Genomic DNA, 230686 nt, shown 5'->3' with positions numbered 1-230686 from the left:
TGACAGAGTGACCTAAATAATCACAAATTTTACTTACAATATAAAGGCCCATACCAGTAGATTCTCCGAATGCGCGACCGTTTTTCCCAGTGTAAAACGGTTCAAATACTCTTCGAATATCTTCTTGTGGAATACCGACACCTTCATCACGAACTTCTAAAATAATATCTTTTCCGTTTCGGTAAGCAGATAAGAAAACTTTCTTTCCGCGTTCCCCAGAGTAACGAACAGCGTTTGTCATTAACTGATAGATGATAAATTTTAGCCATTTCGCATCAGAAGCAACTTTTAAATCCGAATGGACTTCTAAAACAGGGAAGACACCATTACGAATGAATAGTTCTTTTAATCCGTTAATATTTTTTGTTACTGTATCTTTTAATGAAATTGTCTCAACATGGAAATCTTCATGGAAGTTATTTAGCCTTGCCATATATAAAGCCATATCGAGTCCTTGATTTAATCGTTCTAATTCTTTTTTGAATTTCGGAATCAAATGCTCATCTTCCATTTCGAGCACCATAAGCTGCATAACGGATACAGGTGTCTTCATTTGATGTACCCAATGGTTAATAAATAATTGATGTTCTTGTTGTTTTACTTCATACGATTGTAGTTCTTTTTGGAAGAGGCGGTACTGCGTACGCACGAGTTCATTGACACCGTGAGGCATCGGAGCAGTCGCTCTTTCAATAAACGCATCTTCCATTTTTTCTGGTTGCTCACTTAATCTATGGTACATTCTACGATTGCGAACGTAACGATAAGCGAGGAAACAAATAAATAAGTATAAACTTAAAACGACGAAGTAAAATTTATTGTTTTGAAATCCATCTACTGCATCATAAAGAACGAAAATGATACCGAAGTTTAATACGTACAGTAGGAAAAATGCAAAATGATCACGTAAAAATAGCTTCATGCTTATTCACTCCAAGTTGCGTTAAAACGATACCCAAGTCCACGTACTGTTTCAATAGAGTTCTCAATGCCAAGCTCATTAAACTTTTTACGAAGACGCGTAATGTTTACGTTTAATGTATTTTCCTCAACGAAACTTTCGTCATCCCAAAGCGCAGCTAATAAATCTTCACGGCTCGCTGTACGAGGGAATTTAGATAATAACATTTCTGCTAAAATTGCCTCTTTCTTCGTTAAAAGAACTTGTTCAGATCCAAAATGAATTTCTGGACGTTCAGGGAATAGTTTTAAACCTTCTACTTCAACGATACGTTCAGAAATATTTGGTGCATAATCACCGTAAATACGGCGTAATTGTCCTTTAATTTTTGCCATTACAACGTCGTAGTGGAATGGTTTTGTAATGTAATCATCCGCACCGCTTTCAATTGCCATAATTTGTTCCATCTCACCAGCACGCGCTGAAATGAAAATAATTGGACAAGTAGATTCATGACGAATTTGACGGCACCAGTAGAAACCATCGAATTTCGGTAAGTTTACATCAAGTAAAACAAGATGTGGTTTCACAGCGTTAAACGATTCCATAATATCATCGAAATTCTCCGCTACCACAGCCTCATAACCGTACTTCTGAATGTGAGATTGTAGTAATGATGAAATATTTGGATCGTCTTCAACGATTAAAATTTTATACATATGTATATTCCTCCTCAAAAAAACAATTGTAGCTATAGTGTATCATGTGTTTCAAGTCTTTTCATTATGTTGAAAGATAAGCTAGTAAACAGTATAGGTCAAAAGCATAAAAAGTAAAAAGGGCGCTGGATACAATTGACAAATAGCGGTAATCGGTTTAATATTTAGATAAATATCTAAATGTCTAATTATTGAAAGGGAGAAAGACATTGAATCAAGCATTCAAAGCATTAGCAGATCCAACAAGGCGAAAAATTTTAGACTTATTAAAAGAAGGTGATCTAACCGCTGGTGAGATTGCTGAACATTTCAATATGACAAAACCAAGTATTTCACACCACTTAAGCGCACTTAAAAATGCTGAACTTATTCAAGATGAAAAGAAAGGGCAATTCGTTGTGTACTCTTTAAACACAACGGTCTTTCAAGATTTGTTGACTTGGGTGTTTACATTTACGAATAAGGGGGAAGAGGGGAAATGAAAAAACATCTTTTTGCAATCTTATTAATTGTTACAACTTGTTTAGCTTGGGCGTTTGCTTGGCCGCATTTACCGGATACAATTGCAACGCATTGGAGCGGCGGTAAGGTAGATGGCTATTCGTCTAAATTTTACGGAATGATTTCTATGGTCGGAATTATGATTGCATTATATATATTTCTAAATGTGATACCAAAGATTGATCCAAGGAAAGCAAATTACGAGAAATTTTCTAAAGCCTTTATGATGATGAATAATGGGGTACTATTGCTACTATTTGTAGGAAATATAGATATTATTACAAGTGGATTAGGATATAACTTATTCATTAATCGGGTGCCGGAATTATTAGTTGGTGTTTTATTTTTAGTAATGGGTAATTATTTACCACAGTGTAAGCCAAACTTTTTTGTCGGGATGCGTAATCCATGGACGTTAAGTAATGAAGAAGTATGGCGGAAAACACATCGGTTTAGCGGAAAAGTATTTGTGGCGTTAGGAATTATTATGATTATAAGTGTTTTCGCTCCGGCTGATTGGAGAACTTATATGATGCTAGGGATTATAGTAGTTGCTGTCATTATAACGAATTTATATTCTTACGTTTTGTATAAAAAAGAAATACAAATGTGAGCTATATTAGCAAATTTTATATTTATAGTTTCTATGTGTTAAGAGATTTTAATACTCAGTGGGAATAATGAAAAGCTCACTGAGTAAATTTTTCGTTTTAAGGTCTGAAAATTCAATCGAAAAGGTGATTTGGGGGGATTTACATGTTAGAAATTATAAATTTTAGCAAGACATATAAAGACGGTAAGAAAGCAGTTGATCATTTGAATATTACTGTTAAAGCAGGGGATATCTTTGGATTTATTGGACATAACGGTGCGGGGAAAAGTACAACAATTAAGTCGTTAGTAGGAGTTATAGATTTTGAAGAGGGTGAAATTTTTGTTGATGGACATTCAGTAAAAAAGGATCCGATTGCATGTAAGAGAGTAATGGCGTATATTCCTGATAATCCAGATTTATATGAGCAATTAACAGGAATTCAATATTTGAACTTTGTTGCAGATGTGTTTAAAGTGCCGGCGAAGGATCGGGAAGAACAGATACAGAAGTATGGGGATGCTTTTGAGATTACAACGTACTTAGGGGACTTAATATCTTCTTATTCACACGGTATGAAACAAAAAGTAGCGATTATATCGGCGGTTTTACATAAACCGAAATTATTAGTTTTAGATGAACCTTTCGTTGGTCTTGATCCAAAGGCAGCCGTAGTATTGAAAGGTATTATGAAAGAGCTTTGTGAAAAAGGAAGTGCGATTTTCTTTTCTACGCACGTTTTAGATGTAGCTGAGAAGTTATGTAATAAAGTAGCGATGATTAATAGAGGGAAATTAGCAATTTCAGGAGAAGTAAATTCTTTAATAAAGGAAGGCTCATTGGAAGAGCTCTTTATGAAGGAGCTTGCTAATGAATACTAATAGTTTAGGTCTTTTGAAAATTCGGTTGATAACGCAGCTCGGTTTAAACACCTTTAAATACGAAAAAGATAAAAAAAAGAAGCAGAATAAGATTTTGCTGACAGCATCTATTGCTCTAGTTGGTGTCATGTTAATGTTATATTGCGGAGCTTCGGCATATGGATTGGTAAAACTAGGAATGAGTGAAATTATTCCCGTCTATGCACTAGTTATTAGCAGTGTATTAACGTTGTTTTTCACTATATTTAAGGCAAATGGAGAAATTTTTGCTTTTAAGGATTACGACTTTTTAATGTCATTGCCGATTCGCGTAAGTACTGTTATTGCAAGTAGATTTTTGTATTTATACTTGCTGAATACAATCTTTTCAATCATAATCATGCTACCAATGGGAGTTGTGTATTGCATACATGAAAATCCATCAGTTTCTTTTTACTTTATGTGGTTCATCAGTATGTTTATCGCATCTTTAATCCCAACAACAATCGCAGCAATCTTTGGAGCTTCGATTACGGCAATCGCTTCTAAATTTAAAAATACGAATAAAATAACTACGATTTTAAGTTTTATAGTAATTATTATATTCGGTTCCTTTATGCTAAAAAACGGAAATGCTCAATATATCCTTAATGATATGAACGGAATTGGTGCAATTGTTTCGGAGCAATTAACTAAAGTATATCCATTAGCTAACATGTTTCAAAAAGCAATTGTTAATGCTGATATGGTAGCTTTCATCTTATTCGTGGGGATATCAGTGATTTGGTATTATCTTTTTGTAAAAATACTTTCGTTAAAATATAAGCAAATAAACACAGGGATCACCACCTATCATATGCTTTCAAATTATGAGATTAATAGCATGAAAAAAGAGAGTGTATTGGTCGCATTGTATAAAAAAGAGCTGAAACGTTTCTTCTCTTCTACAGTGTATGTCATAAATAGTGGAATGGGAATCGTGATGGCGCTAGCTTTCTCGCTAGCTATAGTTGTAGTAGGACCAAGTCAATTAATAGCGTATCCTGGAATTGAGCCCCTGTTGCAAAAGATTGCTCCATTTGCTATTGCAGCAGCGATTTCGATGACATGTACAACATGTGTGTCATTGTCTTTAGAAGGAAAAAATGTATGGATTATTAAATCATTGCCTATAGCGCCAAAGATGATTTATGATAGTAAAATTCTTATGAATCTTTCATTAAGTATACCTGCATCACTTATTAGTGCTGTATTACTGATAATCGGGTTAAAGCTAGATGTTTGGAGTTCTTTTTTCATCGTAATAACACCGATAACATATGCATTATTTTCAGCAGTATGGGGGATTTTCATTAATAATCGATTTGGTTATTATGATTGGGTATCAGAAACTCAAGTAGTAAAACAAAGTATAGGATCGTTTGTTGGTATGTTTGGTGGCTTAATTGTGGCGGTTATACCTGCCTTATTAATTGGTACTGCTACTATCTCGAACTACAGAGTATTTACTTTTGTAGTTATTATAGTGCTTACGATTATTACTATTTTCTTGTATAAGAACGAGTCGAGAAGAAGTATAAAATAAAGAAGCTACTTTTCCTTTAAAAGGGAAAAGTAGCTTCTTTATTTTTGAAAAGGTTAGACTCTTATATTACTTTTTTAAAACAGGTACCCATATTTCGCTTCTGAAATTCGGAGAGGATACGTCTTTCTGTTCATTCCACAATATTTCCGGCCCTTCCGCTAGTTCATAGTTCGAAGAAGGGAACCATTCAGAATAAATACGCCCCCATACATTTTGTAGTGCATCAGGAAATGGACCGACAGCTTCGAATATAGCCCATGTTGAAGCAGCAACTTCGAGCTGTTTAAACTGCTCTGGACAATCCTTTGTTGTGGCTACGCCAATATAGTGATCGAGTTCGCCTTTTTCCTCCATTCTTCCTTCAGAAAAGTTAGTAGAAGCACTAATGATTCCAGTAGGTTCAATGTTTGAAAGGGTCTTTAATGTTTGAATAGACTCTGGGTTTAAACTTTTCCACATAGAAGCAATTTCTTCATTTACACCATTAAAAACGATTGGTACTCGTTTTGTAATACCTATAATTCGAAATGGCTCTTTTTCTTCAATTCGATAATTCATTTCATTTCCTCCTTGAATGGATAATTGGAAGGTCATTGGTGAATAAGCCTTCAAAGAATGGCTACTATTTCGGGCTTCTGAAGGTGTTATACCGTGCAAGTTTTGAAATGCACGAGCGAATGAATCTGGTGAGTTGTATCCATATTTTATAGCGATATCAATGACTTTTACATTGCTGTTTTTTAGTTCAAAGGCAGCGAGAGTAAGACGTCTACAGCGAATATATTCTGATAGTGACATGCCAGCTAAAAAAGAAAACATTCTCTTGAAATGATATTCGGAGCAGTAAGCTATTTTTGCGACTTCTTTAAAATCAATTTCATGTGTAAGGTTGTTTTCGATATACTGCATTGCAGCATTCATATTTTTAAGTGAATCCATATTATGACCTCCTCTGTACATAGAATAGCAGGAACGAAATAGCTCCATCCGACATTTCGTGCACAACTTTGTAGGTGCATTTTTTACCTTACAAAATTGTAATGTTCCTGTAAGGAGAATGAATGGATGGTATGATATCCCAATGTTATAGTAACAAAGTACTTTAATTCATTACGTTAACTTTTTGATGTCTTTACTTATATGCCTTACATAACTGTCATGTTTGTGTAAGAAACATCGATAGTGGCAAGAGTAGAGAGTGTATATAGTTGAAAATAGAGAATAGATGAAATGAGGGATGTCGAGATGAAAACAGTATTAGAAGCAAAAAATATTGAAAAAGTATATGACACGGGTGGTAATAAATTTGCAGCGTTAAAAGGTATTAACTTACAAGTAAAAGAAGGTGAGTTCGTTGGAATTATGGGACCTTCTGGTTCTGGTAAGACGACTTTACTAAATGTTCTTTCTACAATTGATAATGCGACGAACGGTGAAATTTTAATTGATGGAAAAGATATTGTGAAAATGAATGATGATAAGTTAGCATTATTCCGCCGCGATCATTTAGGCTTCATTTTCCAAGACTATAACTTATTAGATACGTTAACAGTGAAAGAGAATATCGCTTTACCACTTGCGTTATCAAAGGTGAAAGCGAGTGAGATTGATCGCCGCGTTCTTGAAATCTCAAAGAAATTTGGCATTGATCATATTTTAAGTCAGTTCCCATATCAAGTATCTGGTGGACAGAAGCAGCGCTGCGCAGCATCACGTGCAATCGTTACGAATCCAAGTATGATTTTTGGAGACGAGCCAACTGGAGCACTTGATTCTAAATCTGCAACAGATTTACTTGAAAGTATGAAATCATTAAATGAATATGATAACTCAACAATTTTAATGGTAACGCATGATGCATTTGCAGCAAGTTATTGTAAACGAGTTATTTTCATTAAAGATGGTGAACTATATAAAGAATTGCACCGTGGTGAATCGACGCGTAAACAGTTCTTCCAAAAAATTGTTGATGTAATGTCTTCTATTTCTGGAGGTATGGCTGATGACCTTATCTAGCATTGCCCTCCGCAACATACAGCGGAACTTTAAAGACTACTTTGTATATTTTGCATCTATGATTTTTAGTATCGTTATTTATTTTACATTTAAAGCACTGCAATATAATTCACAAATGGAAAAAGCAGCAGAAGCTTCTAAAAAGATTAGCGGAGCGTTCCAAGTTTCCAGTGTGATGCTTATCATTTTCGTAGCAGTGTTTATTATATATTCGAACGGATTCTTTACACGTAAACGTAAAAAAGAAGTTGGACTCTATTCCTTATTAGGTATTCGTAAAAGACAAATTGGTAAAATGCTCTTTTATGAAAATATGTTAATGGGATTAATGTCTTTAATTATCGGTATTGCGATCGGTAGCGTCCTTTCGAAATTATTCCTTGAACTATTAGTAAGCATGATGGGATTAAACTTAAATGTTCATTTTGAAGTACCGATGGCTGCCATTATTGATACAGCAATTATTTTCTTTGTGATTATTTTATATACATCACTCCAAGGATATCGTTTAATTTATCGCTTTAAGTTAATTGAACTTTTCCGCGCAGAACGTGAAGGAGAAGCAATGCCAAAAGGATCTGTCATTATGGCATTAATTTCAGTTGTCTTAATCGGTTCAGGTTATTTCTTAGCATTAATGTTCATGAAGGCAGTTAAATATGCAGACTTTATGGCAGTTGCACTTTATATTTTACTGGCGACAGTATTAGGTACGTACTTACTATTTATGTTCTTTACAGTATTCGTATTGAAACGTGCAAGAAATAATAAATCATCGTTTTATAACGGTATGAATATGGTAACGACGTCACAGCTACTATATCGTATTAAAGGAAATGCAAAGTCACTTGCGACAATTTCTATTTTAAGTGCGGTAACATTAACAGCGGTTGGTACGTCAGTTACGATGTATTACAACACATTTACACAATCAAAAGCAGTTGCACCATACAGCTACTCTTATGAGAAGAAAGATGCAGAACTAGATAAGAAAGTAAATGCGATTTTTACAGAAGAGAAGAAAGATCACCCGATCAAAGATCAATTTGAGATTGAGACAGTTCCTGTAAAAGGGAAGTTTGAAGGAGATAAAGTTGATTTCATTTTTAATATGAACTACACGATTTCAGAAAAATATCAGTTTATGTCTCAGTCAGAATTTAATAAACTTGCTAAAAAAATTGAGGCAGAAACAGTGAATGTAACTGCTGGTGAAGCAATTATATATGATAGTTCGTATATTGAAGGGCATGAGTTTAGCCCTCAATATAAAGGGAATAAAGTAGTATTCCAAATTGGAAATGAAATGAAGAAATTAGCGATTCAAGCCGCAAATGATAATGCAATTACAAACTTAGGTGAACTAGTTGTTGTCGTTTCTGATGAAATGTATGAACAAGCGAAACAAGCATTTGGAACACGTATTGTAAAAAATATTGATGTAAAAGATGAAAGAAACAGTAAAGTATTAACAGAAAAATTAACAAAAGTGATGCCAGCTGGTGAAACAGACATGGCGTTATCATTTAGAGATTTCTACACTGGTTTCCATATGGGGCTTGAAGGAACTGGGCTAATGATGTTTATCGGAATGTTCTTAGGACTTGTATTCTTACTAGCAACAGGTTCTATCATTTACTTTAAACAATTAACAGAAGCAAGTGCTGATCGTGAGCGTTATGTTGTACTTCACAAAATAGGGGTTACAAAACAAGAAATGAAAAAAGCTATTGCAAAACAAGTAAGCTTTATCTTTGCGATTCCGTTAGTAATTGGAATCCTGCACAGCTTGTTTGCATTAAAAGGTTTAGGGAACATACTACCATTTGAAATTATGATTCCGCTTCTAATTAGTATCGGAGTATACGGCGCTATTTATATTGGATATTACTTCTTAACAGTTCGTTCTTATTATAAGATCGTGAGTGCGAAGTAATAAGGAGCAGCTATCGCTAAAGGCGATAGCTGTTTTTTATTCTTCATAAAATCTTAAGAAATCTCCTCAATTTTTATTAAGAAACGATAGTTATACTTAGACACAAGTTAAAAACTATCGAACGAATGAGGAGAGGTTTATATGCAACTCATAACATTCTTACATGAATTTATTAAACATCCGAAACATACTGGTGCAATTGCGCCAAGTTCAAAAATATTAGCAAAGAAAATGGTAGATGTAATTGATTTTAATAAAGCAAAATGCATTGTAGAGTTAGGGCCTGGTACAGGGGTTTTTACGAAGGAGATTATGAAGAGAAAAAAGAAGGACACAATATTTCTTCTTATTGAAATTAATGAAGTGTTTTGCAAAGAGTTAAAGAGCAAGTTTAAAAATGAGCAGAACGTCATTGTTGTACACGGTTCAGCTGAAAATATAAAGAAGTACATGGAAGAGTTCAATATAAAATGCATTGATTACATTTTATCAGGATTACCTTTCACTTCTTTACCAGAAGAAGTTTCAAAGCGCATTTTAAACAATGCGATGGAAGTGATACATGAGAATGGTGAATTCATTACATTTCAATATTCACTTGTGAAAAAAGGCTTTATACAGCATTTCTTTCCTGAAATTACACTAGAAAAAGTGTGGCTCAATTTCCCGCCAGCGTACGTCTTTAGCTGTAAAAAAGAGTTAAGGAGAGTATATGCATAATGGAATTGCATGAATTATTATCTTATATTGAACAATACGGTTATTGGGCATTATTTTTCTGTTTATGGTTAGGTATTATCGGTATGCCAATTCCAGACGAAATGATTGTAATGAGCGGTGGTTTTGTCTCTTCACTAGGGATATTAAGTATCATTCCTGCATTTTTATTAACGTATTTAGGCGTTGTATCAGGGCTATCTTTAGGTTATATATTAGGAAAAATATTTGGTACAAAAGTACTTGATAAGTTAATGAAAAAGAAAAAGGCAAAATACCTTTTGAAATCTCAACAAATGGTAGAGAAGTATGGTCATTACGCGTTAGTCACAAGTTACTTCATACCAGTTGTAAGACATATCGTACCGTATTTAGTTGGAATGAATAACATGTCATTTCGGATATATGCTTTGTATTCCTATACGACAGGATTTGTTTGGACACTCGTTTATTTCGTGCTCGGTTCTTTATTTGGACAACATATTGAAAGAATTGTAGCAGTTGCGATAGAGTATGGTGTGTATTTTGGCGGGAGCATTGCATTGATTGTGAGTGTTTTTTATTTTTACAGACAAAAAAGAAATACAGTGATGAGTAAATAAAGGAGGCGGCAGCCTCCTTTTATTATTAATATGGCTTTATTTATCGAAGTGCTGATGCAAAGCCCTGTTACATTAAGAAACCGCACGAGTTTTTATTAAGAAATGCTCTCTATACTTAGAAAGGTCTTATAGAAAAACATAATGAAAGGCGGAATATAGATGAAAAGATTTATTTTAGGATCATTACTTGTCATCATAGCAGGAGCAGCATATTTGTTAAATGGGAGTGCTACAGTAGATTCCATGAATCCGTTTCTTAAATTAGAATATCGTTATGCGGTAATTGATAACGCTGGAAAAGATTTAGGTGGAAATAAAGGCCGTGCATACACAGTGAACACATATGATAAGGATGGAAACAAAAAAGAGATAACAATTGATGGAGTGGATACATTGTAAAAAGGTTCCTACTGGCATGTAATTACGAGAGGAAATAAGGTACAAATAGAAGAAGAAATAATTCCTGATGGCGCGAAGGTGAAGTTAGGATTGTAAGTATAAACCCGGTTCTAGATGAGAGAATCGGGTTTGTTATTTTATGGTAAAATGATAAAGGGGGAGGGCGAGAGGTATGCTACTCATTGTTAGCCTTATATTAATTGGGATTATGTGCAGTATGAGAATAGTATCCTTACATATGATAGAGCGACAAATGATAGAAGAGCGATATGTATATTGTCCAAAATGTGATGCGAAAATTAGAAAAGGGAATTCGGCTCCTTTTTGTTCGAAATGTAATTTAATATTTTAGAGAAGGTAAAAAGGCAAAAACGAACATATTTCGGTTCGTTTTTGCCTTTTTTAATGAAGAATAAGAACAATTTTTCATTTCTCACTAATAACTTTTACAGTTAACTCCGCAGGAATAGCTTATTTTTTTTAATAAAATCATTTTAAATGAAATTATTTTGGAGCTACATACGTTGAAACGTAAAATTGTTACTTATTTGTATCTATAACACTTTAAAGTGCGTACTTTTTATTGTGTTGTAGATAAGACATAATTACATACGTGAGAGGGAAATGAGTAGTGTAGAACTAAAAAGTATATACGTTATTTTTCATAACTATCGTGCTTTAATCGGTCAGCCCTTGTCACATTAATTGATATTCATTAAACATTTTTAAATAGATTTTAGGAGGAGATTTTAAATGAAAGATTTATTAAAAGGTACACTTGGTTTTGGTACGGCACCACTAGGTAATATGTACCGTAATATTCCAGAGGAAGAAGCAATCGCAACAGTGGATGCTGCTTGGGATAATGGTGTTCGTTACTTTGATACAGCTCCACTGTATGGATCTGGTTTAGCAGAGATTCGTCTTGGTGAAGCACTATCGAAAAGAAATCGTGATGAGTACTTCTTAAGTACAAAAGTAGGTCGAATTATTTCAGATGAATTGGAAGATCCATCTACACGTGATTTAGGTGAAAAAGGTGGACTTTTCGAATTTGGTCGTAAAAATAAAATCATCAATGACTACAGTGCGGATGCAACTCTTCGTTCTATTGAGGATAGCTTAAAACGTTTAAAAACAGACCGTCTAGATTTTGTTTATATTCATGATGTAGCACAAGATTTTTATGGAGATGAGTGGATTTCACAATTTGAAATTGCTCGAACAGGAGCATTCCGTGCACTTACTCAATTACGTGATGAAGGGGTAATTAAAGGTTGGGGCCTTGGAGTAAACAAAGTAGAATCAATTGAACTTATGCTGGACTTAGAAGAAGCAAAACCAAATGTTTCTTTACTAGCTGGTCGCTATTCATTATTAGACCACGAGCGTGCGTTAGAACGCGTAATGCCTGCGGCTGTAAACAACAATATGGACATTGTTGTTGGTGGACCATATAGCTCAGGTGTTCTTGCTGGAGGTGCTCACTTCGAATACCAAAAAGCGTCACCAGAAATCATTGAAAAAGTTAATAAAATGAAAAACCTTGCAGATCGTCATGGAATCAGTATTAAAGCTGCTGCTTTACAGTTTTCACTGGCTAACCCAGCGGTTGCTGCTGTTATTCCAGGTGCAAGTAAACCGGAACGAATTGCAGAAGACCAAGCTGCATTGAAAACAGTGATTCCAGCAGCGTTCTGGGAAGAAATGCGTGAACAAAAATTAGTTGCAGTTAATGCACCACTACCAATTAACGTTAAATAAAAAGGAGAGTAATGAAAATGGCAAATACTATTACATCTATTGAAATTCCAGCTTCACCTGCCCAAGTATGGCAATTAATTGGAGGTTTTGATGCACTTCCAGATTGGTTACCATATATCCCTAGCAGTAAAGTAACGGAAGGTGGGCGCGTACGTCATTTAGCTAATCCTGATGGCGATGCAATCGTAGAGCGTTTAGAAGCATTTAATGAGAAAGAACGTTACTACACATATTCAATTATGCAAGCACCATTCCCTGTGACGAATTATTTATCTACAATCCATGTTAAAGAAGGTAAAGATGCTAACACATCATTAGTTGAATGGTCTGGTAGCTTCACTCCTGTAGAGGTTACTGATGAAGAGGCAATTAATCTATTCCATGGCATTTATAAAGATGGTTTAGAGGCGTTACAACAAGCATATTTAGCTTAATCAATTTATTAAACAAAAAAATAGAGTGAGTATTTGAAAGCCTGCATTGTAACAACTGCAGGCTTTTTTATGAGTATACAATTTCTTTTTAAGAAAATATATCTATACTCAATACTGTTACTGAAAGAGGACAGAAGCACATGCAGATCGTGAGCGTTACATCGTTCTTCGAAAACTAGGTGTCACGAAAAAAGCAATCGCAAAACAAATGAGATTTATCTTCTTCATTCCTTTAGTAGTTGGTATATTACACACTTTATTTGCGTTAACAGGATTAGCGACAGTACTTCCGTATGAAATTGCAGTTCCGCTGTTAATTAGCATCGGCGTGTATAGCGTTATTTATATTGGTTATTATTTGTTGACGGTTCGTGCTTATTTTGGGATTGTTAGTAAATAGAAAAGAGAGAAAGAGAGCATAGTGAAAATTATGTTCTCTTTTGCTTTTTTTAGTTAAAATGAGGTGTGCATGAAAATGGTATTTAAATGGAGTGTTACATTTGGGAATCCTTATCATATCAGGATGTTTATTAATTGGTATCACTTTGATCAGTCTCAGTATTTATCGATTTGTAAAAGAAATAAAAGAAAAAAATTCAAAGAAAGAGAAATGGAAAGTAGTAGCTGGAAATTTGATAGAGTTATTTAATGATCCATTGCACGGAGCGCCGTTCTATTTTTTAACTGGGGGTCTCTTTTTTATAATTGGACTGTTATTTCTTTCTATGGGAATGGGATGGCTTGAAATTGATTAAGGTGTATTAACAAAGATGTTTGATCATGTTAGTGAAGTGGCTTGGGAGTTAAACCATAAAGTGCTGCTGATGAACGATAAAGGAAAAACTGTATGGATGTTAACCTTTTTAGAGAAAGATAGCCCAGCTAATTTAGTTTGGAAGATAGAAAGAATAGATTGAAAATAGATGAGAAGTGGAGTGCATATGATGGAGACACAAATCGTTATTGGAGTACCTGGTTTATGGAAATCTAGAACAGAATTAATACAAGAAGTTGTGAGTAAAAGTAACTATATATTAGCGGGAAATGTGATGCACCATAAGGAGAAAGAGATTGGCTTTGAAATTGATATATATGAACAAGACCCTTCTTTGAGAGAGGCTTTCTTCTATGCAGGTGGGGAGCGTTTTGATGAAGAATTGCTTCAGGAGTTGGAGAAGCATACTTATACAGTGTATGTTATTGCAAAAGTTGACGATACAGAGAGATTACAAGAAGTAATTGATGTAGGAATGGAACTTTTAAATGCAGGTGGACTTGCTTTAAAAGTTGAAACAGCAGGTGTAGCTTATTCGAAAGAAGAATGGCAAGAGCTTGCAGAGGATAAGGAAATCTTTCCGATGTATTCGCACCTTGTAACTTTAGTTGGAGATGAAGAAGACGGTTATTATTCATGTGGAATGCAAGCATTTAATCTACCAGACGTTGTTTTAGACGGAGGGATAGATCCGGAAGTAGCTGTAGATTTATTGAATGATTTTAACCTACATAATATATTGGAAAAACCTAATTTGAAAGATGGAGATACAATTAGTTTCACAGAAGATGCTCCAGTGTATCGTTTATCTCATTATATAGATAAACGTTATGAACAAGAGGATCCATTTTATAATCCGTGTGGGGTATGGAAGTTAGAGAGTGCTTCGGCAAAGAAATCTATCTTTCAAAAATTGGGGAGTGTGCTAAAAGGATGGAAAAATACATAAAAGAACAGAGAAGTATATGTGATAAATATAAAGCGGAGTATGTAGAATCTCCGAATGACTTGAAATTAGGAATAGCGCAAAATGTGAAAGATGGTATCGCTCCGATTAATGGGTTACGAATGCCTATAGAAAATGGAACGACAGGTTGGTACATTTGGGCTGGTGAAGAAATGGGGACAGAAGAAGATTTCTTTCTTCCTTTACACGTTCAACATATTGATGAATGGGCACCTGAAATAAAGAAGTATTTAGGGTTACCACCTGGTTGGAGATTTTTAATTGCTGGAGATTACGAGGACGTGTGGTATGATCCGAATTTGTTTGATGAAGATTTAGAAGAGGATGCAGATGAATGGGAAGAAAATATGCTACAAGAGTATGGATGGTACATGCATAGCATATTAGCAGAAGATATTGATGGCATCCATGCTAATTATCATACGCATGGTCTAAGAGATAACTTTAATCATCAAGATTTACAAATAGCATTAAATATGGATCCTGAAGTCGCGCATAGTGTTTTTTGTACCATAATAGAAGAAATAAAGAGCGGAAAAAAGTTTGAACAAGGGATTGAGTATACGAATATTATTGAAGGATATCCCATTATTATGAAGTCTTTCGTAGAGATGGATCGAGAAGTTTTGAGGGTTTTATTACCTGATGAAAGAGGGATTCTTCCTACGAGGCCAGAGTGTGATGAATGTTATAAGACTCAATTGGATGATATTGAGGAGAGTTGATAAAAAAGAGCTTGAAACTATTCAAGCTCTTTTTTTATCACTATTTATGTCCTAAAATATGCTCAATCTCATGCAAACTTAATTTACTTGCCTTAGCAATCGTTTCAAGTGGTATACCAAGATCATACATATTTTTAATCATTTGAATTTTTCCCTGCTGAACTCCTTCTTTTCGACCTTTTTCAATGCCTTTTTCAATGCCTTTTTCAATGCCTTTTTCAATGCCTTTTTTAATTCCTTGTTTCATCCCTTGTTCCATTCCTCTTTTTATTCCTTCTGTCTCTGCATGGGCGAATTTTGCTGCTTCATCCATTAAAACTTTCTCCCTTGCGTCATAGGCTTGCCGGAAAGAAGAATCTTGACTCATACGTTCCCATTTATTTATCGCTTTTTGTAAAATAGGATCTTCGTTCATAGCAATATCCTCCAATAGTTTAGTTAAGTGCTCATCCTCATTTGCTGAAAGCAATAAAAGCCAACGAACAAATGGATCTTTCCACGGATTTACTTTTTCTTCATGCCATTGTTCAGTTAACTTTGGAATTTCTATAATGTGGATTTCAATGTCGTCACTCAGGAGTTTTTGTTGTTGTGTATTCCATAATATGCTCGTTGTATGGAAGGCTGGGTGTTCCGAAAACATTACGAAGTTTAGTAAGTTTATGGTGATGGTTTTGTGAAGTGCACTGTAGGGCATCCCTTTTTGTAGTTGAGATGTGTATAGTCTTCCCCAATAATATAAACTGCGTTTAACCATATCGTGATTATTATTGAGTTGTATTTCTACATTAACTTTTGTTCCTGTGTCTAATGTCGCTGAAATGTCTAAAATAGATAACTTATCCTCTTCATATTCCCTGTGTAAATGTGGATCTTCTAGTTGTAGAGAAGCAATGGGCGACTCTAAAGACTCTTGTAACATAGCATTTAAAAATGCAATTAGAATATCTTCGCTACCATTCGTACCAAACAATTGTTTAAATGCAAAATCAATGCGTAAATTAACTAACTGTTGGTTGAACAAAGTTTGTCCTCTCCCTTATATGAAGGTACTTCTTTCCTTCATTGTACATAAAAAGAACTAGAGTATGCAAACAAGTCATTCTTCTATTTTATTAGAGGATGTTTAGAGTTTCCTATCATTGATTACCACGAAAATTTCATATGGACTGTTTGGGTATCACTTAGTAAAGAAAGTTATGATGAAGTATTAGAAAAGTGGGATGAGAGAGGCCGAGAAAATAGTGATCCTTATTTTGGTTGGTTATCTGTAGAAATACCATTTTATCCAGAAACATTAAATTTAAAAACAAATGTACATATAAGAGAAGTTGGAACGGCACCGTATGTTGAATTAGAGCCAACCGAGCATCCTTTAGCAATCGAACAAAGAAATGGAATTACTTTAGAGAGAGTTAAAGAAATAGAAGAAATGATTCAACGACATAACTAGATTAGAAGAGAAAAAAACGAGTGCTAGCACTCGTTTTTTTCTTTACACAACCGCAGGATTATAAATCATCGTAAAGTGTCCTGGTAATAATTCAATGTGACAAGGTGTGTGAAGCGAACTTTCTCCATCTGTATCTACTTCTTTTTCTTCTTTCGTTTCAATATGAATGGATTTCGCTTTTACGTGGAAGATGTCATTTTCATTTGAATCCTCGAATAGTTTCTTTCCGATGTAATCTTTAAATGCTTGAATACCTGTTGATTTGACTACGAAAATATCAAGTGTTCCGTCATCACATTTTACGTTTGGAATAAAGGATGGAATACCACCAAGATATTCACCATTTCCAACCATGACAAGGACAGCTTCGTCTTCATATACTTGTCCGTCATAAGTAATTTTTACTGGGAATGTTTCAGCATTTTTTACAGTTCGAATTGTACTTAAATAGTAACCGATTTTACCAAGCTTTGCTTTTTCATCTGCATCGATATTGTTTGATACTTCAGATACGAGACCAATCCCCCAGAAGTTTAAGAAATGTTGTCCATTTGCTTTTGCAACGTCAACTGGTTTTATATGTTCTTTTGTAATAAGTTTTGCCGCTTCTGCAATGTTTTGCGGAACACCAAGTGTGCGAGAGAAGTCGTTGCAAGTTCCGCCTGGAATGATTGCAAGTGTAGGTCTAGTTTCGAGAGGTGCTAAGCCATTTGTGCATTCAAATACTGTTCCATCACCACCAAAGACGATAATTAAATCTACTTTACTAGCAAACTCTTGGCAATATTTTGTTGCATCACCTTGTTTTTTCGTATGAAGGATATGTAGATCAGGAAAAGCTGCGGCAAGAGGTGGTACGATTTTCGTTAAATTTGTATGTAAGTCACCTTGACCAGCTTTCGGATTTACGATGAGGAGTACTTTTTCAAATTTTGTCTTTGTCATTTTTATTCTCTCCCTTTGTCTTTTACGAATCGTGATAGAAAATAAACTTCCATCAGTAATTGATGGAAGCTTATTTTATTATATTACTCCGTTACAACTGAAGCGATAAATGGTAAGTTACGATATTTCTCAGCACAGTCGATACCGTAGCCAACGATAAATTCGTCTGGAATTTGGAAGCCAACATATTCAGCTTTTAAGTCCACTTTACGGCGTTCTGGTTTATCAAGTAATGTACAGAACTTGAGTGCCTTTGGTTTATGCATAAAGAAGTGGTCTTTTAAGAAATGAAGTGTTAAACCAGAATCGATAATATCTTCTACAACAATTACGTTTTTTCCAGTAATGTTTACGTCGATATCTTTTAGTAGTTTCACTTTTCCTGTCGTTTCTGTTTGATTTCCGTAACTAGATGCAGAAATGAAGTCAATTGTTACATCGTTTTTAATGTGACGAATTAAATCAGCAGCAAATACGAATGAACCTTTTAATACGGCGATAACTACGATTTCTTCTCCTTCAAAGTCACGTTCGATTTGAAGTGCTAATTCTTTCACTTTTGCTTGTAATTGTTCTTCAGAAATTAAAGTGTCTTTTATTTCAATATTCATTGTAATCCTCCTACAGTGTAAAACTTGCGAACATTTCGACTGTAAAGGATAGAATAGAAAAAGTCAAAGGAGATAGTAATTTTTTACAAAGATAACGACAAAATCATCTGATGATATGATATACTAAGTATATTAAGAAAACGCTTCCACAAAGGGTGAATATGATGAAGAAGAAACAGTACACAAGTGTAACATTTATAAAAGCATTACTTTTAACAATTGTTCTTGGCCTGTTGGCTTACGTAATTGATGTACCTGCGATTCGTATTTCATTAATTGGAATGACTTTAGTGTTAGGAGCAATTTCGCACGGTATGATGTCGCAGCTAAAAGAAGCTGGACTTGATGATATGAGAGATCATATAGATAAAAAGTAAGAAACCTTCATTATATAGAGTGAAGGTTTTTTTGTTTCTTACAAAAATGTAAGGTAGTTGTAAGGCAAATCGATAGTTGCATAATAGCATTTTGGATAAACTATGGGTGTAAGGTAAAAGGCAAGCATATTTTAGGTAAATTAAGTTTTAGGCACTCTATATGTGAAAAAGGAGTAGGAGGGCATGGAGAAACGTTGGACGACCTTTTCTTTTTTAGCGACTAGTAACACCGTAATGCTAGATGGAAAAATGGATTTTTTGCACTTGTTTGATCGTGAAGATGATCATTCTTCTTCTAAATTTACAATGAAATGGAATAAATGGAGCGAAAGTTGTAGGTTTGAAGAAGAGGCCCCTAACGAAGAGCAAAAGATTATTTTAACAAACCCTATTAAAGCGTGGGTTGTTCAACGTCGTAAGTGTAACGTCAAAAATCACTTCAAGAAAACTGAGCCGAGACAATTAGTTATCGCTCCGGCCCGTTCTACTTCCAAATCACGCGAAAGTAACATGTAAATATTGAGACACACACCCGAAAAAACATCGTACATATTGCGATGTTTTTTTCTTTTTCTACAATGAAATCTTTAAATGAAATATATTTCATCTGCATCTTATATTTATATCTCTTGCTTATTCTAGTAATACATCCGGTGCGAGTTGATGTGAATAAAATATAAGGAGAGAATGAAGATGAAAAAGAGACTATTACCAATTTGTGCAATGGCATTTTTAACAGTAGGATATTCTTCAGTAGCGAGTGCGGATACTGGAACAGTAACAAAGGAAGAAGAAGCGCAAGTGCAACAAGATAAAGCTAAAAAAGAAGAAGCAATTAAGGAACAGCAAAAAAGTGAAGTAGAGAAAAAACAAGCGGCCCAAGTACAAGAAAAAAATGATATGGCTAAAAAAGAGGAAGCAATAAAAGCTGAGAAAAAGAGAATAGCGCAAGAACAGTTAAAAAATGATATGGCAAAAAAAGAAGCAGCGATAAAAGCCGAGCAAAAGAATGAAGTAGCTAAAAAAGAAGTAGTAAAGCCAGTTGTACAAGGTGAAAAATTACCAAATACAGCATCAAATAATGTAGCAATGATGGGATTAAGTGCATGTCTTGTAGCGATAGGTACATTATTTGGTTTGAATCGTCGCAATAAGATTAAAGTGTAAATAAAATATTTTCCTATAAAGAATGGAATAATTTCATATATTAAAAATGGTAGGTTACTCCTACCATTTTTTGCATGGAGGGATGAAGAATGAAGTTACTCAATTATATCGGTATCATATTGATGGCTATTGGGCTATTCATGGGATCCTATTACGCTGTGGAATGGTATAAAGGAAAAAGCTCTGCTCAAGAATTAACGAAAGAAGAAATAAAGAGCCTTAAAAATATACAAGATACTCAACTTTCTCATGAAACACCTGTAACTTCTCAAGTGCCTTCTTCTCAAACAGAACATAAAGAAGGTGAAAAGGTAGCGATGTTAAACATACCGAAAATAAAGAAGAAGTTTTCTATATATTGGGGAGCGGATGATACGACTTTGAAAAAAGGAGTTGGTATGTTTGTTAGTGATTTAACGACAACCCCATCTGGAGGAGGACATACTGTACTGAGTGGACACCGAGATACTGTATTTACAGATTTAGGAGAGTTGAAAGAAAAGGATACTCTTGTTTTAGAGTATGATAATAAAACGTACACATATGAAATTCAAAAGACATGGATTACTCATGCGGATGATCGTACTGTTATTATAAAAAAAGAAGAACCGATATTAACACTGACAACTTGTTACCCATTTAATTATATAGGGGATGCACCAGATAGATATATTATCGAGGCGAAGTTAACTGGAAGTTATTCGAAGTGAAATTATAGTTTCTGAAAGCGGGAGGGGGATATAAGTTATGTCAAAAAACATTTTAATTGTTGAAGATGAAGACATATTACGTGAAATATTAAAAGATTATTTTTTAAGTGAGCAATATGTAGTGTTTGAAGCGAGGGACGGGAAAGAGGCTTTAGTTGTATTTGAAGAAGAAGAGGTTGATTTAGTTATTTTAGATATTATGTTGCCAGAACTCGATGGATGGTCTGTTTGCCGAAGAATTCGAAAGACGTCCGAGGTGCCTATTATTATGCTGACGGCGCGCGTAGATGAAGACGATACGTTACTTGGTTTTGAACTTGGGGCAAATGATTATGTGACGAAGCCGTATAGTCCGCCAATTTTATTAGCAAGAGCGAAAAGGTTGTTAGAAAGCAGAAAAGTGACAAAGCAACTTTTAGAGAATGAAGATGATACATTATCAATCCATGATATTCACGTTCATTTTCCGTCACGCACTGTTACGGTAAATCGAACTGATATTAATTTAACGCATACAGAATTTGAAATATTAGCGTATTTCATGAAAAATCAAGGAATCGTTTTAACGCGAGAGCAACTCATTTCAAGAATTTGGGGATATGAATTTGCTGGCGATGATCGAACGGTGAATAGCCATATTCGTAATTTAAGAAATAAATTAGGAGAGAAAGCAAAGTATATTACAACTGTAGTACGAACTGGTTATAAATTTGAGGGGAATATATGAGAAAAGGGATTGTTCTAAAATTATTTACTCTTACAACAGCATTATGCATGTTAATTTTAGCGACGATATTTATTGGACAAACGATATTTTTCAAACAATATTATGCGAATCGAAAAGTGGAAGATATTAAAGTGAATTTAAATTCCTTTGAGAAGAACTATTTAAATCATGCAGGAAATGCAGAAGAAATTCAGAAACTAGAGCAAGACTTTTTAAGAGAAAATAATACGTGGATTACGACATTAGATAAGAACGGGAATTTAAAACATGCAGATGATTTTTATTTTGAAGTAACGATAGATCGTAGGCAACAAAAGAGCTTTGGACAACAAATATTCAAAATTCCCTTAGGTAATCTCGTCAATATAGAGGAGATTGATAATAAATTATCAGAGCATTTTTTAGGGCAAGAAATTTATTTTTCTGGAGTGAGAAAAGAAGATAGTTTTATTCCATTCTCTTTTTCTTTATCTAAGCAGAATTTAAGCGGATCTAATAAACCGCTAGAAAAAGCATTTAATGAGAAAATGAGAAAATTATATGAGGAGAAAAAGAAAGCAACCGGGGAACAAGTTGTTAAGGAGAAGAGGCCAGCCGTTCAGGAGCAAGTTGCCCAAGAACCAGATGTTTACATAGGAGGGCGTGTTACGAAAGTACAGTTTCCAGATGTAAAAGGCCCCGTAAATCCAATTTATAAAAATACTTTATTTTTGGATAGTATAAAAGAATTTCAAACGGATGTATTACTAAAAGAGAGTAATCAAATAGAGTATTCAACAAAGACAATGGACCATGAAAAGAATGATATAAAATATAAATTATTAATGAAACCAATAAAAGAAAAAGATGGATCAGTAACATATATTTATGCGATGGCTTCTTTACAGCCTGTAGATGAAGCTGTACAAATGGTGCAAGATTATTACATCTATATCATTGCATTTGTAGTCGTTCTTATTTTTTTAGCTTCGTTTTATTATTCAAAACAAATTGCAAAACCATTATTAAAAATAAATGATACGACGAAGAAAATAGCACAATTAGATTTTACAGAAAAAATACCAATTACTTCAAAAGATGAAATTGGAGATTTATCGAAAAATATTAATGTGCTATCAAATAAACTCCATTCGCATATTGGGCAGTTAGAAGAAGATATTGAAAAGGAAAGAAAGTTAGAAAAGACGCGAAAAGAATTCATTTCTGGTGTTTCACATGAATTAAAAACACCGCTAAGTATTATGAAAAGCTGTATTTCTATTTTAAAAGACGGGGTAGCTGAACATAAAAAAGAGTATTATTTTCAGGCGATGGAGAGAGAAGTAGACAAAATGGATACGTTAATTTTGGATATGCTTGAATTAGCTAAATTTGAATCTGGTACATATAAAATGAAAAAGGATTCGTTTTATATTGATACAGTAATTGAAGATATATGTGAACATCTATCTGTGGAAATAGAGAAAAAAGAGCTTCGTGTTCATAAAAATATATGTTCATTTGAAGTGATTGCAAATCAAGGCCGGATTGAACAAGTCATCGTGAATTTCATTACGAATGCCATACGTTATACACCAAATAAAGAAGATATTATTATTTCTACAATAGATGAGAAGGATCGTATAAAAGTGTGCATTGAAAATAAAGGTACTCATATTGAAGAAGAACAATTAGATAAAATTTGGGATCGTTTTTATCGCGTGGATACAGCTCGTCAGCGTTCACAAGGTGGGACGGGGCTTGGACTTGCTATTTCAAAGAATATTTTAGAACTACATGATGCTGAATATGGGGCAGAAAATACAGAAGATGGTGTATTATTTTATTTCTATTTACCGAAAAAAGCGTAGACAATATGATCTATGCTTTTTTAATTTATTTTCATATTATCTTTACCTAATCTTTATTTTTAATTAGTATAATTTATTTAGAATATGAGGTTATGTAAGGAGTCGATGAACCGTGCATAGCAATTGGCTAAGTATAATGGTATTTATTTTCTTTTGCGCATTTATTGTATTTTTAATTGATATTACGATATGAAAAAAGAGCGCTCATTAAGCGCCCTTTTTTTGTGTATTCATTTGATAAGCACTGATGCTCTTGAATAAGCGTGGTGAAGTGATAAATAAAAATATAAGTAAAACGGTACATAAAATAAAAGAACCAAGCATTGTACTTCCATTTACGATTAATGAATATAACACAGCTGATTGACCTTTCGGCGCATATTGTCCCCAGAAAATAATGCCGGCAATAAAGTGGCAGAAATAGCGAGCAAAGCTACCGATAAATGTAGCAAGGATAATATAAGCAAGGACTTTCTTACCCTGATTTTGTTTTGATGAAGGTTTGTCTTTACGGTTACCTAAATTTGATTGTTCTAAGCTATTTTCATTGGATGTTAAAAGTGCTTTTTGAATTGGACGATAGAATAAGCCAGCAAATCCGATAAAAGCAAAGGCAATGAAGTACTCAATGAATGCTTGAACAGGTGTTAAAATATAAGCATCTCCCACGACAATTTGTAATAGTCCCCAAACTAAACCGCCTAAGGAAGCTGATTTAAAGCCCCAGCGGTAAGCAATAATAAAAATAGGAATCATAGCGAATGAGATAGAACCGCCTGTTGGAAGTTTAAGTGATAATGGTAAAATATCGATGATCATGGCGAAGGCTGCAAGAATAGCAGATTCGATCATCGCTTGTAAATTGGTGTTACGCATGTTGTCTCCCCCTAAATCCAAGTTGTACAAAAAAGAATAGATATCATAGGAGGATACGAAATACGTAAATAAAAAAGAGGTATGTATTTCGGACGTTTGCACAATCCCTGCGTTAGCATTAACTAACAGGTTCGAAGGGTCGGAACGAAGTGTTCCCTCTCAGCGGCATAGCTCCCCCTGTGATAACGAAATTCTTTATTTGCTATTGTTTATTGTAAGCGAAATGGATGAGAATGGCAAACGAATCCATTATGACAATAATTGAAATAGAATTGTAGAGAAATGTTAATAAATATGAAGTCAAAGGGTATAGTACTCAAGAAATAGAGTGTGCTATAATTCTTTTGAAAATAATTATCATTCTCTTCTGAGGGGGAAGGTTATGAGCTTAGTAGATATTAAAATCGGTGAGAAAGTGTTAGTAAAAAGCGTTCAGTCGTTAGATCAATTATTAAAGAGAAGACTGGCTGCTTTTGGTCTTTCTGAAGGAAGCGAACTTCGTATGAAGCAGAAAGCGATGTTCAAAGGTCCTTGTACATTGGAGTGTCGTGGACAGTTAATTAGTATTCGTCATTGTGACGCGAAAATGATAAAGGTGGAATTAGCGTGAATAAGGTAGCTTTGCTAGGGAATCCGAATACAGGGAAGACATCATTATTTAATGCACTTACTGGTTCTTATGAATACGTAGGAAACTGGAGCGGTGTAACAGTAGAAAAGAAGGTTGGTAAATTAAAAGATAGACAAGGAACATTAATTGATTTGCCAGGTGTGTATGATTTAAATCCAGTTTCACGTGATGAAGGTGTTGTAACAAACTTTCTATTAACAGAAGAATTTAATCATATGTTAAATATCGTAGATTCCTCGCAGTTTGAAAGAAATATGCATTTAACGTTGCAGTTACTTGAATTTGGTAAGCCAGTCTCAATTGGTTTAAACATGGTTGATGTGGCGAAGCAAAGAGGAATTGTCATTGATGTAAAACGATTATCAGAGCTATTAGGTGTAACAGTCGTTCCTGTTGTTGCAAGAAGTGGAAAAGGCTGTGAAGAACTGCTTACGACTCTTAAAGAAAATGACAAAAAAGAGAAAAAGCCATTCCTTATTTCATATGGTGTACAAATGGATGAAGGAATTGGAGAAGTAATTGCTCTTTTAGAGACAGCGAATTACGAGCATCCGAGATGGTTAGCACTTCAATTTTTAAGCAATAACGAAGTAGTAGAAAAAGAAATGAAAGCATTACCAATTTATAAGGAACTCATAGCCATTCGATCTCGCTTAGAAGGAAGACTTGATTGTACGTTAGAAGAGCACATTTACAAAACTCGTGAAGCGTATATTGAAAAGTTAAAAACAAATGTTATGAAGCATGAGAAAGAAGGGGAAATTCCTTTTTCAGAAAAAATTGATAGATTAATTACACATAAAATTTTAGGACTTCCAATCTTTTTAGCAGTTATGTTTTTTATTTTTCAGGTTACGTTTACGTGGATTGGTACACCTTTATCGGATATGTTAGATGAGTTTTTTGGTGGGCAGCTTACGGATTGGGTGACGGCTGGACTTACAAGTATTGGAGCTTCTGATTTTATTCAAGCACTCGTTACAGAAGGTATTATTGCCGGTGTTGGTGCTGTATTAGTATTCGTACCACAAATCTTTGCACTATTCTTTTTTATTTCATTATTAGAAGACTCAGGGTATATGGCGCGAATTGCAGTTGTTATGGATAGAATTATGGAGTTTTTCGGCTTAAACGGAAAAGCTTTTATTCCGATGATTATCGGTTTTGGATGTAACGTTCCAGGTATCATGGCTGCGAGAACGATTGAACAGGAAAAAGAACGTTTACTTACCATTTTAGTAACACCATTTATGTCTTGTTCAGCACGATTACCTGTATATGCATTATTTGCGGGCGTATTTTTCCCGCATAGTCAGGCGACTGTTGTATTTTCTTTATATGTTGCAGGGATTGTTCTTGCGTTATTAGTTACAAAAATTATGTCTCTTACAATTTTGAAAGCGGAAAAGTCTATTTTCGTAATTGAATTACCGCCTTACCGTGTGCCACAAGCAAAAACATTATGGCTAAGCACGTGGGAGAAAGGAAAGGGATTTGTTCGTAAAGCTGGTACATTCATCTTTGGTGGTTCGGTTGTTATTTGGTTATTAAACTATGCAGGTCCATCAGGATTCGGCGTTGATATGGGAGATAGCTACTTAGCGATGATTGGTGGATTTATCGCACCATTATTTGCACCGCTCGGCTTCGGAACGTGGCAAGCTGCAGCATCCCTTTTAACAGGATTTTTAGCAAAAGAAGTTGTCGTTTCTACAATGGCAATTATTTATGCAGTTAAAGAAGATGTGCTTGGAAATGTAATGGGAGCACATTATACAGCATTATCAGCTTATGCATTTATGTTCTTTATTTTATTATATGTTCCGTGTTTAGCGACGGTAGCTGTTATTAAACGTGAAACAGGATCAGCGAAGTGGACGATTTTCTCAGTCGTTTATCCACTCGTAGTTGCTTATGTATTAACGCTCATTATATACCAAGTTGGATCCTTACTCGGATTCTAGAAGGAGATGTATTGTGATGATGGTCAATATTATAATTGGAGCTATCATTTTTGGTTATGCAGCATATACGTTAGTTAATTTTGTAAAGAGAAGTAAAAAAGGAAAATGCGCGGCATGTTCTTTAAATAAGTCATGTCAGTCGCAAACTTGTAGCCCGGATATGGAGCAAATTGCTCATAATAAATAGAAAAAAGCTTTGCGAAATTTCGCAAAGCTTTTTTGTTTTACTTTTTAATTTTTACAAGTTGAGAAGCTTCTACGCCTTTGTAACCAGGGAATTCTTTACTTGGGTCTTTATCAAATTTTAATACACCTACAGATTTTTCATCACCTTTTACATTTCTGTAAGTTGCGTCATCGACAATCGCATACATATCTGTATATGCACGGCCACTTCCGATAATTGTGTTGCCTTCATATTTTAATTTTGCCCCATCAAGTGCAGCATTTTCTACTTTTTCTTTTGCAAATAATACACCTTGTTCTGTTGTTACAGCTGGTAATTTATCAAGTGGTTTCGTGTTGTCTTTTTCATCAACTTTGCTAAGTAACTCTTTTTTCACTAGTTCTTCACCAGTTTTCTTATCCATTACAAGAACTTTTTTACCATCTAATGTTGTCATTTTCATTTTATAGAAGTCTTTTTCTTTCACTTCTTTTTTGTTTTTATCTGTAATTTGCTGAACTTGTTCTTCTGATCCGTACAGTACAAAGCCGTTCGCTTTTTCTCCTAATAAAGAACAACCTGATAATGCTCCAAGTGAAATTGCTGCTGCTAATCCGATTCCTACTAATTTTTTCATGATGATTTCTCCTTTTATATGTTTTATAGTAAATACAATTTTTGTATCGTTGCTTACATGCGAAGAAGCTTGTTTGTTGCTTCTGATATTAGTGTATGAGAAATATTGGAATGCAACTATCGAGTTAGCTTACAGTAACATTACACTTATGTAATTTAGTGAAATTGCACAAAAGTAAGTTAATTTCAAAGAGGGATAATGAGAATATATTAGAAATACAATATTGTATATAGAATGTCATATTATAATGGATGTATTTTGGAAATAACATGTAAGGACATATTAGTTTTGTTATAATAAACACATAGGCTGTAAAATGAATATTCTTTACTGTAAAGGGAGATTTTTCAGTTTTCCAAGTAGTGAATTTGAAATATGAGGTATATCATAGGAGGAATTTAGATGTCTGTATTTAAACGATTAAGAGATTTAACAATGTCGAATGTGTATTCGTTAATTGAAAAAGCGGAAGATCCAGTTAAGATGACTGATCAATATTTACGCGATATGCAAGCCGATGTACAAGAGGCTGAGAAAAGTGTAGCAGCTCAAATCGCACTTGAGAAGAAATTCAAAATATTATTTGAAGAGCAAGAAGCACTTGTGAAAAAACGTGAAGAGCAGGCTCATATGGCTGTTCAAGCTAATAACTTAGATCTTGCGCGTCGTGCATTAGAAGAAAAACAAAATGCAGAGCAAAAAATGAATGAGTATAAAGCAAGCTACGAGCAAAATAAAACTGCTGCTGATAACCTGCGCCTAAAGCTAGAAGAAATGCGTAAGCAATTAACAGAGCTGAAAAATAAACGTGAAACACTTGTAGCACGTGTAAATGCTGCGAAAGCACAGAAAAATATTAATCAGGCGATGTCTGGATTTGATTCAAATTCAGCAAAAGCTGGTTTAAGCCGTATGGAAGAGAAAGCCCTTCAATTAGAGGCTGAAGCGGAAGCAAGCGGTGAAGTTTATAAGAAAGAAAAATCATTAGATGATGAATTCGCAAGCTTAAACAAAAATTCTGCTGTTGACGATGAATTAGCTCGTATTATGAAGCAGTATGAGAAATAATATAGAATAAAGACAAATGAACCGACATGTCTAAATATATTCATGTCGGTTTTCTATTATATTTTAGAGGAGGTTTTGCAATGACATGGATGAATGTAGTTGCCATGCTTGTATGGACTGGAGCGAGTGCAGTACTTTTATTTGCAATTATGTGGGTTGATTCAATTTTTACAAAATACAATGATTTAAAAGAAATCAAAAATGGAAATACAGCTGTAACAACTCGTTTTATTATGAAATTATTTGCACAAGGGTACATTTTATCTCAATCGATAACGAAAGCAAATGATTTATGGCAAGCACTTCTTGCATCAGCAGTTTCTTTCGTTATTTTATTAGTGGTAGAAATGTTTATCGAATTCGTATTAAAGAAAATGTCTGGTCTTGATTTAGAAGAAGGTACGAAAGAAGGTAGCGTTGCACATGCGATGTTAGCCGGATCATTACATATTGTTGGTGCACTAATTTTAGGTGCTTGTTTATAAAGAGAAAAGGAGGGGTAGATCATGAGTTTATTTAAACGAATTAAAAATATAATGAAAAGCCCAGAGCCACCGAAGCCGGAAAAGAGTCTTTTAACGTTAGCTCCTGGCGATATGATTGAAGTTTCATTAGTTATGTATGAATTAATTGGGAAAACGAGTATGCATTCGCGTAAGGAAATTGTTTTGACATTGCAAGATGGAAAAGATATTCGTTATTTAAAAATTGAAGACCGAGAAAATACGTATTACAAATTATATACTCCAATTGATGGTCGCTTAGATTCAATTGATGAAATTCCGACGACAATTGAAATGGATGATACTGAGTATCATATGGAAGAACAATATAACGGACGTGTTGTTGTGATGGGAAAAACTCCATTCTCAGCTTCAGAAGAACAGTATATATGGGAATTCCAATCAGATAATCGGAAATTATTGCGTATTGAATGGCAAAATGGTCGCACAATGATGTATGAGGGAGAAGCAATCATTCCTGCTGATGTACAAATTATAAGAGCAACGTAAGGGGGCGTAATCATGTCAAGCCGATTGTTTACCATGATTAAATCGTTTGTGATCCCTATACTTGCTATCGTTATATTACTTGTTGTTGCTGGTTATGCCTTATCAGGTTGTCAAGGCGGGCAGACAAAGTCGATTCAAGACCGTTATCCACTTGAATCTGTTGCCAAGGAAGGTAAACAAGAATCTTACGTGTATAGGGCCGCCAATCGGTCAGTTCCTGAAGTCGCAAAGGAACTCATTAATGAAAGAGAACCGCAGCAAGCATCTAAAGAAGACGAAAATCAAATGTTCCTCGTTTATTCTGATAAGATTTATAACCTGCAAAAGGATAAAGAGAAACCATCTGATACGTTAATTGAAATAAGTAATAAAGAATTTGTCCGTCAAAATTACCAACCGTCCTTCTTGCAAGGATATATTATGGGTAGCATATTAAACGATATATTCGGTTCACGAAAATCATCATACGGTGATTATCGAGGATATAACGATAGACAAAATCATAAACCAGTTATTCCAGAGAGACCACCTACAAAAGAAGAAAAGAAAACCCCACCTCCAATTACGAAGGAAGGGAAAGGGTCTATCATTAAGCGAGGCGATAATGTAGATTCGAAACCATCAGTAGGTGATAAGGGAAGTATTACTGAAAAAGGAAGTAATACGACGCCCCCACCTTCTACTGGAAGCAAGGGTAAAATTACAAAAACACCAGGCGGTTCAAGCGGATCAGATGTGAAGCCAAAATCATCTATTAAAACGCCGCCAAGGAATACATCTCCTCCGAAAACGAGGGTCGGTGGTTCAGGAAAAATTACGAAGAGAAGATAGTGTAGAGACCGAAAAGTGGAATTTGCTTTTTGGTCTTTTTTTGTTATGGGAATTAATTCCTCTCATGTGGTACGATTTAGGTATAAGGGAGGAAGTAAAAATATATCAGCGATTATTGAAATATATCGACTTACCGACAAAAACTGACAACGATAGCAACTTAATAATAAAAAGAGGGTGTGCCAAAATTTTGGCACACCCTCTTTTTCATAACGATTAATGAATATCACGTTTCTTAAAGTTACCGCCTTTTACTTCTGCTACGTCATAAACTGTAATAAAGGCGTGTGGATCGATTTCATTAATAAGTTCTTTCATTTTACTTTCTTCTAAACGGTTAATTACACATGAAATTTCTTTAAACTTCTCTCTTGAATAACCACCGTATACTTCGTTATATGTTGCACTTCGGCCTAAACGATCGCGAATTGTTTCTACCATTAATTCAGGCTCTTTTGTAATAATTTTAAATGCTTTTGAACCACTTAAACCAACTTCAACGATATGAATCACTTTCGAAGCGATAAAGTAAGCAATTGCCGAAAGGATAGCTCCTTGCAGGCCGAATACCGTTGATACGAAAATAAATACGAACATGTTTAAGAATAAAATAAGGTCACTCGTTCCAAATGGTAACTTACGAGAAAGCAATACAGCAAGCATATCGATTCCATCTAATGCCCCACCGTTACGTAATGCTAGTCCCATACCAAAACCGATGATAATACCACCAACAACTGTAACTAATAATGTATCGCCTTCAATAATAGCTGGTATTCCGTGCATGACAACGGTACCTACTGCTAATGAAGCAATTCCGATAATAGAATAAATCGCAAAGCTTTTACCGATTTGCTTATACCCTAACCAAACGAAAGGAATGTTAATAACTGCGATTAGAGCTCCTAATGGCAATCCAAATAATCTTGAACTAACGATACTTAAACCAGTTACACCACCGTCTGATACGTTATTTGGAATTAATACTGCTTCTAATCCGTACGCTGTGATAAATGCCCCAATAATAATCATCAAAGCTTTTGAAGCAATTCTTAGCTTATTGGGCTTGTTTTTGATAATTTTCTCCATGTAATTTCCTCGTTTCAAACTAGTTTCTTATTTGTTACGTAATTCACACCTAAATTTTATTTTAACATTTAATTTGAAAAAATTCTCCTTTAATGGATGTATGCAGGGAATATTATCACCATATTATCTTTAAAATATTTTTGAAATCAGTATAAGAAATCCCATCCTTTCAAAGGATGGGATGCTATTAAGAAAATATAAAACTAAGTACTGATACGAATAAAGCGAAACCTAAAATAGTTCCACATATTTTCATATGGCGCTTGCGTCCCATTACGACAATCGCAACATATTCACGGATCATTGCGTTAGGCCAGTAATAAAATGCAGTTTTTGATCCGATTCCTTGGCTATTAAGACCGGCTTGTCTTGCATATATACCAGCACGGAAAAGGTGGAAATTATTCGTTGTAAAAATACTTTTATATTTACCTTCTGGTTTTAAAGAATCCATAATTTCTTTAGAGAACAGCATATTTTGATATGTGTTTACAGAGCGATTTTCCTGGACTGTATGTTCAAGAGGAATTCCTTTTTCAACAGCGTAACTTTGCATCGCTTCCGCTTCTGGAAGACCTTCATCTGGACCTTGTCCACCAGAAAAAATAATTGTTGGTGGTGTATTAACAGCGGCTTGTTTCCAATAGAAGTCAATCGCTTTATTAATGCGGCTTGCAAGTAAAGGTGGTACTTTATCATTAATTAAGCCGCTACCAAGAACGATGATGAAATCTTGATTACGTCTTGGTCTGTTGAATTGGTATAAAAAATATGCACTTAAGAAGTTAGATAAGTGTATAAAGAAATATATGCTTATAAGAGAAATAGCTGCAAAAATAGGCTCTAAATGCGATGAAACCAAACTTGCTGGATTTATAATAGGGAGTAACATAAAGAATAACATCCCTAAAGCAGCAAGGAGTGTTAAACAGTTAGTGAACCGTCGTCCTTCTCGCTTCATTAAAATTCTAGCATTAAGAAATAGTCCAAACATTAAAGCAACAATACCGAAAGGAAGCATAATGAGAAGTGCTAAAAAAGGTAAAAATATAATGTAGCGTAGGACATCACTATCTGAGTTCAATGATACAATCACACAAAAAAGAAGGAAAAAACAGATAAAGGCATTAAATAAAAAGCCGTTTATTATTTTTCGCGGATCTTTTAAATACGAGATAAGAAAAATAATAAACAATATAAGAGGAATAATTCCGAAATACATCATAAATATAGTACACCTCAACTTGTATAAGAATTTGACATACCTTTTATATTACATGATTTTATAAGTGAAAATGAAAGAAAAAGGATTTTGAATTTTCTCAATAAAATATATAGATACGTATGTTACAATATATTCAAAGCGATATATTAAAAGTAAAATGGTTGAAAAGGCACTTAGTAGAGTGCTTTTTCTTTTTGTATGCAATTGTGCATATTATATTTTTTTTCAAATGAAGAGGATTACAATATAAGTTGTAGACAGACTTTATAAAGCAGAATTTCATACAAACATTTCCCTCTACTTTTTGTATCTAACAATCGTATAACAATAAATAATTCTGTTTTATAGTGTCTGTTTTTGAAAGGTGTCTTTTTTGAAGGCACCTTTTTTTATTAGTATAGATAGTTTACACTGTTAGCATAGTGTAAACTATCTATACTAAACATTTGCAATCTTCCGTATAAATATTATCAATTTACTATATATTCCAGTGGTGTTAACCTACATATGAAAGGCTTTCTTTTTCAAAATATTACCCCTAATAAAATTTTGAAGAAGTCAACTGTCTCCAAACTTGTCTTTATGCTTAAAGAAAAAGCACTCAATTTGAGTGCTTTTTCTTATTGAAACATGCTATTTTTCTAGGCGATTTTCATAAAATAAAAGTAAAGAAATGAAAGTGGGTGACAAAATGCCGGCAGTTGTGGAAGGTGTTATTATTGAAAACTGCAATGGAACAATTAATGTAGGTGACAAATATAACGTACAGCCGATTGAAAAGACGAAGGCTTATAATGGATCGGGATCATCAAATACAGGAATGAAAGTACAAACGTTTAGCGGGATTAGTACAGCTGATGTATGGGATAATGATGCGAATGATCAGGGGATACAGTTTACTTTATAGTACAGTATGTAAAATTGCATAAAATGATGAAGTTGCCCTATGATACAATCTAGCTGTGAGCTGTTAATGATTCTTCTGTAGTATAGTTGTTAGATTAGAAATATAACATCTTATCGAAAATCATACGTATAAAAAAAGACGCTTCAAATGAAGTGTCTTTTTTTACCTTAGTGATACCCTTTAGCAGAGTCTTTATGAATTTTATTTTTAAATATACTGTAGCTCCAAAGCTGATATCCAATAACGATTGGTACCATGACCATTGCAACGAAGAACATAATTTTTAAGTTTAGTTGACTACCGGCTGCGTTGTATAACGTTGTACTGTATGCATCGTTAATACGAGATGGTAACATTCTTGGGAACATACCTGCAAAGCCAGTTGTCATAAACATTGCGATTGTTAGGCAAACGAATGTGAAGGCAAGGCCAATTTTATGTTTGTACACCATAATTAGTGCGAGTACACTCATTAGCATTGCAAGTACTGGAAGAATGAATAGTACCGGATATTCCGTAAAGTTTTGGAATAAGTTTGTTCGATTAGCAGTCGCTACATAGAAAATAGCTAAAATGATAGCAGCTGCCATTGAAAACGGTCTTGCGATTTTATAAGCACGATCAGATACTTCACCAGTCGTTTTAATCATGACCCAAAGGGCACCGGATACGACAAATATAGCAGTGAAGAACAACCCTCCTAAAATACCGTAATGGTTTAGTAAGCTAAGTAAATTTCCTTCATAGCCATTTTTTCCGATTTGTAGTCCGTAATACAAGTTAGCAAATGTAACACCGAATAAAAAGGCGATTAAGAAACTGCCAATTGCAAATGCCCATTTACAAGTTTTTTGCCAAATTGGTGAATCATCTTTATGCATGAATTCCAGTCCAGCGGCACGAGCAAATAGTGCAAGTAATACTAAGAATAACGGTGTATATAAATAACTAAACATATTAGCATATGTGACTGGGAAGGCAGCAAATGTTGCGCCACCAGCTGTAATTAACCATACTTCATTACCGCCCCAGAACGGGCCAATTGCTTCTTGTAATTGATTTCGTTCTTGTCGGTCTTTCGTAACGAAGGGAAAAATCATTCCGTTACCAAGTGCATACCCGTCAAGAATGAAGTAAACTGTCCAAATCACGCCCCATAAACCGAACCAGATGATTGCAAGCATATCATGAGACATGAGCCACACCTCCCTCAGTAGCAGGTTCTTCTAATGCGGCAGGTCCTTTTTTCGCGAACTTCAGCATTAAGTATACGTCTGCGATTAAAAGTAAAGTGTAGAATAAAATTAAACTAATTAATGAGAACCAAATTTGCGGGACAGATATAGGCGATACAGATTCTGCTGTACGCATTAGTTTATATACTGTCCATGGTTGGCGACCTACTTCAGCGATAATCCATCCTGCGTTAATCGCAATATAAGGAAGTAAGACAGACCATATTGTAATTTTTAAATAACGTTTTGAGTTTTCTAGTTTTCCTTTTCGGTTTAAATAGAAGCCATACCAAGTTAATGCCATAAAGAACATACCGAGTGCAACCATTAAGCGGAAGCTATAATACACGAGGTTAACATTTGGACGTTCATCTTTCGGAATATCTTTTAAACCAACAATTTCGCCATCAAATGAATTTGTGTAGAAGAAGCTTCCGAGTTTTGGAATCGTAAGGAATTCAAAGTTCTTCTCATTTTTTACATCAGGAATTTGAACAATTGAGAAGCCTTGTCCTTTTCCAGTTTCCCAAACTGCTTCCATCGCAGCTCCTTTTGCGGGTTGATATTTAGCTGCTGATACACCAGATTGATGTCCCATAAACGGTGTAATTGTTGCGGCGAATAAGCCTAACATTAAGCCGAACTTAAATGATTTTTTGAAGAATTCAACTTCATTTTTACGTAATAAGTGATAGGCACTAATTGCCATAACGAAGAAAGCACCAACAATATAACAACCAACTACAGTATGGAAGAACATATTCCAAGCGTATGGATTCGTAACGAGTGCCCAGAAATCATTTAATTCAGCGCGGCCGTTACGTACTACGTAGCCAACAGGGTTTTGCATAAAGCCGTTTGCTGTAATAATCCAAAGGGCGGAAATATTTGTTCCAAGTGCAACCATCCACATACAGAAGGCACGAAACTTTGGTGAAATTTTGTCTTTACCGAATAACCATATTCCCATGAAAGTAGATTCTAAGAAGAAGGCAACAAGTGCTTCGATTGCGAGAGGTGATCCGAAAATATCTCCCATATATTTGGAGTACTCAGACCAGTTTGTTCCAAATTGGAATTCCATCGTAATCCCGGTTATAATCCCCATTACGAAATTAATTGTAAATAATTTACCCCAGAAATTTGCCATTTTGCGATATGTTGGATTCAATGTGCGGGCGTATTGAGTTTCCATACATGCTACTAAAATGACAAGTCCGATTGTCAAAGGTACAAATAAAAAGTGATAAAAAATAGTAATTGCAAATTGAAAACGACTCAGTAACAGAACGTCGGACATAATAAATATTCACTCCTTTTTTACATTATCTACAATCAGTTTATAGTGAAAATACGTTTAAAGTATGTGAAACTTGTTACAAAGGTGTGTGTATATTTTGAAAGAATTATGTCGATTATCTGAAAATATCTTATTTTTACTATAAAGCGATATCCTTTTTGAGTTTTTCATATTTTGGTACACTATATAAGTAATGTAAATGAGAGAAAAGAGGGTAACTAACTGTTACGATTTATTTAACCAATTATAACGAAAGTTAATTAAATATATCAGTAAGCCCTGCTAGTCAAGTAATTGGCTAGTAGTGAGGGTTAACTGCGGGCAATCCCTAAAGCTGATTGAACTACAACGTGGCTAGAAATAGCGAGCGTGAATGTTGCGAAAGCAGAAAAAATCAATCAGATCGTGCAAGGTTAAATCCTAAACACTAGAACAATGGGTCTTCCGCCTCGAATCATCTAAGTCAAAATTGATAGGATGAACGTTCAACGACTATCTCGTATAACTGACGAGAGTACATCACAAGCCTATGGTGATGGAAAAATCCTCTATCTCTAAAGAGATAAACATATAGTCTGCGCTCATGTGAAAACATGAGAAGTTCATAAGAGAACTGGCTAAGGAATTGCGCCCTTAGTTGAACGAGATAAATTTAATTAAATCTATCAAACCTCATTGAATGTACCAAACATATGTGCTATGTTAGGTTCAATGAGGTAAGAATAATAATGAAATTTTTACGAGTTAGTCAAGTATCAGAATTAACAGGTTTGCATCCGAGTAGTCTTACGAGAATGCTGGTGGAACACGCTACTATTCAGAGGAATCCATCTTTCATTATCTAAAAGGTGAGTGTCTGAATAATCGCACAGTAAAGGAGTAGGCTTCTGATGATATTGGCGAAGAAAGTTAGACTAATTCCAACGCCTGAACAAGAACAAGTGCTTAGAAATCATGCTGGTGCTGCAAGATTTGCTTATAACTATTGTAAAAGAATGAGTGATAGATACTATAAGCTATTTGGAAAATCTGTTTCACAGTTAGCTTTACAGAAACGATTTACAAAGATCAAGAAGCGAAAGAGATATGAGTGGTTAAAAGACATCAATGCACAAGTTCCTAAACAGGCTTCAAAAGATTTTGATACGGCGAGAAAAAATTCGTTCAAAAAGTACAAAAATGGTTCTCACACTTCTTATAAATCCAAAAAAGATTTAATCCAAGGATTTTATGCCAATTATGAAAGACTGGTTATAGGAAAGAAATTGGTTCATATTCAGTCCATTGGAGAAGTGAAAACAAGCCAACAACTACCAAGAAACAAAAAGCCATCCAATCCAAGAGTTACCTTTGATGGTCGTCACTGGTGGATGAGTGTAGGATTCCAAGAAGACTTTGAATTACAAGAACTAACGAACGAGTCGATTGGTGTGGATGTTGGATTAAAAGAGCTTTTTGTAGCTTCTAATGGTATGAAAGAACGAAATATAAACAAAGATGCTAAGGTTAAAAAACTTTTGAAAAGGAAAAAGTCAGCGCAAAGAGATATGTCTAGGAGATTTAAAAAAGGTGTGAAAATTCAATCCGCCGGATATGAAAAAGCGAAAGCTGAGCACCTGCGGTTATCTAGGAAAATTATGAATATCCGAAATAACCATATCCATCAAGCAACAGCTAGATTGGTGAAAACCAAACCAATGAGGATTGTTGTGGAAGACTTATCTATCTCAAACCTGTTAAAAAATAAAAAACTATCGAAAGCATTTTCCTTTCAAAAATTAAACTTCTTCTTTCAATGTTTATTATACAAGTGTGAGAAGTACGGCATTGCGTATGTAAAAGCTGATAAATGGTTCGCTTCAAGCAAGATTTGCTCATGTTGCGGCGTTAAATACGACCATTCAGTTCAACCAGAAGGACAGTGGAGTTTAAAGATTCGTGAATGGCGTTGTGCTTCATGCAATAGCTATCACGATAGGGATGTAAATGCTGCGATAAATTTATCAAGATGGGTAAAATAAATGCTTGATAATAGGAGGTAACGATACTGCCTCGTGTGGAGTGTTATACCCCTCGTCCCTTTGGGGCTGCGAGAACACGATGAAGCACTAACTTGTATAAATTTGATTGAATTGTATAGATTTAGTTAAGTTTATCGTATCGGTCCTTTACTATGAAGTCATTAGAAGAGATTTTGCAGTACAATGAGAAATTTGTTGAAGAGAAAAAATACGAAGAGTATGAAACAGGAAAATTCCCGAATAAAAAAATGGTAATTATCTCTTGTATGGATACTCGTCTTGTTGAATTATTACCAAAAGCAATGAATATGCGTAACGGTGATGTGAAAATTATTAAGGTAGCAGGAGCTGTTATCTCACATCCATTCGGAAGTATTATGCGTAGTATTTTAGTTGCTGTATATGAACTTGGTGCTGATGAAGTTTGTGTAGTTGGTCACCACGATTGCGGTATGGCAAAAATTCAGGCAAGCAGTACAATTGAGAAGATGAAAGAGCGCGGTATAACAAATGAGAAATTAGATACACTCCGTTATTCTGGAATCGATTTAGAAAGATTCCTACAAGGGTTCTCTAGTGTAGAAGAAAGTGTAGAACATAGCGTATCGATACTTCGCAACCATCCGTTACTTCCAGAAGAAGTACCTGTTCACGGTCTTGTTATCGATCCTGAAACAGGAAAATTAGATTTAGTTGTGAATGGTTACGACAATTAAGAATTTACTTTGTCATCCTTTTTATCTGGGACAGGATCAAATCCTCCCGGGTGGAAAGGGTGACATTTTAATATACGCTTACAAGTAAGCCAAAAACCTTTGAGTGCACCATGTTTTTGAAACGCCTCTAATCCGTAATGAGAACAAGTCGGATAAAAACGGCATGTTGGTGGTGTCATCGGAGAAATGAATTTTTGATAAAAGCGTATAATCCCAATAAAAATCTGTTTCATAACGGTCTCCTTTTCAGCATATTCTTAAAGTATTATAGCACGACTGTACATAATACTTTACTAATGTGCATTTCCGTTATATCATATTGGATATAACGGAATTAAATTAAAAGCGGGAGAGATGTTGTATGCCATCAGTAGAAAGCTTTGAATTAGATCATACGATTGTAAAGGCACCTTATGTAAGACATTGCGGAGTTCACAATGTAGGTAGTGACGGTATTGTAAATAAATTTGATATTCGTTTCTGCCAACCGAATAAACAAGCAATGAAACCAGATGTTATTCATACGTTAGAGCATTTATTAGCATTTAATTTACGTAAATATATTGATCGTTATCCGCATTTTGATATTATCGATATTTCACCGATGGGCTGCCAAACAGGATATTATCTTGTAGTAAGCGGAACACCGACAGTACGAGAAATCATTGATTTATTAGAACTAACATTAAAAGATGCGGTTCAAATTACAGAAATTCCAGCTGCAAATGAAACACAATGTGGTCAAGCGAAGCTTCACGACTTAGAAGGAGCACAACGCTTAATGAACTTCTGGTTAAGCCAAGATAAAGATGAACTTGAGAAAGTGTTTGGATAAAAAGGAAAACTGCCTGTGAAAGGGCAGTTTTTTTATTGTACTAAGAGCGAACATACTCTTCTTTTTTATGAAAATATATTAGATACTCCAACATATAAAACAAAGGCAGAACCGAGAAAATAAACAAATGCTTTTGCTTTTTCCCGTTTCTTCATTTCATCAATTCCAAAAAGGATAAACATAATACTTAAAAGGATAAACACGTAAGGTAAAAGAATAGTGAAGTTTGCAAAGAAGCTAAATAGGGCGAGAGAAAGAGCGATAGTGGCGATTATAATTTGAATGTTTTTTAACATGGAATCCCCCTTAAGTAGAAAGAAATAGTTACTGAGAGAAAATAATTATAAATGCTAAATTGATCGAAATTTTATTCTACATGTAGCGAAAGAGTTTGATATTAAAAAGAAGAATATGAGACTAGAAACGAAAAAATACGGGATACTCATTAATTCCTAGAAGAATAAAGGAACAACTGAGAATAAATTGTACGTATGGGAGAAGTGAAAAATTATCGGTAAAATGGACATAAGTGCTTAGAGTGAGTAAGAGAAGCATGAGAAATGCTAAAAAAATCCGTAATATAGTTAGAGTTAGCATTGTATAGCCCCCTTTAGACCATTTACTAGAATATTTCTGTGAAACCAATAAATAAAGCAGCGGCTCCTGCTAGTAGAGCGAGCACACTACCTCCTGTTTGCTGTTTTAATATTTCCTCTAAACTTATGGTGAGGGCCATACCTCCTAAAAAGATGAACATATAAGGGATTATTTCTCTATTACCAGTAAAAAATCCATAGATTGCTATAGACAAGGCAATAAGTGATAAAGTAATCCGTCCCCATTTTAGCATAAAAGACCTCCTCTATTTTATGTAGGTAATAATGAGAACAATCCAAATGAAAGCACCGGCAATAATACAAATAAGTCCAGTTGCTGATTCCCTTTTCTTTATTTGTTCAAATGCGATGAGAAACATTAAAGCCCCTAATAGAAATTGTGAAAGAGGTAAAGAATTATTTTGACCTGTATATAATCCAATTGCCGACATAACGATCACAGTGAGTGCTACTATGATGCGAAGTATACGAAGCATATTAGGAATTCTCCTTATTCTTTTTTGTATAAGGATTGTCTTCTAGTTTATCGACGGAATGTTTATAAGCATAGCCTTTATTAATTGTCATGACGGAGAGTACGAGGATGATTAGGACGATGATAATACCGATAATTAATATTTTGAACATAAAATCCCTCCTTTTCTTTATTTTACATAATTTTGTAATTGATGAAAACAATAGAAAATAAAAGGATGAAAGAAGGGTGTTACATGGAGACGAAAAAAACATATTATATATCAATAGGAAACGGTCAAATTTCACAAGTGAAGACGGCGGATACGTATAATTTTGAGATTTCCGCAAATGATGAGGAAATTACAGAATTAAGAGAGCACTTTGATCAAGCATATGTAGAAGATTTAGGGTCATTTGTACGCTCCCACGTTCCATTTGTTGAGTATCATCACGATTCAAATAATGACCGATATGATGAACAACTACAAAAAGCATATAAAATGATTTACGATTTAGGAAATCATGAGACGAAAGAATTAGTCGCACAAATGGGAATAATCAATGGATTGTAATTGGATAATATTATGCAGAAAAGCGAGAATATGCTACAATTTGTGGTAGGAAAAACTTGTAACCATCAATAGGGGAGTAATGGCATGTACAAATTTAAAGATTATTACCACAACACTGTACAATTATCGTTTGAACGTTATCCATTTTCTCCTGAGCCAAAGCATGTTTGGGTTGTATGCCGGTACGGGGATCAATGGTTATTAACGCATCATTTACGTCGCGGTCTTGAATTTCCAGGTGGTAAAGTAGAACTAGGAGAAACACCGGAAGAAGCGGCAGTTCGAGAGGTTCATGAAGAAACCGGCGGCATAGTTTCTGATTTAACTTACTTAGGACAATACAAAGTATCTGGAAAAGACAAAATAATCATTAAAAACATTTATTTTGCAACAATTAGTGCGGTAGAAGAACATACGCATTACGAAGAAACGAAAGGGTCTGTTTTATTAAAAGACATTCCTGACAACATTAAAACGAATAGAAAATTTAGCTTTATAATGCGCGATGACGTATTAGCGCGTACGATGAAACATATAGAAGAAATCGGCTGTTTTACGAAGTAAAGTAGCCGGTTTCTTTTTTTGTATGTAAGAATAAATGTAAATATATCTTTATATTATTTTGGGTATATTATACAATTTTGTAAAGATATATTTACATTTTAGGAGGGGGAAGATGGATAAAAGAAAAGAAACGACTGTTACTGTTTCGATGGTTAAATTAAACTTTTCTTTATTTTTTATAATAATTGCTTTGTCGTTTGGAATTGGTTATTTGCATATATTTCTTTCAGGTGGGGTTCAAGTTGAAGTTACATTATTAACGATGTTTCTTTTTATTATCGCAATGATTGTTCTCGTTTGTATTCATGAAGCGATACATTTAATTGGCTTTCGCTATATCGGAGGTGTTCCGTGGAGTGAACTAAAATGGGGCGTTAATTGGAAATTAGGTGTTGCATATGCTCATTCTAAACAGGCGGTTACAGTAAAGCAAATGAAGAAAGTGTTAATGCTTCCGTTTTTACCAACTGGAATTTTGCCAATTGTATTGGGATTAGCTATGAATCTGGAGCCACTCTCATTTTTAGGAATTCTACTAACAGCAGGGTGTATCGGCGACATTGCCTTATATCAAAAAGTTTCAAAGTTTCCAGATGATGCGCTAGTAAAAGATCATCCGAGTAAACCACAGTTTACAGTATATGAATAATAAAGAAAGAGGAGGCGTTTTTGAATAACTGCTCCCTCTTCCTTTATTATCACTTTTTGTCGGTAAATCGATATATTGTGAAAATCATTGATATAATTTAATTACTGTTATTGTGTTTTTATCTCCATCTCTAAAAACGAAAGCACCTCCAACAAATCATCTACGATACGTGAATGCTTAAAATTCCCCCAAAACGAATCTTTTTTCCAAACACCAAGAATCCCTACTTGTTCAGAACCAAGCACATCGTTTTCTGGATGATCTCCAACATAAAGACATTCTTCTGCCTTCACATCTAGTCTTTGCAAAGCACGTTCGAAAATTTCAGGGTGAGGTTTTTTAATTCCTTCAGCTTCTGAAACGAGAATGGTGTTTGTATACGTATGTATATGTAGTGCTCGAAGGTTGCTCATCTGAAATTCAGTAAAACCGTTTGTGATAATACCAATTTTAATGTTTCGCTGTTTTAACTGTTGAAGTAGTTCATGCGTGTTTTTGAAAGGAATACAATGATGTTGGAAGTTTGTAATATAGTCGTGTAGTAGTTGTTCTTGCGTTAAAGTAGTAATGTTGTATTCGGAAAGGAGAGTAGCATATACTTTATCCTTCCACGTATAGCCATTATTATCGAGTTCAAGAAATCGAGAACAATACTTTGATTTCTCTATGCTCTTCAAATGTGAGGAGAAGCGATTATATTGCTCACAAATAAATTGTTCTAAAGATTGGCGCCGATCTAATAGTGTTCCATCTAAGTCGAATAAGATTGCACGAATCATGGGAAGCCTCCTTGCAGTTTTTATAATTAATTATCGCATATTCGCAAAAAAATGATTATGATATTTTGTAGAATGGAATAATGGGGGATTGTATGAAGAAACTGTATGGCAAGTTAGTGTGTTGTATTATAGCAAGCAGTTTAGTTGCAGGATGCGAGAGTGCTATCGAGGTTACGAATGAAAAAGAAATTTGTAAAACAGAAGAAGAGTGCACGCAAATAGGAGATAAAACATTACAAAAAGTATATAAAAAGATAGAGGGACTTTCAGAACTTGAAAAAGTAGAGGATTATGACATAGAAGAGTATGAAAGTATGAATATGAAAGAGGCGGAACAGAAAAAAGAAGAGGATGACAATTACTTCTTTTTAGCTTCTTATTATATCGATGATGATGAAATTGTAGATCCTTATTTTGAGAAATTGGATCGTAAGAGATTGAATAAAGTTTTTGCAGATGACAAAGTAGCAAAAGATGATTTGTTAAGTCAGCGACAAGATAGAGAGTATCATGAAACCTTATGGGACATGTATCGCACTCTCGTCCCAGTGAAATATCGTGAGAATATAACAGGATTTGGTCTAATAACGGATGGTTATGATGGCGTTGTTGCCCATGTCATGCCAAGTATAGATGACCCGAGAGATTGGTTGCTTAGTTTAGACGTGCTTGATTCTGGGGTGAATATAGATGAAGTGATGAAAACATTAATTCATGAAACGGCTCACGTATTAACGATTGGACATAAACAAGTACCAGTGGATAGAAAGTATTTAGAGGCGTTTGATGAAGAGAAAGACATTTCATCATATCGAAATAAATGTAAAACGGTGTTCGTGAAAAATGGATGTGTGAGAAAAAGTTCGTATATTAACCAATTTTATAATGAATTTTGGAAACCAATTGAGCAAGAGTGGACAGAAAAGAAAGTAGAAGAAAGTGAAGAGGCACAAATTGAATTTTATAAAGAAAAGCATGATGATTTTGTATCGCTATATGGAACAACAAATGTAACGGAAGATATCGCAGATACATTTACAGCGTTCATTTTACAAGATTCAAAAAAGGTGAAAGAAGGTACAGAGTTAAAATATAAGAAAATTGCTTTCTTCTATCAGTTTCCTGAGCTTGTAAAAATGAGAGCGGAAGTGCTGTCGGGATTATATGATGTTTCAAAAACGATAGAACAACAAAGTGGAGACTAATGTGAGTTATGCTTTCGATATAGTTTCGTTAAAGAAAAGCGTGAAGAATTTTTAATTTTTTGCGTTTTTTCTTATGTTGATAAAATTGAAAATTCTGTATTTTTCTTAAAAAGAAGAAGGAACTGGAGGCACAAAAGAGAATTAGTATAAAAATGTCACAATTTAGACACAATTATAATGCGCGTGTTGTAGGGACTATAAGTTTACTCTCGAGGAGGTAATGAAACGTATGAAAACGATTCTTGCTGTTGCTGGTCTCATTTGGGTAATGTCTCACGGTTTTCCGATTTTTGAAGGGGAGCAAATTCGTAGTGCTTTGAATGAAAAGTTTAATGATTATCATGTGATAGATCGAAAAGATAATGTCGTTACAGTACGTGTGAAAGACTGTTTCCATACAGTTACGGTTGCGGATGGAAACATTACAAATGAAACGAAAATGTGTGATAAAAGGTAAAAGAAAGAAGCTGACTATAGCGCACTGTTTTGAGTCAGCTTCTTTTTCTTTTTCCAATTAGAATTTTTTCAAATGCTTCAACAAACACATACATAAGAGTTGCAAGAACACATGTGAGTAGTACGCTAAGTAAGACGAGTGTGAAGTTAAAGACTTGGAATCCGTAGCTAATTAAGTAGCCAAGTCCTTGTTTGGAAACGAGAAGTTCTCCGAAAATAACACCAACCCAGGATAAACCAACATTTACTTTTAACGTTGAGATAATTGCTGGAAAGGATGCAGGGAGAACGACTTGCTTATAACATTGCCATTTATTTGCACCAAATGTGTCCATCACTTTTATATAGTTAGAATCGACTTCTTGAAATGCACTGTAAATAACGAGAATGGTAATGATGATGGAAATGATTACTCCCATTGCGATAGAAGATGAAATGTTTGGACCGAAAATAACGATGATGATTGGACCGAGTGCAACTTTTGGCATTGCATTTAGGACGACGAGGTAAGGATCAAGTACGCGGGCTAGAAGTGGCATCCACCAAAGAAACGTGGCAATAATAGCACCGAGTACCGTTCCGAGAATGAAGCCTACTCCTGTTTCCAGCAATGTCGTCCATATGTGGACCCAAAGTGAACCGTCGATCCATTTCGTTAAGAAGAGATCCCAAATACTCGAAGGAGAACTAAAGAGTAAAGGATCGATCCATTCTTTTTTGCTAGCTATTTCCCATAGTGCAAAGAAAAGAATAAGTAGTAAAAGCTGTAGTGAGCGAGCAATCCAAGCACGCCTGCGTTCTTTCTTTCGAAATTGTTCATGTAGTTGTTTTATATTATCCAAGTCGTTCCAGCTCCTTCCATATATCTTGAAAGAGGGCTGGGAAATCGTAGTGATGGCGTGCTTCTAACGGTGATAAAGAACGTATACTTTCCGGGACGATAAAGGTTTTCGCGATTTTTCCAGGATTTGCTTGCAGTAAATAAATACGATCACTCATCGCAATCGCCTCTTCAATATCGTGAGTAACAAGTAGTGATGTTTTCTTATATTTATTTAGTAAGTTGAAAACGAGTTCTTCTAGTTTTAATTTCGTTTGATAATCGAGTGCGGAGAATGGTTCATCTAGTAATAAAATTTTCGGATCAGTTGCTAACGTTCGAACGAGAGCAGCACGTTGACGCATACCGCCGGATAGTTCACGAGGATATTGTCCTTCTACCCCATGTAGACCGACTTGCTTTAAAAGGTTTAAAGTATGTTCTTTCATTTGTTCATCATAAATCCTTCGAATATGAAGTCCAAGCATAATATTTTCTTCAATCGTTTTCCACGGGAATAAGTAATCTTGCTGCAACATATATCCCATAGATGATGTTTTCGTTGTAATTGGTTCACCATCTAAAAAGACAATACCATCAATTGGATCAAGTAATCCAGCAATGATTGAGAGGAGCGTTGTTTTACCGCAACCACTTGGGCCGAGTATAGAAATAAATTCGCCTTCTTCCACTTGTAAGCTCATATCTTCAAGAATAAGTTTGGCATTCTCTTTTGCAAAAAAGCAGTGAGAAACGTTACGTATTTGTAAAAAACTCATACACTTCGCCTCTATTTCTTAATAACGCTTTCGGCAATTTTTGTATTGACGAGCGCTTCATGTGGGACTTCTTTTTGTAATTCACCAGCGTCTTTCATAATCGTTTGGAGCTGTTTCCATTCTTCCGCATCTAGTAGTGGGTTTGTCGCATAAGAATGTTGCTTTTTATACCGTTCAATTACTTTTACTGTAATGTCTTTTGAAGTGTCTTTAAATAGCGGGGAAACAGCATCAGCAATCTCTTCTGGACTATGTGTATCAACCCATTGCTGTGCTTTATAGAGCGCACGTGTGAACTTTTCAGCAGCAGCTTTATCTTTCTTTAAGAAACTTTCTTTTGCCATGAATGTTGTATAAGGAACAGTACCAGATTCATTTCCGAATGAAGCGACGATATAACCTTTACCTTCTTTTTCGAATATGCTTGCAGTCGGTTCAAAGAGCTGGACAAACTCTCCAGTACCAGATGCGAAGGCATTTGCAATATTAGCAAATTCGATATTTTGAATTAAGTTCGTATCTTTACGAGGATCAATGCCATTTTTCTTTAAAACGTATTCCCCAACCATTTGCGGCATGCCGCCTTTACGCTGTCCTAAAAATGTAACACCTTTTACGTCATTCCAATTAAAAGAGTCTAGTTTTTTACGTGAAACTAAAAATGTCCCATCTGTTTGTGTAAGCTGTGCAAAGTTAATGACAGGGTCTTTCGCTCCTTGTTGATGAACGTAAATAGACGTTTCAGAACCGACGAGAGCAATATCAATTCCGCCAGATAATAGGGCGGTCATCGTTTTATCGCCACCAGCTGTTGTTTGTAGGTCAATATTTAGTCCTTCATCTTTAAAAAATCCTTTTTTAATCCCAACATATAATGGGGCATAGAAGAGAGAATGGGTAACTTCGCCGACGCGAATGTTTTGAGTTTGTTCTTTCGTACCTTCTTTTTTACTACTACAAGCAGCAAAAGTAAAAACAGCTAGTAACATGATGCAAAAAATCGCGATTAATTTTTTCACTATATAACACCTCCTAGAAGTCACTCTACAAGCATGATATGTAGGTAAGTGCCCATATGTGAGTGTAGATAGCAGGAATTTTTTTGGTGGTAAAGAAGTACAAATATAAGGGGTGATAAAATGGAGTACGAATACGATGATAGCGTACATTTACATCTTGATTATTTCGGGACAGAATGTGATATGGAATCGATTGCTTATAAGAGAAAGAATGAAGACGTATGGGATGTGTATTTTAATTTTGGAGTATACGGTATTCAGAAAGACGATGTAGAGTTAGGTAGGTTTATGGATGAATATGCCGGTTATTACGTTTTTTCTGTACATGCTCGCGATCTTAGTTGGGAATTTGGAAGTGCCCAGTTTGAAGAGTGGGTTTTGAAAAATCGGATAGTAGAAAAAACGCTACAAAAATAGGAGGAATTTTGTGATTGGATTTCTCATCTTATTATTTATTTTGTGGCCGGATTTTTTATTATGCAAATGCTTATTTACCGATTTGCAAAGAAAAACATCCATAAATATACAAAAATAAAATGGTTTCATATGTGGCTACATATGAATATGAAAAAATGCCCGAGATTAGATTTTTTTGATTTTGTAGTTACAGTACTCGTATGTATCGTATGGAAAATATGGCTGCTTCCTTTTATATAATACACATGCTAATCATCTTCTCTTTTATCATAAAATAACGAAAAGAACCTGTCTTGTGGCGGGTTCTTTTCGTTATAGTAATAGTTGTAAAAAACTTGCATTTATACATAAAACAGTGAGTAGTGTTGTGAAAGATATTTTGACAAATACAGAAACACATACATACGGAATTAAAGTGTAATTACAGAATGGACAAATTGGCCGTGTGTAAAGTGTGGGGAATAAGAAAGAGGTCGTCCAACGGTGGACGACCTCTTTCTTATTATGCTTGGTTAGTGCGGAAGAATGGAAGTTTCTGCACAATGTGAATTAATCCGTATGCAAGAATTAAGCACATAAGAGGATTAATGAAAAATCCATAGCGATTAATTGCTAAGAATAAGTTTGAGAAGATAATGTAAATAATAGAACTTGCTACTAGCATCATAACGCGTTTATGTTTAAATGAATTTAGCATGAAGCAGAAGCTGCTCAAGAATGTACCGATGATAAACACTCTATGACATAGTTGCATAAAGTTGTGAATACGGTATTGGTCTACAGCAGGAGCTGTTTTGAATAATTCAATTGTTTTACCGACAGTGAACCAAGAGAACCAATAAGTGAAGTCCGTCTTAAATCCGTTCTTGATTAATTCTTTTGCGTATGCACCTTTGTCATCTAAGCCTTTAGCTCTCATTTCATTTACTATATTTTCATATCCAATTTTATTAAATGGATCTGCACCGGCAATTAGTGGATCTGCACCTTGGGTTGAGAATAAAATAAATTGGTTGAGTGCTAAGTAGTTACGAACAACCCATGCGCCAATAATAAAGAAAGGTCCGATAAACCATAACAATCCGATTCGAATGGAGTCTTTAAATCCATATGTAAATAACACAACAAGAACAGGAATGAGCATCATTGGAGCTGGATTTGGACGGAACATAAGTAAAAGTGAAACGACAATTCCAAACCATATATGGAATTTCACTTTATTGTATTTCCATGCGAGAACAAATACATATACACATAACGCCAATAAGAATATGGATGGAACTTCTGTTAGCAATGTACGGAAGTATGTATAGTTACTTGGATAAATAGCATATAAAATACTTGCAACAATTCCATAAATGTTTTTTTCGAACAATTCTTTTCCTATTAAGAATACTAATAGCACTGTGCAAAGGTTCATGATCATGTTAATAACAGTTGCTACGTAATAGTAAGGAATTGATGTAATATCAGAAATAATCATAGCTCCAGCTAATAGTAATGGCTGACCTGGTGTAATATATGCATTTTTTCCTGGAACTTCACTAGGTTCTAAATACACATAACCAAATACACCATGTTTTAATAGTTGTTCAGCTGTTAACGAATAGTTAAAGGCATCATTTGCACCATATGTTACTTTGACTAACTCTCCATCTAATCCTGGCTGTTTTACTAAACAAAAAACGTGCAACAGGAAAGAAAGCGCCAAAATTACATATACCGCTTTAGGCAAACTCTTAAACTTAGTAAGCAAAAATGAGCAACTCCTTTTTTATTAATTCTTTCGTATTTTTATGTGAAATCTTTAATAGTATTAAGGATTTCCAAAACATAGTTATTATATCATAAAGTGGAATGCTGAAATTAAGTTTTTCAAGAATGAGTAATTTGTATGCCACAATTTAACTGTTGATTAAGGGAATATTAAGACAATACATTTATGATAGAAACAAGTATGCAGACGAAATATGTAATATATGTTATTTTAATAGAAATAGTTCTTTCGATGCGGGGGAAATTAAGACATAGAAACGAGGGAATGAATTGAAGTATGGTTCTACACTTTTTCATCTTCCAAAAAGAAATATATTAATTTCTAGCATTATAAGTAGTATGGTGACTTTATTAGTAATAACTATGCTGTTTATGATTTTAAAGGTTTTCAATTTAGACATGATGAAAGATCATTTAAATCAAAAGCTTGTTTTAAGTGTTATGATGATTTTCGTATGGGGCATAACGTTTTATATTACGCATTTCAATAAAAAAGAGATGTCTATACTTAGAGCATCCCTACGAGTGCATTTTATATTATTTTTGCTAGCTCATACAGTAGCGTTATTTTATATTGTCATGCAAGTTAATATGAGTTTCATAGAGGCAATGAATTGGATTTACTTTTATAATATGCAGTTTATATTAAGTTTTGTAGTAATTTATGCAATATATATTCTTGTATATAATTTAATAGGTAAGGTTTTTCTAAGTATGGTTTTAACGAGCTGTACGTTAGTCATTTTATGTATTGTGAATTATTTGAAGCTTATTTTCAGAGGTGATCCGTTATATCCTTCTGATTTTACACAAATTACGCATATGCAATCTGTTATACCGATGGTGATGGACTATTTTAGTTGGAGTTATATTTTTGTCATTATCTTAAGTATCGTAGCTTGTATTGTAGCAGGGATATATATGAGAAGGTATATTCAAAATGTAAAGATTCATCTAGGAATAAGAGCCTTATTAGTAGTAGGGTCTATTTTTGTTCTATATGCGTATGGTAATTTTGCGAATACATTTATGAATAAAGTATTTCAAAAATCAGGTGTAGATTTTGTTTTGTGGAATCAAAATGAGAACTATGCTTCAAATGGTTTTGTACTTGGGTTTATTAGCAATTTAGATACAACAGTTATGGAAAAACCAAAAAATTATTCTAAAGAAAATATGCTTCAAATAGCAAACGATATAAACAAACAATATAGTGGAAATATAGGGAGCCAAAAGAAAAAAGAGAAACCGAATATTATTTTTGTAATGAGTGAATCGTTTTGGGATCCGACGAAAGTAACTAACCTTTCTTTTAGTGAAGATCCTGTACCAAATTTACATCATTATATAGAAAACTTTCCTGGTGGACAAACTATTTCTCCTACATTTGGGGGAAATACGGCGAACGTTGAATTTGAGGCATTAACAAGTTATTCAATGAGTTTGTTAAAGCCAGGTTCTATACCATATCAGCAGGTTATTACAAATAAGAAAGAAATTCCATCAATCCCTACAGCGTTGAAAAAAGAAGGTTATTATACAAGTGCAATTCATTCATTTGGTCGCACATTCTTTAAACGTGACGATGTATATAAGGTGTTAGGATTTGATAAGTTTAATGCAGAGGACACGATGGAAAATGTGGATATTGATGGAGATTATATTAGTGATTTAGCGATGAGTAAAGAGATAATTGCTGAGTTAGAGAAGCAAAAACAACCTACATTTATTCATGCAGTTACGATGCAAAATCATTTTCCATTTACAGAGGGCCGATTTGGTGAAAACCTAATCGAAATTAGCGGTCTAGAAAATGAAGAATCAAAGGGAGAATTAGAGACGTATACAGAAGGATTAAGACGTTCAGATGAGGCTCTTCAATATTTAATAGAGCAACTAGATAATTTTGATAGACCTACATTATTAGTATTCTTTGGAGATCATCTTCCATCATTAGGAACAAATAAATCTTTTTATAAAGAAAATGGGTATATAACGAATGAAAAAACACCGAGCGAACGTTTAGCCATGGCGCAAACACCGCTATTAATGTATGCAAACTTTGATATGCCAAATGATAATTTAGGTTTAGTAAGCCCAATTCATTTTTCTAATCTTATTTTTGATTATGCAGGATTAAATAAATCCTTATTTTATCAATTTTTATCGGAATTTTACAAGGAAATACCAGTGCTTAGAGATGAATTAAAAGTTGATAAAAATGGAGAAGTAATCAATGATTTAACAAAGAAACAAAAAGAAATGTTAGAGCAATATAAAATGCTCCAATATGATTTACTCGTCGGAAATCAATATAGTAAAGATATCCTCTTTAAATAAAAGAAACAAAAAGAACTTGTATAACGATACAAGTTCTTTTTTCATAGTATTTAACGGGGTAACCAGACAAGCTGGGTTTAGGGAGTATTACCTGTACATTTAGTATATATGAAAATGTAATCGTTTTATTTGTGTATTTGTGAGAAATATGTGAATTTTATGTTTTGTGAAAAATCGATTATATTAACTTTCGTTCTTGTATTGCAGTTGTTATGCATGTAAAAATTTTATCAGTTCTTTATTTAATTCATCCGCTTGATCGATTGGTGAACCATGACCACTATTTGTAAGAGCATGTAACTGAGAATTTTTAATTCGTTGTTGCGTAAGCTCAGCACTTTTGTAAGGAATTAGTTGGTCGTGAACGCCGTGGAAGATTTTTGTTGGGACGTTAATTTTATTTAAATCTTTCGTTACATCTTCATTTGCAGCTGCTTGTAAAATTTTTATAAGGGCATAAGAAGCGGACTGCATACCGAGATAAGAAAACCATTCAAGGGTTGCAGCCCCTAAGTTTCTATTAAAAAAGGATAAAGATACATCATTTAAAAATTTTGGTAAATTAGCATACATTTGATTAATGAGAGCATCTGCTTGTTCTTTCGGTACACCGTAAGGGGACTCTTGATTTTTAACGAAAGAGGGGGAGACAGCGTCAATTAATGCGAGCTTAGAAATGCGGCGCCCATTATAGCGAGACATATAGCGAATAGAAAGAGCACCACCAACTGAGAAACCGACTAATGTAGCGTTCTCTACTTGAAGTGCTTCCAGAACAATTGCGATATCATCGGCTAATCGATCATACGTGTAACCAGTCCATGGCTTATCAGATTGTCCATTCCCTCGTATATCCATGGCGATACAGCGAAAGCCATGCTCAGGTAAAACATTGAGTTGATATTGGTACATTTGATGATTTAAAGGCCATCCGTGAACGAAGAAAACAGTCTTACTACCTGGACCAGGATTAACGTCTTGCACAAAAATATGCACATCTTTCTCGACAGTAACAAACATAAATTTCCCCCTGTTTTATGAATATGCTCTATCCCAAAAGCGTTGTTTTGTCATAGCTTTAATAAATTCATTTGCTAGCCTCGTAGGGTCTTGTTCTATTAGAACACCAGGCTTTCCTTGGATATTTAAAGATTGAATAATAGAAGAGCCGTTTTGGAAGGAGCCAATCGGCTTAAAGTGATTATATGATTCTACGACAAATGAACTTGCTTTGTTAAGAAAATGATCATCCATCTCTCCGCCGATAAGAAGTAATCCATCATAAAGGAGTGGTGAGCCTGTTAAGAAAGTATCATTTACTTCCCACTGTCCATTTGGCGTTCCCTGCACTATGCCTAATCGTTCTGAAACGATCACTGGCAGTTCAAGAGTTTTCATCGTTTGAAATTTTAATACCTGTATTTGTTGTCATCTCCTTTCCTTCATTTTCACGCATGAAAGATTGGAGTTGTTCGGTCTTTTTATTTTTTTTGCCATCCATAAAAAACACCTCCCATAATATACGTATTATTGTTTATGTTTTTTATGCTTGTATATAGCATGAAGATATTGCATAGTTGGCATGATTTTCCTCAAATGTTCGATTTATCTTTGTTTGTCTATGAAAATCATTTATTATAATAAATGGTATTCTTCGAGATATTATTTTGAAGGGGTGTTGAAGTGAAAGAAAGTTTTCTATCATATAAAGAAGAAGAAAGAAATGCAAAAATCCTTTTATGGGTGTTATATGTCATTGTTATTGTATATCAAATTTTCTATGCAATCGTATTAGAAGATAAATCAATAATGGATAAGGGATACAATATAATATGGCAAGTTATTTGCGGAGTAGCAATACTGTGCGTGAATATATATTTAATGAAAAAAGAGAAGGCAAGCCTTGTTAAATATGCATGGATATTTGCATACATAGGGATAGAACTCGCTAATATATTTTCGTATGTTTTTTATAATAAGGCGGCGTTTGATGCGACAAATATAATAGAAATTATTCTCATTTTCTTTGTACCTATATTTTTAAATAAAAAATTCTATGTGTTTTTACTTTCCTCTATTGTAGGAAAATATTTAATTTATTTATTTGTATTAGAGGAAGTAAAAGCATTTATGTTCCTTATTATGTATACACTTATGTTAATAGCTGCATATATCATTTTAAACCGATTTTTACAATATCTTTCAGCTGTAAAGGAAAGTATTGCGATTGCTAGTGAATCACAGAAATTAGCAGTAATCGGAAAAATGGCAGCGACGGTTGGACATGAAATTAAAAATCCACTTGCTTCATTAAAAGGATTTACGCAATTACAACGAGAGAAGCATGAAGAGGATCCTATTTATAAACGTATGATTTTTGAAATAGAAAATATGAATAATATGATAAGTGAGTTAATGGAAGTTGCTACATGCAAACCTTCTATTTATAAGAAACATGATGTAGGAAAAATTGTATTACAAGTAATAACAAGTCTTCGTGAAAAAATAGATGAATTAAACATTCAGTTTATTTCTAATGTGGAAGAAAAAACAATAGAAGTTGAATGTGATGAACGAAAAATAAGAGGAGTCTTTTTATATACGATAAAAAATGCTTTAGAGGCAATGGGACAAGGTGGCATATTACATTTACAATTAGAAAATAAAGGGAAAGAATATGTAATGATCAGTGTGATCGATAATGGTCATGGTATTAAGCAAGAAAACTTACCCCGTGTTACAGAGGCCTTTTATACAACGAAACAAGATAAAATTGGTCTGGGACTGACGGTAGCGAATCGAATTGTCGCCGAGCACCTTGGTGAGTTGCATATTTCAAGTGAAAAAGATACTGGAACGAGAATAGACATCATTCTCCCAAGGAAGTGTGGAAATACTGAAATCCAAGTGGAAGAAAAGCTAGGAGTTACCATATGAATAAAGGCTATATATTTAAAAATGAAGAAATAAAGGCGCTGAAAGCATTTTTAAGTTTATTTTTTATTATATTTTTCGTATATGATCTTGCCTATGAATTTATCGTACCGTTAATCGGTGGAGAGCAAGAAGGTGTAGGAGAGTTTGAAGATGGTTTAGGTTTATGGCTTTACTTTTTGATGGTGGTATTGTTTTGCATTGGAATATACTTTATGAAATGGAAGAATGCTTTTGCGGTAAAGTATATTATTCTAATTGGCTATAATGTATTAGATTGTATCCATAACATTATGATTTATTATGGTAGCGATGCAGAATTTGACGGTGGAAATATAGTAGAAGGATTTTTTATTTTGTTTGCACCAATCTTTGTGAATAAAAGATATTTCTGGTTAGTTCCAGCGATACTTATCGGAAAGTATGCTCTTACAGGAATCATTATTCAATCTTCTCTCGTTTTAATCCCAATGGCATTATATAGCGTATTTACTATCATATGTTGGATTATATTTTTAAGGGTTCAGTCTTACGTTCGTACGCTTGAGATGATGGACAAAGAAATAAAACAGACAGAAAAACTAGCAGCTGTTGGAAAGATGGCAACGGTTATTGGTTATAAGATTAGAAGACCTTTAGCAAACTTAAAAAAACTTGTGAATAAACAAGCAGACAAGCATCCAGAGGATAAAATTTATAGTGATATTATGAAACAAGAAGTAGATCGGATTCATATAATTGCTACAGAACTTAGTGGATTTGAGAAATCTAAATCACTAGAATCAGAAACTCATAACATACAAGAAATTATCTCTTATGTTATTCGAGTTATGGAAAAGCCTGCTTTAAAACAAGGAGTCCACATACAGGGTATTTACAGTAAAGACTTACCATCAATTACATGTGATGAAAAACGATTAAAACAGGTCTTTTTTAATTTAATCAAAAATGCAATTGAAGCAATGTCAGTTGGCGGAACAATTACGATTAAAGTTACTGTAAAAGATGGAATCATCGTTCAAGTGAAAGATGAGGGATGCGGCATTCCGAAAGATAAAATTCCAAAGTTAAATGAAGCCTTTTATACAACGAAAGAAACAGGAACTGGTCTAGGTTTAGTAGTTACAGAAAAAATTATTAAAGACCACAACGGTAAAATGAGTTTTGAAAGCGAAGTTGGGGTTGGAACGACAGTTGAGGTTATGTTACCACTGCATTAACTACAAAAAACATCACTTATTTGGAAGTGATGTTTTTGTGTTCTTCTTAGGTAGACGTTCTAACAAAGAGGACGATAACAAAAAATAATATATTGATAGTGTAAAAAGAAAATAATGGATGTTTTACTATGAAAAATATATAATGGCTTTGTCTGTTATTTGTTGTAGTTCATTTATATTTCTATTTGTTGACCCGAATTTCGGGTCTTTTTTTATGAAATGAATTGCTATATATCGGTAATTAGAAAAATAGAATATACAGCACTTGCAGTAATTCCAGGGGTAATATAAAGGGATATAGCATCTCCTCTTGCAATTGGGTTTCCAGTTGTAATACTAGTCCAAGTTACAGCAGCGGGACCTACTGCCGGAGTAGGATTAAATACTTGAATTTGTCCTGCTCCGCTATCCGTTGGTTTAATGGAAAATACCATAGTTCCAGTGTTTCCGTTAGAACTGCTGTTGCGTCTGCCGTCGCAACTAAAGCAATTAAGTGGTACATATAAGTTCTCCTTTCTATATTTTGAAAATCTAGTTTTTAAAATATAACTAATATATATATTATGAATTCTATATTTTTGTATGGCAGATCGTATTTTGTGTCTAGATTTCAAAAATAGGGTGAGAGTGTATTGTATATCGAATTTTTTTCTATAAATACAGAATAATAAGTAGTTATAAAATATCTATTACTTATTTTGAAAATCTAGTATTTAATGAGACGAGAAAATCATCTGTTTTCTTAATAAAATCATCTGGTTGCACAGTAAATGTAGCAGATTGATAGTTTGGTAACCATTGTACGCCAATCGTTCGTACATCTGCTTGTTTTCCAGCAAGTATGTCAGCATCACTATCCCCAATAAAAATTGCTTCGTTTGCATTTACATTTAATGTATTTAATACAAAAAGAATACCTTCAAGGTCAGGTTTTGGCTTCATTACATCATCTCCAGCTACTATACAGTCGAAGAAAGAAACTAATCCTAATGCTTTTAGAGAAATGTCCAGGCTTCTTCTTGCTTTTCCAGTTACGATAGCTAACTGAAACCCTTGTTTTTTTAAATGTATTAAAAGGTCTACTATTTCATGATTTCGCTTTACGTAATCATGATGCTTTTCTTCATAACATTCATAGTATCTTTCAACTGCTACTTCTTTTTCTTCAGAAAGTAAGTTCTCATGAATAATACCAACTTCACTTGGACCAAACATAGAAAGAATCTCTGCTTCAGTAATTTCTTTATTATCAAATTGCCAAAAAACGTTTTGAAACGAGTAATAACATAAAGGTAAAGTATCAGCTAGTGTGCCATCAAAATCAAAAATAATTGTACGTAGCATTTTCTCACTTCCGTTTTAAGTTATTTTAAGGTTTATTTAAGTTATTTTTTTGTGATATACTTAAAATAACTTAAAAATACTTAAAAGTAAATAAAAATGGGTGAGAGTATGAATCAAGAGGAACGTTTAATAAAAATAATGGAGTATTTGAATGAACATAGGACGATGAGTTTGAAGATGATGTGTGAGCTATTTCAAGTTTCCAGAGATACAGCAAGAAGAGATATTGTAAAGTTAACAAATGAAACAACAATAATACGAACTCATGGTGGTGTAGCTTTATCATCTTTCCACCGTAAAATATCGGATTATGTAAATCGTGAGGAAAAAGAAATTGAATATAAGATATCTATTGGAAAGCAAGCTGCTTCTTTTGTAGGAGATAATGAAATTATTTATCTTGATGTTTCAACAACTGTTAACTGTATGGCTTCATTTTTGACAGCAAGTAACATAACGGTTGTTACGAATTCAATTGATACAGTAAATCATTTAATGGATATGGAGAATGTAAATATTCATATTTTGGGTGGAGAATTAAATAAACACTCACGTTATATGGCGGGTTTTTCTGCAATGGAGAAACTAAAAGATTATCATTTTGATAAAGTTTTTATTGGATCACCCGGTCTTACAGAAGATGGTGTTTATTATGCGTATGAGGAAGATATTCATTTTAAGCGTCAAATTGTTAAACAAACGAATGGAGTGTTTTTACTTGCCGATGAGACAAAAATGAATCAACGTCAAAACTTTAAGGCGCTGTCATTAGAATCAATAGATACAATTATTACGAATGGTCTTATTCCCGGCAATTTAGAAAGAGTAGTGAAAGAATATGGAATTGAGCTAATCACTGGAGTGAAGTAAAGGGGGACGTAAAAATGAAGGGAATTATATTTGATATTGACGGAACAATGTTAGATACGGAAAAAGCAGTTTTATATTCATTACAGAGAACGTTGCGAGATGAAGGGATGAATTATTCATTAGAAAAGCTACATTTTGCATTAGGTATTCCTGGTATGGCTGCATTACAAGAAATTGGTGTGGAAAATATGAAAGCAGTTCATGAGAAATGGATACGTAATATGGCAGATTTTAAGAATGAAATTACAGTATTTAAAGGAATTGCGGAAGTGATTGAAATAGTATCTTCATATAAGATTCGAACAGGGATTGTTACTTCAAAAACACGCCAAGAGTTTATCAATGATTTCAAGCCATTTGGATTACATTCATATTTTGAACACTCTATTTGTGTAGAAGATACAATAAAACATAAACCACATCCAGAGCCACTTGTGACATGTCTAAAAAGATTGAATATAGATGCACAAGAAGCGATATACATAGGTGATTCAGTATATGACTTACAATGCGCAAAACAAGCGGGAGCAAAATTTGGTTTAGCCCTGTGGGGAGCGAAAACAAGGAAAGGATTCGAGGAGGCTGATTATATTTTTCAAACGCCTCATGAAATTTTAAGTTTAGTAAAAAGAGATAGCTAAATTAGCTATCTCTTTAAAAATTTATAACCACCATTTTTCCTGAGGAAGTAAAATAACATCCACATCAAAATTCTCTTTAAACCAATCATACATCAATGTCTCTTTCACTAAATATTCAGAGGCAGAGTGTGACACACCAATTAGAGACATATTCGTTTCTTTTACATAATCCATAATGAGCGAGTATTTATGTCTGCCGTAATCATTGTCGATATGGCAATGGATTTCTCCTGTAATATATGCTTCAGCACCTTTTTCTTCTGCTTCCTTCATTAAAGATACAACATCGCCACATCCAGCGATAATTGCGATTTTTTTGATGGAATCATGTCGTTTACCTTCGAAGTCTGTGTAAGGAATCTGGAAGAGTTGTTTTAGATGTTTTTGGAGTGCTTCTGTTGATGTTTCATCTATTTCACAAATAAGGCCAACTGGTTCTTGTTCTGGACCTCCATATGCAAAGTCGTCCACTACAGTAGCGTTTAATGCTTTTGCAATTGAAATACTCGTTCCATGTGTTTGATGAAAATCCATTGGTACGTGACATGTATATATAGAAAGTTGTTTTTCTTTTATTCCTTGCAAATATTTTTCAGGAATTGGTATGAAACCGCGGCCTGATCTTCCAAGCGGATCACCGCACTCCATTACAAGGGGATGGTGCATAAAGAGTAAATCACCGGGTGTGGATTGTGAAATGAATGTTTCAAGAACGTCATCTGTAGGGAATACAGCTAAAAATACTTTGTTTACATTTTCAGATCCGTGCATCATAAGGCCGTTAAATAAATCTACAAAATTTGCTTCGAAAAATTGTTGCCAAGGAAATTTGATAGGATCATATACGGCTGGGATAAATCGACTAAAGGCACTATCTTTTCCGTATTTTTCAATTTGGAATAAGTAATCGAGTGATTGCTCTATTTTTTTTAAGGCTGGCATGTTTGATAATCCTCCTTAAGATGATTCTTGCTTTATGAGTTGTTTGTATTCTTCGTAGCAAAATAAGAAGCGGATAGGAAACAAATAAAACCTAGAATCCAGCTAATAGAAGGAGAATAGGGAAGTACATGCTGTAATAGCATTCCGCTAGAAATGAAGAAACTACTAAATACACCTAATAACATGGGATATCGTTGTAGTTTGAACACAGATAGTAAACATCCTTTCTCCTGCATGAACTACTCATAAAAGCTCGATTGCTGAAACTTTATCACATACATTGTATATTAGTCTTAATTTTCTGTATATAACTTTTAAGAAAAATGGTGATACAATATATGAATGATAAGAGAAGAGAGGATGAAGATTAACATATGTACGTTACTGTAACAGAAGCAGCATATAAAAAGATTATGGATACGATTCCAAGTGAAGCGAAATATATAAAGTTATTTTATGATAATGAAGGTTGCGGTTGTGTTATGAGCGGAATCATCGATTTAGTAGCTGTAGCAGAGAAAGATGAGCGCGATGTGGATATTGAATCAAGCACAATGAATTTTATCGCTGATCGTACAAAGCTTGTATTTATGGACGATAAGTTAACGGTTGATTGGCATGAAGGTGGAGGAACTTTTCAGTTGAAGAGCCCAAGCCAGTTTTATAATCCAAATATGAAATTACACGTTCGAGTATAGTAAAGGAAGGGTGAGTCCAAAATGTATTTTGGACTCACTTTTTTTATTTTATAAGTCGCTATTATTGTCGATAAGTCGATATATTGAAAAAATCGCTGATATAAATGGAGTTGCGCTGATATATTTGGGAAATCGCCGATATAAATGGAGTTGCGCCGATATATTCAGAAAATCGCCGATATAATTTCATTTACCAAAACGTTTCATATAATAAAAAGATTTTTTCACATAATGAAATGTACATGTGATTGAATTTTCTGTATAATCTTCTTTGCGGAGGGGATACGCATGAGAAGATGGGGAATTGAGTTATTAATTTTAAGTGTTGTTATTATTTGGGGGATTAACTATACAATTGCGAAGTATGGACTTTTAGAATTTACAGCAATTGAGTTTACTGCACTTCGTATGATGGCGGCGGCACCGCTTCTGTTACTCCTTACCTTTTGTATTGAAAAGTCGGTTTATATGGAGCGAACGGATATACCTAGATTAATTATCGTTAGCGTTGTAGGTATTGTACTGTATCAAACGTTATTTATGGAAACTGTCAAATATACATCCGCTACAAATGCCTCTTTACTCATTTCTATTTCACCTATTTTTACAACTGCATTTGCGATTTTCTTGAAACAAGAAAAGTTTTCTTCTCGAAAGTTAATCGGTTCTATGACTGCCTTTGTTGGTGCAGCCTTAGTTTTAGTAGCAGGACATGCACTTACTAGTTCTTTTTATGGCAATGGAATTGGACTTATTACATCAATATGCTGGGGGCTTTATCCTGTTTTAGCAGGACCATTAATTAAAAAATATTCAGCATTACGTGTTACTGCATGGTCTGCATTAGTGGGTGCGATTCCGCTATTATTGTTAAGTGGTCCACATGTGTTTGTCATGCCATTTCACATTACTCACGGAATGACACTATTTGCTTTACTATATTCTATTTTCTTTGTAACAGTATTTGGTCTAGTAATATGGTATGTTGGTGTTCAAAAAATTGGGGCGTCACATACGATGGTATATATGTATATAACGCCGCTTGTAGCGGTTCTATTTGCAGCTGTCTGGGCAAATGAATATGTATCGTTTCAACAAATCATCGGTGGAATTATCATTTTTGTCGGTCTATGGTTTGTGAAATCGGAGAAAGTAAAAGTTCATTCTATTGCAGAGGAACTTATATCAAAATAGGAAAACAGATCACCTATGATCTGCTTTCCTATTTTTTTATTTTTGGTAAGAAGATGAGAAACAAGATAGCAGTAATAAGTGGAATTAAGTTTAAAAATGGAATACGGAAGAGTGTAATAAGAATAATACCTGGAAGAAGAACACCGAGGACAGCGTAAAAAATGCTATGATTTTTCGTGTACCAATACAATGAAAGTCCAATAAGTGCAGGGATGATGAGGTGAATGAGAGCCATTAAAAAATAAATCATTAGACGCCCCCTTTATTTGTGTGCTTATTACATCATATCCGTATGTTCATAGATTGATATCATTTTTTTCATAAATGGACGAAAAAGTTTGAAAAACCGTCACAAAATATGAGAATATGATGTTTGAAATCTTGTATAATATTATTTTCTAAAAACATTTAAACAACATAAACATACTGTTTATGTTGTTTTTAATTTGAATGAAATGAATGTAAGGAATATGAATTTGAAAGAATTTTTTTGTTGGATAGATAAGAACGAATGAAGAGAGGTACAGCATGATTAGTATGTCACTAAGATCATTTAAAATCCAATCGTATTATATACTAGGTATTTTGTTAATAGGTTGGATGTTAACACCGTTTTCAGCACACTTTTTAGGCGCTGGAATTGGGCTTATTGTAAGTATGTATTGCGTTTGGCTTTTAGGCAGAAGAATTGAGAAGCTTGGAGATAGTATTGTAAAGAAGACGAAAGCACCGACACTCGGTATGTTTAACCGTTTTGCAGCTGCCATTTTGGGTGCTATTATTATGTACGAAATTGAGCACCACATGGTTATGTGGGCGTTTGCAGTAGGGATTATGGGTGGGTATTTCTTAATCGTTGTGAATTTAGGTTACTATAGCATGAAAGATGAGAAAGAACTAACAAAGAGCTAAAAAGATAAAAGACTTCTTTTTAGATGGAATAGATGATCCAGTCACGAATAGAAGCGGTCAGGGCCTTTTTTAGCCCCATACGATGTGAAACCCGAGAGATGTAGTGAGTAGGGATATAATGTATATATTCGAAGCTGTAATTTTATAATCTAGGTCACAGATGAAGAGATTAGCGTTTCACTTTATATAAGATATAGAAAGAAGCTTACGTTTTCACGTAAGCTTCTTTTTTTATGTAAGTGTGTGTAACCGTTAAGCCGCATTGGGTTTTGTCGGTGAGTACGCGAAACTTTACGGTTACACGACACTTATTCATATGAGTAAAGGGTTATTCCAACAGAAAGTTTTAATTTAAGCGATTGGACCGCCTAAGTTAATAATGTCTTTAGATACGCTGTCGAACTTTTTGAAGTTAGCTTTGAATTCATTTGCAAGTTCGATTGCTTTTGCTTTGTAAGCAGCTTTATCAGCCCAAGTTTGTTCAGGCATTAACACTTCGTCAGGTACACCTGGTACGTGAAGTGGAACTTCAAGACCGAAGATATCATGTTTAGCTGTTTCAGTTTTTGCAAGTTCACCGTTTAATGCAGCTTGAATCATTGCACGAGTGTAACCTAAGTTCATACGTTTACCAACGCCGTATTCGCCACCAGTCCAGCCAGTGTTTACTAAGAATACTTTCGCATCGTGTTTCTCGATTTTTTCACCAAGCATTTCAGCATAGCGAGATGCATCAAGTGGTAAGAATGGTGAACCGAAGCAAGTTGAGAATGTAGCTTGCGGAGAAGTAACGCCGCGCTCTGTTCCTGCTAGTTTACTAGTGTAACCACTTAAGAAATGATACATAGCTTGCTCTTTTGATAACTTACTGATTGGAGGCAATACGCCAGATGCATCAGCAGTTAAGAAAATAATTGTATTTGGGTGTCCAGCAACACTTGGCAGTACGATATTGTCGATCGCATGCATAGGGTATGCAGCACGAGTATTTTCTGTTAAAGTAGTATCGTTGTAGTCGGCGATACGTGTTTGGTCATTAATGATAACGTTTTCTAAAACAGATCCAAATGTGATTGCATCGAAAATTTGTGGTTCTTTCTCGTGAGAAAGGTTTACACATTTCGCGTAGCAACCGCCTTCAATATTGAATACACCGTTATCAGACCAACCGTGCTCATCATCACCGATTAATTTACGGTTTGGATCAGCAGATAATGTTGTTTTACCTGTTCCAGATAAACCGAAGAATAGTGCTACGTCGCCTTCTTCACCTACGTTTGCAGAGCAATGCATAGAAAGAATATCTTGTTCAGGTAGTAAGAAGTTCATAATAGAGAAGATTGATTTTTTCATTTCTCCAGCGTATTCTGTACCACCAATTAGTACAATACGTTTTTCGAATGAAACCATAATGAATGCTTCAGAGTTTGTACCGTCAACAGCTGGATCAGCTTTGAAGTTCGGTGCAGAAACAATTGTGAACCCTGACTCATGAGTTGTTAATTCTTCTTCAGTTGGACGAATGAATAATTGATGTACAAATAAATTGTGCCATGCATATTCATTAATAACTTGAATTGGTAGGCGGTAATTGCGGTCAGCGCCTGCAAATCCTTTGAAGACGAATAACTCTTCTTTTTCTTTTAAGTATTCTAAAACTTTAGTATATAATTTATTAAAATGTTCTTCAGAAATCGGTTGGTTTACAGCTCCCCAAGCAATTTTGTCGGCAACCGATGCTTCTTTCACAATAAATTTATCTTTAGGAGAACGTCCTGTATATTTTCCTGTTGAAGCAGAAACGGCACCAGTAGAAGTTAATTTCCCTTCATTTCGCATTAATACTTTTTCCACTAATTGCGGAACACTTAGTTGAATCTGTGCATTGCTTCCGTTCAATAATTCGTGTAAACCAATTTGGACATTCACAGTACTCATATTTATATACCATCCTTTTCATTTAATGAAATATTTCTCGTAATCCCCAACAAGAGTATAACACAATTATATAAATAATGTATACTATTTATTTCTTTTTGTTTGTGTGAATACATTATTTCCCTATTAATATTTCATTTCAGGCGTATTGAGAAAAACTTTCAGGAAAATGTGAATATTAATTGACAAATGAATATCATTTCTTTAGTATAGGTTGGGACGGATACTCTCTTATCCCGAGCTGGCGGAGGGACAGGCCCGATGAAGCCCAGCAACCTCACTTGTAGTGGTAAATACAGGTGAATAGGTGCTAAAACCTGTGCGAGGCTACAGGTCTCGAACGATAAGAGCGAAGGGCAAAAAGCAGTATGCAAGTAGCAAATTAAACCTTTCCTCTATGTAAAGTAGGAAAGGTTTTTCTGTATGCTTGTGTGGGAGAATAAATGTATGTCGCAGTTTGTGGCAAATTAAGGATGAGTTCCGTACAATATATACAATTACTGTAGGGAGGTTTACCACATGACAAAAAAACGTCATCTGTTCACATCTGAGTCTGTAACTGAAGGACATCCAGATAAAATTTGTGACCAAATTTCTGATTCAATTTTAGATGCGATCTTATCAAAAGACGCAAATGCACGTGTAGCTTGTGAAACAACTGTAACAACTGGTTTAGTATTGGTAGCGGGGGAAATTACGACTTCTACTTACGTAGATATTCCAAAAATCGTTCGTGAAACAATTCAAGGCATTGGTTACACACGCGCAAAATACGGATTCGATGCAGAAACTTGTGCAGTTTTAACATCTATCGATGAGCAATCTGCTGACATCGCTATGGGTGTTGACCAAGCGCTAGAAGCACGCGAAGGTCAAATGACTGACGCTGAGATTGAGGCAATTGGTGCAGGAGACCAAGGTTTAATGTTTGGTTTCGCATGTAATGAAACACAAGAGTTAATGCCACTTCCAATCTCGCTTGCTCACAAATTAGCTCGCCGTTTAACTGAAGTACGTAAAGATGATACATTATCATACCTACGTCCGGATGGAAAAACGCAAGTTACAGTTGAGTATGATGAAAATGGTAAACCAGTACGTGTTGATACTATCGTAATTTCTACACAACATCACCCAGATGTTACATGGGAAGAAATCGATCGCGACTTAAAAGAGCACGTAATTAAAGCTGTAGTACCAGCAGAATTAATGGATGGAGAAACGAAATTCTTCATTAACCCAACTGGCCGCTTCGTAATTGGTGGACCACAAGGTGATGCTGGTTTAACAGGACGTAAAATCATCGTTGATACTTACGGTGGATACGCTCGCCACGGTGGCGGTGCATTCTCTGGTAAAGATGCAACGAAAGTTGACCGTTCTGCAGCATATGCAGCTCGTTATGTTGCGAAAAACATCGTAGCAGCTGGTCTTGCTGAAAAAGCAGAAGTACAACTTGCATACGCAATCGGTGTAGCACAACCAGTATCAATTTCAGTTGATACATTCGGCACTGGTAAAGTATCTGAAGACGTACTAGTAGAGCTAGTTCGTAACAACTTCGATCTTCGCCCAGCTGGTATTATTAAAATGCTAGACTTACGTCGCCCAATTTACAAACAAACAGCAGCTTATGGCCACTTCGGACGTACTGATGTAGATCTATCATGGGAACGTACAGACAAAGCAGCAGCTTTAAAAGAGCAAGCTGGTCTATAATATATGAAAAAAAGCTTTGCGCGGTGAGCGCAAAGCTTTTTTATTTCGTTTTACTTATAATTTGAATACATGATTTGCAATATACTTCTCCATCTAGCTCAATATACTTCTCCATCTAGCTCAATATACTTTTTCATATTAGTCATGCCACTTGCTGGAAATGGCATATGAATCCATGCCTTTTCATACGTTTGTATTTCCTTTTCACATGATTTACAAAGGATTGATTTCTTCTGGAACATATGTAATCAACCTTTCATTTGACGTGCTTTACCTGCGCAAAATGCACTGCTTAGTAAAAATAGCGTTGCGAATATAATACTTACTAATGTAGCGTATGGAATTGCGCCTTTTAGAGAAAAACCGACAGTGATGGAAGCGACGAATAAGAGGATGAATGTTGTTGTTAATTTTTTGTATAGTTCCATAATAGGTAGACCTCCGATTTATTTTTTAGTACAAGTTTTAAAATTGAATTCTATTATGTAGAAAATATAAAGAGTAGCTAAAGATGTGTAGTCTAGGAGTATAAGAAAGGGCACTTTCCTTTTTGTGGGTTAGTATACTTATATTGTATCATGCGCATGATTGGCTTCATACATAATTGTGTAAAGATATGTATGATAAAATGAAGAAAAGTCTTTAAGAAAGGAAAGATAAAAAATGAGTGTAACTGAACATAAAAAACAAGCTCCAAAAGAAGTGCGTTGCAAGATTGTTACGATTTCCGATACACGTACGGAAGAAACAGATAAGAGCGGACAACTATTACATGAATTGTTAAAAGAAGCGGGACATAAAGTAACTTCTTATGAAATTGTAAAAGATGATAAAGAAAGTATTCAGCAAGCAGTGTTAGCTGGTTATCATAAGGAAGATGTAGATGTTGTATTAACAAATGGCGGTACTGGTATTACGAAACGCGATGTCACAATTGAAGCAGTATCAGCGTTATTAGATAAAGAAATTGTTGGATTTGGTGAGCTGTTCCGTATGATTAGTTATTTAGAAGATATCGGAAGCAGCGCAATGTTAAGTAGAGCGATTGGTGGTACAATTGGGCGCAAAGTAGTCTTCTCGATGCCAGGGTCTAGCGGAGCGGTTCGCCTTGCGATGAATAAATTAATTTTACCGGAATTAGGTCATATTACATTTGAGCTGCATCGCCAATGAGTAAGTATGCTGGAATTGTATTAGCAGGTGGTATGTCGAGTAGATTCGGTGAGCCGAAAGCGTTAGCAATTTGGAAGGGAACTACTTTTGTTGAGCATATTGTGAAAGTGATGGGAAATACTTTGCAAGACATTGTAGTAATTAGCCATACTGATATAAAAGAGCGAGTAGAGCAATTCGTACAAGTACCTGTTATAGAAGACATTCCGCACTATAAAGGGAATGGACCGCTGGCCGGCATTGTATCAGGAATGGAATACATAGAAGCAGATTGGTACGCTATTATGCCTTGCGATGCACCAAACGTGTCGCATGAATGGTTTACCATTTTACTAGAGCAAACGAACAATGAATATGATGCGGTTGTACCTATTATTAATGGAAGAAAACAACCGCTACTTGCGGCGTATCATAACCGCGTGAAAGAAAAGATTTATGCTTTACTTCAGGAAGAAAAAAGAAGTATGGGGCAGCTTTTATCACAATGTAATGTGAAGTATGTTTCTGGAGAAGATGTACAAGCGAATGCGGATTGGTTTATAAATGTAAATACGAAAGAAGAATATGTGCAGGCTCAAAAAGACCTTTCAAATGAATGAAAGGTTTTTTTGATATACAGAATTGGGGAACAATTGCTGTATAAAGGTATGTGAGTGAGTTGATTTTAAGGGGAATTCTTAAAATCATTATACAGTTAAAACACTGTATAACCATATATTAATTTTTATGGGTTTTTATTACAAGTCTGTTTAGTTATGTTTATTTTTGATATAATTAATATAGAAATAAAACAATGCTTAACCTTATGTATCATTTATTAAACTAAAATTTATGACCATGTAATAAACTCCCTTCGTTTTTTTGAAGGGAGTTTTTCTATTTAAGCAAGCAACTCTGATGCGTTATGCTGAAGGACTTCTTCATATTGGTTAAGCAAGCCACGAAAGATCTCATCCCAGCTCTTTGATTTCGCAAAAGATGAAGCTGCTATTCCCATCTGCTCAAGTTTTTCTTCATTTTGTAATAAAAAATAAATGGATGATAGAAATGCATCTTCATTTTTAGGCGGACAAAGAACTCCCGTTTTTCCATCTGTAATAATATTTTTAACCCCGCCACTATTTGCACCAATAACAGGTGTACCGCATGCGAGTGATTCAAGTACGACATTTCCGAATGTTTCAGTAGCTGATGGAAATACCATTATGTTAGAACAAGCATATGCTTCAGCTAAATCTGCACTTTGTAAATAGCCAGTAAAAGTGATATTTGTTTTCGGAACAGCTTCACGTAAACTTGTTGCTAGAGGACCGTCTCCTGCTATAAGCCAATGAATGTCGCTTCGAGTATGTGCTGATTTAACGATAAGATTTTGCAACGTATCAATATCTTTTTCAGGAGCAATCCGTCCAACATAGGAAAGGACATACTTCGCTGTAATATTATATTTTTTTCGGAATAGGTCTGTATTGTAAGCTGGATGAAAGAGTGTGCAATCTACACCACGTCCCCAAATAGAGAGGGCCTGAAAGCCTTTATGTTTTAATTGATGTAATGTTTCAGGAGAGGGTACAAAATTTTTTTGCATATGACTATGAAACCATTTTAAATAGTTCCACAGCATATTGGAGAGGAATTCGATTTTGTAATAACGTAAATAGGCATCGAAATCAGTATGATAAGAACCGACAACTGGGATGTTTAACTTTTTTGCATAATACAATCCACAAAGTCCCATGTTGAAAGGTGTGGCAATGTGAATAATGTCAGGTTTAAAGGAAAGTAGTTCCCGTTTAATACGCGGAGTAGGAAAAGAAAAACGACATTCTGGATATAATATTGTTAACGGGATACTTCTCATCTTATTCACATTCGCTACAAAATTATCTTCAGCTGTATGCTGAGGGGCGAAAACAGAATAGGCGATCTGTTCTTTCTGAAAATATCGTGTTAATCGCTCTAACGTTTTCGCAACCCCGTTAACTTGTGGCGTAAAAGTATCGGTAAAAATGGCGACTCTCATCATATCACTCCTTTATGTGAAAAGTGGGATGAATTGATAAAAAGAGATGATGCCAGAGCAAGTGCCAAGGCACATACCGACGAATACATCTGACGGATAGTGAAGTCCTAAATAAATACGTGAAATACCGACGCATAATGCTAACGGTAATAGGAAAGCAAGTAAGCTTGGATTATAGCAAATAAATGGAATGAAGACAGAGAAAACGGCTGTTGTATGACCAGACGGGAAAGAGTGGTCTTTTAATGGATGGACTGGATATTTTGCATCCTGAATTGTTAAATAAGGACGTTTTCGTGGATACCATCTTTTTAATATTTGTACAGGAATATGGCTAATTGCTAAAGAAATAGCAGTTGCAATTGCTGCTTGGTGTAAAGTACCTTTTGCAAAAATTAAAAAGAAAAGTGTGAGTGCGATGGAGAAAGTCGCGCCACCGATATGAGTAATATTGCGGAAAAAGATATTTAATGTTTTTTGATCAAAGTAGCGATTAATTCCTTTGAAAATGTAACATTCTATTTTATATAATCCACTGACCTTCATGAAAATTCTCCTCCCTCGTTTACATATATATGGAGATATTAGCTTTTATTTTAATAAGATTTTGTTGAGGGAGTAATAATGTTTTGTAAAGAAAAAGTTAGTTTTTATATAAAAAAAGCTGCCAATCTTATGGCAGCGGAAATTTACTTCTGTAATGATTTATAATATTGACCTTTTTCAACGTATTGCGTGCGAATACGATCCATATCTTTACGGTCTTCTTCTGTTAATTCACGAATGACTTTCGCGGGACGACCGAAAGCTAACGTGTTTGGTGGAATTTTCTTTCCTTGTGAAACGAGGCTTCCAGCGCCGATAAAAGCTCCTTCGCCAATTTCAGCACCATCTAATATAATGGATCCCATTCCAATTAAAGCATCTTTTTTAATATGACAACTATGTAAAATAACTTGATGCCCAACTGTAACATCATCTTCTAAGATAAGAGGATACTGAGGGCTTTGGTGGAGTGTACATTGGTCTTGTACATTTACTCGGTCTCCAATGATCGTTGGTGACACATCACCACGGATGACTGTATTAAACCAAATACTTGATTCCTCGCCAACGTAAACATCGCCTGTAATCGTAACATAGTCAGCGATAAAAGCACTACTCGCAATTTTCGGTTTTTTTTCTTTGTAAGGATATATCATGTAAAGTCTTCCTTTCCTAGAGACTAGTTTTAGTGTATCAAATTATGAGAAAGAGTGAAATGGAGGAGAGCCGTATGTGGAATTATGAAGCGGAGGAAGCAAAGGCTGTCATTGTTATTGTGCACGGCGCAATGGAATATCACGGACGTTACGAAGCCGTTGCGGAAATGTGGAATCATATCGGCTACCACGTCGTGATGGGGGATCTTCCGTCACATGGAACGACTTCAAGAAATAGAGGACATATTGATTCATTTGATGAATACATAGAGGAAGTTAAACTATGGGTGAAAGAAGCAAGAAAGTATAGGTTACCTATTTTTCTATTCGGTCATAGTATGGGTGGTCTTATTGTCATTCGTATGATGCAAGAAACGAAGAGAGAAGATGTAGAGGGTATTATTTTGAGTTCGCCTTGTTTAGGGGTAGTGACTGGACCCTCTGCTCCGCTTCAATTTGCTTCAAAAATATTAAATGTTGTGGCTCCAAAATTGCAATTTGCAACGAATCTTACGGTGGAAATGTCAACACGTAACCACGAGGTGAGAGATGCAATGGAGAATGATTCTTTGTTCTTGCGCAAAGTATCAGTACGTTGGTATAGTGAATTGATTAAGTCTATCGAAATTGCTCATAAAAAAATAGATGATTTTCCAGATGTTCCGCTCTTGCTAATGCAAGCTTGTGAGGATAAACTTGTAGATAAAACACGTGTCCGCACTTGGTTTGATAATGTTAAAATAAGTGATAAGGCTTTTAAAGAATGGCCGAATTGTTATCACGAGTTATTAAATGAGTATGAGCGTGATGAAATTTTGAGTTATATTCAGTCATTTACTGAAATGCATGTCAATAATATAGTAAAAACAAACAAATAAATCATTATTTGTACATTTAATAGAGGAGATGAAGGAAGAAGTGAACGTACCGAGTAATCCCATAACGCTCATGGCGAAAGTATACCGTGATGTGTTTCCGGTTGTACACCATGAGCTAGCGATGTGGAAAGAGCGTGCCTACCATATTCCGAATGATGAGCTTCATAGTCAGGCAATCGCAAGTATTGAGCATAAAACGTTTCATTGTGAGGGCGGTGGCATTTTAGCTCTGCTAGCAAATGAACACCGAGAAGAATGTATTCGTTTTATCGTAGCGTATCAAACGATCAGCGACTATTTAGATAATTTATGTGATCGCAGTACATCACTTGATCCAAATGATTTTGCCGCACTGCATGAATCGATGTTAATGGCATTATCACCTGAAGTAGAAGGTGGCGGTAATTATTATCGTTATCGTGATGATCAAGATGATGGTGGTTATTTAGATGAACTTGTTGAAACATGCCAAGATGTTTTAAAGAAAACGAAGCACTATGACAAAATTGCTCCTGTTCTTCATGAACTTGCTTGTTATTATTGTGATTTGCAAATTCATAAACACGTGAAATTAGAAGAAAGAGAGCCGCGCCTGAAAAATTGGTTTGAAGCACATAAAGAAAACTTACCTGAGATGAGTTGGTTTGAATTTTCAGCATGTGCCGGTTCTACACTTGGAATTTTCTGTCTTGTAGCATATGCATTTCATGATGAATTACATGATGAAGATATTGCGAAAATTAGACAAGGGTACTTCCCTTACGTACAAGGACTTCATATCTTACTTGATTATTTCATTGATCAAGAAGAAGACCGTATAGGCGGAGATTTGAATTTCTGTAGTTATTATGAAAACGAGCAAGCGATATTAGATCGGATGAAACACTTTGTAGAAGAAGCGGAGAAGAGCATTGGTGATTTGCCTCATGCGAAGTTTCATCGCCTTATAAGCCGAGGATTACTTGGTATTTATTTATCAGATCAAAAAGTATCAGCACAAAAGAATATGCACAAAATGGCACGGCGCATTGTAAAGTACGGAGGCCTCACTTCACGATTCTTCTATTGGAACGGGAAGATGTACCGAAAGAAAACAGCGCAGTGATGAAGAAAACCACTCATGTAGAGTGGTTTTTTTGTTATAATATGGTAAAGATGGTGGTGGAAATGAAGCGATTGTTTCAAAAGCTATATGACAATATTGAAGTAACATTACTTGTGCTACTTTCCATTTCATTTGTAACTGGAATGTATATGATGATGAATAAAACCGGCGGTCCTACAACGATGGATTATGTAGCTCAAATTATCATTGCATTGATTATTATAGTAGATATTGTTTTTTTAATAAGTGGTAGAAAAAAAGAGAACAGTAAATAAAAAGCATTTGTACACGATGGTACAAATGCTTTTTCATTATGATCGTATTTTTGAAAATACATATATAAGAAGTTCAATCGCTAAAATAACTAAAACAGATAGTCCAAATAAAGGCATGACAGCGCCTAGTATTACCATCATGATAAAGAAAACGAATATACTTTTCTTATCTCTTTGTTTTGGAGGTGCTGCTAATTTTCCTTTCGGCTTTCTTGCTAACCACATTTTTATTCCGTAATAAATGAGAAGTAGTAGAGATAATGTCGTTAGTAAGCATAATATTTTATTTGGCCATCCGAATAAATGTCCTTCATGAAGCGGGATACCGTAAGTGAACCATTGTGCAAGTAATCCATAATCACGATAGTCCGTTTTTGAAATGAGCTCCCCGCTATATTGGTCAAAGTAAGCTGTTATCTCTTCATTTGGTGCAACATGCATACCTGTAATACCAGAACCGCTCGATTTCGAAACAGTGAATACACCTTTCGGATCAGCTGGTAGTGAAATAACATATGGCTTCTTTATTTCAATTCCTTTTTGTAATTCATCGACAGAAATTGCTTTCGGTTCATTTGAATTTGATTCAGGCGGAGCTTCTTTTCTTGTTGCCCACGGCAATTCTTTTACCTTTGATTCAGGCGGAGCCATGTACAATTTTGGATATCCGAGTGATTCATTTGACGATGCGATTTTATAAATTTGGTTCCCCATAAATCCTGACCATGGCAATCCAGATGCGACTAGCAGAAAGAGAGGAATTGTAAATATAATACCGATAATAGAATGACGTCTTTTTGCTTTTTCTCGCTTATTGGATGATGGTGTGTTTTTGAATTGTCGTATACTCATGTACAATCCGGTTACGATTAAAAAGATTGTCCAGCATGCCGCGAGTTCTACAGTATAGTTTACGACAGTGCCACCAACTAAAAGAGAACTATGTAATTCCCTCATTATATTGGCAAACGTTTCACTTGCATTTTGATCCCCAACAATTTGATTATTGCTGTCTAAATACACATATTTTTGTTGCCCAGTATACTCATTTGCAATGGTAAGTCTCGTATTATAATCCCCATTAAACTCACTAATTTTCGCCACGCTATAATGTGGATATTTTTTCTCTGTTAAGGAAATAGAATCAGACATCGAAATAGATTCTGTTTGAGCACTCTTCCCAAAATATAAATCTTTATAGATGAAATCTTCAACTTCCTCCCGAAATAAATACCCAATTCCGCTCAGTGACAACGTAATAAGAAGCGGCGTAATAAAAAGCCCAGCATAAAAATGCCAACGCCAAAAAATGTAATGAAGCGAACGATTTACTTTCATACTTTCAGTTCCCCTAACCTTCCCTATATGAATAACTACTTATTTAATATAGCGAGATTAAGTGTGATTACTTTGAAAGAATTGTGAAGAAAGTTAAAAGTTTGTGGGATTTTTATTAAACATAAAACACATTTTAGAAGGAGTGTTTTCTATGTTTATGAAGATCTCTTTATATTTGATAAGTACATCCGAACAACCGCTTTCGCAAGACATTGAGAAGAATCAACAAAATTCTCGCTAGCCACAACATTCAAATCAGTACATGCGATAATAGCGGTATCAACTTCATCTTTCAATTGTAAAACGAGCGTATTCCATAATTCGCGAGCTTCTTCAACCTCCCCAGATTTAATATAAGTAATGATTTGATTAATCATTTCCTGCCACCTTTCATAATGAATGTATTCTATATTCCGTTTTGCAATCCCGTCTTGATAAATACCAGCTTGAACTGTCGCTTCTGTTGCAAGAAGAGCGACTCTTTTTACGTTTTTAGGAATTGCTTGTAACGTCTCATCGACTATATTTAAAATCGGAATGGACAGAGAATGCTGTAATTCCTCGAAATAAAGATGCGCCGTATTGCACGGCATAGCGATAAAGCTTGCGCCAGTACTTTCAAGTTTTTGTGCTCCTTCAATAATTGCTTTTTTCATCGCTTCGTGATCAATAGGGCGATCCATGTAAAACGGTGTTGGGCACGAATAAATCATCATATGAGGAAAGTCCATATCATACTTTGCTCCGTATATTGTTTGGCACCTTGCTACAACTGTATCGACGAATGGCCCAGTTGATTTTGGTCCCATTCCTGCTAGTATTCCGATCATTGTTTCGTCTCCTTTAAGAATGTTTACATCCATTGTATAGGAGAATAACAAAAAGACGTGCAATGAATGCACGTCTTTTTTTGTTATGTTTTGTCGAACAATCGATATATCCGAGAAATCGTTGATATATTGTAAGTTATGATAGATATATCGAAAAAATCGTTGATATATCCCGAGTTACGATAGATATAATTGAAAAATCGTTGATATATTATCGCTTCTCAATCGCCACAATAAATGGCGGGTTATTTTGTTGGTTAATGAAGCCGTAGCGCAGTACGTGTGCTTGTTTTTGGTCTAATTCTTCGGCAAATTTGAGAACAGCGTCCCGTTCTACTTGTCCTTCTGGATGTCCGTGGTAAATAACAAGGACGATGATTCCTTCAGGTGCCATTACTTCTAGTAATTGTTCGATCGCTGAAATTGTTGAGTTCGGTTTTGTAACGATATGCTTGTCTCCGCCTGGAAGGTAACCTAAGTTGAAAATTGCGCCTGTTACTTTTCCTTTTGCATCTTCTGGTAATACGGATAGAAGTGTATCGTGACTATCGTGAACTAAAACAGTACGTTCGAAAAGTTCTTTTTCTTTTAGACGAGTTGTTGAGCTTTCAATTGCCTCTTTTTGAATATCAAATCCAAATACTTTTCCGTTATCTCCAACGATTTCAGCTAGGAAGCAAGTGTCATGGCCGTTTCCTAAAGTTGCATCTACAGCGTAATCGCCTTCTTTTACTGCCGTTTGCAGAAGCGAGCGAGCAAACGGTAATACACGTTCTAATTTCATTTTTGTTTCTCCTCATTTGCATATTTTCCTTGCCAGCTTCCGCGGCGTACAAATTCTGCATCGATGGAATTTAATACTTCCCATTTATTTAAGCTCCACATTGGACCGATCATTAAATCAGGCGGACCGTCACCTGTGATGCGGTGCACAATTACGTCTTCTGGAATCATTTCAAGTTGGTCAACAACGAGACTTACGTAGTCCTCAAGAGAAAGGAACTCGAGTTGTCCTTTTTCATATTGCTTCACCATTGGCGTTCCTTTTAATAAGTGAAGTAAGTGGATTTTAATTCCTTGTACATCAAGCTTCGCTACTTCACGAGCTGTTTCCATCATCATGTCGTAATCTTCAAGTGGAAGGCCGTTAATAATATGAGAACAAACTTTAATGCCGTGCTTACGTAATTTATTTACACCTTCAACGTAAGAAGGATAATCGTGAGCACGATTAATAAGATTTGCAGTACGTTCATGGACGGTTTGTAGTCCGAGTTCAACCCAAAGGTAAGTGCGTTTATTTAAGTCCGCTAAATATTCAACGACATCGTCCGGTAAACAATCTGGACGAGTCGCAATAGAAAGACCGACAACGTCTTTTTCTGCTAGAAGCGGTTCGAATTTTTCTTTTAACACTTCAAGTGGTGCATGTGTATTTGTGTACGCCTGGAAATAAGCGATACATTTTCCATCTTTCCACTTTGAGCGCATTTTTTCTTTCATTTCATGATATTGCGTTATAACATCATCGCGGCGATCGCCAGCGAAGTCACCAGATCCAGCAGCACTGCAAAATGTACAACCGCCATAAGCAACTGTACCGTCACGGTTCGGGCAATCAAAGCCAGCATCTAATGAAACTTTAAAGATTTTTTCACCAAATTCATTTCGTAAATGATAATTCCATGTATGATAACGTTTATTGTCGTTTGTATATGGAAAAGGGTTTTGAACCTTCATTACTTTCCCTCCTAAGCCGAGTCAAAATGAAACAAAATCCATTATAACATACTCATAAGGTTCAGATGGAAGGGACACACTAAAGGGGAATTGAAGCAAGGAGGGACAATTATGGCAGAGCGTCAATCACTTGAATCGTATATTACACAAGCGGAACAAGCGGTGGAATATGCGAAAGAACAATTAGACCAAGGTATGAGACAAGAGCATTATAATACGATGGAGTATTCGGATGCGCAGTTACAATTAGAACAAGCGTATAACGATTTACAAACGATGCAACAACATGCAAATGATGAGCAACGTGAGCAATTAAATAGAGCACGTATGGCAATTCGCCAATTGCAACATCAAATGATTATTACACCGCACTAATAAGGAGTGAATGTAATGGCGAAACGTTCAGATCAAAATAACCCAGAACAAAAAACGCAAAATGGACATAACGCTGAGTTTTCGAATGAACTTGATCCGATTGTTCAAGTAAAACAGCGTAATAGTAAAAAAGGACAACCTCAAAAATCGAAACAATCAGAGTAGACCAGGTCGCAATATGACCTGGTTTTATTTTGCTATATGACAATAATGTAAGATTCCTGTAAGGTTTGTCGATAGTTGTGAGCAGCTTTCTCCAGTAGAGTAAGAAAGGATTAAGTTTTATACAAGGAGTTGCTTTATGGGGAACAATATTATAAACAAGCGAATTGATGAGTTAGATTACATTCGTGGCTTTGCACTACTAGGGATTATTTTAGTAAATATTCTCGCACTACTTAACATTAAAATTCCAGATCCTAGCACAGTGGATGCTAGCTATCAAAGATTTTTATACTTATTTGTAGAAGGGCGTTTCTTCTCAATCTTCTCATTCTTATTTGGAGTGGGATTCTATATCTTTATTTCAAGAGCGATTGCGAAAGGGAAAAATGGATATGTTCTATTTTTCCGCCGCGTAGTTGCATTATTTATTTTTGGTTTGATTCATTACATGTTTCAGCCTGGAGAAGCGTTAACGTTATATGCAATTTGCGGATTAATCGTTTTACCGTTTTATAAAGCGAAAAAACAAGTGAACTTAGTAATTGGTCTTATTTTGACAATAGCCTTTAGTGTAATGGGTGTTAAAGAACTATTACCACTTGGTTTAATTTTATTAGGTCTTGCTGCAGGACAATATCGTGTATTTGAAAATCTTTCAAAAAACATAAAGCAAGTCGCTATTTTTACAGGCATTATGTTTGTTTTAAGTGTGGCAGCTGTATGGTATCAATATGGACACGTGCCTGCTGGCCCATTTGTAAATATGATATTGATGAATGAAGACGGAACAATGGATGCTGCAAGCCAGTTTCTAAAAATTGGTATTACAGTTGGACCAGTCATTTCAGCTTTCTATGTCGGAGCATTAATTTTATTACTTCAATTAAAACCAGTTCAAACATTGTTAGCGCCACTGAAATACTACGGTCGTATGGCGTTAACGAATTATATTGGACAAACTGCAATGATTTTAATTGCCGGTAGCGTATTTAACTTTGCAGGAAACTTGACATACATGCAAACGTTATATGTATGTATCGCAATTTATGCAATTCAAATTGTGTTTAGTGTAATTTGGATGAAAATCTTTAAAATGGGTCCATTAGAATGGATTTGGCGAGTTGTTACGTATTGGACGGTAACACCTTTAAAGAAATAAAGAGAGAAGTGGGCTGTTCCTTTTTTGTGGAGCAGCCTATTTTTATTTTCAGCTTTTGTAGTTGCGCCGATATATTTGAAAAATCGCCGATATAATTTCATTTACCGATTCAATATGTCACTAATATTCAAAGTAGTAAAAGCCAAACTTACACGCCCACCTTCTTTATATTACAAAAGTGTAAGGTAAATGTAATGTTAACAAATAGCAGTTCGCCTCTAAAAAGCGCAAAATAGGTAATGGAAAAACAAGCGTAGGAGGATATATATGACGAAACCAGTTGTAGACGTAAAAAACGTTCAAAAAGTGTACGGTAAAAAAGGTGAGAACCAATCACACGCGTTAAAAGGTGTGTCATTCTCAATTCAAGAGGGCGAGTTTGTTGGAATTATGGGACCATCTGGTTCTGGTAAAACGACATTATTAAATGTAATTTCAACGTTAGATAAAGCAACGGGCGGCGTTGTTGAAATTGCAGGAACGGATATTACAAAAATGAAGCAAGGTGAGCTTTCAGATTTCCGTTCACAAAAGTTAGGATTTATCTTCCAAGATTTTAATTTGTTAGAAAACTTATCTATTTATGAAAACATTGCACTTCCACTTTCCTTGCAAGGTGTTCCATCACGTAACATTGGACCAAAAGTCGAGAAAGTAGCGGATATGTTAGGAATTACAGAAATACTTCAAAAGTACCCATCTGAAGTATCTGGTGGGCAAAAGCAACGTTCGGCAGCAGCGCGTGCTTTAGTGCATGAGCCTGCAATTATTTTAGGGGACGAGCCAACAGGAGCGCTTGATTCTAAAAATGCAACGAGTTTACTTGATGCGATGACAAACTTAAATAAAGATCAAGGCGTATCTATTATGATGGTTACACATGATCCATACAGTGCAAGTTACTGTCAGCGTATTTTATTCATTCAAGATGGTGAGCTATATAAAGAAATTCACCGCGGCGGTACACGTGAAGAGTTTTATAAAGAAATTTTAGATGTGCTTGCGGACTTAGGAACACAAAAAGCGTAAGAAAGGAGGTTCTAGAGCATGTTATTCAAACTTTCCATGTCAGGACTAAAGAGTAAGCTAAAAGATTACATCGTCTTACTTGTTGGTCTTGTCATGTCGATCTCAATTTTTTATATGTTTCAAACGTTAGCACTAAATGAATCATTTCTTGAATCTAATTCAGTGATTAAATCAATCGGATTTGTATTCCAAGCAGGTTCATTTTTATTAGCAATCATAACGTTCTTCTATATTTTATATGCGAACTCTTTCTTACTATCTCTTCGTCAAAAAGAGTTTGGTATGTATATGATGTTAGGAGCAAAAAAGCATAAAGTTACATTACTTATGTTTATTGAGACAATTGTATTAGGCGCCGCGTCTCTTGCAATTGGAATTGCAGTTGGTGTAGGACTTGCAGAAGGTATCGGTCAATTATTAATGAAACAATTAGAATTTGCTGGTGAAGGCTATAAAGCATTTTATCTGCCATCTATGACTGTTACTTGTATCTTCTTCTTTGCACTATTTGTACTATCAGCAATTATGAACAGTATTAAGTTATCACGTATTTCTGTATTGCAACTTGTACATGCAGATGCACAAACAGAACGTGTTGCGGTAAAAGGAAAAATGACAGGCTTAGTTGCATTCCTTGCGGTTATTTTATTAGGAATTGGCTATGCATCAATGATTTACATGGAAAAACTAAGAGAAATGGGAATCCTTATTGCATTAATTACAACAACAGCTGGTACTTACATGTTATTTGGATCACTTCTTCCAGTTATTATTAAAAAGTTAAAAAGTAATAAAAAGCGTAGTGAAAAAGGACTTAACGCTTTTACATTTGCACAATTAAATTTCCGTATTAATAGCTTAACGAAAGTACTTGCAACAGTAGCGATGTTAGTTGCTCTTGGAGCTGGTGCAATTTCAGGGGGTATGGCGTTTAAAAATAACGTTATAAAAATGGTTGATGGTTTAGTAATCTATGATTCAGTAGTTCATAATCCGACAGCTGAAGAAAAGAAAATTTTAAACGGTATTACATTTAAAGAGAAAAGCGAATATCGTTACAAAGTAGATGATAAATACGTTTACTATGTAAAAGAAGATTTAGAGAAAAATCGTCCTTTAGTAAAAGATATGGAAAATATGAAGTCGATGAAGGATTTAGTAAATACGAAGAAGGCTTCACAGGAATTACCAGTAGGTGCAGTTTCTAGAGAAATGAATGAAAAAGATGCGAACGCTAAAGAACTTCCAGAAGAATGGGTAGATGCTTTTAGCACAATTCATCCATATTATATATACGAAGATCATGCAATTAAAATTGTAGATCAAAAAATGTACGATGGGATAAGTGGTAAAGAAGGTATAGCATTTATCGGAAAAGCAGATGATTTCTTAACATATACAAAAGAATGGAAAAAACTTGACGAGTTGCAATTAGATAAATATAAAAATGTAACAGCTGAAAGAATGAACAGTAAATATCAATCTTACGACATGTTCTATGGTGTTGCGAGTGGAACAGTGTTTATGGGCTTCTTCCTTGGAATTGCTTTCTTAGCAATGATGGCAAGTTGTTTAATGTTCAAAATTCTTTCTGGTGCATCAAAAGATATTACACGTTATCAAATGCTTCGTAAAATCGGGGTGCGCCGTGAATTATTAACAAAATCAATTTATAAAGAGTTATTCTTAGTATTCTTATTCCCAGCAATTGTAGGTATTGCTCACGTACTAGTTGGTATGAATATTTTCGGATTTATTTTACTTGATCCGTACTTCCGTATTTGGGTACCAATCGTAATTTTCGTAGTTATTTACACGATTTATTACCTTATTACAGTTCAATTGTATAAAGGAATTGTTCTTCCGAAAGAAGATTAATAATAAAAACCGAGCAAAAACGCTCGGTTTTTATTATTTTCAGAAAAAACACTTTAATGTTACTGAAATATATAATATAATGCAAGTAAGTAACGTAATATAAAAGTAGAAGTAGCTGTATAAGGAAAGGAGGAATCCAATCTGTAGAAAGAAGCTGAACTTTTATCCCCACATTTTTTACCGCAACGTATTTATACAATCGTAAGTTTCCACATTGAAAGTTTTCAGAACCACCTGAGTATATTGTGAAAATAATGGATAACACATGGAAATCTCATAGCATGATAAGGTAAAATGGACAACATAATGAGAAAATTACCGTTCATAAGATGAGGAGAATACATGTATGGAAGTTGTAGAGGCATTAAAAGATATAAGCCAAATTGAGGCTATGAAAAAATATTTAAAAGAGCACTCCCAGCGAGATTATCTTTTATTTGTTATTGGAATTAACACAGGATTAAAAATTACAGAATTACTTAGCATGAAATTTGAAGATGTATTAAATGAAGATGGGACTGTTAAAGAGTTTTATACTCTTCCTGTGAAAGATGAAAAATTCAAACAAGATATTTATTTAAATACAAAAGTAAAAGAAGCGCTTTTAGATTACGTACAATCTATTGGCGTTAAAAGAGAAAATTACGTATTTCAATCTAATAAAACGCCAAATTCAATTACGCGCCAACAAGCGTATCGTGTAATTCATAATGCTGCAGAAGCAGTTGGAGTTGTTGGTAAGATCGGAACGAATTCAATGCGAAAAACATTCGGATTTCATGCGTACAAAAGAGGGATAGCGATTGCGCTGTTGCAAAAACATTTTCATCACGCGACTCCATCAGAGACGCTAAAGTATTTAGGTATTTCAAAGGATGAGACCTTTAAAACGGAGATTGATGTCGATTTATAAAAGCCGTAACTAAAAGAATTAGGAGGCGGAAAATATGAATATTAGAGAGAGTGAACTGCCGGGTATTGGATGTAAGTTTGAAGTGATTACAAAAGGTAATGAAAAGATGGTTATCGTTATTCATGATGATGGCCGAAGAGAAATGTACCATTTTGATGCTGATCATGAGGAGAGTATTTCAAGCGTCTCTCTTCGTGATTCCGAAGCGAGACAAATTGCAGCTATATTGGGCGGAATGGTATATAGACCACAAGCTTTAGATACGATTGAAATGGCCTTTGAAGGATTATCAATTGAGTGGTTTAAGGTGGAAAATAATGCACCAGTCGTACAAAAAACAATTGGTAGTTTACATGTCCGAAACACATATAACGTAACGATTATTGCCATTTTGAAAAAGAATATGAAGAAGTTCTTTAATCCAGGCCCAGATTCTATCATTGAAGCTGGCGATATGCTCGTACTATCAGGTGAAAGACATGAAGTAAAAAGAATTATTAATGAGTTGCTTTCAGTAGGAGGGGATTCATAATCGATGGATACTTTAATCTTTGAAGTTGGGACTGCGTTAGTATTAGTCGCTTTTGCAGCTATTCTCGCTGCAAAGTTAAAGTTCTCGATTATTCCGTTTCTCATTATACTCGGTATGCTAGTGGGGCCCCATGCCCCAGATTTAGGGCTTATCGATTTAAGATTTATTGAAAGCGGAGAAGTTATTTCCTTCCTCGGCCGTGTTGGCGTTATATTCCTCTTATTCTATTTAGGCTTAGAATTCTCAATTAAAAAATTAATTAAATCAGGAAAGTCAATTGCTTTTGGGGGAACTGTTCATATATCGCTTAATTTTATATTAGGTTTACTTTACGGATATATAATGGGTTTCCCCTTATTAGAAACATTAATTATTGCTGGGATCATAACAATTTCATCGAGTGCAATTGTTGCGAAAGTAATTGTTGATTTAAGAAGATCTGGTAATAAAGAGACGGAGCTAATTTTAGGAATCATTATGTTTGATGATATCTTTTTAGCCGTATATTTATCGGTCGTTTCAGGATTAGTACTCGGAGGGGCAACGTCATTTGTAGGTGCTCTTACATCTATTTTAATCGCAGTAGGGTATATGCTACTATTCTTTGTAGTTGCTAGAAAAGCTACACGATTTTTAAATAAAATGTTAGATATTTCGTCCAATGAAATTTTTATTATCGTAATATTCGCTATTTTATTCTTTGTAGCAGGATTTTCAGAAACGATTCATGTCGCGGAGGCAATTGGAGCATTATTATTAGGGCTCGTCTTTTCTGAAACAGAGCATAGTGATCGAATTGAACAGCTCGTTGTTCCGTTTCGTGATTTCTTTGGAGCTATATTCTTTTTCAGCTTCGGTTTAAGTATAGACCCATTTTCACTTGGAGGAGCAGTGTGGTTGGCATTAGGAGCAGTTTTCATTACTCTTATCGGTAATTTTACTGCTGGAATGGTTGCGGGGCGTAAAGCTGGGTTATCGCATAAGGCTTCTACGAATATCGGTTTAACACTTGTATCACGCGGAGAATTTTCCATTATCGTCGCGAATATTGGAATTGCGGGCGGCTTAATGGCAACTATTAAACCATTCTCAGCTTTGTATGTTTTAATATTAGCATCGTTAGGACCTTTGTTAACGAAAGAATCTGGGAGAATATATTCCTTATTAGATAAAATATTTAAATGGAGCGCTAAAGAAAGTGCGAAGCGAGAAAAGGAAGTTGGATAGTATAAAGAGGCTGCATGAAGTTCATGCAGCCTCTTTATACATTGTTACTGTTGTCATTTTTTGTCGGTAAGTCGATATATTTTAATAATCGCTGATATAATCCAAGAAGCAATCAATATAATTTCATTTACCGTTGAACCATTATCTGAATTTCATCAACTATTAATCAGTTGCCTTCCTATTTAAAAACGACTACAATTTTACTGTTATATATATGATCGAAAAAAATAGAATAGGAGGGGAAACTATGCCAAGGAAAGTATGGCTATTAGTAGCTGGGATGATTATTAATGTCACGGGTGCTTCTTTTTTATGGCCTTTTAATACAATTTATTTGCATGATCACCTAGGAAAATCTTTATCTGTGGCCGGAATGGTATTAATGATCAATTCGCTTACTGGTGTAATCGGAAACTTGCTCGGCGGTGTTTTATTTGATAAATGGGGCGGTTATAAATCAACTTTAGTAGGGATTGTGATTACACTTGTATCGATTTTAGGTCTTGTGTTCTTCCACGGTTGGCCGTTATATGTTGTATGGCTAGCGTTAATCGGCTTCGGTTCTGGAATGGTCTTCCCATCGATGTATGCGATGGTTGGTACGGTTTGGCCAGAAGGCGGAAGACGGGCATTTAATGCGATGTACGTTGGACAAAATGTTGGTATTGCGATCGGAACAGCATGTGGTGGATTAGTTGCATCGTATCGTTTTGATTATATTTTCTTAGCGAATTTTATTTTATACTTTGTTTTCTTTTTAATTGCTTTTATTGGATTCCGCGGTATGGAAGACAAGAAGGAGCCAGGAGTGCAAAAAGAAGTCGAAACGAAAAAAGGGTGGTCACTTACACCTGGATTTAAAGCACTTCTTATCGTGTGTGTAGCATATGCTTTATGCTGGGTTACATACGTACAGTGGCAAGGAGCGATTGCAACACATATGCAAGAATTGAATATTAGCCTTCGTCACTATAGTTTACTATGGACGATAAACGGAGCGATGATTGTTTGTGCGCAACCACTTGTTAGTATGCTAATTCGTTGGATGAAGCGTTCTTTAAAACAACAAATTATGATTGGAATCTTCATTTTTGCGGCGTCATTCATTGTGTTAAGTCAAGCGCAGCAATTTACGATGTTCCTCGTTGCGATGGTAACATTAACAATTGGTGAGTTATTTGTATGGCCTGCGGTTCCAACGATTGCAAATATACTTGCACCAAAAGATAAATTAGGATTTTATCAAGGTGTCGTAAATAGTGCGGCGACTGTAGGGAAAATGTTCGGACCGGTCGTTGGCGGAGCAATTGTGGATTTATACAATATGGAAGTATTGTTTATAGCAATCATGGTAATGCTTGTAGTAGCGCTTATAGCAACGAGCATTTATGATAAACGAGTAAAAGTAGAAGAAACAGTTGAAGAAAAAATTGCAGTTTAGTTTGACGGAACATGTAACATGTTTTAGAATATATTTAAATAAAACAACCTTTAGAACAAGGGAGATAGCTCGGCTGTCTTAAGATGAATTCGTTAGTTATTAAGAGTAACGATTAACCGAGAAGTCCTCGCTTTAAGTAAGCTCTTAAGAGATACTAGGTGAAGGATAGTTCACTTAACTTATATGTGTAATAACAGTGAGAAGGAGTAGTAGTAATAGAAGCTGGTTTAGAGAGTTGACGGTCGGTGCAAGTCAATCCACGTTTCGTTATGAACTCGCCTTTGAGTTGCAGTTGTGAAACTAATAGTAGCAATTGCCGTTAATCCACGTTACGGATCTAAGCGAATGTATATTTGTACATTAATTTAGGGTGGTACCGCGGGAATCTATAACCTCTCGTCCCTTTCTAGGGATGAGAGGTTTTTTGTATTTTGGGCGGTGAAAATAAATAGAATTTCAAGGAGGGTATCTCATGAGCTTTAATCATCAAGAAATTGAGAAGAAGTGGCAAGGGTACTGGGAAGAGAATAAAACATTCCGTACGCCAGATGAGACAGAAAAACCAAAATTTTATGCACTAGATATGTTCCCATATCCATCAGGTGCAGGCTTACACGTAGGACATCCAGAAGGTTATACAGCGACAGATATTTTATCTCGTATGAAGCGTATGCAAGGATATAACGTTCTGCATCCAATGGGATGGGATGCATTTGGTCTTCCAGCAGAGCAATATGCACTTGATACTGGAAACAGCCCAGCTGAATTTACAGAGCATAATATTAATACGTTCCGTAACCAAATTAAATCATTAGGTTTCTCTTACGATTGGGACCGTGAAGTAAATACAACAGATCCAAACTACTATAAGTGGACGCAATGGATCTTCCTAAAACTATTTGAAAAAGGCTTAGCTTACGTTGATGAAGTACCTGTAAACTGGTGCCCAGCACTTGGTACAGTACTTGCAAACGAAGAAATCATTGACGGTAAGAGTGAGCGTGGTGGACATCCAGTTGAGCGTCGTCCGATGAGACAGTGGATGTTAAAAATTACAGCTTACGGAGATCGTCTATTAGAAGATCTAGATGAGCTTGATTGGCCTGAAAGCTTAAAAGATATGCAACGTAACTGGATCGGTCGTTCTGAAGGTGCAGAAGTACACTTCAACATCGATGGTACAGACGAGAAATTCACAGTTTTCACAACGCGCCCTGATACATTATTTGGTGCAACATACTGTGTACTAGCTCCAGAACATGCACTTGTTGCAGAAATTACAACAGCAGAACAAAAAGAAGCGGTAGAAGCTTACATTAACGCTGTAAAAATGAAGAGTGACCTAGAGCGTACAGAACTTGCGAAAGAGAAAACTGGTGTATTCACTGGTGCTTACGCAGTTAACCCAGTAAACGGTGAGAAATTACCAATCTGGATCGCTGACTATGTTCTTGCAACTTACGGAACAGGTGCTGTAATGGCAGTTCCAGCTCACGATGAGCGTGACTATGAATTCGCATCAGTATTTAATCTTCCAATGAAGGAAGTTGTAAAAGGCGGAGATATTACGAAAGAAGTGTACACAGGTGATGGTGCACACGTAAACTCAGCATTCCTTGATGGATTAAATAAAGAAGAAGCAATCGCAAAAATGATTGAATGGCTTGAAGCAACGAGCGCAGGAAATCAAAAAGTAACGTACCGTCTACGTGACTGGTTATTCAGCCGTCAACGTTACTGGGGTGAACCAATTCCAGTAATTCACTGGGAAGATGGTACAATGACAGCTGTGAAAGAAGAGGAATTACCATTAGTTCTTCCGAAAACAGAAAACATCCGTCCTTCAGGTACAGGTGAATCACCACTTGCTAACATTGACGAGTGGGTAAATGTTGTTGATCCTGAGACTGGTAAAAAAGGTCGTCGTGAAACGAACACAATGCCGCAATGGGCTGGTAGCTGCTGGTACTACCTACGTTACATCGATCCAAACAATAGCGAAGCACTTGTAGATCCTGAAAAAGTAAAACAATGGCTTCCAGTTGATATTTATATCGGTGGTGCAGAACATGCCGTACTTCACTTACTATATGCTCGTTTCTGGCATAAAGTATTATACGATATCGGTGTAGTTCCAACGAAAGAGCCATTCCAACAATTATTCAACCAAGGTATGATTCTAGGTGAAAACAACGAGAAAATGAGTAAATCAAAAGGTAACGTTGTAAATCCTGATGATATCGTAGCAAGCCACGGTGCAGATACACTTCGTCTATACGAAATGTTCATGGGACCATTAGATGCTTCAATTGCTTGGTCTGAAAATGGTCTTGACGGAGCTCGTCGTTTCCTAGACCGCGTATGGCGTCTATTCGTTCAAGATAACGGTGAATTAAGTGAGAAAATTACTGACGCACCAAATAAAGAGCTTGAAAAAGCTTACCATCAAACAGTGAAGAAAGTAACAGAAGACTATGCAGAGCTTCGCTTCAACACAGCGATTTCTCAAATGATGGTATTCATCAACGATGCATACAAAGCTGAAACACTTCCGAGAGAATATGTAGAAGGTTTCGTAAAAATGATTGCACCAGTTGCACCTCATATCGGGGAAGAGCTATGGAGCAAACTTGGATACAATGAAACAATCACATATGCAAGCTGGCCAACATTTGATGAGTCTAAACTTGTAGAAGATGAAGTTGAAATTGTTGTTCAAGTTATGGGTAAAGTTCGCGCAAAACTAACAATGAGTAAAGACGCATCAAAAGAAGAAATGGAACAACTTGCACTTGAAGCAATTCAAGACCAAATTGAAGGGAAAACAGTTCGTAAAGTAATTGTTGTTCCTGGAAAACTTGTTAATGTTGTTGCAAATTAATTTATTCTAAATAAAAGCTCAGAGTATGTATACTCTGAGCTTTTTTGTGTAGAAAATAATCTCTGGATCACCCTAGTCTAAGTTTTCAATTATTCCAATACGTACAAATAAAAGAGCGGAATTCCAATGCAGACAAACACCTATTTTTCTATAGGAAATATGATAAAAAAGGTAGGCTAAATTGAGTAGAAGAGGTGAAAGGAATGAAAGGGATGGACAATAATGCACCACATGGCTTTTTCGGAGGTGGATCGGATAGTTATGAACAAATGATGTTAATGGGAGGCGGACAACAAGGATATGGCGGAATTCCGAGCTGGATGGGTGGAACACCTGGAGGATTTTCCACATCAGTAGCTGGAGCACAAACTGGAATTCCAACATTAACAGGAGGATTTCCATCATCAGTAGCTGGAGTGCAAACAGGAATCCCAACATTTGTAGGCGGAGCAGCGGGAGGAGTACCAGTAGGCGTACCAACTACATTCCCATCTTTCGTTGGAGGAGTAGGTGGTTATCCACAAGGTTTTTACGGTCACCATGGCCACCACGACGGTCACCATGGCCACCACGACGGTCACCATGGCCACCACGACGGTCACCATGGCCACCACGACGGTCATCATGGACACCATCATCAAGGTCACCATGGCCATCATGGACATCATCACCACCAAGGACACCATGGCCATCATGGACACCATCACCACCAAGGACACCATGGCCATCATGGACACCATCACCACCAAGGTCACCACGGTCATCATGGACATCATCAACAACAAGTACATCACCACGGCCACCATCATATACATCCGCAGGCTGTCCTTTATCAAATTCATCAAGATCACCATGGCCACCACGGCCACCAAGGTCATCATGGCCACCATCACCACCAAGGTCACCAAGGTCATCATGGACATCATCAACAACAAGTACATCACCACGGCCATCAAGGCCACCACGGTCACCAAGGTCAACATGGTCATCAAGGTTACCAAGGCCAACAACACCAACAACACCAACAACACCAACAACACCAACAACACCAACAACACCAACAACACCAACAACACCAACAATACCAACAGTATCAACAACAACAATCTTCTCCTTGGACAGGTGGAATTGGAGCAGGAGGAGCGGGGGCAGCAGCAGGAGCGGCTAGCATTAGTGGAGCTGCAGGACATGCGGGACACGTGGGTCATTAATGATTGCCAGAAAAAAAGACATAATAAAAAACTGCTAGGAAATCCTAGCAGTTTTTTTCAGCTTCTTGACGCTGACGTTCAATTTCAGCACGAAGTTGTGGTTCCGGTGCTTGCCAGCCTTCTGGCTTTAGAATCTTACCGTCGCCTTCACGGAATCGAGGCTTCCCATCAGGGAATAGTTTTGCCATGTTGGCGTTGTTTACAATTTCGAATCCTTTATCTGGACGTACGCCCATTTCTGCAAACGTTCCGAATGCAAAGTAAATAAGGTCAATCAGTGCATCGTATTGATCTTCAACAGTCGTTGCCTCTAGAAATTCTTCTAGTTCTTCCTGCATAAAACTTGCACGGATTTTTGCACGCTCTTCTGTTAATTTTGTTGGAGTATTTGTCACAGGATGTCCGAATACTTCATGCATTTTCGCAACAAGTTCATATCCTTTATCTAAACCTTTTTCGTTTGTCATGTTGTTTCATCCTTTCTCGCTTAGTGCCGAATCTCATTGTAACATAAGGTGATTATGAAATGAAAAGAACATCTTATCGAAATAAGATGTTCGCTCGTTATTCTTCTTTTTTTATTAAAAGGGATAAAATAAGGTCGATGCCAAACATACCAAGGAGTAACATTGGTATAACGACAAGCAAGTAACGTGTGAAGGAAACATTTTTTAAGTATGTATGAGCAAATAAAAAGACGGCGAGAAATAAAATACCATTTAAAATAGGCTTTACTAATTTTTTAGACATAAGCTCCCCCATAAATATCTTCTCTCTATTTGATAATAAAAACTCCTCTCTCCGTTGTATCATGCTGGAGAGAGGAGTTCAATCATTTCTCATTCAATTACACCAGAATTTGTAATATTTACGGTGTATTTTATATGAACCGGAACATCTTTATATATTTGTCGCCACTCTTCTAATTTGAATGGGCGATAATGTTGTCTATATTTTGCTCCTAGTGCAAGAGGATCAACATTTAGAGATTTAAACTGTTTAATTAGTTTTGTAGCTTTTGCATCTAATTGTTTTTCGATTGATTTGGCTATTTTTGTTGTGTTTTTTTTGTTTTCTAAATTAAATTTTCTAGAAAGCTCCTGAATACGAGCATCCATCTTAACGTGAATATAGAAAGAAGGTTTCCCATCTTTTATGTTTACTTCGTAGGTAGGAACGGAACGAATGTTATTAATCATTGTATAGCCAGGATTGGTTTTAAATTCATGTGAGTCCAAACGGTGCTTTTCTAGCAGTCCTTTGAAAACAAACATATCGTGGTACTTAATTGTTCCAACTAACTTATCCTTTTTCAAGAGACCAATACCAATAATTTTTATTTTATCTCCATGTTTTTTGAGGATAGGCATATAGGAATCTTGTCCTTCACGGTAGTATCTGAAGGCACCTAAATATAAATTGTCAGTTGGCAAAGGGCCAGTGTCCATATTATGTTCTAACATTTTTTTTATATAAATCGCAACATTGTAAGAGGTACTATATTTTCCTTTAAATAGTTCAGTACCACTGCCTTCTAATAGTCCAACATACAGTGAGTTACCAATATTCACATCACGAATTAATGTGTCAAAAGAATTGGATAATCCTTTTTTAGCAATCTTTGTTGTGAATAAGGCAACACGCATTTGACCGCTTGCGAAAGGTTGTGAAGATTCTAAAGATGTATCTGCCTTTACTTGTTTTACTGCGTTTCCTGTTCCTTCATAAACTTGAACTTTATTTCCCTTTTTTTGTATAGGACAAACGAATGTAACTTTTACTTTATTATCTTTTGCTGTATCGAAGGCAGTTCCTTGAATGAGTTGAACATCATCAATAATATTTTTTTGTAAGCAACCAGTTAGACTGAAGATACTGATGCAAACAAGAAGTATTAACTTTCTTTTTGTTTTGTCCATTTTCTTTTCACCCACACAATAATAAATAGAATTGGAATGTATATATATATAAGCCAAAAACTAACTTTAGATACATTACTAATAAAATCATTGATATCATGCCTGTTCGTTAAAAGTTGTGAAACAACTAAGGTGATAAGCATCAAGGCAATTAAAATCCCACGTTGTTTAACACGAAAAATTTCATGAGTTCCTCTAGTAGCGGCCCATAAAGGTAGGATAAAGCTTGTAATAATAACGAGAGCATAACCAGAAATAGCGATATACTCAAGTCGCTCTATAAAAGGAAGTTTGATAACTTGTGTCATGGACAGTTGAGACCAAATTGTTTTGAGTAGTTGTTTTTCGCTAAAGAATGTAAAAGCGAGAATGGTACTAAACAAATATAGAATATTGGAAAATAATGCCCCATATTGCGCAAATTTATGGGATTTCTCTGGCTCTTTAACAAATGGATAAATCATAAGGAAAATTTCAAATCCTGTCATACTATAAATAGATAGTTGAGCTGCTTTCAAAATATCGGTAAAAGGATGTGAAAATATTGGAAGTAAGTTATCCCAATGTGAGAATTTCAAAATGAAAAGACTTAGAAAAAGATAACCTAATGTTCCACCAACGGAAATAACACAAATTCCTGTAATGACTCGAAATCCTGATGAAATAATGTAATAACTTATTAAGCATAAAAAGAATGTGAGCATCCAGGTGGATGCACTAGGAAACATCCATACTTGAATAATTTCGACATATGTTCTAACAACAGAAATGCTTACAATAAAAAAATAAACCATAAAAATGATATTAATACCATTTCCAATCCATTTTCCAAAAAGTTGTTTGTGTAAATCAATTAAGTTTCCCTCTACATTTTTTAATGAATAATACATCATCCAAATTAGAGTATGAATGATGATTCCTGTGAGGAGAACTCCCATCCAGCCGTCGTATCCAGCAGCTTTTGCGATAATTCGAGCGAAACCTAGAACGCCAGCTCCAAATTGCGCACTGTGAATTAAGAAGAAAACAAAGATAGGAGATATTTGATATTTTTCTTGAACTTTACTCATCAATGCACCTCATTTCTTAATCATCAAAGTCAGAGCTATGTTTCGTCGAAATTCCTTTCGCTGCTTTTTTTACATGTTGTGGCCTTGCTTGCACATCCCTTGTATCAATCATTGTTAAAGGAAAACGAATCCAAGAATCTTTAACAGATTGTTGTCTTGTCGGATAAAACAAAGCGTATGGCTTACGTAAAGAAGTAAGTCTAAATAGATGGGTAAATAAAAAGATAAATCCAAGTGAAATTCCGAAAAGTCCACCTATTTCTGCAAATATGAGAAACGGGAAGCGTAGTAATCGAACCGCATTACCCATTTTATAAATGGGGGTAATAAAGGAAGCGAGTGCTGATAGTGCAACGATAATTAATAAAATGTTACTCGTTAAACCTGCTTGTACAGATGCTTGTCCGATTACGATACCGCCTACAATACCGAGTGTTTGACCGACTTTCATCGGTAACCTTGCGCCAGCTTCTCTTAATAAATCGATAACTAATTCCAAAAAAAGTGCTTCAATTAAAGGTGGGAACGGTACTTGCGCCCTTGATAAAATTAAAGTTTCAAGTAAATCACTCGGAATGAGTTCGTAATGATAATTTAAAACGGCAACATATAATGGAGCTGCACAAATTGAGAAAAGGACAGCGATAAGCCGTAAAACTCTTGAAAATGTTGCATATAGCCAAGAGACATTATAATCTTCTGGTGAAATAAAGAAATCGAAATATGATACGGGCGTTAATAGAACATTTGGTGAACCATCAACGAAAATTGCAATTTTCCCATCAATTAGTGCTTTTGTAACTCTATCAGTGCGCTCTGTATTGATATAGAGAGGGAAAATCGATTTTTCACCCATTAATTCTTGTAAATAAGCACTATCATTAATTTGATCATATTCAAGAGCGCGTAATGACTCTTCTAGAAAATCTACATTATCTTTTTCAGCGAGATTGTCTAAATACATCATGACAACTTTCGTTTTAGAAAACTCACCGACAATCATTTCTTTTGTTTGTAAATCTAAAACAGGAAGACGTTTTCGAACTAAATTAATGTTTGTATCAATATCCTCTACGAAACCTTCTTGCGGACCAATAACAGTTGATTCGTTTAAAGGAGGAGTTGGTGCACGATAATTATCAATTGCAATGTTTGCAAGCATACATTTTTGATCTTGCTGATTTAATTGAATGATTGCATGTCCCTTTAAAACCATGTCCTCAATTTTTTGTAAGTCGTTCGTAATTGTAATGCCACTCATCGGAATATGTTCTTTTAGTTCTTCTAGCGAAGTACAAGGTCTCTCTAAAAGAGTAGGCATTAAATACTTCTGTAATTTCTCCCCATCAAGTGAAGGGCGATAATAAGAAATCCAATAAGGCATCGTTTCATCGTCAGATGTGTGATAATTAACAAAATCACTAGACTTTTTAAGTTTCTCTATTAAATTTTGTAAAGAATGAATACGATCTTTTTCTGGTTTTGTAAAGTCATAAATACTATTACCTCCAGAGCTTTGTTGCTTACTTTGAGAAGGTTCACCTTGCTTAGCGTTTTGTTGTTTATCTTGAGACGAATCACCTTGTTTAGCACCTTGTTGTTTATCTTGAGAGGAATCCTCTTGTTTAGTACTTTGTTGCTTATCTTGAGAGGAATCATCCTGTTTAGAGTTTTGTTGCTTATCCTGAGAAGAGTCATCTTGTTTAGAGTTTTGTTGCTTATCCTGAGAGGAATCCTCTTGTTTAGCACTTTGTTGCTTATCCTGAGAGGAATCCTCTTGTTTAGTACTTTGTTGCTTATCCTGAGAGGAATCCTCTTGTTTAGTACTTTGTTGCTTATCCTGAGAAGAATCTTTTTGTTTAGTACTTTGTTGCTTATCCTGAGAAGAATCTTTTTGTTCGTGATTTTTACCTTTATTATGTTTCATACTTCTAGTCTGTTCTTTGTTATCATCCTCTTCATTGTTAGAATGCTGCTCCTGATTATCTGTTTCGTTTGCTTCTGGTTTATTTGATTTTTTTTTCTTACGTAACCAATTCCAAATCATGTGTATGCCCTCTTTAATCTTGTAATATAGTGCTATTTTGTGGCTAATTTTGTATATTATTCATTTATTTATGAAAAGAAGAAGGAGATTAGTTTGCATAGAAAAAAATCTTTAGTAAGCAGTTCATACTATAACGGGGAGAGGAAGAGTCTGTGCAAATTGTAAAAAAGGAGAAGTTTGTTTTAAAAGAGTTTACGTTTGAAAATGGCAGGGAAATTCCTGTTCAAATGGGATACGAGATATATGGCACTTTAAATAGAGAAAGGTCAAATGTAATTTTGGTTTGTCATTATTTTAGTGCAACAAGTCATGCGGCAGGAAAATATACAGTGCATGATGAGGAGTCTGGTTGGTGGGATGGGCTCATTGGACCTGGGAAAGCAATTGATACAAATAAGTATTTTGTTATATGTACGGATAATCTTTGTAATGTGCAGGTAGGAAATCCATATGTGATTACAACAGGACCGAAATCGATTAATCCAGAAACTGGAGAAGAATATGCTATGGATTTTCCGGTTTTTACATTTCTTGATGTAGCTCGTATGCAATATGAGTTAATAAAAGGTATGGGAATTTCAAGGTTACACGCTGTAATTGGACCGTCGGCAGGGGGAATGATTGCACAACAATGGGCGGTTCACTATCCACATATGGTAGAGCGGATGATTGGCGTTATTACGAACCCACAAAATCCAATTATTACGTCAGTAAACGTAGCGCAAAATGCGATTGAAGCAATTCAACTGGATCCAAGTTGGAAAGGTGGAAAATATGGAGAAGAGCAGCCGATAAAGGGGCTTCATTTAGCAAATAGAATGATGTTTATGAACGCGTTTGATGAGCATTTTTATGAAATGGCATTTCCTCGTAATAGTATAGAGATAGAATCTTATGAAAAGTTTTCTACATTAACATCATTTGAAAAAGAGATAAATAAAGCGACATATACAAGTATAGAGTTAGTAGATGCAAATTCATGGATGTATACTGCAAAGGCAGTTTTATTGCATGATATTGCACATGGTTTTTCTTCATTAGAAGAATCTCTTTCTAACATAGAAGCGAATGTACTTATGATTCCGTGTAAACAAGATTTGCTTCAGCCGTCTCGTTACAACTATAAAATGGTAGATATTTTGCAAAAACAAGGGAAGTATGCGGAAGTGTATGAGATAGAAAGTATAAATGGGCATATGGCGGGAGCATTTGATATTCATTTATTTGAAAAGAAAGTTTATGAATTTTTAAATCGGAAAGTATCTAGTTTTGTTTAGAAGACAAATGATGGGGAAAAGGTGCAATGTTTGTAGTAGGCACCTTTTTTTACATGATTTGCAGACGGAAAATATATGTGGCAATTGCTATACCGAAGAATGCGATACTAAGCAATAGAAATAAGAATGACATTTCTTGGGGTGATTTTATTTTTTTAGTATTTTTCATACTAAGAGTAATAATTGCAGCGATTAAGAAAATGATGCCCATTATGAAAAGGGAAAGTGTCATTTTCATTGGCTCCTTTCATAAGACAAGTATATTGAGGATACAATGCAAGAGTTATGTTTGTAAAGAATAAGTTTTGCGAGAAAATTGAGAAATAGTTTTTCGATTCTTTGCGTTCTTTCTTTTGCGTGCTAAAATTGGTAGAGAATGTTTGTGAAAAAGAAACTAAAGGTTTTATTGTATATAAGGAGGAACTACATATGACAGAAGTTAAAACAATTACTACAGAAGAGGTACAAGAGCGTTTAGAAAATGGAGAAACGTTATTTTTAGTAGACGTAAGAGAAGATGAAGAAGTAGCGGCAGGAAAGATTCCAGAAGCTGTACATATTAAAATGGGCGATATCCCACATAAAGTAGATTTCTTTAATAAAGAGAATGAATATATCTTTATTTGTCGTTCAGGAATGCGCAGTGAAAATGTATGTCATTATTTAAATGAGCAAGGATTTAAAACAGTGAATATGGTTGGCGGTATGCTTCAATATGAAGGTGAAACGAAATAGTTAATAGTTAAAAACTTGAAACGAGTCTGTTTCAAGTTTTTTTCTTTTGCATACAGTATAAAAAGGAGGAGGGGTAAATGGGGATTAATTTGCGTAAAGTAAAAATTATGAATAATACAGGAGCTGTTAATGTCGGCGACTGTTATGATATCTCGCCTTTAGCTGTAGCAAAAGTATATGCAGGTGCTGGAGGGTCGAGTGCGGCTATTTTTTTAAATGGGAAAAGACAGCCAGAAGCAGTCATTAGAACATCAGTGTTTCTTCCGCCGTTAGCAACAAGTACACGTACATTAGGTTCATAGAGGAAAGGTAGAGTGTAATTATGCCTGCTCATATAAAAGAATTTGTTATTGTGAATAACACTGGGAATATATTTACTGGTGATAATTTGAGTGATACTTCATTTACTGCTTCGAAATCATATAGTGGTTCAATGGGGTGCACTTGGATTGATGTTGTTACAGTAATAGGGACGGAGACGAAGCTTTGTTTACAGCCAGGTGATTCGGTGACGACAACATATACAAGAGGCACTCCTGCTGGTACTGTAACAGGAACAAATATGGGGCAAAGTGTAAATACATCGGGTATAGCACAAGCTGTCCCTAATACAGATAATATGGATTCAATTGCAGGACTCCCTTAAGGAATTAAGGGAGTTTTTATTATTTAAAATAAAAATAGTCTTGGAAATTATTTTTGTAAATAGATTAAGAAGAGGCTTATTTATTATGAAAAAGACGGTTTGTAGGTGGTGAAAGTGTGAAGAATCGTGATAATAATCGGAAGCAAAATTCGTTAAGCTCTAATTTTAGAATTCCACCAGAACTTATTGGGCCTACTTTCCCACCTGTTCCAACTGGATTTACAGGTATAGGGATTACTGGTCCAACCGGTCCACAAGGCCCAACAGGACCTCAAGGACCAAGAGGATTACAAGGTCCGATGGGGGAGATGGGCCCGACAGGACCTCAAGGTGTGCAAGGGATACAAGGATCAGTTGGTCCAATAGGTGCAACTGGACCAGAAGGACAGCAGGGGTCACAAGGATTGAGAGGACCACAAGGAGAAACTGGAGCGACAGGACCGGGGGGTGTGCAAGGGCTACAAGGTCCGATTGGTCCAACGGGAGCGACTGGGGCACAAGGTATACAAGGGATACAGGGATTACAGGGGCCAATTGGAGCGACGGGACCTGAGGGATCTCAAGGAATTCAAGGCGTCCAAGGGTTACCGGGTGCAACTGGTCCACAAGGAATACAAGGAGCACAAGGGATACAAGGAACACCAGGACCGATTGGAAATACAGGTGCAACTGGAGCAACTGGTCAGGGGATAACAGGCCCGACTGGAATAACAGGTCCAACTGGAATAACTGGACCATCTGGAGGACCTCCTGGTCCGACGGGGCCGACTGGTGCGACAGGTCCAGGTGGTGGACCGAGTGGAAGTACAGGTGCGACTGGAGCAACGGGGAATACTGGGGCTACAGGAAGTACAGGTCCGACTGGAAGTACGGGAGCACAGGGCTTGCAAGGAATCCAAGGGATTCAAGGACCAATTGGGCCAACAGGTCCAGAAGGTTCGCAGGGTATTCAAGGTATTCCTGGTCCGACGGGAGTAACTGGTGAACAAGGAATACAAGGAGTTCAAGGTATTCAAGGGGCAACGGGAGCAACAGGAGATCAAGGTCCACAAGGTATACAGGGGGTTATAGGGCCACAAGGGGTAACAGGGGCCACAGGAGATCAAGGTCCACAAGGTATACAGGGAGTACCAGGGCCATCAGGAGAAACAGGGCCACAGGGAGTTCAAGGGATACAAGGTCCGATGGGTGATATAGGACCAACAGGTCCAGAAGGCCCAGAGGGACTGCAGGGCCCGCAAGGAATACAAGGTGTGCCAGGGCCAGTTGGAGCGACGGGTCCAGAGGGTCCACAGGGGATACAAGGCATTCAAGGACCGGTAGGAGCAACAGGCCCACAAGGCCCACAAGGAATTCAGGGAATACAAGGTGTGCAAGGGATAACGGGAGCAACAGGAGTACAAGGAGCAACTGGAATTCAAGGGATACAAGGGGAAATAGGAGCAACGGGTCCAGAGGGGCCACAAGGAGTGCAAGGTGCTCAAGGGGCGATTGGTCCAACCGGTCCGATGGGGCCACAAGGAGTGCAAGGAGTACAAGGAATTCAAGGAGCGACGGGTGCACAAGGAGTGCAAGGTCCACAAGGAATTCAAGGAATCCAAGGTCCGACGGGGGCAACAGGAGATATGGGAGCAACTGGGGCGACAGGGGAAGGCACTACAGGCCCAACAGGAGTAACTGGTCCAACAGGGGTAACAGGCCCGTCTGGAGGACCAGCAGGACCGACCGGCCCAACGGGGCCATCAGGTCCGGCGGGAGTAACTGGTCCATCTGGTGGACCACCTGGCCCGACAGGAGCAACCGGGGCGACAGGAGTAACAGGAGATACTGGGGCGACAGGCTCAACTGGAGTGACAGGAGCGACAGGAGAAACGGGAGCAACCGGAGTGACGGGTTTACAGGGTCCGCAAGGAATCCAAGGTGTGCAGGGAGAGATAGGTCCAACAGGGCCACAAGGTGTTCAAGGTCCCCAAGGAATTCAAGGAGTAACGGGGGCCACAGGAGATCAAGGTCCGCAAGGGATTCAAGGCCCACAAGGCGACATAGGTCCAACTGGCCCACAAGGAATTCAAGGCCCACAAGGTTCTCAAGGAATCCAAGGAGCGACAGGGGGAACAGGAGCACAAGGCCCACAGGGAATCCAAGGTCCGCAAGGTGACATAGGTCCGACTGGGTCACAAGGTCCAACTGGAATCCAAGGGATACAAGGAGAGATAGGTCCAACCGGCCCAGAAGGCCCAGAGGGACTGCAGGGCCCGCAAGGAATACAAGGTGTTCAAGGGCCAGTTGGAGCAACGGGTCCAGAGGGTCCTCAGGGAATACAAGGCATTCAAGGAGTGCAAGGAGCAACCGGCCCACAAGGTCCACAAGGAATACAGGGAATACAAGGTGTGCAAGGGATAACGGGAGCAACTGGAGCACAAGGAGCAACTGGAATTCAAGGGATACAAGGGGAAATAGGAGCAACCGGTCCAGAGGGGCCCCAAGGAGTGCAAGGAATACAAGGGGCGATTGGTCCAACAGGTCCGATGGGCGCACAAGGAGTGCAGGGAATACAAGGGATTCAAGGAGCAACAGGTGCACAAGGAGTGCAAGGACCACAAGGAATTCAAGGAGTGCAAGGTCCGACGGGAGCAACAGGAGATACGGGGGCAACCGGAGCGACGGGAGAAGGAACTACCGGTCCAACAGGAGTAACCGGTCCAACAGGGGTGACTGGCCCGTCAGGAGGACCAGCAGGACCGACCGGCCCAACGGGGCCATCAGGTCCGGCAGGAGTGACAGGTCCATCAGGTGGACCACCTGGCCCGACAGGAGCAACAGGTGCGACAGGAGTAACAGGAGATACCGGGGCGACAGGCTCAACTGGAGTGACAGGAGCAACAGGAGCAACGGGAGCAACCGGAGTGACGGGTTTACAGGGCCCGCAAGGAATCCAAGGTGTTCAAGGAGAGATAGGTCCAACCGGTCCACAGGGTATTCAAGGTCCCCAAGGAATCCAAGGAGTAACGGGGGCAACCGGAGCACAAGGTCCCCAAGGAATTCAAGGCCCACAAGGCGACATAGGTCCAACCGGCTCCCAAGGAATTCAAGGTCCACAAGGTCCTCAAGGAATCCAAGGAGCGACAGGGGCAACCGGGGCACAAGGCCCACAGGGAATCCAAGGTCCGCAAGGAGAGATAGGTCCGACCGGCCCACAAGGCCCACAAGGAATTCAAGGCCCGCAAGGAATTCAAGGTCCAACGGGAGCTACAGGAGCAACCGGAGCGACAGGTCCACAAGGGATTCAAGGTCCCCAAGGAATTCAAGGTCCACAAGGGATTCAAGGTCCCCAAGGAATTCAAGGCCCGCAAGGAATCCAAGGTCCAACGGGGGCTACAGGAGCAACCGGTTCACAAGGTCCAACTGGAGATACAGGTCCAACCGGCTCACAAGGAATCCAAGGTCCAACTGGTCCAACCGGAGCTGGAGCAACCGGAGCCACAGGAGCGACCGGGGTGACCGGAGTCAGTACAACTGCAACGTATGCGTTTGCGAATAATACATCAGGAAGTGTTATTTCTGTTTTGTTAGGTGGCACGAATATTCCGTTACCAAACAATCAAAATATTGGACCAGGAATAACCGTTAGTGGTGGAAATACTGTATTTACAGTTGCGAATGCAGGAAACTATTATATAGCCTATACAATTAATTTAACGGCAGGATTACTTGTAAGTTCTCGTATAACTGTAAATGGCAGTCCGCTTGCGGGAACGATAAACTCCCCGACAGTGGCTACTGGTTCATTTAGTGCAACAATAATCGCTAACTTGCCTGCTGGAGCCGCTGTTAGCTTACAGTTATTTGGAGTAGTTGCAGTAGCTACATTATCTACAGCAACGCCAGGGGCTACCCTAACTATTATTAGATTAAGTTAATAAGCAGAAAACCTTGAAACTTTTATGTTTCAAGGTTTTTTTATCTTTGTATTTGTAAGTAAACCTCGTTAACCAGGGGAGTGGATCCCCTCTAATTATTTAAAGTTTCACATTATTCTCTTGAGCAAAAACATCGCAGTTCGAAAATATATTATAATAGAATGAAAAGAAAGAAATTTGGCAGAAAGGGAGGGTGGCGATGCAGGAGATGGTTAAAGATTTTTTTGGACGCCCACTTCAAGATTTACGTATATCTGTCATTGATCGTTGCAATTTTAGATGTACATATTGTATGCCAGCGGAAATATTTGGGTCAGATTATGCTTTTTTGAAAGATGAGTTTTTACTAACTTTTGATGAAATTGAGCGTTTGGCAAAATTATTTGTTAACATTGGTGTACGAAAAATTAGAATTACTGGCGGTGAGCCACTACTTCGTAAAGATTTAACAAAACTTATTGCACGTCTTGTGAAAATTGATGGGCTAATAGATATAGGGTTAACGACAAATGCCGTACATTTAACGAAACAAGCGAAGGCATTAAAAGAAGCTGGATTACATAGAGTGAATGTTAGTTTAGATGCAATAGATGACGACATATTTAAGAATATTAATGGTCGAAATATTAATACGAAACCGGTAATTAAGGGAATTATAGCAGCTAAAGAGGCGGGGCTGGAAGTAAAGGTAAATATGGTTGTGAAAAAAGGGATGAACGATCATCAAGTACTTCCGATGGCTGCGTATTTTAAAGAGCAAGGAATCACGCTTCGGTTTATTGAGTTTATGGATGTTGGTAGTACAAATGGGTGGAATTTTGATCAAGTCGTTACAAAACGAGAATTGATTGAGATGATTCATAAGATGGATCCACTTGAGCCAGCTGAAGCGCATTACTTTGGTGAAGTTGCGAAGCGATATCGGTACGTTGGAACAAATGTTGAAGTTGGTTTTATTACATCTGTTTCTGAGTCATTTTGTGTCTCTTGTACGAGGGCGAGAATTTCGGCAGATGGAAAGTTTTATACGTGCTTATTTGCGACAGAGGGTTTGGATGTAAGAGAACTTCTTAGAGGAAATCTTTCGGATGAGGAGTTATTAAGTGTTATACAAGATGTATGGATGAATAGAAAAGATAGGTATTCGGATGAACGAACAGAAGAAAGTGCAAAAAATCGTCCGAAAATCGAAATGTCTTATATAGGAGGATAAGAAAGGGGGCTATCGCATGCAGGAGCGATATTCAAGACAAATATTATTTTCTGGTGTTGGAGAAGAAGGACAGAGAAAAATAAGAGAGAAGCATGTGCTTATTATTGGTGCTGGTGCTCTCGGTGCGGCAAATGCAGAAGCGATTGTTAGAGCAGGTGTTGGAAAAGTAACGATTGCTGACCGTGATTATGTAGAATGGAGTAATTTACAAAGACAACAACTATATACAGAAGAAGATGCAAAGCAGTATAAACCGAAGGCGATAGCGGCTGCAGAACATTTAAAAGCGATTAATTCTGAGGTGGAAATAAATCCGGTTGTGACGGATGTAACGGTGCAAGAAATGGAAGAATTAGTGAATGATGTAGATTTAATATTAGATGCGACAGATAATTTTGAAACGCGTCTTCTTATTAATGATATTTCACAAAAGTATAATATTCCGTGGATATATGGTGGGTGTGTCGGAAGCTACGGAGTAACGTATACAATTTTACCAGGGAAAACACCGTGTTTTCGCTGTTTAATGGAGCATCCAGCGAGCGGTGCAACATGTGACACAGCTGGTATTATACAACCGGCAGTACAATTAGTAGTTGCGCATCAAATTACGGAAGCGCTGAAAATATTAGTAGAAGACTTTGGTGCGCTTCGTGAAACGATGTTATCGTTTGATCTTTGGAATAATCAACAGATGGCATTTAAAGTGAATAGGCAGAAAAAAGATACTTGTTTATCTTGCGGAAGGTTACGTACATATCCGAGTTTAACATTTGAAGGACAAACGAAAACAGAAGTGTTATGTGGGCGGAATACAGTACAAATTCGCCCGGGTGTGCGGAAGAATTTTAATTTAGAAGAAATTAAAAAACGCTTACAAAGAAGCGTAGAGATAAAGGCGACACCTTATTTATTATCATTTCCGGTAGAAGAATATCGTTTTGTTTTATTTACAGATGGCAGGGCGTTCATTCATGGGACGAATGATATGAATGTAGCGAAAAGTTTATATGCAAGATATATAGGTTGAACCTAAAGGAAACCCTTTAGGCTCAACGGAGAGAGGATTATGAATTTCTCATATAATCTCCACTTTTTCCACCTGTTTTTTCAAGTAAGTACGTTTCGCCGATAATCATACCTTTATCGACAGCTTTACACATATCATACACAGTAAGAGCGGTAGCGGAAGCAGCTGTTAAAGCTTCCATTTCAACACCGGTGCTACCTTCTGTTTTAACTTTTACTTCAATGAGTAAACGATATTGTTCTTCTGATTGTTTCCAATCGAAAGAAACGTCAACACCTTTTAATAATAAAGGGTGGCACATTGGGATAATATCAGAAGTACGTTTCGCGGCCATAATGCCTGCGATTTGCGCAACTGCTAATACGTCACCTTTCCCAATTTCATTGTGAGAGATTTTATCGTAAATTTCTTTCGTAACGACAATGCTAGAGCACGCAATTGCTGTTCGAACGGTTGCTTTTTTGTCGCTTATATCAACCATTTTTGCGCGTCCTTGGTCATTGAAATGTGTAAATGAAGACATGGAATTCCTCCTTGAAGTAATTTCTATTGAATATATAAAGTTTAATCGAGATAAAAAAAATTGCAAATATGAGGTGAGAAACGATGGTAGAAAAACGAATTCCAATTCAAGTTGCTGAGGCAGTAGAACGGGTAATGAAATATGCGAAGCATGGTGAAGTAGAAGAAATTTCTATTACGGAAAGTTACGGGAGAATTCTCGGGGAAGATGTTGTCTCAGATCATGACGTTCCTCATTTTGATCGTTCCCCTTACGATGGTTTCGCCATTCGAGCAGAAGATACGAAAGAAGCAACTCGAGAGAATCCAGTTGAATTTGAAGTAATAGGAGAAATCGGGGCGGGTTCCGTTTTTTTAGAGGAAGTAGGAGCTTTTGAAGCAATTCGTATTATGACAGGAGCAGCTATTCCAGAAGATTGCAATGCAGTCGTAATGCTAGAGCTGACAGAAGGGTTTGAGAAGAACGGGAAAACATATATGAAGTTAAAACGTCCTTTTAATAACGGTGACAATGTGTCGTTTAAAGGAGAAGATATAAAACAAAATCAAGTTCTCGTTAAGAAAGGTGTTGCAATTAATCCAGGTGTTGCGGCCTTACTAGCAACGTTTGGATATAGCACGGTGAAAGTTGTAAAACAGCCTGTTGTCGGTATTGTAACGACAGGAAGTGAATTATTAGAAGTACATGAGCCGTTAGAACCGGGGAAAATTAGAAATAGTAACTCGTATATGATCGCAGCTCAAATTATGAAAGCTGGCGGGAAAGTTCGTTATTATGGTCAACTCGCGGATGAGTTAGATGCATGTTTTACAGCTGTTCAATCAGCGATGGATGAGGTCGACATTTTAATTACAACAGGCGGTGTATCAGTAGGAGATTATGACTACTTACCAGCTATTTATGAAAGATTACAGGCAAATGTACTCTTTAATAAGATAGCCATGAGGCCCGGAAGTGTAACGACAGTAGCTGAAGTTGATGGAAAGTTACTCTTTGGTTTATCAGGAAATCCGTCTGCTTGTTATGTAGGCTTTGAATTATTTGTGCATCCAATTATAAAAACGTATTTGTATGCGAAGGAACCTCACGTATATAGAGCGGATGCTATTTTACAAAAAGATTTTCCGAAGCCAAATCCATTTACTCGTTTCGTAAGAGCGAACGTAACAATTGTGGATGGGGCGTTACAAGCGATGCCGGTTGGTTTAGATAAATCGAGTGCGGTATCTTCACTTGCAGATGCGAATGCTTTTATCGTGTTACCCGGAGGAACGAGAGGATTTGAGACCGGAATGAAAGTATCCGTATTATTGTTAGAGCACTCTGAGGGATGTGAGTGGCCATGGGCGAAGCCTCTTCAATCTTACAAATAGTAGGGTATCAAAATAGCGGAAAAACGACACTTGTAGAGAAAATTGTGCATGCATTAGCCGAAAGCGAAATGAAAGTTGCTACAATTAAACATCACGGGCACGGAGGTTTTCCAGAAGTAGCGCAAAAAGATAGCGAAAGACACCGTAAAGCTGGTGCTGTCGTAAGTAGTGTAGAAGGTGCTGGATTACTTTCACTTTCTTCACTAAGAAAGAAATGGTCCTTGCAAGAAATTATTCGCTTATATGAGTTTTTTAAAGTGGATACAATTTTAATAGAGGGCTATAAAAAAGAGAACTACCCGAAAGTAGTGTTACTTCGTTCTGCGGAAGATGCTGAGCTTTTACATAAAGTAGAAAATATAGTGGCGGTTATTACGTGGTATGATGTCCCAGTAAATATACGAGAAGAATATAAAGTATTTCATATAACAGAAGAAGAGTTGTACATAGACTGGTTTTTACAAACGGTTAGGAGTGCGAAATGACAAATACATATTATGAAGTAATTGATACAGAAATCTCGATTGAAGAGGTAACGAAGAAAGTAATTCGACGTGAATGCGGTGCTGTTACAACATTTATTGGAACGGTTAGAGAGTTTACGAAAGGGCGTCGTACATTATACTTAGAATATGTCGCTTATAAAACGATGGCAGAAAAGATGCTAGAGAAAATCGGATTAGAAGTGAAAGAGAAATGGCCAGGTACACACGTTGCGATTACACATCGCATCGGTACGTTGCAAATTTCTGATATAGCGGTTGTTGTTGCTGTTTCAACACCACACCGTAAAGCGGCTTATGAAGCGAACGAATATATTATGGAACGCATAAAACAAATTGTTCCGATTTGGAAAAAGGAGTTTTGGGAAGATGGTGACTCATGGATTGGTGATCAATTAGAAAAAACACCATATCCGGCGGGAGAGCCTGGGAAGGAGCTATAAGTATGATTCGAGTATTGTTATTTGCGCACTTGCAAGAAGAAGCAGGGACAAGTGAATTACAAATAGAGAAAGAAAATATTACGGTTGCACAGTTAAAAGATGTTGTTGCGAACGAATATAATGTACCAGTTTCAGAGCCAATTATGGTTGCGATTAATGAAGAATATGCAAATGAAGATGACAGGGTCCAATCTGGTGATGTTGTTGCACTAATCCCACCAGTGAGCGGTGGTTAATATTGGATTCATTAAAACGACTTTCCTATATAGGGAAAGTCGTTTTTTTATGGCAGTTTTGAGAACACTAATCTATAGAACAAGGAGGGAATTATGAAAAAAATATGTGTAGTTATGACAATGCTATGTGCGTCTTTTTTCTCTTCTCCAAGTGATTCTTTCGCGAAAGAATCAAGAGAACAGCTTTTAGAGAGTGCATTATCAAATAGGTACTATTCAGTTATTAGACAAGTGACAGAAGATCAATATGAATGTGCTTCAGTTATAAATATAAAGCGTCTCGGCAAGAAAGATGAATTTGTTCCTAGGTATGAAGTGAAGCTACAATTTCTTACATTTCAAGGAGCGCATAATCCCCCGAACGATAAAGTTACGCTTACTTTGGAAGACCATTTAGATCACGTAAAGATAAAGAAAGTGGAGCGAGAAAAGAATGTTTCTGACGCTATTGCAGAAAAAGTTTGTGAACGGGAAAAAGAAAAAATAAAAGCTCACTCTAATGACTTAGAGTGATAACCTATGCATTTAGTAAAGAAAGGTAATGAGTGATGGATATATTTTTAGCGATTTTACCAGCTATATTTTGGGGAAGTATTGTGCTATTTAACGTAAAACTGGGCGGGGGACCGTATAGTCAAACGCTCGGAACAACGTTTGGAGCACTTATTTTCTCAATTGTTGTTTATATTTTTATGAAGCCAGTATTAACACCTACCGTTATCGGAGTTGGAGTTGTGTCAGGTTTATTTTGGGCGCTTGGTCAGGCAAATCAATTGAAAAGTATTGATTTAATGGGTGTTTCGAGGACGATGCCAATTTCAACAGGACTTCAATTAGTCGCGACGACTTTATTTGGCGTTATCGTATTTCATGAATGGTCCACGACAATATCGGTCGTCCTTGGGATTTTAGCGCTCGTTTGTATTATTATCGGTGTTATTTTAACATCGCTTCAAAGTGAAGAAGAAAAGAATGCAGAGCAAGCAGCAAACTTTAAAAGAGGTATCGTAATTTTATTAATTTCAACAGTCGGCTATTTAGTTTACGTAGTAGTGATTAGGTTATTTAACGTAGATGGTTGGTCGGCTTTGTTGCCACAAGCAGTTGGTATGGTGTTAGGCGGGATTTTGCTTACCTTTAAACATCATCCATTTAATAAATATGCAATTCGAAATATTATTCCAGGATTAATTTGGGCAGCTGGAAATATGTTTTTATTCATTTCGCAGCCGCGTGTTGGAGTCGCAACAAGTTTCTCGCTATCGCAAATGGGAATTATTATTTCCACGCTTGGTGGAATCCTTATATTAGGTGAAAAGAAAACGAAACGTCAATTAACGGGTATCGTTGTCGGTATCGTTTTTATTATCGCAGCCGGAATTATGTTAGGTATAGCCAAAAGTTAAAGGAGGTATGGAAATGTATAGTGATTTAGCAGGGAAAGTTGTCGTTATTACAGGATCAGCAACTGGTCTCGGAAGAGCGATGGGAGTGAGGTTTGCTAAGGAAAAAGCGAAAGTGGTTATTAATTATCGCTCACGAGAATCAGAAGCGAATGATGTGTTAGAAGAAATTAAAAAAGTAGGCGGCGAAGCGATTGCTGTAAAAGGTGATGTAACCGTCGAATCAGATGTTGTGAATCTCATTCAATCTGCTGTGAAAGAGTTTGGTACGCTTGACGTTATGATTAATAATGCAGGGATAGAAAACGCGGTACCGTCGCATGAAATGCCGCTTGAAGATTGGAATAGGGTAATTAATACAAATTTAACAGGTGCTTTTTTAGGAAGTCGTGAAGCGATTAAATATTTTGTAGAACATGATATTAAAGGGTCTGTCATTAATATGTCTAGTGTTCATGAGAAAATTCCGTGGCCACTATTTGTACACTATGCAGCAAGTAAGGGTGGCATTAAACTGATGACAGAAACGTTAGCGTTAGAATATGCGCCAAAAGGTATTCGAGTAAACAATATTGGACCAGGTGCAATTAATACGCCGATCAATGCAGAAAAGTTTGCTAATCCTAAAAAACGGGCTGACGTAGAAAGTATGATACCGATGGGCTATATTGGAAAACCTGAAGAAATCGCAGCAGTAGCAACTTGGCTCGCTTCTTCAGAGGCGAGTTACGTAACGGGCATTACGCTATTTGCAGATGGTGGAATGACGTTATATCCATCGTTTCAAGCTGGGCGTGGGTAATAGAAAAGGACAAAGAGTTCATCTCTTTGTCCTTTTTTTACAAAAAAAAAAATAGCGTTCGGCTATTTTAAATTTAATGATTAATTGTATCTTGAAGAAATTCTGTTGCTTGATGTTCAGTAACATTTTGTACGAGCGCGACTTCGCTAATCATCATTTTTCGTGCATTATCTAGCATTTGTTTTTCGCTCGCATTTAATGTTCTCTCTTTATTGCGGCGAAGTAAATCCCGAACAACTTCTGCGCTATCTTGTAAATTGCCATTTTTCATTTTTTCCATATTCATTGTATATCTTTGTTTCCATGAGAGTGATGTGTCTGACTCCCCGTTTTGAAATTCAAGAAGTATATCATCTAACGTACCTCGATCAACGATATAACGAATACCTGATTTTTTTAATTGATCCATCGGAAGCATTACTTGCATATCTTTACTAATGATGCGTATCACACAATATTGACGTGAAGTACCTAATATTTCTTTCTCTTCAATTGCTTCAATGATTCCTGCACCGTGCATTGGATAAACGATTTTATCACCAATTTGAAACAAATCATCCACCTCCATATGTGGTAACCACTTTTAATGATAGCATACGTATATAAAAATGTCAAATTTTATATAATAACATAATATTTACATTAGAGTCAATAAGGTAAAGTGCTTTTTTTGTATTTTTTTCGGGTTTTATTTATAGTGATTTTTTTAGAAAAATAGTACAGGTGGAGAAAGGAGGCATATCCACTTATTTTTAAGCATAAAATGTAAAATCGCTAATACAATATACCTAAATCCGTTCTTTGCAAAGGAGGGAGAGAAGGTGGGACGCACAATAAAAATTGATATTACAAATAAAGTGGTAGCTAAATTTAGACCAGATTATTTGGAATTATATACGAGTAAATTTATGATAGGTAAGTTTTATGTCTATACTGAAGGTAAACAATATGTGTTAGAAGACGGATATATATATGAAGAGGGAAAGTTTTATCGCATCATAGATACGCACCGTGGCAATAATCAAGCGGCGGAGGGCTGCGATCTAGGATGGTGTTAACATGATTCGTGTAAAAGTGTTTGATGAAAGTCACGAAAAAGACTTAGAAGACGCTGTAAATGTTTTTTTGAAAAAGATTGATGATAGTAACTTTGTAGACATTAAGTATCAAGTTGGTGTTTCTATTAACGACGATGAAAACCAAATTTATTGTTTTTCAGCAATGATCGTTTATAAAGCATAAAAAAGAGCTGGCTCACCCAGCTCTTTTTTATGTTTTATGTTGGGACAACATGTGTCGGTAATACGTTCATAATAGATTGGGTTGTGCCTAATTTCTTTGTCGTTAAAAGAGGCTCCCCTGTTTCATGGTTTTGGGCATCTTTACACATACCAAGGTGATAACGATCACCTAAAAATGGATCAATATAAAAACCGTTTTTGAATACTTTATCATTTGGATGTTTTTCATGGTGAATATCAGAGCAGTTAATGCAATAGAACATAGCGTTCAACCCCTTTTTATTTTGTTTGAAAAAAGTGAGTCGGTAGTCATTTCGCTCCTAAGGAAATGTTGAGGAGAAGAGAAATAACTACCTACTCAAATGGTGGGCATATTCCTTCTGATTTGTCATATCTCGCGTATTGTCCCTTGAGGGAAGGAGGAGAGACGAAGTACGCATGATATAAGTAAGGCGCTTCTTTCAAGATGAATGATGGAGTTTCATGTTGAGAGAAGTTTTTATTTTGTATTGCCTTTGTGAGTATATTATGAGGAAATGCTCAGAGGGTGTTTGTCCTGTTGAAAAAATGTTGAGAATTTCTCAACAGTAAAAAAGAGTTAGCGTTGACATGAAACTAAAAGGTGTTATATTATACAAATGAAACCAAAAGGTGTTATATTTGAGTGCCGAGTAAAGGAGAATGAAAATGGAACAACAAAATACATTAAATGATATTAAACAAACAATCGTTTTTAACGCGTCTATTCAAAAGGTATGGAGTGTAGTATCAACTGCAGAAGGGATTGCGTCATGGTTTATGCCAAATGATTTTGTATTAGAGGTAGGGCATGAATTTCATGTGCAATCACCATTTGGGCCATCACCATGTAAAGTGTTAGAAATTGATGAGCCAAACCATTTATCTTTCTCATGGGATACAGATGGCTGGGTTGTTTCATTTGATTTGAAAGACTTAGGAGATAACAAAACAGAATTTACGTTAATTCACGGCGGCTGGAAACATCCTGATGAAATTCTTCCGAAAGCAAATGCGAAGAGCTCTATTATTCGCGATAGAATGAGCGGTGGTTGGGTAGCGATTGTAAATGAAAAACTGAAAAAGGTTGTCGAAGGCTAAGTGTCCTCGTCAGCAGCGAAATATGATGTATTTCAAGCAATTGCTGATCCAACCCGCCGAGAAGTAATACGGTTATTAAGTGACAAAGAGTTACCGATTTCCAAAATAACGGATCATTTTCCGATGAGTCGTACTGCGGTTGTAAAGCACCTTCATATTCTTTCAGAAGCGAATTTAGTAAGTGGAAGAAAAAGCGGAAGAGAGAAGATATATCGTTTGCATCCAGAACCATTAGAAGAATTACAACAATGGCTCTCGTATTATGAACGTTTTTGGGATAATAAATTATCCATGCTGAAACATATTGTGGAGAATGAAGAATAAAAAGGATGACCAAAATGGTCATCCTTTTTATTGTTGCTCACTTGTTTGTGTAGCTGGCTTTAATAAGAGCCAAGCGATAATTAATGTAAATACTGCTAATACGAAAGTGCTCATATAAATGACGTGTACGCTTGATGCTAATGCAGATTGCGATTCGGTTACTACGTTTGCTGTAGTACCGCCATGTCCACCAGATACAAGATCAAGATTTTTAATACCACGTGCGTGAATCATCGTATTGAAGATTGTACCGAATATTGCAGCACCTAACGTTTGACTAAATGTATTAATAAATGTGTTTAAACCAACAGCTGTTCCGCGTGTATGAGCTGGTACGGCTGCTTGAATTGTTACCATGTAAATCGGTGTCACAAGCCCCATGCCTAAGCCGAATAATCCGACTGCTACATAAATAAGGAACGATGGTGAATTTGTTGATAGTGTAAATAATAAGAACGTAGCGACTGATAAAATGCTAGCTCCAAGTAAAATGATTTGTTTCGTTTTTAATTTGCCTACTAAGTTACCAGAGAAAATAGCGCCAAATGTCCACATAACAGGAATTGGCATTAAAATAAGTCCAGCTTCTGTAGCGTTTTTCCCTAATACACCTTGGCTCCAAATTGGAAGGTACATTGTAATACTAATAATCATTGCGCCAGCAATAAGAGTTAATATATTTATCGTAGATAATGTACGGTTAGAGAAAAGTGCTAGCGGAATTAATGGTTCCGGAGATTTCTTCTCGATGAATAAGAAAATAATAAATGAAATAGCGGCAAAGATTAATAGGCCGATAATTGTCATGTCTCCCCAGTTTTGCTTACTGCTACCTGTTAATAATGCATATAGTAGAGCGATTGTACTTAATGAGAAGACTGTTGCACCAAGATAATCGATATGATGCTTAGCAGGTTTAATAGATTCTTTGTAGTAAATTGCAATCATTAAGCAAGCGATAATTCCGAATGGAACGTTTAGGAAGAAAATATAACGCCAAGAAAGGGAATCAACTAAAAATCCACCTACTAACGGTCCGATAACACCGGATACACCCCAAACGGCACTCATCCAACCTTGTGCTTTCGCGCGGTCTTTCGCTTCGCTATATAAGTCTCCAATAATCGTCATTGTGATTGGCATAACAGCACCAGCACCGATACCTTGAAGCGCGCGGAAGAAGATTAATTGTTCCATCGATGTAACGACTCCGCAAAGTGCAGAACCGACTAAAAAGATTGTAGCTCCGATCAGTAAAACTTTTTTACGGCCAAATAAATCAGCGAGCTTTCCGTATATTGGAGTCGAAACAGCTGTTGCAAGCATATAAATTGCATATACCCAACTAACAAGTTCGACGCCTGACAAATCACTCGTTATACGAGGGATTGCTGTACTAACAATCGTTCCTTCTACCGCAGAAAGAAACGTCATTAACATTAAAGACATCATGACTTTTTTTCTCATTTGTTTTCCCCTTACCCTTTTTTAAATATTCAACAATATAAAATATAAAGGTACTAAGGTATATAAAGCAACAAAAAAGCAATGGGAAGTTAAGTGGAGCCTATATTTGTCGTTTCTTGTCGGTAAGTCGATATATTTGGGAAATCGCCGATATAAGTTGCAGAATCGCTGATATATTTGTGGAATCGCTCATATAATTTCATGTACCTATAAAAAAAGAAACAGGAATCCCTGTTTCTTTTTTTAATATTGCATTTTCGCGTTTTCTCCAGCTGTCGTTCCGGCAATTCTACCAGTAACGAGAGCAGATGTAATATTATAGCCACCAGTATAACCATGAATATCAAGAACTTCTCCGCAGAAATATAAGCCGTTCGTAAATTTAGAAGACATTTCTTTCGGGTTAATTTCTTTCACGGATACACCGCCGCCAGTAACGAATGCTTTTTCAATTGACTGCGTACCATTTACATTCACAGTAAACTCTTTAAAGTCTTTCACAAGTGCACGAATCTTTTCGTGAGAAACTTGTCCAGCTTGTTCGCTACCGTCAATTTCATTTTTTTCTAATAAGAATAGGAAGTAACGTTCAGGGACATAACCTTTTAAAACGTTTTTAATTCCTTTTTTCGGATCTTCTTTCATTTGTTTCAGCATGCGTTGGAATAGTTGCTCACTATTTTCCTCTGGCAATGCATCAATACTCATTTGTATTGTATTCGTTTTAAACTTTTTCAGTGCTTTCACGACGAATTGACTACAGCGAAGAGCAGCAGGTCCAGATAGGCCGAAATGAGTGAAGAGCATGTCCATTTTGTGAGAAATGATAGCCTTTCCTTTCGGGTTTAATACGCTTAAGTTTATATCACGTAAAGCAAGGCCTTGTAATGAGCGGTCACGTATAAACGGCTCGTTTGAAAGGATAGGTACTTCTGTTGGGAATAATTCTGTAATTGTATGGCCCGCTTTTTCAGCCCAAGCATATCCGTCTCCAGTAGATCCAGTTTGAGGAACTGATTTTCCGCCAACAGCGATAACGACGTGATTTGTTTCTAACACTTCGCCTGTTTGCAGTATAACTGCTTTCGTTTGACCATTTTCATATTCAATCGTTTCAACAGGCGTATTTGTACGGATTTTTACACCTAAGTTTTTTAATCGTGTTAAAAGTGCGTCTACAACAGATTGCGCTTTGTTTGACACAGGGAACATGCGACCGTGGTCTTCTTCTTTCAATTTAACACCGAGATTTTCGAAGAATGTAATAATATCTTCATTATTAAAAATAGAAAAAGCGCTGTATAAGAAGCGACCGTTTCCTGGTATATGTTTAACAATTTCATCAAGTGGTAGACGGTTCGTTACGTTACAGCGTCCGCCACCAGAAATTGCAAGTTTACGCCCAAGTTTATTTCCTTTATCAAGAAGTAAGACATTTGCGCCTTCTTCTGCAGCACCAATTGCAGCCATTAGCCCAGAAGGACCGCCGCCGATGACAATAACATCATAATGCATAATATATCGACCTCATTTTCTACATTTCCTGCCTAAAAGAATAGCATGTTTTCCCTTAAAAGAAAAATAGAGTGAAGTACTGCTTAATGAGAGAATTGTGGTACAATACAAAAGTTAGAGTTCAGCACTATCCTGCCATTTGTAGGCGATAAGACTAAAACCTCAAGATTTAGGAGAAGTAAATAGGGAGTCTGTTAGCCTGTAAATGCTCGAATGGTTCAACTAATAAGGAGTAGGAGAGAAGTCTCCAACTAATTATAGTTTCACTTTATGTAGATGTAGGAGGATTTTTGTATGTCCGATTCGAAATTTCTGCGCGGAACGCTTATTGTTACGCTAGGGACATTTTTAGTAAAGTTCTTAGGCATGATTTACGTCTTTCCGTTTCATGCATTAGTAGGAACAGAAGGCGGAACGCTCTATACATATGGATACATTCCATATACGATCTTTTTAAGTATCGCAACGGCAGGTGTGCCACTTGCTGTTTCAAAATTTGTTTCCAAATATAATGCGCTTGGCGATTATAAAACGAGCCGGAGAATGTTCCGCTCGGGAATGGTTATGATGATAGTAACAGGAGTTCTTTCGTTCCTAGTACTGTACATGACGGCGCCACTGTTTGCAGAAGCGATGCTTGGTAAACAAAGTATACACAATAATGTAGGAGAAGTTACGACGATCATTCGTCTTGTAAGTTTCGCACTTATTGTTGTACCAGCAGCGAGTTTAATTCGTGGTTATTTCCAAGGTCACCAGTCTATGGGACCAACTACCGTTTCACAAATTATTGAACAAATTATTCGTATCGTCTTTTTATTAGCTGGTAGTTTTATCGTTATTAAAGTACTTGGCGGTACAGTTGCAACAGCAGTTGGAGTAGCGACGTTTGCTGCGTTCGTTTCAGCGGTTGGAGCACTCGGTGTGTTAATTTGGTACTGGTTAAAACGTAAAAAATATTTGGATCAATATTTAATTGAACAAACTGTACCAGAATCAACAGTAAGTACTGTTCAATTGTTTAAAGAGTTATTCGCATATGCAATTCCTTACGTTGTAATTGGGTTAACAATTCCTTTATATCAACAAATTGATACATTGACATTTAACTCAATTATGCAGGCGATTGGTCAAGGTGATATCGCAGAGCGAGCTCTCGGTATTTTCACAATGTGGACGCATAAGTTAATTATGATTCCTGTATCACTTGCAACAGCGTTTAGTTTAACGCTTGTACCAGCAATCACAAAATCATTTACTGAAAAACAATACCGCTATTTGAAATTACAAATTACACAAACATTCCAGGCAAATATGTTTTTAACATTGCCAGCAGTTGTCGGTATTTCTTCACTTGCATATCCAATTTATACTGCGTTTTACGATTCAGATCCACTAGGTGGACAAGTATTAATGTGGTATGCACCAGTTGCGTTGTTATTCGCTTTATTTACAGTAACAGCAGCAATCCTGCAAGGTATTAACCAGCAGAAGCATGCGATTATTGCGCTTATAATGGGCGTTATTTTGAAATTTGTATGTAACGTAATCTTTATTCGTTATTTCGGTACAGTAGGAGCAATTCTAGCGACAGCAGTTGGTTTCTTAGCTTCTGTTTGGTACACAAATCAACAAATTAAAAAATACGCACACTATTCATTCGGTGTTGTATATAAAAGAACATTCCAAATTGCAGTACTGACACTTATAATGGTCGTTGCTGTAAAACTATCACAATGGATTCTATCCTTCATGATTTCGCCTGATGGCCGTATTGGTGCTCTTATAACAGTTGCGATTTGTGCAGGTATTGGCGGTCTTGTTTACGGATTGTTAGCAATTCGCACAGGAGTACTTGAAAGAGTATTTGGTGGAGAAGCATTAGATAAAATTCAACGTAAACTTGGTAGTAGATTTAAAATAAAGTTGAAATCAAGAGGGGCGTAATTACGTCCCCTTTTCTATGATAAATAAAGAAGGTGAAAAACGTGAGATTAGATAAATTATTAGCAAATATGGGATATGGAAGTAGAAAAGAAGTAAAGAAATTATTGAAAGATGGCGTTGTGAAAATTGATGGAACGCCAGTAAAAGATGCGAAAGTTCATGTAAATGTAGAAGAGCAAGAAGTTATGATTCATGGTGAAGTTGTGGAATACAAAGAATTTGTTTACTTAATGATGCATAAACCACAAGGTGTTATTTCAGCGACGGAAGATGATAATCATGAAACAGTAATAGATTTATTAGAATTAGAAGATGCAATCTTTGATCCGTTCCCAGTTGGACGACTTGATATCGATACGGAAGGCTTCTTATTGATAACAAATGATGGGAAGTTATCACATCAATTATTATCTCCGAAAAAGCATGTGCCGAAAAAATATTATGCACACGTTGCAGGAGTAGTAACAGAAGAGGATGTAAAAGAATTTGCTAAAGGTGTTATTTTAGACGATGGCTATGAAACAAAGCCAGGTGCACTTACAATATTGAAAAGCGATGATATTTCTGAAATTGAGCTTGTGATTACGGAAGGGAAATTCCATCAAGTGAAGCGTATGTTTGAAGCGGTAGGAAAAAAAGTAGTCTACCTAAAGAGAACAGAGATGGGTCCGTTAGTATTAGATGAAGAACTAGAACTTGGACAATACCGAGAGCTAACAGATGAAGAAGTAGAAATGTTAAAAACATATCAAGTAGATACTGAAAAGTAGTACCTTTATAGGCGCAGAAAAGACCCCTTTCTAATTATTAGAAAGGGGTATGTATTTATTTACCATACAATTATTTTTCGTTATGAGGTCATTCTCACTTTCTTTCCTGTTGTTGTCCACTTACCGCGGCAAGGGCTATACACGAGTTCATTAAACTGCAACACATTTAGATCACGTTGTATCGTTCGCGGTGTGATCCCGAACTCATCTACAAGGTCTTTCGTCGTTACCGTTCCGTTTTCATTGATGTACATATAAATTGATTTAATGCGTGTTAGCATACGAGTAGTTGTAGGTTTCAAGAGAAAACCACTCCTCTACTAGTTTTTTTGACCCCATTCAGGAAAGAAGGTCGTTACTACCATTGTACTCTACATGATAAAATTCATGCTTTAATCTACTTAAATTTTACAGAAATTTAACAAATATTCATATAGAAAAATATTGGTAGTTGACATTGTATATATGGTCAGTCAACTAACACATAAAATTCTACGTAAAACGCCAAATTCCTGCAAATTTTTTTGAAAAAACAAAAGAAAAACTAATAAGAAATATCTGAAATATTACAATTGTTCGGTATTTAGTTTTCGTGTATGGCATAAGAGATTTCTGTTTGTTATGATGAAAGAAACAATATAGTGAAGGATGGATGCGTGATGTCAGCGATTAATTGGACAGAAGAAGTTGCAAAACGAAAAGATGATTTAATTCGTGATACACAACAATTTTTACAAATTAAAAGTGTATGGGAAGAAGAATCTGCGAAAGAGGGCGCACCATTCGGTGAAGGTGTAGAAAAAGCTCTATCTTTCATGTTACATAAAGGAGAAGCTGAAGGTTTTGCTTCTAAAAATTTAGAAGGATATGCAGGTCATCTTGAAATGGGACAAGGAGAAGAATTAGTAGGTATTCTTTGTCACGTTGACGTTGTACCAGAAGGAGATGGCTGGACGACTCCCGCATATAGTGCGGATATTCGCGATGGAAAGATTTTTGCACGTGGTGCAATTGACGATAAAGGCCCAACGATGGCAGCATATTATGCAATGAAAATTGTGAAAGAATTAGGCTTACCTCTTTCAAAACGTGTTCGTATGATTATAGGAACAGATGAGGAAAGCAATTGGAAATGTGTAGATCACTACTTTAAAAATGAAGAAATGCCAACGATTGGTTTTGCACCGGATGCAGACTTTCCAATTATTAATGCAGAAAAAGGAATTTCTGATATACAAGTTGTGCAAAATGGTAGTGAAGAGAAAAAAGGTACATATGAACTTGTTTCATTTGATTCAGGGCGCCGTTTAAATATGGTTCCTGATTTTGCAGAAGCAGTTATCACAGGAGAAGATGTAAATGCACTTACAGTAGCATATGAAGAGTATTTACAAACTGCTAAAAAAATAGGGAAATCGACTATAGAAGGAAATACAGTGACGTTGCAAATAGAAGGAATTTCAGCGCACGGATCTACTCCTGAAAAAGGAGAAAATGCAGGTTTATTATTAGCAAACTTCTTAACTACAGTTTCACTTGATGGAAAAGCAACTGCATTTGCGACATTTGCAACAGAAACATTTACTGGTGATATTTTTGGTGAAAAAGCTACTATTGCTTACAAAGATGAAATTAGCGGTCCGTTAACAGTGAATGTCGGTCGCATTTCTTATACGAAAGAAAACGGTGGTAACTTAGGGCTAAACGTACGTTACCCAGTTACAACTAACTTTGAAGAAACAATTGTGAAGTTGAAAGAATATGTTGGTACGCATGGTTTTGAAGTGGCTGACTATTCTAATTCTCGCCCACATCACGTCGATAAAGATCACGTATTAATCCGTACGTTACAACGTGTGTATGAAGAACAAACAGGTGAAAAAGCAGAACTATTAGCAATCGGCGGCGGTACTTATGCTCGTTCATTAAAAGCTGGTGTGGCATTTGGCCCGCTATTCCCTGGAAAAGAAGAACTTGCGCATCAAAAAGATGAGTATATCGAAATTGAAGACTTATTGAAAGCAACAGCAATTTACGCGCAAGCAATTCATGAATTAGCGAAGTAATGGATATATAAATAATGTCCGCTCTCTATTTTGGAGAGCGGCTTCTTTTTACCTGAATGAGATAAGAAAGAAAAGCAACAATAGAAAAGAAGGAGAAGATGTACATGGAACTGCATTATTTTGTAGCAATTACGTTACCGAATCATATAAAAGAAATGCTGTCTAACTATAAAGAGGATATGCAAGAGGAATTACAATTTCGTTCATGGGTACATAAAGAAGACTATCATATTACCCTTTCATTTTTAGGGAGTGCAACCGGGGAACAATTAGAGGGAATAAAGAATGGATTAAAAACAATTGCAGAAACAAAAGAACTATTGTTCACATTACAAGGTTTTTCAACGTTTGGTAGGGAAGATCAGCCTCGTATTTTTTGGGCGAAGGTAAGTGAGAATCACGATTTGTTTCAGTTGCAAAAGCAAATACATGCCATTTGTGAAGAAAATGGATTTGCTCTAGAAACACGCCCATATCACCCGCATATTACCGTTGCTCGTAAATGGATAGGAGAAGAAAAGTTTCGTTTAGAAAGTATAAAAGAAGTGCCTGAAATATCATTTCAAGCAGATACAATTACTTTATACGAATCCCACGTGAAAGAAACCCCGAAGTATAAATCGATTGCTGAAATAAAATTACAAAAATAGAATGTTGAAAACGTTTTTTATGCAGGTGAATATACTATAGAGAAGAATGGAGTTACTGTATAGAGTCTTGTTGATAAGAAAAGCCTTATCATTTGCAGCTCATTTTATCTCGCCTAATTGGTGAAGGCTAATAATAAGTGAGGATGGAGAAATTTTCTCGCTCATTAAAGTTTCACTTTATTTTAACTTTGAGAATGATGGTGATTTTTTTATGTTGAAAGTAAAACGTCCATTTGATGCCTATTTAGATGAAATGAATAAAATTACAATTTTGCTCCCACATGCGTATGGAACAAGTCGGACATTTCGTTTGCAAGAAGGAAGTAATGTGAAAGATTTACCGATTGCTCATACTATTGCGCTTCCAGATGCAACGAAGTATGAGTGCTTTATAGAAGAGCCGCTAGATGTGGGGAAGTATTATACAGTACGAGATGAACGGAATGAAGAAACTGATTTACAAATAGGTGCTGTTATTCGAACAAAAAGTTTCGATGAAAAGTATTATTACGAAGGTACAGATTTAGGTGCTGTTTATCAAAAAGAAGAAACGACATTTAAAGTATGGGCCCCAACTGCAAGGCTTGCGAAAGTAAGAATTTATAAGAGCGATAAAGAATATACCGATCATGAAATGTACAGGGGAGAAAACGGAGTTTGGATTCAAACATTACAAGGTGATTTAGACGGAGCACGCTATACATTTCTTGTTTGTATTAATTTAATATGGAACGAAGCTGTGGATCCTTATGCAAAGTCGGTGACGGTAAATGGAAAACATGGTGTTGTTATCAATTTAGAAAAAACGAATGTAACAAGACGAGAGGGATTACCAACATTACAATCAATGACAGATGCCATATTGTATGAACTGCATATTCGTGATGCGACTATACATCCAAATAGTGGAGTAATTCAAAAGGGAACATATAAAGGATTGATGGAAGAGGGAACAACAGGACGGAATGGGACATTAACAGGGTTGTCCCATATAAAAGATTTAGGTGTTACACATGTTGAACTATTACCTTTATATTGTTTCGGTGGTGTAGATGAGGCGAATCCTTCGTCCGCCTATAATTGGGGATATAATCCATTATATTACAATGCACCAACAGGATATTATGCTACAAACCCCTCTGATCCGTATAACAGGATAGTTGAGTGCAAACAACTAATTGAAACATTTCATGAACAAGGTATTAGGGTGATTATAGATGTTGTCTATAATCATGTTTATGAAAGAGAGCTATCATCATTTGAAAAGCTTGTTCCAGGATACTATTTTCGTCATGGTGAAGATGGTATGCCTTCTAATGGGACGGGAGTCGGAAATGATATAGCGTCTGAACGGAAAATGATGAGGAAATTCATTGTAGAGTCTATTTTATATTGGCTTACTGAATACAATGTCGATGGATTCCGATTCGACTTAATGGGAATTTTAGATGTTGATACAATGAATATGATAGAAAAAGAAGTGCGAAACATAAAACGAGATGCTTTGTTATTAGGAGAAGGATGGGATTTACAAACACCGCTTCCTGCCAAAGAAAAAGCAACGTTAAATAATGCGAAGAAAATGCCACATATCGCGCAGTTTAATGATCAATTTCGTGATGGGATAAAAGGGAGTACATTTCATATAAATAAGCGTGGTTTTGCATTTGGTGGGCATGTAGACTGTAATCATTTGCAGTATATTGCAGCAGGAAGTCTTTTAAGTATGAAAGAAACAGGGCTGTTTCTAGAGCCAGCGCAAAGCATTAACTATGTAGAATGTCATGATAATATGACGATGTGGGATAAACTAGTGCGCAGTAATGAAGAATCAGAAACGATTTTGAAAAAACGTCACCTGTTAGCGAGCGCAATGGTTATTCTTTCACAAGGCATTCCTTTCTTACACGCAGGGCAAGAGTTTTATCGTACGAAGAAAGGAAATGAAAATAGTTATAATGCAAATGATGAGATCAATCAATTAGATTGGGATCAAAAAGAGAAAGAGATAGAGACTGTTAACTATATAAAAGGTTTAATTGCGATTCGTAAAGAGCATGGGGCATTCCGATTACAAAGCGCAGACCTTATAAAAAAACATATGACTTTTTTACAAACATCTACAGAAGTGCTTGCATATCACCTAGAGCATGCAGAAACGTTTGGGCCATGGAAAGAGATTATCGTCTTATTTAATAGCGGTTTAGAAGCTAAAACTGTGCAACTTCCGAAAGAAGCAACGTGGCATGTGTTAGTAAACGAAAACGAAGCGAAAATAGAGCCAATTTCTTCATTTAGAGGAAAGGAACTTAAGCTCGCTCCAATTAGCACGTATATATTGACGATAATGTGACAAATCGCTACTTGACGATGAGAATGTAATAAATGTAGAATTGACAAAGGTGACGATTTTGATAAGTTGTCATTCTATGACAGGTTTTGTAAAATAAAATAGAGGATTTTTGGCTTAGGCTAATTTTTCTTTTCATTTACAGTAAAATATATGAATCCACAACATGTGTAGAAATGTTGCGGTTTTTCTTTTCATAACTATAAAAGATAAGGATTTGTTAACGGGTAATGAATATGGAATGGTTGGAACAATTATTAGGAAAAGAGTGGAGTCTTGTACCGGCTGGTGGAGTAACGGGCGATGCATATATTGCGCAAAACGGACAACAGAAGTTATTTTTAAAGCGGAATACATCGCCCTTTTTAGCGGTATTGTCAGCAGAAGGAATTGTTCCAAAATTACTTTGGACAAGAAGGGTAACGAATGGTGATGTAATTTCTGCTCAAAAATGGCTTCCGGGACAGAAGCTAGAGCCAGAGGATATGAAACTAGAACGTGTTGCGAAACTTTTGAAGAAAATACACTCCTCTAAAGCGCTTGTACAGATGATTCAAAGACTTGGGAAGCAGCCGCTTCACGCACAAGAGTTATTACAACAACTGCAACTCGTTTTAAGAGGAGATATAAGGGATGATGAAACAATTCAGCAAGGCCTTCAATATTTAATGGATTCATTAAAAGCTATTGAATACAATGAATTCGTTGTATGCCATTGTGATGTAAATCATAACAACTGGCTATTGTCGGATGAAGATGAATTGTTTTTAATTGATTGGGATGGAGCTGTAATTGCTGACCCAGCTCTAGACCTCGGTATGTTATTATATTGGTACATTCCGCGCCAGGAATGGAGTGAGTGGCTCGGTTACTATGATATTGAAATGGATGAATCGCTGCTTAGGCGTATGAGATGGTATGTGATAGCACAAACGATTTTGTCTATTCAATGGCATACAACAAAAAAACAGCAAGCAGAAGCTGAATATTGGCATCAATATTTACAGCAACTACTTGCTTCAGAATGATACTTAAGAAAAATTGTCCATTCCAGCAATCCACTGAGTAAGTTGTTCTTGATTATTGGAAATATGGTTGTCCAAATTAGAGGAAGATTTACCCGATTGACTATAAGAATATACATCGTTTAGCATTGTTTTAGCGTCACTACTTATATTATCGTTTGCGAGTAACGATTGAATGAGGCGCTCTAATTGCTCGCATTCTGAAACTGTCCCGCAGCAATCATTTTGGTGGTTGACTAAAATATCTTTCAGCACTTCTAATTGATGTTGTTGATTAATTGGCATGAACGGATCATCCTTTCGATTGTTTTTCTCTTCAAATATAAGAGAAAAAGCTGTTTCGTCATGGAATGTTTAATGCTGTATGTAGTTTTTATCAAAATGGTACATCTTATACTTGAAAGAAACGGACCGAGTGCTCGTACGTACTTGGTTTTTTGTTTGGTAGATTGATTAAAAAAGAAAGAAGGAATTATTCCTTTAAAATAGCTATGTAAAGAGAGGGAAACATCTATGCGTTTAAGACATAAACCGTATGCAATGGATCGAATTAATGAATATTCACATATCGTAATCGGAAACCCAGAGGAGCGCGCTGGTAGCTGGAAAGAAGTATTTGGAAACGAACAACCAATTCACATTGAAGTAGGTACAGGTCGTGGCCGCTTTATGTATGATATGGCGAAAGCGAATCCACATATTAATTATATTGGAATTGAAAAATTCACAAGTGTTGTTGTAGATGCACTTGATAAATTAATTGAAGAAGAATTACCAAACTTAAAGTTAATTAATAAAGATGCTGAAGATTTAACAGTTTTCTTTGCGAAAGGTGAAATTGATCGCGTTTATTTAAACTTCTCAGATCCATGGCCAAAGAAACGTCATACGAAGCGTCGTTTAACGTATAAAACATTTTTACGTAATTACGAAGAAGTGTTAGTAGAAGGCGGAGAAATTCATTTCAAAACAGATAACCAAGGTTTATTTGAATATTCTCTTATGAGTATGGCTGAGTATGGTATGTTACTAACGTACTTAAGCTTAGATCTTCATAACAGCGACTTTGAAGGTAACATCATGACTGAATACGAAGAGAAATTTTCTAGTAAAGGTCATCGTATTTACCGAGTTGAAGCAAAATATCGTACAGAGCCTATGCAGTAATGCGTAGGTTTTTTTACACCTAAAATAATCAGAATTTTATGTTAAGATTAATTAAAAAGGGGGATGTGTAATGGAACAGTTACAAATTGGAGATATAAAAGTAACGTGGTTAAAAGGCGGGAATACACATTTAGATGGAGGCGCAATGTTTGGAGTCGTACCGAAAGTACTTTGGTCACGTAAATATAAACATAATGACACAAATCATATTTATTTACGAACAGATCCGTTACTTTTGCAAACGAAAGACGGAAATATGCTCATTGATTCCGGGATAGGAAACGGTAAGCTGAATGAGAAGATGAAACGAAATCAAGGTGTAACAGAAGAATCATCGGTTTATGAATCATTAGAAAAATTAGGATTAAAGCCTGAAGATATCGACTACGTCTTGATGACACATCTTCATTTTGATCATGCATCTGGTCTAACAAAATGGGAAGATGATCACCTTGTACCGGCATTTCCGCATGCGAAAGTTTACGTAAGTGAAACAGAATGGAATGAAATGAGGAATCCAAACATTAGATCACGTAATACATATTGGAAGGAAAATTGGGAGCCAATTGTAGATCAAGTTGTTACGTTCCAGCAAGAAATAGAAATTACAGATGAAATCAAGATGGCACATACGGGTGGGCATAGTGATGGACATGCAGTCATCATTTTGGAGAGTCAAGGGGAAACGATGCTACATTTAGCAGATCTCTTGCCGACGCACGCGCATCAAAATGTATTATGGGTAATGGCATACGATGATTATCCGATGACCTCGATTGAAAATAAACAAAAATGGATGAAGTATGGTGCTGACAAAGAGGCGTGGTTTACGTTTTATCATGATGCATATTATCGTGCTGTGAAGTGGAATGAGGAAGGGCATATCGTAGAAAAAATAGAACGGAAAACGAGTATAGAAGCATAAAAATAGGAGGTTGTTCCATTATATTTATTGGAGCAGCTTCTTTTTTATTATAGAATTTTGCCGGTAAGTCGATATATTTAAAAAATCGCTGATATAATTTTAATCAATACCCGCAATTTCAAAAAAATAAGAGGTTCACCTAATGGGAACCCTCCGTTTTATGCTGCTATAACCTCTAAAACAGTACCTGTTTTAGCATCAACTAAAAATTCAAATCGTTCTTGTATATCATCTAACATTGTTGTAAGACCGCCGCGATAAACTTCATATGCGACATCATATTTTTCAAATGTCTCTGGAACCATATGTACCCAAGAGCCAGTAATTTCACCTTTATGACTTAATGCTTGTTTCACCATTTTCAATGCTTTTTCTGAAGAAATATGGGATTGTTCTTGTACTTTGTTTGCAACGAGATAACCAGCTGCGAACCCAACGCCAAGACCTGCTACTAAACCTTTCCAGCTCATATATTCACCTCAATTCTATAAAATAAAAATAGTGTACCGATAATAATTATAAAGCAAATACAGCTAAAAAAGAAGAAACTAGAAACATTTCGAAAATTTCGTTACAATAAAAGAGGTATTCTACTAAGGTTTGAAAGAAGGGGACTTCGTGAATAAAGAGACATTACAATTATTTCGTACGTTAACAGAATTACAAGGTGCATCAGGTTTCGAACATGATGTACGCCGTTTTATGAAGCAAGAATTAAGCAAATATGCTGATGAAATTGTACAAGACGGTTTAGGTAGCGTATTTGGTCTGAAAAAAGGGGACGAAACTGGCCCACGTGTTCTTGTAGCAGGTCATATGGATGAAGTAGGTTTCATGGTTACGCAAATTACGAAAAACGGAATGCTTCGTTTTCAAACGTTAGGCGGCTGGTGGAGCCAAGTTTTATTAGCACAGCGTGTACAAGTTATGACGAAGAATGGTCCTGTTATTGGGGTTGTTGGTTCTATTCCTCCTCATTTATTAAGTGACGCGCAACGTGCAAAACCGATGGATATAAAAAATATGTTAATTGATATAGGTGCAGATAGTTATGAAGATGCGATTGAAATTGGTGTAAAACCAGGACAACAAATCGTGCCGATCTGCCCGTTTACACCGATGGCAAATGAGAAGAAAATTATGGCGAAAGCTTGGGACAACCGTTACGGATGTGGTCTTGCAATCGAATTGTTAAAAGAATTAAAAGATGAAACATTACCAAACACTTTATACTCTGGTGCTACTGTACAAGAAGAAGTAGGCCTCCGCGGAGCGCAAACAGCTGCAAATATGATTCAACCAGACATTTTCTATGCGCTTGATGCAAGTCCAGCAAACGATGCATCTGGTGACAAAACGCAGTTCGGTCAATTAGGAAAAGGTGCCCTTCTTCGTATTTACGATCGCACGATGGTAACACATAGAGGAATGCGCGAATTCATTTTAGATACAGCAGAAACAAACAACATTCCGTACCAATACTTTATTTCACAAGGTGGTACAGATGCTGGTCGTGTACATACAAGTAACTCTGGTATCCCATCAGCAGTAATTGGTGTTTGTGCACGCTACATTCATACACATGCTTCAATTTTACATGTTGATGATTATGCAGCGGCGAAAGAATTAATTACGAAGCTTGTAAGAACAACAGATAAAACGACGTTAGAGACAATTAAGAATAACGCGTAGAGAGGAAGAAGGGCTGAAGAGCCTTTCTTTTTTTGGCTTGAATAGATGACCCATCCATGAGTGGGAGCGGTCAGCGCCTGATTGGTGCTCGAATGGTGTATTAAGACCCTGGATAGGAAAAGAGAGGAAGGCTGTTTTTGTTTTTGAAGACGGTAATGTTGTTAGAAAAAACCTTCTTTTTTAGATTGAATAGATGACCCAGCGATGAGTGGGAGCGGTCAGTGCTTAATTGGTGTTCGAATGATGTATGAAGACTCCAAGTAGGAAGTGAGAGGAAGGCTGTTTTTGTTTTTGAAGACGGTAATGTTGTTAGAAAAAACCTTCTTTTTTAGATTGAATAGATGACCCAGCGATGAGTGGTAGTGGTCAGTGCTTAATTGGTGTTCGAATGATGTATGAAGACCCCAAGTAGGAAGTGAGAGGAAGGCTGTTTTTGTTTTCGAAGACGGTAATGTTGCTAGAAAAAACCTTCTTTTTTAGGCTGAATAGATGACTTGGTGATATGTGGTAGTGGTTGATGCTTAATTCGTATCTGATAGGGATATTAGAATAGAATGATGAATTTTTATAGAGGTGAACGAAATGAAAGTAGTAGTAGGATCAAAGAATAAAACGAAGGTTGGCGCTGTGGAGAAGGTTTGGAAAGATGCTGAAATTACATCTCTTTCTGTTCCGTCAGGAGTATCAGCTCAGCCTTTCTCAGATGAAGAGACGATGCAAGGAGCGATTAATAGAGCGAAGCGAGCGCTAGAGGAAGGAGAAGCTCCAATTGGTATTGGGCTAGAAGGCGGCGTAATGAAAACGGAGCACGGTTTATTTATGTGTAACTGGGGCGCCCTAGCAACAATGGATGGGAAAGTATTTGTGGCCGGAGGAGCGCGTATTACGTTACCAGACGATTTTTTAGCACCTCTTGAAGATGGTAAGGAATTAAGCGAAGTGATGGAAGAGTTTGTGCAGCGAAAAGATATTCGTAGTCACGAAGGTGCTATCGGTATTTTTACAGATGATTATGTCGACCGCACGGAATTATTTGTACACGTTGTTAAGTTGTTAGTTGGGCAATATAAGTATGACAAAAAGCAAGCATAAACCTTGCACCGTGCGCGATGTATGGTAGTATAAAAGAAAGATTATAACATGAAAAATGCACCCGTTAGAGGAGGAAATATAGATGAAGTCATTAGAAAGCATGGAGCAATTCCAACAGTTAAAAAATGAAGAGAATGTAGTCTTTATGTTCTCAGCAGAATGGTGCCCAGACTGCCGCTTTGTAGATCCATTTATGCCAGAAGTAGAAGAGAAATATAGTGATTTCTCATTTTACTATGTAGATCGTGATGAGTTTATTGATCTATGTGTAAAATTAGACGTATTTGGCATTCCGAGCTTTGTAGCGTACAATAAAGGTGAAGAAACTGGTCGCTATGTAAACAAAGATCGTAAAACACAAGAACAAATCGAAGAGTTCATTGAAGGTTTAAAATAAGGCAATTTGCCAATTGAATTGTAAAACAACCTCTACCTTCGCGGGGGAGGTTATTTTTTTGGAAGGGAGGAAAAAAGAGATGAAGATGACAAGTAAAAAGATGAAAGATGAGTTAATAAAGAAATTATCTCGCCCAGAATGGGACTTTCAGTATGATAGTGAGAAAGAAGTTTTACGTATTGAACAAAAAGACTCCAAAAAAGGTATTAACGTATCGCTTCCAGGAGTTGTGGCAAAATGGGAAGTGAACAAGGAAAAGGCAATTGAAGAAGTTGCTTATTACGTACAAGAAGCGCTAATTGCGATGCATAAAGAAGAAAATAGCGGAGCGAAAATTTTACCTGTTATTCGCTCTACTTCTTTCCCGAAACAAGCAGAAGAAGGAAATCCGTTTATTATGACGGATCATACGGCGGAAACACGTATTTACTACGCGCTAGATTCGAATAAAACGTATCGACTAATTGATGAGCGTCTATTACAAAAATTAGAACTTACAGAACAGCAAGTGCGTGAAATGGCATTATTCAACGCACGCTCATTAGGTTATGAATTTAAACAAGACACAGTAGCGGGTAATACATTCTACTTTTTAAACACAAATGATGGGTATGACGCGACTCGTATTTTAAACGAATCGTTACTACAATCGATGCGTGAAAAGATTTCTGGTGACATGGTTGTTGCTGTTCCTCACCAAGATGTATTAATTATTGCTGATATCGTCAACGAAATCGGTTATGATATTATTGCACAAATGACAATGAAATTTTTTGCCGAAGGGCATGTTCCGATTACATCACTTTCATTCGTATATGAAGATGGAGAATTTGAACCAATCTTTATTTTAGCGAAAAATCGGAAGAAGACAGATGGAAAAGAGAAAGGATGAACGAAGTGAACGTTTTTTACAACCTTGAAGGAATTGGTGACACTTTAATTGTTGCCTTACAAGATATTACTTTAGAGAACCGTACTTTTGATCGCAAAGGAGATGTTGCACGCGTATATGATCGTGAAAGCAATGTAACAGCAGGATTCAACATCTTTAATGCATCTTCTTACTTAGAAGTAAAAGAAACAGGCAACCTTACATTAACGAAAGAGCTTGTAGAGAAAATCAACGGAATTTTAGCGAAGAATGGCTTTGAAGAAACAGTAGAAGCAGATCTTTCTCCGAAATTTGTTGTAGGCTATGTAGCTGAAAAAGAAAAGCATCCAAATGCTGACAAGCTAAACATCTGTAAAGTAGAAATCGGTACAGAAACATTACAAATCGTATGTGGTGCACCAAACGTTGATGCAGGACAAAAAGTTGTCGTTGCAAAAATTGGTGCTGTAATGCCAAGTGGTATGTTAATTAAACCAGCAGAACTTCGCGGTGTTCCTTCTTCTGGAATGATCTGCTCTGCACGTGAATTAGAGCTTCCAGATGCTCCACAAGAAAAAGGTATTCTTGTATTAGAAGATAGCTTTGAAGTTGGACAAGAGTTTAAATTTTAATTGATATAAGAAGAGAGAGGTTGTCCTTTTGGGCAGCCTCTCTTTTTGTTTTGTCATTTTTTGTTGGTAAGTCGATATTCCGTGTCGAATCGTTGATATATGTAGAGTTACGATAGATATATTTGAAAAATCGTTGATATATGTAGAGTTACGATAGATATATTTGAAAAATCGTTGATATATGTAGAGTTACGATAGATATATTTGAAAAATCGTTGATATATGTAGAGTTGTGACAGATATATTCAAAAAATCATTCATATTATAAGGATGTCACCTTTTTTCTTAAAATCTATATTGTATTTTATAAACAAACTAGTTAAAATTTAGAAAAATAGAAGGGGATAGACGTATGAAACAACAAATAAAAATCGCAGAACTTCTAAAACGAATTGAAACTTCAAAACAGCAAGATATTGAGCTAGGTACTTATGAAATATATGTGTTTAGTGAAAGTGAATTAGAAAAAGGACAAATCGGTTACCGATACGATAAACATAAAAATTCATTAATAAGTGAAGAAAACGGAAAGTGGCAAGAAGGATGGATTACAATTGGATATGAAACGGATATGGGCGATCCAGTTTTCGTAAATATAGATGATGACGCTTATCCGGTTTATACTGCAGAACGTGGTACAGAAAAATGGCAGCCAGTTTATATTGGAAATATGGATGAGATTATAGGGCAATTATAAGAAAAACTTTGAATCCGGTGCAAAGTGATGGGAGAGAAGTATGAAGTATATAAAAATAATGAGCATGATTGCATTCATTGGAATATATATGGCCGGTTGTTCACAAGAGCAGCCGAAAAAAGAAACTACATCTTCTATACAAGAGAAAAACAAAGATACCAAAGAAGACGCACCGGTAGAAAAGCAGCAAGAACAAGAAAAGAATGAAGAGTCACAAGCAATTCAAACGAATGAACAAGTAGAACATAAGCAAGAGGAAGTATCATCTGAGGAAAAGAAAGAAGAAACTACGCCAGTACAGCCAACTGAGCAACCAGTGCAAAATAATGAACAAAAAGTAGAGGGTAATGAAAAACAAGAGAAGTTTCTCGTCGTTATTGATCCAGGACATCAACAAAAAGCGAATTTAAATTTAGAGCCAATTGGACCAGGGGCAACAACGCAAAAATATAAAGTGACAGACGGTACAACAGGTGTTGTGACGAAAAAGAGAGAGGCTGTACTTGTATTAGAAATGGCTTTTTTATTAAAAGAAAAGCTTGAAGCAAAAGGGATACAAGTATTAATGACGAGAACATCACAAGACGTTGATATAAGTAATAAAGAACGGGCGACATTCGCAAATAATCATAAGGCGAATTTATTTTTACGTCTTCATGCAGATGGTTCTGAAAATCCAAACGAAAGTGGATTTGCTGTATTGACGCCGGCAGAAGGAAGTCCGTATACGAAAGAGATTTATGCGGAAAGTCTTCAAATCTCTCAAATGATTGTAAATAAAATGAGGGAGAACCAGCAAGTAAAAGTAAATGGAATTAAATTTCGGGATGATCTTTCTGGATTTAATTGGTCCAAAGTACCTGGCGTACTATTAGAACTTGGGTTTATGTCAAACCATGAAGAAGATAAAAAATTATCTGACCCGCAGTATGTAAATTCTTTATTGCAAAGTGTAACGGATAGTATAGATGCATATCGGAAGAGTAAAGCTTAAGCGCAGTCTTACATGAAAGGCTGCGTTTTTCCATATGAAACACTCGTAAATTAGAATATTGTGGATAAATATGACATGCTTAATTTTACCTGCACTTTTTGCCGAATGCTGATACAATAAAGGATGTTACTATTTAGTAGAAAGAGTGGTAAGCATGTTAGATTGGATGAAAAAGCTGTTTAACAAAGAGGAAGAACAAACAGCGATGAATAAAGAAGTACCAAAGCAAATTGAAAGTCAGCCGAAAATTCCTCGTGTAAACCACTACACTGAAGCAAGAGAAGCACAAATGGCAAGTAGGAATGCAGGTAAATGCCGTTTTCCTTTAATACCGGATAATGGGTTCGATGAAGAGGATGAAAGCGAAGTAAATCGCTTCGAAGAACAACCTGTTCAAGGAGTAACATATGAAGAACCTACTGCCCAAAGAGGAATAAAGGTGGAAAGAAGCAGACGACCGTATGTGGAAAAGGTAGTTTCTACATATGAAGAGCCGGAAGTGCAATATGAACCGGTGCGGGAGTCTGTCGTTAAAAAGGCATCTGCACCTTCGCAAGAGAGTAACCGTAGACCATTTCGTCCAACAGAAATGATTTCGCCAATTTATGGATATAATCGTCCTTCAGTAGAGAAAAAGGAAGAAAAGCAGGAGGAAGTAAAGGAAAGAGAAGACCTTGAAATATCTGTAGAGGGTAAATCAGTCGTTGATGCATGGTTAGAGAAAAAAGGATATAAATTATCTGATTTCTCAGAAGGACAAGCACCAACTTCTTCTAGTCATAGAGCTGCTAACCAGCAAGGAGAGCAACAATATGAAGAGAATAAAAAGGAAGAAAAGTCAGTAGTTGATCAATGGCTAGAGAAAAACGGTTATGAAATCGAACGCCAAGTGCCTTTAGTAGAAGAAAAAGAAGTGATTCAAGAAATGAGTACACCGCAGGAAGTTTCAGCGGATGAATTACTTCATAAAACAGTAGCTGAGCAGATGGAAAGTGCTAAGCTAGAAAAAGATGTAGTGGTGTTAAACGAAAACAATCTACAAGAAGAATTAGTAGCTTCTAAAGTAGAGCACGAGGATACAATATTATCAGAAGAAATTAAAGGTAATACAGAAATAAAACAACCTACTATTGAAGTAGAAAAGCAAGCTCCAGAAGAATCAGTGATTGTCAAAGCAGAAGAAAAACTTGAAGAAACAATCATTGTGGAAATACCAGAAGAAGTGTCAAAAGTAGAAGTAATTGCAAAAACGGAAGAGCTAGAAGAAGTAGTTATGGAAACAGAGGCACCTGAAGAAGTGGAAGCAGAAGGGTCAGAAGAAGTGGAAGTAATTGCGGAAACGGAAGAAGTGGAAGTAATTGCGGAAGCAGAAGAAGTAGAAGTGATTGCAGAAACAGAAGAGTCAGAAGAAGTGGAAGTAATTGCGGAAGCGAAAGAGTCAGAAGAAGTGGAAGTAATTGCGGAAGCGAAAGAGTCAGAAGAAGTGGAAGTAATTGCGGAAGCGAAAGAGCTAGAAGAAGTGGAAGTAATTACAGAGACAGAAGAGTCAGAAGAAGTGGAAGTAATTGCGGAAGCAGAAGAAACAGAAGTGATTGCAGAAACAAAAGCGCCTGTAGTAGAGACATTTGTAGCACTTGAGGAAATTCAGCAAGAAGATGAAGCAATTGAACAAAAGAGTGAATTCATACATGTTGCTGAGGCTGATGAACAAACGAAGAAAGATGTTCAAAGCTTTGCGAATGTTTTAATTGCAGAAACAGAGGAAAATAGACGAGTTGTAGAAGAAGCACAGGTCGCAGAAGAGCAACGAGTTGTAGAAGAAGCGCCAGTCGTAGAAGAGCAACGAGTTGTAGAAGAAGCGCCAGTCGTAGAAGAGCAACGAGTTGTAGAAGAAACACCAATCGCAGAAGAGCAACCAGTTGTACAAAAAGAAGAACCAAAACGTGAGAAAAAGCGCCATGTACCATTTAATGTTGTTATGTTGAAACAAGATAGAACACGATTAATGGAAAGACATGCAGCTAGAGCAAATGCAATGCAGCCTTCTGCTAATGTACGAGTAGAGAATAAGCCAGTACAACAAGAGGTAGCAGAACCACAAGTGGAAGAACGCCCAGTGCAGCAAGTAGTAGCAGAACCACAAGTGGAAGAAAACCCAATGCAGCAGGTGGTAGCAGAACCACAAGTGGAAGAACGCCCAGTGCAGCAAGTAGCAGAACCACAAGTGGAAGAACGCCCAGTGCAGCAAGTAGTAGCAGAACCACAAGTGGAAGAGCAACCAATGCAGCAAGTAGTGGTAGAGCAAGTACAAAAGCCAATTTCAAGTACGGAAGTACAAGAGAAAGCATATGTTGTAAATCAAAGAGAGAACGATATGCGAAATGTATTGCATACACCACCGACATATACTGTTCCACCATTAGCGCTGTTGTCGATTCCACAGCAATCAGCGTTAGATAATACAGAATGGTTAGAGGAGCAGAAAGAATTATTAGATACAACGTTTAATAATTTTCACGTTGGCGCACATGTTATTAATGTATCGCAAGGGCCAGCGGTAACTCGTTTTGAAGTACAGCCAGACCCAGGTGTGAAAGTAAATAAAATTACAAACTTAAGTGATGATATTAAGTTAAGTTTAGCTGCGAAAGATATTCGTATTGAAGCGCCGATTCCAGGGAAGAGTGCAATTGGAATTGAAGTTCCAAATAAAGAAAGCAAGCCAGTATTTCTTCGCGAAATTTTAAGAAGTCCTGTATTCACAAAGAGTGAATCACCGCTTACTGTTGCGCTTGGACTTGATATTTCAGGGGACCCAATTGTAACGGATATTCGAAAAATGCCGCACGGACTTATTGCGGGTGCAACGGGTTCAGGTAAAAGTGTGTGTATTAACGCGATTTTAACGAGTATTTTATATAAAGCGAAACCACATGAAGTGAAGTTAATGTTAATTGATCCGAAGATGGTTGAGCTTGCACCATACAATTCTGTTCCGCATCTTGTAGCACCTGTTATTACGGATGTAAAAGCAGCGACAGCTGCATTAAAATGGGCAGTTGAGGAAATGGAACGCCGTTATGAATTGTTTGCACACGCAGGTGCTCGTGATTTAACTCGCTACAATACGATTGTAAGTGAGCGAGAAATTCCAGGAGAGACATTACCTTATATCGTTATTGTCATTGACGAGTTAGCCGATTTAATGATGGTAGCACCTGGTGATGTTGAGGAAGCGATTTGTCGTATTGCGCAAAAAGCACGTGCTTGTGGTATTCATTTATTAGTAGCGACGCAGCGTCCATCTGTAGATGTTATTACAGGTTTAATTAAGTCAAACATTCCAACGCGTATTGCGTTTACTGTATCATCTCAAGTTGATTCGCGTACGATTATTGATATTGGGGGCGCGGAGAAATTACTTGGCCGTGGTGATATGTTATTCTTAGGGAACGGTACATCTAAACCAGTTCGTGTACAAGGTGTATACGTATCGGATGATGAGATTGAAAAAACAGTTGATCATGTGAAAAAGCAAATGAAGCCGAATTACTTATTTAAGCAAGAGGATTTATTAGCGAAAACAGAACAAGCTGAGTCGGAAGACGAATTGTTCCTTGATGCATGTCAATTTGTTGTAGAACAAGGGGGAGCGTCCACATCTTCTGTACAGCGAAAATTCCGCATCGGTTATAATCGCGCGGCACGTCTCATTGAAGAGATGGAATCGCAAGGAATTATTTCTGAAGGTAGAGGAACGAAACCGAGAGATGTCCTTATTTCTGAGGATGAATTTGCCGCTATGCAGGAAACAAATGTATAGTAAACGGTTTTGCTGTATACTAAGAGAAAATGTTGGATAGTAAAGTAGGGAGTAAAGCGACATGAAAGAAATTGAATTAAAATTAAAAGGTGAAATAAATAGACTAACAAATAAAACATTTAAATTTGACGAACGTGTTGGAGAAGGTTGGTTCTCTGCCGTTTACTTTTTAAAAACTAGAGAAATCATCGAAGAATTTCGCCCGAAAAGTGTTGTAACGATGCAATTTTTCCAAAAGGAAAATGCAGTTCTTTGCGGAACGGATGAAGTAATTGCATTGCTACAAACATTCGCTAAAAATCCTGAGGAACTTGAAATTAACTCTTTAAAAGATGGCGATAAAATTAGTCCATTTGAAACAGTGTTAACAATTCATGGTCCTTATGAAAATTTCGGATTTTTAGAAGGTGTCATTGATGGGATTTTAGCTCGTCGTACATCGGTTGCGACAAACGTATATAACGTTGTCCAAGCTGCGCGTAGCGTAGATAAAGAAAAACCAGTTATTTTCATGGGAGACCGTGATGATCATTATACACAACAAGCTGGTGACGGTTATGCAGCATACATCGGAGGTATGAGCGCACAAGCGACGCATGCGATGAATGAATGGTGGGGCAAAAGTGGTATGGGGACGATGCCTCACGCATTAATTCAAATGTTTAATGGTGATGTTGTGGAAGCGGCAAAAGCATATCATAAGAAATTCCCAGAAGATGAATTAGTTGTACTAATTGATTACAATAATGATGTTATTACAGATGCACTTCGCGTAGCGCGTGAATTTGGATCAACATTAAAAGGTGTACGTGTAGATACGTCCCGCACGATGATTGATCAATACTTTATTCGCCACCCAGAAGTACTTGGAACATTCGATCCACGTGGTGTAAACCCATCGCTTGTATTCGCACTTCGTAAAGCACTTGATGAAGAAGGATTCCAGCATGTAGACATCGTTGTAACTGGTGGATTTGATGAGAAGCGTATTCGTGAATTTGAAGCTCAAAACGTACCTGTTGACATATACGGGGTAGGAAGTAGCTTATTAAAAATGAATATTGGCTTTACTGGTGATAATGTAGAACTAAATGGGAAACCAGAAGCAAAAGCTGGTCGTAAATATCGTCCAAACCCACGTTTAGAGCGTGTTCAATTAGAAAAAAGAGAAGAGATGTAAAAGAGAGAAAAACTGATAGGTGATTGACCCTATCAGTTTTTCTGTTATCATAGTATAGCGGCTTCTTTTTTGCTATAATGGACTTATTATGGACATATAAAGAAGTACGTACGAGTTTATCCTGATAAGTGAAGGGAAAGAATAACTTCACTACATCAAAAATGTATGATGATTACCAAAATAAGAAAAGATTCATATACTGTCTTATAGATAGGCCGTTGTATTAGTTCGAAATGTTGGAGGTTCTTTAAGATGACAGTTTACCATTTTGTAGGAATTAAAGGAACAGGAATGAGTTCATTAGCGCAAATTCTTCATGATATGAAGCATACTGTTCAAGGGTCTGATTATGAAAAGCGTTTCTTTACACAAACAGCGTTGGAAAAGCGTAGTATCTCGATCCTTCCTTTTGATAAGAATAATGTAGAAGAAGGACAAGTGATTATTGCAGGAAATGCATTTCCTGATACGCATGAAGAAATCGTAGCAGCAAAAGAATTAAACATCCCAGTCCATCGTTACCATCATTTCTTAGGTGACCTGATGAGCCAATACACAAGTGTTGCTGTAACTGGTGCACACGGAAAAACATCAACAACAGGTTTGTTAGCCCATGTAATGCAAGGTGCACACCCAACATCTTACCTTATTGGAGATGGAACAGGGCATGGGGTAGAAAATAGTAAGTATTTTGTATTTGAAGCTTGTGAGTATCGTCGTCATTTCTTGTCTTATAATCCAGACTATGCAATTATGACGAATATTGATTTTGATCATCCAGATTATTTTGCAGACATCAATGATGTATTCAGTGCATTCCAAGAGATGGCATTGCAAGTGAAAAAAGGCATTATTGCATGTGGAGATGATGAAGAACTTCAAAAAATTCAAGCGAAAGTACCTGTTATTTTCTATGGATTTGGAGAAGATAATGATTTCCAAGCACGCAACATTCAAAAGAGAACAGATGGTACGATATTTGATGTATTCGTTCGTAACACGTACTATGATACGTTCAAAATTACAGGATACGGCAATCACAGCGTATTAAATGCGTTAGCAGTAATCGCGCTTTGCCATTATGAAAATGTTGATGTAGAAGCAGTAAAACATCAATTAACAACTTTTGAAGGCGTAAAACGTCGCTTTAATGAAAAGCCGATGGGAGAGCAAGTAATCATCGATGACTACGCGCACCATCCGACAGAAATTAATGCAACGATTGAAGCAGCTCGTCAAAAACATCCAGAGCGTGAAATTGTCGCTGTATTCCAGCCGCATACATTCTCACGTACAGAAAAGTTCTTAGATGAGTTCGCAGAAAGCCTAAGCAAAGCTGACCAAGTATACTTATGTGATATTTTCGGATCAGCACGTGAAAACAAAGGTGAATTAACAATCGAAGATCTGCAAAAGCGTATTGACGGTGCAGAATTAATTACAGATACAACAACGGATGTATTAAAGAAACATAAAAACGGCGTTCTAATTTTCATGGGCGCAGGTGACATCCAAAAATTCGAAGCGGCTTACGTAAAAGAAGTTCAAGTTGCAGAGAAATAATAGAAAAGACGCATAGCTTGGCTGTGCGTCTTTTTTGTTGTGTTCAACTTTTATTTATGTATTGACCTAGAGCTAACTCTAGGTTGTAAGATGAAAATGTAAAAACAAGGGGGAGAGAACATGTATAAAATCGGTGAAGTAGCAGAATTAACAGGGATGGGCATTCACACTTTGCGCTACTATGAGAAATTAGGTTTATTACCACCACCAACGCGATATAGCGGTATTCGTCAATATACAGAAGGCGATGTACGTTTATTAAAATTTTTATATTCATTAAAACAAACTGGGATGTCATTAGAAGAGATGGCTGAGTTTGCAAGTGATGGGTGCATTATAGAGGAAATTAGGCAGAAGAAAGAGGAAGTACCAGCGAAAGTAAAAAAGAGAATTTCCATTTTAACAACGCACTTGGAGCGATTAAAAGAACAGCAGGAACAATTGCAAAAAGTTGTTCAGCTAACGGAGGAGAAGTTAGAAATTTATTACGGTTTTCTAGAAGAAAAGGACTTGGAGGCCGGCAATGAAAAATAAAGTATATACGCAGTTATTAGGTTTTGCGATATTTACTGGTGGGACATTTAATGCTTCGAAATATGCGGTGCAGTATTTCGAAGCAATTCATATAGCAGCATGGCGTTTTGGGATTGCTGCATTTGTGATGTTATGTTTGTTAAAAATACGAAAAGATTTTGATCTGGAAGTATGGATGCAGAATAGGACCTATTATCTTTTCCTAGGTATTGTTGGTGTATTCGGCTTTAACTTCTTTTTCTTTTTAGGAATGAAATATACAGAAGCTGTTAATGGTGCACTTATTATGGCGACAAATCCTCTCGTTACGACGCTGTTAGCAAGTGTCATTTTACGAGAGAAAATTGTGAAGCGCCAAGCTATTGGAATGTTACTTGCACTAATTGGCGTTGTTTTTGTACTTACACAAGGTTCGTTTACAATACTACAACATTTATCATTTTCAAAAGGGGATTTTTATATTTTATTAGGGAATATTTGCTGGGCGTTATACGGCGTGCTAGGCAGACGGTTTATTAAAACTGGTAATCCAATACAAACGACGACATATACGATGACTATTGGTGCACTTGCCTTTATTATCATATCTTCTACACAAAAAAGTATAGTACCAGTTTTAGAAATTCCTTTGTTGGCATGGGGAGCAATTCTCTTTATGGCAATTGGAATGAGTGTGCTTGGTTACTTATGGTGGAATAATGGAATTGCTCAAATTGGTGCAGCAAGGACATCTTTATTTTTTAATCTAGTGCCTGTTGTTACAATACTTATTTCTTTTATTGAAGGAGTCAATATAACATCTGCACAATCTGTAGGAATGATATTAGTTATTACGGGAGTATCGTATTCTTCTGGTTTTATACAAAGAAAATCAAAAGAAAGTGTTAATATTTAACTTTTTACATCTAAAAATGTTAGAATAATAAGAAAACTAAAAAGGGGACTAAAAAACATGTTCACACTCCGAGTAGATGACGAAATCGAACTACAATTACTAGAAAAACATCATAAAGAGGAATTATATCAATTATTAGATCAAAACCGTAATCATTTACGGAAATGGCTCCCTTGGGTAGATGGGACAAAATCTGCTGATGCTTATGATGAAATTTTTCCGATGTGGTTAAAGAAGTTTGCAGAGGGAGACGGTTTTGAAAGTGGTATACGTTACAAAGGAAAGCTCGTTGGGATGGTAGGCATTCATCCAGTGAGCTGGGGGAAGAAAGCGACGAGTCTTGGGTATTATCTTGCAGAAGATGCTGGCGGGAAAGGTATTATGACGCGTAGCGTAAAGGCTGTACTTCACTATGCATTTGAAAATTTAAAGCTGAATAAAATTGAAATTCGGTGCGGTGTTGGAAATGCGAAAAGCCGCGCAATTCCAGAACGTTTAGGATTTAAGTTAGATGGTATTTTACGAGATGAAGAATGGCTATATGATCATTTTCATGATATCGCTGTATATAGTTTACTAGCTTCAGAATGGAAAGAGATTCGATGAACGAGAAGATTCGTATTGTTCCATATGAAAGTACGTTTCAAGAGGAAGTAGTAGATCTTATCGTTCATATTCAGCAAAAAGAGTATAATGTTTCAATTACGAAAGAAGAGCAACCTGATTTACTTGAAATAGAAACATTCTATCAAAAGGATCACGGAAACTTTTGGGTAGCAATTTATGATGGTAAAGTAGTTGGAACAGTAGCTTTATTAGATATTGAGAATCATCAAGTAGCGCTAAGAAAAATGTTCGTACAAAAAGAGTTTCGCGGAAAAGAATGGGGTGCATCACATATGTTGCTTCAAACAGCAATTTCATGGGCTGAGGATAAAAAATTGAAAGATATTTACTTAGGAACAACAGTAAAATTTTTAGCGGCACATCGTTTTTATGAAAAGAATGATTTTCAAAGTGTGAGTATAGACGAGTTGCCGAAAAACTTTCCGGTGCTACAGGTAGATAAGAAATTTTATAGGTACATTGTGTAAAAGGTCATTTAGAAATGGCCTTTTTCTATGAATTAAAATGGAAATAGTTGTATAATTTGGATTAGGGGGATGTAGGTATGAACTTTCCAATTCAAAGAAGTAAGTCAGTAGTCATTTTCGTTTGCCTTACGTTAGTTTTTATGTTTATATATCCAATTGTCATGCTTTTCACTAATAAAGCGCATTGGATGTCAGCGTTGATTGGGATGGGTTTATGCTTCATTGTAAATGTACCACTCGTTTGGGAAGTATTTATTAAAAAACATAAAGTAGAAAATGGCGTATTAAAGTACGGTATTTTAAATGATGATATTGTATTAAAAGATGTGAGAATTATACGTCAGGTCGGAAAGTCTCTTGAAATTACGACGAATGCATATAAAGTACATATGGTTGCGATGCCGCAAAATATGGATGAATTCTTGGCGCTTATAGAGAAAGAAAATCCACATGTGAAAATAGAAATGGTAGGGAAGAAATGAAATATATAAAACCTTTTTTTTGCTTGGAAATTATGCTGGTGTTTGCTATCTGCACTAGGATAAATATGAAATGGAACCTGCCTTTATATGTACCAATATTAATAGGTACTATCGCAGTGGCACTTTTATATTATTTTCATTTTCAGCAAACAAAAGTAAGAACAGTAGCTCGATATAGAGTGAGGATAATAAAAAAAACGCTCGGATATAATTCCGAGCATTTTTCATTATTTTAAGTTCTCTGGATTTAAAGCTTCTAATTCAGCTACAACGAAGCGTCCGTCTTTACGGATTAGTACGTCGTCGAAGTAAATTTCGCCGCCGCCGTATTCAGGGCGTTGGATACATACTAAGTCCCAATGGATGTTCGAGTTGTTACCGTTCCATGCATCGTCGTAAGCTTGTCCAGGAGTGAAGTGGAAGCTGCCATCGATTTTTTCATCGAATAGGATGTCTCCCATTGGATGTAAGATGTATGGGTTTACGCCGATTGCGAACTCACCAACGTAGCGTGCGCCTTCGTCTGTATCGAAGATTTTGTTAATGCGTTCTGAATCGTTTGCAGTTGCTTCAACGATTTGGCCGTTCTCGAACTTAAGTTGTACATTTTCAAATGTATAACCGTTGTAAGGAGATGGTGTGTTGTAAGAAACTGTACCGTTAACAGAATCACGAACTGGTGCAGAGTATACTTCACCGTCTGGAATGTTTAAATGACCGGAGCATTTAATTGCTGGAATGTCTTTAATAGAGAATGTTAAGTCAGTTCCAGGACCAGTTAAACGAACTTTATCTGTTTTATTCATTAATGTAACAAGGCTGTCCATCGCCTTATCCATTTTACCGTAGTCTAAGTTACATACTTCAAAGTAGAAGTCTTCGAAAGCTTCTGTACTCATTTTAGCAAGCTGTGCCATAGAAGCATTTGGGTAGCGAAGAACAACCCAGCGTGTTTTTGGAACGCGAATGTCTCTATGAACTTTTTTACCAACTGTTTGGCCATGAACTTTCATACGCTCACTTGGAACGTCAGCTTGTTCATTAATATTATCGCCAGAGCGAAGGCCGATATAAGCGTCCATGTCTTTCATTACGCTTGCTTCATATGCAGCGATTTGTTCGAAATGTTCTTCAGTAGCACCCATTAATAAAGAGCGATCTACTTGATGATCTTTTAAAGAGACGAATGGGAAACCACCAGCTGCATATGCTTCTTTTACAAGTGCAGTTACAAGTTCTTTTTGTAAGCCAAAGTTTTCAATTAATACTTTTTCACCTTTTTGTAAGCGGATAGAGTAGTTAATTAAATTGTATGCTAACTTTTCAATACGTGGATCTTTCATATGTAAAGCCTCCCTACTAATTATGTATCCTCTCCTATTGTAACCTACTTAGTGGAATTTGTTGAATGATTTATGTTACAGTTAACGAATAAGTATGAAAATTCTAATGATGAGATAGGGATTAGAATGAAACGGAAAATGATTGTATAATAGGGGAAAGTATGAAAAAGATAAAGGAAGTGATGAAATGCAAGTTCTTTTATATGTAAGTGCGGCTATTATCGCGGTTGCTTTCGCAGTATTAGTAGTGTATGTATGCAGAACGTTGTTATCGGTTCAGAAGACGTTAGAAAACGTTGCAAGCACGTTAGAAGGTTTAGAAAAACAAATGCAAGGAATTAGCGTAGAGACAGAGCAATTATTACATAAAACGAATGCGTTAGCTGATGATATTCAACAGAAGTCACAGTCATTAAATAAAGTGGTAGCGGGTGTAGATGGGATTGGAACGACAATCCAATCTTTAAATACGAAGCTTCGTAATGTATCAGACTCTGTAACGGACGAAATTGAAAATAACGCTGATAAAGTAGCGCAAGTTGTACAGTGGAGCAGTGCGGCGATTGAAGTATACAATCATTACCGTGCGTCGAGACAAGAGAAGAAGGTTGAAAAAGAAGAGCGTAAATTAGAAAGAATTGAGAAAAAAGCTGAAAAGAAAGAGAAACGCTCTAGATTTCGTATGAGAGGTGAATCGTGATGAATATGACAAAACTTGAAACAATTGAAGAGCTTGAAGTCTTAGTAGAAAAGAACGAGCCGTATGTTCTTTTTAAACACAGTACGACATGCCCAATTAGTCACGGTGCATACACAGAATTTCAAGCGTATTGCAGCGAAGAAAGAGAAGTACCAGCGTATTACTTATACGTACAAGATGCGAGAGATGTGTCAAATCGTGTTGCAGAACAATACAGTATTAGACATGAATCACCACAAGTGTTATACATAAAAGATGGGATGGTAGTATGGAATACATCTCATTGGAATATTAAAAAAGATGCTTTAGAAGAGAATATAAAGTAAAAAGAAGCAAGCTAAAGGTGCTTGCTTCTTTTTTTTTGTTTTTGTTGAAATATATTTAGTGGTACACTATTAATAGTTCAAACTAAATAACTAGATTGTTGAAAGTAGGTTTTAAGTAATGAAGAAAATGGCATTATCCTTCGCAGTCGTAAGTTTATTACTGGGAGCTTGTAGTAACAATAGTAATACGATTAGTAAGAAGGATGAAGTTATACAAAAAGATACAAAAGAAAAAAGTATGATTCCGAGAACTGCTGTTTCTAAAGATTATTATAGAACTGTTATTCCTTTAAAAGAACAAAAGGTTATTAATACAGCTAATATAAAAACAAATTCTAAATTAGATTTAGCAGAGTATGAAAATGGTTTAATAAATATTGCAACGCAGCAATTTGATACAGAGAGTCACGTACTGCAATTAAACCAGTATATTCCAGAGAAACTAATTGATGAACTAGTTGCGAAAGTAGAAGCGCCAGTTTTGACAAATATTATAGAACAAGATTATTTCGGAAAACAGAATTCAAATGAATTAAGTTTATCTGGTGTTATGATTGGCTTAGCTATGTCTTCAAGTGTATCGAATGAAGAGGCTATGTCTAAAGGGACTGAAGTTGCTAAACAACTTATTGAAGCTATTAACAAAAATGATAAATATAACAAATCTCCAATTACGTTTGCTATCTTTAAGCAAGAAAGTACAAGTTCTTTAAAAAATGGTACGTATATTGCTAGTGCTACTGTTCAAAAGAATGATACGAACCTTGGAAATTGGAGTACGATCGATGAAAAGTCGTATTCATATCCTTCTGATGAATTTACACAAGCACATGGAGAAGATAATACAAAAATAAATAACTTTGCTAAGGAAATAAAAGGTTTTTCTAATGGAGATTTTATTCCAGTCAACGCTAAAGTTTCTTATAAGAAAGATCAAATGGATACATTAAATATGAATATTGTTATTAAATATAACGGTAAAACAGAATTAATGGCTCTTACCCAATTGGCTGCTCAAGGCATGTTAGACAAATTGCCTAAAGATGCGAAAGTACAATTACAGATCAAGTCCGAGAGTAAAATTGAGGCCGTTATTATAAAAGAGAAAAACAGTGATAAACCGTTTGTTTCCTTCTTGTAAAAAAAGACAGTATGTAAACTGTCTTTTTTTTATTTTAAATGAAAATATATAATGTTTTTTGATAGTAATTCCTTGCTGTATATCGTGTGACAATCGTATATGTATCAGCTATAATAAATTATCTTAAAAAAGTAACATATAGGAATTTGAAAGAGGTGGCTTTCTTATGGCATCACAACAATTAGGTCGTTTACGTTCTGAAATTGATCAACTTAATTTACAAATATTAGAGTTACTAAACGAAAGAGGTCGTCTCGTACAAGAAGTTGGTAATTTAAAAGAAGTACAAGGTGTGAAACGTTTTGATCCTGTACGTGAAAGAAATATGCTGGATTTAATTGCAGAGAATAATAATGGTCCATTTGAAACTTCGACTTTACAACATATTTTCAAACAAATTTTTCAAGCTGGTTTAGAATTACAAGAAGACGATCATCGTAAAGCATTACTTGTTTCTCGTAAGAAAAAAACAGAAGATACGATTGTTGAAATTAATGGTGAAAAAATTGGTGACGGAAATCAGCATTTTATTATGGGACCGTGTGCAGTGGAAAGTTATGAACAAGTACGTCAAGTTGCTGAAGCAATGAAAGGGCAAGGTCTGAAATTAATGCGTGGTGGTGCGTTTAAACCACGTACTTCACCGTATGATTTTCAAGGTCTTGGATTAGAGGGATTACAAATTTTGCGCCAGGTAGCAGATGAATATGATTTGGCTGTTATTAGTGAAATTTTAAATCCGAATGATATTGAGATGTCATTAGATTACGTTGATGTTATTCAAATTGGCGCTCGCAATATGCAAAACTTTGATTTGCTAAGGGCAGCTGGTGCTGTGAATAAACCAGTATTATTAAAACGTGGTCTATCAGCAACGATTGAAGAATTCATTAATGCGGCAGAATATATTATGGCAAAGGGAAATGGGAACATTATTTTATGTGAACGAGGTATTCGCACGTATGAAAGAGCGACGCGTAATACGCTTGATATTTCCGCTGTGCCGATTTTAAAGAAAGAAACACATTTACCTGTCGTTGTCGATGTAACGCATTCTACAGGGCGACGTGACCTTCTCTTACCAACTGCAAAAGCAGCGATGGCAATTGGTGCAGACGCAATTATGGCTGAAGTACATCCAGATCCAGCTGTAGCTTTATCTGATGCAGCGCAACAAATGAATATACCGCAGTTCAATGATTTTATGAATGAATTAAAATCATTTGGAAGTAAATTATAAAAACTTTTAATGAGCTGTTCCAAAAAGGCATTTTGGAACAGCTTTCTCCTATTGTATAGCGACTGTCATTGTCGATTTTTGTTGGTAAGTTGATATATTTAAAAAATCGCTGATATAATTAGAGTTGCGGTCGATATATTTGGAAAATCGCTGATATATTTCGAGTTACAGTCGATATATTCGAAAAATCGCCGATATAAATTTCATTTACTATCGTACTGCTTAAAATAAGATTTCTACTAAGGAAACATCTATTTTTTTACAAAAAATGCCCTTTTTTCATAAAAAATACGAAAATACGAGAAAAGAAGCGAATTTTTTCGAAACTTTTGCGGGAAAATATTGTATGAGCCTGCGTTTTTATCGTATCATTAGTAAAAGGAAGAACTCGGGACGATTGGTGGCATCTGCAAATAGAGTTGATGTCTTTTTTTCATTCAAGTAACCGATACATAAAAATAGATAACAAAAATAGAAGGAGTGTGCGATGAGATGAACGTAACAATATATGATGTAGCGCGTGAAGCGAACGTTTCAATGGCTACCGTATCACGCGTTGTGAACGGTAACCCAAATGTAAAGCCTACAACAAGAAAGAAAGTATTAGAAGCAATTGATCGTTTAGGATACCGCCCAAATGCGGTAGCACGTGGACTAGCAAGTAAGAAGACAACTACAGTAGGTGTTATTATTCCTGATATCTCAAATACGTTTTATGCAGAACTAGCTCGTGGAATTGAAGATATCGCAACAATGTACAAATATAACATCATTTTAAGTAACTCTGACCAAAACAAAGAGAAAGAGTTCCATTTATTAAATACGATGCTTGGAAAACAAGTGGACGGAATTGTTTTCATGGGTGAAGATATTACAGACATTCACATTGAAGAATTTAAAAAATCTCCAGTACCAATTGTATTAGCAGCATCATTTGATGAGCAAAATGAAACGCCATCAGTAAATATTGATTATACACAAGCAGCTTATGATGCAATGAAGCACTTTATCGAGCAAGGACATAAACGTATCGGTTTCGTCTCTGGTCCTTTCATTGATAAAGCGGGAAGCGCGAAGAAGTTACAAGGTTACAAAAAAGCTTTAGAAGAAGCAGGTATTTCATATGATGAAAATCTTGTAATCGATGGAGATTACACATATGACTCAGGTATCGAAGCATTCGAAAAGCTTTGGAGCAATGATGAAAAGCCAACAGCAATCTTCGTATCTTCTGATGAAATGGCACTAGGTGTAATCCATGCAGCACAAGACGCTGGATTAAACGTACCAACTGACGTAGAAGTACTTGGTTTCGATAATACACGCCTTGCATTAATGGTTCGTCCGCAGCTTTCAACAGTTGTTCAACCGATGTATGATATCGGTGCAGTAGCAATGCGTCTATTAACAAAGTATATGAACAAAGAAAAAGTGGAAGATCACACTGTTATCTTACCTCACCGTATCCAATTTAGAGATTCAACGAAGTAAGTATAAAAAAGCTCACAGCGATTGCTGTGAGCTTTTATTCGTATTCAGGATAGTATTTTTGTACGACTGCATTTACCATTTCGTCTTTCTTAACGTGTAAAAATCTTGCATACAATTCTTTTCCAGTTTCAAATGGGGTATCGTCTAATTCAAACACATGCAATAGTTTTCGAAACGTCCATGTTATTTGCTCGCCGTACATATTATCGTACGTATGCTCAGACTGTATAGCGATTTGTTTACCTAGTGCATGAGCTTCTTCCAAACTGTTTGCTTTAACAAGAATAATACTTTCTTCAAAAAGTGTATCGTGATTCTCTTCATAATGCTCATCAATTTTCGTAGAATCAGGCTCACTAGAATGAACAGACTCAAACAATAATTTTACAGCGTACATATTATGCTGCATGGTTCACTTTATAAATAATACTTGCGACAAGCGAAGCAGGTATTGTAAATACGTTACTTTGATAATGGTAATGTACTTGGGATTCTTCATAAGACATGTTGTCATATAGTTCGTTTTGTGAGACACTCATTTTTTTCTGTTTTTCTTTGAGCATTTTAATGTAGTTGTACTGTATTGGGACGAGAATGATAAAATAAGCTAATACGATTAGTGAAATCCAAATCATTATGAACACTCCCTTATAAAGAATATTTCTATATAACAATTATATCAATAAAAAGAAAAAATAACCATTTTTTTGTTGGAGCTAATTTTCTTCTAAAAATGCAAACAGTTCCTTTTGGTTTTTTAAATTGTGATTAATACATGTTCGAGCAACATATTTCAATCCTTGTAATAATGCATCTACGTGAAAAGTATCATAATGAATTATATTTCCCTCTACCATCGTTTCGTCTTTTTGCAAGTTAATTGATATTTTTAGTACAGTTATATTACTTTGTAAATTTACAACTTCGATGTAAAAAAACTGTTTGTCTAAGTCAATCGTAACATAATCGAATCGTTCGGATAGCTCTAATTTATATGTAGTAGTATATTCCAAATGAAAGCCTCCTTATTGTATAAGTGTATGTTATAATGCCTTCGCTATAGATGGGGCTATTCCTTGTTATATGTCACATAAGTGCAAATTTAACTATTATAGGGCAATGTCATGTATAATAGAAAGAAAAGGCTTGTGAGGGGGGAAAAGAGATGATCGTTCTTTGGATAATTACGCTTTGTATGACTGCTATTTTTGCATATATGACGTTAAAACAAAATGGTTTAAAGCGATTTGTTCCAGGAAGTATTCTTGCAGGAATTGCCCTTATCACGTATGTAATTTCTATTTTTATTGAAAGTGTATCAGTAGATATGAGCACAAGTTTAATGTTTATTGGTATTACACTATTTGCAGGTAGCATTATGGTACTTATGGTTGCTGGTATTATTTTATTTATTCATATGAATTCGGAAACGTTATAGCATATAGAAAAGGCATATCCCGAGGGGACATGCCTTTTTATCCGTTCAATTATGCTCTATCTTTAGAAGAGTTTTGCTGTTTTAGTAAGTCGCGAATTTCGCCAAGAAGTTCTTCTTCTTTTGTTGGTTCTGAAATTTCTTCCTCTTTTTCTTCTTCTTTTTTAGATGTTAGTTTGTTGAAAACTTTAACAAACATAAAGATAGAAGCTGCGATAATTAAGAAGTCAAAAATTGTTTGGATGAAGTTACCATACATAACAGCAGATTTACCGTATCCAAAGTGTAAACTTGTAAAGTCAACGCCACCTAATACCATACCAAGTAATGGTGTGATGATATCTTTTACTAAAGAACTAACGATTTTACCGAATGCAGCACCGATTACAACCCCGACAGCTAAATCAACGACATTCCCTTTGAAAGCGAATTTTTTAAACTCGTTCCACATGTGTTAATCCCATCCTTTCCACGATTCATTATGAAATTTATAATTCCTATCAACATATTCTATAGAAATTTACGAGAGAAATAAAGAGGGAATGGGAATGAAAGTAAATTCTGAAAAATGTATCCGTTTTAATTTTTGTTTACATCATCTAGTAAAGATTGTAGCATTTGCTGCGTTTTTAATCCTTCTAATCCATCTACAACAGGCTTTGTATCGCCTTGTACACACTCAATAAAATGATGAACAGCATCTTCAAAACCACGTTGTTTTAACGTCGTATCCCATGATGGGGAACCACTTTGTGAAACTGAGTTTTCCTGTTCAATTTCAAATGTATTCATATTTTTTACGCGAATGATTTTCCCTGGCGTTACAAGTTCAATTTGTTCTAAATTTGTACCGGCATGGCGATGCATTGCAGTAGAAAGTAACAGTCCACTTGGAGTTGTATATGTATGATGTCCGTAAAGAAGTTCATTCTTTTCATTGATTTGTATCATATTGTGAACGGCGTTAAGGTCATCATTAGCTAACCAGCGAGCGGTATCTACAATGTGTAAATAATCATCTAACATAGTGAAGTCGTACGTATATGGCCCGACTTTATTTGTACGATGCTTTTCAATTCGAATCCATGAAATATCATTAGCCTGTTCTTTGGCAGCGACATACATAGGAACGAATCTGCGATTAAATCCGACCATTAATTTTCGGTTATACTTCTCGCTCAACTCGACTAGTTGCTCAGCTTGTTCCACTGTAGCTGCTAGCGGTTTATCAACATAAACGTCGATCCCTTTTTTTAGAAGTTCAGAAACGATTTCATAATGCGATGCAGTTGAACTATGAACGAAGATTGCATTGCATTCCGAAGCTAACATTTCAATAGAATGAAAGTCTTGAATTCGGTATTGCTGGCAAACTTGTTTTCTTTTCTCTACGTTAGGTGTAAACGCCCCTACAAAATTCCAATCAGTTTCTTTTGTAAGTGTTGGAAGATAGGCCTTTTGCGCAATACTTCCAAGTCCAATCATCCCAATTTTAGGTTTGTTCATGTTTATTCCCCCCCTATTAATAGTAATGTAACGGCTTAAATGTAGCATAGGGTGGGGGAGGAAGGCAAAAATTAGCTTTTTACTTACGGCCTTCTAACAAAATCTTCTCTATCTCTTCAAAGTGATGAGCGCGAGCATGCTCTAACGGGGTAACACCATCATTGTCTGGAATATTTACATCTGCACCGTGCTCAATAAGAAGGCGAATGACTTGTTGCTGTGTTTCGTTTCCGTTACTTAGTACGATGGCTTCCATTAAAGCTGTCCATCCCAGGTTATTTACATGATTTACATCAATATTTGTTCGAGTGAGGAGTTCCTTTATAACGTCAATATAGCCATGTTCTGAGGCTGGGATAAGAGCTGTTCCGCCGTAACGATTTGTAATCGTAGGATCTGCACCAGCATCAATTGTTAATTTTAAAATGTCTAAGTAACCTTCCGCACCGGCGTATAGAAAGGGATTATTTTTCATGTCATCTTGGATATTTACGTCAGCACCAGCTTCGATAAGTGCCTTTGCGGTTTTTACATCATTTTTGTATGTAGCAATCATAAGCGGAGTGCGTCCTTGACTATCCGTCGTATTTATATTTGCGCCTTGTTTTAGTAAAGATATAACAGTATTCGTTTCATTTTTTTCAGTGGCTGCTAGTAGTGCAGTCTCCATGTTTATCATCTCCTTTTTTACTTCTTGTTCTTGTGAGCATCCTTGTAAAAAAATTACGCAACATATCATACTGAATGTTTTTTTGAACATGGAATTTCAACCTCCTAATTTCAACTGTAAAATAGGAACATTAAATTTTTATAAACTGACGCTAAAATTACTATAAAATCGCTTGAGTATTTGATCATATATTTTTATGCTTGTAAATAATAAGGTTTGATAAAGTGAAACTTTAATCAGTGGGGGGGTGTTCATCCCCCACTGATTATTAGTTGAACCAATCGGGCTTTTATGGGCAGTTGATCCCCCACTTAACTTCTTTGCTTTCTCTGAATTTTGAGGTGGGGATCTTACTGCCCGTTAATGCGGGGTAAAGTGAGGATTTAAGATATGTCTATTAAAACAAGGTTTTTATTTTCTTATATTGCTGTTATCCTCGTTTCCATTACGCTTATATTAGTCGCGGGATTTTTAATCGTTTTTTCGATAACAGGTGACTTGGAAGCAGTGAAAAATTTCTATAAAAGTTCTTACATTCAAAAGCCGCTTACACCAGAAGAAGAGAATGCCTATCTTGAGTTGAAGTCAGCAGCCAAACAGCATCAATCTCAATTGCTAGATGAGTCGTTTGTCTCAGCAATAGAAAAAGAGGGTGTGAAAATAGTAGTAAGAAAAGGAGAAACACTTTCATATGCTTCAAACGTATTTGAAAGTGTATCTTTAAAAGAAGCCCTTCCGAAATTTGAATCAGCAAATATTAATAGTCGTGGTACAACGGAACTAGGCGATACATTTTATCGATATGTAAAGTTTGATTTTTATTTTTCTCAGGAAGAAGAGGGAAGTATATTTGTATTAAAAAAGCAAAGTTCATTTGTAGATCTTACACAAAAATTATTTCCAATCTTATTTGTATCTCTCTTACTACTAGCCATTTTACTCATTGGATTATTAAGTTACCTCGTTTCAAGAAGTGTAATAAAACCAATTTTTGTATTGAAAGGCGCAACGGAGAAAATTAAAGAAGGAAATTTAGATTTTCAAATACCAGTTACATCACACGATGAAATAGGGCAATTAAATCAAGGATTTGAGGAAATGAGGAAGAGATTAAAAGAATCGATAGAGATGCAAACACAGTATGAAGAAAATAGAAAAGAGCTTATTTCAAACATCTCTCATGACTTAAAAACACCGATTACATCAATTATCGGATATGTAGAAGGAATAAAGGACGGGGTAGCAAATACGCCAGAAAAAATGGATAAGTATTTAACAACTATCCATACGAAAGCAAGACATATGGATACACTTATTGATGAATTATTTTTATTCTCAAAGCTCGATTTGAATCGAGTTCCCTTTCAGTTTGAAACGGTTGAATTGAATACGTTTATGCAAGAGTTAATCGAAGAGATGCAAATGGATTTAAGTAAAGAAGGTATAGAAGTTAACTTACAATTACATGCATCACCACTATATGTAACGGCTGATTGCGAAAAAATCAATAGAGTTATATCAAATTTAATTCATAATAGTGTGAAATACATGGATAAAGAAGAGAAGAAAATTACTGTAACAGTATCGAGTGATAATAATAAAGTTATTGTGAAAGTAATGGATAATGGATCAGGTATAGAATCTGATACGCTACCTTATATCTTTGAACGTTTTTATCGTGCAGAACAATCGCGGAATTCTAGCACAGGTGGAAGTGGACTTGGTTTAGCAATAGCGAAGCAAATTGTTGAAGAACATGGCGGGGAAATTTGGGCGGAAAGCGAGCTTGGTAAAGGCACAAGCATTTTCTTCTCATTGGAAAAAGTAGAGGAATGTGGTGAGTAAATTGAAAAGAATTTTACTAATAGAAGATGAAGTAAGTATTGCAGAATTACAGCGAGATTATTTAGAAATTAATGATTTCCAAGTTGATGTAGAGCATTCAGGAGAAATAGGTTTACAAACAGCCTTGCAAGAAGACTATGATTTAATTATTTTAGATATTATGCTTCCGAAAATGAACGGATTCGAAATTTGTAAACAAATACGTGCTGTAAAAGATATTCCGATTCTACTTGTTTCAGCAAAAAAAGAAGATATAGATAAAATTCGCGGACTCGGATTAGGAGCGGATGATTATATAACGAAGCCGTTTAGCCCGAGTGAATTAGTCGCAAGAGTAAAAGCACATATTTCTCGTTATGAAAGATTATTAGGAAATGTAAGTAAGCAACGCGATACGTTATATATTCACGGAATTTCTATCGATCAACGAGCGAGGAAAGTTTTTATAAACAATGAAGAAGTGGCATTTACAACGAAGGAATTTGATTTATTAACATTCTTTGTAACACATCCAAACCAAGTATTAAATAAAGAACAGTTATTTGAACGCATTTGGGGATTAGATTCCGCTGGTGATTTAGCCACTGTTGTCGTCCACATTAGAAAGCTACGTGAAAAAATTGAAAGAGATCCTGCTCACCCGCAATATATTGAAACAGTGTGGGGAGCTGGTTATCGTTTTAATGTGTAGGGAACCTGCCGAGTAATTGGCAGGTTTTTTGTATGTTATTCGAATGAAAAGGAAGGAATAGGTAATTTATGTTAAAATGTAAAGAGAAACAAAACAGAGGAGAGCATAGGGAGCGAGCTATATGTTGGGGGATATATTAAAAGATAATAAATCAAATAAGACTTTAAAGATTGGAACTAATATCGTACTTATCTTATTGATTATTGGTGCAATACAAATGTTTTATGATGAAGATTCTACGAATAATCATTTCGGTTGGTTCTTTTTTGCGATCTTTTGGGTAATTAAAAGCATTTCTAGCTCTAAGGTAAGTTTAAAAGATAGAGATAAAAAGTCGGTATTATTTGATGTGGGTTTAGTTGTTATTTCTTTTGTTTTTTTAGTTGTTTTTAGTGTGAAATATTTCTTTTGAAAAAAGCTCATAGTCTTATAGAGGCTGTGAGCTTTTTGTCAGTGTTTAGGTTTTCTTAATAATAATGGTACTAACGATTTATAAAATGTTTGAGTAGTAGAAGTAAACTGAGCAGCTTCTTCTAAAAAAGGATAATGGTTGCTATTTTCGAATGGAATGAAGATAGAATTACGTATTCCATCATGTATCTCGATAGAATATTGAATCGGGCACTGCACATCATATCTTCCGCATATAATAAGTGTCTTTGTTTGGATGGAAGATAAATACTCTCTTAAATCAAATGAAGGATATTCATTGGCGAAAGCATTCATCCGGCTAATGGACATTGTTTTATTGATTGGTTTACAAAAATAAGAGTTGTAGTTTTCTGGTTTATACAATGATAATTTTGTTCTCTTAGTAGCTAGTTCTTTTCGTTCTTCATTTGTAAGGTGAGGGCTTTTTAAGTTTTCGATGAGTTTTTGCATATAATGAAACTGTGGATGTGCTGGGTGATAAATGCAAAATGGTGTTTCGGTATAGTTACTTGCTGCAGCTCCTGCTACGACTAATGATTGTAAGGAATGTGGATATGTAATTGCATATAAAAGTCCAAGCATACCACCTGTTGAATGGCCAGCGAAATGCCATGTTGGAAGTTGTAATGCTTCTCGTATGGCTTCCAAGTCGTGGATTGTTTCAATCATGCTTAATTCTTTTTCTGAATTGGCTTTTAACGAGTTACCAGCGTCTCGTAAATTAATGAGAAATACACGATGCGTAGCAGTAAAAACATCCGCAAAGTAATCACCAGTTTCATTAAATTGTGAATAGTGATGTGTAATACAAAGCGATTCGCCATCTCCTTTTGTAAAGAGTTCAAATGTACCACGTTTCGTGTGGATCATTTGTTGTATCCACATAATATCACGACCTTTCCTCATAAAATCCATTAGTACATAAAAATATATCAGCGATTATTAGAATATATCGGCGCATCTCGAAATATATCAGCGATTTTCCAAATATATCGGCGCAACTTGAAATATATCAGCGATTATTAAAATATATCGACTTGCCGACAGGAATCGACAATAATAGCGAGCTTTAAATAAAAGGAGGCTATTCAAAAACGAGCCTCCTTTTCGTTTAGTATAAAGATTTTGTCATATTATTCCGAATAATTTCAAGGGATTTCGCTACAGTTAATGCATTCTTTTCTTCAATTTCTGGTTTACGGGGGATAGGTTTATACATGTTGTCTGGATCTTCCCATGTGAGGGGAAGTTCTGTTTCTGCTTGTCCTTTCCAAGCTTCAATCCATTCTGGAGGGAGATAACCTGAGATGTTTTGGATGTTGTTCATTTCGAGCCAAATGAGTGCCCAAGCTCTTGGAACGACGCGCCAGTGATCATAGCCACCGCCACCGACAGCGATCCAGCGACCGTCGCAATATTCATTAGCAATTTCACGAGCGAGCTTCGGTATTTCGCGGTAAATATTCATTGTCGCACAAAGATGCGTAAGTGGGTCATAATAATGTGCGTCAGCACCATTTTGCGTTAAAATAATATCCGGTTTAAAGTACGCTGCAACTTCTTTTACAACAGTTCGATATGATTCTAAGAACGATTCATCTTCTGTAAAAGCATCGAGTGGAACGTTAAAAGAATAACTATAGCCATTACCTTGTCCGCGTTCATTTACAGCGCCAGTTCCAGGAAATAAATAGCGACCAGTTTCATGTAATGAAATTGTGCATACGTTAGGGTCATCATAAAACGACCACTGTACGCCATCACCGTGATGAGCATCTGTATCAATATATAAGACGCGTAAACCGTATTTCTTTTGAATATATTTCATTGCGATAGAACTGTCGTTATAAATACAAAAGCCAGATGCTTTGCCGCGAAAGCCGTGATGTAAGCCGCCGCCCAAATTAAGTGCATGTTTTACTTTCCCAGAGAGAACAGCATCGACAGCTGTTAACGTACCGCCGACGAGCAATGCGCTTGCTTCGTGCATATTTGGGAACATTGGTGTATCTTCTGTTCCGAGTCCATATGTCATCGCAATTGATTTTTCTAACTTTCCTTCTCCAGCACGTTTTACCGCATTTATGTACTCCTCTGTATGAACGTAGGCGATCTCTTCATCTGTAGCCATCCGTGGTGAGATGATTTGAGAGGGAGAGATGAAACCGCCCTTTTGTAATAAATCATACGTAAGTGTGACGCGCAGTTGGTTAAAAGGATGATCAGGGCTAAATGAATAGCCCCGAAAGTCATCCGAATAAATAAACGCGCTACTCATGCTTGCATCCCCATGATGTTTGGCCATAGTACGCGGTAGCCTTCTGCTTCAAGTGCATCAATCACTTTTAGAGGATTCATCGTTTGAATGCGGAAAACGAGTACTTTATCATTCTCATCTTTTGCTGGGTAGACGAGAACGCTCACGATATTTATTTGTAAATCACTAAAAATAGCAACGACTTTTCCAAGAATACCAGGTTCATTTTTTACTTGAATTTCAATTTGCGAACTTGGTTGATGTGCTCCTGTTAATTTTACTAACGTGTGCAGTACTGTAGATTCAGAAATGATTCCAACTAACTTTCCGGCCTTTGTAACAGGAAGACAGCCAATTTTATTTTCAAAAAATAAAGTAGCAATTTCCTCAACGAAATCGAGAGGATGGCAAGTCATAACAGGATGTTTCATAATAAGTTCGAGCGGTTGCTGTAGCATATCGAGTGAAACTTGTTCATCTAGAATAGACGGACTTGCATCTCTTACATCCCGATCAGAAATAATGCCTACGACGTGATTATTTTGATCGACAATTGGAATGTGCCGAATGCCTTTCGTGCGTATCGTTCGGATTGCTGTTTCGATTGTATCGTTTGGATGTAATGTAACTACATTTTGATTCATAATTTCTTCTACAATCATTCCAGTTGCCCCCTTTATTAATACATAAAACGATTGTGAAAACGTAGACGATCAAAAGCTTGAATAGAATCCGTATCAACGCGTTTACCGATGCGGACCATTAAACAGTTGGCAGGATGTGAACAAATTTCAGGATCGTCTGTAGCCATCCATTGTAACCCGCCAGCATTCATCATCTTCTCCATTACTTTTCGGTATTCCCACACATTCAATCCTGTTTGTTTCAAATCCCAGTGCCAATAATATTCAGTCGTCAATATAATGTAATCTTCCATATAATCGTCCATCATAGAAACCTCTAGTAAGTTCTTTCCGACAGAACTCCCGCGGAAGGCTGGGACTACTTCAATTGCCCCAAGCTCAATTAAGTTTTCCATTTTTCCTTCTGACCATCGTTCAAGTGGATCAGGATACAAGTATGTAACATATCCAACAATTGTTTGGTCATGTCTAGCAATAATGAGACGAGCTTCTGGTAATTTAGAAATTTCGACAATTGCTTTATATTGTTGCTCGGCAGGACGAAACGCAATTAAGTCTGGATGAAACTCATACATTTCTAAGTTATGTGTAGAGACAGGACCTTCAATAATTAAAGTGCCTTTCGCTGTTTTTAAGTTTCTAGCATTATATATTTTTTTATGAATCAATGTATTGCTCACCACCTTGAGGGTTTGTGAATCTATTAATATCGTACTTTATAATATATGCGATGTGAATCGAAATTTGTCATTAAAAATTTGTCTAAAAATCAACAAATATACTGAAAATTTTAAATAATGTCATTATAATAGATAATAGAATACATAGGAGGGGGATGTAAAGTATGAAAGTAGAAACGCTTCCTGTCATTAAAGGAGAAAATAATTTGCCGAATTATGATGAGGCATACGCGAATTTTAACTGGGAAGAGGTTAATAAAAACTTTACTTGGAATGAAACAGGCCGAGTAAATATGGCGTATGAGGCAATTGATAAGCATGCGAAATCCGATCGAAAGAATAAAGTAGCTCTTTATTATCAAGATGGATCGCGAAAAGAGAAATATACATTTAAGGAAATGAAGGATTTTTCTAATAAAGCAGGAAACGTCCTTAAGAATTATGGCGATGTAGAAAAAGGCGATCGCGTTTTTATTTTTATGCCACGTTCTCCAGAGTTATATTTCGCACTTTTAGGTGCAGTGAAATTAGGAGCAATTGTTGGACCGCTATTTGAAGCATTTATGGAAGGCGCAGTTCGCGATCGCTTAGAAGATAGCGAAGCAAAGGTGTTAATTACAACGCCTGAATTGTTAGAGCGCGTACCATTAAATGATTTACCGGCTTTAAAAACAGTTTTCCTTGTTGGAGATAATGTAGAAGAAGGCGGTAAAACGGTAGCGTTCAATCCTTTATTTGAACAAGCTTCAAAAGAATTACATATTGAATGGTTAGGCCGTGAAGACGGCTTGATTCTACATTACACGTCTGGTTCTACTGGTAAGCCAAAAGGTGTGCTTCATGCGCAAAACGCAATGGTTCAGCACTATCAAACGGCGAAGTGGGTATTAGATTTAAAAGAAGACGATGTATATTGGTGTACTGCTGACCCGGGCTGGGTAACTGGAACAGCTTACGGTATTTTCGCACCGTGGTTAGTTGGAGCGTCAAACGTTATTTTAGGTGGACGCTTTAGTCCAGAAGCTTGGTATGAAGCACTGCAAGATTACGGTGTGACGGTTTGGTACAGCGCACCAACAGCATTCCGTATGTTAATGGGAGCTGGACAAGACGCAATTAAAAAATATGACTTATCACAAGTGCGCCACGTATTAAGCGTTGGTGAGCCGTTAAATCCAGAAGTAATTCGCTGGGGTATGAACGCATTTGGACTTCGTATTCATGATACGTGGTGGATGACAGAAACAGGTGGACAAGTTATTTGTAACTACCCTTGTATGGAAATCCGTCCAGGCTCAATGGGTAAACCAATTCCAGGTGTGAAAGCAGCGATTGTTGATAATGAAGGAAATGAAGTGCCTCCTTACACAATGGGTAACTTAGCAATTGCGAAAGGTTGGCCATCTATGATGCGCGGGATCTGGAATAACCAGCAAAAATATGAATCTTATTTCATGCCGGGAGATTGGTACGTATCAGGTGACTCTGCCTATATGGATGAAGATGGATACTTCTGGTTCCAAGGGCGTATTGACGATGTAATTATGACGTCAGGTGAGCGCGTTGGTCCGTTTGAAGTAGAAAGTAAATTAATTGAGCACGCTGCTGTTGCAGAAGCTGGTGTAATTGGTATTCCTGATCCGGTGCGCGGCGAAATTATTAAAGCATTTATCGCACTTCGAGCAGGATACGAACCATCTGATGAATTAAAAGAAGAAATTCGTCAATTTGTAAAGAAAGGCCTAGCAGCTCATGCAGCGCCACGACAAATTGAATTTAGAGATAAATTACCGAAAACGAGAAGTGGTAAAATTATGCGCCGCGTATTAAAAGCGTGGGAGCTGAATTTACCAACAGGTGACTTATCAACGATGGAAGATTAAGAGAGAAAGGTCTGAACGAAAAATGTTCAGGCCTTTCTTTTTTATGATATCATTAACTTGTATATATAAGTTAAAGGGGATAGTATGATGAAAACAGAAAAGGAAAAGATGATACTAGGAGAAATGTACATACCGGCTGATCCAGTTTTAGTACAAGAAAGAGAGCAAGCACGTATATTAACGAGAAAATTAAATGATACGCCAGAAGAACAATTAAAAGAGCGTAGCGAAATCGTAAAAGAATTATTCGGAACGACAGGAGATAATATTCATCTTGAATCTTCTTTTAGGTGTGATTACGGCTATAACATTCATGTCGGTGAAAATTTTTACGCGAACTTTGACTGTACGATTTTAGACGTATGCCCGGTAACAATCGGAGTGAACTGTATGTTAGCTCCAGGTGTTCACATTTATACAGCAACGCACCCGCTTGATCCAGTAGAGCGTATAAGCGGATCAGAATACGGAAAACCAGTTACAATTGGCGATAACGTATGGATTGGCGGAAGAGCAATTATTAATCCAGGTGTAACAATTGGAGACAATGCGGTGATCGCATCTGGTGCTGTCGTAACGAAAGATGTGCCTAATAATGTAGTAGTTGGCGGGAATCCTGCAAAGATTATAAAAAAACTAAAATAATATTTGAACGAAGTGCCTTCCTCGTCTGTATACAGTTATAAAAGAATAGATGAGGGAGGCTTTTATATGTCTAATAAATTACTTCTTGCGACGTTGTAAAGGATTGACAAGAAGAGAAACCCGACCTTATTTGACACGCCTATATAAATGATGGTATAAAGAAAAGTATATGAATAATTGAGCGTGGAAAGGGAGAAGTAGTGATCATTTCCCTGTTTTAGAGAGCTGATGGCCGGTGAAAATCAGCACATAGATGATCGCGAATTACGCCCCTAGAGCATCTTTTTTCGATTGAATTGTATTCAAAAGGGAAGAGACGGTGCTAAGCCGTTATGTAAATAAGGTGGTAGGCTTTTTTTGGTCTGCAACTAGGGTGGTAACGCGATAATCAAAATCGTCCCTTATTTGAAGGGGCGATTTTTTTATGTTTTTAACCTTCACGCCAGTAATGAACTTAAAGGAGAGTATGTAGGATATGGGTATTTTACAAGATCTTGAATTTCGCGGTCTAATTAATCAGCAAACAGACGCTGAGGGCCTTGAGCAATTATTAGAAAAAGAAAGCGTTAAATTATACTGTGGTTTCGACCCGACAGCGGATAGCTTACACATCGGTCATATGTTACCAGTATTAATGTTACGTCGTTTCCAATTAGCTGGTCACCAACCAATCGCACTTGTTGGCGGTGGTACTGGTATGATCGGTGACCCAAGTGGTAAAAAAGCAGAGCGTACATTAAATACGAAAGATACAGTTGCTTACTACACAGAAAGCATTAAAAACCAACTTTCAAACTTCTTAGAGTTCGAAAACGTGGACAACCCAGCAACAATGGCTAACAACTATGACTGGCTTGGTAACTTAGATGTCATTTCATTCTTACGCGATATCGGTAAAAACTTCGGTTTAAACTATATGTTAGCAAAAGATACAGTAGCATCTCGTTTAGAAACTGGTATTTCATTTACTGAGTTTAGTTATATGATTTTACAATCATACGACTTCCTAAACTTATACCAACACCATAAGTGCCGCCTACAAATCGGTGGTAGTGACCAATGGGGTAACATTACAGCTGGTCTTGAATTAATCCGTAAATCAGAAGAAGATGCGAAAGCATTCGGTTTAACAATTCCACTAGTTACTAAATCTGACGGTACGAAGTTTGGTAAAACAGAAGGTGGCGCAATTTGGTTAGACCCAGAGAAAACAACTCCTTACGAGTTCTACCAATTCTGGATTAACACAGATGACCGTGATGTTGTTAAATACTTAAAATACTTTACATTCTTATCTCATGAAGAAATTCTTGAGCTTGAGAAACAAGTAGCTGAAGCACCAGAAAAACGTGCAGCACAAAAAGCGTTAGGTTCTGAAATGACAAAACTTGTTCATGGTGAAGAAGCATTAGAGCAAGCGATTAAAATTTCAGCTGCATTATTCAGCGGTTCTGTAGCAGAACTAACTGCAAGCGAAATCGAGCAAGGATTCAAAGACGTACCATCTGTAGAACGTACTGCAGAAGATACAGTATTAATCGACTTACTTGTAGAAAGCAAAATCTCTCCATCAAAACGTCAAGCACGTGAAGATGTAACGAACGGCGCAATCTATGTGAACGGTGAGCGTACACAAGCATTAGACTACGTTGTAACAGAAAACGATCGCATCGAAGGTAAATTCACAATCATTCGCCGCGGTAAAAAGAAATATTTCTTAATTCGTTACTAATAAATAAAAAGCTTTGAGGAAATTCCTCAAAGCTTTTTTGTTTTAATCTCCTTTTCGAGTTCATACGGAAATCACATGTAAGCGGTATGATAAACGTATAACAATTAGAAAGGAGTGGTAAAACGAAATGTCACTAGAAGCGTTGATTATTTTTTCTTTGCTAAACGCGGGTCAACTTGCAGAGAATTCGAAGGTTGATATACATAAAGAGCAGAAAGATGCTTATGTATATGTTCAAAAAGAGGAAAATAAATAACTTTAATATATATAAATAAAAGCTACTCGAAGTAACTGTTTTGGCGTCTTCGGTAGCTTTTTGAATTATGAATAAATAGGAATTAATTCTCGCTTGAAATCTTCGTACATTTCAAAGGCAATTTTCATGATTTCTTTGAGTTCATCGTAACTGTGGAAGCATGGACGAAGTATTTTTTCTGTATCATTGGATAATACGTCTACAAACATAGCCCAAGATGTTCCAGTTCTAACTTCACCAGTGTGCCATGCCTCCCAAATAAATTCAACGAGTCTATATTTCAAGCTAATATTGAACCTGAAAGTATAGATATCTTTGTTTTTTACTTCTCCTACTCTAAAAAAGTTTTCTTTTTTCATAAAACGAGCTTTATAGCCAAGAGACTCAAATATTTCAATTGCTTTTTCATTTTCATAGTTTTCAAATGTATTTTCTCTATCAGAAAATTTTTCTGATAAGGCTTTATATCTCTTAATAAAATCAATTTTTGTAAGACTGGCTTGTATTTCAGGTTTTAATGAATACGCCAAAAATTACTCCTCCCTAATTTTTAGTATTAGATCAAATAAAGCAGTATACATTTTAGATACATGAAGAAATCCGCCTTTTGTGAGTCGGATTTTTCTTAGTTTAATTCTATTAAAATATTATGATTGTTAATTGAAATGTAGTTATTTTTAGCAAGATTTTGCAGTTAGCTATTTAAAAGTGTAAGTATATCTCCTTTAAATATAGCAGCTATTTCCGCTTCCTCTAATGAATCTCCCCATCTAAAAACTATATTATCTTTTGGGCAGAGATGAATGGAAAGGTTAAAATAATCTATTTCATCTTTCCATTTGTTATATTCATTAAATGCTTTTTTGAAGATTTTTCTAACATTTTCTTCCGCAATTATATCATTATTTTTACTTGCAATGATTGTAAATCTTTTAGGATTACTAGAAACTATTTCAATGGCATTTGGAAGTTTCTCGAGACAAAACTCTGCAATACTTGAGTAGAAAGTTGTTCCTCCAACTTCCATTTCAACTTCTGGACCTTTATTAAACCCCTCAAGTTTCCATTTGGTTTGAAGAGCTTTCCATACCTTTCGGTATTTTTCAATTTTAGAGTTTTTGTCTTTGATTTCAATAGCTGCAAGCAAGTAGAATTTGTAGACATTAGTCAAATCATGTTTTATAAATACTTGCTTGATTTCAGTGCCACATACTTCTTTGAATTGATTTTTTTCATCTGAGCTAAATAACATGGAGCCATTAACACTGAATAAACTTAAATTTGGTAAATTACCGACTCTTTTGATTGCTTCATCCTGACTAAACCATTTGTAGTATGAGAATGCATCTTCTTCTACTTCATTCCAACACTTCATTTTACCACCTCAATTTTAATAGTCATAATGATTCCCATGTACATCATTGAAATGTGATCCTTTATTTTGAGATGGATCATCTGGATAAGTATGACCGCCTGAATGCTCTCTTATAATCTTACCATTTTTGAAATGATAGTCTTTTCCAGGGATAGGATTCCCTCTTTTATCTACAGCTGGTGTAACCTTAGTTGGCTATTCATTAACAGGAATACCGCTTGCTCTCTTAGCTCCTTTAGGAGTAACATTTGGCGGTCTTTGTCCTTTTTCTGTTTTTACATAGTCTTTGTAGTATCCTAGTTATAATATTTTCACCAGTAAAATCAAATATTCCTTTTCCATGGTATTTGATTCGAAACAAAGGAAAAGCTAGCGTAAACGTTAGTTTAAATATTAATCAGGTGTTCTCCTTTGTGTGATTTTTATCTCCATCGCCATGCAATCGTTGTATCTTCAATGTGGATTGCTGGAATGTCGATTCCTAAATATTTCCCTTCGTTTTCATCGAAAACGGACCAATTTTCATCATCTAGAAATTCAGGATCAATAGTTTCAAAGTCAAAAGTACTGTCTTCGTCTACCATTTCACGAAAATATTCTTGATAGGGTTTACTATTATCATTTAAATGTATTGTTCCATACATCCATGGTGTTTCTGCAAAAATGTCTCTAATTTCACCTATTTCAGTATCTTTAAAGTATAATTTCATATTTGCACCTTCTTATTCATGAATTTTGAAATAGTCTTTTGGTATTTCGTCTTTTATCAAATACTCATTATCTCTTTTTGTCCACTTTAGAGCGAGTTTTTTCCAATGAGGTGTTGTGTTAGTCTATCTTGCGCAATTAAACGTTCGAAATCGAATAGAACGGTATAAATTTTAGTTAAATGAAGAAATCCGGCTCTTGTGAGTCGGATTTTCTTTTTTTATATTTAAAATAATATTGTTTTTCTTTAATATAAAATTATGAATAGATAGGAATTAATTCTTGTGGCTCCACTTTTACTATTCATGTTAAAAGTCTAAATCTTTTTCATTACCATCATAATCTACTAGTAATGATCCTTCGTCTAAGGTATCCATTAACCATTCCACCAAACCATTCCATGATCTAGAAACGCTGTGAGTCTCCCTATCCCATTGTATTACCGTTGCATCGTATCCATTGCTTGATTCTAAGTCTATACATATCGAGTCACCATAGTTTAAATCTGCGATGATTAAATACGTGTCTGGCATCTTTGTCGGTCTTCGTTCTTTTTTAAACGAATCATTTAGATAAGAGCCACCACGCTGTTTTGGGCCCTGAGCAGCTTTATGAATTTCTGACAGGACTGTTCCAGGTATAAATAATTCTCCGCCATTACACACTTGGAGAAAATCTTTATATATATCAGGAATTTGAATGTTAAGTTCATTTTGAAGGCTTGTTATATCTTCTAAGCTGATTCCATTATTTAGGTTATGAATACCATCTACATATTTATTAACTTCCTCAAAAAATGGTTGTAAATGATTGTTTTTTGAATAATATTTTCTTAGCATAAAACCATCTCCCTCTATTCATGTTTCCAAGGCACAACGTCTCCAAAGTCAGTCATACTATCATTCTTAGGAGTATAGTAGCCATTTGTAGGATTGTGATAATTCCCACGATGGGCGTCAAGATGTTCGTTTACATCCATATTCCTTCCCTTTAAAAATTGAATGTTATCTGGTTCACCAGCAAAATCAGGGTATTCATTAGCGGATTTCATATGCTGTCCCTCGTAGCCTTTCACTTTTCCTGTTTGTAATAACTCTAGTTTTTCTGCAGGGGTCCAATCTCTCGTTCCTTTTCCAGTTTTTTTAATTAATTCTTTCTCTTGTCTCCATGCGTGGCGAACAGCTTTCTGGCGAAGAGCGGAAAATTGTTTATCTGTTAACCATTTTCCGTTTACATTATATTGTTTTTTTCCATCAACAATCCGTATTTTTTCTGTATTCTTAACACTATTACCAACCTCGCTAGAAGACTGGGATTTTTGAAGGTTGTTAGCATCGGCTTTCTCCTTTATTCTACCACTAGTCCCATTAGAAGAAGAGTGGAACTTTTGAAGAGTATCCTTACCATTTTGAATTGCATTACGCCCAACAAATACACCATGTCCAACAAGACTAACTCCAGCCGTTGTAGCAGCTGCATCAAACGTAATAGCAATTGGTGATGCTAATCCACCAGTTCCTACTGTTGCGACTAGAGTTAAAAAATTAGAGCCGCCTATGACGGTAAGGCCTTCTAGAATTTCTATAATGGAAGCCGCTCCTGCTATAACATTTCCCGTGAACCTTCCCGCTTGATAAGTTAACTTGCTTTCTAATTCATCATTATCAGGTGATTCTAGTCCAGTAACGCTTTCGAAAGCCGCGCTGCCAGCGCCTTGAAAAAATTCTTTCATAAATTCCCAAGTACTGATAGCTGTTTTTTCATACCATGGTCTATTGGCTTCTTGTTCTCGTAAAGCAATTGCTTTTTCAATTTGTGCTTTACGAGTTTTACTTTCTGTAATTGCTTGAATAGGACCCGTCCACTCCATATTCAACCCTTGTGTACTAAATGTACCACTTGCAGGACTAAAACCTTTTCCACTTTGAACTTCCGCCAAACCTGTCGCAATGCTAGCGGCTAGTTGGAGTGCAGTATCATAATTATTACTAGAAGTATAATTAAATTTATATAGATGTTCTAATTTTTCTTGCATTTTTTGCCTCATGACAGTAAAAAGATTTACCATAGCGTCCATACCTGGGATCGGCATAGTTTGGTTGAGCGCTTCCGTACTTGCTATCATTCGGTCAATTTCTCGAATTTGTTCTAATATTTCTTGTTCGATAACATCTGTAGAAGCTACCTGTGATTGAAAGTCTCTTGGAAAAGCATCATTTTGACGGATTAATTCTTCGCATAAGTAAATGATTCCTTGTGCTAACGGACGAAAGGTTTGTAAGAAATATGCTTTTGCACTGCTATATGTTTGTCCTTGTAGAACAGTATCCAATGCAAAAGCGTCAATAGAATGAATAATTTGTTCCATACCTTGAATAGTAGCGGTACAGAAAGAGTTCATACTTTCTGTTTGAGCTTGTACTTCACCGAGATACATATTTAAAGACATGATCTTTCCCTCCCCCTTACAAAAAAAATAATACCAATTTAAGGAAGAGGTTGTAAATGTGATGTTCTAATTATTCGGAAAACAAAAACTTGTTCATTAAGTTTTTTAATCTCATTCGGATGCTCGGGTGATGAAGAGGTTTTTAAGGTTGAATGTAAATAGAAAAAGGGAAGGTATAGATTATGTGCAAATAAATACGTTGTAAAAATCATGTTAACAAAAGGAGAGTACAGCAAAGAAAAATGAGTTATGGGATAGAATGTAGTGTTTTTAAGTGTTAGAAGAAGGGAGAGGTTTTTATTAATGTGGATAAAAAACAAATGAAATTCTAGAGAGAGGGTTAAGTTTTATTAACTATAGACTTGCAGTTCTTTTTTATTTTATTACATTAGTCTGTTTCTATACATATAATCGGCTATATTCAATAAAAAAAGCCCAGGCCCCTTGATAAACAAGGTTCCTAAGGCTTTTAATAATACTCTTTGCAGAGTACCGAGATTAACGAGAGTAGAACTCTACGATTAATGCTTCGTTGATTTCAGCTGGTAACTCAGAACGCTCAGCGTGACGAGTGTAAGTAGCTTCTAATTTGTCAGCATCGAAAGTTAAATATTCTGGTACGAAGTTGTTAACTTCGATCGCTTCTTTAACAACAACAAGGCTGTTAGATTTTTCGCGAACGCTGATAGTTTGACCAGGTTTTACACGGTAAGATGGGATATCTACGCGAGCGCCATCAACCATGATGTGACCGTGGTTTACTAATTGGCGAGCTGCACGACGAGTGCGAGCTAAGCCCATACGGTAAACTAAGTTGTCAAGACGAGCTTCAAGAAGGATCATGAAGTTTTCGCCGTGCTTACCAGGCATTTTACCTGCTTGGTCAAATGTGCGACGGAATTGACGCTCAGTCATGCCGTACATGTGACGAAGTTTTTGTTTCTCTTGTAATTGTAAACCGTATTCTGAAAGTTTCTTACGTTGGTTAGGACCGTGAGGACCTGGTGCGTAAGGGCGTTTTTCTAATTCTTTTCCTGTGCCGCTTAGAGAGATTCCAAGACGACGAGACAGTTTCCAAGCTGGACCTGTATAACGAGCCATAGTTGACTCCTCCTTTAAAAATGTTTTTATTTACGTAAAATAAAAACAGACGTAATCGATATTTACGGGCATTTTGTTTTCATGTACCTTCGCTCCAGCAGCAGGGAGTTACGAGATACACCTCCGTAGAGGAACAAAATACAAACGATAAACTCACATTACAAGGCTGCCTTTTTATTTTACACAAACGCTATTATATCTTTTACCCAGAGTTTCGTCAAGCGAGTACGTTTTTGTTTTATGCATATAAATTTTGGAAGTTAATATAAGAAGGAATTTAAAACAATATAGAAGAAGAGATAGAAACACAAATAAAACGCTTACATAAAATGAAGGAAAACGTTCATCAAATTTTTATGGATGAATATGCGGCAATAAAAACATAAGGGGGATGTTTTTATGAAAAAGAAGCATATGGAGACAGCGTTAATTCATCACGGTTATACACCTAAGGAACATAAAGGAAGTTTAACACCACCTTTATTTCAAACTTCTACATTTACATTTGAGACTGCGCAGCAAGGAGAGGCGAGTTTTGCGGGAGTGGATCCATCTTATATTTACTCACGGCTTGGAAATCCGACTGTGAAATTATTTGAAGAACGTATGGTGGTGTTAGAAGGAGGAGAAGAAGCACTTGCCTTCGGATCTGGTATGGCAGCTATTTCAGCGACTTTAATCGGTTTTTTAAAGGCTGGAGATCATATTATTTGTTCAAATGGATTATACGGATGCACGTACGGTTTTTTAGAAGTGTTAGAAGAAAAATTTATGATTACGCATTCGTTTTGTGATATGGAGACAGAGGTTGATATTGAAAATAAAATTTGCCCAAATACAAAGCTTATTTTCGTTGAAACACCGATTAATCCGACAATGAAATTAATTGATTTAAAACAAGTGATTCGGGTTGCAAAGCGAAATGGCTTACTTGTTATTGTTGATAATACATTTTGTTCACCTTATTTACAAAGACCGCTTGAGCTTGGCTGTGACGCTGTTGTGCATAGTGCGACAAAATATATTGGTGGTCACGGTGACGTTGTAGCGGGCGTAACAATTTGTAAAACGAAAGCATTAGCTGAAAAGATTCGCCCGATGCGAAAGGATATCGGCGGTATTATGGCACCGTTTGATGCGTGGTTATTATTACGCGGGTTAAAGACGTTAGCAGTAAGAATGGATCGTCATTGTGATAATGCAGAAAAAATTGTATCGTTCCTAAGAAAACATGATGCGGTAGAAGGTGTTTGGTATCCAGAAGGGGAGTTAGCATCTCGTCAAATGAAACGCGGGGGCGGTGTTATTTCTTTTTCAGTAAAAGGCGGAAAAGAAGAGACGCAAGCGTTTATTAATGATCTTCACTTTATTACAATTGCGGTGAGTTTAGGAGATACAGAAACGTTAATTCAGCATCCAGCAACGATGACGCACGCTGCGATTCCAGCTGAACTAAGAAAAGAAATGGGCATTTTCGATAATTTAATACGCTTATCAGTCGGTTTAGAATCGTGGGAGGATATCGTTTCTGATTTAGAGCAGGCATTAAAGAAAATATCTACTGTAAATCAATGAAAAAAGAGTGAGCTATCGGTTTTGTACAGGGCGTACTAAATCGATAACTCGCTCTTTTCTTTTTACATATGTTTTAGGAGTGTTTCCACAAACTTTTCTAAATAGCGCTGATCTACTTCATCAAAACGATTCTTTTCAGGACTATCAATGTCAAGTACACCAATGACAGCTCCTTCTTTCACAATCGGTACAACGATTTCTGAATTAGAAGCACTATCGCAAGCGATGTGACCTGGGAATTGGTGAACGTCTGCTACAAGCTGTGTTGTTTTCGTTTCAGCTGCTACGCCGCAAACGCCTCGTCCAAATGGAATGCGTACGCAAGCAGGCATTCCTTGGAACGGTCCAAGGACAAGCTGATTTCCTTCTGTTACGTAAAAGCCAACCCAATTAACGCGATCTAAAAATTGGTTTAATAATGCGGACGCATTTGATAAGTTTGCGACTACGTTTGATTCGCCAGTTAATAACGCATCCAGTTGTTTAATTACTGTCTCATATTGCTGCACGCGAGATCCTGCATAACTTTCTTTAGTAAACATGGAAACAGCTCCTTTTTTATCGAGATGTGTAAAATATTAGCAAAATACGATGTATTTCACATGACTTTGTCGATAGAAAATTAAAGGAATTTGTCTTAAAAGTCAAGAAATTTAAACTATAGCTGTTCAGTGAGGGGAAGTGAGCGCATGAAGCAGACGAAACAAAAAGTAATTGATGCGGCAATATCGTTGTTTAATACGAAAGGGTATGATGGAACATCGGTGCGAGACATTGCAAAGCGAGCGGATGTGAATGTAGCGAATATTTCATATTATTTTGCTGGGAAGCAAGGTTTATTAGAACAGCTTATTACTGATTTTTTAGAAGGATATATTCATGTGATTGAAATGTCGTTTGAACAGAGAGAGTATTTGTCGGCTAAAGATGTGATGGTGCAAATGGTGCGCGGGATTTTACGATATCAATTTGAAAATAGAGAACTAACACGTTTCTTCTACCGAGAGCTTTCGCTTGATACGACATTAATTCGTGAAGTGATGACCGTTTATTTTTCTAAAGAAAGATATTATATAGAACAAATGATTAGACAAGGACAAATGAAACAAGAATTTCAGAAAGTATCATTTACAATGTTTATGACGCAATTAAAAGGTATGATAAGTATGCCGTTTTTATATCCACAATATATATCAGAAGTACTCCATTCTTTCCCGTCTGAGACATTTTTCATAGAAATGTATACGAAAGAGATTGAGCAATGGATGGAACAAGCATTATGTAAAGCGAATATGTACCATGAATGGCCAAGAGCTGTTCATATGTGAAGAATCCCCACCTAACGAACTGAGGTGGGGATTTTTATGTTTACTTTTCTTTGCCATAAATTGTTACATAATAGCGCGATAATTGTTAATGCAGCTCCAGCGATTTCAATTTTATCGACTGTATAACCTCGAAAGATAGAACCAATGAGTGCAAGGATAGGAACTAAATTCATAAATAATATGCCGTTAATAGATGAAATATAGCGATTTCCCATATTCCAGCAAAATACAGCGATAACGCCTGCGATAATCGACATATAAAAGAGCTCAAAACGAACGCTCACAACTGTACGCAGTGACGGCATAGTAACTATATTTGTGTACGTTAAGAAAGTAACAATAACGATGAGTGAAATGGAGCCAAATAAACAAGTTAATGTCGTGTACCTAAGTGGTGACCAAGATTGAAAACGAGCACCTCCGTTTGTATAAATGACCCAGCAAGTAACGCCGCATAGCATCAATATATTTGTTGATAAGTGGCTTGCAGTTCCAAATAGTAATTCAATATTTCCTTTTGAAATGACAAGCATAACGCCAAGTAATGCAACGAACATACAAAGGAATGTATAGTTTTGTGGGCGGCGATTTTGGGTTATCCATTGCAGTGATAAGGCAATCAGTGGCATAAGGGATTGAATCATAGCTGCATGGATTGCTCCGGAAGGTCCGGCAAGTTGCTGTCCGTAGAAAACGAGAAAACCATACCCCGCGAAACCGACTGTCCCGTAAAAGAATAGAGAAAGTGTTCTTTTTTCTAAGCGGAGTGAAGTCTTTCCTTCAGTAATTAATAGCAAAATAAGAAAAATAATAGCTGCTGATCCATAGCGAAGCGTTGTGAAGAAGAATGGATCGATAAATTGCAGAGCACTTGCCATTACAGGAAACATAAATCCCCAGGCAGTGACGGCGAGTAAGCATAGAAAGGATCCGAGTAGCATTTGTTTTTTGTTCAAGAGTATCTTTCCCCTTTACATTTCGTTATAGTAAGTTGATGAAATAAGTATAAAGAGTAATTGTTTATAGGAGGAAATATCGATTTCTTATAACGGTTATAACTTTTGGTTAGAGGTGTGTACGATGGATTTGGAGGCAGTACGATCGTTTATTGAAGTGAAGCATACGCGAAGTTTATCAAAGGCAAGTAAGATTTTACATATATCACAACCAGCGCTTAGTAAACAAATTCAAAAGTTAGAAGCGGATTTAGAGGTTACTTTACTTAAACGTTCTGCGCAAGGAGTAGAGTTAACGGAGGCAGGAGAGTTATTTATAAAAAGAATGTTACCGATTTTGGAGCAAATAAATGAAGTGAAAACAGAAATGAGGGGGTATCAAGAGAACCGGAAGTTTTCAATTGGTATACTACCGAGTTTAGCGGAGCATTACATATCAGAATGTAAAAATATATTAGGTGATGAGTTCGAAGTGGAATGGCAAATCGGGCATACGGAAGTATTAAGAGATTTATTTAAAGCGCGGGAGATTGACGCGATGTTCATCGATTCAGTAGTAGAAGGTGCTACGTATATAAAAGAAGTGCAACAAGAGAAAATTGTTTGTGCCGTTTCAAATAATCATCCGTACAAAGAGAAGATAGTCATTCAAATAGAAGAGCTGCACAATGAAAAATTAATTGTATATCCAGAAATATGTGATGTAAGGAAAATGATTATGAACATGTTTCATGAAATAGGTGTAAAACCAACTATAGCTGTGGAAACATCTTACGCAGAACCGATGCTTGCAATGGTAAAAGCTGGCCTTGGTATCACGTTACTTCCAGAAAGGGCAGTAGAGCAGTCTGTAAGGCAAGGAAATGTACATGTAATTTCTGTTGAACCACCACTCATGCGGAAAATTTATTTCGTATCCCATACGAAAGATTGTTTGTTATTACAATCATTTGAGGATAGGGAGTGAGGTAGGCGGAATATTGAGAAAGATTACAATCACATTGAAAGAAACATGAAATTTTAAAAAAAACTAGGTCAAAAACAAACCATTACATGGTATGATTAGTACATTGTTAGTTGTTAAATATAGGGGAATTCCCTTTTTATACATAATGCCTTCCATTTCATAAACGGAACGGACAAAAAAAGAGATATAACTAGGAGGCTTTTTTGCATGGATTCTATCCTGACGATCGTTATCATTGTAGTAAGCTCTATTCTAGTGCTGCTCATGATAGAGCTTGTGATAAGAAATCGTTCATATAAAGATATTGAAGCACTGGAGCAGTGGAAACAAGAGATAAAAGATAAACCTGTGGCAGATGAACTAAAACGGGTAAAAGATTTAAACATGACGGGTCAAACAGAAGAACTGTTTGGTAAATGGCGTGAAGAATGGGATGAAATTGTATCAACAACCCTTCCGAAAGCTGACAAAGATTTAGCGCAAGCGCGAAAATTCGCCTCGCAATTCTCCTTCCGAAAAGCAAAGCATGCGATGAACGAATCCATAAGTGGTTTAGATGACGCTGATAATCGTATTACGGACATTTTAAATGAATTACAGCAATTGTTAGAAAGCCATGAGAAAAATAGCTCGGAAATTGAAGGGTTACGTGATACATATCGTAGTATGAAAAAGAGTGTTCTTGCTCATAGACATATGTATGGAGCAGCAGAGCAGAAAATCGAAGAGATGCTAGACGCTGAATCTGAGAAATTTAAAACCTTTGAAGAAGCAACAAACAATGGCGACTATTTAAAAGCGAGAGAAATTGTTATTAGTTTGGAAGAAGGTTTAGCAGATTTAGAAATCATTATTCACCAAATTCCAGATTTATTGGTAGAGTGTCAAGCGACGTTACCAGTTCAGCTGGAAGATTTATTACACGGACATAATGATATGGTAAGACAAGGTTATGTATTAGATTATTTGGAAGTCCCTAAAGAAGTTCGCGATATGACGAAACAACTACAAACATGTTTAATGGATATACAGGAGCTTCATATAACAGAAGCGGCTGAAAAAGTAGAAAACTTAAAAACACGTTTAGATGGCTTCTACGATCAATTGGAACAAGAAGTACATGCGAGACATTATGTGGAGCAAAAAACACTTTCTGTTTACGATGACTTAGAAGAAATGCGTATCGAAACGATTGAAACGAAAACAGAAACACAACTTGTGAAACAAAGCTATCAGTTACAAGATAAAGACATTGAGTCTCAAAAAGTAATTGAAAAGCAAATGCACATTTTAACGAAACGTTTTGAAATGCTACAATTACGCGTTGCAGAACAAGATATTGCCTTCTCTATTATTCGTGAGGAACTAGAAGAGGTTTATGAGCAATGTGAAACGTTAAAAGTACTTCATGCAGAATATAAAGAAATGCTGCAAGCGATGCGCAAAGAAGAATTTGAAGCACGTGAGAAGTTACAAGAAATGCGAAATACTATTTTCGAAACGAAACGCTTTATGCAAAAGTCGAATTTGCCAGGTCTTCCAGAGAGTATTATGGAAGATTTAAAAAGAGGGCAAATGGCAATGCAAGCTGTATATGAACAATTAGAAGTGAAGCCGTTAAATATGAACGCTGTAAATAGCAGTTTAGAAGAAGCATACACAACTGTGAACGGTGTGGCTGAAATGACAGAAGAGTTAATTGGACAAGCATATTTAGTGGAAAAATTAATTCAGTACGGTAACCGTTACCGTAGTCATGATGAAAACCTAGCAGAAAGTTTAAATTATGCTGAGAAATTATTCCGTGAATATCAATATGATGCAGCTTTAGAACAAGCGGCTTCAGTATTAGAGCAACTTGAACCTGGCGTTGTTCAAAAAATAGCTGAATATGTAGACAATGAACAAACCCTTTCATAAAAGGGTTTGTTTTTTTGTGTAATTTTGCAGACGATGTTGCTATAATGAATAGCGGAATACAGCAAGGTTATTCGTTTCAAAATAAAGTGAAACTGTAATCAGTAGGAGGATTCATCCCCATTGATTACTAGCCTTCACCAATCGGGCATTTACGGACAGCCCGACTCCTACCTAACTTCTTTGCTCTAACTGGATTTTGAGGTGAGAGTCTTATTGCCCGTTCATGCGGGATAAAGTGAAACTGTAATAGGAGGGCATCCTCGACAATTATTAGCCTTCACCAATCGAGATAAAACGGAACCTTTGCGTAGTCTTAGCGTAATGACACGTATTTATGATATGATTATACGATGTGATAGCGCTGAAAGGGGAAGAACGATGATCTATTTTGATAATAGTGCGACGACGAAGCCATATCCAGAAGCTCTTCAATCGTACGTGACGGTTGCTGGGAAATATTTTGGTAATCCTTCTTCTATTCATTCGCTTGGAGGAGAGGCAGAGCGTCTATTAACACGATCAAGAACGATTGCAGCGCAGCTTCTTCGTGTTAAACCTTCTGAAATTATTTTCACATCAGGTGGAACAGAAGGGAATAACCTTGCGATTAAAGGGATAGCGATGAGGAATCGTTCGCGCGGCAAACATATCATTACAACAAATATTGAACACGCGTCTGTGTTTGAGGCATATAAGCAATTAGAAGAACTCGGGTTTGATGTAACATATTTACCGGTTAACGAGCATGGTGTTGTGTCGGTAGAAGATGTGAAACGAGCACTTCGTGAAGATACGATTCTTGTGTCAATTATTCATGTGAACAACGAAACTGGAGCAATTCAGCCCGTTGCTGAAATTGGAACGTTATTATCGAATCATCCGAAAATAAGATTCCATGTAGATCATGTACAAGGGATAGGGAAAGTACCGCTTGATTTATATGCGTCTCATATTGATCTTTGCTCAATATCTGGACATAAATTCCACAGTGTAAAAGGAACGGGTCTTCTATATGTACGCGATGGTGTAAGGTTAGATCCGATTTTATCAGGTGGTCAACAAGAGCTTAAGTATCGCTCTGGTACAGAGAATTTACCTGGCATTGTAGCGATGGTGAAAGCACTTCGCATGACAATGGAACAAGTGAAAGAAAAGGTAGCTCATTTGCAAAGTTTACAAGCAGAGCTTGTTCGTTTCTTTAAAGAGATGGAAGATGTAACGATTAACACGTCGCTTGCATATGCAGCACCGCACATTTTAAATGTATCATTTGTTGGTTTAAAACCAGAAGTAGTCGTTCATGCTTTAGAAGAACACGGTGTATATGTGTCAACGAAATCTGCTTGTTCTTCAAAAGCAAATGAAGTGAGCAGAGTGTTAGTGTCAATGGGAGTACCGCATGCAGCAGCTGCAAGCGCTATTCGTATTAGTTTGGCACCAGAAAACACAATGGAAGAAGTAAAACAATTTGAAGGTATTGTAAAAGAGACGATGCCAAAATTATATGAAGTGATGAGGTAAAGAAATTATGTTGAAATATGAATATATTTTAGTGCGTTACGGAGAAATGACGACAAAAGGTAAGAACCGTTCTAAGTTTGTAAGCACATTAAAAGATAACGTGAAGTTCAAACTGAAAAAATTCCCAAATATTAAAATCGATGCAACACACGATCGTATGTACATCCAGTTAAATGGTGAAGATCATGAAGCAGTCTCTGAAAGATTGAAGGATGTATTTGGTATTCATAAGTTTAACTTAGCGATGAAAGTACCATCAGAATTAGAAGACATTAAAGAAGGTGCATTAGCAGCTTTCTTACAAGTAAAAGGTGATGTGAAAACATTTAAAATTACTGTACACCGTTCTTATAAGCATTTCCCAATGAGAACGATGGAATTATTACCTGAGATTGGCGGACACATTCTAGAAAACACAGAAGATATTACAGTAGATGTTCATAATCCAGATGTAAATGTACGCGTAGAGATCCGCAGTGGCTATAGCTATATCATGTGCGATGAGCGTATGGGAGCTGGCGGTTTACCAGTTGGCGTTGGCGGAAAAGTAATGGTACTTCTTTCTGGTGGTATTGATAGCCCAGTAGCAGCTTACTTAACGATGAAACGCGGCGTATCTGTGGAAGCAGTTCACTTCCATAGTCCACCTTTCACAAGTGAGCGTGCAAAACAAAAAGTAATCGATTTAGCGCAAGAGTTAACGAAGTATTGTAAACGAGTAACGCTTCACCTTGTTCCGTTTACAGAAGTGCAAAAAACGATTAATAAAGAAATCCCATCTAGCTATTCAATGACGGTTATGCGCCGTATGATGATGCGTATTACAGAACGTATTGCTGAGGAGCGTAACGCACTTGCAATTACGACTGGTGAAAGTCTTGGACAAGTAGCAAGCCAAACGTTAGATAGTATGCATACGATTAACGAAGTAACAAACTACCCAGTTATTCGTCCGCTTATTACGATGGATAAATTAGAGATTATTAAAATCGCTGAAGAAATCGGCACGTATGATATTTCAATTCGTCCATATGAAGATTGCTGTACTGTATTCACACCAGCAAGCCCAGCGACGAAGCCGAAGCGTGAAAAAGCAAATCGTTTTGAAGCGAAATATGATTTCACACCATTAATCGATGAAGCTGTAGCGAACAAAGAAACAATGGTATTACAAACGGTAGAAGTAGTGGCGGAAGAAGAAAAATTCGAAGAACTTTTCTAAAACCATAAATTACCATATCTAAAACGTGTATGAAGTCATGTTATTTATCACACTCTATACTCACAAGGAGGTGATATAACATGTCACGTAGCACAAATAAATTAGCGGTTCCTGGTGCTGAATCAGCATTAGACCAAATGAAATACGAAATCGCTCAAGAGTTTGGTGTTCAACTTGGAGCTGATGCAACAGCTCGCGCTAACGGTTCTGTTGGTGGTGAAATCACTAAACGTCTAGTTTCACTAGCTGAGCAACAATTAGGCGGTTTCCAAAAATAATCCCATATGATGGCTTAGAAAGAGCGGGTTCTCCCGCTCTTTCTTTTTTTGTGTTGTGTCGCTATTTGTCGGTAAGTCGATGTAATTTCGTTTACTAATTCGACAGAACTGAAAAATTTGTCAAAAGAAGAGGGTTCAAAATTAACAGAAAATTCTTTATTATATAAAGGAGGCATAAAGAAAAGGGAGGATATTTTATGAAGCGAGAAGAATTGTTGGCGCCACCGTCTTATAATTTAGTTTCTGAAATAGAGAAATATACAGGTGATAAAGGGAAGTTAGCTTTAATTTGGCAAGATGATAAAGGGAATCGAAGGGAAGTTACATACGCTGAATTAATGCAAGGTGCGAATAAAATTGGAAACGCTTTTATAAAAAGTGGTTTGCAAAAAGGGGACAAGCTTCTCATTATGATGCCGCGTTTAATTGAAGCGTACATGACGTATATTGCTGCTATTAAAGCAGGATTTGTCGTAATTCCAAGCTCGGAAATGTTACGTAAAAAAGATATAGAATATCGAATTGGACATGGAGAAGTAAAAGCGATAGTAAGCTATGAGCCGTATATTAGGCAGTTTGATGATATAGAAGCGATGGAATCTCTTCGAAAATTTGTCCTGAGCGAGCAGTCAGTAGATGGATGGGTTAATTTAAAAACAGCGTTAGAAACAGAGAGTGACATGTTAGAAATGGCGAAGACAGATAAAGAAGATATGGTCTTTTTATCTTACACGTCAGGAACGACAGGAAATCCAAAAGGTGTCGTTCATACACATGCGTGGGCATACGCTCATTTACGTACGAGCGCTCCAAATTGGCTCGGAATTGAAGAGAATGATATTGTATGGGCAACAGCTAGTCCAGGCTGGCAAAAGTGGATTTGGAGCCCGTTTTTAGCAACTTTAGGATCAGGGGCAACAGGGTTTGTATATCACGGTAAGTTTGAACCGAAAACGTACCTGAATTTATTAGACGATAATAAGGTGAATGTGCTTTGTTGTACACCGACTGAGTATAGATTAATGGCAAAGGTAGAAGATTTAAGTCAGTACAATTTAGAGGCATTACATAGCGCTGTATCGGCAGGAGAACCGTTAAATAGAGAAGTCATTGAAACATTCCAAAAGCACTTTCATATTACAGTAAGAGACGGCTATGGGCAAACGGAAAATACATTACTTGTTGGTGTAATGAAAGGGATGGATATTAGACCAGGATCAATGGGGAAACCAACGCCAGGTAACCACGTCGATATCGTAAATGAGGAAGGTACTCCAGTTAAAGTAGGCGAAGTTGGTGATATTGCAGTTCACATTGAAACGCCAGCCCTCTTTAAACAATATTACAAAGACGATGAACGTACAGCGATGCAATTCCGCGGTGATTATTATATTACAGGGGATAAAGCGAAGAAAGATGAAGACGGCTACTTCTGGTTTGAAGGGCGCGGTGATGATATCATTATTAGTTCTGGTTATACAATCGGGCCGTTTGAAGTAGAGGATGCTCTTGTAAAACATCCGTACGTAAGAGAATGTGCAGTTGTCGCAAGTCCTGATGAAATTCGTGGAAGTGTCGTGAAGGCATTTATCGTATTAAGAGAGAATATAGAAAAGAACGAAGAAACATTAATTCCAACACTCCAACAACACGTCAAAGAACTCACTGCACCATATAAATACCCTCGCAAAATTGAATTTGTAGATGAACTACCAAAAACGATTTCTGGAAAAATTCGCCGTATTGAACTTAGAAAACAAGAGATGGAGATTCCGTCAAAATAATTTTGAAAACAGTGAAGTAAATAGTTGAATGAAATGTAAATCAATGATAAAATAAAAACGAACACAAGTTCGATTTTATAAACTTAAAAAAGAGGTGTCCGTATGATTTTAGGTATTAATCCGTACTTAGTTTTAGATGGTAGTGGGCAAGAAGCTGTACAGTTTTATAAAGAGGCTTTAGATGCAAAAGTAGAAGTTATGCAAACTTTTGGTGACATGCCTGAAAATCCAGAATACCCGATTCCAGCTGAAGCGAAAGAGCGCGTTTTACACGCTACTTTAAAAGTTGGTAATACGGATCTTATGATTTCTGATACATTCCCAGGTCAAGGGCATGCAATCGGATCTCAAGTAACAATCGCAATTCAAATTAGTAATGCAGAAAAAGCAAAAGAAGTATTCGATAAGTTACAAGAAGGTGGAGAAGTTATCATGCCACTTCAAGAAACATTCTGGAGCCCAGCATACGGACAAGTAAAAGATAAATTTAATATTGAATGGCAAGTTACAACATCTACTACTGAACAAAAGTAATTTTTAGAAAAGCACCATGTTTTGAAATGGTGCTTTTTTTTATACAATAAAAAATAAAGGAGATGGGATATATGGGAGAAATTTGGTATGGCGGCACCATTTACACAATGAGAGAAGAAAATGAAAAAGTGGACGCTGTTTACATTGAAAACGGTACGATCGTTGATGTTGGAAGTAAAGAAGAGTTAGAAAACCAATATGCCGCAGTTACATTGCACGATTTAAAAGGCAAAACGATGATTCCAGGTCTCGTTGATAGCCACATGCACCTTATTGGGCATGGGGAGAGATTGCTTCGTTTAGATTTATCAAATTGCACATCTTATGGCGAAGTGCTTACTCTTGTTCAGAAGCGAGTGGAAGAAGCTCCAAAGGGCTCTTGGATTATTGGAGAAGGATGGAATGAAAATAACTTTACAGATACGAAAGATGTTCACGCGCGTGATTTAGATGAAATTTCGAAAGAACATCCCATTTTACTAAAGAGAGTTTGTCGTCACGTTACATGGGTGAATGCATACATACTGCAAGAAGCGAATATAACAGCAGCGACAGAAGATCCAAAAGGCGGGAAAATTGGTAGGGATTCATCAAATAAGTTAACAGGGCTTTTATATGAACAAGGGCAAGAATTAATTAAACATGTTCAGCCAGAAATTGATGAAGCTTATTTACAAAGAGCTCTGCAAACAGCGATTAAAGATTGCTGGAAATACGGACTTGTTGGCGGGCATACGGAAGATTTAAATTATTATGGTGGTTTTAGAAAAACATATAATGCGTTTTCTCACGTTATAAAAGAAATGCCATTTAAAGCCCATTTGCTCGTTCACCATGAAGTAGCACATGAACGAAAAGAATATGAAAATGAACATTGTATTGAATTTGGAGCAATGAAAATTTTCTCTGACGGTTCTTTTGGCGGAAGAACAGCATTATTAAGTGAACCGTATGAAGATGCGAAGGAAACAAATGGAGTTGCGATTTTCTCACGTGAAGAACTTGCGGAATTAGTAAAGAAAGCACGAGATTTACATATGCCAGTTGCGATTCATACTATCGGTGACTTATCGCTTGAATATGTCATTGATGCACTCGAATTATATCCACCAGCAGAAGGGTTACGTGACCGCATTATTCATTGTCAGCTTGCTCGTGAAGAGTTGATAGAAAGAATGAAAAACTTGCAAGCCATTATCGATATACAGCCAGTCTTTCTTTCATCAGATTTTCCGTCAGTCATTGAAAAACTAGGCGAGCACCGTCTTCGTTATGCGTACGCTTGGAAGACGTTACTGGAAGCAGGATTACACTGCAACGGTGGCTCAGACGCTCCCATTGAACAAGTAAATCCGTTTCTAGGCATATATAGCGCTGTTACACGTAGAAGTTTTATTGACGGTATATGCTATATGCCTGAGGAAAGATTAACGGTATATGAGGCTGTTTCTTTATTTACAACAGGAAGTGCCTATGCAATTGGAAAAGAAGCGAAGCGAGGGCAAATTACAAAAGGATATGAAGCAGACTTTACAATATTAGACCGCAATATTTTTGAAATTGAGGCAGAAGAAATAAAAGAAGTACAAGCAGAAATGACCGTAATAGATGGCCAAGTTGTCTATAGAAAAGATGTGTAAAAATATATGAGCGGTTTTCGGAATATATCGAATTACCGACAAAAACTGACAAGAATAACGGCCGGATAGTAAGAGAGTATTGTTCGCGTCAATCGGGGGAAATAAATAACCGCAGAATTATGGAATTTCATAATTCTGCGGTTATTTTAATCTTATAAAAACGTTCTCTGTACTTTTTCCCAGAAAGAATTGTTTTTTAATTTAACTGTTTTAATTTGTTTATCGCTTAAGCGTACAACAGCTTTTTCCACTTGTTTAATGCTAAGCGCTTCGTTATCCATGCCGATAACAGGATAATCGTTACCGTCTGGTCTTAGTTTTAAAGTTAATGTACGTTCGTGATTTAAAATGAAAGGTGAACCGAGCGTACGGTAAGTGTTGTTGTTTAAAGATGCTAGTTCGCTTACTTGGAAACATGGGATAAGCGGGTCAACAACTGCACCATGCAATGATTTATTGTAAGCAGTACTTCCTGTTGGGGTAGAAACTACTAAACCGTCCCCTCTAAATGTTTCGAAATATAAATCATCAACGTGAACATCTACAACGAATGTTTTAATAATGCTAGAACGTAATGAGAACTCATTTAAACAATGGAAAGATGTACTGTGATCTACATCTACTTGAATTGTTGGATATTTTCGCACTTCAATTTCATTTTTTGTAATTTCTTGAAGGGCTGTATCAACGTGATCAATATGGAAATCGCAGTAGAAAGAAATTTCATCTTTCGTAGAAATCCCTGCGTATAAGCAATCTTCTCTAAAACCAGTTTTACGAACGGCTTGTAAGAAGGTTGCATCATCTCCAACACTGACGATAGCGTTTGCATTTTTTGGATGATCTAATATGGTAAATCCATTCTCTTCTAAAATACGATAGATTGGTTTCATTTTTTCAACGAGCGTTGCTTTGTCATCACCATAAAAGAAAAATAAATTGCGACGATCTGCCATTATGTATCCCTCCACTGCAGTTAAATTTTCTGTTTTTCGTGCTACATATCATTAGAGTCCGTTCCCTGATGATATGTTCAAATAATATATTTCGATATAAATTGTCAAAATACCTTTTTATTTTTAGAAAAATTTTTATATTCAATCTTATAAAACTCTGTTTAACGATGAATAAACTTGTCGATAATGGGTACGGAGTGAAAGGATGATACGTATGAAGTGGCTCGTAATTGGAATAATAATTCTTCTTCTTTTTATTTTGTTTATACTATTGTCGAAAATAAAGCTTAAGGTGACATTTTTATATTCAGAAATGGAAAAGCAATGTTTGCTTCAAGTGAAAATATGGATGATTCGATATACATTTGATGTGTTGGAAAGAATTGAAAAACAGCAGAAAAAGACAGGACAGAAAATCGAAAAAGCTGAAGAAGACGGCGGACTCGATAATAAAATTATGGCGCAACTTGACAGCATTGGTGAACTGATAAAAAAGCTTCAAGAAGTTCATACTATTGTTAAAGATTTTCTCAAACGAGTGAAAATCAATGGTTGGAAATGGCATACACAAATTGGAGCAGGCGACGCAGCTAGTACTGGAATTGTCACTGGATATGCATGGGGGACAAAAGGTATGGCTGCTGGAGTTGTCGGACAATATATGCATATTGTCGACGTACCAGAATTTGAAATTACCCCAGTTTTTCAAGGGAAAGGATTTGCATCAAGATGCGAGTTAACAGCATCTTTTCGTATATTCCGCGCTATAAAAACTGGCGTCAAATTACTCGTATTTATGAGAAGACAAAGATCTGGTATGACAGAAAAATCTGTTCAAGCATAGGGGGGATATAGAATGGACCATCCAATTCAAGGTTTAATGACAACAGCAATGCAGCATTTAAAACAAATGACTGATGTAAATACAATTGTTGGTGACCCAATTAAAGCGGCAGATGGAAGCGTAATTCTTACAGTTTCGAAAGTAAGTTTCGGATTTGCTGCTGGTGGAAGTGAATTTGGTAAAGTAGAACATTCAGGCCGTCATCCATTTGGCGGGGGAAGTGGTGGAGGAGTTTCTATTAATCCTGTTGCCTTTCTTGTTATAAATGGAGATGGTGTGAAAGTATTGCACTTAGATAAACAAACACACGTCATCGATAAAATAATTGAATTAGCGCCACAAGCTGTTGATAAAGTGAAAGAAATGATGGATAAACGAAAAGAAGATGATCCTGAATTTCAAATTTAACGAATAAAGAAGCTAATCAATAGGTTAGCTTCTTTAATTTTTTTGTAAATAAAGCGATTTTATTTGCATTATCGATAGGGACAAACTATCATTTACATTGTACATATTTTGTTTAAATAAGGGAGGATTTTCAAGTGGCAAACGTAACTTTTAAAGGTAATCCAATGACTTTAGTTGGAACAGAAGTTAAAGTTGGCGATCAAGCGCCAAACTTCCAAGTATTAGCAAACGACTTATCTCCAGTAAGTTTAGAAACATACAAAGGTGAAGTGAAATTAATTAGTGTTGTACCTTCAATCGACACAGGTGTGTGTGATGCACAAACACGTCGTTTTAACCAAGATGCAGCAGGTATTGAAAACGCGAAAGTATTAACAATTAGCGCTGATTTACCATTCGCTCAAAAACGCTGGTGTGCAGCAAACGGTTTAGAAAATGTTGTTACACTTTCTGACCACCGCGACCTTTCATTCGGTGAAGCTTATGGCTTAGTAATGAAAGAGCTTCGTTTACTTGCTCGTGCAGTATTCGTAGTAGATAGCAATGACAAAGTAGTTTACGCAGAATACGTAAGCGAAGGTACAAGCCATCCAAACTATGAAGCAGCATTAGAAGCAGCTAAATCTGCGAAGTAATGTGATGAAAATGACCTCTTATAAAGAGGTCGTTTTTTCTCATATATTGCCCTGTAACAGCATCGATATATGAGAAAAAACGTTATATCATATATAACTAAAGGGGAGCTCTTGATAGGAGGTCGCTTTTTCTTTTTGGAAAAAATCACTTTGTGGTATGATATAAGTTATGTGTAAAAGAGAGAAGGAGGAATGTACGTGAGTCAGACAGTAGAAACATTATTTTCTATTTTTGATTCTTCTGCGGTAGTTTTACGTAAAGAATTAGATGTAACATATTTAGAGGCGCTTGTAGAAACAGGTGATAACTTGTTTGAGGGAGCGATTTTACAAGAGGAATTATCCGAATCAGCAATTGAAAGGCTGAATCGTGAATATAGTACGTTTAATGAAGAAACATATAAAGGTGAAGAAATTCGTAAAGCATTTCAGTTAGCCATCTTAAAAGGAATGAAAGAAGGCGTACAAGCGAATCATGAAATGACGCCTGATGCAGTTGGAATGTTCATGAGTTACTTATTCCATAAATTTATGCAAGGTCAAAACGAGATCACAGTTTTAGATCCTGCAATTGGAACAGGTAATTTAATGACTACAGTGTTTAATAGCGCCAAAGAAGGACTAACAATGAGTGGATTTGGTGTAGAAGTGGATGAAGTGCTAATTAAACTTGCTTTAGTAAATGCAAATTTACAAAAGCATGCAATCGAATTCTTCCATCAAGATGGACTAGCACCACTTTATATCGATCCAGTTGATGCAGTCATTTCAGACTTACCGGTTGGTTATTATCCAAACGAAATCGGTGCAAGTGAATATAAATTAAAAGCAGATGAAGGAATGTCGTATGCCCATCACTTATTTATTGAACAAAGTGTGAAACATACGAAAGAGGGCGGTTACTTATTCTTCTTAGTACCAAACTTCATTTTTGAAAGTGACCAGGCACCAAAATTACATGCATTTATTAAAGAAACATGCTTTATTCAAGGGTTATTACAGCTTCCTGTTTCCATGTTTAAAAACGAGAAAAATGCAAAAAGTATATTTGTTCTCCAAAAGAAAGGCGCTAATGTAACAATGCCAAAACAGGCGTTATTAGTGGAGTTGCCTAAATTCTCTAACATGAAGGCGATGGAAGACATTATGGATCAATTAAATACTTGGTTTGCAACACATAAATAAAGCTGGGTATATGTAACAGCATTAGTGATTCATGTAGTACAGTTTTATATAATATGTCATATTTTTAAATATATACAAGATTTAACTGAATTTTTTTGAAATCTGTAATATATATTTTTTCTTGGTGTTACAATTTTTTCACTTGAAATATATGTCGGACGATGTTTAAATTAAAATCGTGAGTATAAAATTTGCTAATGATGAAACGTTTTCATATTTGGTGAATTTGATCAGATAAAATCGAGCGGTTTGTGGAAACATCCACACAACTACCAAGAGAAAAAGGGGCGAAAGACTAGATGTCAAAAATCATCGCGATTAACGCAGGAAGCTCTTCCTTAAAATTCCAATTATTTGAAATGCCAAGTGAAACAGTATTAACAAAAGGTTTAGTAGAACGTATCGGTTTAGAAGATAGTATCTTCACTATTACTGTAGATGGCGAAAAACAAAAAGAAATTACAAACATTCCAGATCACGCAGTAGCAGTTAATATGCTTCTTAAAAAGTTAACTGAAAACGGAATCGTTAAATCTCTAGATGAGATTGGCGGTATCGGTCACCGTGTTGTTCACGGCGGCGAAAAATTTGCTGACTCTGTTTTAATTACTGATGAAGTATTAGCTGATATCGAAGAATTAAGCGATTTAGCACCACTTCATAACCCAGCAAACGTTGTTGGTATTAAAGCATTCCAAGAAGTATTACCAAACGTACCAGCAGTAGCAGTATTCGATACAGCATTCCACCAAACAATGCCGGAATCTGCATTCCTATACAGCTTACCATATGAGTACTATGAAAAATTCGGCATCCGTAAATACGGTTTCCACGGAACTTCTCATAAATATGTAACTGAGCGTGCGGCTGAATTATTAGGTCGTCCAATTGAAAGCTTAAGCTTACTTTCTTGTCACTTGGGTAACGGTGCAAGTATCGCAGCAGTAGAAGGCGGTAAATCTATCGATACTTCTATGGGCTTCACACCACTTGCTGGTGTAACAATGGGTACACGTTCTGGTAACCTTGACCCTGCGTTAATTCCATACATCATGGAAAAAACAGGCCAAACAGTAGAAGAAGTAGTTAACGTATTAAACAAGAAGAGTGGTATGTTAGGTCTTACTGGTTACTCTAGTGACCTACGTGACATCATTGCGAAAGAAGAAGAAGGCGACCACCGTGCGAAAGTAGCACTTGATGTATTCGTAAGCCGTATCCACAAATACATTGGTTCTTACACTGCTCGTATGAAAGGTGTAGACGCAATCATCTTCACAGCTGGTGTAGGTGAAAACAGTGCGATTATTCGTGAGCGTGTATTAGAAGGCCTTGAGTACATGGGCGTATACTTCGATGCAAAACGTAATAACGTATTCGGTGAAGAAGCATTCATCAGCTTCCCACACTCTCCAGTAAAAATTATCGTAATTCCAACTGACGAAGAAGTTATGATTGCTCGTGACGTACTACGTCTTGGAGATATTGGTTAATATATGAAAAGAAAGACGAGATCCTATAGGATTTCGTCTTTTTTCTTTTGGATGTATTTTAAAACTCCATCTGGATATAATATTTTTTCTTTCTGAATGAATGCCGTAATAGGAATCCATTTCGCATACGCCACTGTTTCTTCATCTTGTATATTTAATATTTTCATTTCATATAGTGACGTGTCTAATAAACGCAAAGAATATAGTTGAATGATTTCATGACCAATGTCTCCATCGAGATGAAAGACATTTTCTAAACACCCTAAATAATTGGTGATTTCTATCTCCGTATGAAGCTCTTCTTTAAACTCCCGAATAACAGTATGTGCTGATTTTTCACCAAGTTCAATTGAACCGCCAAGAGGACGATAATATATTTCGCCTTCTGTATAATATTCTTGTACGAGAAGGCGATCTTGATGTACAGCAAGACCGAAAGCTTTTGCACGTGGATACATATAGAATCACTCCTTATTTGTTTTGTATAAGGACGATTATAATGTATGGTGTGATAAAAGTATCGTGTATTTAAGTGTGCGGTCTAACTGTAATTCCATCAAATAAGTCTTTCCAAAATGCTTCATTGTATTGGTATACATCCATAATAGGACATTTCATAACGCAAATACGTTGTAATCCCCAATCTTCTTGGGTGATAGTTGGTATATCGGCAGGAATTAGTAACAGGACAGAGAATGTATGTGTAACGATTTGAGATAAAATTTGTTCTAGGGAACATGCTTCTTCATATGTTCCTCCAGTTCGAATAAACAATATGGATTCTGCCGTTTCAATTGTAGCTAGAAAACGATTAATACGATGTTCATAGTTTAACTTAATTTCTGTATAAGAAGGCCAAGAAGTTGGTGTGTTTACATCTGTTTTAAAGTCATGACAGGAGTCAATTTCATAAAGGTTGTCCCTTAATCTTAATTTTGCATCATCATCCCAAAATGAGATGAAGGATAAATTTTCGAAATTTAAAAAGCGGTCAAATCGATTTTGTAATAATACATTCACTTTTTCTAATGAGGGACTTAGCATAAAATCAATAACGCCAAAAAATGGTGATAATTCTAATTGATATAATGCCCAAGCGGGCCAGCAGTTTTGTCCTAAGCTGAATACCGCATTATATTCTTTTTTTATATCGGATAGATTCATGTGATTTATCTCATCCTTTTTGTTAATATTTTATGCCATTCAAAAATGGTATGTGAATAAAGATAGACAAGCATATTTGCAAAGAATAAGCAGAAATATGTTACAATAGAAAAAAATCGAACGAGGTGGTTGTTACGATGCGATCGAAGCGAGAACAAGCCATTTTAGACAATATAAAAGAATGGGAAGCGCAATTAGTTGAGCAAGAAGCGACCGATTTTCAAAAAGTGTTTGATAAATGGTTACATGCTACAGTTGCGAAATTACCTGAGAAAAAGCGAAAAGAATTCTTCATGAAAGCAGATGGATGGCTCTTTCATTTGCATGCATTTATTCAAAGTTCACAAGCACAGTTAGATGCACGTAATCGGATTTTAGGAACATCAAGGTTATTTGATGAATCGATTGAACAGCTTGAAGATTTGAAAGCATTATCTATTGATCAATTAACATACATAGCAGAGCAGCAAACAGCACGTCATCGTCTATATTCATTTGTACAAGGTGGGGCAACAGGTGCTGGAGGTTTATTATTATTAACGGCGGATTTTCCGGTTATGATCGCGTTAAATGTGAAGGCAGTCCAACTTATTGCAACATCATTTGGACATGATGTGAACAAGCCGTATGAAATGATGCTTGCGTTAAAGGTGTTTCATGCGTCATTACTACCAGGAAGACTTCAGCAATATGCATGGTACAATTTATTGCAAGAGCTGGAGCAAGAAGATTCGTTCTTTTACGAAGGAGACGAAGCAGTGCTACAAACAGCTTCTACTGAGGTTGTGTTAAAACAAATTTTGAAGACATTTTCGATTTATGCTCTTCGTCGTAAATTATTCCAAGGTATACCGGTAATTGGAATGGCAATTGGATCTACAGTGAATTATCGTTTAACAAGAAACGTTACTGAATTTGCAAATAGATTTTATCAAGTGCGCCATATAGTCGAGAAAGAAAAAAGAGCATAAAAAAAGCGAGAGGCCGAAGCCTTTCGCTTTTTTAATTTGTTGCATGTTTTTTGGACATTGGAACAGATACTGGCTGCTTTTCTGCTGTTTTTTCTGTTTTTGGATAATAAATTAAATCCAATGTTTTTGCCTGTACGGCAATCGAAAGAATAGTAAAAGCAATTTCTGTCCAATTTAAATAATATAATGAAAGCGCAAGAACAATCGCGTCAAAGACGAAGAAAATTTGCCCAATTGTAAAACGAGTTCGTTTACTTAATACAATTGTTAAAATATCGTCTCCACCGGTTGCACCGCCAAATCGTAATATAAAACCGAGTCCAATACCAGCTAACGCACCGCCAACTACTGCAGCTATAAATAAGTTATTTGATAAATCTACCGTAAATGGAGAATAATTTTCCATAAAGGAATAAAATACTCCGAATGAAATTGAACCTAGGAATGAATAACCAACCATTTTTCTACCTAAAAATGAAGCGCACAGTAAAATAATTGGGATATCCATTAATACAGTTGAAATAGATGGTGAAATATCATAAAAGTTTTGAATGAATAGTGCAATTCCTACAAATCCACCTTCTGTTAAGTGGTTTTGGAAGTGAATGTGATATAGCGCTGCTGCTAAAATAAATGAACCGATTAAAACCATAAAAATTTCTTTAATAATTTGCCGACTTTGGATGTTCCTCATCGTTATTCCTTCTTTCCGTAGTTAGTAGTCCTTTTTGTGTTGTAAACTAACTACGAGCTCACATGTAGCTTTCAGTTAGTTTACGAAAAAACTAACTACGCTATATGTCGCTGAAGAAATAACGAATAATCCTCTCGTCCATCAATTCTCCCTACCTTCGTTTTAGTTTAAGTCTTAAAACGACTAAACAAAACGTGGAGTAGGATTCGTCATTTAGCAATCCTGCTCTTCTTTGTTTTGTTTAGTTAGTAACAATTAAGTCCTAAACAAAACGCTATGTGTAAGAAGAGTCTTTTTTTTGCCAAATTATCCTTCGGGCAATCATAATTTCCCCACTCTCGTATTTTTTTCGCTAGACTAAAGTATCTGAGCTAAAAAATACGCTACGTGTATGATTCGTCAATACGATGCCACATGCTCCTTCGAGCGATCATGATATCAAAATCCCTTCCTTCAAGATTTATACTATTATATCATACTTTTAAAAAATGTATGCGGATGGAAACCGACAATAAACGGAGGGAATCTACAAAAAATGTTATGTTTAAATATTTTTGTAGAAAAGCCTAAGTTATTTCGGAGGATTGGACAGTTTATAACGGTTTGTCCAATAAGTAAGAAAAAAGGGTTTTATTCCGTTGTGTTCTTTTCATCACTTTTATCTTTAAAAAACGCATCCCAACTAATTACACTTAAAAAAGTTAAAGTGATAATAACGAAAGCACGCATAATTTTTAAACCTCCTTTTGTACATAGTATATGAATCATTCGATTCAGAATGTGTCATTTTTTTACAAGTCTTAACTATTATGAGAGTATATTAATATAGATAGATGAAGGGGAGAGTGAAGGTATGCTAAAAGACATGTTCAAAAGAAAAGAATTAATATGCATTTCATGTCAGAAAAAAATTCAATATGAAGAAGAGCTTGTTGCTTTTGTAAAGTTGCCGAAAGAAAGAAGTATATTAGTTGGTCCATTCGATGTATGTTTGGCGAAAACAGCACAAGAAATATATTGTAAATCATGTTATGACAAAAAAAGCATGACCCAAAGTTATTGAGGGGCATGCTTTTTTCATTGGTGTGCTTTCCCCTCAGATACATTTTGAGTGAGTCGATACCAAAGCCAAAGGTCATTAATGATGGAAGCAAGATCGGCAATTTCTGAATTTAGTTTACAAGAAACTTCGAAGTCTTCTTCGTTATTTAAATAATGTTGTTTTGTATTAATATAGTGCTCAAGTTCTTTTATACGATCAGGAATTTTCCCGCGAACTTGTTCCCATTTTAGTAAAATAGCATGTTGCATTTTTTCGGGGATTTCTTCCCAGTCTTCTTGTAAATGTGGAATTTCAATTCCTAGATGTTCATCGTATAAGAAATACTTTTCCATAAGTTCACCCCCGTTTTCCTGCTTATATTGTACATAAAAACAGAAAGAAGTTCGACGAAATTGTTTGAAAAAATTTGAAAATGACTCTTGATACATTTTATGAAAGGTGGTAAAGTGTGAATTATTATAAAAGAAAATGAATATTTATTCTTTAGGGGGATGCAAAATGGAGAAGAAAAAAGTTGTATTAGCATATTCCGGAGGTCTTGATACTTCCGTTGCAATTAAATGGTTACAAGAGAAGAATTATGATATTATCGCGCTTTGTTTAGACTTAGGGGAAGGTAAAGACTTAGCGTTTGTAAAAGAAAAGGCACTTTCAGTAGGTGCAATTAAATCATATATGATTGATGTTCAAGAAGAATTTGCAAACGAATATGCATTGATGGCGATGCAAGCACACACATTATACGAAGGGAAATACCCTCTTGTCTCTGCATTATCTCGTCCGCTTATTGCGAAGAAATTAGTAGAAATCGCAGAACAAGAAGGCGCAACTGCAGTTGCACACGGATGTACAGGGAAAGGAAATGATCAAGTTCGTTTTGAAGTTTCTATTCAAGCATTAAATCCTTACTTAGAAGTGATTGCACCTGTACGTGAATGGAAGTGGTCACGTGAAGAAGAAATTGCCTATGCAAAAGAAAACGATGTACCAATTCCAATTAATTTAGATAGCCCGTTTTCAATCGATCAAAACTTATGGGGACGCAGCAACGAATGTGGAATTTTAGAAGATCCATGGGCAGCGCCGCCAGAAGATGCATATGAGATGACATTGGCATTAGAAGATACACCGAATAAACCAGAGTTTGTAGAAATCGGATTTGAAGCAGGCGTACCGACTACTTTAAATGGCACTGCATATTCACTTGCAGAATTAATTAAAACGTTAAATGCGCTTGCTGGAAAACACGGCGTTGGACGTATTGATCACGTAGAAAATCGTCTTGTCGGTATTAAATCTCGTGAAGTATACGAATGCCCAGCAGCAATGACGTTAATCACTGCGCATAAAGAGTTGGAAGATTTAACACACGTAAAAGAAGTAGCACATTTTAAACCAGTGATTGAACAGAAAATAACAGAACTTATTTATAATGGTTTATGGTTCTCGCCTTTAAAACAAGCGCTTCATGCATTTTTACAAGAAACGCAAAAGAATGTAACAGGTACAGTGCGTGTGAAATTATTTAAAGGTCATGCGATTGTAGAAGGACGTAAATCTGAATACTCTTTATACGATGAAAAATTAGCAACATATACTGCTCAAGATGAATTTAATCATGATGCAGCAGTTGGATTCATTTCATTATTCGGTTTACCGACGAAAGTATACAGCCAAGTGAATCAAAAGAAGGTGGAAGCGTGAGCAAACTTTGGGGCGGACGTTTTACAGAAGAAGCGGAAGCATGGGTTGAAGAGTTCGGAGCATCCATCTCCTTCGATCAACAATTAGTAAATCAAGATATAAATGGGAGTATGGCACACGTAACGATGCTAGCAAAGCAAGGCATCGTTACGCAAGAAGAAGCAGAGAAAATAAAGATAGGTCTTCAATATTTATTGAAAGAAGCAAAAGAGAATAAGCTACAATTTTCAGTAGAAGCAGAAGATATTCATTTAAACATCGAAAAAATGTTAATTGAACAAACTGGCGAAGTAGGAGGAAAACTTCACACTGGCCGAAGTCGTAATGATCAAGTAGCGACAGATATGCATTTGTATTTAAAAGAAAAGGTAGAACATATTATAAAAGCTACAAAGCAATTGCAAACTGTTCTTGTTCATCAAGCAGAAAATAATATTGAAACCATTATGCCTGGCTATACGCATTTGCAACGTGCTCAGCCGATTTCATTTGCTCATCATATTCTCGCTTACTTTTGGATGTTAGAGCGTGATGTGAATCGTTATGAAGATTCGTTAAAACGTATTAACATTTCGCCATTAGGAGCAGGAGCGTTAGCTGGAACGACATTCCCCATTGACCGAGAGTATAGTGCGGAGCTTCTTGGATTTAATGGAATCTATGAAAATAGTTTAGATGCAGTAAGCGATCGTGATTTCATACTGGAGTTCCTAAGTAACTCCTCTATGCTTATGATGCACTTATCACGCTTTTGCGAAGAACTTATTTTATGGAGTAGCCAAGAGTTTCAATTTATTGAAATGAGCGATCAATATGCAACGGGAAGCAGCATTATGCCGCAAAAGAAAAACCCGGATATGGCGGAACTAATCCGTGGTAAAACAGGCAGAGTATACGGTAATTTATTCAGTTTACTCACAGTAATGAAAGGATTACCGCTCGCTTACAATAAAGACTTACAAGAAGATAAAGAAGGAATGTTTGATACAGTTAAAACAGTAGAAGGATGCCTTCATATTATGGCGGGCATGCTTGAAACGATGACTGTAAACAAAGAAAAAATGGGGCAAGCTGTGACGCAAGATTTCTCCAACGCAACAGAAATTGCTGACTATTTAGCGAACAAAGGACTACCATTCCGTCAAGCTCATGAAATTGTTGGAAAGTTAGTGCTATATTGCACACAAAAAGGAATTTATTTATTAGATGTCTCTCTTGAAACATATAAAGAAATGAGCTCCTTATTTGAAGAAGATTTGTATGAAGTGCTGTCACCATATGCAGCTGTAAAGCGTCGTAACAGTGCTGGCGGGACTGGGTTTGAACAAATCAAAAACGCTTTGGAGAAGGCGAAGGGGTTAACGAAAGAAGTTATTAAGAGTTGAGTTGGGAAGTACGCCAGTCTATTAAAGTCTGGCGTACTTTATTTTTTACTAGCATTTAAGTTACAATGTAGTAAAAAATAACAATTTAGGGGAAGTCTATGAAAAAAATAGTGTTGATCATTGTACTGTTAATTAGCTTAATTGCAAATGCTAAAGTGTTTCTTTTGGACAAATATATGTATGTTGGTGAAAAAGAAAAGCGAGAAGAAGCGGTTATCGCAACGATGTGGCATTTACAAGATAAAGGATATAAAGAAAGTGATATTTTATATATAAAACCGGCCTTTTATAGCAAAATGGATTCTTATGGTATGAATGTACAGTTTAAAGATGAACCAAATGAATCATATACATATAGAGTTTTAAAAGATGCGAAAACAAATAAACTAACTGTACACCAAGATAGCAATGAGTCTGGTGGTATGGGCGGGAAACATCAAGAGCTTAAATAAAGAAAGAAAACGACTGATGGCATTCGCCTGCAGTCGTTTTCTTTTAATCATACTTATGTCGATCTTCCGTAATTCGAATATACTCAATATCCATCAAATCACGAAGTAATGCACCATTACTTAGTTCAACGCCGTGCTTCTCTTTAAAATGAGTGCGAATCGTATCTAGCATTTCAATTTCTTTGCCGTTCACATCTAAAATAATGCGTTCAGAATCATCCATATAGCATCCTCCTTTTTTACACATATATATTTTGTCCGTCTATTTCTAAAAAATGTATGTTAACGTAATGTTAGGAAATAAGAAAGGGATGGAAAATGAGACGTATTTATTTTATAGGGCTAATTTTGTACACATTCATTGTATTACATGTTGCATTCCCAAATATCTTTTCATTTGAGGATTTAGAAACAGTACACGTTGCGATATTTATTTTTGCTCTATTTGTAGTAGATTGCTTTATTTCTATATGGCTTTCGAAAAGAAAAGATATACAAGGCAAAAAAGAAATGGAACGGAAAAAGAGAAAACGTTCCTTTTGGATGATGACATACTGTTTGTCTTTAGTGCTTACTGCTGCTTTTTTTAGTGAACATATTCCATTAGAAAGAGTAAATATTGGATTTGGAGCATTCGTATTCGCATACTATTTTTTTATGCACTTTCTTCCTTATATGAAAGAAAAGCGAGGAGAAGAGGAAAATCCGCTTGTAGAAGAAGCGAAAGAACAAGAGCATAAGAGAATAGAAGGGGATATAAAGAAACTTGGAGAACAAAAGTGGTATTTAAAATCAAAAATCATATACGTTCTTTGCTTTATTACGCCGCCAATTGGTTATTTGTATGTTTTCTTATTTCGTAAAAAAATGACAGAAGGTGCAAGGCGAACGTACTTAACGGTTGCGACGATTATGATGGCATTATGGTCTTTGAAGTTTCTTCCGCCTTATGTGTTGGCAATTACCGTTGTTGTCGTAGCATGTCTTTTGTTTATAGTGAAGTTTATAAAATGAAAAACACCAAGCCTATGTGGACTTGGTGTTTTATCTATAAATTAAAGCTCACCTTGCTCTTCATCACCACGAACAACAAGGACATCGCATTTCGCATAGCGAATAATATGTTCAGAGACGCTACCAATTAGGAAACGCTCAACAGCATTTAAACCAGTCGCACCACACATAATTAAATCTACTTTATGGTTTGGAGCGATTTCTTTTGAAATTTTTGATTTAGGATTACCGAATTCTAATACAGTTTCAATTTTTTCAAGACCAGCTTCAAGCGCAGTTTTTTTGTAGTCTTCTAATAGGTCTTCTGCAAATAGATTTGCACGTTCCGCAATTGCACGGCTATAAGCTTCTACTGCTGAGTATGCTTTTACATCAACGATATGAGCAATTGTTAATGTTGCATTGTTGCGCTTTGCGACTTGAATTGCTTTTTTAAAGGCTTTTTCTGCTTCTTTAGAACCATCCACCGCGATTAAAATATTTGTATATGTATTATTCATAGTAAATTCCTCCCAATCTGTTTTATAACTGTTTACAACTTAATTATAAAACAAATTTTGGTAACGTGCTTGCCAGAAACGTTACAGAATTTTGAAAACTCTGTTTCAATTCATTTTAGTTGTAATTGGAGCGAGAACTTGTTACATATGAAGTATAGCAATTTAAAAGGGGGCAGTTTTGTGAGACATGCGCTCATTACAGCCGGTACGAAAGGTTTAGGAAAGCAAGTAACAGAAAAGTTATTGGCTAAAGGCTATTCAGTAACAGTAACGTACCATAGCGATATCACGGCTATGGAAACGATGAAAGAAACATATAAAGATGTGGAAGAGCGTCTACAATTCGTGCAAGCGGATGTCACGAAAAAGGAAGATTTACATAAAATAGTAGAAGAAGCGATGAGCCGTTTTGGCAAAATTGACTTTTTAATTAATAATGCTGGTCCATATGTATTTGAACGAAAAAAGTTAGTTGATTATGAAGAAGATGAATGGAATGAAATGATTCAGGGAAATTTAACAGCGGTATTTCATTTATTAAAACTTGTCGTTCCGGTCATGAGAAAACAGAACTTTGGCCGTATTATTAATTACGGATTTCAAGGGGCGGATAGTGCACCGGGATGGATTTATCGTTCAGCTTTTGCCGCAGCGAAAGTAGGACTTGTTTCATTAACGAAAACAGTTGCTTATGAAGAAGCGGAGTATGGTATCACTGCGAACATGGTATGTCCTGGTGATATTATTGGCGATATGAAAGAGGCAACTATTCAAGAAGCACGTCAGCTGAAAGAGCATAACACACCGATTGGTAGATCTGGAACAGGTGAAGATATTGCAAGAACCATTTCGTTTTTATGTGAGGACGATTCCGATATGATTACCGGTACAATTATTGAAGTGACTGGTGCAGTGGATGTTATTCATAGACATCGATAGAATAAAATAAGATGAAGTTTCGAATAATTGGACAGTTTATCCATTGTGCTGAGAGGTGCGGATAATACTGTCCTTTAATATAAAATTAAATCTATCGGAAAACTCGTGTTATTTTTTTTTCAAATATTGAGATATTATGTTAAAATATAAGAGCGTAGAAAGCGCTTTAAAAAATGATTCAGGGGTCATTTCATAACTCAAGGGGGAACTAATCATGCGTATCGGTATTCCAACAGAAATTAAAAACAATGAAAACCGTGTGGCAATGACGCCAGCGGGAGCAGTACATTTAGTACAAAATGGTCACGAAGTTTTTGTTCAAAAAGGAGCAGGTTTAGGATCTGGCTTTACAGATGAAGAATACGTACAAGCTGGTGCGAAACTTGTAGAAACTGCTGAAGAAGCATGGAATCAAGATATGGTTATGAAGGTAAAAGAGCCAGTAGCAAGTGAATACGGCTATTTCCGTGAAGGCTTAATCTTATTCACATACTTACACTTAGCTCCAGAACCAGAATTAACGAAAGCATTAATCGATAACAAAGTTGCATCAATCGCATACGAAACAGTACAATTAGACAATCGTTCTTTACCATTACTTGCACCTATGAGTGAAGTGGCTGGTCGTATGTCTGCACAAATCGGTGCACAATTCCTTGAGAAAAACAAAGGCGGTAAAGGTATTTTACTTGCAGGCGTTCCAGGGGTAAAACGCGGCAAAGTAACAATCATTGGCGGTGGTCAAGCTGGTACAAACGCAGCTAAGATTGCAGTAGGTTTAGGTGCAGATGTAACAATCATTGACTTAAGTGCAGAACGTCTTCGTCAATTAGATGATATTTTCGGTAACCAAGTAAAAACATTAATGTCTAATCCATACAACATTGCAGAAGCTGTTAAAGAATCTGACCTTGTTATTGGAGCAGTATTAATTCCGGGTGCAAAAGCGCCAAAACTTGTAACTGAAGAAATGATTCAATCAATGGAACCAGGTTCTGTCGTTGTAGATATCGCGATTGACCAAGGTGGTATTTTCGAAACAACTGATCGTATTACAACTCATGACAACCCAACTTACGAAAAACATGGCGTTGTTCATTATGCAGTTGCTAATATGCCAGGTGCAGTTCCACGTACGTCAACTCTTGCATTAACAAACGTAACAGTACCATATGCAGTACAAATTGCTAACAAGGGCTACAAAGAAGCTTGCTTAGGCAACACTGCATTATTAAAAGGTATTAACACATTAGATGGTTATGTAACATTCGAAGCAGTTGCGGAAGCTCACGGCTTACAATACGCTGATGCAAAAGAGCTTCTTGAAAAAGCTCCTGCTTTATCATAATAGAAATACATTTGAGACCTTCCTTTTCGTGAGGAGGGTCTTTTTTATATGGAGAAATAACATGTGAATAATTGTTATTTATTGGTGTAAAACGATTTTTATTATGATAATTTAGAATTATATAATAAAAAGAGGAAGAAAAAACAGGCAAAGAGACAAAGGTATATAAAGAAAAAACAGGAACAGAACATACCTTTTTCACAAAAAGTAGTCATTACGATAGAGAAAACATTTCGGTATATTTGTATGGCTCTGTATGTAATTTTGTGTATGTATTCATTTGGAGTGTTTTACAGTTTTGGGATAACTCCCAATATTATTGAGAGCATTCTAGAATTTATACTTGTTGTAATAGAATTAGCCTTATTCGTTATACTCTTTGCTACAGTATGGCCTAGTCATGAAAGTAAAAAAGATAGAAAAAGAAGCAAAAAATCTTCATACGCTTCAAGCTCATCAAGTGGATTCGGTGACTACAGTAGCAATGACTGTAGTAGCTCAAGTGATGGTGGAGGAGATTGCGGAGGTGGTGGAGATTAAGTTAGTTTTTTAGAAGAACGACTAATGAAAGGATGGGACGAAAGATGGAGACTGTGAACTTAATAGAATTAACAAAGGATATTAAAGATCAACATAAAAACTTCGTCGTTTCAAATATAAACAGTCATTGCTTACGAATCGCTGTATTTACTGGTGAATATGATTGGCACTATCATTCTAATTCGGATGAATTATTTATTGTGTTAGAGGGAGAATTACTTATTGATTTTGAAGATGGAGAAACAGCGGTTTTAAAGCCAAATGATTCAATCTTAATTCCAGCATGTAAGATTCATAGAACGAGAGCATTAAAGAGAACTGTAAATCTTTGTTTTGAACATATAGAGGCGGATACGATTAAAGTGGAGCAATTATGAAAAAATTATCCGTAGCCGAGTATAGAAAAATCCTTCCGATTTTAGAAAGTCATACAAAAACGACGACGTTTGCTTATGCGGTATGTGATCAAGTGATAGATGGTGAGATTTTTGCAAACGAGAAATTAACAGCAGGACTAATTCGTACAGCTAACGGTATTTATTATTTATTTGGTGATACTGATGATCAAAATTATAACGAAGATTTATTTTCTTTTATAAAAAAGGCTATTGAAAAAACAGAGAAGAGATTTACATTGTTCTCTTCGAGTAACGAGTGGGAAATGATGATAGAAGAACGTTTTAGTCATGTACTTCGAAACATTCCGCGAATGAAATTTCAAAGCGTAACCTTTGAAGAGAGAAAACGAGATTGTAACAAAAATACATATGAAGTGAAGCGTATTGATAGAAGAGATATAGAACGAAGCAGTGAATTTACAGAGGAGTACTACAAAGAATATTGGGGATCAAAAGAAACGTTTTTAAACGGTGGTTTTGGATTTTGTATAGAACTAGAAGGAATGATTGTAGCGGAATGTGTTTCAATATTTAGTGGGAACGGATTTGCTGAAATTGATATTGTGACGCATAAAGCGTATCAAGGGAAAGGATTAGCCCAAGCTGTTGCAGCAAGGTTTATTGAACATTGCATACAAAATGATATTATACCGTGCTGGGATTGTTATGTAGACAATATTCCTTCGCAAAAATTAGCTAGTAAATTAAGTTTTTATCATCCAATAGAATATAGATTGTTTGTACGTAAGAAAACGGGGGAATAAAAATGAATGTAGAGTTAACGAGATTTAAAGTTAAGCCTGGTAAGAGTCATCGAGTAAATGAATGGATGCAGCTTCTGAATGACAATATGAAAGAAGTACTTTTGACATTAAACGACGAAAAGATGTACGTTGAGACAATTTTCCGGGAAATAAGAGATGGAGAAGAGTACTTATATTGGTATTCTGTGCAAGGAGAAGGTGGGGCTCTTGTCGAAAATTCTCATTATGAAATTGATAAAAAGCACTTGGAATTTTGGTATGAGTGTATTGATGAAGAAGCACCCTCTGTTGATATGAAAACAGAAGTCGTTATGATTCAAGATGTTGTGAAGGACGCGATGAAATAATAGAATAGTATTTCAGAGAAGCGCATCAAAATGGATGTGCTTTTTATTATGAAACAATTTATAAAAGCTGCATTTGGATGTCTTTAAGTGAAAATAAAGAGGGATACTGAGAATATTTTAGGATAAACTATAAAGTGAAACTTTAATCAGTGTGGGGTTCATCCCCCATCTAACTTCTTGCTTCCGCTGAATTTTGATGTGAGGTCTTACTGCCCGTTAATGCGGGATAAAGAAATAAAAAACACCAAACCAAAAGACTTACCAATATACGGTGTAGTCGTAACAGGCAAAACAGAGGATTTACAAAGTTTACAAGGAGCACCATATATTAAGGCTGCTGTAAGAGGTGTAACAGTTGAGAAATATTGATTATAAACGATTAATGTGAATAATCAGAAAATTTATGTTATAATATGGGAAAAGGAGGTTTATATGAGGCAAATACATGGAGCAATTTATATTTACATAACAATGTTTTTCGTGGCGGTATCCTATGGATTGGGGCACGTGTATTCGCATCCTATACTAACTTTTTTAAGCGGAGCATGTATGGCGTTTGCGCTTCTTGTCCACCTTTTCTCAGTTTGGATCGTGAAATTTCAATTAAATATTAGTGAAATAGAAGAAGGCACTTTTTGAGTGGCCTTCTTTTTTTAATAATATTTTGGAAGTTCTTGTAGCAATTTTTCAATTTCGCATTCTGTTTCTTCACATATAGAAAGCTTGCGCAGTCTGAAAAATAAGCTGCGTAAGAAAGATTTTATATTTCCGTATAGAAACTCGTATGATTCAATATGTAATGTTTGTTTTTGAACGGGTAATTGAGCTACTAAATCACGAAGGGCTAATATGAGTGCTTCTTCCTTTAAGCCATTTTGTAGCATTGCGACAATCGGATAAACGATACGTTCATCTTCTTCATATTTGTAATAGATGGAATGAACACAAACTTTGTTTAATAAAGTTTGTAATATTTCTTCGTAATATAAAGTTTCCAGTTTAGGACTATTCACAAGCGCCTCAAATGTATCAGAAGCATGAGCGATACTATGTGCCCAGCCGTGTTTTTGCACATATCCCCGGAAATCATGTTCGTTGTTCATATATAGAATTAGTTGATCTTTTACATTTGAAATATCAGTCTGTGATAAGAAATTATGATTTGTATCAGCATCAATAATGAGGGCAATTAATAATGTTGTAAATGCTCGGGTAAATACCGCATCTTCATCATCTGAATGAATCTTATACAATAAATATTTTTCACCGATGCTTTCTAATAATAGTTTCTGTAATTGTGTGTGTGAAAGATATTCCTTCTTGATGAGATGAAAAAAAGTAGAGTAGATGAGTTTGTCCCTTAAATAGCTATCAGTATCGCCAATTTGCTCAAGCATATTGGAACTTAAAGAATCAATGTTAAGTGTGTTATCCAGTATGTAATTATTATTACGAATTTCTTCTAACTGTTGTCGTAACATATAAACCCCCTGTTTTAGAAAATTCTGTATTTTAATAGTATAATAGAAGGAAGAAATAGACAATAAATAAGTGCATTTGAATGGAGGGGCATGATGAAGAGAGCGTTATTCTTTTTCATTAGTATTTTCTTTTTAGGAAGCTGCTCGATTTGGTATTTTACTTTTTCTAGCGAGAGCAAAAGTTGGACTGGACAATATAAAGGGCATATTAAGGATGACAGTGAAGATGGAATGTTTACGTTTCAATATAAGGGCGGGGATGGAAAGACAGAATTTAAAAACTTAGAGATTGCTATTAATGGAGCCTTTAGTACAATGACACAAACGTCAGAAGTTCATAGAGGAGCAAAGGTTGAAATGAAGTCTTCTTGTGTAAGTTGCGCGCCTATCTCTAAAGATGAACCTATAGAAGTTGTGATTAAATGGGATGATAAGTATGAGGAGAAGATGGTGTTAAATTTGAAATAGCCTAGAGTAAGGAGTTAAAAATGAATAGGCATATGAAAATTGTTATGTTTTTAAGTGTATTTCTAGTCGTATTATCAGCGTGTGATACAAAACAAGTAGAGCAAGTAACGGTAAAAGAAGTACCTAAAGAAGGGTATATCATATTAAGAAATGACACGATGTTTTTTGCCGATGATAAAACGGTTGAAACAAAAGTAGAGTTGCAACATTATATAGAACAACAAATGAATAAAGAGCATCCAGCACATATAGTCTTGAGCTTTAAGGACAAAGACGCATATAAACAGTTAAAAACAGGGGATAAAATAAAAGTATGGTTTTCTCAAATACTTGAAAGTTATCCAGCAAAAATGATTGTAGAGAAATTTGAAATAGTAGGGAAATAGAAAAAGGCAGCACTCCCGCTGCCTTTTTCTATTATTTTACAAATTGTAACTCTTTCGGGAATTTCGTTAAAATTTCTGATCCGTCTTTTGTGATGTAAATATCATCTTCAATACGAACGCCACCTACGTTTGGTACGTAAATACCAGGTTCGATTGTGAAGACCATACCTTCTTTTAATGGAGACTCGTTACCAGCTTTTACATCTGGATATTCGTGTACGCTAATTCCAAGTCCATGACCAAGTCGGTGTGGGAAGAAGTCTCCGTAACCTGCATCTGCGATAACAGAACGAGCAGCGTTGTCGATTGCGCCAAGTGTAACACCTGGTTTACATGCTTCAACTGCTTGTAGTTGTCCAGCAAGTACAGTGTTGTAAATACGAGTTTGTTCTTCAGAAATCTCGCCGAATGCCACTGTACGTGTAATATCAGAGCAATAACCGTCAATGATTACGCCTAAATCAAATAGTACGAAATCACCGCGTTTCATTTTGTTTGCGCCAGGAATACCGTGTGGAAGAGCTGAGTTCGCACCTGCTAATACCATCGTATCAAATGACATTTTATGTATGCCTTTTGTTTTTAATTCGTGTTCAATAATTGCTAATACTTCTAGTTCACTACGATCTTCTTTAATTGCATTTACACCAACTTCAACAGCATAGTCCGCCATTTTAGCTGCTTCGCGTAAAATAGAAAGTTCTTTTTCATCTTTAATTAAACGAAGTTCGCGAACTTTCTCCTCAGCTGATTTGAAAGCTGCATTTGGGAATAATTTCGTTAATTCTTCGTAGCGCTCTACGTTTAAATGTTCTTTTTCAATTGCAACTGCATTTGCATTGATGCCGCGGTCTTTAATTGCTTTTGCAATCATATCCCATGGTCTGTCAGTATCAGTAAATCCGATAATTTCATGTGCCCAGCCAGCGTTACGTGCTTGACCTTCTTCCATTTTAGGGCAAATTAAAATAGGTTCTTTTTCTTGGAATACAAACATACCAAGTAATCTTTCGTGTGGTTCACAGTGGAAGTTTGTCATGTAGAAGACGTTTGGTGTAGAAGTTAAGAACGCAGCTTCTACGTTTTTTTCTTTTAGCCATTGCATTAAATTTTCTAATCTAGCATTCATCGATTGGCACCCCCGAGATATTTAATTACAAATATAACTTTAACTCGGAAGAAAGCGTTATGACAAGTAAATAGATGTTAGAAAAGACAGGGAATTGAAAAATCATGTAGAATAAAAAGTGAGAATGTGAATAGGGGAGGAATGTAATAATGAAAGTATCTTATCATGGACATTCAGTTGTGAAAATTGAGGCGAATGGAAAAGTTATTTTAATTGACCCATTTTTAACAGGTAATCCGAAAACAGATTTAAAAGCTGAAGATGTAAAAGTGGATGCAATTCTTTTATCGCATGGACACGGTGATCATGTTGGAGATACAGTAGAACTTGCGAAGAAAAATAATGCAGTTGTTGTAGCGCCATTTGAACTAGCAACATTTTTAAGTTGGCAAGGTGTAAATACACACCCGATGCATATTGGGGGTTCACATGAATTTGACTTCGGAAAAGTGAAGTTTACACAAGCATTCCACGGCTCTAGTTATATTGATGAAGCAAATAAGACGATTACATATACAGGTATGCCAGCAGGTATTTTATTTACAGCAGAAGAGAAAACTGTATACCACGCAGGAGATACTGCACTATTCTCTGATATGAAGTTAATTGGGGAATTAAATAAAGTTGATCTAGCATTTTTACCAATTGGTGATAATTTCACAATGGGGCCAGAAGATGCTGTACTAGCGGCAAAATGGATTAATGCGAAAACTGTTGTACCGATGCATTACAATACGTTCCCAGTTATTGAACAAGATCCATATCAATTTGTAGAAAAGCTACAAAATTGTACAGGGAAAGTATTAGAAGCTGGAGAAAGTATTACACTATAGAAAAGAAACCCTTCATTTGAAAAGAAAAGTGAAGGGTTTTTTACGTGTGTAGGACAGCTTTTAATGCTTGTATTTGTTTTGGTGATTCTTCTCTTTTGGTACGTGGTTGTTCAGGTGTTTCATTCAATTCCATTGCAACTTTTTTCCCATCTACGAAAGCTAAAAATACAGCACCTACAACCTCTAAAAGTTTTTTCATCATGTGTTCGCTCCTTTATTTTATTTCTTGTCTTAATTGTATAGGCAATTAAGTGGGCGAACTATCGAATGAGATGACAATAGCATTACATTGTTGTAATAGAATGACTGGTGGAATGTAAGTGTCATTTTGTTATAAAAAAAATAGTACAGGTATGCAAAGAGAGAGTGTAACAGTTTTGAAAATATAGTATACTGAAAGTACAACACATGAAGAATTTAGGGAAAAGAAAGTATGGTGAAACCATTTGGCTACTAAGCATAACCAAATTTTAGAACATATTAATAGCCTGCCAGTAGGCCATAAAATTTCTGTAAGACAAATTGCGAAAGATTTGAGTGTAAGTGAAGGTACCGCTTACCGTGCAATTAAAGATGCAGAAAATAAAGGATATGTTAGTACAATTGAACGTGTCGGAACAATTCGAATTGAACAAAAGAAGAAAGAGAATATCGAAAAACTGACATATGCAGAAGTCGTTAACATTGTCGACGGTCAAGTACTTGGGGGCAGAGAAGGACTACATAAAACATTAAATAAATTCGTAATCGGAGCTATGAAATTAGAAGCGATGATGCGCTATACAGAAGCTGGGAATTTACTCATTATTGGTAACCGTACCAATGCACATGAATTAGCGCTAGAAACTGGAGCCGCTGTATTAATTACGGGCGGATTTGATACGGAAGATCATGTGAAGAAATTAGCAGACGAATTAAAGCTGCCGATCATTTCAAGTAGCTACGATACATTTACGGTCGCAACGTTAATTAATCGTGCAATTTATGACCAACTTATTAAGAAAGAAATTGTACTCGTTGAAGATATTTTAACGCCAATTGAAGAAACGTTATATTTAAAGCCGAGTGATACAGTACAGCAATGGCATGCATATAACGAAGAGACAATGCACGGAAGATATCCAATTGTCGATGAAAGTAACAAAGTACTAGGAATCGTAACTTCAAAAGATATGATCGGAGTAGCGAAAGAAACACCAATTGATAAAGTAATGACAAAACACCCAATTACAGTGAACGGTAAAATGTCTGTCGCAGCTGCGGCACGTATGATGGTGTGGGAAGGAATTGAATTACTTCCTGTCGTTGAGGAAGGAAACAAACTGCAAGGTATTATTAGCCGTCAAGATGTACTTCAGGCACTGCAAATGATTCAACGTCAGCCACAAGTTGGAGAAACCATTGATGATATTGTAACGAATCAATTTATGACACCAAAAGAAGCGAAGAATGAGCATCTATATCAATTTTCGGTGACGCCGCAAATGACGAACTCAATCGGGACGTTATCGTACGGTGTATTTGCAACAATTGTGACAGAAGCGACAAATCGCGTCATTCGTGCGCAAAAGAAAAGTGATTTAATTGTTGAAAACTTAACGATTTATTTCGTAAAGCCGGTTCAAATTGATAATGTTGTATCTGTTCATCCGAAAGTATTAGAAATTGGACGTAAATTTGGTAAGGTCGATGTAGAGGTGCATCATGAAGGTAATGTTGTTGGAAAAGCATTACTTATGGTTCAGTTAATCGATAAATAAAAAGATGGAACAAATCGTTTTGATTTGTTCCATCTTTTTTTGTTGTTTTAAATTTGAAAGGCATGATTTTAGATGGGAGTTTTAGTGAAATATGTATGGGATGGAGTGGAAAAGTAATGTGAGAAAAGACGGAATAATAATTCAATTCAGTTGTATATTGTGTTATGATTATATTGTAAGAAAATGGAATCGCGAGAGGTGGTATGCATTATGTCGTCAGCCGTACTCTTTTTTGGTAGTATCGCACTATTTTACTTTCTTGTAATGATACCGATTCAATATTTATATTTACAAGGTTTACATGAAAAAAAGGAAAAGACAGGATTATCTCAGCGAGAGCTATATGAAAAAATGTCTTTTGGAGAAGAACAATTACATTTTCACGTACAAGGGAACCCATTTAATATACCATCTGCGTTTGTTGCGTATATGATTTTGAAAGTTAAGGGACGTAAAAAAGCATCACAATATTGATGCTTTTTTACGTTGCTTCATAGACTTCAGCTTCTTTAACTGCTAATGGCAAGAAATGTTTGTATTGGCGAAACCCGTTAAATACACTTGCACTACCAAATAGAACGAATAAAACACCAACGATAATACGAGCGGTTGAAAGTTCTAAAAAGAATTGGTTTATCCCGAAAAATAAAACGAATGAACCGAGTGCCATTGCGGATTTTCCTGAGAGCCAACCTTTCTCCATTGGGCGGTTTGTACGAAAGTATTTTGTTTTGTAAAAGAGGTACAACATAAATGAGACGATAATACAGAAGACTAATACTGGCATAATGAACACTCCCATCGCTTTGTGAAAAATAATAGAAAAGAAAAAGAAATATCTAAACTTTCTAACTTTTATTATAAAGCAATTGTTCGCATGTATGAAATACTTTCCGTTATAATGGAGGATAAAGTGAAGAAGTTGATTAAAAAGGAGATTATACATATGCATGAGCAAATTTTAGGAGCAATTAAAGAGTTTGATACAATTATTATTCATCGCCACGTGCGTCCGGATCCAGATGCGTTAGGTTCACAGGGTGGTCTTGGTACAATTCTACAAGAATCGTTTCCAGAGAAAAATATTTATACGGTTGGGTATAATGAGCCGTCACTAGCATACTTACGAGTAATGGATGATATTGAAGATAGTGTATACGAAAATGCGCTTGTTATTGTTTGTGATACTGCGAATCAAGAACGTGTTGACGATCAACGCTATACAAAAGGGAAGATGTTAATTAAAATTGATCATCATCCAAATGAAGATCCGTATGGAGATATTACGTGGGTAGATACGACAGCGAGTTCTACAAGTGAAATGATTTATGAGTTTTATAACTATGGAAAAGATAAAGGATTAAAAATAACAAAAGAAGCAGCCCGCCTTATTTTAGCAGGAATTGTTGGAGATACAGGTCGTTTCTTATTCCCGAATACGACAGCAAAAACACTTCGTTACGTAAGTGAGCTTGTTGACATGGGTGTGAAATTCACAGATTTATACAATGAGATGTATAAGACAAAAGAAAAAATTGCTCGTTTAAACGGTTATATTTTACAAAACTTTACGATGGTAGAAGAAGGAGCAGCTTACATTAAATTAACGAAAGAAGTATTAGAAGAGTTTGATGTACTTCCTTCTGAAGCATCTGGTGTTGTTGGAGCGCTTGGCAATATTGATGGATTAAAGGCGTGGGTTCTATTTTTAGAGGAAGACGACGTAATTCGTGTTCGTCTTCGTTCAAAAGGACCAGTTATAAACAAATTAGCAATGCAATATAACGGCGGGGGGCATCCGATGGCTTCTGGTGCGAAGGCATCTTCTTGGGAAGAAGCGGATCGTCTTTTTGCTGATTTACGTGAGATTTGTAAATAAGAGACTATATGTTAGAACGAAAAGAAGGAGCGGCGCTAAAGCCCTCCTTCTTTATTTTTCTTTCTCTATAGTAATGCTAATTTCAAGCACTGTATCAAAAGATATTGTATCGACTTTAAAACGGTATAGCCGATCGTAATGTTTGTACGTTTTATTTTCGATTACCTTTTTAAGTAGGTCTTTATTTTTTGCGATACTTTGAATGTTTTTCGTTAAAAGATGTTGGAGGTCATTATGGATAGATGTAGTCATATTTTCGAGTGTGAGATTGTCTAAATCGTATTTTTCTCGATTGATAAGTTTTATTTTAATCTCTTGAATGGTTAAGAGCCGTTTATTTTCAGTGTTCAATTTTTCTTGATCTTCGAGAAGGACGTGGAGCTTTGCTTCTTGTTTTTCTATAATTTCTCTTTGTTCTGCTATTTTACTAGCTTGTTCTTCTTGAAAAACACCGTATATGTACAAAAAAATAAACCAGCTCAACACGCCTCCAACAGCAGCCCCAGCTAATACTAAGTACCATCTTTTTGCTGTATTGGCACTTGGTACTCTCATACATGTTCCTGCGTTAGCCATTTAATAATAATGAGACCTGTTTGCATACCACCAGTTGCGAAAAAAATAAGGAGAATTTGCTTTACGATATCTTTCATATCTCCGCCAAAGAAACTTCTTTCAAAGCTATAAAAGGTATCGAATGTTCCGCCGATTGCTGCAACGAGTGCCCAAATTCTTAAATTTTGGGCGAATTGATTAATGTAAGTTAGAGCTGGTTTTCCGATAAGAAACGCACCAAATCCACCAATTAATGAACCGCCAAGTATAACCCCAAAGGCAATAAAATAACTAATAATAAGCAGAGAGAAAAAAGTATGTTCTCTTACATCCATCGTCATTCCCCTTTCTTCTTCATATATATGGACAAAGTATAAGAAGTATGTTTTGATTTCCGCTTTCCTCATCACCTATAATAAAAGTAGTCAAATAGGTAAAGAGAGGGTACAACAGTGAAGTTTGTGCATTTACAATGTCAAACCGTTTTTAGTTTATTAAAAAGTGCTTGTAAAATTGATGAGCTTGTAGTCAGGGCGAAAGAACTCGGTTTTTCATCGCTGGCTATTACGGATGAAAATGTTATGTATGGCGTTATTCCGTTTTATAAAGCATGTAAGAAACATGGTATACAGCCTGTTATTGGATTAACCGCTTCTATTTTTAGTGAAGAAGAAGAAAGGTCTTATCCGCTTGTATTACTTGCTGAGAATGAAATAGGCTACCAAAATTTATTAAAGATTTCTAGCAGTATTATGACAAAGTCCAAAGAAGGTATTCCTAAGAAGTGGCTTGCGCATTATGCGAAAGGATTAATTGCAATTTCACCAGGTAAAGATGGCGAAATTGAGCAATTATTACTAGAAGACAATGAGAGTCAGGCTGAAGAAGTAGCTCGCACGTATCAAAATATGTTTGGCCATTTTTATATGAGTTTGCAGCATCATGCGATTCAAGATGAGTTGCTTTTACAAGAGAAACTACCTGAATTTATTAGTAGGGTTAATATTCCAGTCGTTGCAACAAACGATGTGCGCTATATCAATCAAAGTGACGCGCTTGTTCACGAATGTTTACTATCTGTTGAAAGTGGAACGAAAATGACTGATCCAGATAGGCCGAGGCTGAAAACAGATCAGTATTATTTAAAGTCATCGGATGAAATGGAAGCACTATTTTCCCATGCGCCGGAAGCAATCCAAAATACAATAAAAATTGCAGAGCGTTGCCAAGTAGAAATACCGTTCCATGTAAATCAACTTCCGAAGTTTCCTGTTCCGTCTAATGAAACGAGTGATATATACTTGCGTCGTGTTTGTGAAGAAGGTTTGCGGAAACGATATGGTGAACCGAAAGAAGTGCATATAAAGCGTTTGGATCATGAATTAAATGTTATTTCTCGTATGGGATTTAGTGATTATTTCCTCATCGTATGGGATTTTATGAAGTATGCACATGAAAATCATATTCTAACAGGACCAGGTCGTGGATCGGCAGCTGGTTCACTCGTTTCATACGTATTAGAAATTACAGATATTGATCCAATTGAATACGATCTATTATTTGAAAGGTTTTTAAATCCTGAACGTGTGACGCTTCCCGATATTGATATTGATTTTCCAGACGTAAGACGTGATGAGATGATTCGATATGTGAAAGATAAATACGGTCAGCTCCGTGTTGCGCAAATTGTAACGTTTGGTACGCTTGCAGCAAAAGCGGCAATTAGAGACATTGCTCGCGTAATGGGGCTTCCGCCGCGAGATATTGATATATTTTCAAAACTTATTCCATCAAAGCTTGGTATAACGTTAAAAGATGCATATGAAGAATCACAATCACTTCGTGAGTTTATACAAGGGAATCTTCTGCATGAGCGTGTATTTGAAATCGCAAAACGTGTAGAAGGTTTACCACGTCATACGTCTATTCATGCGGCTGGTGTTATTATGAGTCAAGAACCGCTAACAGGAAGTGTAGCAATTCAAGAAGGACATAACGATGTTTATGTTACGCAATATCCAGCCGATGCGCTAGAAGAACTTGGTTTGCTTAAGATGGACTTTTTAGGATTACGTAATTTAACGTTACTTGAAAATATTATAAAATTTATCGCGAACAAAACAGGGAAAGAAATCGATATAAGAAACTTACCTCTTCAAGATGAAAAGACGTTCCAATTATTAGGGAGAGGGGATACAACAGGTGTATTCCAGCTTGAGTCGGGTGGTATGCGAAATGTACTTCGCGGGTTAAAACCGAATGAGTTTGAAGATATCGTAGCTGTTAACTCGTTATACAGACCAGGACCGATGGAACAGATACCGACTTTTATTGAATCGAAACATGGAAAAAGAAAAATTGAATATTTACATCCGGATTTAAAGCCGATTTTAGAAAGAACATACGGCGTCATTGTATACCAAGAACAAATTATGCAAATTGCATCGAAGTTAGCTGGTTTTTCGCTCGGAGAAGCAGATTTACTGCGCCGTGCGGTGAGTAAAAAAAATCGTGATATTTTAGATCAGGAACGTAAGCATTTCGTCCAAGGATGTTTGCGAAATGGTTATGATGAGACATCCGCAGAGAAAATTTATGATTTAATTGTAAGATTTGCGAATTACGGTTTTAACCGAAGTCACGCTGTAGCTTACAGTATGATCGGATATCAGCTTGCCTATTTGAAAGCGAATTATACGCTGGAATTTATGACGGCATTATTATCAAGCGCAATTGGAAATGAAGATAAGATTGTACAGTATATACGAGAAACGAAGCGGAAAGGTTTTCACGTTTTGCCACCGTCTCTTCAGAGGAGTGGCTACAACTTCCAAATAGAAGGGAATGCGATACGTTACAGTTTACTTTCGATCCGAAATATTGGAATGGCTACAGTGACGGCATTATTAGAAGAACGAGAGAAAAAAATGTTCGAAGATTTATTTGAATTTTGTCTTCGTATGCCGTCAAAGTTCGTAACGGAGCGTAATTTAGAAGCTTTCGTCTGGTCGGGATGTTTTGACGATTTTGGTGTTTCGAGAACGAATTTATGGAAAAGTATTAAAGGGGCGTTAGAGTACGCGAATCTCGCACGTGATTTAGGAGATGCTGTTCCAAAATCAAAATATGTACAAGGAGAAGGGTTATCTTTTATTGAACAACTAAATAAAGAGAAGGAAGCGCTTGGCTTTTATTTATCAAGTTATCCGACAGCGCAATATGTGAAGTTAGCAAAAGAATTAGAAATTCCATCTCTCGCTCAGGCGATGCGACACAAGAAAAAAGTACAAAGAGCTATTGTGTATATAACAAGTGTGAGAGTGATTCGTACGAAAAAGTTTCAAAAGATGGCATTTATTACATTCTGTGATCAAAATGATGAAATGGAAGCGGTCCTCTTCCCGGAAACGTATATACATTTCTCGGATAAGTTGCAAGAAGGAGCAATTGTTTTAGTTGACGGTACGATTGAGCTAAGAAATCATAAGCTGCAATGGATTGTAAATGGACTATATCCGCTAGAGGAAATGGATGTTTATGAAGAAAAGAAAGACGCATCTGTTTACGTGAAATTGCCGTCTCAGTATGAGAAAAAGCTTTTAAATCAGGTTACGAAAATATTGTTCGACTATTCAGGTTTTGCGAAAGTACTAATTTATTATGAAAAGGAACATAAAATGGTACAATTATCTCGGAGTTTATCGATTCATCCAAGTGAAGAATGTTTAGGAGCACTTCGTGAAATTGTCGGGGAAGAAAATGTAGTTGTGAAAATATAATGGACAATTTCCCTACACTTCGATTATTATAGTAGTAGTGTTCGTGGTCAGACCACTTGGAGAAATTGATATCAGCAAGAATAATTTGAGGAGAGTGGATAGTTTGTCAACACTTCGTGAAGAAGCACTTCACATGCATAAAGTGCATCAAGGAAAATTAGAAACTGTATCAAAAGTAAAAGTAGAAAATGCAAAAGATTTAAGTCTTGCATATTCTCCAGGGGTTGCAGAACCTTGTAAAGAAATTTATGACGATAAAAGTAAGGTATATGAATATACGATGAAGGGAAATATGGTAGCAGTTGTGACAGATGGAACAGCTGTACTTGGTCTTGGTAACATTGGACCTGAAGCATCTCTTCCAGTAATGGAAGGTAAAGCTGTATTATTCAAGAGCTTTGCTGGTGTAGATGCATTCCCAATTGCCTTAAATACAAACGATGTAGATAAAATTGTTGAAACTGTAAAATTAATGGAGCCAACTTTTGGCGGCGTTAACTTAGAAGATATCGCAGCACCAAACTGCTTCATTATTGAAGAGCGTTTGAAAAAAGAAACAAATATTCCTATCTTCCATGATGATCAACACGGAACAGCTATTGTAACAGTAGCAGGTCTTGTAAATGCACTGAAATTAGTTGGAAAGAAAATGTCTGACATTAAAGTTGTCGCAAATGGCGCAGGTGCAGCAGGTATTGCAATTATTAAACTTTTATATCGCTATGGTGTACGCGACATTATTATGTGTGACCGTAAAGGCGCAATCTATGATGGTCGTCCTACAGGTATGAATCCGGTGAAGGATGAAGTTGCAAAATATACAAATAAGAATCGTATAGAAGGTTCTTTAGCTGATGTTGTACAAGGTGCGGACGTATTCATTGGTGTATCTGCAGAAGGTGCATTAACAGAAGAGATGGTTCGTACAATGAATGACGATGCGATTATTTTTGCAATGGCGAATCCAGTTCCAGAAATTATGCCAGAATTGGCAAAAGCAGCGGGCGCAGCTGTTGTTGGAACAGGTCGTTCTGACTTCCCGAACCAAGTAAATAATGTACTGGCGTTCCCTGGTATTTTCCGCGGTGCACTTGACGTACATGCGACACAAATTAACGAAGAAATGAAGATGGCAGCTGTACAGGCTATTGCTGAGCTTGTAGCAGAAGATGAGTTAAATGCAGACTATATCATTCCGGCACCATTTGACGCGCGTGTAGCGCCTCAAGTAGCGGCTTACGTTGCAAAAGCAGCAATGGAGACAGGAGTAGCTCGCCGTCAAGTAGATCCAAATGAGATCGCTGAAAAAACAAAACAATTAGCGCTGATTGGTAAAGAATAAGCGAGGAATTTCCATTGACATCATCAAATACAAAAGTATATCTCGAAATTGTAAAAAAAATCCGTTCCATTATGGAAGAGGATGGTTTGGTGGCGGGGGATCGTTTGCCGTCTGAGCGTGAGTTAAGTTCACGCTTAAACGTAGGACGTTCCTCTGTAAGAGAAGCATTGCGTGCTTTAGAACTGGTAGGATTGATTGAAACGAGACGTGGTGAAGGGACGTTTATTCGAAACTTTTATGATAACGGTCTTGTACAATTAATTGCTCCGTTCTTATTGCAAGATGAGAAAACAATTCGTGATTTATTACAAACGAAACGATTACTTGAGAAAGATATGATTCGAATTGTATGTAATTTACCGAAAGAAACGTTTTCTAAAGTACTAAGTAGATTACACCAAGTACTTGAAGGAAATGAAAGCTCAGTCCCAACGCTTCATCAAACGTTCTTTAAAACACTTATTGAACAAGTCGATAATTATTTACTATATCGCATTTGGATGATCGTAAATGATTACGTAGCAACTCTTTCTTGTAAAGTTTCAAGAGATTCTATCGATATGTATAGAAAGCTTTATGCTACTTTGGAAGAAAAACAAGAAAATGATGCACTAAAAATTTACGATGAATTAGTAGAGAATATACAGTTTCACTCGTAATGTATAAAATTTGTCGAAATGACCATGACACGTTATGACAAACATTCTACCGCGTAGCGGTTAAAGTTAAACGTAAAGAGTGAGGTTATTAGACAGATTGAGAAGATAAGGCTAACATCAAACTTTGGTGTTAGCCCCATTTTCTTCTTACGCTAACCTTAGCTCTCAACGAAGGGGGTCAAATTGTGCTAAGAGATTTATTCGTGAAAAAGAAAAAGTACGCTGCAATACCTTCAGAACAAGTACGAAAAGATGTACCAGATGGCGTTATGACAAAATGTCCGGAATGTAAAAAAATCATGTATACGAAAGAACTTCTAAAAAATTTAAAAGTATGTGTGAATTGTGGATATCATCATCCTATGAATGCATGGGAACGTCTTGATAGTATATTGGACGAAGGGTCATTCCGTGAGTATGACAAAGAAATGGTTTCATTAAATCCACTCGAGTTTCCAGGTTATGAAGAGAAACTAGAGAGCGATCGTAAGAAGACTGAATTGAACGAAGCGGTTGTAACTGGTGAAGGAACAATTGATGACATGCTTGTTGTTGTTGCAGTAATGGATTCTCGTTTTCGAATGGGGAGCATGGGCTCTGTAGTAGGAGAAAAAATCGCCCGTGCGGTTGAAAAGGCGTACGACTTACAAGTTCCATTTATTATCTTTACTGCTTCGGGTGGTGCCCGTATGCAAGAAGGTATATTAAGTTTAATGCAAATGGCAAAAACAAGCGTAGCTTTGAAAAAGCATAGTAATGCAGGAGGATTATTTATTTCTGTTATGACTCACCCAACGACGGGCGGGGTTTCAGCGAGTTTCGCTTCACTTGGTGATTATAATCTTGCAGAACCAGGTGCACTTATCGGATTTGCTGGTAGACGTGTAATTGAACAAACGGTGCGTGAGAAACTACCAGAAGATTTCCAAACGGCAGAATTCTTACTAGATCATGGTCAATTAGATGCGGTGGTGCATCGTGATGATATGAGAGAATCACTTCGCAAGATTTTAGAAGTTCATCAAGGAGGGGAAATGGCTGTATGGCAGAGCTAGAATTTGAAAAACCAGTTGTTGAGCTAAGAAATAAGATTCGTGAACTGAAAGACTATACGAAAAACAGCCAGATGGACTTCAGTGAGGAGATTCGTATTTTGGAAGAAAAGCTAGAAAATTTAGAGGAAGATATATACGGCAATCTGAAAGTATGGGACCGTGTTCAAATTGCTCGTCATGCAGAACGACCGACAACGCTCGATTATATTGAGCACTTATTTACTGATTTTTTCGAATGTCATGGAGATCGTCTATTTGGCGATGATGCAGCGATTGTCGGCGGCATTGCGAAATATAAAGGGATGCCTGTAACTGTAATTGGGCATCAGCGCGGAAAAGATACGAAAGAAAATATTCGCCGTAACTTTGGAATGCCTCATCCAGAAGGATATCGAAAAGCATTACGTTTAATGAAGCAGGCGGAAAAGTTCAATCGTCCTATTATTTGTTTTATTGATACGAAAGGAGCTTATCCTGGTAAAGCTGCTGAAGAACGTGGTCAAAGTGAAGCTATCGCCCGCAATTTATTTGAAATGGCAGGTTTAACGGTACCTGTTATTTGTATCGTTATCGGCGAAGGTGGTAGTGGTGGTGCGCTAGGCCTTGGAGTTGGAGATTACATTCATATGCTAGAAAATTCCACTTATTCTGTTATTACACCAGAGGGTGCAGCGGCAATTCTTTGGAAAGATGCAGGAAAAGCAAAGGAAGCTGCAGAGGCAATGAAAATTACAGCAGCAGATTTGAAAGAATTAGGTGTAATTGACGAAATTATTCCAGAAGCAAGAGGCGGAGCTCACCGTAATATTTTGAAACAGTCAGAAAATATAGACTTAATGATTCGAAAAACTTTTGAACAATTAAACGGAATTTCGAAAGATGAATTAATCGAAAAACGTTATGAAAAATATATGAAAATTGGGCAAGTTTCGTTTTCAAACGCTTCCATTTGGATAAAATAAGAAAAGCGTGCGTTCCACTTCGCGAATGCACGTTTTTATTATGAAAAGACACATCTTCTCCATTGTATTTTTATATTTTTTCGTGTTATTTTATTATAAGGCAAATAATCTTTATGAGGTGAGTACAAATGAAACGTATTGGTGTATTAACAAGTGGTGGAGATTCACCTGGTATGAATGCTGCCATTCGTGCAGTTGTTCGTAAAGCGATTTTCCATGATATTGAAGTATATGGTATTTACCATGGATACGCTGGATTAATTTCTGGTCACATTGAAAAATTAGAACTTGGTTCTGTTGGCGATATTATCCACCGCGGTGGTACAAAATTATATACAGCAAGATGTCCTGAGTTTAAAGATCCAGAAGTACGACTAAAAGGTATCGAGCAATTAAAGAAACACGGTATCGAAGGACTTGTTGTTATTGGTGGAGATGGTTCTTACCAAGGCGCTAAAAAATTAACTGAACAAGGATTCCCATGTGTTGGTGTACCAGGTACAATCGACAATGATATCCCTGGAACAGACTTCACAATTGGTTTCGATACAGCTTTAAACACTGTTATTGATGCAATTGATAAAATTCGTGACACAGCTACATCTCATGAACGTACATATGTTATCGAAGTAATGGGACGTCACGCTGGTGATATCGCATTATGGGCTGGTTTAGCTGATGGTGCGGAAACGATCTTAATTCCAGAAGAAGAGTATGACATGGATGATGTTATCGCTCGTCTGAAGCGTGGTAGTGAACGTGGTAAAAAACACAGTATTATCGTTGTAGCTGAAGGTGTTGGAAGTGCAATTGACATCGGTAAGCACATTGAAGAAGCAACAAACTTTGATACTCGTGTAACTGTATTAGGTCACGTACAACGTGGTGGATCACCAAGTGCACAAGACCGTGTATTAGCAAGTCGTCTTGGCGCAAGAGCAGTTGAATTATTAATTGCTGGTAAAGGCGGACGTTGTGTAGGTATTCAAGATAACAAACTTGTTGATCATGACATTATCGAAGCGTTAGCTCAAAAGCATACAATCGATAAAGACATGTATCAATTATCTAAAGAATTATCCATCTAATCGGCGTAATGTCAGATATTTGGGAACGGTTTCATAATTTTCGGAGGTGCAATATGCGTAAAACTAAAATTGTATGTACTATAGGTCCTGCTAGTGAAAGTATTGAAAAATTAGAGCAATTAATCGAAGCAGGTATGAACGTTGCTCGTTTAAACTTCTCTCATGGTAGCCATGAAGAGCACGGAGCTCGTATTAAAAACATTCGTGAAGCTTCAAAGAAAACTGGTAAAACAGTTGGTATCTTACTTGATACAAAAGGTCCAGAAATCCGTACTCACGACTTCGTAGACGGACAAGCTGAGCTTGTAACAGGTGCAGAAGTAGTTCTTTCTACTGAGCAAGTATTAGGTACTGCAGAGAAGTTCTCTGTATCTTATGCTGGTCTTTATGACGATGTAGACCCAGGTTCTCGTATTCTAATCGATGACGGTCTTATCGAACTAGAAGTAATCGAAAAAGCTGATGGAAACATCCGTACAAAAGTTCTTAACAGCGGAACTGTAAAAAATAAAAAAGGTGTTAACGTACCAAACGTAAGCATTAAGCTTCCTGGTATCACTGAAAAAGACGTAAAAGATATCATCTTCGGTATCGAGCAAAAAGTTGATTTCATTGCAGCTTCATTCGTACGTAAAGCGTCTGACGTATTAGAAATCCGTGAATTATTAGAAGAGCATAACGCTCAATACATTCAAATCGTACCAAAAATCGAAAACCAAGAAGGTATCGACAACATCGATTCAATCTTAGAAGTTTCTGACGGTTTAATGGTAGCTCGTGGTGACATGGGTGTAGAAATTCCACCAGAAGAAGTACCGTTAGTACAAAAACGTCTAATTAAAAAATGTAACGTGTTAGGTAAACCAGTTATTACTGCAACACAAATGTTAGATTCTATGCAACGTAACCCACGTCCAACTCGTGCGGAAGCAAGTGACGTAGCTAACGCAATCTTCGATGGTACAGATGCAATCATGCTTTCAGGTGAAACAGCTGCTGGACAATACCCAGTAGAAGCAGTAACAATGATGGCTAACATTGCGGTACGTGTTGAAAAATCATTACAATATGAAGATATGTTCAAAAAACGTATTAAAGAGTTCACTCCAACAATTACAGATGCAATTAGCCAATCTGTTGCACATACAGCACTTGCTCTTGATGTAGCTGCAATCGTAGCTCCAACAGAAAGTGGATATACTGCGAAAATGATCTCTAAATACCGTCCAAAATCTCCAATCGTAGCTGTAACATCTGACGAGCAAGTAGGACGTCGTCTTGCACTTGTTTGGGGTGTACAAGCATTTATGGCTGAGAAGCGCGCAGCTTCAACTGACGAAATGTTAGATACAGCAATTCAAACAGGTATGGATGCAGGCCTAATCGGACTTGGAGATACTGTAGTGATTACTGCTGGTGTTCCAGTTGCTGAAACTGGTACAACAAACTTAATGAAAATCCACGTTGTTGGTGAAGAAATTGCTAAAGGACAAGGAATCGGTCGTAAAGCTGCAAAAGGTAAAGTAGTTGTAGCAAAAACAGCTGCTGAAGCTGTAGCGAACGTAAACGAAGGTGATATCCTTGTTACAACAAGCACTGATAAAGATATGATTCCTGCAATCGAAAAAGCTGCAGCTTTAGTTGTAGAAGAAGGTGGCTTAACAAGCCATGCAGCTGTTGTAGGTGTATCAATCGGTATTCCTGTTATCGTTGGTGTAAACGGCGTAACAGCAACTTTAAAAAATGGCCAAGAAGTAACAGTTGATGCAGCACGCGGAATTGTTTATAATGGACATGCGGAAGTGCTATAAGTAATACGGAGAGAAGGATCGGAGTCCTTCTCTTTTTTTTACACAAAAACGAGATAAAATTAGCTTAAAGCGCCTAGAATTGCTTTTAAAAGCTGTTTGTTATGGGTTTTAATATGAAAGGGTATCTATATTTCATATGATGTATATAGGCATTGTGAGGGCGTTAAAAGTGAGATGTGAGAGAGGTGTAGAACTATGAAGTGGTTACTATTCTTGTTTATTTTAATACCGGCGATTGAGATTACGGTCTTAATTGGATCAAGTCATGTAATAGGTTTATGGTCTACGTTCGCTATGATTGTATTTACAGGTGTTGTAGGTGTGTATTTGGCGAAAAGACAAGGGTTTAAAGTGCTTGGAGAGATTCAATCTAAGTTGAATAGAGGGGAAATGCCAGGTGAGGCGGTACTAGATGGTATTTTTGTATTTGTAGGAGGTATTCTCTTAGTGCTTCCTGGGTATGTGACAGATATGCTAGGGTTTATCTGCGTGATCCCTATTACGAGAGCTTTATTGAAGCCGCTTGTTATGAAGTGGATGGAATGGAAATTTAGAAAGAATTCTACTATTATTATTCAGAAATAGCACTTAGATTGTAGAAATCTAAGTGCTATTTTTTTGTCTTGTAAAAGGAGAGGAACTTGCTGATTGAAGCTTTGTTTTACCGCGCTATTTGTGGGGTGGAATTTCTATCTCAAAGCTGGGCTGCTCGTAAGTGTCTGATGTGGGGCGAATGATGAGTGGGGATGAACAAAACGTTCGCTTATTATATTTGCTATATAATTTTCGTTTGAACTCTTGTGTGTACTTCGATTAAACTTGTGATTTTTTAGTGCTATTAATTTAGATGAATAAGATGGAGGGAAACACTGCTAAATTAAAGTTTTGCTTTCTTATATAGAGGAACGATTGGTGTGAAAAATTCATATAAAAAGGCGGAGATTGTTAGTTGAAGTCTTATTTTATGCTATTTTGTATATTTATTCATTTACATAAAAAGTAATAAATGTAAATGATAATTATAAAATAAACAGAATAAATATGTAAAAACACCACGGAATATGCGTTTTTCATGCAAAAAAACAAGAGAATTATCTTTTTTGAGTGCAATTCTCTTGTTTTTTGTAATAAGTATGAAAAATAAGTACAAGGAATAATCAGTGGGAATTTCCCACTGATTACAGGTAAGTTTTTTGTTGTGTATGAATTAGAAACTATTATTTTGAAGGTGAACCTTTAATATATTTCCACAAGTCATGGAAGACATTAGCTTTGTGTAATGTATTAAGTAGTACTAAGGTGACTGGGCCGATGATTAATCCTAAAAAGCCAAAAAGTTTAAAGCCGACAAATAGAGCGACGAGTGTTGCTAATGGATCGAGACCGATGTTAGATGAAAGTACTTTCGGCTCCATAATTTGTCTTTGGACAATCACGACGATGTATAAAATGAGAAGACCAATGGCGAATGCGGTATCGCCAGTGAAAAATACGTATATAACCCATGGAACAAAGACTGCGCCTGTTCCTAAATATGGTAGTAAATCTACAACCCCTGTAATAATCGCGATAGTAATGGCGTATGGTACGCGTAATATTAAAAGCCCGATTAGTACAATGACAGTTGTCATAGATACGAGTGTAAGTTGTGCTTTCACAAAACCAAACAAAGCTTTTCTTAAGTCGACAAAAATAGTTTTTCCATAGCCATGTACACGATTCGGTAGCAATTTTCTTGCTTTCTGAGCAAGACGGTGCCAATCGTAACTAATGAAGAAAGTGGCTAATAAAATGAATACAAGGACAGTTAAAGTTGTTGGCAGTGCACTAATGAAATTCGTTAACCCGCTTATAATGGCGGTTAAAAGTTCTTTCATTTGTGTTGTCGCTTCTGTTCCTAAGTTTTGAATGTTTTGTGTAATTGTATAGCGCTGTGGTTCTCCAAGATGATTAAATTTAGAGATTAAATCATCGTAGAGAGGCATAATATGATTAAGTGCAAATTGCTGAGCGAATGTAACGATATCTGGAAACTTTACTGTAACAAGTTGTAGTAAGTATGTTGTGGCAGATATTGCTTCAGTCACAAGATATGTAACAAGTCCAACGATAGCTCCAAATACGAGAATTAAGCTAACGAGTACTGCTAGTGCGCGAGGAAATTGTAGTTTTTGATTAAGGAAATTGACGACAGGATTAATCAAATAAGCAAATGCAAAAGCGATAATAAAAGGATAGATAAGCCCTGACATGTATAGTAATACATAAAACCCAGCTACCGTTGCTACAATGACAAATATGAGTCGCAATATCATATATAGTAAGTTTCGGTTCAAAGATGTATACCTCCCATTCCAATTTGGATTATCCTAATTCGTTCAACTTATAACGAGTGTGCCCCACTGATTAAAGTTTCACTTTATGTTATAGTGGAATGATGGATTTTTCCTGCTTTTTCAGTATGTGAGTGACTGTGAAAGCTTGGTGTTGATGCTTCTACTATATGGTAAAAACTTCATTTTCTCTTCTTTTTATTTTACCTGTTTCTAATTAGAAAGGAAAGAAGAGACGCCTGTTTTTTAAAATGTATACACGCTTAAATTTTTATGGTGAAAGTCTCAATTTATCATTTTAAAATACATAAAAAATGAAGTGATTCATGTTGAATAGGCATCGATATATCATGTATAACGATAGGTTTAAAGGTATTTTTGTTTGGAAATGAGTTCATTATTTTCAGAAAGGAAGTGCAAACATGATTAGTCAGTCAACGTTATTTTTATTCATACTACTTATTATAGGACTTATTGCGAAAAACCAATCGCTTACTGTGGCTATTGGTGTGTTATTTTTATTGAAGTTTACGTTTTTAGGAGATAAGGTCTTTCCTTATTTACAAACGAAAGGAATTAACCTAGGTGTAACGGTCATTACAATAGCGGTGCTCGTACCGATTGCGACGGGGGAAATAGGTTTTAAACAACTTGGAGAAGCGGCAAAATCTTATTATGCGTGGATTGCTTTAGCTTCAGGTGTAGCGGTCGCTTTGTTAGCGAAAGGCGGCGTACAATTGTTGACAACGGATCCTCACATTACAACTGCGCTTGTTTTTGGGACAATTATAGCGGTTGCGCTATTTAATGGGGTTGCTGTTGGTCCGTTAATTGGGGCTGGAATTGCCTATGCGGTTATGAGTATTATACAAATGTTTAAATAAGGAATTTTATAGTAATATAAAATTTTTGAATTCTTTCTGTTCACAAAAGTCAGATAATTGTTTATAATAGGATTAGAAACTTTGAAAAGTTACATAACAGCAGAGACTTTACACCAGATAAAATAAAAACAACATAAAACAATTTTATAATGATATTGTTTTATGTTGTTTTTATCATAAAACTCTTCGGAATGTATTTTCCTCACTAACTTGTTGTTTTGAGCGTGAGGATTCGGGGAGACATTCACGCTCATGCTTTCCATGTAGACAATGGACAATAAGAGGGGAACATCGCAACAAATTTGCATGATCGTGCATTTTGCTTGCCTAAAGAGTGAACGGGCGTTCATAATTCATAAGGGGAGCAAATAGATATAAGGAGCAAGGTTGGGAGAATTTTCAGGAAAAGGAGAGAATGTCATGACTGTTATTCGAGGTTTAGAAGGGGTAGTAGCAACAACATCATCTGTGAGCTCTATTATTGATGATACATTAACTTATGTTGGGTATAATATTGATGATTTAGCTGAGAATGCTACGTTTGAAGAAGTAGTGTACTTATTATGGCACCGCAAGCTTCCTAATGAAAAAGAACTAGCGGAATTTAATGAAATTGTATCAGAATACTATAAAGTTCCAGGTGAGATTTTAACATATTTGAAACAAGTAGATTTAAAAATTGCACATCCGATGTCTGTTTTACGAACTGCAATTTCCATGCTATCATTATACGATGAGAGCGCTGAAATTATGGATGAAAAGTCCAATTATTTGAAAGCGGTTAAATTACAGGCGCAAGTCGGAACTTTAGTTGCTGCTTACGCGAGAATCCGTAAAGGTTTAGATATTGTTGAGCCAAGAAAGGATTTATCATTAGCTGCAAACTTCTTGTACATGTTAAATGATCGCGAGCCAAATGAAGTTGAAATTGAAGCTTTTGATAAGGCGCTTGTACTTCATGCAGATCATGAGTTAAACGCTTCTACATTTACTGCACGTGTTTGCGTAGCTACACTTTCAGATGTATATTCTGGTATTACAGCAGCAATCGGTGCATTAAAAGGTCCTCTTCACGGTGGGGCAAATGAAAATGTAATGAAGATGTTAACTGAGATTGGTGAAGAAGAAAATGTAGAGTCATATATTCATAATGCTCTTCAAAATAAAGTGAAAATCATGGGCTTTGGCCACCGTGTGTATGAGCAGGGTGATCCACGTGCAAAACACTTACGTGAAATGTCTAAGAGATTATGCGTGCTTTTAGGAGAAGAGAAATGGTATAATATGTCTATCAAAATTGAAGACATTGTAACAAAAGAAAAAGGTCTTCCACCAAATGTTGATTTCTATTCAGCTTCTGTATACCATTGTTTAGGAATTGACCATGACTTATTTACACCTATTTTTGCAATTAGCCGTATGTCAGGCTGGTTAGCTCATATTCTAGAACAATATGAAAACAACCGTTTAATTCGTCCGCGTGCTGATTATAATGGACCAACGCATCAAGTGTATGTTCCAATTGCACAACGATAAGCGAATAACACTATTTTGATAGTGAAAATACGCTTTCAAAAGTCTGATTTTTTCGGAAAGATGTAATGATTAGAATATTTTAATTTGACTAACGGTTTGAACTGAGGGGTTATTCCCTCAGTTTCATACATATGAAATTTCAAACATGGGGGTTATCACATTGACGACAGGTGAAAAAATTACTGTAACTAATGGTGTTATGAATGTACCAAACAATCCGATTATTCCATTTATCGAGGGAGATGGAATTGGTCCTGATATTTGGGCAGCTGCATCTCGCGTACTAGAAGCAGCAGTTGAAAAAGCTTATGATGGTGAGAAGAAAATCGTTTGGAAAGAAGTGCTTGCAGGGGAAAAAGCATTCAACCAAACAGGCGAGTGGTTACCAGAAGAAACTTTAAACTTAATTCGTGAATATTTAATCGCGATTAAAGGTCCACTTACAACTCCAGTTGGCGGTGGTATTCGTTCTCTAAACGTAGCACTTCGTCAAGAATTAGATTTATATGTATGTCTACGTCCAGTTCGTTATTTTGAAGGTGTTCCTTCACCTGTAAAACGTCCGGAAGATACTGATATGGTTATTTTCCGTGAAAATACAGAAGACATTTATGCTGGAATTGAATATGCGCAAGGATCTCCAGAAGCAGAAAAAGTTCTTGCTTTCTTAAAAGAAGCAATGGGTGTTAATAAAATCCGCTTCCCAGAAACATCTGGTATTGGTATTAAGCCAATTTCAGAAGAAGGGACAAAGCGTCTTGTTCGTGCTGCAATTCAATATGCAATTAACGAAAAACGCTCTTCTGTTACATTAGTTCATAAAGGAAACATTATGAAATTTACAGAAGGTGCTTTCAAAAACTGGGGTTACGAAGTAGCGGAACAAGAATTCGGCGACAAAGTATTTACTTGGGCTGAATACGATCGTATCGTTGAAAAAGATGGTAAAGATGCAGCGAATAAAGCGATGGCAGACGCTGAAGTGGCTGGAAAAATCATCGTAAAAGATTCTATTGCAGACATCTTCTTACAACAAATTTTAACTCGTCCACGTGAGTTCGATGTTGTTGCAACAATGAACTTAAATGGTGACTATATCTCTGATGCACTTGCTGCACAAGTAGGTGGAATTGGTATTGCACCTGGTGCAAACATTAACTATGTGACTGGACATGCTATCTTTGAAGCTACACACGGTACAGCTCCAAAATATGCAGGTTTAGATAAAGTAAACCCATCTTCTGTTCTTCTTTCAGGTGTATTATTATTAGAACACTTAGGATGGAACGAAGCTGCGAAATTAGTAACTGCTTCTGTTGAGAAAACAATTGCTTCAAAAGTAGTAACTTATGATTTCGCACGCTTAATGGAAGGTGCAACAGAAGTGAAATGTTCTGAGTTCGCTAATGAACTTATTAAAAACATGGATGTAGCGATAATCAAAAACGCATAATTAAAGCGGGGGGTAAATTATGACAATCAAACGCAAGAAGGTTTCAGTCATCGGTGCAGGGTTTACAGGGGCAACAACGGCATTCTTATTAGCACAAAAAGAACTTGCAGATGTTGTATTAGTGGACATTCCACAACTGGAAAATCCAACAAAAGGGAAAGCGTTAGATATGTTAGAAGCGAGCCCAGTACAAGGTTTTGATGCTAACATTATTGGAACATCTGATTACGCAGATACTGCTGATTCTGACGTTGTCGTTATTACAGCAGGTATTGCACGTAAGCCTGGTATGAGCCGTGATGACTTAGTAGCAACAAACTCTAAAATTATGAAAAGTATTACGCGCGACATTGCAAAACATTCACCAAATGCAATTATTGTTGTGTTAACAAATCCAGTTGATGCAATGACATATTCTGTATTTAAAGAAGCAGGATTCCCGAAAGAGCGTGTAATCGGCCAATCGGGTGTATTAGATACAGCTCGTTTCCGTACATTCATCGCACAAGAATTAAATCTTTCTGTCAAAGACATTACAGGATTTGTTCTTGGCGGACACGGTGACGACATGGTACCTCTTGTGCGTTATTCTTATGCAGGCGGTATTCCGTTAGAAACGTTAATTCCGAAAGAGCGTTTAGAAGCAATCGTAGAACGTACACGTAAAGGTGGCGGTGAGATTGTAGGCTTATTAGGAAACGGTAGTGCATATTACGCACCAGCAGCTTCTTTAGTTGAAATGACAGAAGCAATCTTAAAAGATCAACGCCGTATATTACCAGCTATTGCGTACCTTGAAGGTGAGTATGGTTATAGTGACCTTTACTTAGGGGTACCAGTAATTCTAGGTGGTAACGGAATTGAAAAAATTATTGAATTAGAACTTCTTGCAGATGAAAAAGAAGCGTTAGATCGCTCTGTAGAATCTGTACGTAATGTAATGAAAGTTCTTGTTTAATAATTGAATAGTAGTGAAAAAGATTCGGGATTCCGAATCTTTTTCTACTATTTACCGAATTGTTTTTTTGAAATAATATGAAAACGCTATCATTTGTAATATCCTATAATGAAACTGTAGATTTATACTATACATTGCCCTCATCATAGTAAATTTCGGATAAGGTATCGCTTTTAGTAGGATAATAAGGTGAAAAAATCGGAGGGGGTTGTAACATGTTAAAGAAAAAAGTTCAAATTGGTCGTAAAATGGATGAAATTACAGTAGGAGAGAAATTATCTATCACTGAAAAAATTGAGGATAAAGATTTGTTATTGTACTTAGGGTTAACGAATGATGCCAATCCATTATATATTCAGCATGATTACGCATCCCAAACTCCGTATGAAAAGCCGATTGTACCAAGCATTATGCTAACGGGAATGATTACAACGGCGGTTACGAAATATTTACCGGGTCCAGGAAGTCATATTACGAGAAAGGACCTGACATTCGTGAAACATGTTCACCATTATGAAACGTTACAAATCCACTTTGAAGTTGTGGCTGTTTCTGAGGAGGAACATACAATTGATATGCTTGTATCTGCTCATGATGAAAAAGGAGAAACTGTTGTGAAAGGTTCGTTAACAGTAACGCCACCTTTTAAATCTGTTTCTATTATGGAAAAAGCATTAGATAATTTTTAAAAGATGAAAATATGAATAGCGCTAGCATACCTTTAATAAGGATGCTAGCGCTATTTTTAGTTGAAGAATCCTTCTTTGAACCCTTCAGCAAATTCTGAGCACCCCGTTTTAATCGTATCCCAGCTCGGAGCGTTAAAAGCAAGGATACATGTGACTGCTAAAGTTAAAATAGGTAGTAATATTCGCGATTATTTGTATATTAAAATTAATGATATATTGGTTGGTAATTAAAGTGAATTAAAGGGGGGGGTTTTTAAGGTGAAGTGGAAGAGAGAAGACATTATCTTTGAAACGATAAGAGAAGCTGAAGTATGGGCGGACGGGGTTGCGAATGAAATGTATGGAAGACTATTTGATGGATATGAAACACTAGACTATAAAATAGCGTATGCTCTTTCTTTTTTTCTAGCGCAAAATCGAGAATTTAATATTCATACGGAAGTAGAATGGAATGAAAATATAGATGTGTATAAAGTATGGATAACAACACGTTAATGGAAGTGAATGAGTAATAACAATGGCATAATCTGAACCCATGAATAGACAATTATATTGAGAGGGACCTTGTTTTCTAGTATGATGAGAATAACGGGGAAAATACTAGGATGAAGAAGGTTTCAAGTCTATAACTTGGAGGAAAAGAATGAACAATCGTATTTTAGTAGTTGATGATGAGGAATTTATCTTAACTTTAATCGAATTTAATTTACAACAAGCTGGGTTTGAAGTTATAACAGCGATGGATGGAGAAATGGCGCTTCAAAAAGCGACAACAGAACGCCCAGATTTAATTATATTAGATTTAATGCTTCCGAAAATGGATGGTATGGAAGTGTGTAAAGAATTACGATTGCAGCGCGTTATGACGCCGATTTTAATGTTAACGGCAAAAGATGATGAGTTTGATAAGGTGCTAGGCCTTGAACTTGGGGCGGATGATTATATGACAAAGCCATTTAGTCCAAGAGAAGTTGTTGCTCGTGTGAAGGCGATTTTGCGTCGTACGAAATTACAACAAGAAGAACAAGTTGCAGAAGCGCCAGATGAAGATAGCATCACAATTGCAGAACTTAAAATTTTACCGGAATTTTATGAGGCTTATTTCCAAGGAAGAAAGCTTGAATTAACACCAAAAGAATTTGAACTACTTGTGTATCTTGCGAAAAATAAAAGTCGCGTGTTGACACGTGATCAATTACTAAGTGCTGTATGGAATTACGATTTTGCTGGTGATACACGAATTGTTGATGTTCATATTAGCCATTTGCGCGATAAAATTGAACAAAATACGAAAAAACCGACGTACATTAAAACGATACGTGGTTTAGGATATAAATTAGAGGAGCCAAAAGGGAATGAATAAATTTCGTTCCAGGCTTCTTTTTACATTTGTTTCTCTTATTGTATTTATTTTAGTTGGACTAGGTTTATTACTAGAAACTGTGTTTGAAAACTACTATATAGATCATGCTAAAGAGAGAATGGTAAAAGAGACAGAGTATGTTGCGACGTTAGCAGAAGAGCAAGGTTTTGATAATGTCTTAAAAAACCCATACGTATTTGAAAAGTTAGAAGAAAAAATACCAGCTTCTATCGTATTTTTGGATGAAAAAAAGAAAGTTCAATATAGAAAAGGACAAGAATTGGCATTTAGTCCAGAGACGATTAAAGAACTTTCTTCGGAAGTGGCAAAACAACGAAGTAAAGTGATTACGAAAGAAACGGATCGAAAGAATGAATTTTATCATGCGGTGTTCGTTCAAGATGTAGAAGGAAAACAAGGATACATTTTGGTGAAAAGTATAATTGATCCTTTAAGAGACGTACATCAAAAAACGTGGGGATTATTAATTATCGGATTTGTCATTGCTTGTCTCGTAGTTGTATTTTTAGGTATGAAAATTACAGGGCAATATATTAGGCCAATTGAATCGGTTACGAAAGTTGCAATTGAATTGGCAAAGGGCAATTATAAAGCACGTGCATACGAAAGTCATTCGGATGAAACAGGGATGCTGAGTAAAGCGATTAATATTTTAGCTCGAAATTTACAAGAGATGACACTTGAACAAGAAATGCAGCAAGATCGTCTGCATACGTTAATTGAAAATATGGGAAGCGGAATGATTTTAATTGATAGCCGAGGATATATAAACCTTGTAAACCGCTCTTATAAGGAAACTTTCCACGTAACAGATGAAGAATATTTAGATCGCTTATATTATGAATCGTTTCATCATACAGAAATTATTGAGCTTGTAGAAGAAATCTTTATGACAGAAGTGAAAGTGCGTAAACAAATGTTATTGCCACTTGGAATTGAACGGAAGCATTTCGAAGTATATGGAGCGCCGATTATCGGGACAAACCATGAATGGAAAGGGATTGTTCTCGTATTCCATGACATAACAGAGTTAAAGAAATTAGAACAAATGAGAAAAGACTTTTTAGCGAATGTTTCTCATGAATTAAAGACACCGATTACTTCTATTAAAGGTTTTTCAGAAACACTCTTAGACGGAGCGATGGATAATAAAAAATTCTGCGAACATTTCTTGCACATTATTTTAAAAGAAAGTGAGCGCATGCAAGGATTAATTGAAGATTTATTAGATTTGTCGAAGATCGAACAACAAGGATTTAAATTAAATATGGGAACCGTTGATATGAAGGGGCTGCTTGAAGATATTCATATGGTACTTGATAATAAAGCAGGAGAAAAAGAAATCTCTTTACAAGTTAATGTATTAAAACGTGCCTCTGTTATTGGAGATCCAAGTCGTTTGAAACAAATCTTTATTAATTTAATTAATAACGCAATCGTATATACAC

At 36.3% G+C, this 230686-nt stretch carries 251 protein-coding genes, 9 pseudogenes, 2 riboswitches and 2 other annotated features (2 of these 264 only partly in view); of the genes and pseudogenes, 173 read left to right on the top strand and 87 right to left on the bottom strand.

Features of this window, described 5'->3' with window-relative positions; genetic code table 11:
• Both ACTFSL_RS07930 and ACTFSL_RS07925 read right to left on the bottom strand, forming a co-directional pair.
• Positions 1-922 carry the 5' portion of a sensor histidine kinase gene (locus ACTFSL_RS07930; protein WP_000765341.1) on the bottom strand. 101 nt of this gene lie to the left of the window's left edge, so 922 of the gene's 1023 nt are visible here — the first part of the coding sequence; its start codon is at positions 920-922; the stop codon falls past the left edge of the window.
• A 2-nt stretch (positions 923-924) separates the two neighbouring features.
• Positions 925-1620, bottom strand: a complete 696-nt coding sequence (locus tag ACTFSL_RS07925; RefSeq protein ID WP_000276738.1) for a response regulator transcription factor — start codon at positions 1618-1620, stop codon at positions 925-927.
• Between the two features lie 209 nt (positions 1621-1829).
• On the opposite strand from ACTFSL_RS07925, the gene ACTFSL_RS07920 reads away from it, so the two are divergent.
• From ACTFSL_RS07920 to ACTFSL_RS07905, 4 genes are all read left to right on the top strand, one after another.
• Positions 1830-2102 (top strand): autorepressor SdpR family transcription factor, encoded by a 273-nt coding sequence (locus tag ACTFSL_RS07920; protein ID WP_001070531.1) that lies wholly within the window; start codon positions 1830-1832, stop codon positions 2100-2102.
• Positions 2099-2734, top strand: coding sequence for an SdpI family protein (locus ACTFSL_RS07915; RefSeq protein WP_088351506.1), 636 nt, complete (start codon positions 2099-2101; stop codon positions 2732-2734). Before ACTFSL_RS07920 ends, ACTFSL_RS07915 begins: the two co-directional genes overlap by 4 nt.
• Before the next feature lie 143 nt (positions 2735-2877).
• Entirely contained in the window at positions 2878-3594 is a 717-nt protein-coding gene (locus ACTFSL_RS07910; RefSeq protein ID WP_119684058.1) for an ABC transporter ATP-binding protein, read from the top strand.
• A complete protein-coding gene (locus tag ACTFSL_RS07905; RefSeq protein ID WP_119684057.1) occupies positions 3584-5158 on the top strand; it encodes a permease in 1575 nt (524 codons plus the stop codon). The genes ACTFSL_RS07910 and ACTFSL_RS07905 overlap by 11 nt, the downstream gene beginning before the upstream one ends.
• 66 nt (positions 5159-5224) lie before the next feature.
• Here the strand turns inward: ACTFSL_RS07905 and ACTFSL_RS07900 are convergent, their stop codons facing one another.
• A complete protein-coding gene (locus ACTFSL_RS07900; protein WP_243821105.1) occupies positions 5225-6097 on the bottom strand; it encodes an AraC family transcriptional regulator in 873 nt (290 codons plus the stop codon).
• A gap of 306 nt (positions 6098-6403) precedes the next feature.
• Between ACTFSL_RS07900 and ACTFSL_RS07895 the strand changes: the two genes are divergently transcribed.
• The 13 genes and pseudogenes from ACTFSL_RS07895 (at position 6404) to ACTFSL_RS07835 (ending at position 15493) form a co-directional block, all read left to right on the top strand.
• A complete protein-coding gene (locus tag ACTFSL_RS07895; protein WP_000859655.1) occupies positions 6404-7174 on the top strand; it encodes an ABC transporter ATP-binding protein in 771 nt (256 codons plus the stop codon).
• The gene (locus ACTFSL_RS07890; RefSeq protein ID WP_063537822.1) at positions 7161-9110 is read left to right on the top strand and encodes an ABC transporter permease; all 1950 of its coding nucleotides are present in this window, start codon (positions 7161-7163) and stop codon (positions 9108-9110) included. Before ACTFSL_RS07895 ends, ACTFSL_RS07890 begins: the two co-directional genes overlap by 14 nt.
• 141 nt (positions 9111-9251) lie before the next feature.
• Positions 9252-9830 carry a class I SAM-dependent methyltransferase gene (locus ACTFSL_RS07885; protein ID WP_063537820.1) on the top strand — a complete coding sequence of 193 codons (579 nt, stop codon included), beginning with the start codon at positions 9252-9254 and terminating at the stop codon, positions 9828-9830.
• Positions 9830-10429 (top strand): DedA family protein, encoded by a 600-nt coding sequence (locus ACTFSL_RS07880; protein WP_063537817.1) that lies wholly within the window; start codon positions 9830-9832, stop codon positions 10427-10429. Before ACTFSL_RS07885 ends, ACTFSL_RS07880 begins: the two co-directional genes overlap by 1 nt.
• 159 nt (positions 10430-10588) lie before the next feature.
• Positions 10589-10924: pseudogene (locus ACTFSL_RS07875) on the top strand (YxeA family protein).
• A gap of 76 nt (positions 10925-11000) precedes the next feature.
• Positions 11001-11180: a hypothetical protein gene (locus tag ACTFSL_RS07870; protein WP_000924676.1), complete on the top strand. Its 180-nt coding sequence runs from the start codon at positions 11001-11003 to the stop codon at positions 11178-11180.
• A 401-nt stretch (positions 11181-11581) separates the two neighbouring features.
• Positions 11582-12592 carry an aldo/keto reductase gene (locus tag ACTFSL_RS07865; protein WP_000653986.1) on the top strand — a complete coding sequence of 337 codons (1011 nt, stop codon included), beginning with the start codon at positions 11582-11584 and terminating at the stop codon, positions 12590-12592.
• Positions 12593-12609: 17 nt separating this feature from the next.
• A complete protein-coding gene (locus ACTFSL_RS07860) occupies positions 12610-13026 on the top strand; it encodes an SRPBCC family protein (protein WP_000024112.1) in 417 nt (138 codons plus the stop codon).
• A 130-nt stretch (positions 13027-13156) separates the two neighbouring features.
• Positions 13157-13426, top strand: a pseudogene (locus ACTFSL_RS07855) (hypothetical protein); the annotation flags it as partial.
• 100 nt (positions 13427-13526) lie between these two features.
• A complete protein-coding gene (locus ACTFSL_RS07850; RefSeq protein WP_061457815.1) occupies positions 13527-13781 on the top strand; it encodes a hypothetical protein in 255 nt (84 codons plus the stop codon).
• A gap of 15 nt (positions 13782-13796) precedes the next feature.
• The gene (locus ACTFSL_RS07845; RefSeq protein WP_000459564.1) at positions 13797-13943 is read left to right on the top strand and encodes a hypothetical protein; all 147 of its coding nucleotides are present in this window, start codon (positions 13797-13799) and stop codon (positions 13941-13943) included.
• Between the two features lie 27 nt (positions 13944-13970).
• Positions 13971-14750 (top strand): DUF4261 domain-containing protein, encoded by a 780-nt coding sequence (locus ACTFSL_RS07840; protein ID WP_119684049.1) that lies wholly within the window; start codon positions 13971-13973, stop codon positions 14748-14750.
• Positions 14735-15493, top strand: coding sequence for a DUF4262 domain-containing protein (locus tag ACTFSL_RS07835; RefSeq protein ID WP_000417362.1), 759 nt, complete (start codon positions 14735-14737; stop codon positions 15491-15493). The genes ACTFSL_RS07840 and ACTFSL_RS07835 overlap by 16 nt, the downstream gene beginning before the upstream one ends.
• A 40-nt stretch (positions 15494-15533) precedes the next feature.
• Here ACTFSL_RS07835 and ACTFSL_RS07830 read toward each other — a convergent pair whose 3' ends face one another.
• Positions 15534-16517 carry an Rpn family recombination-promoting nuclease/putative transposase gene (locus ACTFSL_RS07830; RefSeq protein WP_440041461.1) on the bottom strand — a complete coding sequence of 328 codons (984 nt, stop codon included), beginning with the start codon at positions 16515-16517 and terminating at the stop codon, positions 15534-15536.
• Between the two features lie 84 nt (positions 16518-16601).
• Here ACTFSL_RS07830 and ACTFSL_RS07825 point away from each other — a divergent pair.
• A pseudogene (locus tag ACTFSL_RS07825) lies at positions 16602-16946 on the top strand (DUF2199 domain-containing protein); the annotation flags it as partial.
• Positions 16947-16988: 42 nt separating this feature from the next.
• Here the strand turns inward: ACTFSL_RS07825 and ACTFSL_RS07820 are convergent.
• Together ACTFSL_RS07820 and hpt are read right to left on the bottom strand one after the other, a co-directional pair.
• Positions 16989-17891 (bottom strand): diacylglycerol/lipid kinase family protein, encoded by a 903-nt coding sequence (locus ACTFSL_RS07820; RefSeq protein ID WP_000167897.1) that lies wholly within the window; start codon positions 17889-17891, stop codon positions 16989-16991.
• A gap of 83 nt (positions 17892-17974) precedes the next feature.
• Complete coding sequence (hpt, locus tag ACTFSL_RS07815) at positions 17975-18502, bottom strand: hypoxanthine phosphoribosyltransferase (protein ID WP_001019294.1); 528 nt, start codon at positions 18500-18502, stop codon at positions 17975-17977.
• A 161-nt stretch (positions 18503-18663) separates the two neighbouring features.
• Between hpt and ACTFSL_RS07810 the strand changes: the two genes are divergently transcribed.
• From ACTFSL_RS07810 to ACTFSL_RS07785, 6 genes are all read left to right on the top strand, one after another.
• Positions 18664-18879 (top strand): hypothetical protein, encoded by a 216-nt coding sequence (locus tag ACTFSL_RS07810; protein ID WP_002001286.1) that lies wholly within the window; start codon positions 18664-18666, stop codon positions 18877-18879.
• 183 nt (positions 18880-19062) lie between these two features.
• Positions 19063-19395 (top strand): hypothetical protein, encoded by a 333-nt coding sequence (locus ACTFSL_RS07805; protein WP_000415613.1) that lies wholly within the window; start codon positions 19063-19065, stop codon positions 19393-19395.
• Between the two features lie 177 nt (positions 19396-19572).
• Positions 19573-20046, top strand: a complete 474-nt coding sequence (locus ACTFSL_RS07800) for an LPXTG cell wall anchor domain-containing protein (protein WP_440041460.1) — start codon at positions 19573-19575, stop codon at positions 20044-20046.
• A gap of 89 nt (positions 20047-20135) precedes the next feature.
• Complete coding sequence (locus ACTFSL_RS07795) at positions 20136-20756, top strand: class D sortase (RefSeq protein WP_088024158.1); 621 nt, start codon at positions 20136-20138, stop codon at positions 20754-20756.
• 37 nt (positions 20757-20793) lie between these two features.
• Positions 20794-21483 (top strand): response regulator transcription factor, encoded by a 690-nt coding sequence (locus ACTFSL_RS07790; protein ID WP_000041862.1) that lies wholly within the window; start codon positions 20794-20796, stop codon positions 21481-21483.
• Positions 21480-23333 carry a sensor histidine kinase gene (locus ACTFSL_RS07785; protein ID WP_088338501.1) on the top strand — a complete coding sequence of 618 codons (1854 nt, stop codon included), beginning with the start codon at positions 21480-21482 and terminating at the stop codon, positions 23331-23333. The genes ACTFSL_RS07790 and ACTFSL_RS07785 overlap by 4 nt, the downstream gene beginning before the upstream one ends.
• 207 nt (positions 23334-23540) lie before the next feature.
• Here the strand turns inward: ACTFSL_RS07785 and thiT are convergent, their stop codons facing one another.
• The gene (gene thiT, locus ACTFSL_RS07780; protein WP_088338500.1) at positions 23541-24209 is read right to left on the bottom strand and encodes an energy-coupled thiamine transporter ThiT; all 669 of its coding nucleotides are present in this window, start codon (positions 24207-24209) and stop codon (positions 23541-23543) included.
• Positions 24210-24295: 86 nt separating this feature from the next.
• Positions 24296-24397, bottom strand: a riboswitch (TPP riboswitch).
• Positions 24398-24591: 194 nt separating this feature from the next.
• Between thiT and ACTFSL_RS07775 the strand changes: the two genes are divergently transcribed.
• From ACTFSL_RS07775 to ACTFSL_RS07765, 3 genes are read left to right on the top strand one after another with little or no spacing between them, the layout of a single operon-like run.
• Positions 24592-24819, top strand: a complete 228-nt coding sequence (locus ACTFSL_RS07775; protein ID WP_000060519.1) for a FeoA family protein — start codon at positions 24592-24594, stop codon at positions 24817-24819.
• The gene (feoB, locus tag ACTFSL_RS07770) at positions 24816-26804 is read left to right on the top strand and encodes a ferrous iron transport protein B (RefSeq protein WP_088338499.1); all 1989 of its coding nucleotides are present in this window, start codon (positions 24816-24818) and stop codon (positions 26802-26804) included. The genes ACTFSL_RS07775 and feoB overlap by 4 nt, the downstream gene beginning before the upstream one ends.
• A 16-nt stretch (positions 26805-26820) precedes the next feature.
• Entirely contained in the window at positions 26821-26991 is a 171-nt protein-coding gene (locus ACTFSL_RS07765) for a FeoB-associated Cys-rich membrane protein (protein WP_000989598.1), read from the top strand.
• Between the two features lie 37 nt (positions 26992-27028).
• Here the strand turns inward: ACTFSL_RS07765 and ACTFSL_RS07760 are convergent, their stop codons facing one another.
• Positions 27029-27607: a lipoprotein BA_5634 family protein gene (locus tag ACTFSL_RS07760; protein ID WP_088338498.1), complete on the bottom strand. Its 579-nt coding sequence runs from the start codon at positions 27605-27607 to the stop codon at positions 27029-27031.
• Positions 27608-28009: 402 nt separating this feature from the next.
• On the opposite strand from ACTFSL_RS07760, the gene ACTFSL_RS07755 reads away from it, so the two are divergent.
• The 4 genes from ACTFSL_RS07755 (at position 28010) to ACTFSL_RS07740 (ending at position 30519) form a co-directional block, all read left to right on the top strand.
• Positions 28010-28675 carry a PspA/IM30 family protein gene (locus tag ACTFSL_RS07755; RefSeq protein ID WP_025687310.1) on the top strand — a complete coding sequence of 222 codons (666 nt, stop codon included), beginning with the start codon at positions 28010-28012 and terminating at the stop codon, positions 28673-28675.
• 80 nt (positions 28676-28755) lie between these two features.
• Positions 28756-29160, top strand: a complete 405-nt coding sequence (locus ACTFSL_RS07750; protein ID WP_000220087.1) for a DUF350 domain-containing protein — start codon at positions 28756-28758, stop codon at positions 29158-29160.
• A gap of 21 nt (positions 29161-29181) precedes the next feature.
• A complete protein-coding gene (locus ACTFSL_RS07745) occupies positions 29182-29688 on the top strand; it encodes a DUF4178 domain-containing protein (RefSeq protein WP_000051745.1) in 507 nt (168 codons plus the stop codon).
• A gap of 12 nt (positions 29689-29700) precedes the next feature.
• Positions 29701-30519 (top strand): DUF4247 domain-containing protein, encoded by an 819-nt coding sequence (locus ACTFSL_RS07740; RefSeq protein ID WP_088338497.1) that lies wholly within the window; start codon positions 29701-29703, stop codon positions 30517-30519.
• Between the two features lie 216 nt (positions 30520-30735).
• On the opposite strand, the gene ACTFSL_RS07735 is transcribed toward ACTFSL_RS07740, so the two are convergent.
• Positions 30736-31608, bottom strand: a complete 873-nt coding sequence (locus tag ACTFSL_RS07735) for a YitT family protein (RefSeq protein WP_000411246.1) — start codon at positions 31606-31608, stop codon at positions 30736-30738.
• Positions 31609-31795: 187 nt separating this feature from the next.
• Complete coding sequence (locus ACTFSL_RS07730; RefSeq protein WP_000990094.1) at positions 31796-32833, bottom strand: YdcF family protein; 1038 nt, start codon at positions 32831-32833, stop codon at positions 31796-31798.
• 673 nt (positions 32834-33506) lie between these two features.
• Between ACTFSL_RS07730 and ACTFSL_RS07725 the strand changes: the two genes are divergently transcribed.
• Positions 33507-33740, top strand: a complete 234-nt coding sequence (locus tag ACTFSL_RS07725) for a spore germination protein (protein ID WP_002001299.1) — start codon at positions 33507-33509, stop codon at positions 33738-33740.
• Positions 33741-33907: 167 nt separating this feature from the next.
• Here the strand turns inward: ACTFSL_RS07725 and cydB are convergent, their stop codons facing one another.
• A complete protein-coding gene (gene cydB, locus ACTFSL_RS07720; RefSeq protein ID WP_000017662.1) occupies positions 33908-34936 on the bottom strand; it encodes a cytochrome d ubiquinol oxidase subunit II in 1029 nt (342 codons plus the stop codon).
• Positions 34926-36275: a cytochrome ubiquinol oxidase subunit I gene (gene cydA / locus ACTFSL_RS07715; RefSeq protein WP_440041457.1), complete on the bottom strand. Its 1350-nt coding sequence runs from the start codon at positions 36273-36275 to the stop codon at positions 34926-34928. The genes cydB and cydA overlap by 11 nt, the downstream gene beginning before the upstream one ends.
• Positions 36276-37165: 890 nt before the next feature.
• On the opposite strand from cydA, the gene ACTFSL_RS07710 reads away from it, so the two are divergent.
• Both ACTFSL_RS07710 and ACTFSL_RS07705 read left to right on the top strand, forming a co-directional pair.
• Entirely contained in the window at positions 37166-38296 is a 1131-nt protein-coding gene (locus ACTFSL_RS07710; protein WP_088338495.1) for an RNA-guided endonuclease InsQ/TnpB family protein, read from the top strand.
• 152 nt (positions 38297-38448) lie between these two features.
• Positions 38449-39012 carry a beta-class carbonic anhydrase gene (locus tag ACTFSL_RS07705; RefSeq protein WP_000838169.1) on the top strand — a complete coding sequence of 188 codons (564 nt, stop codon included), beginning with the start codon at positions 38449-38451 and terminating at the stop codon, positions 39010-39012.
• Here the strand turns inward: ACTFSL_RS07705 and yidD are convergent.
• The gene (gene yidD, locus ACTFSL_RS07700; RefSeq protein ID WP_000809334.1) at positions 39009-39245 is read right to left on the bottom strand and encodes a membrane protein insertion efficiency factor YidD; all 237 of its coding nucleotides are present in this window, start codon (positions 39243-39245) and stop codon (positions 39009-39011) included. The two genes, ACTFSL_RS07705 and yidD, sit on opposite strands and share 4 nt — an antisense overlap.
• Before the next feature lie 128 nt (positions 39246-39373).
• On the opposite strand from yidD, the gene luxS reads away from it, so the two are divergent.
• Positions 39374-39847: an S-ribosylhomocysteine lyase LuxS gene (gene luxS / locus ACTFSL_RS07695; protein ID WP_001141371.1), complete on the top strand. Its 474-nt coding sequence runs from the start codon at positions 39374-39376 to the stop codon at positions 39845-39847.
• Between the two features lie 65 nt (positions 39848-39912).
• On the opposite strand, the gene ACTFSL_RS07690 is transcribed toward luxS, so the two are convergent.
• The 4 genes from ACTFSL_RS07690 to ytzI all read right to left on the bottom strand — a co-directional run bounded on the left by ACTFSL_RS07690 (position 39913) and on the right by ytzI (position 41091).
• Complete coding sequence (locus ACTFSL_RS07690) at positions 39913-40143, bottom strand: YczI family protein (RefSeq protein WP_000916668.1); 231 nt, start codon at positions 40141-40143, stop codon at positions 39913-39915.
• Between the two features lie 326 nt (positions 40144-40469).
• Positions 40470-40697, bottom strand: a complete 228-nt coding sequence (locus ACTFSL_RS07685; protein WP_000922253.1) for a DUF3953 domain-containing protein — start codon at positions 40695-40697, stop codon at positions 40470-40472.
• 12 nt (positions 40698-40709) lie between these two features.
• Positions 40710-40940 carry a DUF3953 domain-containing protein gene (locus tag ACTFSL_RS07680; protein ID WP_000944458.1) on the bottom strand — a complete coding sequence of 77 codons (231 nt, stop codon included), beginning with the start codon at positions 40938-40940 and terminating at the stop codon, positions 40710-40712.
• 1 nt (position 40941) lies between these two features.
• Entirely contained in the window at positions 40942-41091 is a 150-nt protein-coding gene (gene ytzI / locus ACTFSL_RS07675; protein ID WP_000472794.1) for a YtzI protein, read from the bottom strand.
• 83 nt (positions 41092-41174) lie between these two features.
• Between ytzI and ACTFSL_RS07670 the strand changes: the two genes are divergently transcribed.
• The 3 genes from ACTFSL_RS07670 to ACTFSL_RS07660 all read left to right on the top strand — a co-directional run bounded on the left by ACTFSL_RS07670 (position 41175) and on the right by ACTFSL_RS07660 (position 42705).
• Positions 41175-41492: a hypothetical protein gene (locus tag ACTFSL_RS07670; protein WP_000448409.1), complete on the top strand. Its 318-nt coding sequence runs from the start codon at positions 41175-41177 to the stop codon at positions 41490-41492.
• 84 nt (positions 41493-41576) lie between these two features.
• A complete protein-coding gene (mutTA, locus tag ACTFSL_RS07665) occupies positions 41577-42056 on the top strand; it encodes an antimutator 8-oxo-(dGTP/GTP)ase (protein ID WP_000276385.1) in 480 nt (159 codons plus the stop codon).
• 112 nt (positions 42057-42168) lie between these two features.
• Positions 42169-42705, top strand: coding sequence for a DUF3267 domain-containing protein (locus ACTFSL_RS07660; RefSeq protein ID WP_000361287.1), 537 nt, complete (start codon positions 42169-42171; stop codon positions 42703-42705).
• Between the two features lie 107 nt (positions 42706-42812).
• Here the strand turns inward: ACTFSL_RS07660 and ACTFSL_RS07655 are convergent, their stop codons facing one another.
• Complete coding sequence (locus tag ACTFSL_RS07655) at positions 42813-43484, bottom strand: HAD family hydrolase (RefSeq protein WP_088338493.1); 672 nt, start codon at positions 43482-43484, stop codon at positions 42813-42815.
• 92 nt (positions 43485-43576) lie between these two features.
• On the opposite strand from ACTFSL_RS07655, the gene ACTFSL_RS07650 reads away from it, so the two are divergent.
• Both ACTFSL_RS07650 and ACTFSL_RS07645 read left to right on the top strand, forming a co-directional pair.
• Positions 43577-44689 (top strand): recombinase family protein, encoded by a 1113-nt coding sequence (locus tag ACTFSL_RS07650; protein WP_119684036.1) that lies wholly within the window; start codon positions 43577-43579, stop codon positions 44687-44689.
• Positions 44690-44918: 229 nt separating this feature from the next.
• A complete protein-coding gene (locus tag ACTFSL_RS07645; RefSeq protein WP_000849112.1) occupies positions 44919-45146 on the top strand; it encodes a hypothetical protein in 228 nt (75 codons plus the stop codon).
• 34 nt (positions 45147-45180) lie between these two features.
• On the opposite strand, the gene ACTFSL_RS07640 is transcribed toward ACTFSL_RS07645, so the two are convergent.
• From ACTFSL_RS07640 to ACTFSL_RS07630, 3 genes are read right to left on the bottom strand one after another with little or no spacing between them, the layout of a single operon-like run.
• Positions 45181-45987, bottom strand: a complete 807-nt coding sequence (locus ACTFSL_RS07640) for an ABC transporter permease (RefSeq protein ID WP_000368771.1) — start codon at positions 45985-45987, stop codon at positions 45181-45183.
• Entirely contained in the window at positions 45980-46744 is a 765-nt protein-coding gene (locus tag ACTFSL_RS07635) for an ABC transporter ATP-binding protein (protein ID WP_000009035.1), read from the bottom strand. Before ACTFSL_RS07635 ends, ACTFSL_RS07640 begins: the two co-directional genes overlap by 8 nt.
• A gap of 11 nt (positions 46745-46755) precedes the next feature.
• Positions 46756-47763, bottom strand: a complete 1008-nt coding sequence (locus ACTFSL_RS07630) for an ABC transporter substrate-binding protein (protein WP_119684034.1) — start codon at positions 47761-47763, stop codon at positions 46756-46758.
• 120 nt (positions 47764-47883) lie between these two features.
• Here ACTFSL_RS07630 and ACTFSL_RS07625 point away from each other — a divergent pair, with 120 nt between their 5' ends.
• The 3 genes and pseudogenes from ACTFSL_RS07625 to ACTFSL_RS07615 form a co-directional block, all read left to right on the top strand.
• Positions 47884-48180 carry a DUF3986 family protein gene (locus ACTFSL_RS07625; RefSeq protein ID WP_000455580.1) on the top strand — a complete coding sequence of 99 codons (297 nt, stop codon included), beginning with the start codon at positions 47884-47886 and terminating at the stop codon, positions 48178-48180.
• 10 nt (positions 48181-48190) lie between these two features.
• Positions 48191-48420: pseudogene (locus ACTFSL_RS07620) on the top strand (hypothetical protein).
• A 109-nt stretch (positions 48421-48529) separates the two neighbouring features.
• Positions 48530-48601, top strand: a pseudogene (locus ACTFSL_RS07615) (DUF2196 domain-containing protein); the annotation flags it as partial.
• Positions 48602-48682: 81 nt separating this feature from the next.
• On the opposite strand, the gene ACTFSL_RS07610 reads toward ACTFSL_RS07615, so the two are convergent.
• Positions 48683-49936, bottom strand: coding sequence for a glycosyltransferase family 39 protein (locus tag ACTFSL_RS07610; protein WP_440041455.1), 1254 nt, complete (start codon positions 49934-49936; stop codon positions 48683-48685).
• A 290-nt stretch (positions 49937-50226) separates the two neighbouring features.
• Between ACTFSL_RS07610 and ACTFSL_RS07605 the strand changes: the two genes are divergently transcribed.
• A complete protein-coding gene (locus ACTFSL_RS07605) occupies positions 50227-52296 on the top strand; it encodes an LTA synthase family protein (RefSeq protein ID WP_088338490.1) in 2070 nt (689 codons plus the stop codon).
• A gap of 210 nt (positions 52297-52506) precedes the next feature.
• Here ACTFSL_RS07605 and ACTFSL_RS07600 read toward each other — a convergent pair whose 3' ends face one another.
• From ACTFSL_RS07600 to ACTFSL_RS07590, 3 genes and pseudogenes are all read right to left on the bottom strand, one after another.
• Entirely contained in the window at positions 52507-53316 is an 810-nt protein-coding gene (locus ACTFSL_RS07600) for an alpha/beta fold hydrolase (protein ID WP_000498278.1), read from the bottom strand.
• Between the two features lie 15 nt (positions 53317-53331).
• Positions 53332-53676, bottom strand: a pseudogene (locus ACTFSL_RS07595) (catalase); the annotation flags it as partial.
• 4 nt (positions 53677-53680) lie between these two features.
• The gene (locus ACTFSL_RS07590; RefSeq protein WP_002182974.1) at positions 53681-53797 is read right to left on the bottom strand and encodes a hypothetical protein; all 117 of its coding nucleotides are present in this window, start codon (positions 53795-53797) and stop codon (positions 53681-53683) included.
• Between the two features lie 182 nt (positions 53798-53979).
• Here ACTFSL_RS07590 and ACTFSL_RS07585 point away from each other — a divergent pair, with 182 nt between their 5' ends.
• Together ACTFSL_RS07585 and ACTFSL_RS07580 are read left to right on the top strand one after the other, a co-directional pair.
• A complete protein-coding gene (locus tag ACTFSL_RS07585; protein WP_088322442.1) occupies positions 53980-55233 on the top strand; it encodes an ATP-binding protein in 1254 nt (417 codons plus the stop codon).
• Positions 55230-56450, top strand: coding sequence for an ATP-binding protein (locus ACTFSL_RS07580; protein ID WP_078186553.1), 1221 nt, complete (start codon positions 55230-55232; stop codon positions 56448-56450). The genes ACTFSL_RS07585 and ACTFSL_RS07580 overlap by 4 nt, the downstream gene beginning before the upstream one ends.
• A gap of 227 nt (positions 56451-56677) precedes the next feature.
• Here ACTFSL_RS07580 and ACTFSL_RS07575 read toward each other — a convergent pair.
• Positions 56678-56896: pseudogene (locus ACTFSL_RS07575) on the bottom strand (collagen-like protein); the annotation flags it as partial.
• A 247-nt stretch (positions 56897-57143) separates the two neighbouring features.
• Positions 57144-57794: an HAD family hydrolase gene (locus tag ACTFSL_RS07570; RefSeq protein ID WP_440041453.1), complete on the bottom strand. Its 651-nt coding sequence runs from the start codon at positions 57792-57794 to the stop codon at positions 57144-57146.
• A gap of 108 nt (positions 57795-57902) precedes the next feature.
• Here ACTFSL_RS07570 and ACTFSL_RS07565 point away from each other — a divergent pair, with 108 nt between their 5' ends.
• Together ACTFSL_RS07565 and ACTFSL_RS07560 are read left to right on the top strand one after the other, a co-directional pair.
• Positions 57903-58664, top strand: a complete 762-nt coding sequence (locus ACTFSL_RS07565) for a DeoR/GlpR family DNA-binding transcription regulator (protein ID WP_167763107.1) — start codon at positions 57903-57905, stop codon at positions 58662-58664.
• A gap of 14 nt (positions 58665-58678) precedes the next feature.
• Positions 58679-59305: an HAD family hydrolase gene (locus ACTFSL_RS07560; RefSeq protein WP_000676032.1), complete on the top strand. Its 627-nt coding sequence runs from the start codon at positions 58679-58681 to the stop codon at positions 59303-59305.
• 21 nt (positions 59306-59326) lie between these two features.
• On the opposite strand, the gene ACTFSL_RS07555 is transcribed toward ACTFSL_RS07560, so the two are convergent.
• The gene (locus ACTFSL_RS07555; protein ID WP_088338487.1) at positions 59327-60247 is read right to left on the bottom strand and encodes a Nif3-like dinuclear metal center hexameric protein; all 921 of its coding nucleotides are present in this window, start codon (positions 60245-60247) and stop codon (positions 59327-59329) included.
• Between the two features lie 374 nt (positions 60248-60621).
• Here ACTFSL_RS07555 and ACTFSL_RS07550 point away from each other — a divergent pair, with 374 nt between their 5' ends.
• Together ACTFSL_RS07550 and ACTFSL_RS07545 are read left to right on the top strand one after the other, a co-directional pair.
• Positions 60622-60945: an iron-sulfur cluster biosynthesis family protein gene (locus ACTFSL_RS07550; RefSeq protein ID WP_000289570.1), complete on the top strand. Its 324-nt coding sequence runs from the start codon at positions 60622-60624 to the stop codon at positions 60943-60945.
• A gap of 288 nt (positions 60946-61233) precedes the next feature.
• Positions 61234-62139, top strand: coding sequence for a DMT family transporter (locus ACTFSL_RS07545; protein ID WP_088338486.1), 906 nt, complete (start codon positions 61234-61236; stop codon positions 62137-62139).
• 28 nt (positions 62140-62167) lie between these two features.
• On the opposite strand, the gene ACTFSL_RS07540 is transcribed toward ACTFSL_RS07545, so the two are convergent.
• The gene (locus ACTFSL_RS07540; protein WP_000639042.1) at positions 62168-62389 is read right to left on the bottom strand and encodes a hypothetical protein; all 222 of its coding nucleotides are present in this window, start codon (positions 62387-62389) and stop codon (positions 62168-62170) included.
• A gap of 278 nt (positions 62390-62667) precedes the next feature.
• Between ACTFSL_RS07540 and ACTFSL_RS07535 the strand changes: the two genes are divergently transcribed.
• Positions 62668-63051, top strand: a complete 384-nt coding sequence (locus ACTFSL_RS07535; RefSeq protein WP_060632637.1) for an ATP synthase subunit I — start codon at positions 62668-62670, stop codon at positions 63049-63051.
• A gap of 351 nt (positions 63052-63402) precedes the next feature.
• Here the strand turns inward: ACTFSL_RS07535 and pckA are convergent, their stop codons facing one another.
• On the bottom strand, positions 63403-64989 hold the full coding sequence (pckA, locus tag ACTFSL_RS07530) for a phosphoenolpyruvate carboxykinase (ATP) (RefSeq protein ID WP_088338485.1): 1587 nt from the start codon (positions 64987-64989) through the stop codon (positions 63403-63405).
• Between the two features lie 228 nt (positions 64990-65217).
• Positions 65218-65339, top strand: a riboswitch (SAM riboswitch).
• Positions 65340-65508: 169 nt separating this feature from the next.
• Between pckA and metK the strand changes: the two genes are divergently transcribed.
• Complete coding sequence (gene metK, locus ACTFSL_RS07525) at positions 65509-66708, top strand: methionine adenosyltransferase (protein ID WP_000163123.1); 1200 nt, start codon at positions 65509-65511, stop codon at positions 66706-66708.
• A 98-nt stretch (positions 66709-66806) separates the two neighbouring features.
• Here metK and ACTFSL_RS07520 read toward each other — a convergent pair whose 3' ends face one another.
• Both ACTFSL_RS07520 and ACTFSL_RS07515 read right to left on the bottom strand, forming a co-directional pair.
• Positions 66807-66950: a hypothetical protein gene (locus ACTFSL_RS07520; RefSeq protein WP_440041450.1), complete on the bottom strand. Its 144-nt coding sequence runs from the start codon at positions 66948-66950 to the stop codon at positions 66807-66809.
• A gap of 6 nt (positions 66951-66956) precedes the next feature.
• Positions 66957-67136 carry a hypothetical protein gene (locus ACTFSL_RS07515; protein WP_000424805.1) on the bottom strand — a complete coding sequence of 60 codons (180 nt, stop codon included), beginning with the start codon at positions 67134-67136 and terminating at the stop codon, positions 66957-66959.
• A gap of 235 nt (positions 67137-67371) precedes the next feature.
• Here ACTFSL_RS07515 and ACTFSL_RS07510 point away from each other — a divergent pair, with 235 nt between their 5' ends.
• Together ACTFSL_RS07510 and ACTFSL_RS07505 are read left to right on the top strand one after the other, a co-directional pair.
• Positions 67372-67881: a MogA/MoaB family molybdenum cofactor biosynthesis protein gene (locus tag ACTFSL_RS07510; RefSeq protein WP_000117124.1), complete on the top strand. Its 510-nt coding sequence runs from the start codon at positions 67372-67374 to the stop codon at positions 67879-67881.
• Positions 67878-68480 (top strand): molybdenum cofactor guanylyltransferase, encoded by a 603-nt coding sequence (locus tag ACTFSL_RS07505; RefSeq protein ID WP_000049596.1) that lies wholly within the window; start codon positions 67878-67880, stop codon positions 68478-68480. Before ACTFSL_RS07510 ends, ACTFSL_RS07505 begins: the two co-directional genes overlap by 4 nt.
• Before the next feature lie 281 nt (positions 68481-68761).
• Here the strand turns inward: ACTFSL_RS07505 and ACTFSL_RS07500 are convergent, their stop codons facing one another.
• From ACTFSL_RS07500 to ACTFSL_RS07490, 3 genes are all read right to left on the bottom strand, one after another.
• Positions 68762-69904 carry a glycosyltransferase family 4 protein gene (locus ACTFSL_RS07500; protein WP_088338483.1) on the bottom strand — a complete coding sequence of 381 codons (1143 nt, stop codon included), beginning with the start codon at positions 69902-69904 and terminating at the stop codon, positions 68762-68764.
• Between the two features lie 12 nt (positions 69905-69916).
• On the bottom strand, positions 69917-70450 hold the full coding sequence (locus tag ACTFSL_RS07495) for a phosphatase PAP2 family protein (protein ID WP_088338482.1): 534 nt from the start codon (positions 70448-70450) through the stop codon (positions 69917-69919).
• A gap of 143 nt (positions 70451-70593) precedes the next feature.
• Complete coding sequence (locus tag ACTFSL_RS07490) at positions 70594-71106, bottom strand: gamma carbonic anhydrase (RefSeq protein WP_017674390.1); 513 nt, start codon at positions 71104-71106, stop codon at positions 70594-70596.
• A gap of 74 nt (positions 71107-71180) precedes the next feature.
• On the opposite strand from ACTFSL_RS07490, the gene ACTFSL_RS07485 reads away from it, so the two are divergent.
• From ACTFSL_RS07485 to ACTFSL_RS07475, 3 genes are read left to right on the top strand one after another with little or no spacing between them, the layout of a single operon-like run.
• On the top strand, positions 71181-71984 hold the full coding sequence (locus tag ACTFSL_RS07485) for an alpha/beta hydrolase (RefSeq protein ID WP_000267421.1): 804 nt from the start codon (positions 71181-71183) through the stop codon (positions 71982-71984).
• A 40-nt stretch (positions 71985-72024) separates the two neighbouring features.
• Complete coding sequence (locus ACTFSL_RS07480; protein WP_001102461.1) at positions 72025-73089, top strand: tetraprenyl-beta-curcumene synthase family protein; 1065 nt, start codon at positions 72025-72027, stop codon at positions 73087-73089.
• Between the two features lie 41 nt (positions 73090-73130).
• Complete coding sequence (locus ACTFSL_RS07475; protein ID WP_428879952.1) at positions 73131-73364, top strand: hypothetical protein; 234 nt, start codon at positions 73131-73133, stop codon at positions 73362-73364.
• A 36-nt stretch (positions 73365-73400) separates the two neighbouring features.
• On the opposite strand, the gene ACTFSL_RS07470 is transcribed toward ACTFSL_RS07475, so the two are convergent.
• The 4 genes from ACTFSL_RS07470 to ACTFSL_RS07455 form a co-directional block, all read right to left on the bottom strand.
• A complete protein-coding gene (locus tag ACTFSL_RS07470) occupies positions 73401-74702 on the bottom strand; it encodes a PepSY-associated TM helix domain-containing protein (protein WP_088338481.1) in 1302 nt (433 codons plus the stop codon).
• A gap of 155 nt (positions 74703-74857) precedes the next feature.
• Positions 74858-75532 (bottom strand): aspartate/glutamate racemase family protein, encoded by a 675-nt coding sequence (locus ACTFSL_RS07465; RefSeq protein ID WP_440041448.1) that lies wholly within the window; start codon positions 75530-75532, stop codon positions 74858-74860.
• A gap of 211 nt (positions 75533-75743) precedes the next feature.
• A complete protein-coding gene (locus tag ACTFSL_RS07460; RefSeq protein WP_000764472.1) occupies positions 75744-76316 on the bottom strand; it encodes a class I SAM-dependent methyltransferase in 573 nt (190 codons plus the stop codon).
• The gene (locus tag ACTFSL_RS07455; protein WP_000868031.1) at positions 76313-77272 is read right to left on the bottom strand and encodes a TIGR01212 family radical SAM protein; all 960 of its coding nucleotides are present in this window, start codon (positions 77270-77272) and stop codon (positions 76313-76315) included. The genes ACTFSL_RS07460 and ACTFSL_RS07455 overlap by 4 nt, the downstream gene beginning before the upstream one ends.
• Before the next feature lie 111 nt (positions 77273-77383).
• Between ACTFSL_RS07455 and ACTFSL_RS07450 the strand changes: the two genes are divergently transcribed.
• From ACTFSL_RS07450 to ACTFSL_RS07400, 11 genes are all read left to right on the top strand, one after another.
• Positions 77384-77647 carry a YtzC family protein gene (locus ACTFSL_RS07450; protein ID WP_000840869.1) on the top strand — a complete coding sequence of 88 codons (264 nt, stop codon included), beginning with the start codon at positions 77384-77386 and terminating at the stop codon, positions 77645-77647.
• Positions 77648-77662: 15 nt separating this feature from the next.
• Complete coding sequence (locus ACTFSL_RS07445) at positions 77663-77812, top strand: hypothetical protein (RefSeq protein ID WP_001129340.1); 150 nt, start codon at positions 77663-77665, stop codon at positions 77810-77812.
• A 136-nt stretch (positions 77813-77948) separates the two neighbouring features.
• On the top strand, positions 77949-78971 hold the full coding sequence (locus tag ACTFSL_RS07440; protein WP_088338479.1) for a DUF418 domain-containing protein: 1023 nt from the start codon (positions 77949-77951) through the stop codon (positions 78969-78971).
• A 267-nt stretch (positions 78972-79238) separates the two neighbouring features.
• Positions 79239-80000: an ABC transporter ATP-binding protein gene (locus ACTFSL_RS07435; RefSeq protein WP_000165844.1), complete on the top strand. Its 762-nt coding sequence runs from the start codon at positions 79239-79241 to the stop codon at positions 79998-80000.
• 18 nt (positions 80001-80018) lie between these two features.
• A complete protein-coding gene (locus tag ACTFSL_RS07430; protein ID WP_000897761.1) occupies positions 80019-81878 on the top strand; it encodes an FtsX-like permease family protein in 1860 nt (619 codons plus the stop codon).
• 346 nt (positions 81879-82224) lie between these two features.
• Positions 82225-82791, top strand: a complete 567-nt coding sequence (locus ACTFSL_RS07425) for a tyrosine-type recombinase/integrase (RefSeq protein ID WP_000454210.1) — start codon at positions 82225-82227, stop codon at positions 82789-82791.
• Positions 82792-82825: 34 nt separating this feature from the next.
• On the top strand, positions 82826-83323 hold the full coding sequence (locus ACTFSL_RS07420; protein WP_001026053.1) for a cation:proton antiporter regulatory subunit: 498 nt from the start codon (positions 82826-82828) through the stop codon (positions 83321-83323).
• 3 nt (positions 83324-83326) lie between these two features.
• The gene (locus ACTFSL_RS07415; RefSeq protein WP_000380176.1) at positions 83327-84550 is read left to right on the top strand and encodes a cation:proton antiporter; all 1224 of its coding nucleotides are present in this window, start codon (positions 83327-83329) and stop codon (positions 84548-84550) included.
• 247 nt (positions 84551-84797) lie between these two features.
• Positions 84798-85991 carry an MDR family MFS transporter gene (locus tag ACTFSL_RS07410; protein WP_001137561.1) on the top strand — a complete coding sequence of 398 codons (1194 nt, stop codon included), beginning with the start codon at positions 84798-84800 and terminating at the stop codon, positions 85989-85991.
• A gap of 187 nt (positions 85992-86178) precedes the next feature.
• Positions 86179-86398 (top strand) — a binding site (T-box leader).
• Between the two features lie 65 nt (positions 86399-86463).
• Positions 86464-88872, top strand: coding sequence for a leucine--tRNA ligase (gene leuS, locus ACTFSL_RS07405; RefSeq protein WP_000009461.1), 2409 nt, complete (start codon positions 86464-86466; stop codon positions 88870-88872).
• 203 nt (positions 88873-89075) lie between these two features.
• Complete coding sequence (locus ACTFSL_RS07400; RefSeq protein WP_440041445.1) at positions 89076-90083, top strand: hypothetical protein; 1008 nt, start codon at positions 89076-89078, stop codon at positions 90081-90083.
• Positions 90084-90127: 44 nt separating this feature from the next.
• Here ACTFSL_RS07400 and ACTFSL_RS07395 read toward each other — a convergent pair whose 3' ends face one another.
• The 5 genes from ACTFSL_RS07395 to ACTFSL_RS07375 form a co-directional block, all read right to left on the bottom strand.
• The gene (locus ACTFSL_RS07395; RefSeq protein WP_000180554.1) at positions 90128-90550 is read right to left on the bottom strand and encodes a hypothetical protein; all 423 of its coding nucleotides are present in this window, start codon (positions 90548-90550) and stop codon (positions 90128-90130) included.
• A 97-nt stretch (positions 90551-90647) separates the two neighbouring features.
• Positions 90648-90833 (bottom strand): hypothetical protein, encoded by a 186-nt coding sequence (locus tag ACTFSL_RS07390; RefSeq protein ID WP_135278027.1) that lies wholly within the window; start codon positions 90831-90833, stop codon positions 90648-90650.
• Between the two features lie 89 nt (positions 90834-90922).
• Entirely contained in the window at positions 90923-92002 is a 1080-nt protein-coding gene (locus ACTFSL_RS07385; protein WP_088338307.1) for a Ger(x)C family spore germination protein, read from the bottom strand.
• Positions 91978-93072 carry a spore germination protein gene (locus ACTFSL_RS07380; RefSeq protein ID WP_088338308.1) on the bottom strand — a complete coding sequence of 365 codons (1095 nt, stop codon included), beginning with the start codon at positions 93070-93072 and terminating at the stop codon, positions 91978-91980. Before ACTFSL_RS07380 ends, ACTFSL_RS07385 begins: the two co-directional genes overlap by 25 nt.
• Before the next feature lie 16 nt (positions 93073-93088).
• Positions 93089-95119 (bottom strand): spore germination protein, encoded by a 2031-nt coding sequence (locus tag ACTFSL_RS07375; RefSeq protein ID WP_088338309.1) that lies wholly within the window; start codon positions 95117-95119, stop codon positions 93089-93091.
• Between the two features lie 152 nt (positions 95120-95271).
• Between ACTFSL_RS07375 and ACTFSL_RS07370 the strand changes: the two genes are divergently transcribed.
• Positions 95272-96396: an alpha/beta fold hydrolase gene (locus ACTFSL_RS07370; protein WP_088338310.1), complete on the top strand. Its 1125-nt coding sequence runs from the start codon at positions 95272-95274 to the stop codon at positions 96394-96396.
• Between the two features lie 49 nt (positions 96397-96445).
• On the opposite strand, the gene ACTFSL_RS07365 is transcribed toward ACTFSL_RS07370, so the two are convergent.
• Positions 96446-96628 (bottom strand): hypothetical protein, encoded by a 183-nt coding sequence (locus ACTFSL_RS07365; protein WP_000175905.1) that lies wholly within the window; start codon positions 96626-96628, stop codon positions 96446-96448.
• Between the two features lie 197 nt (positions 96629-96825).
• Here ACTFSL_RS07365 and ACTFSL_RS07360 point away from each other — a divergent pair, with 197 nt between their 5' ends.
• The 6 genes from ACTFSL_RS07360 to ACTFSL_RS07335 all read left to right on the top strand — a co-directional run bounded on the left by ACTFSL_RS07360 (position 96826) and on the right by ACTFSL_RS07335 (position 103940).
• Positions 96826-97131, top strand: coding sequence for a rhodanese-like domain-containing protein (locus ACTFSL_RS07360; protein WP_000141207.1), 306 nt, complete (start codon positions 96826-96828; stop codon positions 97129-97131).
• Positions 97132-97208: 77 nt separating this feature from the next.
• Complete coding sequence (locus ACTFSL_RS07355) at positions 97209-97433, top strand: spore germination protein (protein WP_000512468.1); 225 nt, start codon at positions 97209-97211, stop codon at positions 97431-97433.
• Positions 97434-97453: 20 nt separating this feature from the next.
• Positions 97454-97777: a hypothetical protein gene (locus tag ACTFSL_RS07350; RefSeq protein ID WP_001110855.1), complete on the top strand. Its 324-nt coding sequence runs from the start codon at positions 97454-97456 to the stop codon at positions 97775-97777.
• 116 nt (positions 97778-97893) lie between these two features.
• Entirely contained in the window at positions 97894-101697 is a 3804-nt protein-coding gene (locus ACTFSL_RS07345; protein WP_440041444.1) for a BclA-related collagen-like exosporium protein, read from the top strand.
• Between the two features lie 199 nt (positions 101698-101896).
• Positions 101897-102910: a GTP 3',8-cyclase MoaA gene (gene moaA, locus ACTFSL_RS07340; RefSeq protein ID WP_001157119.1), complete on the top strand. Its 1014-nt coding sequence runs from the start codon at positions 101897-101899 to the stop codon at positions 102908-102910.
• Positions 102911-102926: 16 nt separating this feature from the next.
• Positions 102927-103940, top strand: a complete 1014-nt coding sequence (locus tag ACTFSL_RS07335; RefSeq protein WP_001158098.1) for a molybdopterin-synthase adenylyltransferase MoeB — start codon at positions 102927-102929, stop codon at positions 103938-103940.
• A 37-nt stretch (positions 103941-103977) separates the two neighbouring features.
• Here ACTFSL_RS07335 and moaC read toward each other — a convergent pair whose 3' ends face one another.
• Complete coding sequence (moaC, locus tag ACTFSL_RS07330; RefSeq protein ID WP_088338313.1) at positions 103978-104463, bottom strand: cyclic pyranopterin monophosphate synthase MoaC; 486 nt, start codon at positions 104461-104463, stop codon at positions 103978-103980.
• 83 nt (positions 104464-104546) lie between these two features.
• Between moaC and ACTFSL_RS07325 the strand changes: the two genes are divergently transcribed.
• The 7 genes from ACTFSL_RS07325 to ACTFSL_RS07295 all read left to right on the top strand — a co-directional run bounded on the left by ACTFSL_RS07325 (position 104547) and on the right by ACTFSL_RS07295 (position 109223).
• Entirely contained in the window at positions 104547-105836 is a 1290-nt protein-coding gene (locus ACTFSL_RS07325; RefSeq protein ID WP_088338314.1) for a molybdopterin molybdotransferase MoeA, read from the top strand.
• Positions 105800-106321, top strand: coding sequence for a molybdopterin-guanine dinucleotide biosynthesis protein B (gene mobB, locus ACTFSL_RS07320; RefSeq protein ID WP_135278031.1), 522 nt, complete (start codon positions 105800-105802; stop codon positions 106319-106321). The genes ACTFSL_RS07325 and mobB overlap by 37 nt, the downstream gene beginning before the upstream one ends.
• Entirely contained in the window at positions 106318-106782 is a 465-nt protein-coding gene (gene moaE, locus ACTFSL_RS07315; protein WP_000185942.1) for a molybdopterin synthase catalytic subunit MoaE, read from the top strand. Before mobB ends, moaE begins: the two co-directional genes overlap by 4 nt.
• A 2-nt stretch (positions 106783-106784) precedes the next feature.
• The gene (gene moaD, locus ACTFSL_RS07310) at positions 106785-107018 is read left to right on the top strand and encodes a molybdopterin converting factor subunit 1 (protein ID WP_000621778.1); all 234 of its coding nucleotides are present in this window, start codon (positions 106785-106787) and stop codon (positions 107016-107018) included.
• A gap of 93 nt (positions 107019-107111) precedes the next feature.
• The gene (locus ACTFSL_RS07305) at positions 107112-107531 is read left to right on the top strand and encodes a DUF3888 domain-containing protein (protein WP_000717684.1); all 420 of its coding nucleotides are present in this window, start codon (positions 107112-107114) and stop codon (positions 107529-107531) included.
• Between the two features lie 35 nt (positions 107532-107566).
• The gene (gene glcU, locus ACTFSL_RS07300) at positions 107567-108424 is read left to right on the top strand and encodes a glucose uptake protein GlcU (protein ID WP_000350861.1); all 858 of its coding nucleotides are present in this window, start codon (positions 107567-107569) and stop codon (positions 108422-108424) included.
• A 13-nt stretch (positions 108425-108437) separates the two neighbouring features.
• The gene (locus tag ACTFSL_RS07295) at positions 108438-109223 is read left to right on the top strand and encodes a glucose 1-dehydrogenase (RefSeq protein ID WP_088338316.1); all 786 of its coding nucleotides are present in this window, start codon (positions 108438-108440) and stop codon (positions 109221-109223) included.
• A 73-nt stretch (positions 109224-109296) separates the two neighbouring features.
• On the opposite strand, the gene ACTFSL_RS07290 is transcribed toward ACTFSL_RS07295, so the two are convergent.
• The gene (locus ACTFSL_RS07290; protein WP_080470820.1) at positions 109297-109791 is read right to left on the bottom strand and encodes a CarD family transcriptional regulator; all 495 of its coding nucleotides are present in this window, start codon (positions 109789-109791) and stop codon (positions 109297-109299) included.
• Between the two features lie 253 nt (positions 109792-110044).
• On the opposite strand from ACTFSL_RS07290, the gene ACTFSL_RS07285 reads away from it, so the two are divergent.
• Both ACTFSL_RS07285 and ACTFSL_RS07280 read left to right on the top strand, forming a co-directional pair.
• Entirely contained in the window at positions 110045-110281 is a 237-nt protein-coding gene (locus tag ACTFSL_RS07285; protein ID WP_000533801.1) for a DUF2553 family protein, read from the top strand.
• A gap of 1 nt (position 110282) precedes the next feature.
• Complete coding sequence (locus tag ACTFSL_RS07280; protein ID WP_000621751.1) at positions 110283-110465, top strand: sporulation protein Cse60; 183 nt, start codon at positions 110283-110285, stop codon at positions 110463-110465.
• A 34-nt stretch (positions 110466-110499) separates the two neighbouring features.
• On the opposite strand, the gene ACTFSL_RS07275 is transcribed toward ACTFSL_RS07280, so the two are convergent.
• Positions 110500-110727, bottom strand: coding sequence for a DUF3973 domain-containing protein (locus ACTFSL_RS07275; protein WP_000498989.1), 228 nt, complete (start codon positions 110725-110727; stop codon positions 110500-110502).
• A 424-nt stretch (positions 110728-111151) separates the two neighbouring features.
• Between ACTFSL_RS07275 and ACTFSL_RS07270 the strand changes: the two genes are divergently transcribed.
• Together ACTFSL_RS07270 and ACTFSL_RS07265 are read left to right on the top strand one after the other, a co-directional pair.
• A complete protein-coding gene (locus tag ACTFSL_RS07270) occupies positions 111152-111583 on the top strand; it encodes an SRPBCC family protein (RefSeq protein ID WP_000437765.1) in 432 nt (143 codons plus the stop codon).
• Entirely contained in the window at positions 111584-111907 is a 324-nt protein-coding gene (locus tag ACTFSL_RS07265; protein ID WP_000098837.1) for an ArsR/SmtB family transcription factor, read from the top strand.
• Between the two features lie 27 nt (positions 111908-111934).
• Here the strand turns inward: ACTFSL_RS07265 and ACTFSL_RS07260 are convergent, their stop codons facing one another.
• Positions 111935-113374 carry an MDR family MFS transporter gene (locus tag ACTFSL_RS07260; RefSeq protein ID WP_001228021.1) on the bottom strand — a complete coding sequence of 480 codons (1440 nt, stop codon included), beginning with the start codon at positions 113372-113374 and terminating at the stop codon, positions 111935-111937.
• A 243-nt stretch (positions 113375-113617) separates the two neighbouring features.
• Positions 113618-114889 carry an NAD(P)/FAD-dependent oxidoreductase gene (locus ACTFSL_RS07255; RefSeq protein ID WP_078400688.1) on the bottom strand — a complete coding sequence of 424 codons (1272 nt, stop codon included), beginning with the start codon at positions 114887-114889 and terminating at the stop codon, positions 113618-113620.
• Positions 114890-115183: 294 nt separating this feature from the next.
• Between ACTFSL_RS07255 and ACTFSL_RS07250 the strand changes: the two genes are divergently transcribed.
• On the top strand, positions 115184-116836 hold the full coding sequence (locus ACTFSL_RS07250; protein WP_001284028.1) for a putative polysaccharide biosynthesis protein: 1653 nt from the start codon (positions 115184-115186) through the stop codon (positions 116834-116836).
• Between the two features lie 41 nt (positions 116837-116877).
• A complete protein-coding gene (locus ACTFSL_RS07245; protein ID WP_001234947.1) occupies positions 116878-117606 on the top strand; it encodes a pseudouridine synthase in 729 nt (242 codons plus the stop codon).
• 80 nt (positions 117607-117686) lie between these two features.
• Here the strand turns inward: ACTFSL_RS07245 and ACTFSL_RS07240 are convergent, their stop codons facing one another.
• A complete protein-coding gene (locus tag ACTFSL_RS07240) occupies positions 117687-117908 on the bottom strand; it encodes a DeoR family transcriptional regulator (RefSeq protein ID WP_000805512.1) in 222 nt (73 codons plus the stop codon).
• Positions 117909-118265: 357 nt separating this feature from the next.
• Here ACTFSL_RS07240 and pepV point away from each other — a divergent pair, with 357 nt between their 5' ends.
• From pepV to ACTFSL_RS07220, 4 genes are all read left to right on the top strand, one after another.
• Positions 118266-119672 (top strand): dipeptidase PepV, encoded by a 1407-nt coding sequence (pepV, locus tag ACTFSL_RS07235; protein WP_001274236.1) that lies wholly within the window; start codon positions 118266-118268, stop codon positions 119670-119672.
• Positions 119673-119776: 104 nt separating this feature from the next.
• Positions 119777-120322 (top strand): RNA 2',3'-cyclic phosphodiesterase, encoded by a 546-nt coding sequence (thpR, locus tag ACTFSL_RS07230; protein WP_088338317.1) that lies wholly within the window; start codon positions 119777-119779, stop codon positions 120320-120322.
• Between the two features lie 211 nt (positions 120323-120533).
• The gene (gene pulA / locus ACTFSL_RS07225; RefSeq protein ID WP_000921750.1) at positions 120534-122675 is read left to right on the top strand and encodes a type I pullulanase; all 2142 of its coding nucleotides are present in this window, start codon (positions 120534-120536) and stop codon (positions 122673-122675) included.
• A 227-nt stretch (positions 122676-122902) separates the two neighbouring features.
• Positions 122903-123700, top strand: coding sequence for a phosphotransferase family protein (locus ACTFSL_RS07220; RefSeq protein ID WP_001986674.1), 798 nt, complete (start codon positions 122903-122905; stop codon positions 123698-123700).
• A 3-nt stretch (positions 123701-123703) separates the two neighbouring features.
• On the opposite strand, the gene ACTFSL_RS07215 is transcribed toward ACTFSL_RS07220, so the two are convergent.
• Positions 123704-123982 (bottom strand): YtzH-like family protein, encoded by a 279-nt coding sequence (locus ACTFSL_RS07215; protein ID WP_440041441.1) that lies wholly within the window; start codon positions 123980-123982, stop codon positions 123704-123706.
• Positions 123983-124210: 228 nt separating this feature from the next.
• Here ACTFSL_RS07215 and trmB point away from each other — a divergent pair, with 228 nt between their 5' ends.
• Both trmB and ACTFSL_RS07205 read left to right on the top strand, forming a co-directional pair.
• On the top strand, positions 124211-124864 hold the full coding sequence (gene trmB, locus ACTFSL_RS07210; protein ID WP_001239385.1) for a tRNA (guanosine(46)-N7)-methyltransferase TrmB: 654 nt from the start codon (positions 124211-124213) through the stop codon (positions 124862-124864).
• Positions 124865-124934: 70 nt separating this feature from the next.
• Entirely contained in the window at positions 124935-125789 is an 855-nt protein-coding gene (locus ACTFSL_RS07205) for a YtnP family quorum-quenching lactonase (RefSeq protein WP_088338319.1), read from the top strand.
• Between the two features lie 158 nt (positions 125790-125947).
• Here ACTFSL_RS07205 and ACTFSL_RS07200 read toward each other — a convergent pair whose 3' ends face one another.
• Entirely contained in the window at positions 125948-126259 is a 312-nt protein-coding gene (locus ACTFSL_RS07200; protein ID WP_000118541.1) for a PepSY domain-containing protein, read from the bottom strand.
• A 148-nt stretch (positions 126260-126407) separates the two neighbouring features.
• Between ACTFSL_RS07200 and ACTFSL_RS07195 the strand changes: the two genes are divergently transcribed.
• From ACTFSL_RS07195 to ACTFSL_RS07125, 15 genes are all read left to right on the top strand, one after another.
• Positions 126408-127481 carry a M42 family metallopeptidase gene (locus ACTFSL_RS07195; protein ID WP_001031517.1) on the top strand — a complete coding sequence of 358 codons (1074 nt, stop codon included), beginning with the start codon at positions 126408-126410 and terminating at the stop codon, positions 127479-127481.
• Between the two features lie 582 nt (positions 127482-128063).
• Positions 128064-128573 (top strand): DUF84 family protein, encoded by a 510-nt coding sequence (locus ACTFSL_RS07190; RefSeq protein WP_000869940.1) that lies wholly within the window; start codon positions 128064-128066, stop codon positions 128571-128573.
• 82 nt (positions 128574-128655) lie between these two features.
• Positions 128656-128970: a thioredoxin family protein gene (locus tag ACTFSL_RS07185; RefSeq protein WP_000838193.1), complete on the top strand. Its 315-nt coding sequence runs from the start codon at positions 128656-128658 to the stop codon at positions 128968-128970.
• Between the two features lie 79 nt (positions 128971-129049).
• A complete protein-coding gene (locus tag ACTFSL_RS07180) occupies positions 129050-129862 on the top strand; it encodes a DUF1444 domain-containing protein (protein WP_000784588.1) in 813 nt (270 codons plus the stop codon).
• On the top strand, positions 129859-130473 hold the full coding sequence (gene ytpR, locus ACTFSL_RS07175) for a YtpR family tRNA-binding protein (RefSeq protein ID WP_001006771.1): 615 nt from the start codon (positions 129859-129861) through the stop codon (positions 130471-130473). The genes ACTFSL_RS07180 and ytpR overlap by 4 nt, the downstream gene beginning before the upstream one ends.
• A 352-nt stretch (positions 130474-130825) precedes the next feature.
• On the top strand, positions 130826-131170 hold the full coding sequence (locus ACTFSL_RS07170) for a hypothetical protein (RefSeq protein ID WP_000813166.1): 345 nt from the start codon (positions 130826-130828) through the stop codon (positions 131168-131170).
• A gap of 40 nt (positions 131171-131210) precedes the next feature.
• Positions 131211-132164: an N-acetylmuramoyl-L-alanine amidase gene (locus ACTFSL_RS07165; protein ID WP_400155204.1), complete on the top strand. Its 954-nt coding sequence runs from the start codon at positions 131211-131213 to the stop codon at positions 132162-132164.
• A 154-nt stretch (positions 132165-132318) separates the two neighbouring features.
• Positions 132319-135987 carry a DNA translocase FtsK gene (locus ACTFSL_RS07160; RefSeq protein ID WP_440041438.1) on the top strand — a complete coding sequence of 1223 codons (3669 nt, stop codon included), beginning with the start codon at positions 132319-132321 and terminating at the stop codon, positions 135985-135987.
• A gap of 61 nt (positions 135988-136048) precedes the next feature.
• Positions 136049-137167: a nicotinate phosphoribosyltransferase gene (locus ACTFSL_RS07155; protein WP_000658370.1), complete on the top strand. Its 1119-nt coding sequence runs from the start codon at positions 136049-136051 to the stop codon at positions 137165-137167.
• Between the two features lie 252 nt (positions 137168-137419).
• On the top strand, positions 137420-138730 hold the full coding sequence (gene murC, locus ACTFSL_RS07150; RefSeq protein WP_000219468.1) for a UDP-N-acetylmuramate--L-alanine ligase: 1311 nt from the start codon (positions 137420-137422) through the stop codon (positions 138728-138730).
• 120 nt (positions 138731-138850) lie between these two features.
• Positions 138851-139264 (top strand): MerR family transcriptional regulator, encoded by a 414-nt coding sequence (locus ACTFSL_RS07145; RefSeq protein ID WP_000276605.1) that lies wholly within the window; start codon positions 138851-138853, stop codon positions 139262-139264.
• The gene (locus ACTFSL_RS07140; protein ID WP_078421197.1) at positions 139254-140159 is read left to right on the top strand and encodes a DMT family transporter; all 906 of its coding nucleotides are present in this window, start codon (positions 139254-139256) and stop codon (positions 140157-140159) included. Before ACTFSL_RS07145 ends, ACTFSL_RS07140 begins: the two co-directional genes overlap by 11 nt.
• A gap of 57 nt (positions 140160-140216) precedes the next feature.
• Positions 140217-140765, top strand: a complete 549-nt coding sequence (locus ACTFSL_RS07135; protein ID WP_000494681.1) for a GNAT family N-acetyltransferase — start codon at positions 140217-140219, stop codon at positions 140763-140765.
• The gene (locus ACTFSL_RS07130; RefSeq protein ID WP_061457774.1) at positions 140762-141253 is read left to right on the top strand and encodes a GNAT family N-acetyltransferase; all 492 of its coding nucleotides are present in this window, start codon (positions 140762-140764) and stop codon (positions 141251-141253) included. The genes ACTFSL_RS07135 and ACTFSL_RS07130 overlap by 4 nt, the downstream gene beginning before the upstream one ends.
• 77 nt (positions 141254-141330) lie before the next feature.
• Positions 141331-141735 (top strand): PH domain-containing protein, encoded by a 405-nt coding sequence (locus ACTFSL_RS07125; RefSeq protein WP_001010643.1) that lies wholly within the window; start codon positions 141331-141333, stop codon positions 141733-141735.
• Positions 141736-141962: 227 nt separating this feature from the next.
• Here ACTFSL_RS07125 and ACTFSL_RS07120 read toward each other — a convergent pair whose 3' ends face one another.
• Entirely contained in the window at positions 141963-143078 is a 1116-nt protein-coding gene (locus ACTFSL_RS07120) for an aminopeptidase (RefSeq protein ID WP_000654727.1), read from the bottom strand.
• A gap of 187 nt (positions 143079-143265) precedes the next feature.
• On the opposite strand from ACTFSL_RS07120, the gene ACTFSL_RS07115 reads away from it, so the two are divergent.
• From ACTFSL_RS07115 to ccpA, 5 genes are all read left to right on the top strand, one after another.
• A complete protein-coding gene (locus ACTFSL_RS07115; RefSeq protein WP_001197720.1) occupies positions 143266-143778 on the top strand; it encodes a DUF948 domain-containing protein in 513 nt (170 codons plus the stop codon).
• The gene (gene ytxJ, locus ACTFSL_RS07110) at positions 143778-144104 is read left to right on the top strand and encodes a bacillithiol system redox-active protein YtxJ (protein WP_001057469.1); all 327 of its coding nucleotides are present in this window, start codon (positions 143778-143780) and stop codon (positions 144102-144104) included. The genes ACTFSL_RS07115 and ytxJ overlap by 1 nt, the downstream gene beginning before the upstream one ends.
• Before the next feature lie 118 nt (positions 144105-144222).
• Positions 144223-145245 (top strand): CamS family sex pheromone protein, encoded by a 1023-nt coding sequence (locus ACTFSL_RS07105; protein ID WP_000738025.1) that lies wholly within the window; start codon positions 144223-144225, stop codon positions 145243-145245.
• A 166-nt stretch (positions 145246-145411) separates the two neighbouring features.
• Positions 145412-146485: a bifunctional 3-deoxy-7-phosphoheptulonate synthase/chorismate mutase gene (locus ACTFSL_RS07100; protein ID WP_000168209.1), complete on the top strand. Its 1074-nt coding sequence runs from the start codon at positions 145412-145414 to the stop codon at positions 146483-146485.
• 492 nt (positions 146486-146977) lie between these two features.
• On the top strand, positions 146978-147976 hold the full coding sequence (ccpA, locus tag ACTFSL_RS07095) for a catabolite control protein A (protein WP_001103297.1): 999 nt from the start codon (positions 146978-146980) through the stop codon (positions 147974-147976).
• 34 nt (positions 147977-148010) lie between these two features.
• On the opposite strand, the gene ACTFSL_RS07090 is transcribed toward ccpA, so the two are convergent.
• From ACTFSL_RS07090 to dhp61, 3 genes are all read right to left on the bottom strand, one after another.
• On the bottom strand, positions 148011-148373 hold the full coding sequence (locus ACTFSL_RS07090) for a DUF4288 domain-containing protein (RefSeq protein WP_440041435.1): 363 nt from the start codon (positions 148371-148373) through the stop codon (positions 148011-148013).
• A gap of 1 nt (position 148374) precedes the next feature.
• Positions 148375-148611, bottom strand: coding sequence for a DUF3949 domain-containing protein (locus ACTFSL_RS07085; RefSeq protein WP_000637903.1), 237 nt, complete (start codon positions 148609-148611; stop codon positions 148375-148377).
• Positions 148612-148692: 81 nt separating this feature from the next.
• Positions 148693-148989 carry a protein Dhp61 gene (gene dhp61 / locus ACTFSL_RS07080; protein WP_016125924.1) on the bottom strand — a complete coding sequence of 99 codons (297 nt, stop codon included), beginning with the start codon at positions 148987-148989 and terminating at the stop codon, positions 148693-148695.
• 152 nt (positions 148990-149141) lie between these two features.
• Here dhp61 and ACTFSL_RS07075 point away from each other — a divergent pair, with 152 nt between their 5' ends.
• Positions 149142-149414, top strand: coding sequence for a DUF3917 domain-containing protein (locus tag ACTFSL_RS07075; RefSeq protein WP_000636589.1), 273 nt, complete (start codon positions 149142-149144; stop codon positions 149412-149414).
• 49 nt (positions 149415-149463) lie between these two features.
• On the opposite strand, the gene mscL is transcribed toward ACTFSL_RS07075, so the two are convergent.
• The 3 genes from mscL to ACTFSL_RS07060 all read right to left on the bottom strand — a co-directional run bounded on the left by mscL (position 149464) and on the right by ACTFSL_RS07060 (position 151677).
• Entirely contained in the window at positions 149464-149862 is a 399-nt protein-coding gene (mscL, locus tag ACTFSL_RS07070) for a large conductance mechanosensitive channel protein MscL (RefSeq protein ID WP_440041433.1), read from the bottom strand.
• A 128-nt stretch (positions 149863-149990) separates the two neighbouring features.
• Complete coding sequence (locus ACTFSL_RS07065; protein WP_440041431.1) at positions 149991-150917, bottom strand: Gfo/Idh/MocA family protein; 927 nt, start codon at positions 150915-150917, stop codon at positions 149991-149993.
• A 79-nt stretch (positions 150918-150996) separates the two neighbouring features.
• The gene (locus ACTFSL_RS07060; RefSeq protein WP_440041429.1) at positions 150997-151677 is read right to left on the bottom strand and encodes an ankyrin repeat domain-containing protein; all 681 of its coding nucleotides are present in this window, start codon (positions 151675-151677) and stop codon (positions 150997-150999) included.
• A 300-nt stretch (positions 151678-151977) separates the two neighbouring features.
• Here ACTFSL_RS07060 and ACTFSL_RS07055 point away from each other — a divergent pair, with 300 nt between their 5' ends.
• The 3 genes from ACTFSL_RS07055 to ACTFSL_RS07045 all read left to right on the top strand — a co-directional run bounded on the left by ACTFSL_RS07055 (position 151978) and on the right by ACTFSL_RS07045 (position 154535).
• A complete protein-coding gene (locus ACTFSL_RS07055) occupies positions 151978-153432 on the top strand; it encodes an ATP-binding protein (protein WP_440041427.1) in 1455 nt (484 codons plus the stop codon).
• Position 153433: 1 nt separating this feature from the next.
• Entirely contained in the window at positions 153434-154123 is a 690-nt protein-coding gene (locus ACTFSL_RS07050; RefSeq protein ID WP_002024886.1) for a response regulator transcription factor, read from the top strand.
• Between the two features lie 121 nt (positions 154124-154244).
• Positions 154245-154535 carry a hypothetical protein gene (locus ACTFSL_RS07045; RefSeq protein WP_000900163.1) on the top strand — a complete coding sequence of 97 codons (291 nt, stop codon included), beginning with the start codon at positions 154245-154247 and terminating at the stop codon, positions 154533-154535.
• A 38-nt stretch (positions 154536-154573) separates the two neighbouring features.
• Here the strand turns inward: ACTFSL_RS07045 and ACTFSL_RS07040 are convergent, their stop codons facing one another.
• From ACTFSL_RS07040 to acuA, 4 genes are all read right to left on the bottom strand, one after another.
• On the bottom strand, positions 154574-155461 hold the full coding sequence (locus ACTFSL_RS07040; RefSeq protein WP_440041425.1) for an alpha/beta fold hydrolase: 888 nt from the start codon (positions 155459-155461) through the stop codon (positions 154574-154576).
• Positions 155462-155666: 205 nt separating this feature from the next.
• Positions 155667-156833, bottom strand: a complete 1167-nt coding sequence (acuC, locus tag ACTFSL_RS07035; protein WP_000092823.1) for an acetoin utilization protein AcuC — start codon at positions 156831-156833, stop codon at positions 155667-155669.
• Positions 156830-157474, bottom strand: coding sequence for an acetoin utilization AcuB family protein (locus tag ACTFSL_RS07030; RefSeq protein WP_000634583.1), 645 nt, complete (start codon positions 157472-157474; stop codon positions 156830-156832). The genes acuC and ACTFSL_RS07030 overlap by 4 nt, the downstream gene beginning before the upstream one ends.
• 17 nt (positions 157475-157491) lie before the next feature.
• Positions 157492-158124, bottom strand: coding sequence for an acetoin utilization protein acetyltransferase AcuA (gene acuA, locus ACTFSL_RS07025; RefSeq protein WP_000581388.1), 633 nt, complete (start codon positions 158122-158124; stop codon positions 157492-157494).
• Positions 158125-158300: 176 nt separating this feature from the next.
• On the opposite strand from acuA, the gene acsA reads away from it, so the two are divergent.
• From acsA to ACTFSL_RS07005, 4 genes are all read left to right on the top strand, one after another.
• Entirely contained in the window at positions 158301-160019 is a 1719-nt protein-coding gene (acsA, locus tag ACTFSL_RS07020) for an acetate--CoA ligase (RefSeq protein WP_000862049.1), read from the top strand.
• Positions 160020-160103: 84 nt separating this feature from the next.
• Positions 160104-160664, top strand: coding sequence for a maltose acetyltransferase domain-containing protein (locus tag ACTFSL_RS07015; RefSeq protein ID WP_002026426.1), 561 nt, complete (start codon positions 160104-160106; stop codon positions 160662-160664).
• Positions 160665-160839: 175 nt separating this feature from the next.
• Positions 160840-161069, top strand: a binding site (T-box leader).
• A 70-nt stretch (positions 161070-161139) separates the two neighbouring features.
• Positions 161140-162396 (top strand): tyrosine--tRNA ligase, encoded by a 1257-nt coding sequence (gene tyrS, locus ACTFSL_RS07010; RefSeq protein WP_000512076.1) that lies wholly within the window; start codon positions 161140-161142, stop codon positions 162394-162396.
• 127 nt (positions 162397-162523) lie between these two features.
• Entirely contained in the window at positions 162524-162652 is a 129-nt protein-coding gene (locus ACTFSL_RS07005) for a hypothetical protein (protein WP_000050940.1), read from the top strand.
• A 65-nt stretch (positions 162653-162717) separates the two neighbouring features.
• On the opposite strand, the gene ACTFSL_RS07000 is transcribed toward ACTFSL_RS07005, so the two are convergent.
• From ACTFSL_RS07000 to rpsD, 7 genes and pseudogenes are all read right to left on the bottom strand, one after another.
• On the bottom strand, positions 162718-163182 hold the full coding sequence (locus ACTFSL_RS07000; RefSeq protein WP_153581579.1) for a hypothetical protein: 465 nt from the start codon (positions 163180-163182) through the stop codon (positions 162718-162720).
• Between the two features lie 164 nt (positions 163183-163346).
• Positions 163347-164027, bottom strand: coding sequence for a hypothetical protein (locus ACTFSL_RS06995; RefSeq protein ID WP_440041423.1), 681 nt, complete (start codon positions 164025-164027; stop codon positions 163347-163349).
• Positions 164028-164042: 15 nt separating this feature from the next.
• Positions 164043-164192, bottom strand: a pseudogene (locus ACTFSL_RS06990) (HNH/endonuclease VII fold putative polymorphic toxin); the annotation flags it as partial.
• Between the two features lie 257 nt (positions 164193-164449).
• On the bottom strand, positions 164450-164737 hold the full coding sequence (locus tag ACTFSL_RS06985; RefSeq protein WP_251186742.1) for a hypothetical protein: 288 nt from the start codon (positions 164735-164737) through the stop codon (positions 164450-164452).
• A 306-nt stretch (positions 164738-165043) separates the two neighbouring features.
• Positions 165044-165574: an SMI1/KNR4 family protein gene (locus ACTFSL_RS06980; RefSeq protein WP_440041421.1), complete on the bottom strand. Its 531-nt coding sequence runs from the start codon at positions 165572-165574 to the stop codon at positions 165044-165046.
• Positions 165575-165588: 14 nt separating this feature from the next.
• Positions 165589-167184, bottom strand: coding sequence for a T7SS effector LXG polymorphic toxin (locus ACTFSL_RS06975; protein ID WP_440041419.1), 1596 nt, complete (start codon positions 167182-167184; stop codon positions 165589-165591).
• A gap of 498 nt (positions 167185-167682) precedes the next feature.
• Positions 167683-168285 (bottom strand): 30S ribosomal protein S4, encoded by a 603-nt coding sequence (gene rpsD, locus ACTFSL_RS06970; protein WP_000135317.1) that lies wholly within the window; start codon positions 168283-168285, stop codon positions 167683-167685.
• Positions 168286-168684: 399 nt separating this feature from the next.
• Here rpsD and megL point away from each other — a divergent pair, with 399 nt between their 5' ends.
• Entirely contained in the window at positions 168685-169860 is a 1176-nt protein-coding gene (megL, locus tag ACTFSL_RS06965; RefSeq protein ID WP_440041418.1) for a methionine gamma-lyase, read from the top strand.
• 62 nt (positions 169861-169922) lie between these two features.
• On the opposite strand, the gene ACTFSL_RS06960 is transcribed toward megL, so the two are convergent.
• Positions 169923-170402: a GAF domain-containing protein gene (locus ACTFSL_RS06960; RefSeq protein WP_000494340.1), complete on the bottom strand. Its 480-nt coding sequence runs from the start codon at positions 170400-170402 to the stop codon at positions 169923-169925.
• Positions 170403-170549: 147 nt separating this feature from the next.
• Between ACTFSL_RS06960 and refZ the strand changes: the two genes are divergently transcribed.
• Entirely contained in the window at positions 170550-171188 is a 639-nt protein-coding gene (gene refZ, locus ACTFSL_RS06955) for a forespore capture DNA-binding protein RefZ (RefSeq protein WP_000814923.1), read from the top strand.
• Between the two features lie 11 nt (positions 171189-171199).
• Here the strand turns inward: refZ and ACTFSL_RS06950 are convergent, their stop codons facing one another.
• Positions 171200-172144: a DMT family transporter gene (locus tag ACTFSL_RS06950; protein WP_119683994.1), complete on the bottom strand. Its 945-nt coding sequence runs from the start codon at positions 172142-172144 to the stop codon at positions 171200-171202.
• A 124-nt stretch (positions 172145-172268) separates the two neighbouring features.
• Between ACTFSL_RS06950 and ACTFSL_RS06945 the strand changes: the two genes are divergently transcribed.
• The 8 genes from ACTFSL_RS06945 to ACTFSL_RS06910 all read left to right on the top strand — a co-directional run bounded on the left by ACTFSL_RS06945 (position 172269) and on the right by ACTFSL_RS06910 (position 182010).
• On the top strand, positions 172269-173111 hold the full coding sequence (locus tag ACTFSL_RS06945; protein ID WP_071740844.1) for a LysR family transcriptional regulator: 843 nt from the start codon (positions 172269-172271) through the stop codon (positions 173109-173111).
• Positions 173112-173318: 207 nt separating this feature from the next.
• Positions 173319-175031 (top strand): septation ring formation regulator EzrA, encoded by a 1713-nt coding sequence (gene ezrA, locus ACTFSL_RS06940; RefSeq protein WP_000377303.1) that lies wholly within the window; start codon positions 173319-173321, stop codon positions 175029-175031.
• Between the two features lie 378 nt (positions 175032-175409).
• Positions 175410-176552: a cysteine desulfurase family protein gene (locus ACTFSL_RS06935; protein ID WP_440041416.1), complete on the top strand. Its 1143-nt coding sequence runs from the start codon at positions 175410-175412 to the stop codon at positions 176550-176552.
• Between the two features lie 7 nt (positions 176553-176559).
• Entirely contained in the window at positions 176560-177774 is a 1215-nt protein-coding gene (gene thiI, locus ACTFSL_RS06930) for a tRNA uracil 4-sulfurtransferase ThiI (RefSeq protein WP_000922337.1), read from the top strand.
• Positions 177775-177854: 80 nt separating this feature from the next.
• Positions 177855-178052, top strand: coding sequence for an alpha/beta-type small acid-soluble spore protein (locus tag ACTFSL_RS06925; protein WP_000091639.1), 198 nt, complete (start codon positions 177855-177857; stop codon positions 178050-178052).
• 197 nt (positions 178053-178249) lie between these two features.
• Positions 178250-179836, top strand: a complete 1587-nt coding sequence (gene mbcS, locus ACTFSL_RS06920; RefSeq protein ID WP_000817774.1) for an acyl-CoA synthetase MbcS — start codon at positions 178250-178252, stop codon at positions 179834-179836.
• 102 nt (positions 179837-179938) lie between these two features.
• Positions 179939-180370 (top strand): VOC family protein, encoded by a 432-nt coding sequence (locus ACTFSL_RS06915; RefSeq protein ID WP_000600350.1) that lies wholly within the window; start codon positions 179939-179941, stop codon positions 180368-180370.
• A 71-nt stretch (positions 180371-180441) separates the two neighbouring features.
• The gene (locus ACTFSL_RS06910) at positions 180442-182010 is read left to right on the top strand and encodes an amidohydrolase (RefSeq protein WP_440041414.1); all 1569 of its coding nucleotides are present in this window, start codon (positions 180442-180444) and stop codon (positions 182008-182010) included.
• 152 nt (positions 182011-182162) lie between these two features.
• Here the strand turns inward: ACTFSL_RS06910 and ACTFSL_RS06905 are convergent, their stop codons facing one another.
• Positions 182163-182966, bottom strand: coding sequence for an NAD kinase (locus tag ACTFSL_RS06905; protein WP_000785180.1), 804 nt, complete (start codon positions 182964-182966; stop codon positions 182163-182165).
• Positions 182967-183171: 205 nt separating this feature from the next.
• On the opposite strand from ACTFSL_RS06905, the gene ACTFSL_RS06900 reads away from it, so the two are divergent.
• From ACTFSL_RS06900 to ackA, 5 genes are all read left to right on the top strand, one after another.
• Entirely contained in the window at positions 183172-183810 is a 639-nt protein-coding gene (locus tag ACTFSL_RS06900) for a DUF2953 domain-containing protein (protein WP_002164419.1), read from the top strand.
• Positions 183811-183822: 12 nt separating this feature from the next.
• On the top strand, positions 183823-184218 hold the full coding sequence (gene ytfJ / locus ACTFSL_RS06895; RefSeq protein ID WP_000350003.1) for a GerW family sporulation protein: 396 nt from the start codon (positions 183823-183825) through the stop codon (positions 184216-184218).
• A 134-nt stretch (positions 184219-184352) separates the two neighbouring features.
• Positions 184353-184853, top strand: coding sequence for a thiol peroxidase (tpx, locus tag ACTFSL_RS06890; protein ID WP_000024525.1), 501 nt, complete (start codon positions 184353-184355; stop codon positions 184851-184853).
• A 198-nt stretch (positions 184854-185051) separates the two neighbouring features.
• Positions 185052-186038, top strand: a complete 987-nt coding sequence (locus ACTFSL_RS06885) for a class I SAM-dependent methyltransferase (RefSeq protein WP_440041413.1) — start codon at positions 185052-185054, stop codon at positions 186036-186038.
• 299 nt (positions 186039-186337) lie between these two features.
• Complete coding sequence (ackA, locus tag ACTFSL_RS06880) at positions 186338-187531, top strand: acetate kinase (RefSeq protein WP_000034575.1); 1194 nt, start codon at positions 186338-186340, stop codon at positions 187529-187531.
• Positions 187532-187554: 23 nt separating this feature from the next.
• Here ackA and ACTFSL_RS06875 read toward each other — a convergent pair whose 3' ends face one another.
• Together ACTFSL_RS06875 and ACTFSL_RS06870 are read right to left on the bottom strand one after the other, a co-directional pair.
• Entirely contained in the window at positions 187555-187989 is a 435-nt protein-coding gene (locus ACTFSL_RS06875; RefSeq protein ID WP_000283500.1) for an NUDIX hydrolase, read from the bottom strand.
• A 70-nt stretch (positions 187990-188059) separates the two neighbouring features.
• A complete protein-coding gene (locus tag ACTFSL_RS06870) occupies positions 188060-188695 on the bottom strand; it encodes a DUF1796 family putative cysteine peptidase (protein WP_001053729.1) in 636 nt (211 codons plus the stop codon).
• 137 nt (positions 188696-188832) lie between these two features.
• Here ACTFSL_RS06870 and ACTFSL_RS06865 point away from each other — a divergent pair, with 137 nt between their 5' ends.
• Positions 188833-189666, top strand: a complete 834-nt coding sequence (locus tag ACTFSL_RS06865) for an EcsC family protein (protein WP_400154977.1) — start codon at positions 188833-188835, stop codon at positions 189664-189666.
• Positions 189667-189697: 31 nt separating this feature from the next.
• Here the strand turns inward: ACTFSL_RS06865 and ACTFSL_RS06860 are convergent, their stop codons facing one another.
• Complete coding sequence (locus ACTFSL_RS06860) at positions 189698-190360, bottom strand: YitT family protein (RefSeq protein WP_001244515.1); 663 nt, start codon at positions 190358-190360, stop codon at positions 189698-189700.
• Positions 190361-191213: 853 nt separating this feature from the next.
• Here ACTFSL_RS06860 and ACTFSL_RS06855 point away from each other — a divergent pair.
• Positions 191214-191423 carry a hypothetical protein gene (locus ACTFSL_RS06855; protein WP_000910274.1) on the top strand — a complete coding sequence of 70 codons (210 nt, stop codon included), beginning with the start codon at positions 191214-191216 and terminating at the stop codon, positions 191421-191423.
• Between the two features lie 14 nt (positions 191424-191437).
• Here ACTFSL_RS06855 and ACTFSL_RS06850 read toward each other — a convergent pair whose 3' ends face one another.
• Positions 191438-191755, bottom strand: coding sequence for a hypothetical protein (locus ACTFSL_RS06850; RefSeq protein WP_000417218.1), 318 nt, complete (start codon positions 191753-191755; stop codon positions 191438-191440).
• A gap of 166 nt (positions 191756-191921) precedes the next feature.
• Between ACTFSL_RS06850 and ACTFSL_RS06845 the strand changes: the two genes are divergently transcribed.
• The 3 genes from ACTFSL_RS06845 (at position 191922) to ACTFSL_RS06835 (ending at position 194964) form a co-directional block, all read left to right on the top strand.
• Complete coding sequence (locus ACTFSL_RS06845) at positions 191922-193127, top strand: argininosuccinate synthase (protein WP_000412315.1); 1206 nt, start codon at positions 191922-191924, stop codon at positions 193125-193127.
• Positions 193124-194512: an argininosuccinate lyase gene (argH, locus tag ACTFSL_RS06840; RefSeq protein WP_440041412.1), complete on the top strand. Its 1389-nt coding sequence runs from the start codon at positions 193124-193126 to the stop codon at positions 194510-194512. Before ACTFSL_RS06845 ends, argH begins: the two co-directional genes overlap by 4 nt.
• 98 nt (positions 194513-194610) lie before the next feature.
• Positions 194611-194964 carry a DUF3139 domain-containing protein gene (locus ACTFSL_RS06835; protein ID WP_000725032.1) on the top strand — a complete coding sequence of 118 codons (354 nt, stop codon included), beginning with the start codon at positions 194611-194613 and terminating at the stop codon, positions 194962-194964.
• 43 nt (positions 194965-195007) lie between these two features.
• Here ACTFSL_RS06835 and ACTFSL_RS06830 read toward each other — a convergent pair whose 3' ends face one another.
• Entirely contained in the window at positions 195008-195187 is a 180-nt protein-coding gene (locus tag ACTFSL_RS06830) for a hypothetical protein (protein ID WP_000342760.1), read from the bottom strand.
• 95 nt (positions 195188-195282) lie between these two features.
• On the opposite strand from ACTFSL_RS06830, the gene ACTFSL_RS06825 reads away from it, so the two are divergent.
• Positions 195283-195978, top strand: coding sequence for a hypothetical protein (locus ACTFSL_RS06825; RefSeq protein WP_001252877.1), 696 nt, complete (start codon positions 195283-195285; stop codon positions 195976-195978).
• 41 nt (positions 195979-196019) lie between these two features.
• Here the strand turns inward: ACTFSL_RS06825 and ACTFSL_RS06820 are convergent, their stop codons facing one another.
• Positions 196020-196478: a universal stress protein gene (locus ACTFSL_RS06820; RefSeq protein ID WP_001066673.1), complete on the bottom strand. Its 459-nt coding sequence runs from the start codon at positions 196476-196478 to the stop codon at positions 196020-196022.
• A 147-nt stretch (positions 196479-196625) separates the two neighbouring features.
• Here ACTFSL_RS06820 and ACTFSL_RS06815 point away from each other — a divergent pair, with 147 nt between their 5' ends.
• From ACTFSL_RS06815 to ACTFSL_RS06780, 8 genes and pseudogenes are all read left to right on the top strand, one after another.
• Positions 196626-197417, top strand: a complete 792-nt coding sequence (locus ACTFSL_RS06815; RefSeq protein ID WP_002024902.1) for an SDR family oxidoreductase — start codon at positions 196626-196628, stop codon at positions 197415-197417.
• 214 nt (positions 197418-197631) lie between these two features.
• Entirely contained in the window at positions 197632-198765 is a 1134-nt protein-coding gene (gene ald, locus ACTFSL_RS06810; RefSeq protein WP_001219403.1) for an alanine dehydrogenase, read from the top strand.
• 165 nt (positions 198766-198930) lie between these two features.
• On the top strand, positions 198931-199305 hold the full coding sequence (locus tag ACTFSL_RS06805; RefSeq protein WP_440041492.1) for a hypothetical protein: 375 nt from the start codon (positions 198931-198933) through the stop codon (positions 199303-199305).
• Positions 199306-199349: 44 nt separating this feature from the next.
• A complete protein-coding gene (locus ACTFSL_RS06800; protein ID WP_000450925.1) occupies positions 199350-199682 on the top strand; it encodes a cupin domain-containing protein in 333 nt (110 codons plus the stop codon).
• Positions 199679-200467, top strand: coding sequence for a GNAT family N-acetyltransferase (locus ACTFSL_RS06795; protein ID WP_375363843.1), 789 nt, complete (start codon positions 199679-199681; stop codon positions 200465-200467). The genes ACTFSL_RS06800 and ACTFSL_RS06795 overlap by 4 nt, the downstream gene beginning before the upstream one ends.
• 2 nt (positions 200468-200469) lie before the next feature.
• Positions 200470-200814 carry a DUF6176 family protein gene (locus ACTFSL_RS06790; RefSeq protein ID WP_001100217.1) on the top strand — a complete coding sequence of 115 codons (345 nt, stop codon included), beginning with the start codon at positions 200470-200472 and terminating at the stop codon, positions 200812-200814.
• A gap of 228 nt (positions 200815-201042) precedes the next feature.
• Positions 201043-201183 (top strand): annotated as a pseudogene (locus ACTFSL_RS06785) (anti sigma factor C-terminal domain-containing protein); the annotation flags it as partial.
• Between the two features lie 63 nt (positions 201184-201246).
• Positions 201247-201453, top strand: coding sequence for a hypothetical protein (locus tag ACTFSL_RS06780; RefSeq protein WP_001248908.1), 207 nt, complete (start codon positions 201247-201249; stop codon positions 201451-201453).
• A 14-nt stretch (positions 201454-201467) separates the two neighbouring features.
• Here ACTFSL_RS06780 and ACTFSL_RS06775 read toward each other — a convergent pair whose 3' ends face one another.
• Positions 201468-202295, bottom strand: a complete 828-nt coding sequence (locus tag ACTFSL_RS06775; protein ID WP_075676881.1) for a DUF2785 domain-containing protein — start codon at positions 202293-202295, stop codon at positions 201468-201470.
• 93 nt (positions 202296-202388) lie between these two features.
• Here ACTFSL_RS06775 and ACTFSL_RS06770 point away from each other — a divergent pair, with 93 nt between their 5' ends.
• Both ACTFSL_RS06770 and ACTFSL_RS06765 read left to right on the top strand, forming a co-directional pair.
• Positions 202389-202763 carry a hypothetical protein gene (locus ACTFSL_RS06770; protein WP_000816717.1) on the top strand — a complete coding sequence of 125 codons (375 nt, stop codon included), beginning with the start codon at positions 202389-202391 and terminating at the stop codon, positions 202761-202763.
• A gap of 20 nt (positions 202764-202783) precedes the next feature.
• The gene (locus ACTFSL_RS06765; protein WP_001079377.1) at positions 202784-203149 is read left to right on the top strand and encodes a DUF3221 domain-containing protein; all 366 of its coding nucleotides are present in this window, start codon (positions 202784-202786) and stop codon (positions 203147-203149) included.
• Between the two features lie 31 nt (positions 203150-203180).
• On the opposite strand, the gene pepQ is transcribed toward ACTFSL_RS06765, so the two are convergent.
• On the bottom strand, positions 203181-204278 hold the full coding sequence (pepQ, locus tag ACTFSL_RS06760; RefSeq protein ID WP_000994026.1) for a Xaa-Pro dipeptidase: 1098 nt from the start codon (positions 204276-204278) through the stop codon (positions 203181-203183).
• 149 nt (positions 204279-204427) lie between these two features.
• Between pepQ and ACTFSL_RS06755 the strand changes: the two genes are divergently transcribed.
• Positions 204428-205111, top strand: a complete 684-nt coding sequence (locus tag ACTFSL_RS06755) for a metal-dependent hydrolase (protein ID WP_000868922.1) — start codon at positions 204428-204430, stop codon at positions 205109-205111.
• A gap of 40 nt (positions 205112-205151) precedes the next feature.
• Here the strand turns inward: ACTFSL_RS06755 and ACTFSL_RS06750 are convergent, their stop codons facing one another.
• Positions 205152-205313 carry a hypothetical protein gene (locus tag ACTFSL_RS06750; RefSeq protein WP_000976303.1) on the bottom strand — a complete coding sequence of 54 codons (162 nt, stop codon included), beginning with the start codon at positions 205311-205313 and terminating at the stop codon, positions 205152-205154.
• 244 nt (positions 205314-205557) lie between these two features.
• On the opposite strand from ACTFSL_RS06750, the gene ACTFSL_RS06745 reads away from it, so the two are divergent.
• The gene (locus ACTFSL_RS06745; RefSeq protein WP_000201572.1) at positions 205558-206871 is read left to right on the top strand and encodes a CBS domain-containing protein; all 1314 of its coding nucleotides are present in this window, start codon (positions 205558-205560) and stop codon (positions 206869-206871) included.
• A 210-nt stretch (positions 206872-207081) separates the two neighbouring features.
• The gene (locus ACTFSL_RS06740) at positions 207082-207345 is read left to right on the top strand and encodes a DUF3949 domain-containing protein (RefSeq protein WP_000093045.1); all 264 of its coding nucleotides are present in this window, start codon (positions 207082-207084) and stop codon (positions 207343-207345) included.
• 7 nt (positions 207346-207352) lie between these two features.
• On the opposite strand, the gene ACTFSL_RS06735 is transcribed toward ACTFSL_RS06740, so the two are convergent.
• Positions 207353-207658 (bottom strand): YtpI family protein, encoded by a 306-nt coding sequence (locus tag ACTFSL_RS06735; protein ID WP_001144776.1) that lies wholly within the window; start codon positions 207656-207658, stop codon positions 207353-207355.
• Between the two features lie 159 nt (positions 207659-207817).
• Here ACTFSL_RS06735 and ACTFSL_RS06730 point away from each other — a divergent pair, with 159 nt between their 5' ends.
• Positions 207818-208750: a DHH family phosphoesterase gene (locus ACTFSL_RS06730; RefSeq protein ID WP_000545136.1), complete on the top strand. Its 933-nt coding sequence runs from the start codon at positions 207818-207820 to the stop codon at positions 208748-208750.
• Positions 208751-208801: 51 nt separating this feature from the next.
• Here the strand turns inward: ACTFSL_RS06730 and ytrI are convergent, their stop codons facing one another.
• Both ytrI and ACTFSL_RS06720 read right to left on the bottom strand, forming a co-directional pair.
• A complete protein-coding gene (gene ytrI / locus ACTFSL_RS06725; protein ID WP_001265736.1) occupies positions 208802-209305 on the bottom strand; it encodes a sporulation membrane protein YtrI in 504 nt (167 codons plus the stop codon).
• Entirely contained in the window at positions 209302-209715 is a 414-nt protein-coding gene (locus ACTFSL_RS06720) for a YtrH family sporulation protein (RefSeq protein WP_002005839.1), read from the bottom strand. Before ACTFSL_RS06720 ends, ytrI begins: the two co-directional genes overlap by 4 nt.
• Positions 209716-209757: 42 nt before the next feature.
• On the opposite strand from ACTFSL_RS06720, the gene dnaE reads away from it, so the two are divergent.
• From dnaE to ACTFSL_RS06680, 8 genes are all read left to right on the top strand, one after another.
• Positions 209758-213084 (top strand): DNA polymerase III subunit alpha, encoded by a 3327-nt coding sequence (dnaE, locus tag ACTFSL_RS06715; protein ID WP_440013237.1) that lies wholly within the window; start codon positions 209758-209760, stop codon positions 213082-213084.
• Between the two features lie 133 nt (positions 213085-213217).
• Complete coding sequence (locus ACTFSL_RS06710) at positions 213218-214426, top strand: NAD(P)-dependent malic enzyme (RefSeq protein ID WP_161508111.1); 1209 nt, start codon at positions 213218-213220, stop codon at positions 214424-214426.
• A 14-nt stretch (positions 214427-214440) separates the two neighbouring features.
• A complete protein-coding gene (locus ACTFSL_RS06705; protein ID WP_000204448.1) occupies positions 214441-215085 on the top strand; it encodes a FadR/GntR family transcriptional regulator in 645 nt (214 codons plus the stop codon).
• Positions 215086-215270: 185 nt separating this feature from the next.
• On the top strand, positions 215271-216140 hold the full coding sequence (gene accD, locus ACTFSL_RS06700) for an acetyl-CoA carboxylase, carboxyltransferase subunit beta (RefSeq protein WP_000942856.1): 870 nt from the start codon (positions 215271-215273) through the stop codon (positions 216138-216140).
• Positions 216128-217102, top strand: a complete 975-nt coding sequence (gene accA, locus ACTFSL_RS06695) for an acetyl-CoA carboxylase carboxyl transferase subunit alpha (RefSeq protein ID WP_000818804.1) — start codon at positions 216128-216130, stop codon at positions 217100-217102. The genes accD and accA overlap by 13 nt, the downstream gene beginning before the upstream one ends.
• A gap of 128 nt (positions 217103-217230) precedes the next feature.
• Positions 217231-218190: a 6-phosphofructokinase gene (gene pfkA / locus ACTFSL_RS06690; protein WP_000821157.1), complete on the top strand. Its 960-nt coding sequence runs from the start codon at positions 217231-217233 to the stop codon at positions 218188-218190.
• Positions 218191-218243: 53 nt separating this feature from the next.
• Positions 218244-220001 carry a pyruvate kinase gene (pyk, locus tag ACTFSL_RS06685; protein WP_001232673.1) on the top strand — a complete coding sequence of 586 codons (1758 nt, stop codon included), beginning with the start codon at positions 218244-218246 and terminating at the stop codon, positions 219999-220001.
• A 195-nt stretch (positions 220002-220196) separates the two neighbouring features.
• Positions 220197-220586 carry an FxsA family protein gene (locus ACTFSL_RS06680; protein WP_000871628.1) on the top strand — a complete coding sequence of 130 codons (390 nt, stop codon included), beginning with the start codon at positions 220197-220199 and terminating at the stop codon, positions 220584-220586.
• Positions 220587-221218: 632 nt separating this feature from the next.
• On the opposite strand, the gene ytvI is transcribed toward ACTFSL_RS06680, so the two are convergent.
• Entirely contained in the window at positions 221219-222337 is a 1119-nt protein-coding gene (gene ytvI / locus ACTFSL_RS06675) for a sporulation integral membrane protein YtvI (RefSeq protein WP_001081388.1), read from the bottom strand.
• 419 nt (positions 222338-222756) lie between these two features.
• On the opposite strand from ytvI, the gene ACTFSL_RS06670 reads away from it, so the two are divergent.
• From ACTFSL_RS06670 to phoR, 8 genes are all read left to right on the top strand, one after another.
• Positions 222757-223218 carry a DUF441 domain-containing protein gene (locus tag ACTFSL_RS06670; RefSeq protein WP_000625507.1) on the top strand — a complete coding sequence of 154 codons (462 nt, stop codon included), beginning with the start codon at positions 222757-222759 and terminating at the stop codon, positions 223216-223218.
• Between the two features lie 387 nt (positions 223219-223605).
• Positions 223606-224754, top strand: a complete 1149-nt coding sequence (citZ, locus tag ACTFSL_RS06665; RefSeq protein ID WP_000503652.1) for a citrate synthase — start codon at positions 223606-223608, stop codon at positions 224752-224754.
• Positions 224755-224914: 160 nt separating this feature from the next.
• Positions 224915-226207: an NADP-dependent isocitrate dehydrogenase gene (gene icd, locus ACTFSL_RS06660; protein ID WP_000206898.1), complete on the top strand. Its 1293-nt coding sequence runs from the start codon at positions 224915-224917 to the stop codon at positions 226205-226207.
• A 19-nt stretch (positions 226208-226226) separates the two neighbouring features.
• Entirely contained in the window at positions 226227-227165 is a 939-nt protein-coding gene (gene mdh / locus ACTFSL_RS06655) for a malate dehydrogenase (RefSeq protein WP_000153230.1), read from the top strand.
• 215 nt (positions 227166-227380) lie between these two features.
• The gene (locus ACTFSL_RS06650) at positions 227381-227854 is read left to right on the top strand and encodes a MaoC family dehydratase (protein WP_000914180.1); all 474 of its coding nucleotides are present in this window, start codon (positions 227381-227383) and stop codon (positions 227852-227854) included.
• A 258-nt stretch (positions 227855-228112) separates the two neighbouring features.
• Positions 228113-228349, top strand: coding sequence for a hypothetical protein (locus ACTFSL_RS06645; protein ID WP_440041408.1), 237 nt, complete (start codon positions 228113-228115; stop codon positions 228347-228349).
• A gap of 148 nt (positions 228350-228497) precedes the next feature.
• On the top strand, positions 228498-229217 hold the full coding sequence (phoP, locus tag ACTFSL_RS06640; RefSeq protein ID WP_001065220.1) for a two-component system response regulator PhoP: 720 nt from the start codon (positions 228498-228500) through the stop codon (positions 229215-229217).
• A protein-coding gene (gene phoR / locus ACTFSL_RS06635; protein WP_001032106.1) for a sensory box histidine kinase PhoR crosses the window boundary here: on the top strand, positions 229210-230686 show its 5' portion. 287 nt of this gene lie beyond the right edge of the window; only the first 1477 of its 1764 coding nucleotides appear in the window; it begins with the start codon at positions 229210-229212; its stop codon lies off the right edge, out of view. The genes phoP and phoR overlap by 8 nt, the downstream gene beginning before the upstream one ends.

Source organism: Bacillus cereus group sp. MYBK108-1 (assembly GCF_051917185.1).
Classification (GTDB): Bacteria; Bacillota; Bacilli; order Bacillales; family Bacillaceae_G; genus Bacillus_A; species Bacillus_A cereus.
The sequence above is the reverse complement of the archived record's forward strand: the minus strand, read 5'-3'. Positions and strand labels throughout refer to the sequence as shown.

Excerpts from the sequence above, each read along its gene's own strand:
- ACTFSL_RS07925 (WP_000276738.1), bottom strand. The coding sequence starts at position 1,620 with ATGTATAAAATTTTAATCGTTGAAGACGATCCAAATATTTCATCATTA.
- ACTFSL_RS07915 (WP_088351506.1), top strand. The coding sequence starts at position 2,099 with ATGAAAAAACATCTTTTTGCAATCTTATTAATTGTTACAACTTGTTTA.
- ACTFSL_RS07910 (WP_119684058.1), top strand. The coding sequence starts at position 2,878 with ATGTTAGAAATTATAAATTTTAGCAAGACATATAAAGACGGTAAGAAA.
- ACTFSL_RS07905 (WP_119684057.1), top strand. The coding sequence starts at position 3,584 with ATGAATACTAATAGTTTAGGTCTTTTGAAAATTCGGTTGATAACGCAG.
- ACTFSL_RS07900 (WP_243821105.1), bottom strand. The coding sequence starts at position 6,097 with ATGGATTCACTTAAAAATATGAATGCTGCAATGCAGTATATCGAAAAC.
- ACTFSL_RS07895 (WP_000859655.1), top strand. The coding sequence starts at position 6,404 with ATGAAAACAGTATTAGAAGCAAAAAATATTGAAAAAGTATATGACACG.
- ACTFSL_RS07890 (WP_063537822.1), top strand. The coding sequence starts at position 7,161 with ATGACCTTATCTAGCATTGCCCTCCGCAACATACAGCGGAACTTTAAA.
- ACTFSL_RS07885 (WP_063537820.1), top strand. The coding sequence starts at position 9,252 with ATGCAACTCATAACATTCTTACATGAATTTATTAAACATCCGAAACAT.
- ACTFSL_RS07880 (WP_063537817.1), top strand. The coding sequence starts at position 9,830 with ATGGAATTGCATGAATTATTATCTTATATTGAACAATACGGTTATTGG.
- ACTFSL_RS07870 (WP_000924676.1), top strand. The coding sequence starts at position 11,001 with ATGCTACTCATTGTTAGCCTTATATTAATTGGGATTATGTGCAGTATG.
- ACTFSL_RS07865 (WP_000653986.1), top strand. The coding sequence starts at position 11,582 with ATGAAAGATTTATTAAAAGGTACACTTGGTTTTGGTACGGCACCACTA.
- ACTFSL_RS07860 (WP_000024112.1), top strand. The coding sequence starts at position 12,610 with ATGGCAAATACTATTACATCTATTGAAATTCCAGCTTCACCTGCCCAA.
- ACTFSL_RS07845 (WP_000459564.1), top strand. The coding sequence starts at position 13,797 with ATGTTTGATCATGTTAGTGAAGTGGCTTGGGAGTTAAACCATAAAGTG.
- ACTFSL_RS07840 (WP_119684049.1), top strand. The coding sequence starts at position 13,971 with ATGGAGACACAAATCGTTATTGGAGTACCTGGTTTATGGAAATCTAGA.
- ACTFSL_RS07835 (WP_000417362.1), top strand. The coding sequence starts at position 14,735 with ATGGAAAAATACATAAAAGAACAGAGAAGTATATGTGATAAATATAAA.
- ACTFSL_RS07820 (WP_000167897.1), bottom strand. The coding sequence starts at position 17,891 with ATGACAAAGACAAAATTTGAAAAAGTACTCCTCATCGTAAATCCGAAA.
- hpt (WP_001019294.1), bottom strand. The coding sequence starts at position 18,502 with ATGAATATTGAAATAAAAGACACTTTAATTTCTGAAGAACAATTACAA.
- ACTFSL_RS07810 (WP_002001286.1), top strand. The coding sequence starts at position 18,664 with ATGATGAAGAAGAAACAGTACACAAGTGTAACATTTATAAAAGCATTA.
- ACTFSL_RS07805 (WP_000415613.1), top strand. The coding sequence starts at position 19,063 with ATGGAGAAACGTTGGACGACCTTTTCTTTTTTAGCGACTAGTAACACC.
- ACTFSL_RS07800 (WP_440041460.1), top strand. The coding sequence starts at position 19,573 with ATGAAAAAGAGACTATTACCAATTTGTGCAATGGCATTTTTAACAGTA.
- ACTFSL_RS07795 (WP_088024158.1), top strand. The coding sequence starts at position 20,136 with ATGAAGTTACTCAATTATATCGGTATCATATTGATGGCTATTGGGCTA.
- ACTFSL_RS07790 (WP_000041862.1), top strand. The coding sequence starts at position 20,794 with ATGTCAAAAAACATTTTAATTGTTGAAGATGAAGACATATTACGTGAA.
- ACTFSL_RS07785 (WP_088338501.1), top strand. The coding sequence starts at position 21,480 with ATGAGAAAAGGGATTGTTCTAAAATTATTTACTCTTACAACAGCATTA.
- thiT (WP_088338500.1), bottom strand. The coding sequence starts at position 24,209 with ATGCGTAACACCAATTTACAAGCGATGATCGAATCTGCTATTCTTGCA.
- ACTFSL_RS07775 (WP_000060519.1), top strand. The coding sequence starts at position 24,592 with ATGAGCTTAGTAGATATTAAAATCGGTGAGAAAGTGTTAGTAAAAAGC.
- ACTFSL_RS07765 (WP_000989598.1), top strand. The coding sequence starts at position 26,821 with ATGATGGTCAATATTATAATTGGAGCTATCATTTTTGGTTATGCAGCA.
- ACTFSL_RS07760 (WP_088338498.1), bottom strand. The coding sequence starts at position 27,607 with ATGAAAAAATTAGTAGGAATCGGATTAGCAGCAGCAATTTCACTTGGA.
- ACTFSL_RS07755 (WP_025687310.1), top strand. The coding sequence starts at position 28,010 with ATGTCTGTATTTAAACGATTAAGAGATTTAACAATGTCGAATGTGTAT.
- ACTFSL_RS07750 (WP_000220087.1), top strand. The coding sequence starts at position 28,756 with ATGACATGGATGAATGTAGTTGCCATGCTTGTATGGACTGGAGCGAGT.
- ACTFSL_RS07745 (WP_000051745.1), top strand. The coding sequence starts at position 29,182 with ATGAGTTTATTTAAACGAATTAAAAATATAATGAAAAGCCCAGAGCCA.
- ACTFSL_RS07740 (WP_088338497.1), top strand. The coding sequence starts at position 29,701 with ATGTCAAGCCGATTGTTTACCATGATTAAATCGTTTGTGATCCCTATA.
- ACTFSL_RS07735 (WP_000411246.1), bottom strand. The coding sequence starts at position 31,608 with ATGGAGAAAATTATCAAAAACAAGCCCAATAAGCTAAGAATTGCTTCA.
- ACTFSL_RS07730 (WP_000990094.1), bottom strand. The coding sequence starts at position 32,833 with ATGATGTATTTCGGAATTATTCCTCTTATATTGTTTATTATTTTTCTT.
- ACTFSL_RS07725 (WP_002001299.1), top strand. The coding sequence starts at position 33,507 with ATGAAAGTGGGTGACAAAATGCCGGCAGTTGTGGAAGGTGTTATTATT.
- cydB (WP_000017662.1), bottom strand. The coding sequence starts at position 34,936 with ATGTCTCATGATATGCTTGCAATCATCTGGTTCGGTTTATGGGGCGTG.
- cydA (WP_440041457.1), bottom strand. The coding sequence starts at position 36,275 with ATGTCCGACGTTCTGTTACTGAGTCGTTTTCAATTTGCAATTACTATT.
- ACTFSL_RS07710 (WP_088338495.1), top strand. The coding sequence starts at position 37,166 with ATGATATTGGCGAAGAAAGTTAGACTAATTCCAACGCCTGAACAAGAA.
- ACTFSL_RS07705 (WP_000838169.1), top strand. The coding sequence starts at position 38,449 with ATGAAGTCATTAGAAGAGATTTTGCAGTACAATGAGAAATTTGTTGAA.
- yidD (WP_000809334.1), bottom strand. The coding sequence starts at position 39,245 with ATGAAACAGATTTTTATTGGGATTATACGCTTTTATCAAAAATTCATT.
- luxS (WP_001141371.1), top strand. The coding sequence starts at position 39,374 with ATGCCATCAGTAGAAAGCTTTGAATTAGATCATACGATTGTAAAGGCA.
- ACTFSL_RS07690 (WP_000916668.1), bottom strand. The coding sequence starts at position 40,143 with ATGTTAAAAAACATTCAAATTATAATCGCCACTATCGCTCTTTCTCTC.
- ACTFSL_RS07685 (WP_000922253.1), bottom strand. The coding sequence starts at position 40,697 with ATGCTAAAATGGGGACGGATTACTTTATCACTTATTGCCTTGTCTATA.
- ACTFSL_RS07680 (WP_000944458.1), bottom strand. The coding sequence starts at position 40,940 with ATGCTTCGTATACTTCGCATCATAGTAGCACTCACTGTGATCGTTATG.
- ytzI (WP_000472794.1), bottom strand. The coding sequence starts at position 41,091 with ATGTTCAAAATATTAATTATCGGTATTATCATCGTCCTAATCATCCTC.
- ACTFSL_RS07670 (WP_000448409.1), top strand. The coding sequence starts at position 41,175 with ATGGAGACGAAAAAAACATATTATATATCAATAGGAAACGGTCAAATT.
- mutTA (WP_000276385.1), top strand. The coding sequence starts at position 41,577 with ATGTACAAATTTAAAGATTATTACCACAACACTGTACAATTATCGTTT.
- ACTFSL_RS07660 (WP_000361287.1), top strand. The coding sequence starts at position 42,169 with ATGGATAAAAGAAAAGAAACGACTGTTACTGTTTCGATGGTTAAATTA.
- ACTFSL_RS07655 (WP_088338493.1), bottom strand. The coding sequence starts at position 43,484 with ATGATTCGTGCAATCTTATTCGACTTAGATGGAACACTATTAGATCGG.
- ACTFSL_RS07650 (WP_119684036.1), top strand. The coding sequence starts at position 43,577 with ATGAAGAAACTGTATGGCAAGTTAGTGTGTTGTATTATAGCAAGCAGT.
- ACTFSL_RS07645 (WP_000849112.1), top strand. The coding sequence starts at position 44,919 with ATGAAAACGATTCTTGCTGTTGCTGGTCTCATTTGGGTAATGTCTCAC.
- ACTFSL_RS07635 (WP_000009035.1), bottom strand. The coding sequence starts at position 46,744 with ATGAGTTTTTTACAAATACGTAACGTTTCTCACTGCTTTTTTGCAAAA.
- ACTFSL_RS07625 (WP_000455580.1), top strand. The coding sequence starts at position 47,884 with ATGGAGTACGAATACGATGATAGCGTACATTTACATCTTGATTATTTC.
- ACTFSL_RS07600 (WP_000498278.1), bottom strand. The coding sequence starts at position 53,316 with ATGTTTGTTACTGTCGAGAAAGATGTGCATATTTTTGTGCAAGACGTT.
- ACTFSL_RS07590 (WP_002182974.1), bottom strand. The coding sequence starts at position 53,797 with ATGGATGGCAAAAAAAATAAAAAGACCGAACAACTCCAATCTTTCATG.
- ACTFSL_RS07580 (WP_078186553.1), top strand. The coding sequence starts at position 55,230 with ATGAATAAAGGCTATATATTTAAAAATGAAGAAATAAAGGCGCTGAAA.
- ACTFSL_RS07570 (WP_440041453.1), bottom strand. The coding sequence starts at position 57,794 with ATGCTACGTACAATTATTTTTGATTTTGATGGCACACTAGCTGATACT.
- ACTFSL_RS07565 (WP_167763107.1), top strand. The coding sequence starts at position 57,903 with ATGAATCAAGAGGAACGTTTAATAAAAATAATGGAGTATTTGAATGAA.
- ACTFSL_RS07560 (WP_000676032.1), top strand. The coding sequence starts at position 58,679 with ATGAAGGGAATTATATTTGATATTGACGGAACAATGTTAGATACGGAA.
- ACTFSL_RS07555 (WP_088338487.1), bottom strand. The coding sequence starts at position 60,247 with ATGCCAGCCTTAAAAAAAATAGAGCAATCACTCGATTACTTATTCCAA.
- ACTFSL_RS07550 (WP_000289570.1), top strand. The coding sequence starts at position 60,622 with ATGTACGTTACTGTAACAGAAGCAGCATATAAAAAGATTATGGATACG.
- ACTFSL_RS07545 (WP_088338486.1), top strand. The coding sequence starts at position 61,234 with ATGAGAAGATGGGGAATTGAGTTATTAATTTTAAGTGTTGTTATTATT.
- ACTFSL_RS07540 (WP_000639042.1), bottom strand. The coding sequence starts at position 62,389 with ATGATTTATTTTTTAATGGCTCTCATTCACCTCATCATCCCTGCACTT.
- ACTFSL_RS07535 (WP_060632637.1), top strand. The coding sequence starts at position 62,668 with ATGATTAGTATGTCACTAAGATCATTTAAAATCCAATCGTATTATATA.
- pckA (WP_088338485.1), bottom strand. The coding sequence starts at position 64,989 with ATGAGTACTGTGAATGTCCAAATTGGTTTACACGAATTATTGAACGGA.
- metK (WP_000163123.1), top strand. The coding sequence starts at position 65,509 with ATGACAAAAAAACGTCATCTGTTCACATCTGAGTCTGTAACTGAAGGA.
- ACTFSL_RS07520 (WP_440041450.1), bottom strand. The coding sequence starts at position 66,950 with ATGTTCCAGAAGAAATCAATCCTTTGTAAATCATGTGAAAAGGAAATA.
- ACTFSL_RS07515 (WP_000424805.1), bottom strand. The coding sequence starts at position 67,136 with ATGGAACTATACAAAAAATTAACAACAACATTCATCCTCTTATTCGTC.
- ACTFSL_RS07510 (WP_000117124.1), top strand. The coding sequence starts at position 67,372 with ATGAGTGTAACTGAACATAAAAAACAAGCTCCAAAAGAAGTGCGTTGC.
- ACTFSL_RS07505 (WP_000049596.1), top strand. The coding sequence starts at position 67,878 with ATGAGTAAGTATGCTGGAATTGTATTAGCAGGTGGTATGTCGAGTAGA.
- ACTFSL_RS07500 (WP_088338483.1), bottom strand. The coding sequence starts at position 69,904 with ATGAGAGTCGCCATTTTTACCGATACTTTTACGCCACAAGTTAACGGG.
- ACTFSL_RS07495 (WP_088338482.1), bottom strand. The coding sequence starts at position 70,450 with ATGAAGGTCAGTGGATTATATAAAATAGAATGTTACATTTTCAAAGGA.
- ACTFSL_RS07490 (WP_017674390.1), bottom strand. The coding sequence starts at position 71,106 with ATGATATATCCTTACAAAGAAAAAAAACCGAAAATTGCGAGTAGTGCT.
- ACTFSL_RS07485 (WP_000267421.1), top strand. The coding sequence starts at position 71,181 with ATGTGGAATTATGAAGCGGAGGAAGCAAAGGCTGTCATTGTTATTGTG.
- ACTFSL_RS07475 (WP_428879952.1), top strand. The coding sequence starts at position 73,131 with ATGGTAAAGATGGTGGTGGAAATGAAGCGATTGTTTCAAAAGCTATAT.
- ACTFSL_RS07470 (WP_088338481.1), bottom strand. The coding sequence starts at position 74,702 with ATGAAAGTAAATCGTTCGCTTCATTACATTTTTTGGCGTTGGCATTTT.
- ACTFSL_RS07465 (WP_440041448.1), bottom strand. The coding sequence starts at position 75,532 with ATGATCGGAATACTAGCAGGAATGGGACCAAAATCAACTGGGCCATTC.
- ACTFSL_RS07460 (WP_000764472.1), bottom strand. The coding sequence starts at position 76,316 with ATGAAATTAGAACGTGTATTACCGTTTGCTCGCTCGCTTCTGCAAACG.
- ACTFSL_RS07455 (WP_000868031.1), bottom strand. The coding sequence starts at position 77,272 with ATGAAGGTTCAAAACCCTTTTCCATATACAAACGACAATAAACGTTAT.
- ACTFSL_RS07450 (WP_000840869.1), top strand. The coding sequence starts at position 77,384 with ATGGCAGAGCGTCAATCACTTGAATCGTATATTACACAAGCGGAACAA.
- ACTFSL_RS07445 (WP_001129340.1), top strand. The coding sequence starts at position 77,663 with ATGGCGAAACGTTCAGATCAAAATAACCCAGAACAAAAAACGCAAAAT.
- ACTFSL_RS07440 (WP_088338479.1), top strand. The coding sequence starts at position 77,949 with ATGGGGAACAATATTATAAACAAGCGAATTGATGAGTTAGATTACATT.
- ACTFSL_RS07435 (WP_000165844.1), top strand. The coding sequence starts at position 79,239 with ATGACGAAACCAGTTGTAGACGTAAAAAACGTTCAAAAAGTGTACGGT.
- ACTFSL_RS07430 (WP_000897761.1), top strand. The coding sequence starts at position 80,019 with ATGTTATTCAAACTTTCCATGTCAGGACTAAAGAGTAAGCTAAAAGAT.
- ACTFSL_RS07425 (WP_000454210.1), top strand. The coding sequence starts at position 82,225 with ATGGAAGTTGTAGAGGCATTAAAAGATATAAGCCAAATTGAGGCTATG.
- ACTFSL_RS07420 (WP_001026053.1), top strand. The coding sequence starts at position 82,826 with ATGAATATTAGAGAGAGTGAACTGCCGGGTATTGGATGTAAGTTTGAA.
- ACTFSL_RS07415 (WP_000380176.1), top strand. The coding sequence starts at position 83,327 with ATGGATACTTTAATCTTTGAAGTTGGGACTGCGTTAGTATTAGTCGCT.
- ACTFSL_RS07410 (WP_001137561.1), top strand. The coding sequence starts at position 84,798 with ATGCCAAGGAAAGTATGGCTATTAGTAGCTGGGATGATTATTAATGTC.
- leuS (WP_000009461.1), top strand. The coding sequence starts at position 86,464 with ATGAGCTTTAATCATCAAGAAATTGAGAAGAAGTGGCAAGGGTACTGG.
- ACTFSL_RS07400 (WP_440041445.1), top strand. The coding sequence starts at position 89,076 with ATGAAAGGGATGGACAATAATGCACCACATGGCTTTTTCGGAGGTGGA.
- ACTFSL_RS07395 (WP_000180554.1), bottom strand. The coding sequence starts at position 90,550 with ATGACAAACGAAAAAGGTTTAGATAAAGGATATGAACTTGTTGCGAAA.
- ACTFSL_RS07390 (WP_135278027.1), bottom strand. The coding sequence starts at position 90,833 with ATGTCTAAAAAATTAGTAAAGCCTATTTTAAATGGTATTTTATTTCTC.
- ACTFSL_RS07385 (WP_088338307.1), bottom strand. The coding sequence starts at position 92,002 with ATGGACAAAACAAAAAGAAAGTTAATACTTCTTGTTTGCATCAGTATC.
- ACTFSL_RS07380 (WP_088338308.1), bottom strand. The coding sequence starts at position 93,072 with ATGAGTAAAGTTCAAGAAAAATATCAAATATCTCCTATCTTTGTTTTC.
- ACTFSL_RS07375 (WP_088338309.1), bottom strand. The coding sequence starts at position 95,119 with ATGATTTGGAATTGGTTACGTAAGAAAAAAAAATCAAATAAACCAGAA.
- ACTFSL_RS07365 (WP_000175905.1), bottom strand. The coding sequence starts at position 96,628 with ATGACACTTTCCCTTTTCATAATGGGCATCATTTTCTTAATCGCTGCA.
- ACTFSL_RS07360 (WP_000141207.1), top strand. The coding sequence starts at position 96,826 with ATGACAGAAGTTAAAACAATTACTACAGAAGAGGTACAAGAGCGTTTA.
- ACTFSL_RS07355 (WP_000512468.1), top strand. The coding sequence starts at position 97,209 with ATGGGGATTAATTTGCGTAAAGTAAAAATTATGAATAATACAGGAGCT.
- ACTFSL_RS07350 (WP_001110855.1), top strand. The coding sequence starts at position 97,454 with ATGCCTGCTCATATAAAAGAATTTGTTATTGTGAATAACACTGGGAAT.
- moaA (WP_001157119.1), top strand. The coding sequence starts at position 101,897 with ATGCAGGAGATGGTTAAAGATTTTTTTGGACGCCCACTTCAAGATTTA.
- ACTFSL_RS07335 (WP_001158098.1), top strand. The coding sequence starts at position 102,927 with ATGCAGGAGCGATATTCAAGACAAATATTATTTTCTGGTGTTGGAGAA.
- moaC (WP_088338313.1), bottom strand. The coding sequence starts at position 104,463 with ATGTCTTCATTTACACATTTCAATGACCAAGGACGCGCAAAAATGGTT.
- ACTFSL_RS07325 (WP_088338314.1), top strand. The coding sequence starts at position 104,547 with ATGGTAGAAAAACGAATTCCAATTCAAGTTGCTGAGGCAGTAGAACGG.
- moaE (WP_000185942.1), top strand. The coding sequence starts at position 106,318 with ATGACAAATACATATTATGAAGTAATTGATACAGAAATCTCGATTGAA.
- moaD (WP_000621778.1), top strand. The coding sequence starts at position 106,785 with ATGATTCGAGTATTGTTATTTGCGCACTTGCAAGAAGAAGCAGGGACA.
- ACTFSL_RS07305 (WP_000717684.1), top strand. The coding sequence starts at position 107,112 with ATGAAAAAAATATGTGTAGTTATGACAATGCTATGTGCGTCTTTTTTC.
- glcU (WP_000350861.1), top strand. The coding sequence starts at position 107,567 with ATGGATATATTTTTAGCGATTTTACCAGCTATATTTTGGGGAAGTATT.
- ACTFSL_RS07295 (WP_088338316.1), top strand. The coding sequence starts at position 108,438 with ATGTATAGTGATTTAGCAGGGAAAGTTGTCGTTATTACAGGATCAGCA.
- ACTFSL_RS07290 (WP_080470820.1), bottom strand. The coding sequence starts at position 109,791 with ATGGAGGTGGATGATTTGTTTCAAATTGGTGATAAAATCGTTTATCCA.
- ACTFSL_RS07280 (WP_000621751.1), top strand. The coding sequence starts at position 110,283 with ATGATTCGTGTAAAAGTGTTTGATGAAAGTCACGAAAAAGACTTAGAA.
- ACTFSL_RS07275 (WP_000498989.1), bottom strand. The coding sequence starts at position 110,727 with ATGTTCTATTGCATTAACTGCTCTGATATTCACCATGAAAAACATCCA.
- ACTFSL_RS07270 (WP_000437765.1), top strand. The coding sequence starts at position 111,152 with ATGGAACAACAAAATACATTAAATGATATTAAACAAACAATCGTTTTT.
- ACTFSL_RS07260 (WP_001228021.1), bottom strand. The coding sequence starts at position 113,374 with ATGAGAAAAAAAGTCATGATGTCTTTAATGTTAATGACGTTTCTTTCT.
- ACTFSL_RS07255 (WP_078400688.1), bottom strand. The coding sequence starts at position 114,889 with ATGCATTATGATGTTATTGTCATCGGCGGCGGTCCTTCTGGGCTAATG.
- ACTFSL_RS07250 (WP_001284028.1), top strand. The coding sequence starts at position 115,184 with ATGTCCGATTCGAAATTTCTGCGCGGAACGCTTATTGTTACGCTAGGG.
- pepV (WP_001274236.1), top strand. The coding sequence starts at position 118,266 with ATGTCAGCGATTAATTGGACAGAAGAAGTTGCAAAACGAAAAGATGAT.
- thpR (WP_088338317.1), top strand. The coding sequence starts at position 119,777 with ATGGAACTGCATTATTTTGTAGCAATTACGTTACCGAATCATATAAAA.
- pulA (WP_000921750.1), top strand. The coding sequence starts at position 120,534 with ATGTTGAAAGTAAAACGTCCATTTGATGCCTATTTAGATGAAATGAAT.
- ACTFSL_RS07220 (WP_001986674.1), top strand. The coding sequence starts at position 122,903 with ATGAATATGGAATGGTTGGAACAATTATTAGGAAAAGAGTGGAGTCTT.
- ACTFSL_RS07215 (WP_440041441.1), bottom strand. The coding sequence starts at position 123,982 with ATGCCAATTAATCAACAACATCAATTAGAAGTGCTGAAAGATATTTTA.
- trmB (WP_001239385.1), top strand. The coding sequence starts at position 124,211 with ATGCGTTTAAGACATAAACCGTATGCAATGGATCGAATTAATGAATAT.
- ACTFSL_RS07205 (WP_088338319.1), top strand. The coding sequence starts at position 124,935 with ATGGAACAGTTACAAATTGGAGATATAAAAGTAACGTGGTTAAAAGGC.
- ACTFSL_RS07200 (WP_000118541.1), bottom strand. The coding sequence starts at position 126,259 with ATGAGCTGGAAAGGTTTAGTAGCAGGTCTTGGCGTTGGGTTCGCAGCT.
- ACTFSL_RS07190 (WP_000869940.1), top strand. The coding sequence starts at position 128,064 with ATGAAAGTAGTAGTAGGATCAAAGAATAAAACGAAGGTTGGCGCTGTG.
- ACTFSL_RS07185 (WP_000838193.1), top strand. The coding sequence starts at position 128,656 with ATGAAGTCATTAGAAAGCATGGAGCAATTCCAACAGTTAAAAAATGAA.
- ACTFSL_RS07180 (WP_000784588.1), top strand. The coding sequence starts at position 129,050 with ATGAAGATGACAAGTAAAAAGATGAAAGATGAGTTAATAAAGAAATTA.
- ytpR (WP_001006771.1), top strand. The coding sequence starts at position 129,859 with ATGAACGAAGTGAACGTTTTTTACAACCTTGAAGGAATTGGTGACACT.
- ACTFSL_RS07170 (WP_000813166.1), top strand. The coding sequence starts at position 130,826 with ATGAAACAACAAATAAAAATCGCAGAACTTCTAAAACGAATTGAAACT.
- ACTFSL_RS07165 (WP_400155204.1), top strand. The coding sequence starts at position 131,211 with ATGAAGTATATAAAAATAATGAGCATGATTGCATTCATTGGAATATAT.
- ACTFSL_RS07160 (WP_440041438.1), top strand. The coding sequence starts at position 132,319 with ATGTTAGATTGGATGAAAAAGCTGTTTAACAAAGAGGAAGAACAAACA.
- ACTFSL_RS07155 (WP_000658370.1), top strand. The coding sequence starts at position 136,049 with ATGAAAGAAATTGAATTAAAATTAAAAGGTGAAATAAATAGACTAACA.
- murC (WP_000219468.1), top strand. The coding sequence starts at position 137,420 with ATGACAGTTTACCATTTTGTAGGAATTAAAGGAACAGGAATGAGTTCA.
- ACTFSL_RS07145 (WP_000276605.1), top strand. The coding sequence starts at position 138,851 with ATGTATAAAATCGGTGAAGTAGCAGAATTAACAGGGATGGGCATTCAC.
- ACTFSL_RS07140 (WP_078421197.1), top strand. The coding sequence starts at position 139,254 with ATGAAAAATAAAGTATATACGCAGTTATTAGGTTTTGCGATATTTACT.
- ACTFSL_RS07135 (WP_000494681.1), top strand. The coding sequence starts at position 140,217 with ATGTTCACACTCCGAGTAGATGACGAAATCGAACTACAATTACTAGAA.
- ACTFSL_RS07130 (WP_061457774.1), top strand. The coding sequence starts at position 140,762 with ATGAACGAGAAGATTCGTATTGTTCCATATGAAAGTACGTTTCAAGAG.
- ACTFSL_RS07125 (WP_001010643.1), top strand. The coding sequence starts at position 141,331 with ATGAACTTTCCAATTCAAAGAAGTAAGTCAGTAGTCATTTTCGTTTGC.
- ACTFSL_RS07120 (WP_000654727.1), bottom strand. The coding sequence starts at position 143,078 with ATGAAAGATCCACGTATTGAAAAGTTAGCATACAATTTAATTAACTAC.
- ACTFSL_RS07115 (WP_001197720.1), top strand. The coding sequence starts at position 143,266 with ATGCAAGTTCTTTTATATGTAAGTGCGGCTATTATCGCGGTTGCTTTC.
- ytxJ (WP_001057469.1), top strand. The coding sequence starts at position 143,778 with ATGAATATGACAAAACTTGAAACAATTGAAGAGCTTGAAGTCTTAGTA.
- ACTFSL_RS07105 (WP_000738025.1), top strand. The coding sequence starts at position 144,223 with ATGAAGAAAATGGCATTATCCTTCGCAGTCGTAAGTTTATTACTGGGA.
- ACTFSL_RS07100 (WP_000168209.1), top strand. The coding sequence starts at position 145,412 with ATGGCATCACAACAATTAGGTCGTTTACGTTCTGAAATTGATCAACTT.
- ccpA (WP_001103297.1), top strand. The coding sequence starts at position 146,978 with ATGAACGTAACAATATATGATGTAGCGCGTGAAGCGAACGTTTCAATG.
- ACTFSL_RS07090 (WP_440041435.1), bottom strand. The coding sequence starts at position 148,373 with ATGTACGCTGTAAAATTATTGTTTGAGTCTGTTCATTCTAGTGAGCCT.
- ACTFSL_RS07085 (WP_000637903.1), bottom strand. The coding sequence starts at position 148,611 with ATGATTTGGATTTCACTAATCGTATTAGCTTATTTTATCATTCTCGTC.
- ACTFSL_RS07075 (WP_000636589.1), top strand. The coding sequence starts at position 149,142 with ATGATCGTTCTTTGGATAATTACGCTTTGTATGACTGCTATTTTTGCA.
- mscL (WP_440041433.1), bottom strand. The coding sequence starts at position 149,862 with ATGTGGAACGAGTTTAAAAAATTCGCTTTCAAAGGGAATGTCGTTGAT.
- ACTFSL_RS07065 (WP_440041431.1), bottom strand. The coding sequence starts at position 150,917 with ATGAACAAACCTAAAATTGGGATGATTGGACTTGGAAGTATTGCGCAA.
- ACTFSL_RS07060 (WP_440041429.1), bottom strand. The coding sequence starts at position 151,677 with ATGTTCAAAAAAACATTCAGTATGATATGTTGCGTAATTTTTTTACAA.
- ACTFSL_RS07055 (WP_440041427.1), top strand. The coding sequence starts at position 151,978 with ATGTCTATTAAAACAAGGTTTTTATTTTCTTATATTGCTGTTATCCTC.
- ACTFSL_RS07045 (WP_000900163.1), top strand. The coding sequence starts at position 154,245 with ATGTTGGGGGATATATTAAAAGATAATAAATCAAATAAGACTTTAAAG.
- ACTFSL_RS07040 (WP_440041425.1), bottom strand. The coding sequence starts at position 155,461 with ATGAGGAAAGGTCGTGATATTATGTGGATACAACAAATGATCCACACG.
- acuC (WP_000092823.1), bottom strand. The coding sequence starts at position 156,833 with ATGAGTAGCGCGTTTATTTATTCGGATGACTTTCGGGGCTATTCATTT.
- ACTFSL_RS07030 (WP_000634583.1), bottom strand. The coding sequence starts at position 157,474 with ATGATTGTAGAAGAAATTATGAATCAAAATGTAGTTACATTACATCCA.
- acsA (WP_000862049.1), top strand. The coding sequence starts at position 158,301 with ATGAAAGTAGAAACGCTTCCTGTCATTAAAGGAGAAAATAATTTGCCG.
- ACTFSL_RS07015 (WP_002026426.1), top strand. The coding sequence starts at position 160,104 with ATGATGAAAACAGAAAAGGAAAAGATGATACTAGGAGAAATGTACATA.
- tyrS (WP_000512076.1), top strand. The coding sequence starts at position 161,140 with ATGGGTATTTTACAAGATCTTGAATTTCGCGGTCTAATTAATCAGCAA.
- ACTFSL_RS07005 (WP_000050940.1), top strand. The coding sequence starts at position 162,524 with ATGTCACTAGAAGCGTTGATTATTTTTTCTTTGCTAAACGCGGGTCAA.
- ACTFSL_RS06995 (WP_440041423.1), bottom strand. The coding sequence starts at position 164,027 with ATGAAGTGTTGGAATGAAGTAGAAGAAGATGCATTCTCATACTACAAA.
- ACTFSL_RS06985 (WP_251186742.1), bottom strand. The coding sequence starts at position 164,737 with ATGAAATTATACTTTAAAGATACTGAAATAGGTGAAATTAGAGACATT.
- ACTFSL_RS06980 (WP_440041421.1), bottom strand. The coding sequence starts at position 165,574 with ATGCTAAGAAAATATTATTCAAAAAACAATCATTTACAACCATTTTTT.
- ACTFSL_RS06975 (WP_440041419.1), bottom strand. The coding sequence starts at position 167,184 with ATGTCTTTAAATATGTATCTCGGTGAAGTACAAGCTCAAACAGAAAGT.
- rpsD (WP_000135317.1), bottom strand. The coding sequence starts at position 168,285 with ATGGCTCGTTATACAGGTCCAGCTTGGAAACTGTCTCGTCGTCTTGGA.
- megL (WP_440041418.1), top strand. The coding sequence starts at position 168,685 with ATGAAAAAGAAGCATATGGAGACAGCGTTAATTCATCACGGTTATACA.
- ACTFSL_RS06960 (WP_000494340.1), bottom strand. The coding sequence starts at position 170,402 with ATGTTTACTAAAGAAAGTTATGCAGGATCTCGCGTGCAGCAATATGAG.
- refZ (WP_000814923.1), top strand. The coding sequence starts at position 170,550 with ATGAAGCAGACGAAACAAAAAGTAATTGATGCGGCAATATCGTTGTTT.
- ACTFSL_RS06945 (WP_071740844.1), top strand. The coding sequence starts at position 172,269 with ATGGATTTGGAGGCAGTACGATCGTTTATTGAAGTGAAGCATACGCGA.
- ezrA (WP_000377303.1), top strand. The coding sequence starts at position 173,319 with ATGGATTCTATCCTGACGATCGTTATCATTGTAGTAAGCTCTATTCTA.
- ACTFSL_RS06935 (WP_440041416.1), top strand. The coding sequence starts at position 175,410 with ATGATCTATTTTGATAATAGTGCGACGACGAAGCCATATCCAGAAGCT.
- thiI (WP_000922337.1), top strand. The coding sequence starts at position 176,560 with ATGTTGAAATATGAATATATTTTAGTGCGTTACGGAGAAATGACGACA.
- ACTFSL_RS06925 (WP_000091639.1), top strand. The coding sequence starts at position 177,855 with ATGTCACGTAGCACAAATAAATTAGCGGTTCCTGGTGCTGAATCAGCA.
- mbcS (WP_000817774.1), top strand. The coding sequence starts at position 178,250 with ATGAAGCGAGAAGAATTGTTGGCGCCACCGTCTTATAATTTAGTTTCT.
- ACTFSL_RS06915 (WP_000600350.1), top strand. The coding sequence starts at position 179,939 with ATGATTTTAGGTATTAATCCGTACTTAGTTTTAGATGGTAGTGGGCAA.
- ACTFSL_RS06910 (WP_440041414.1), top strand. The coding sequence starts at position 180,442 with ATGGGAGAAATTTGGTATGGCGGCACCATTTACACAATGAGAGAAGAA.
- ACTFSL_RS06905 (WP_000785180.1), bottom strand. The coding sequence starts at position 182,966 with ATGGCAGATCGTCGCAATTTATTTTTCTTTTATGGTGATGACAAAGCA.
- ACTFSL_RS06900 (WP_002164419.1), top strand. The coding sequence starts at position 183,172 with ATGATACGTATGAAGTGGCTCGTAATTGGAATAATAATTCTTCTTCTT.
- ytfJ (WP_000350003.1), top strand. The coding sequence starts at position 183,823 with ATGGACCATCCAATTCAAGGTTTAATGACAACAGCAATGCAGCATTTA.
- ackA (WP_000034575.1), top strand. The coding sequence starts at position 186,338 with ATGTCAAAAATCATCGCGATTAACGCAGGAAGCTCTTCCTTAAAATTC.
- ACTFSL_RS06875 (WP_000283500.1), bottom strand. The coding sequence starts at position 187,989 with ATGTATCCACGTGCAAAAGCTTTCGGTCTTGCTGTACATCAAGATCGC.
- ACTFSL_RS06870 (WP_001053729.1), bottom strand. The coding sequence starts at position 188,695 with ATGAATCTATCCGATATAAAAAAAGAATATAATGCGGTATTCAGCTTA.
- ACTFSL_RS06865 (WP_400154977.1), top strand. The coding sequence starts at position 188,833 with ATGCGATCGAAGCGAGAACAAGCCATTTTAGACAATATAAAAGAATGG.
- ACTFSL_RS06860 (WP_001244515.1), bottom strand. The coding sequence starts at position 190,360 with ATGAGGAACATCCAAAGTCGGCAAATTATTAAAGAAATTTTTATGGTT.
- ACTFSL_RS06855 (WP_000910274.1), top strand. The coding sequence starts at position 191,214 with ATGCTAAAAGACATGTTCAAAAGAAAAGAATTAATATGCATTTCATGT.
- ACTFSL_RS06850 (WP_000417218.1), bottom strand. The coding sequence starts at position 191,755 with ATGGAAAAGTATTTCTTATACGATGAACATCTAGGAATTGAAATTCCA.
- ACTFSL_RS06845 (WP_000412315.1), top strand. The coding sequence starts at position 191,922 with ATGGAGAAGAAAAAAGTTGTATTAGCATATTCCGGAGGTCTTGATACT.
- ACTFSL_RS06835 (WP_000725032.1), top strand. The coding sequence starts at position 194,611 with ATGAAAAAAATAGTGTTGATCATTGTACTGTTAATTAGCTTAATTGCA.
- ACTFSL_RS06830 (WP_000342760.1), bottom strand. The coding sequence starts at position 195,187 with ATGGATGATTCTGAACGCATTATTTTAGATGTGAACGGCAAAGAAATT.
- ACTFSL_RS06825 (WP_001252877.1), top strand. The coding sequence starts at position 195,283 with ATGAGACGTATTTATTTTATAGGGCTAATTTTGTACACATTCATTGTA.
- ACTFSL_RS06820 (WP_001066673.1), bottom strand. The coding sequence starts at position 196,478 with ATGAATAATACATATACAAATATTTTAATCGCGGTGGATGGTTCTAAA.
- ACTFSL_RS06815 (WP_002024902.1), top strand. The coding sequence starts at position 196,626 with ATGAAGTATAGCAATTTAAAAGGGGGCAGTTTTGTGAGACATGCGCTC.
- ald (WP_001219403.1), top strand. The coding sequence starts at position 197,632 with ATGCGTATCGGTATTCCAACAGAAATTAAAAACAATGAAAACCGTGTG.
- ACTFSL_RS06800 (WP_000450925.1), top strand. The coding sequence starts at position 199,350 with ATGGAGACTGTGAACTTAATAGAATTAACAAAGGATATTAAAGATCAA.
- ACTFSL_RS06795 (WP_375363843.1), top strand. The coding sequence starts at position 199,679 with ATGAAAAAATTATCCGTAGCCGAGTATAGAAAAATCCTTCCGATTTTA.
- ACTFSL_RS06790 (WP_001100217.1), top strand. The coding sequence starts at position 200,470 with ATGAATGTAGAGTTAACGAGATTTAAAGTTAAGCCTGGTAAGAGTCAT.
- ACTFSL_RS06780 (WP_001248908.1), top strand. The coding sequence starts at position 201,247 with ATGAGGCAAATACATGGAGCAATTTATATTTACATAACAATGTTTTTC.
- ACTFSL_RS06775 (WP_075676881.1), bottom strand. The coding sequence starts at position 202,295 with ATGTTACGACAACAGTTAGAAGAAATTCGTAATAATAATTACATACTG.
- ACTFSL_RS06770 (WP_000816717.1), top strand. The coding sequence starts at position 202,389 with ATGAAGAGAGCGTTATTCTTTTTCATTAGTATTTTCTTTTTAGGAAGC.
- ACTFSL_RS06765 (WP_001079377.1), top strand. The coding sequence starts at position 202,784 with ATGAATAGGCATATGAAAATTGTTATGTTTTTAAGTGTATTTCTAGTC.
- pepQ (WP_000994026.1), bottom strand. The coding sequence starts at position 204,278 with ATGAATGCTAGATTAGAAAATTTAATGCAATGGCTAAAAGAAAAAAAC.
- ACTFSL_RS06755 (WP_000868922.1), top strand. The coding sequence starts at position 204,428 with ATGAAAGTATCTTATCATGGACATTCAGTTGTGAAAATTGAGGCGAAT.
- ACTFSL_RS06750 (WP_000976303.1), bottom strand. The coding sequence starts at position 205,313 with ATGATGAAAAAACTTTTAGAGGTTGTAGGTGCTGTATTTTTAGCTTTC.
- ACTFSL_RS06740 (WP_000093045.1), top strand. The coding sequence starts at position 207,082 with ATGTCGTCAGCCGTACTCTTTTTTGGTAGTATCGCACTATTTTACTTT.
- ACTFSL_RS06735 (WP_001144776.1), bottom strand. The coding sequence starts at position 207,658 with ATGCCAGTATTAGTCTTCTGTATTATCGTCTCATTTATGTTGTACCTC.
- ACTFSL_RS06730 (WP_000545136.1), top strand. The coding sequence starts at position 207,818 with ATGCATGAGCAAATTTTAGGAGCAATTAAAGAGTTTGATACAATTATT.
- ytrI (WP_001265736.1), bottom strand. The coding sequence starts at position 209,305 with ATGAGAGTACCAAGTGCCAATACAGCAAAAAGATGGTACTTAGTATTA.
- ACTFSL_RS06710 (WP_161508111.1), top strand. The coding sequence starts at position 213,218 with ATGCATAAAGTGCATCAAGGAAAATTAGAAACTGTATCAAAAGTAAAA.
- accA (WP_000818804.1), top strand. The coding sequence starts at position 216,128 with ATGGCAGAGCTAGAATTTGAAAAACCAGTTGTTGAGCTAAGAAATAAG.
- pfkA (WP_000821157.1), top strand. The coding sequence starts at position 217,231 with ATGAAACGTATTGGTGTATTAACAAGTGGTGGAGATTCACCTGGTATG.
- pyk (WP_001232673.1), top strand. The coding sequence starts at position 218,244 with ATGCGTAAAACTAAAATTGTATGTACTATAGGTCCTGCTAGTGAAAGT.
- ACTFSL_RS06680 (WP_000871628.1), top strand. The coding sequence starts at position 220,197 with ATGAAGTGGTTACTATTCTTGTTTATTTTAATACCGGCGATTGAGATT.
- ACTFSL_RS06670 (WP_000625507.1), top strand. The coding sequence starts at position 222,757 with ATGATTAGTCAGTCAACGTTATTTTTATTCATACTACTTATTATAGGA.
- mdh (WP_000153230.1), top strand. The coding sequence starts at position 226,227 with ATGACAATCAAACGCAAGAAGGTTTCAGTCATCGGTGCAGGGTTTACA.
- ACTFSL_RS06650 (WP_000914180.1), top strand. The coding sequence starts at position 227,381 with ATGTTAAAGAAAAAAGTTCAAATTGGTCGTAAAATGGATGAAATTACA.
- phoP (WP_001065220.1), top strand. The coding sequence starts at position 228,498 with ATGAACAATCGTATTTTAGTAGTTGATGATGAGGAATTTATCTTAACT.